General features: G+C 47.0%; 192 protein-coding genes, 1 pseudogene and 1 riboswitch (2 of these 194 cut by a window edge). Of the genes and pseudogenes, 42 read left to right on the top strand and 151 right to left on the bottom strand.

Features of this window, described 5'->3' with window-relative positions; genetic code table 11:
• From ICC18_RS17250 to ICC18_RS17210, 9 genes are all read right to left on the bottom strand, one after another.
• A protein-coding gene (locus ICC18_RS17250) for a glycoside hydrolase family 130 protein (protein ID WP_188175673.1) crosses the window boundary here: on the bottom strand, positions 1-795 show its 5' portion. It extends 210 nt beyond the left edge of the window; only the first 795 of its 1,005 coding nucleotides appear in the window; it begins with the start codon at positions 793-795; the stop codon falls past the left edge of the window.
• Positions 796-925: 130 nt separating this feature from the next.
• Positions 926-2,524 carry a glycosyl hydrolase family 28 protein gene (locus ICC18_RS17245; protein ID WP_188175672.1) on the bottom strand — a complete coding sequence of 533 codons (1,599 nt, stop codon included), beginning with the start codon at positions 2,522-2,524 and terminating at the stop codon, positions 926-928.
• Between the two features lie 33 nt (positions 2,525-2,557).
• The gene (locus ICC18_RS17240; protein WP_188175671.1) at positions 2,558-4,198 is read right to left on the bottom strand and encodes an extracellular solute-binding protein; all 1,641 of its coding nucleotides are present in this window, start codon (positions 4,196-4,198) and stop codon (positions 2,558-2,560) included.
• A gap of 59 nt (positions 4,199-4,257) precedes the next feature.
• Positions 4,258-5,133: a carbohydrate ABC transporter permease gene (locus tag ICC18_RS17235; RefSeq protein WP_188175670.1), complete on the bottom strand. Its 876-nt coding sequence runs from the start codon at positions 5,131-5,133 to the stop codon at positions 4,258-4,260.
• Positions 5,134-5,146: 13 nt separating this feature from the next.
• A complete protein-coding gene (locus tag ICC18_RS17230) occupies positions 5,147-6,100 on the bottom strand; it encodes an ABC transporter permease (protein ID WP_188175729.1) in 954 nt (317 codons plus the stop codon).
• Between the two features lie 300 nt (positions 6,101-6,400).
• Positions 6,401-8,623 carry a helix-turn-helix domain-containing protein gene (locus tag ICC18_RS17225; protein WP_188175669.1) on the bottom strand — a complete coding sequence of 741 codons (2,223 nt, stop codon included), beginning with the start codon at positions 8,621-8,623 and terminating at the stop codon, positions 6,401-6,403.
• A gap of 437 nt (positions 8,624-9,060) precedes the next feature.
• Positions 9,061-9,282, bottom strand: coding sequence for a YolD-like family protein (locus ICC18_RS17220; protein WP_188175668.1), 222 nt, complete (start codon positions 9,280-9,282; stop codon positions 9,061-9,063).
• Positions 9,283-9,458: 176 nt separating this feature from the next.
• Positions 9,459-9,998, bottom strand: a complete 540-nt coding sequence (gene sigK, locus ICC18_RS17215) for an RNA polymerase sporulation sigma factor SigK (protein WP_188175667.1) — start codon at positions 9,996-9,998, stop codon at positions 9,459-9,461.
• Between the two features lie 100 nt (positions 9,999-10,098).
• Positions 10,099-11,058, bottom strand: coding sequence for an SMI1/KNR4 family protein (locus tag ICC18_RS17210; protein ID WP_188175666.1), 960 nt, complete (start codon positions 11,056-11,058; stop codon positions 10,099-10,101).
• A 576-nt stretch (positions 11,059-11,634) separates the two neighbouring features.
• Here ICC18_RS17210 and ICC18_RS17205 point away from each other — a divergent pair.
• Together ICC18_RS17205 and ICC18_RS17200 are read left to right on the top strand one after the other, a co-directional pair.
• Positions 11,635-12,021, top strand: coding sequence for a hypothetical protein (locus ICC18_RS17205; protein WP_188175665.1), 387 nt, complete (start codon positions 11,635-11,637; stop codon positions 12,019-12,021).
• A 289-nt stretch (positions 12,022-12,310) separates the two neighbouring features.
• Positions 12,311-12,640: pseudogene (locus ICC18_RS17200) on the top strand (transposase); the annotation flags it as partial.
• 132 nt (positions 12,641-12,772) lie between these two features.
• Here the strand turns inward: ICC18_RS17200 and ICC18_RS17195 are convergent.
• From ICC18_RS17195 to ICC18_RS17115, 17 genes are all read right to left on the bottom strand, one after another.
• Positions 12,773-13,660, bottom strand: a complete 888-nt coding sequence (locus tag ICC18_RS17195; RefSeq protein WP_188175664.1) for a DMT family transporter — start codon at positions 13,658-13,660, stop codon at positions 12,773-12,775.
• A 208-nt stretch (positions 13,661-13,868) separates the two neighbouring features.
• Positions 13,869-14,426 (bottom strand): helix-turn-helix domain-containing protein, encoded by a 558-nt coding sequence (locus ICC18_RS17190; RefSeq protein WP_188175663.1) that lies wholly within the window; start codon positions 14,424-14,426, stop codon positions 13,869-13,871.
• Between the two features lie 85 nt (positions 14,427-14,511).
• Positions 14,512-15,450 carry a hypothetical protein gene (locus tag ICC18_RS17185; RefSeq protein WP_188175662.1) on the bottom strand — a complete coding sequence of 313 codons (939 nt, stop codon included), beginning with the start codon at positions 15,448-15,450 and terminating at the stop codon, positions 14,512-14,514.
• A 92-nt stretch (positions 15,451-15,542) separates the two neighbouring features.
• Complete coding sequence (locus ICC18_RS17180; RefSeq protein WP_188175661.1) at positions 15,543-16,373, bottom strand: phosphoenolpyruvate hydrolase family protein; 831 nt, start codon at positions 16,371-16,373, stop codon at positions 15,543-15,545.
• An 8-nt stretch (positions 16,374-16,381) separates the two neighbouring features.
• Positions 16,382-17,611, bottom strand: coding sequence for a Tm-1-like ATP-binding domain-containing protein (locus tag ICC18_RS17175; protein WP_188175660.1), 1,230 nt, complete (start codon positions 17,609-17,611; stop codon positions 16,382-16,384).
• A 28-nt stretch (positions 17,612-17,639) separates the two neighbouring features.
• Complete coding sequence (locus ICC18_RS17170; protein WP_188175659.1) at positions 17,640-18,395, bottom strand: sugar phosphate isomerase/epimerase family protein; 756 nt, start codon at positions 18,393-18,395, stop codon at positions 17,640-17,642.
• A 19-nt stretch (positions 18,396-18,414) separates the two neighbouring features.
• On the bottom strand, positions 18,415-19,179 hold the full coding sequence (locus tag ICC18_RS17165; RefSeq protein WP_188175658.1) for a sulfite exporter TauE/SafE family protein: 765 nt from the start codon (positions 19,177-19,179) through the stop codon (positions 18,415-18,417).
• A gap of 2 nt (positions 19,180-19,181) precedes the next feature.
• The gene (locus tag ICC18_RS17160) at positions 19,182-19,544 is read right to left on the bottom strand and encodes a cupin domain-containing protein (RefSeq protein ID WP_188175657.1); all 363 of its coding nucleotides are present in this window, start codon (positions 19,542-19,544) and stop codon (positions 19,182-19,184) included.
• 22 nt (positions 19,545-19,566) lie between these two features.
• Positions 19,567-21,075, bottom strand: a complete 1,509-nt coding sequence (locus ICC18_RS17155) for an extracellular solute-binding protein (RefSeq protein WP_223192630.1) — start codon at positions 21,073-21,075, stop codon at positions 19,567-19,569.
• 33 nt (positions 21,076-21,108) lie between these two features.
• Entirely contained in the window at positions 21,109-21,990 is an 882-nt protein-coding gene (locus tag ICC18_RS17150; RefSeq protein ID WP_188175656.1) for a carbohydrate ABC transporter permease, read from the bottom strand.
• An 18-nt stretch (positions 21,991-22,008) separates the two neighbouring features.
• A complete protein-coding gene (locus ICC18_RS17145; protein WP_282559203.1) occupies positions 22,009-22,932 on the bottom strand; it encodes an ABC transporter permease in 924 nt (307 codons plus the stop codon).
• 100 nt (positions 22,933-23,032) lie between these two features.
• Positions 23,033-24,028 carry a Gfo/Idh/MocA family protein gene (locus tag ICC18_RS17140; protein WP_188175654.1) on the bottom strand — a complete coding sequence of 332 codons (996 nt, stop codon included), beginning with the start codon at positions 24,026-24,028 and terminating at the stop codon, positions 23,033-23,035.
• Between the two features lie 918 nt (positions 24,029-24,946).
• Positions 24,947-25,366: an ester cyclase gene (locus ICC18_RS17135; RefSeq protein WP_188175653.1), complete on the bottom strand. Its 420-nt coding sequence runs from the start codon at positions 25,364-25,366 to the stop codon at positions 24,947-24,949.
• 98 nt (positions 25,367-25,464) lie between these two features.
• A complete protein-coding gene (locus tag ICC18_RS17130; RefSeq protein ID WP_312029541.1) occupies positions 25,465-25,857 on the bottom strand; it encodes a MarR family winged helix-turn-helix transcriptional regulator in 393 nt (130 codons plus the stop codon).
• 79 nt (positions 25,858-25,936) lie between these two features.
• A complete protein-coding gene (locus ICC18_RS17125; protein WP_188175651.1) occupies positions 25,937-26,782 on the bottom strand; it encodes an SPL family radical SAM protein in 846 nt (281 codons plus the stop codon).
• 191 nt (positions 26,783-26,973) lie between these two features.
• Entirely contained in the window at positions 26,974-27,396 is a 423-nt protein-coding gene (locus tag ICC18_RS34775; protein WP_223192659.1) for a LysE family translocator, read from the bottom strand.
• Positions 27,302-28,105: a helix-turn-helix domain-containing protein gene (locus ICC18_RS17115; protein WP_188175649.1), complete on the bottom strand. Its 804-nt coding sequence runs from the start codon at positions 28,103-28,105 to the stop codon at positions 27,302-27,304. The genes ICC18_RS34775 and ICC18_RS17115 overlap by 95 nt, the downstream gene beginning before the upstream one ends.
• Before the next feature lie 146 nt (positions 28,106-28,251).
• On the opposite strand from ICC18_RS17115, the gene ICC18_RS17110 reads away from it, so the two are divergent.
• Complete coding sequence (locus ICC18_RS17110; RefSeq protein ID WP_188175648.1) at positions 28,252-29,739, top strand: alpha-L-arabinofuranosidase family protein; 1,488 nt, start codon at positions 28,252-28,254, stop codon at positions 29,737-29,739.
• A gap of 146 nt (positions 29,740-29,885) precedes the next feature.
• Here ICC18_RS17110 and ICC18_RS17105 read toward each other — a convergent pair whose 3' ends face one another.
• From ICC18_RS17105 to ICC18_RS17070, 8 genes are all read right to left on the bottom strand, one after another.
• Complete coding sequence (locus ICC18_RS17105; RefSeq protein WP_188175647.1) at positions 29,886-35,597, bottom strand: LamG-like jellyroll fold domain-containing protein; 5,712 nt, start codon at positions 35,595-35,597, stop codon at positions 29,886-29,888.
• 163 nt (positions 35,598-35,760) lie between these two features.
• Positions 35,761-38,631: a putative Ig domain-containing protein gene (locus ICC18_RS17100; RefSeq protein ID WP_188175646.1), complete on the bottom strand. Its 2,871-nt coding sequence runs from the start codon at positions 38,629-38,631 to the stop codon at positions 35,761-35,763.
• A 556-nt stretch (positions 38,632-39,187) separates the two neighbouring features.
• On the bottom strand, positions 39,188-41,011 hold the full coding sequence (locus ICC18_RS17095; RefSeq protein WP_188175645.1) for an AbfB domain-containing protein: 1,824 nt from the start codon (positions 41,009-41,011) through the stop codon (positions 39,188-39,190).
• Between the two features lie 295 nt (positions 41,012-41,306).
• Entirely contained in the window at positions 41,307-43,076 is a 1,770-nt protein-coding gene (locus ICC18_RS17090) for a cache domain-containing sensor histidine kinase (RefSeq protein ID WP_188175644.1), read from the bottom strand.
• A complete protein-coding gene (locus ICC18_RS17085) occupies positions 43,073-44,584 on the bottom strand; it encodes a response regulator (protein WP_188175643.1) in 1,512 nt (503 codons plus the stop codon). Before ICC18_RS17085 ends, ICC18_RS17090 begins: the two co-directional genes overlap by 4 nt.
• Before the next feature lie 180 nt (positions 44,585-44,764).
• Positions 44,765-46,354 (bottom strand): DUF3502 domain-containing protein, encoded by a 1,590-nt coding sequence (locus ICC18_RS17080; RefSeq protein WP_223192629.1) that lies wholly within the window; start codon positions 46,352-46,354, stop codon positions 44,765-44,767.
• 114 nt (positions 46,355-46,468) lie between these two features.
• Positions 46,469-47,383 carry a carbohydrate ABC transporter permease gene (locus ICC18_RS17075; protein WP_188175642.1) on the bottom strand — a complete coding sequence of 305 codons (915 nt, stop codon included), beginning with the start codon at positions 47,381-47,383 and terminating at the stop codon, positions 46,469-46,471.
• A gap of 42 nt (positions 47,384-47,425) precedes the next feature.
• The gene (locus ICC18_RS17070; protein WP_188175641.1) at positions 47,426-48,400 is read right to left on the bottom strand and encodes an ABC transporter permease; all 975 of its coding nucleotides are present in this window, start codon (positions 48,398-48,400) and stop codon (positions 47,426-47,428) included.
• A 793-nt stretch (positions 48,401-49,193) separates the two neighbouring features.
• Between ICC18_RS17070 and ICC18_RS17065 the strand changes: the two genes are divergently transcribed.
• Positions 49,194-49,913 carry a LysE family translocator gene (locus tag ICC18_RS17065; RefSeq protein ID WP_188175640.1) on the top strand — a complete coding sequence of 240 codons (720 nt, stop codon included), beginning with the start codon at positions 49,194-49,196 and terminating at the stop codon, positions 49,911-49,913.
• Between the two features lie 18 nt (positions 49,914-49,931).
• On the opposite strand, the gene ICC18_RS17060 is transcribed toward ICC18_RS17065, so the two are convergent.
• From ICC18_RS17060 to sigK (ICC18_RS16990), 15 genes are all read right to left on the bottom strand, one after another.
• Positions 49,932-50,174, bottom strand: coding sequence for a hypothetical protein (locus ICC18_RS17060; protein WP_188175639.1), 243 nt, complete (start codon positions 50,172-50,174; stop codon positions 49,932-49,934).
• Positions 50,175-50,301: 127 nt separating this feature from the next.
• Positions 50,302-50,481 carry a hypothetical protein gene (locus ICC18_RS17055; protein ID WP_188175638.1) on the bottom strand — a complete coding sequence of 60 codons (180 nt, stop codon included), beginning with the start codon at positions 50,479-50,481 and terminating at the stop codon, positions 50,302-50,304.
• A 150-nt stretch (positions 50,482-50,631) separates the two neighbouring features.
• Positions 50,632-50,829 carry a hypothetical protein gene (locus ICC18_RS17050; protein WP_188175637.1) on the bottom strand — a complete coding sequence of 66 codons (198 nt, stop codon included), beginning with the start codon at positions 50,827-50,829 and terminating at the stop codon, positions 50,632-50,634.
• 13 nt (positions 50,830-50,842) lie between these two features.
• Positions 50,843-53,152, bottom strand: a complete 2,310-nt coding sequence (locus tag ICC18_RS17045; protein WP_188175636.1) for a glycoside hydrolase family 95 protein — start codon at positions 53,150-53,152, stop codon at positions 50,843-50,845.
• A 256-nt stretch (positions 53,153-53,408) separates the two neighbouring features.
• The gene (locus tag ICC18_RS17040; protein ID WP_188175635.1) at positions 53,409-54,092 is read right to left on the bottom strand and encodes a glycosyl hydrolase family 95 catalytic domain-containing protein; all 684 of its coding nucleotides are present in this window, start codon (positions 54,090-54,092) and stop codon (positions 53,409-53,411) included.
• Positions 54,093-54,239: 147 nt separating this feature from the next.
• Positions 54,240-55,130, bottom strand: a complete 891-nt coding sequence (locus ICC18_RS17035) for a glycoside hydrolase family 43 protein (RefSeq protein ID WP_188175634.1) — start codon at positions 55,128-55,130, stop codon at positions 54,240-54,242.
• Between the two features lie 26 nt (positions 55,131-55,156).
• The gene (locus tag ICC18_RS17030) at positions 55,157-58,303 is read right to left on the bottom strand and encodes an alpha-mannosidase (protein ID WP_188175633.1); all 3,147 of its coding nucleotides are present in this window, start codon (positions 58,301-58,303) and stop codon (positions 55,157-55,159) included.
• A 16-nt stretch (positions 58,304-58,319) separates the two neighbouring features.
• Positions 58,320-59,219 (bottom strand): glycoside hydrolase family protein, encoded by a 900-nt coding sequence (locus tag ICC18_RS17025; RefSeq protein ID WP_188175632.1) that lies wholly within the window; start codon positions 59,217-59,219, stop codon positions 58,320-58,322.
• A gap of 2 nt (positions 59,220-59,221) precedes the next feature.
• Entirely contained in the window at positions 59,222-60,100 is an 879-nt protein-coding gene (locus ICC18_RS17020) for a family 43 glycosylhydrolase (protein WP_188175631.1), read from the bottom strand.
• 81 nt (positions 60,101-60,181) lie between these two features.
• On the bottom strand, positions 60,182-61,705 hold the full coding sequence (locus ICC18_RS17015) for an extracellular solute-binding protein (protein ID WP_188175630.1): 1,524 nt from the start codon (positions 61,703-61,705) through the stop codon (positions 60,182-60,184).
• Positions 61,706-61,733: 28 nt separating this feature from the next.
• Positions 61,734-62,612 (bottom strand): carbohydrate ABC transporter permease, encoded by an 879-nt coding sequence (locus ICC18_RS17010; RefSeq protein ID WP_188175629.1) that lies wholly within the window; start codon positions 62,610-62,612, stop codon positions 61,734-61,736.
• A 19-nt stretch (positions 62,613-62,631) separates the two neighbouring features.
• Positions 62,632-63,576, bottom strand: coding sequence for an ABC transporter permease (locus ICC18_RS17005; RefSeq protein WP_223192657.1), 945 nt, complete (start codon positions 63,574-63,576; stop codon positions 62,632-62,634).
• Between the two features lie 158 nt (positions 63,577-63,734).
• Positions 63,735-65,279, bottom strand: coding sequence for a glycoside hydrolase family 28 protein (locus ICC18_RS17000; RefSeq protein ID WP_188175628.1), 1,545 nt, complete (start codon positions 65,277-65,279; stop codon positions 63,735-63,737).
• A 206-nt stretch (positions 65,280-65,485) separates the two neighbouring features.
• A complete protein-coding gene (locus ICC18_RS16995; protein WP_188175627.1) occupies positions 65,486-67,744 on the bottom strand; it encodes a helix-turn-helix domain-containing protein in 2,259 nt (752 codons plus the stop codon).
• A 687-nt stretch (positions 67,745-68,431) separates the two neighbouring features.
• Positions 68,432-69,133 carry an RNA polymerase sporulation sigma factor SigK gene (gene sigK / locus ICC18_RS16990; protein WP_188175626.1) on the bottom strand — a complete coding sequence of 234 codons (702 nt, stop codon included), beginning with the start codon at positions 69,131-69,133 and terminating at the stop codon, positions 68,432-68,434.
• 356 nt (positions 69,134-69,489) lie between these two features.
• Between sigK (ICC18_RS16990) and ICC18_RS16985 the strand changes: the two genes are divergently transcribed.
• The 9 genes from ICC18_RS16985 to cntE are packed head-to-tail and all read left to right on the top strand — an operon-like array spanning position 69,490 to position 78,791.
• On the top strand, positions 69,490-70,350 hold the full coding sequence (locus ICC18_RS16985) for a histidine racemase CntK family protein (protein ID WP_188175725.1): 861 nt from the start codon (positions 69,490-69,492) through the stop codon (positions 70,348-70,350).
• A 6-nt stretch (positions 70,351-70,356) separates the two neighbouring features.
• Entirely contained in the window at positions 70,357-71,142 is a 786-nt protein-coding gene (locus ICC18_RS16980) for a class I SAM-dependent methyltransferase (protein WP_188175625.1), read from the top strand.
• Positions 71,143-71,172: 30 nt separating this feature from the next.
• A complete protein-coding gene (locus ICC18_RS16975) occupies positions 71,173-72,474 on the top strand; it encodes an opine metallophore biosynthesis dehydrogenase (protein ID WP_188175624.1) in 1,302 nt (433 codons plus the stop codon).
• Positions 72,475-72,509: 35 nt separating this feature from the next.
• Positions 72,510-74,117 carry a staphylopine-dependent metal ABC transporter substrate-binding lipoprotein gene (gene cntA, locus ICC18_RS16970; protein ID WP_188175623.1) on the top strand — a complete coding sequence of 536 codons (1,608 nt, stop codon included), beginning with the start codon at positions 72,510-72,512 and terminating at the stop codon, positions 74,115-74,117.
• Between the two features lie 49 nt (positions 74,118-74,166).
• Positions 74,167-75,099 (top strand): nickel/cobalt ABC transporter permease, encoded by a 933-nt coding sequence (opp1B, locus tag ICC18_RS16965; protein ID WP_188175622.1) that lies wholly within the window; start codon positions 74,167-74,169, stop codon positions 75,097-75,099.
• Positions 75,100-75,993, top strand: coding sequence for a staphylopine uptake ABC transporter permease subunit CntC (gene cntC, locus ICC18_RS16960; RefSeq protein WP_188175621.1), 894 nt, complete (start codon positions 75,100-75,102; stop codon positions 75,991-75,993).
• Positions 75,994-75,999: 6 nt separating this feature from the next.
• Entirely contained in the window at positions 76,000-76,821 is an 822-nt protein-coding gene (cntD, locus tag ICC18_RS16955; RefSeq protein WP_188175620.1) for a staphylopine uptake ABC transporter ATP-binding protein CntD, read from the top strand.
• Positions 76,808-77,551 (top strand): ABC transporter ATP-binding protein, encoded by a 744-nt coding sequence (locus ICC18_RS16950; RefSeq protein WP_188175619.1) that lies wholly within the window; start codon positions 76,808-76,810, stop codon positions 77,549-77,551. The genes cntD and ICC18_RS16950 overlap by 14 nt, the downstream gene beginning before the upstream one ends.
• 52 nt (positions 77,552-77,603) lie before the next feature.
• A complete protein-coding gene (gene cntE, locus ICC18_RS16945; RefSeq protein WP_188175618.1) occupies positions 77,604-78,791 on the top strand; it encodes a staphylopine family metallophore export MFS transporter CntE in 1,188 nt (395 codons plus the stop codon).
• A 209-nt stretch (positions 78,792-79,000) separates the two neighbouring features.
• Here the strand turns inward: cntE and ICC18_RS16940 are convergent, their stop codons facing one another.
• Both ICC18_RS16940 and ICC18_RS16935 read right to left on the bottom strand, forming a co-directional pair.
• On the bottom strand, positions 79,001-79,636 hold the full coding sequence (locus tag ICC18_RS16940) for a hypothetical protein (RefSeq protein WP_188175617.1): 636 nt from the start codon (positions 79,634-79,636) through the stop codon (positions 79,001-79,003).
• 116 nt (positions 79,637-79,752) lie between these two features.
• Positions 79,753-80,487, bottom strand: coding sequence for an MBL fold metallo-hydrolase (locus ICC18_RS16935; RefSeq protein WP_188175616.1), 735 nt, complete (start codon positions 80,485-80,487; stop codon positions 79,753-79,755).
• An 85-nt stretch (positions 80,488-80,572) separates the two neighbouring features.
• On the opposite strand from ICC18_RS16935, the gene ICC18_RS16930 reads away from it, so the two are divergent.
• The 3 genes from ICC18_RS16930 to ICC18_RS16920 all read left to right on the top strand — a co-directional run bounded on the left by ICC18_RS16930 (position 80,573) and on the right by ICC18_RS16920 (position 84,928).
• Positions 80,573-82,315, top strand: a complete 1,743-nt coding sequence (locus ICC18_RS16930; protein ID WP_188175615.1) for a sensor histidine kinase — start codon at positions 80,573-80,575, stop codon at positions 82,313-82,315.
• Between the two features lie 74 nt (positions 82,316-82,389).
• A riboswitch (purine riboswitch) is annotated at positions 82,390-82,488 on the top strand.
• Between the two features lie 83 nt (positions 82,489-82,571).
• Positions 82,572-84,008, top strand: coding sequence for an NAD(P)/FAD-dependent oxidoreductase (locus ICC18_RS16925; RefSeq protein ID WP_188175614.1), 1,437 nt, complete (start codon positions 82,572-82,574; stop codon positions 84,006-84,008).
• Positions 84,009-84,571: 563 nt separating this feature from the next.
• On the top strand, positions 84,572-84,928 hold the full coding sequence (locus ICC18_RS16920; RefSeq protein ID WP_188175613.1) for a LytTR family transcriptional regulator DNA-binding domain-containing protein: 357 nt from the start codon (positions 84,572-84,574) through the stop codon (positions 84,926-84,928).
• A gap of 68 nt (positions 84,929-84,996) precedes the next feature.
• Here the strand turns inward: ICC18_RS16920 and ICC18_RS16915 are convergent, their stop codons facing one another.
• From ICC18_RS16915 to ICC18_RS16890, 6 genes are all read right to left on the bottom strand, one after another.
• Entirely contained in the window at positions 84,997-85,395 is a 399-nt protein-coding gene (locus tag ICC18_RS16915; RefSeq protein ID WP_188175612.1) for a hypothetical protein, read from the bottom strand.
• Between the two features lie 113 nt (positions 85,396-85,508).
• The gene (locus ICC18_RS16910; RefSeq protein WP_223192628.1) at positions 85,509-86,489 is read right to left on the bottom strand and encodes a substrate-binding domain-containing protein; all 981 of its coding nucleotides are present in this window, start codon (positions 86,487-86,489) and stop codon (positions 85,509-85,511) included.
• Positions 86,490-86,498: 9 nt separating this feature from the next.
• On the bottom strand, positions 86,499-88,283 hold the full coding sequence (locus tag ICC18_RS16905; protein WP_188175611.1) for a cache domain-containing sensor histidine kinase: 1,785 nt from the start codon (positions 88,281-88,283) through the stop codon (positions 86,499-86,501).
• Complete coding sequence (locus ICC18_RS16900) at positions 88,280-89,896, bottom strand: response regulator (RefSeq protein WP_188175610.1); 1,617 nt, start codon at positions 89,894-89,896, stop codon at positions 88,280-88,282. The genes ICC18_RS16905 and ICC18_RS16900 overlap by 4 nt, the downstream gene beginning before the upstream one ends.
• A gap of 455 nt (positions 89,897-90,351) precedes the next feature.
• Positions 90,352-91,614 (bottom strand): MFS transporter, encoded by a 1,263-nt coding sequence (locus ICC18_RS16895; RefSeq protein ID WP_188175609.1) that lies wholly within the window; start codon positions 91,612-91,614, stop codon positions 90,352-90,354.
• The gene (locus ICC18_RS16890) at positions 91,611-92,060 is read right to left on the bottom strand and encodes a MarR family winged helix-turn-helix transcriptional regulator (RefSeq protein WP_188175608.1); all 450 of its coding nucleotides are present in this window, start codon (positions 92,058-92,060) and stop codon (positions 91,611-91,613) included. The genes ICC18_RS16895 and ICC18_RS16890 overlap by 4 nt, the downstream gene beginning before the upstream one ends.
• A gap of 291 nt (positions 92,061-92,351) precedes the next feature.
• Here ICC18_RS16890 and ICC18_RS16885 point away from each other — a divergent pair, with 291 nt between their 5' ends.
• Positions 92,352-93,335 carry an aldo/keto reductase gene (locus ICC18_RS16885; protein WP_188175607.1) on the top strand — a complete coding sequence of 328 codons (984 nt, stop codon included), beginning with the start codon at positions 92,352-92,354 and terminating at the stop codon, positions 93,333-93,335.
• Positions 93,336-93,587: 252 nt separating this feature from the next.
• Here the strand turns inward: ICC18_RS16885 and ICC18_RS16880 are convergent, their stop codons facing one another.
• The 5 genes from ICC18_RS16880 to ICC18_RS16860 form a co-directional block, all read right to left on the bottom strand.
• Positions 93,588-94,667: a lactonase family protein gene (locus ICC18_RS16880; RefSeq protein ID WP_188175606.1), complete on the bottom strand. Its 1,080-nt coding sequence runs from the start codon at positions 94,665-94,667 to the stop codon at positions 93,588-93,590.
• A gap of 8 nt (positions 94,668-94,675) precedes the next feature.
• Entirely contained in the window at positions 94,676-95,365 is a 690-nt protein-coding gene (locus tag ICC18_RS16875; protein WP_223192655.1) for a DUF2238 domain-containing protein, read from the bottom strand.
• Between the two features lie 65 nt (positions 95,366-95,430).
• Positions 95,431-96,249, bottom strand: a complete 819-nt coding sequence (locus tag ICC18_RS16870) for a VanW family protein (RefSeq protein ID WP_188175605.1) — start codon at positions 96,247-96,249, stop codon at positions 95,431-95,433.
• A 210-nt stretch (positions 96,250-96,459) separates the two neighbouring features.
• A complete protein-coding gene (locus ICC18_RS16865; RefSeq protein WP_188175604.1) occupies positions 96,460-97,323 on the bottom strand; it encodes an alpha/beta hydrolase family protein in 864 nt (287 codons plus the stop codon).
• Between the two features lie 98 nt (positions 97,324-97,421).
• Positions 97,422-99,818 (bottom strand): HAD family hydrolase, encoded by a 2,397-nt coding sequence (locus ICC18_RS16860; protein ID WP_188175603.1) that lies wholly within the window; start codon positions 99,816-99,818, stop codon positions 97,422-97,424.
• A 104-nt stretch (positions 99,819-99,922) separates the two neighbouring features.
• Here ICC18_RS16860 and ICC18_RS16855 point away from each other — a divergent pair, with 104 nt between their 5' ends.
• Positions 99,923-100,735 carry a glycosyltransferase family 2 protein gene (locus tag ICC18_RS16855; RefSeq protein ID WP_188175602.1) on the top strand — a complete coding sequence of 271 codons (813 nt, stop codon included), beginning with the start codon at positions 99,923-99,925 and terminating at the stop codon, positions 100,733-100,735.
• Here the strand turns inward: ICC18_RS16855 and ICC18_RS16850 are convergent.
• The gene (locus ICC18_RS16850; RefSeq protein WP_188175601.1) at positions 100,723-101,571 is read right to left on the bottom strand and encodes an AraC family transcriptional regulator; all 849 of its coding nucleotides are present in this window, start codon (positions 101,569-101,571) and stop codon (positions 100,723-100,725) included. The genes ICC18_RS16855 and ICC18_RS16850 overlap by 13 nt on opposite strands.
• A 134-nt stretch (positions 101,572-101,705) precedes the next feature.
• On the opposite strand from ICC18_RS16850, the gene ICC18_RS16845 reads away from it, so the two are divergent.
• Positions 101,706-102,707: a Gfo/Idh/MocA family protein gene (locus ICC18_RS16845; RefSeq protein ID WP_188175600.1), complete on the top strand. Its 1,002-nt coding sequence runs from the start codon at positions 101,706-101,708 to the stop codon at positions 102,705-102,707.
• A gap of 22 nt (positions 102,708-102,729) precedes the next feature.
• Positions 102,730-103,668 (top strand): aldo/keto reductase, encoded by a 939-nt coding sequence (locus tag ICC18_RS16840; protein WP_188175599.1) that lies wholly within the window; start codon positions 102,730-102,732, stop codon positions 103,666-103,668.
• Between the two features lie 88 nt (positions 103,669-103,756).
• On the opposite strand, the gene ICC18_RS16835 is transcribed toward ICC18_RS16840, so the two are convergent.
• Both ICC18_RS16835 and ICC18_RS16830 read right to left on the bottom strand, forming a co-directional pair.
• Positions 103,757-104,266, bottom strand: a complete 510-nt coding sequence (locus ICC18_RS16835) for an SRPBCC domain-containing protein (protein ID WP_188175598.1) — start codon at positions 104,264-104,266, stop codon at positions 103,757-103,759.
• 19 nt (positions 104,267-104,285) lie between these two features.
• Positions 104,286-104,615: an ArsR/SmtB family transcription factor gene (locus tag ICC18_RS16830; protein WP_188175597.1), complete on the bottom strand. Its 330-nt coding sequence runs from the start codon at positions 104,613-104,615 to the stop codon at positions 104,286-104,288.
• Between the two features lie 285 nt (positions 104,616-104,900).
• On the opposite strand from ICC18_RS16830, the gene ICC18_RS16825 reads away from it, so the two are divergent.
• The 3 genes from ICC18_RS16825 (at position 104,901) to ICC18_RS16815 (ending at position 108,146) form a co-directional block, all read left to right on the top strand.
• Positions 104,901-105,899: a GNAT family N-acetyltransferase gene (locus ICC18_RS16825; RefSeq protein WP_188175596.1), complete on the top strand. Its 999-nt coding sequence runs from the start codon at positions 104,901-104,903 to the stop codon at positions 105,897-105,899.
• A gap of 126 nt (positions 105,900-106,025) precedes the next feature.
• Positions 106,026-106,781, top strand: a complete 756-nt coding sequence (locus ICC18_RS16820) for a DeoR/GlpR family DNA-binding transcription regulator (RefSeq protein ID WP_188175595.1) — start codon at positions 106,026-106,028, stop codon at positions 106,779-106,781.
• A gap of 135 nt (positions 106,782-106,916) precedes the next feature.
• On the top strand, positions 106,917-108,146 hold the full coding sequence (locus tag ICC18_RS16815) for a DUF4309 domain-containing protein (RefSeq protein ID WP_188175594.1): 1,230 nt from the start codon (positions 106,917-106,919) through the stop codon (positions 108,144-108,146).
• Positions 108,147-108,210: 64 nt separating this feature from the next.
• On the opposite strand, the gene ICC18_RS34340 is transcribed toward ICC18_RS16815, so the two are convergent.
• From ICC18_RS34340 to ICC18_RS16800, 4 genes are all read right to left on the bottom strand, one after another.
• Positions 108,211-108,342 carry a hypothetical protein gene (locus ICC18_RS34340; protein ID WP_262495873.1) on the bottom strand — a complete coding sequence of 44 codons (132 nt, stop codon included), beginning with the start codon at positions 108,340-108,342 and terminating at the stop codon, positions 108,211-108,213.
• A gap of 190 nt (positions 108,343-108,532) precedes the next feature.
• The gene (locus ICC18_RS16810; RefSeq protein WP_188175722.1) at positions 108,533-109,246 is read right to left on the bottom strand and encodes an NPP1 family protein; all 714 of its coding nucleotides are present in this window, start codon (positions 109,244-109,246) and stop codon (positions 108,533-108,535) included.
• A gap of 52 nt (positions 109,247-109,298) precedes the next feature.
• Positions 109,299-110,975, bottom strand: coding sequence for an extracellular solute-binding protein (locus ICC18_RS16805; protein ID WP_223192654.1), 1,677 nt, complete (start codon positions 110,973-110,975; stop codon positions 109,299-109,301).
• Between the two features lie 236 nt (positions 110,976-111,211).
• Positions 111,212-113,515, bottom strand: coding sequence for a helix-turn-helix domain-containing protein (locus ICC18_RS16800; protein WP_188175593.1), 2,304 nt, complete (start codon positions 113,513-113,515; stop codon positions 111,212-111,214).
• Positions 113,516-113,703: 188 nt separating this feature from the next.
• On the opposite strand from ICC18_RS16800, the gene ICC18_RS16795 reads away from it, so the two are divergent.
• Positions 113,704-114,003 carry a hypothetical protein gene (locus ICC18_RS16795; RefSeq protein ID WP_188175592.1) on the top strand — a complete coding sequence of 100 codons (300 nt, stop codon included), beginning with the start codon at positions 113,704-113,706 and terminating at the stop codon, positions 114,001-114,003.
• A gap of 130 nt (positions 114,004-114,133) precedes the next feature.
• Here the strand turns inward: ICC18_RS16795 and ICC18_RS16790 are convergent, their stop codons facing one another.
• From ICC18_RS16790 to ICC18_RS16675, 24 genes are all read right to left on the bottom strand, one after another.
• Positions 114,134-116,374, bottom strand: coding sequence for a glycoside hydrolase family 88/105 protein (locus ICC18_RS16790; RefSeq protein ID WP_188175591.1), 2,241 nt, complete (start codon positions 116,372-116,374; stop codon positions 114,134-114,136).
• 18 nt (positions 116,375-116,392) lie between these two features.
• A complete protein-coding gene (locus ICC18_RS16785) occupies positions 116,393-118,120 on the bottom strand; it encodes a hypothetical protein (protein WP_188175590.1) in 1,728 nt (575 codons plus the stop codon).
• Positions 118,121-118,149: 29 nt separating this feature from the next.
• On the bottom strand, positions 118,150-118,815 hold the full coding sequence (locus ICC18_RS16780; RefSeq protein ID WP_188175589.1) for a hypothetical protein: 666 nt from the start codon (positions 118,813-118,815) through the stop codon (positions 118,150-118,152).
• The gene (locus tag ICC18_RS16775) at positions 118,808-119,761 is read right to left on the bottom strand and encodes a sugar phosphate isomerase/epimerase family protein (RefSeq protein WP_188175588.1); all 954 of its coding nucleotides are present in this window, start codon (positions 119,759-119,761) and stop codon (positions 118,808-118,810) included. The genes ICC18_RS16780 and ICC18_RS16775 overlap by 8 nt, the downstream gene beginning before the upstream one ends.
• Positions 119,762-119,771: 10 nt before the next feature.
• Positions 119,772-120,644 carry a carbohydrate ABC transporter permease gene (locus ICC18_RS16770; protein WP_188175587.1) on the bottom strand — a complete coding sequence of 291 codons (873 nt, stop codon included), beginning with the start codon at positions 120,642-120,644 and terminating at the stop codon, positions 119,772-119,774.
• 27 nt (positions 120,645-120,671) lie between these two features.
• Complete coding sequence (locus ICC18_RS16765) at positions 120,672-121,529, bottom strand: ABC transporter permease (protein ID WP_223192652.1); 858 nt, start codon at positions 121,527-121,529, stop codon at positions 120,672-120,674.
• A gap of 146 nt (positions 121,530-121,675) precedes the next feature.
• Positions 121,676-123,289 (bottom strand): extracellular solute-binding protein, encoded by a 1,614-nt coding sequence (locus ICC18_RS16760; RefSeq protein WP_188175585.1) that lies wholly within the window; start codon positions 123,287-123,289, stop codon positions 121,676-121,678.
• A 281-nt stretch (positions 123,290-123,570) separates the two neighbouring features.
• Positions 123,571-125,805, bottom strand: a complete 2,235-nt coding sequence (locus ICC18_RS16755) for an AraC family transcriptional regulator (RefSeq protein WP_188175584.1) — start codon at positions 125,803-125,805, stop codon at positions 123,571-123,573.
• A gap of 90 nt (positions 125,806-125,895) precedes the next feature.
• A complete protein-coding gene (locus ICC18_RS16750) occupies positions 125,896-126,903 on the bottom strand; it encodes a LacI family DNA-binding transcriptional regulator (RefSeq protein WP_188175583.1) in 1,008 nt (335 codons plus the stop codon).
• A 100-nt stretch (positions 126,904-127,003) separates the two neighbouring features.
• Positions 127,004-127,822: a 5-deoxy-glucuronate isomerase gene (gene iolB, locus ICC18_RS16745; RefSeq protein WP_188175582.1), complete on the bottom strand. Its 819-nt coding sequence runs from the start codon at positions 127,820-127,822 to the stop codon at positions 127,004-127,006.
• Entirely contained in the window at positions 127,819-128,856 is a 1,038-nt protein-coding gene (iolG, locus tag ICC18_RS16740) for an inositol 2-dehydrogenase (protein WP_188175581.1), read from the bottom strand. Before iolG ends, iolB begins: the two co-directional genes overlap by 4 nt.
• A 6-nt stretch (positions 128,857-128,862) precedes the next feature.
• Positions 128,863-129,732 carry a class II fructose-1,6-bisphosphate aldolase gene (gene fba, locus ICC18_RS16735; RefSeq protein ID WP_188175580.1) on the bottom strand — a complete coding sequence of 290 codons (870 nt, stop codon included), beginning with the start codon at positions 129,730-129,732 and terminating at the stop codon, positions 128,863-128,865.
• A gap of 32 nt (positions 129,733-129,764) precedes the next feature.
• Complete coding sequence (locus ICC18_RS16730; RefSeq protein ID WP_188175579.1) at positions 129,765-131,228, bottom strand: CoA-acylating methylmalonate-semialdehyde dehydrogenase; 1,464 nt, start codon at positions 131,226-131,228, stop codon at positions 129,765-129,767.
• A gap of 35 nt (positions 131,229-131,263) precedes the next feature.
• Positions 131,264-132,271, bottom strand: a complete 1,008-nt coding sequence (gene iolC / locus ICC18_RS16725) for a 5-dehydro-2-deoxygluconokinase (RefSeq protein WP_188175578.1) — start codon at positions 132,269-132,271, stop codon at positions 131,264-131,266.
• 2 nt (positions 132,272-132,273) lie between these two features.
• A complete protein-coding gene (gene iolE / locus ICC18_RS16720; protein WP_188175577.1) occupies positions 132,274-133,191 on the bottom strand; it encodes a myo-inosose-2 dehydratase in 918 nt (305 codons plus the stop codon).
• A 27-nt stretch (positions 133,192-133,218) separates the two neighbouring features.
• Positions 133,219-135,084, bottom strand: coding sequence for a 3D-(3,5/4)-trihydroxycyclohexane-1,2-dione acylhydrolase (decyclizing) (gene iolD, locus ICC18_RS16715; RefSeq protein ID WP_188175576.1), 1,866 nt, complete (start codon positions 135,082-135,084; stop codon positions 133,219-133,221).
• Between the two features lie 968 nt (positions 135,085-136,052).
• Complete coding sequence (locus ICC18_RS16710; protein ID WP_188175575.1) at positions 136,053-137,318, bottom strand: MFS transporter; 1,266 nt, start codon at positions 137,316-137,318, stop codon at positions 136,053-136,055.
• Positions 137,319-137,565: 247 nt separating this feature from the next.
• The gene (nagZ, locus tag ICC18_RS16705) at positions 137,566-139,200 is read right to left on the bottom strand and encodes a beta-N-acetylhexosaminidase (RefSeq protein WP_188175574.1); all 1,635 of its coding nucleotides are present in this window, start codon (positions 139,198-139,200) and stop codon (positions 137,566-137,568) included.
• 24 nt (positions 139,201-139,224) lie between these two features.
• Complete coding sequence (locus tag ICC18_RS16700) at positions 139,225-140,010, bottom strand: carbohydrate ABC transporter permease (RefSeq protein WP_188175720.1); 786 nt, start codon at positions 140,008-140,010, stop codon at positions 139,225-139,227.
• A 53-nt stretch (positions 140,011-140,063) separates the two neighbouring features.
• A complete protein-coding gene (locus ICC18_RS16695; RefSeq protein ID WP_188175573.1) occupies positions 140,064-140,942 on the bottom strand; it encodes a carbohydrate ABC transporter permease in 879 nt (292 codons plus the stop codon).
• 4 nt (positions 140,943-140,946) lie between these two features.
• The gene (locus ICC18_RS16690) at positions 140,947-142,293 is read right to left on the bottom strand and encodes an extracellular solute-binding protein (protein WP_223192627.1); all 1,347 of its coding nucleotides are present in this window, start codon (positions 142,291-142,293) and stop codon (positions 140,947-140,949) included.
• 95 nt (positions 142,294-142,388) lie between these two features.
• Positions 142,389-143,987 carry a response regulator gene (locus tag ICC18_RS16685; RefSeq protein ID WP_188175572.1) on the bottom strand — a complete coding sequence of 533 codons (1,599 nt, stop codon included), beginning with the start codon at positions 143,985-143,987 and terminating at the stop codon, positions 142,389-142,391.
• Positions 143,988-143,991: 4 nt separating this feature from the next.
• The gene (locus ICC18_RS16680) at positions 143,992-145,797 is read right to left on the bottom strand and encodes a cache domain-containing sensor histidine kinase (RefSeq protein WP_188175571.1); all 1,806 of its coding nucleotides are present in this window, start codon (positions 145,795-145,797) and stop codon (positions 143,992-143,994) included.
• Between the two features lie 723 nt (positions 145,798-146,520).
• The gene (locus tag ICC18_RS16675) at positions 146,521-148,299 is read right to left on the bottom strand and encodes a methyl-accepting chemotaxis protein (protein WP_188175570.1); all 1,779 of its coding nucleotides are present in this window, start codon (positions 148,297-148,299) and stop codon (positions 146,521-146,523) included.
• A gap of 250 nt (positions 148,300-148,549) precedes the next feature.
• On the opposite strand from ICC18_RS16675, the gene ICC18_RS16670 reads away from it, so the two are divergent.
• Positions 148,550-149,482 carry a diacylglycerol/lipid kinase family protein gene (locus tag ICC18_RS16670; protein WP_188175569.1) on the top strand — a complete coding sequence of 311 codons (933 nt, stop codon included), beginning with the start codon at positions 148,550-148,552 and terminating at the stop codon, positions 149,480-149,482.
• Positions 149,483-149,563: 81 nt separating this feature from the next.
• On the opposite strand, the gene ICC18_RS16665 is transcribed toward ICC18_RS16670, so the two are convergent.
• Positions 149,564-150,292, bottom strand: coding sequence for a glycerophosphodiester phosphodiesterase (locus tag ICC18_RS16665; RefSeq protein WP_188175568.1), 729 nt, complete (start codon positions 150,290-150,292; stop codon positions 149,564-149,566).
• Between the two features lie 210 nt (positions 150,293-150,502).
• On the opposite strand from ICC18_RS16665, the gene ICC18_RS16660 reads away from it, so the two are divergent.
• The 5 genes from ICC18_RS16660 (at position 150,503) to ICC18_RS34570 (ending at position 155,884) form a co-directional block, all read left to right on the top strand.
• Positions 150,503-151,462: a carbohydrate ABC transporter permease gene (locus tag ICC18_RS16660; protein ID WP_188175567.1), complete on the top strand. Its 960-nt coding sequence runs from the start codon at positions 150,503-150,505 to the stop codon at positions 151,460-151,462.
• The gene (locus ICC18_RS16655) at positions 151,459-152,280 is read left to right on the top strand and encodes a carbohydrate ABC transporter permease (RefSeq protein ID WP_188175566.1); all 822 of its coding nucleotides are present in this window, start codon (positions 151,459-151,461) and stop codon (positions 152,278-152,280) included. The genes ICC18_RS16660 and ICC18_RS16655 overlap by 4 nt, the downstream gene beginning before the upstream one ends.
• 90 nt (positions 152,281-152,370) lie before the next feature.
• Positions 152,371-153,762, top strand: coding sequence for an ABC transporter substrate-binding protein (locus ICC18_RS16650; RefSeq protein ID WP_188175565.1), 1,392 nt, complete (start codon positions 152,371-152,373; stop codon positions 153,760-153,762).
• A 290-nt stretch (positions 153,763-154,052) separates the two neighbouring features.
• Positions 154,053-155,141: a 3-phosphoserine/phosphohydroxythreonine transaminase gene (gene serC / locus ICC18_RS16645; RefSeq protein ID WP_188175564.1), complete on the top strand. Its 1,089-nt coding sequence runs from the start codon at positions 154,053-154,055 to the stop codon at positions 155,139-155,141.
• A gap of 71 nt (positions 155,142-155,212) precedes the next feature.
• The gene (locus tag ICC18_RS34570; RefSeq protein ID WP_188175563.1) at positions 155,213-155,884 is read left to right on the top strand and encodes a YdeI/OmpD-associated family protein; all 672 of its coding nucleotides are present in this window, start codon (positions 155,213-155,215) and stop codon (positions 155,882-155,884) included.
• 126 nt (positions 155,885-156,010) lie between these two features.
• Here the strand turns inward: ICC18_RS34570 and lpdA are convergent, their stop codons facing one another.
• The 4 genes from lpdA to pdhA are packed head-to-tail and all read right to left on the bottom strand — an operon-like array spanning position 156,011 to position 160,914.
• A complete protein-coding gene (lpdA, locus tag ICC18_RS16635; RefSeq protein ID WP_188175562.1) occupies positions 156,011-157,426 on the bottom strand; it encodes a dihydrolipoyl dehydrogenase in 1,416 nt (471 codons plus the stop codon).
• A 4-nt stretch (positions 157,427-157,430) separates the two neighbouring features.
• A complete protein-coding gene (locus ICC18_RS16630) occupies positions 157,431-158,768 on the bottom strand; it encodes a dihydrolipoamide acetyltransferase family protein (RefSeq protein WP_188175561.1) in 1,338 nt (445 codons plus the stop codon).
• Positions 158,769-158,793: 25 nt separating this feature from the next.
• The gene (locus ICC18_RS16625) at positions 158,794-159,774 is read right to left on the bottom strand and encodes an alpha-ketoacid dehydrogenase subunit beta (protein WP_188175560.1); all 981 of its coding nucleotides are present in this window, start codon (positions 159,772-159,774) and stop codon (positions 158,794-158,796) included.
• Positions 159,775-159,831: 57 nt separating this feature from the next.
• A complete protein-coding gene (pdhA, locus tag ICC18_RS16620; RefSeq protein WP_188175559.1) occupies positions 159,832-160,914 on the bottom strand; it encodes a pyruvate dehydrogenase (acetyl-transferring) E1 component subunit alpha in 1,083 nt (360 codons plus the stop codon).
• A gap of 219 nt (positions 160,915-161,133) precedes the next feature.
• Here pdhA and ICC18_RS16615 point away from each other — a divergent pair, with 219 nt between their 5' ends.
• Positions 161,134-161,862, top strand: a complete 729-nt coding sequence (locus tag ICC18_RS16615; protein ID WP_188175558.1) for an alpha/beta hydrolase — start codon at positions 161,134-161,136, stop codon at positions 161,860-161,862.
• Between the two features lie 22 nt (positions 161,863-161,884).
• On the opposite strand, the gene ICC18_RS16610 is transcribed toward ICC18_RS16615, so the two are convergent.
• Both ICC18_RS16610 and ICC18_RS16605 read right to left on the bottom strand, forming a co-directional pair.
• Complete coding sequence (locus ICC18_RS16610) at positions 161,885-162,622, bottom strand: hypothetical protein (protein ID WP_188175557.1); 738 nt, start codon at positions 162,620-162,622, stop codon at positions 161,885-161,887.
• A gap of 172 nt (positions 162,623-162,794) precedes the next feature.
• Positions 162,795-163,619, bottom strand: a complete 825-nt coding sequence (locus ICC18_RS16605; RefSeq protein ID WP_188175556.1) for a lipoate--protein ligase family protein — start codon at positions 163,617-163,619, stop codon at positions 162,795-162,797.
• A 219-nt stretch (positions 163,620-163,838) separates the two neighbouring features.
• Between ICC18_RS16605 and ICC18_RS16600 the strand changes: the two genes are divergently transcribed.
• A complete protein-coding gene (locus ICC18_RS16600) occupies positions 163,839-165,107 on the top strand; it encodes an ATP-binding protein (protein WP_188175555.1) in 1,269 nt (422 codons plus the stop codon).
• Here the strand turns inward: ICC18_RS16600 and ICC18_RS16595 are convergent.
• From ICC18_RS16595 to cymR, 15 genes are all read right to left on the bottom strand, one after another.
• Complete coding sequence (locus ICC18_RS16595; RefSeq protein WP_188175554.1) at positions 165,090-166,907, bottom strand: peptidoglycan D,D-transpeptidase FtsI family protein; 1,818 nt, start codon at positions 166,905-166,907, stop codon at positions 165,090-165,092. The genes ICC18_RS16600 and ICC18_RS16595 overlap by 18 nt on opposite strands.
• Before the next feature lie 143 nt (positions 166,908-167,050).
• Complete coding sequence (locus ICC18_RS16590; protein WP_223192626.1) at positions 167,051-169,237, bottom strand: methyl-accepting chemotaxis protein; 2,187 nt, start codon at positions 169,235-169,237, stop codon at positions 167,051-167,053.
• Between the two features lie 191 nt (positions 169,238-169,428).
• On the bottom strand, positions 169,429-170,712 hold the full coding sequence (locus ICC18_RS16585) for a peptidase U32 family protein (protein WP_188175553.1): 1,284 nt from the start codon (positions 170,710-170,712) through the stop codon (positions 169,429-169,431).
• A gap of 61 nt (positions 170,713-170,773) precedes the next feature.
• A complete protein-coding gene (locus tag ICC18_RS16580; RefSeq protein ID WP_188175552.1) occupies positions 170,774-171,703 on the bottom strand; it encodes a peptidase U32 family protein in 930 nt (309 codons plus the stop codon).
• Between the two features lie 27 nt (positions 171,704-171,730).
• Complete coding sequence (gene mltG / locus ICC18_RS16575) at positions 171,731-172,828, bottom strand: endolytic transglycosylase MltG (RefSeq protein WP_188175717.1); 1,098 nt, start codon at positions 172,826-172,828, stop codon at positions 171,731-171,733.
• Positions 172,829-172,968: 140 nt separating this feature from the next.
• Positions 172,969-173,265 carry a DUF1292 domain-containing protein gene (locus ICC18_RS16570; protein ID WP_188175551.1) on the bottom strand — a complete coding sequence of 99 codons (297 nt, stop codon included), beginning with the start codon at positions 173,263-173,265 and terminating at the stop codon, positions 172,969-172,971.
• Positions 173,262-173,570: a DUF1292 domain-containing protein gene (locus tag ICC18_RS16565; protein WP_188175550.1), complete on the bottom strand. Its 309-nt coding sequence runs from the start codon at positions 173,568-173,570 to the stop codon at positions 173,262-173,264. Before ICC18_RS16565 ends, ICC18_RS16570 begins: the two co-directional genes overlap by 4 nt.
• Before the next feature lie 6 nt (positions 173,571-173,576).
• Positions 173,577-173,993 carry a Holliday junction resolvase RuvX gene (gene ruvX, locus ICC18_RS16560; RefSeq protein ID WP_188175549.1) on the bottom strand — a complete coding sequence of 139 codons (417 nt, stop codon included), beginning with the start codon at positions 173,991-173,993 and terminating at the stop codon, positions 173,577-173,579.
• An 18-nt stretch (positions 173,994-174,011) separates the two neighbouring features.
• Positions 174,012-174,272: an IreB family regulatory phosphoprotein gene (locus ICC18_RS16555; protein ID WP_134753304.1), complete on the bottom strand. Its 261-nt coding sequence runs from the start codon at positions 174,270-174,272 to the stop codon at positions 174,012-174,014.
• Between the two features lie 296 nt (positions 174,273-174,568).
• Complete coding sequence (gene alaS, locus ICC18_RS16550) at positions 174,569-177,196, bottom strand: alanine--tRNA ligase (protein ID WP_282559202.1); 2,628 nt, start codon at positions 177,194-177,196, stop codon at positions 174,569-174,571.
• Between the two features lie 1,074 nt (positions 177,197-178,270).
• Positions 178,271-179,341 carry an AI-2E family transporter gene (locus tag ICC18_RS16545; protein ID WP_188175547.1) on the bottom strand — a complete coding sequence of 357 codons (1,071 nt, stop codon included), beginning with the start codon at positions 179,339-179,341 and terminating at the stop codon, positions 178,271-178,273.
• A gap of 174 nt (positions 179,342-179,515) precedes the next feature.
• Positions 179,516-179,719 carry a YrzR-like zinc ribbon domain gene (locus ICC18_RS16540; protein WP_163940154.1) on the bottom strand — a complete coding sequence of 68 codons (204 nt, stop codon included), beginning with the start codon at positions 179,717-179,719 and terminating at the stop codon, positions 179,516-179,518.
• 10 nt (positions 179,720-179,729) lie between these two features.
• A complete protein-coding gene (locus ICC18_RS16535) occupies positions 179,730-180,254 on the bottom strand; it encodes a PRC-barrel domain-containing protein (protein WP_188175546.1) in 525 nt (174 codons plus the stop codon).
• A gap of 95 nt (positions 180,255-180,349) precedes the next feature.
• Positions 180,350-181,498 carry a cysteine desulfurase family protein gene (locus tag ICC18_RS16530; RefSeq protein WP_188175545.1) on the bottom strand — a complete coding sequence of 383 codons (1,149 nt, stop codon included), beginning with the start codon at positions 181,496-181,498 and terminating at the stop codon, positions 180,350-180,352.
• A gap of 9 nt (positions 181,499-181,507) precedes the next feature.
• Entirely contained in the window at positions 181,508-181,927 is a 420-nt protein-coding gene (gene cymR / locus ICC18_RS16525; protein WP_188175544.1) for a cysteine metabolism transcriptional regulator CymR, read from the bottom strand.
• Positions 181,928-182,166: 239 nt separating this feature from the next.
• On the opposite strand from cymR, the gene mnmA reads away from it, so the two are divergent.
• Together mnmA and ICC18_RS16515 are read left to right on the top strand one after the other, a co-directional pair.
• On the top strand, positions 182,167-183,255 hold the full coding sequence (mnmA, locus tag ICC18_RS16520) for a tRNA 2-thiouridine(34) synthase MnmA (protein WP_188175543.1): 1,089 nt from the start codon (positions 182,167-182,169) through the stop codon (positions 183,253-183,255).
• A gap of 116 nt (positions 183,256-183,371) precedes the next feature.
• Positions 183,372-183,755, top strand: a complete 384-nt coding sequence (locus ICC18_RS16515) for a DUF3889 domain-containing protein (protein ID WP_188175542.1) — start codon at positions 183,372-183,374, stop codon at positions 183,753-183,755.
• Here the strand turns inward: ICC18_RS16515 and ICC18_RS16510 are convergent.
• The 5 genes from ICC18_RS16510 to ICC18_RS16490 all read right to left on the bottom strand — a co-directional run bounded on the left by ICC18_RS16510 (position 183,750) and on the right by ICC18_RS16490 (position 190,105).
• On the bottom strand, positions 183,750-185,069 hold the full coding sequence (locus ICC18_RS16510) for a replication-associated recombination protein A (protein WP_188175541.1): 1,320 nt from the start codon (positions 185,067-185,069) through the stop codon (positions 183,750-183,752). The two genes, ICC18_RS16515 and ICC18_RS16510, sit on opposite strands and share 6 nt — an antisense overlap.
• 368 nt (positions 185,070-185,437) lie before the next feature.
• Positions 185,438-186,193: a tRNA threonylcarbamoyladenosine dehydratase gene (locus tag ICC18_RS16505; RefSeq protein WP_188175540.1), complete on the bottom strand. Its 756-nt coding sequence runs from the start codon at positions 186,191-186,193 to the stop codon at positions 185,438-185,440.
• A 54-nt stretch (positions 186,194-186,247) separates the two neighbouring features.
• On the bottom strand, positions 186,248-188,026 hold the full coding sequence (aspS, locus tag ICC18_RS16500; RefSeq protein WP_188175539.1) for an aspartate--tRNA ligase: 1,779 nt from the start codon (positions 188,024-188,026) through the stop codon (positions 186,248-186,250).
• A 41-nt stretch (positions 188,027-188,067) separates the two neighbouring features.
• Positions 188,068-189,327, bottom strand: a complete 1,260-nt coding sequence (gene hisS / locus ICC18_RS16495; RefSeq protein ID WP_188175538.1) for a histidine--tRNA ligase — start codon at positions 189,325-189,327, stop codon at positions 188,068-188,070.
• A gap of 472 nt (positions 189,328-189,799) precedes the next feature.
• On the bottom strand, positions 189,800-190,105 hold the full coding sequence (locus ICC18_RS16490) for a winged helix-turn-helix transcriptional regulator (RefSeq protein WP_188175537.1): 306 nt from the start codon (positions 190,103-190,105) through the stop codon (positions 189,800-189,802).
• A 122-nt stretch (positions 190,106-190,227) separates the two neighbouring features.
• Between ICC18_RS16490 and ICC18_RS16485 the strand changes: the two genes are divergently transcribed.
• The gene (locus tag ICC18_RS16485; protein WP_188175536.1) at positions 190,228-190,620 is read left to right on the top strand and encodes a DoxX family protein; all 393 of its coding nucleotides are present in this window, start codon (positions 190,228-190,230) and stop codon (positions 190,618-190,620) included.
• 305 nt (positions 190,621-190,925) lie between these two features.
• On the top strand, positions 190,926-191,261 hold the full coding sequence (locus tag ICC18_RS16480) for a hypothetical protein (RefSeq protein ID WP_188175535.1): 336 nt from the start codon (positions 190,926-190,928) through the stop codon (positions 191,259-191,261).
• 86 nt (positions 191,262-191,347) lie between these two features.
• Here ICC18_RS16480 and ICC18_RS16475 read toward each other — a convergent pair whose 3' ends face one another.
• From ICC18_RS16475 to ICC18_RS34565, 11 genes are all read right to left on the bottom strand, one after another.
• Positions 191,348-193,306, bottom strand: coding sequence for an FAD-dependent oxidoreductase (locus ICC18_RS16475; RefSeq protein ID WP_188175534.1), 1,959 nt, complete (start codon positions 193,304-193,306; stop codon positions 191,348-191,350).
• Between the two features lie 23 nt (positions 193,307-193,329).
• Entirely contained in the window at positions 193,330-194,889 is a 1,560-nt protein-coding gene (locus ICC18_RS16470) for a coproporphyrinogen III oxidase (RefSeq protein ID WP_223192625.1), read from the bottom strand.
• A gap of 166 nt (positions 194,890-195,055) precedes the next feature.
• The gene (locus ICC18_RS16465; RefSeq protein WP_188175532.1) at positions 195,056-195,223 is read right to left on the bottom strand and encodes a hypothetical protein; all 168 of its coding nucleotides are present in this window, start codon (positions 195,221-195,223) and stop codon (positions 195,056-195,058) included.
• 65 nt (positions 195,224-195,288) lie between these two features.
• The gene (gene dtd / locus ICC18_RS16460; RefSeq protein WP_188175531.1) at positions 195,289-195,729 is read right to left on the bottom strand and encodes a D-aminoacyl-tRNA deacylase; all 441 of its coding nucleotides are present in this window, start codon (positions 195,727-195,729) and stop codon (positions 195,289-195,291) included.
• 56 nt (positions 195,730-195,785) lie between these two features.
• Positions 195,786-197,969, bottom strand: coding sequence for a RelA/SpoT family protein (locus ICC18_RS16455; RefSeq protein ID WP_188175530.1), 2,184 nt, complete (start codon positions 197,967-197,969; stop codon positions 195,786-195,788).
• Between the two features lie 289 nt (positions 197,970-198,258).
• Entirely contained in the window at positions 198,259-198,771 is a 513-nt protein-coding gene (locus ICC18_RS16450) for an adenine phosphoribosyltransferase (RefSeq protein ID WP_188175529.1), read from the bottom strand.
• Entirely contained in the window at positions 198,768-201,215 is a 2,448-nt protein-coding gene (recJ, locus tag ICC18_RS16445; RefSeq protein ID WP_188175528.1) for a single-stranded-DNA-specific exonuclease RecJ, read from the bottom strand. Before recJ ends, ICC18_RS16450 begins: the two co-directional genes overlap by 4 nt.
• A gap of 42 nt (positions 201,216-201,257) precedes the next feature.
• Positions 201,258-202,211 (bottom strand): cation diffusion facilitator family transporter, encoded by a 954-nt coding sequence (locus ICC18_RS16440; RefSeq protein WP_188175527.1) that lies wholly within the window; start codon positions 202,209-202,211, stop codon positions 201,258-201,260.
• Positions 202,212-202,278: 67 nt separating this feature from the next.
• A complete protein-coding gene (gene secF / locus ICC18_RS16435) occupies positions 202,279-203,202 on the bottom strand; it encodes a protein translocase subunit SecF (RefSeq protein WP_188175526.1) in 924 nt (307 codons plus the stop codon).
• Positions 203,192-204,424: a protein translocase subunit SecD gene (secD, locus tag ICC18_RS16430; RefSeq protein WP_188175716.1), complete on the bottom strand. Its 1,233-nt coding sequence runs from the start codon at positions 204,422-204,424 to the stop codon at positions 203,192-203,194. Before secD ends, secF begins: the two co-directional genes overlap by 11 nt.
• Before the next feature lie 145 nt (positions 204,425-204,569).
• Entirely contained in the window at positions 204,570-204,812 is a 243-nt protein-coding gene (locus tag ICC18_RS34565; protein WP_376745644.1) for a post-transcriptional regulator, read from the bottom strand.
• 415 nt (positions 204,813-205,227) lie between these two features.
• Here ICC18_RS34565 and spoVB point away from each other — a divergent pair, with 415 nt between their 5' ends.
• Positions 205,228-206,793, top strand: coding sequence for a stage V sporulation protein B (gene spoVB, locus ICC18_RS16420; RefSeq protein ID WP_188175715.1), 1,566 nt, complete (start codon positions 205,228-205,230; stop codon positions 206,791-206,793).
• A 3-nt stretch (positions 206,794-206,796) separates the two neighbouring features.
• Here spoVB and ICC18_RS16415 read toward each other — a convergent pair whose 3' ends face one another.
• On the bottom strand, positions 206,797-207,477 hold the full coding sequence (locus ICC18_RS16415) for a DUF421 domain-containing protein (protein WP_188175524.1): 681 nt from the start codon (positions 207,475-207,477) through the stop codon (positions 206,797-206,799).
• A 105-nt stretch (positions 207,478-207,582) separates the two neighbouring features.
• The gene (locus ICC18_RS16410) at positions 207,583-208,923 is read right to left on the bottom strand and encodes an ArsB/NhaD family transporter (RefSeq protein WP_188175523.1); all 1,341 of its coding nucleotides are present in this window, start codon (positions 208,921-208,923) and stop codon (positions 207,583-207,585) included.
• A 97-nt stretch (positions 208,924-209,020) separates the two neighbouring features.
• Here ICC18_RS16410 and ICC18_RS16405 point away from each other — a divergent pair, with 97 nt between their 5' ends.
• Positions 209,021-209,410 (top strand): TIGR04086 family membrane protein, encoded by a 390-nt coding sequence (locus ICC18_RS16405; RefSeq protein WP_188175522.1) that lies wholly within the window; start codon positions 209,021-209,023, stop codon positions 209,408-209,410.
• A gap of 95 nt (positions 209,411-209,505) precedes the next feature.
• A complete protein-coding gene (locus tag ICC18_RS16400; protein ID WP_188175521.1) occupies positions 209,506-210,342 on the top strand; it encodes a phosphatase PAP2 family protein in 837 nt (278 codons plus the stop codon).
• A gap of 65 nt (positions 210,343-210,407) precedes the next feature.
• Here the strand turns inward: ICC18_RS16400 and yajC are convergent, their stop codons facing one another.
• The 8 genes from yajC to ICC18_RS16360 all read right to left on the bottom strand — a co-directional run bounded on the left by yajC (position 210,408) and on the right by ICC18_RS16360 (position 218,286).
• Entirely contained in the window at positions 210,408-210,722 is a 315-nt protein-coding gene (gene yajC, locus ICC18_RS16395; RefSeq protein WP_188175520.1) for a preprotein translocase subunit YajC, read from the bottom strand.
• A 15-nt stretch (positions 210,723-210,737) separates the two neighbouring features.
• Complete coding sequence (gene tgt / locus ICC18_RS16390; protein WP_188175519.1) at positions 210,738-211,877, bottom strand: tRNA guanosine(34) transglycosylase Tgt; 1,140 nt, start codon at positions 211,875-211,877, stop codon at positions 210,738-210,740.
• A 17-nt stretch (positions 211,878-211,894) separates the two neighbouring features.
• On the bottom strand, positions 211,895-212,947 hold the full coding sequence (queA, locus tag ICC18_RS16385) for a tRNA preQ1(34) S-adenosylmethionine ribosyltransferase-isomerase QueA (protein WP_188175518.1): 1,053 nt from the start codon (positions 212,945-212,947) through the stop codon (positions 211,895-211,897).
• Between the two features lie 9 nt (positions 212,948-212,956).
• A complete protein-coding gene (locus ICC18_RS16380; RefSeq protein ID WP_223192624.1) occupies positions 212,957-215,143 on the bottom strand; it encodes a SpoIID/LytB domain-containing protein in 2,187 nt (728 codons plus the stop codon).
• A gap of 190 nt (positions 215,144-215,333) precedes the next feature.
• A complete protein-coding gene (gene ruvB / locus ICC18_RS16375) occupies positions 215,334-216,341 on the bottom strand; it encodes a Holliday junction branch migration DNA helicase RuvB (RefSeq protein ID WP_188175517.1) in 1,008 nt (335 codons plus the stop codon).
• 21 nt (positions 216,342-216,362) lie between these two features.
• The gene (ruvA, locus tag ICC18_RS16370; RefSeq protein ID WP_188175516.1) at positions 216,363-216,992 is read right to left on the bottom strand and encodes a Holliday junction branch migration protein RuvA; all 630 of its coding nucleotides are present in this window, start codon (positions 216,990-216,992) and stop codon (positions 216,363-216,365) included.
• On the bottom strand, positions 216,989-217,492 hold the full coding sequence (gene ruvC / locus ICC18_RS16365) for a crossover junction endodeoxyribonuclease RuvC (protein WP_188175713.1): 504 nt from the start codon (positions 217,490-217,492) through the stop codon (positions 216,989-216,991). The genes ruvA and ruvC overlap by 4 nt, the downstream gene beginning before the upstream one ends.
• Positions 217,493-217,611: 119 nt before the next feature.
• Entirely contained in the window at positions 217,612-218,286 is a 675-nt protein-coding gene (locus ICC18_RS16360; protein WP_312029540.1) for a BofC C-terminal domain-containing protein, read from the bottom strand.
• 84 nt (positions 218,287-218,370) lie between these two features.
• Between ICC18_RS16360 and ICC18_RS16355 the strand changes: the two genes are divergently transcribed.
• A complete protein-coding gene (locus ICC18_RS16355; RefSeq protein ID WP_188175515.1) occupies positions 218,371-218,655 on the top strand; it encodes a hypothetical protein in 285 nt (94 codons plus the stop codon).
• Positions 218,656-218,733: 78 nt separating this feature from the next.
• A complete protein-coding gene (gene sigW / locus ICC18_RS16350; RefSeq protein ID WP_188175514.1) occupies positions 218,734-219,345 on the top strand; it encodes an RNA polymerase sigma factor SigW in 612 nt (203 codons plus the stop codon).
• Between the two features lie 72 nt (positions 219,346-219,417).
• On the opposite strand, the gene ICC18_RS16345 is transcribed toward sigW, so the two are convergent.
• The 7 genes from ICC18_RS16345 to thrR form a co-directional block, all read right to left on the bottom strand.
• On the bottom strand, positions 219,418-220,887 hold the full coding sequence (locus tag ICC18_RS16345; RefSeq protein WP_188175513.1) for a LysM peptidoglycan-binding domain-containing protein: 1,470 nt from the start codon (positions 220,885-220,887) through the stop codon (positions 219,418-219,420).
• 147 nt (positions 220,888-221,034) lie between these two features.
• On the bottom strand, positions 221,035-221,913 hold the full coding sequence (gene ilvE, locus ICC18_RS16340) for a branched-chain-amino-acid transaminase (protein WP_188175512.1): 879 nt from the start codon (positions 221,911-221,913) through the stop codon (positions 221,035-221,037).
• An 8-nt stretch (positions 221,914-221,921) separates the two neighbouring features.
• Positions 221,922-222,809, bottom strand: a complete 888-nt coding sequence (pheA, locus tag ICC18_RS16335) for a prephenate dehydratase (RefSeq protein WP_188175511.1) — start codon at positions 222,807-222,809, stop codon at positions 221,922-221,924.
• The gene (gene thrB, locus ICC18_RS16330) at positions 222,806-223,774 is read right to left on the bottom strand and encodes a homoserine kinase (RefSeq protein ID WP_188175510.1); all 969 of its coding nucleotides are present in this window, start codon (positions 223,772-223,774) and stop codon (positions 222,806-222,808) included. The genes pheA and thrB overlap by 4 nt, the downstream gene beginning before the upstream one ends.
• Positions 223,775-223,781: 7 nt before the next feature.
• Positions 223,782-224,846 carry a threonine synthase gene (thrC, locus tag ICC18_RS16325; RefSeq protein WP_188175509.1) on the bottom strand — a complete coding sequence of 355 codons (1,065 nt, stop codon included), beginning with the start codon at positions 224,844-224,846 and terminating at the stop codon, positions 223,782-223,784.
• Positions 224,847-225,067: 221 nt separating this feature from the next.
• A complete protein-coding gene (locus ICC18_RS16320; protein WP_188175508.1) occupies positions 225,068-226,354 on the bottom strand; it encodes a homoserine dehydrogenase in 1,287 nt (428 codons plus the stop codon).
• A gap of 26 nt (positions 226,355-226,380) precedes the next feature.
• The gene (gene thrR, locus ICC18_RS16315; protein ID WP_312029539.1) at positions 226,381-226,863 is read right to left on the bottom strand and encodes a transcriptional regulator ThrR; all 483 of its coding nucleotides are present in this window, start codon (positions 226,861-226,863) and stop codon (positions 226,381-226,383) included.
• Between the two features lie 212 nt (positions 226,864-227,075).
• On the opposite strand from thrR, the gene ICC18_RS16310 reads away from it, so the two are divergent.
• On the top strand, positions 227,076-227,585 hold the full coding sequence (locus ICC18_RS16310) for an NUDIX domain-containing protein (RefSeq protein ID WP_188175507.1): 510 nt from the start codon (positions 227,076-227,078) through the stop codon (positions 227,583-227,585).
• Between the two features lie 58 nt (positions 227,586-227,643).
• Here ICC18_RS16310 and ICC18_RS16305 read toward each other — a convergent pair whose 3' ends face one another.
• From ICC18_RS16305 to obgE, 3 genes are all read right to left on the bottom strand, one after another.
• On the bottom strand, positions 227,644-228,648 hold the full coding sequence (locus ICC18_RS16305) for a C40 family peptidase (RefSeq protein ID WP_188175506.1): 1,005 nt from the start codon (positions 228,646-228,648) through the stop codon (positions 227,644-227,646).
• A gap of 254 nt (positions 228,649-228,902) precedes the next feature.
• Positions 228,903-229,976 carry an anthranilate phosphoribosyltransferase gene (locus ICC18_RS16300; protein ID WP_223192622.1) on the bottom strand — a complete coding sequence of 358 codons (1,074 nt, stop codon included), beginning with the start codon at positions 229,974-229,976 and terminating at the stop codon, positions 228,903-228,905.
• A 183-nt stretch (positions 229,977-230,159) separates the two neighbouring features.
• On the bottom strand, positions 230,160-230,686 hold the end of the coding sequence (gene obgE, locus ICC18_RS16295; RefSeq protein ID WP_188175505.1) for a GTPase ObgE. Its footprint extends 775 nt past the window's final position; 527 of the gene's 1,302 nt are visible here — the last part of the coding sequence; its start codon lies beyond the right edge, outside the window; the stop codon is at positions 230,160-230,162.

Genomic DNA, 230,686 nt, shown 5'->3' with positions numbered 1-230,686 from the left:
TCGACTTGGATCCTCCAAATCAAGAAGCATAATACCTGCTGTATATCGTTTCTTCCAGGTTTTCTCCCAACCATTCTTACCACGGGTCGCATCGATATCTACTGCGTGAAAAGTAGTCAACCATCCATTATCTGTCTTGATTGGCGGTGCCCCCGGACCAATTTTGTCATTTGCAAATGGAACTTGTTCAACAGCGAGCACAAGCTTTGAATTACCCCAATAACGTAAATCCGGGGAATCGCTCATCCACATATCGAAGCGATCGATACCATTACGACTGTACACGGGAAACGGCCGTTCTAACCGAACGTAGTGACCGCAAATTTTGTCAGGAAATAGCACCATATTTCGATTATCTGGAACGGACAAGCTGAGTACATCAAACGAGCTAAAATCTTCTGTAGCCGCAATGCCTCCGCGAAGCCCATGCTTTGTATCGACCGCAAAGCACATATAGCATTTGCCGCCGATGACAGTTAATCTGGGGTCATAGACACGAATTACCTCGTCGTCCTCCCAACTCCAGCAAGGAAACGGACTCACGTCCCATTTTACACCGTCGTCACTAAAGGCGAGTCCTAAATTCGTCGTAACATGCGGTAAAATGGTTTGCGTTTCTTCATCCCCGTAATCGTTCCGAAATACCATCACATATTTCCCTTGAAATTTCGCAACGCCTGCATTAAATACCAAAGCTGGATTATAGGGAATATCCTTTGGCGCAAGTATTGGATTTGCAGGATGGCGATGAACCAACATGCTTGACGGTAAAAGACCGTTGTTGTAATTGTTCATTTCATTCCCTCCTTATGGTTTGTATTTATAACCACCAATGGCTCAGCAACAGTATGGGCTTAGATGCTATCCGAAAGGACCTTTAAGGCCTCCTCTTGCTCGCTGTTCAGATGTTTAGCACCACCCGAAACTAATTTCCCGGCAGTATGAAAACCCCGCTACTGAATTCTTGAATCAAGAAATTCATTTCGGTAGTATTCGCCGCTGCTTTCCCGTTACCTGGCATATAAATATTTTGAAACTGGACATTCGTAATTAACGCGCCTTGAACTCCCTGAATCTTCGCGCTACCTTTTCCTTTGTCGTACACTTTAACGTTCCTTACTCTAACATCCGTGATCGGTCCGACCCCAAGTTGATTGCCGTTCACGATAAACATCGTCATCCAAGCACTGTTATCATCATTCATATAGCTGAGATTTTCGACTTCCATATTTTCGAAAAGAATATGTTTTGCTTCAGCTGACCCGTATTTATGATGGATGCCGAAACCAACTGCTGCGTCATAGACAACGCAGTTTCTGAACGTAATATTCTCCTGATTCTGCATGACGCCTTGGCCGATTTTAAATCCATAACAGATCGTCCAAGCCAAGCAATCTTCAAACAAAACATCGACGACAGGTTCAGGCTCGCCCGGCCAGCTTACTTTCCCCGATGCAATATCCGTCGTTTCCTTCCAAGCTTTGGTTGAGAATGGATCGTCAAGTCCGATACCAATCGCACGTTTAATAACGACCTTCTGAGACTCACATACATCGATGCCGTCATTCTCTCCCATATTCAAGCTGTTGAACAATTTTAAATGTACAAAGCTCAATTCCTTGGATCTTATTGTCGTGATGGCCCAGGCGGAAGCGTTGCGGACGGTGATGCCGTCTAATTGAAAGGCTGAGGTCGCGATCGGCACCAGCAAATTGTTGATCATCCCATTGGCAGAGAGTGCTTCTCCATTACCGTCAATCGTTCCTCGCCCATAGATTTTAATATGGCTAGATTGATTGGCTGTCGAAATCCACCAAGTTACAGGCTTGCCAACCGAATCCTTGAACCAATGTTCCTGAAGCTCCGCCATCTGACTTGTGCAGATCAGCACGGAACCTGGCGCCAAATAAACAGCCGTATTGCTCTTAATGACCAGATTGGTAACAAAGTAGGTCCCAGCCGGAACATATACGATTCCTTGAACCCCATTCCCACGCGCTGTACCATACTCACTGGCATCATCCAAAGCTTGTTGAAATGCCATCGTTCTAGCCGCAACTCCGGATTCTGCGGACTCCGGTACAATGCCATACGGTTCGAATCCGATATGAAAAACACCTTCTTCCGTCGGTGACGGCATATCCGTTTCAACTGGATCTGATGCAAGTACGACACGTTTAACCCGGTTGTTGATCCGAATAATCAGATACTCTTCTCGCTCCACTGCAAATGTCATTTTATTTCCTGAAACTACCGGCTTAATGTTCAACTTTTGCGGGCTAATGGTATACGATGTGATCTCGGATTCATCAAGCAAAGTCAGCTCATAAAGCACTTTACCTGACGTTACCGAGAAACCGGCATAATCGTAATCTTTCGTATATGCGGTTATTGGAATGGGAATTCCATTAGCCGATAAGGCATATTCATTGGAACTATGAAAAATTTCCGGTATCGGATAGGGATGCACTTCCGCTATACCCACCGCCCGCAAATCAATCGCATGAACAGATTTTTCGTCCAATTTGTTCCCTCCCCAAACAATCGTTCATAAGACCTATTGATTGTTAATCGTTTTTATAAAGTCCCGGTTGTAAATAATCTTATCAGCGTTGTTTTTAATCCAATCACTATAAAATTGATCGATTTGCTGACCGCCTGATTTTTTCCATAAATCTTGAACATCCGCTAAAGCTTGATCTGTTGTATATTGGCTGCCGCTGACAATGGACTTTTTCCAGATGTCATTAATCGTAGAGGTACTTTTATTGATGACTTGCAGATTGGTAGGCAATCCCGGCCAATTTAGAATTGGGTAGGCGAAGTCATGGGCTGGATTTAAATATGCGGCATCAGCCGTCTTTAGTATTTCTCCGAATTTCATCTCTTCCGGAATTTTCGGATCCAGCTTAACTGTTACTTGTTCCGCTTTCGGCAACGTTCCGATAGAACTCATAATGTGCAAATCCAAAACGCCAACCAACTCTTTTTTGTTCTTTTCCGGGTCGATTGGAGTAGCAACCCCTTCGCTGTTTTTCGTATAATGCACGCCCTCGATCCCGTTTTTCAGTGTCATAATTGTATTTTCCTCTACGAGGAAATCGATATATTTCATGATCGCTTCCGGATCCTTCGCGCTGGCATTAATGCCGCCAGTCATTTGAATCGGCGATTTAAAACCGGGATTAAATTGGCCGAATGGTCCTGCCGGTATGGGTAGGGCAATAACTTCTGCGCCAGGAACATTTTTAAGCAATGATTTATACTCATCCAGCAGAGATGCGTTATCCACACCGCTACTTGCAAAATAGAATCCGAGCTTTCCGCTCACCCAGTCTTTCTTCCCTTTTTCACCGTTCTTGTCCGTCAAGAAATCTTTGTCAACGATGCCTCCGTCAAACAGATCTTTCTGGAACTGCGCAGCAGCTTTCGCTTGTTCTCCGATGTTCGGATTGACAAGCTTGCCGTCCTTCACGGAGCGGCTTGCGTTATTGAAAATGGAATTAATGACGGATTCAGCGGATGCTCCGCCAATGTTCAGCCCAAACGTATCTTTTTGCCCGTTTCCATCCGGGTCATTCTCTCGGAAAGCTTTGGCTGCTTGGAACAACTCTTCAACGTTCTTAGGCGCCTCCAAATGGAGCTTCGTCAACCAATCTTTACGGACTAAAATAAAATCGTTATTTTTCGCGCCAAGAATACGTCCGAACATATACGTTTTGCCGTCATCCTTCTGGCCAAGCATCTTAAGCTGCGGGTACTTTTCCATTAATTTTTTGTACGAAGTGCTATGCTTTGCAATCAAATCGTCCAGTGGCAAAAGCTGCTTTTGAGCATACAGCTGATCAAAGAAACCGCCATCGTATTCCAGAATGAGATCCGGCGCTTCTCCTGATGCAAACATTAAATTTAATTTCTGCACTTGCTCAGAACGAGGAAACGGGACATATTTTACGTCAACCGGACCTTTCTCATTCATCCATTTCGTCCACATATTGTTCGCAACCGTACCTGCTTCCGGCGGAACTTTCCCGCGATCGTACAGCGTTACACTAATGGATCCTCGCTTAGCATTGGTATCCGTTGCTGATGATGCACTGGGCTTATCCCCGGAAGAAGAGCAACCTGCGAGCAGCGTTGTTCCAACTAATAAAGAAGTCAAGCTCAAAGTGGAAATGTTCTTTAATGAATGTTTCATCGAATCCCCTCCAAATAAGTTAATGTGGCACAATCTGATCTTACCTGTATGGCAGTCAATTAGCCTTTAACAGCACCAATCATGACACCTTTAACAAAGTACTTTTGTAAAAAAGGGTATACAACAAGCATCGGAATCAGCATGACGAACACTGCTGCCGCTTTTATCGATTCTGGCGTCACTTGTTGAATATCCTCAGCCTGAATATTATTCATCTCTTGCAGCATGGATTGACTCTGTACCATCTGCTGAACCAAAACGGCTAAATTATATTTCGTCGAATCATGAATAAAGATCATGACGCTCGAGAAGGAATTCCAATATCCAACCCCATAAAACAATGTCAGAGTTGCAATCACCGGCAGTGACAACGGCAGTATGATCCGGAACAATTGCCCCCATTCTCCACACCCGTCAATCTTGGCCGATTCGAGTAGTTCATCTGGAACATTCTCGAAAAATGTTCGCATAATAAGCATGTTGTATGTGCTTATCAGCCCTGGTAGCCATAGCGCCCAATACGAGTTGAGGACTCCAAGGGATTTCAAAAGAAGAAAGGTTGGTATCGTTCCACCACTAAACAGCATGGTGAATACAATAAGCAATGTAAAAGTACGCTTTGCGTAGAAACGCTTTTTAGAAAGCGGGTATGCCGCCATGATCGTAAACGACATGCTTAGCATGACGCCAACGACAGTAATAATGACGCTGTTCATGAAGGCACTGACGATTCTTGTTCCTTCAAACAAAGATTGATATGTTGTAAGGGTCAAACCAACAGGCCATAGGGTAACCCTTCCGGATAAAATGGCATGAGGATCACTTAAGGAAATGGATAAAAGATGTACCAGCGGAAATAAACAGCTTAAGCCTGCTATTGTCAAAAAAATGTAATTCAATCTATAAAACCATTTCTCACCACTTGAAATTCTCATTGAATCCTCCTTCCTACCACAGGCCCCGGTCAAATTTCCTTGCAGCCATATTCGCAGCGAACACCAGTATGAAGCCGACGACAGATTCGAACAATCCCATCGCAGACGTTAAACTGAATTGTCCTCCCTGTATACCAACCTTATAAATATATGTGCTGATAACTTCCGAGACATTATAGACGCCTGCGTTTTGCAGCACATAAACGGAATCAAAGCCTACGCTCATGACATTGCCCATCTGTAAAATGAGAATTAAGATGGCCGTAGAGCTGATTCCCGGCAGCGTCACATACAAGATCTGTTTCCACTTATTCGCTCCATCCAAACTGGACGCCTCATACAGAGACGGATCAATATTCGTAATGGCCGCTAAGAAAATTATCGTGCTGAAGCCGGCTTCTTTCCAAATTCCGGAACCTACAAAGATCGCAATCCATGATATCTCGTTATACAGAAACAAAGTGGTGCTGCCGGTTGTTCGCTCAAGCATCGCATTCACAATGCCTGTCTGTTCAGCAAACAAAGTAATTACGATGCCGCCCACAATGACCCAAGAAAAGAAATGTGGCAAGTAAACAAGTGTCTGCACCCACTTCTTGAACCATTGCTTTCTCACTTCATTTAACAAAATAGCAAGAATAATAGGGGCTGGAAATCCGACAACGATATTCAATACACTGAGTACCAGTGAGTTTCGAATAATACCGAGCGTCTGGGGATTGCTAAACAAAATTTGAAAATTCCGAAATCCGCTCCACGGGCTATGCAGAATTCCCTGAGCAAAATTATAATCCTTAAATGCCATGATGGCTCCAAACATAGGAACATATTTGAAGATAACGTAAAATAACAGTACGGGAACAAATAAGATGAGCAAAGGGATATTATCGTTCAACCTTCGCTTAGCTTCCGCTCTTCGTCGCTCCTTTATTTGGAGACCCGGTGTTCCTTTAGCGGCACTATGCATGATATTCAAATTTCTCCACCACCTTTGGTTGTATATCTTAAACCTGTGTAAGTTTAGAGTATTTTTACGCTCATTCCTTTCGAAGTAAATTGAATTCCTTTCGGGTAGCAACCTGACTATACCGCACAGGAGACAATATCCTCAATCGCGAAGATTCGGCGGATCATCGTTTTTCAAGAATACTGTCCAAATGCCTTATATTCAATTTTCTAAGGATAGACCATTTTCAAAAAATCCGGTCTAAATACACCGAAAACGCCCGCTGCAGCTGCCATTTTAGACAGTTCATCGGGCGTTCTTTTACATTTTTCTATAATCGCCTGGGGTCATTCCAAAGCTTTTTTTGAAGGCTCGGATGAATGTCATCGTGTTCGTATATCCAACCTGAGTGGCGATGTCTTGAACAGAAGAATACGTCTCTGCGAGCAAAGCCTTAGCATATTCCAGACGTACTTGCGACAAATAGTCAACAAATTTAACGCCGATCTCCTCTCTAAACAAGAAGCTCAAATACTTCCCGTTGATACCGAATTCATCCTCAAGATGATTTAACGACAATAGCGGATTCGAATAATGCTCCTCTATGTACTTACGAACGTTTTGCATAATAGCATGATGCTTCCTTGTCTCGCGAAGAGCCAGAATTTGTTGTTCGGCATGAAGCAGGATATCCATCATCTGAGCCTTCATCTCTTCGACTGTTTCCGTCTCTCTTAAGATATTGTTCATTCTCGGATGTACGTCTCTTTTCCAAATGTTCTGGAATTCATCAGGCAGCTCCATCATTTCCCGGTATAAATGGTTAATCAGGTCATTAATAATGTAATGGACTTCGCTATTCACATACATATCATTAAATATTTGTTGAAAGAAGCTTTCAAACTCTTCCTTCCAGCGTGTCTCTCCCATGCGGTAATAGTAAGAAAGCGAACGTATATAAGGGATCAATTTATAAGCTTCACCTTGTTTAATCCCATGAATTTGCGATTGGTAAATGACTTGATTATTACCTTTTACCAGCTTAAAATTCAAAGCCATAAGCGCTTGTTCATACAAATGGGAAATTTGCCCGCTATTCGAAGCGCACTGGCTTACCCCAATCGTTAGGCTAAACTCCAGATTTTTCTGAACCCACTCCATCATCCGGCTGCAAATGAGCTCAATATCTGTTCCAGACTGTTCAAGATCGGATTGGCTCAAGAATATAATACTTAATCGGTTGCTTTCCAACCATTCCGCCCATATCTCAATAGGATAAGGATCTATAATTTCTTTAAGAACTTTGTTAATGACAAATTTCCATAAATATTGGTCACGCTTGGAATAACTCTGGCCAAATTCCGCATAGCGATCTATTTCAATGATGGTTGAACACAAAGAAGCGAATCCCGAAGAAAGCCGCAAATTGGCCATCTCCTGCTCCCATTCGACATCCTGCAGAATGACCCTGCCATCGGTCACTTCCCTTAACAAATGGCGACTTTTTAAAGTAAGCCCTTCCTCTTGCTCCCTCTCGTATTCTGCTACCCGCTCGAATAAGTTCTCAATTGCAGTTTCAATAAACTTAAACTCATCCACGGATTCTTCTTGAAAAAGATGATCCTTTGGGGACGATGAAAGCCTCGTGATCCGCCCAAGAATAGATTGAATCGGCTTATAATTGCTGCGCGCCGTATATATAATCCAAAGCGTTCCAAATATTAACACTAAAACTCCAATGCTGAAATATAGGTAAAGAACCCATGAACTGAACTGATACAACGTTCCATCCTTAATCCCGGTAAGGAGCTTCCATCCCGTATAGTCTGAAGTATAGGCATGCAGTTGCTTACTCTCCTTTATATTCTGTGCCTCATAGATATACCTGCCGTCTGTGCCTATAAAATTGGCATAGCTTACATTAGAAGTCGATGACATTTCATTTACGAGCTGCTCAATCGCTTTAACCTTCACATTGACAACGATAATCCCCAAATCTCCTAAGGGAGGTGCAACTCTGCTGGCAAATGTGATCACTTTATTCGTCGGTTCTGCAAACTTGGTCTCTTGGTAATCTCGAACGTTTGACCATTTCGGACCCTTGGTTGGATCTTTAAACTGGTCTAGAATGAATGCTTTATCGACGAACTGTTGGAGTGGTGAGAACATATTCTCCGACAGCACCTTATCATCACTTTTGCGATAAAGGTAAATCGAATCGATCATGGAATTCACTTTTAATTTCGTTAACTCATTTGAAGCTTGATATCTCCAAAAATAACTCTCAGGGGACTCATCCCCATTAAAGTATTTTTTGATATTCTCGTTATTCAACACTGCGTTTAACACGAGGAGTTCCGTAGTCTTTAAATTATAATCAACGACTTGTTGGACATGCTTCGCAAACACACTGTTAGCGCTTACGATAGCATTCTTCGACAATTGCGCGATGGATAGAAACATCACCGATAAAAGAACAAATGTAAGCATAAAGAACGCCGGCAAATACGAAATAATTTGCCTTTTCATCCACTGTCGAGTCATATCTGTCCTCCATTAGACCATTTAAAAACAATCTTATTGTCCTATGATTCTATTATAGTGTCCTTACATGAATTTTAAGGTCAAATATGTTTCAAGGTCAACGTCTAAAGAGGTCCTGGATATGACCGAGAAAGAGATTACAGCAATAATCCAAGGCCTTACAGGACGCAGCAGATCTGCTTTATGGTGTTCGGAGCACGCTCAAATCTTAGTAGCTCCAGCCATAAAGAGGAAAAATATAGGTTTCCTTACCGTGCTATGCGGGAGCTTCTTTCCCCTGCCCTTTTTTAAGTATACCACCTTATGAATTGACCATTAATAATTAAATATTGACAAGCTATTAGCTGGAATAGCGTAACGAGGCTGCCGATCGATCCCACGGCAGCCTCGTTAGAGTTATTAATTATTTCATTTCCGTTTCCTATATGGAGTAATCATTACTCCAATATCAGATCTAAGCTTAAAATATCATCAATAGGAATCCAATCAAATCCTTGTTCATGTGAAAGTTTGACTCTTCTCAACTCTTGGTCAATTTTAGTTATTAATCCAGATATCTCTTGATCACCGGTTTCGTCAAAAAGCTTTATTAACACAAACTGTTGACCTATAAGAGCTTCAGACATCACTTTTGCTATTTTCTTATTTTCATGATTCATTTTCTCCACTCCACAAGAAGAACGTTTGTTTGTTCCCATTATACTTCAGACATGAAATCTAGTAAATAATCAGAGTCTTGTACAAGTTTTCCAAAATAAAAATCTGCCCCAAGCTTTGCCTGAGGCAGATTTTTATTAACCTGTCAAAAGATAATTTTAACTTAAAACTTAGACAGCTACCGCTTCGCCTTATAAAACTCATGATACAGCTTCATGAGCGCCCGCTTCTCAATCCGCGACACATACGAGCGGCTAATGCCGAGCTCCTTCGCAATCTCCCGCTGCGTACGCTCTTCTCCGCCTAATTCCAACCCAAACCGCCCAACGACGACTTCCTTCTCACGATCATCCAGTATATCTAAATTTTTATAAATCTTCGACTTCTCAATCTTTAACTGCACCTTATCCACGACATCGTCGGCTTCCGTTCCAAGGATGTCAATCAACGTAATCTCATTCCCCTCTTTATCCGTACCGATCGGATCGTGCAACGACACATCCTTGCGTGTTTTCTTCAGCGAGCGCAGATGCATCAGGATCTCGTTCTCGATACAACGAGCCGCAAACGTCGCTAGCTTCGTCCCCTTGTTCGGCGAGAACGATTCGATCGCTTTGATCAAGCCAATCGTGCCGATCGAGATCAGATCCTCCAGATCTTCACCTGTGTTGTCGAATTTCTTGACATTGTGGACACGAAGCAAGGTAAATTGTATCAATAAAAATGCCCCTTAAATCAACACAAGACTGCTACACGGCAGCCTTATGTTATATTGATATGTCTTTTATTGAATAAAACTCACTTCAGATAGTTGGTGTTCAATTTTCAAGGCCCAACTGATTTTTTATCATTACAGCATTCGCCGAACGATGATCGATATACGGACCACCTGCAGATGAAAAGCCGATTAGCTCTTTTATAAACAATCCCGAACAGCCGATGTTTATCCAATTATCCATAAAAGATTCAAATGACTTCCCTAATCTCCTGCCATAAGAATCATTGTCATGTGGTAAGTATACGATTTCTCCTATATTATATTTCATGTCAACTCCAATACAATCCCCCATCCCATTGAGGGCAAAAATTAATGAATTTGACCATAATTTATATTCCTCATTTTCATCGAGGAATTCATTATCCTCTCGGTAATGATCAAACTCGACTAACTTGTCTAAGTTCCATAACCCATAGTCAAAAAAACCACCACCTGCAATGATACCATTAGATGTTCTCGCGGCTTTACTTTCTTCAATACCCCAATAAAAATAAACTTTACTAGAGTATTCGAGAAGCACCTTTCTAAATGACACAGGCAACTTATATTTGAGTTGTTTTTCCACTTGTAGAATTTCATTTTCAGTAGCAGGTGGATCGATTGAGAGTGCAGACCTACCACCTCTACCGATGATAGACGAATAAGTTAATTGTAATTTGTGAGACCACTCATTATAAATGTAATTCGTTTCCTGATCATTATGAAGGTTTTCTGATTGAGGGGGTTGATATACATCACCTTCAAAACGAACCCAATAAGGTAACTCTTGAAGGTCTACAGGGAGTTCTTTTTCCAAGTGATTAAAGTCATCGAGAAAAGCACTACCTTTATCTGTAACCTCAAAAGAATCGTGGATTCCTGTTTTCTTAACTTTGATGTAACCATTAGCTTCAGCGACCTTTAAAAAATCTCTAAGCTCATATTCCTTCATTTTATATAATTCATGATTCAAAAATTGTTTGTCTAATATCCTCTTTAATACACTGAATAAAAATCTCATAGCGGAAAACCTCGGTTTATTATCCTTTAATGGAATAATTCGGTTTACAACTACCGCCCAATATTATAAAATATTACCATATAATAGAAAAGTAGGGTAGCTGTTAAATCTATTTTATTCTATTAATGGAGGGATTTTTAAGTCAAACTAAAGTTCAAATCCCGAAAATGGTAATGTTAATGATCATAAGATAGTAGTAAAAGACAGAAATGAATTAATTCAATTAAAAATTCAACTAATGATGGCATTACCACATATGACATCATCAAAGTAAACAAAAACACAGTTATCCCAACTCAAATAAGCCTCTCAGGGTTTGAACCAACTGAGAGAGTAAGAATTACACATGAAAATATAACACAAGATTTTTACTTAAGTTACAAAGCAACTTATGTTACCCCAGCAGAGAATGAAGTTCATCCGCAATTTGTAGAGACCGTTTTCGATGTTGGTAATTTTGCGCTTTCTCTGTACGAATATAATCAAAACCCTAGCTTTTGGACTGGCTTTTGGTTAGTTGTAGATGGAGCTTCCGTTGTATTACCCGGTGTACCGTCTATTAGTGGTGTTAAGAGGATGATTGAAGCAAGTGACATTCTAAAAATGTCACTTGAAAAAGGCGTGCAAAAATACGGTCAACTTCAAAACGTATCCCCTCCGCCTAACTGGAATGGTAATGGTTGGGAAAGACATCATATATTCGAGCAGCGGTGGGCAGACAAATTTGGAACCACGAGCTACTCGATGCTTGCCATGTTCGTACCAAAAGATATTCATAACAATATTTCCAATAAATTAACACAGAAGCTCCCCAGCAAATGGACCTCATGGATGTACACAAAGGATCAGATCATTGACCTTCATATTGAAGCATACAGAGAACTATATGCAGAATCTGGGTATGATGAATTTTATGAATTTATATATGAGTTCTCTAAAACACGACAACATACTGGAAGATAGTTTGCAAATTCAACAATTAGTCAAGCTGTTAAAAAAACCGCCATTTTAGGCGGTTTTTTTAACGGGCACCCCAAATATCTTCGAGGTCCCGGTCTTTTTTATATTCCAATTATACAACTTCAATTAACCGCCCATCCCGAACATGCATAATTCGTTTCGCCCGTCTAGCAATCAATGGATTATGTGAAATCAAGATGATCGTCCTGCCTTGTTCATTTAATCTTTTGAAAATGCATTGAAGACCAAATTATCGCCTTATATGCCAAGGGAGTTAGCACTAGGGATATTCAAGATCGAAGAAGCCTGGGGAACGAAGTACCCGCTTATCCTTCGTTCTTGGCGCAATAACTGGGATGGGCTGGTTACCTTTTTTAAGTATCCTCCAGAGATTCGCAAGCTTATTTACACAACCAACATTATTGAAAGCTACCATCGTCAGCTTCGAAAGGTAACCAAAGGAAAGAGCATCTTCCCCACGGACGAAGCTCTCTTAAAGATGCTCTATCTGGCCACCATGGACGTCAGTCGAAAATGGACAGGCCGCGTCCAAAACTGAGGGCAAATGCTACTCCAGCTATCTGTTTTCTACCCAGATCGCATCGGCCCGCATCTGCGCTGAAAATTTTTCTCCCCTCCGGGGAGAAAAATTTAAAATGAGTTTACACAAAAGAATTGACAGACCCTTGTTGGTTTTTCAGAAGTCTTTCCACAATCATCAATTTAGGATCTTATCCAATCAAGAAACAGGTTTTTATTTTTTAATCCTATAAGGATATTTCATGTTTGTGCTTACTTCACTAATAAACGTTGACCCCAGTAACAGGAGAGCACCTAATATTTGAATTAATGTCATCCTTTCGCCTATCACAAGAGCTGAAATCAATAATGATGTTAGAGGATCTAGATAACTTAATATAGCGATGCTTTGACCTTCTAGCCCTTTCATTCCTGAAAAGAATAGGTAGAATCCCACCCCTGCGTGCAGGATACCCAATATCAAAATAAGGATAACGGAATTGCTTGATATCTGATATAATCCTAATTTCTCTTCAGTAATAAAAAGGTAAGGAATTAACAATACCGAGGATAATAATAATTGTGTGAATGTGATTTCTAGTCCATTCATGTTTCTAATAAATTTATTGGTCAATGTCAGGATCGCATAGAAAGTTGCCGCAATAAGTCCATAGACGATACCAAGCAAATGATTGTTGTGTTCACCACTTCTGTCGCTCTGCAAAATTATAATCAACCCGAAAAGGGCTGCACAGACACATAAAACTTTTTTGAGCGATAGTTTTTCTTTAAGCACAATAGGTGACATCACTATAACCAAAACAGGAGCAAAATAGTAGCTTAAAGCGGCATTTGCGATTGTCGTTTCCTTATAAGACTGAAAGAGAAAGATCCAATTTCCACTCAAGGCGATGCTTGCGATTAACAATGCAAAAGCATTCTTTTTTATGTTATGCCAAGATACTTTATTCTTGGTTAAGATGCAGATGACGAACAATAAAAAACTACCAATCAGACTCATAAATAAAGCTATTTCACTTGAGCTCAATTCAATATACTTTGCAAAAATTCCAACTGCACCAAAGATTATCATAGAAAAGACAAAATAAATTTTTTCTTTCAATTTTTTTCCTGCTTTCTACTAATATGATGGTGAGACCAATGAGAGTAGTCTTCCCCTTGCATACAGTAGAATCTATGGAAAAGGACCAACAAAATTCATGTAGTTACCTTGACAGTAGATTCTACTGTTGTGGTACTACCGGTGGTGCAATAAAATTATACATCTATATTCCTCCTTCATGTTTGACCGATGGATGCATGGCTCAAGGCTACATCTTAGTACCCAACTTGGATTGGGTAAACACGGCCACATACTTTACTTCGCTCGTAATAGGACTTATGGTGTGCTTTTCTATCGAATCGAAATACAGACTGTCTCCCGGACCCAAGGTATATTCTACGTTTCCGACTTTATATTTCATTTGTCCCTCGAGAATAAATATAAACTCTTCACCATTGTGACTGAAAATATGTCTGCTGTCTTGTTCATCTTTCCTTGAGACAAATAGAAACGGCTGCATAAGCTTGTCTCCGCGCTCAACGGCAAAAGCGAAAAAGGAATAGCCTTTTTCCGTTTTCACTAATTTGGATTGGCTTTTTTCTTTCGTTGTATAAATCGTGCCTGATTGCTGTTGATCATCCAAAAGAATCGAAACTGTAGTTCCTAATGCGTCGGCGATCTTGATCAGGGTTGATATGGGCGGCATCGTCTTCCCGTTTTCTATTTTGGACAACAAGCTTTTAGAAAACCCGCAAATATCGGCAATCTCTTTCAAATTCCAATTTTGTTCTTTCCGCAGCTTCTTAATTTTATCCCCAAGTTCCATCTTCAGAGATCTCCTATTTCATATTGTTCAACTATGTTTATCATAACTATACACTGTGTAATCGTCAACTGGAGTAGTTTGCTCACTATAATAGCAATCTATCTAAACCTATGGCACTTATCATCATCCGTTCTTTCTTGTTTCCCAATAACTGTTGTGACCAATCAACGATTCCCCCGTCTCCTATCTTGAGTACATGTCCATTGATAGTTGCAATAATGGTAAACTGTAGTCCGTTGTAGTATTGATTTTCAGTTTTCGTTGAGCTTTTGGATGTAACGACATGAATCGATTTCTCTTCTCCGTATCGCAATATCCTTTGAACTAGCCCTTCAGAATCCTTATATCCACTACGAACGCTAAGTACAATTTCCAAATCTGAATGAAACAACGCTTGGAAAATGTCTTTATAAACGTTTATGTGCTCCCAAAATGATTGCTTTTCAAAGGAGTAAGGTCCCTTATCTTTACCGGATGTAACCATACAAAACAATTGAAAATGGGATAAAATGCCTGGGGCTTTTTGAGGATTTTGTGCCCTTACATGTCTATGAGTCGTGCAAAATCTAATAAAATCATCTTCATTGTTCAATTTTCCCGACTTTAAGCAATCACTGATATGTAAGGCTAAGAGGTTTGTAGCATCCGCCACCACTTCCGTACCTCTCAGCGCTGATATGATCTTATTTTGGTCCACCGTAGCTACTATCGAACAAGAACCCAAAGGCGCTACAGGCGACATTTGCAAAGGAATAAATGAGTGATCTTGAGCTATTTTCAGTGTATCTAGTTCTAGTTGTTTTAACTCTAATGGATTAACTCTTGCCGCTTGCACAAACCTGTTTGCTTCGTATCTTCTTAGTAAGTCGCTGGCAGATGATTTCTTTGTTTTTCTACTAAATGCTTCGAGTAACAGGGTATTTAAATCGGACCCAGGAATTTGTTCAATTAATAAGTCCACTATGTTTTCAATGCCTAAATCACGAACTATTCTGTTTAAATTACTTTGTTCTTTATGAACCATCGAATACCCTCCTAAACCAATTTGTCCACAAAAACTACAAAAATCGCCCCATAAAGTATATAGGACGACGATTTCCGGGGTATGTATATCCATTATTTTTTGCTTAAACTTTTAAATTTTTTCACCTGCTCGGTGATAGCTATTTCAGTAGGAAGCCGTTCTACGCTGGATGCTCCGAAAAATCCGGCAATCCCTTTGGTTTTGCTAAGAACGTAGTCTACATCCTCCGGCTCCGAGATTGGACCGCCGTGGCAAATTACCAGTATATCCGGATTGATACTTTTCCCGGCATCATAGATGCGCTGAGTGAGGTCAGCCGATTCTTCGAGCGTCAATGCCGTCTTCGCCCCGATGCTTCCTTTGGTCGTCAGCCCAACATGCGCAACAAGAACATCCGCTCCGGCCTTAGCCATTGCGATGGCATCCTCTTCGTTGAAAACGTATGGGGTCGTCAATAAATCCAATTCATGAGCTTTACGGATCATCTCCACTTCCAGGTTATATCCCATTCCGGTTTCTTCTAAATTTTGCCGGAACGTCCCGTCGATCAGACCTACAGTCGGGAAGTTTTGAACGCCGGAGAAGCCCATTTCTTTCAACTGCTTCAAATAGACATCCATCAAACGGAACGGGTCTGTACCGCATACCCCAGCCAGCACCGGCGTATCCTTGACAATAGGAAGAACCTCGCCTCCCATTTCCACCACGATCTGGTTGGCATCTCCGTACGGCATTAATCCAGCTAAGGAACCTCGGCCTGCCATCCGGTAACGGCCCGAATTATAGATGATGATCATATCCACGCCGCCCGCTTCAGCGCATTTTGCCGATAACCCTGTTCCAGCCCCGGCGCCAACGATGAACCGGCCTTGTTCTACTTGGGAGCATAATCGCTTAAGTATCTCTTGTCTAGGTATCGCCATTGTTTATTCTACCCATCCTTCTTATGTTCCAGCAGCTTAAGTAAATGTTCTGCTATCACGTCTGCGACTGCGGAATCATTGATGTCTTGTTCCATATCAATCATGGTAATATCTGATCGAAGTTGCTGCTTGATTCCTTCATAAAGGGCCAGTCGTTCTTCTTTACCTTCAAATGGCTTGCCTGCCATGTCCAATAAGGATACTCCTGCCTTAGGGAACACCAGGATCGTAGGTGCAGTGCCTTCATTCAGCTTGGAAGCCAACATCCGGCCTAGCTCACGATTCTCCGAAACCGTCGTTCTCATTAATGTAGTTGTCGGGTTATGCTGGTAAAAGGTACGCCCCTTGAATTGTGCTGGCACGGTTTCCGGAGGCCCGAAATTGACCATATCGAGCGCTCCCACCGAGACAACCTGTGGAATTCCGGCAGCACCAGCTGCATTCAAACGGTTAGGTCCAGCACTAAAAATGCCGCCGACCAAATCATCAGCCAATTCTGTCGTAGTAATATCCGCAACACCCTTAATATAACCGGCCTTGATCAATTCCTCCATCGCAAGGCCGCCTGTCCCGGTCGCATGGAATACAAGCAGATCGTAGCCCTTCTTCTCCAGGATTTCCCTCACGCGGGTCGCGCATGGCGTAGTTACACCGAACATCGTGATACCAAGCGTCACTTTATCGTCCGCCGACTCTTGCTCCAGCCCTGCCTGCTGAATCATCCCGGCCAATGCGTAAGCGGCGTTATTTAATATGCGCCGGGACAGCCGATTAATGCCGGCGATGTCGACAATCGAGTACATCATCATAATGTCCTTCACGCCCACATAAGGCCTTGTATTCCCCGATGCAACGGTGGACACGAGCAGCTTCGGCACGCCGATCGGTAGCGCCTGCAGGGCCGAAGCAGCTACCGTTGTTCCTGCAGTCCCTCCCATCCCGAACACACCGCCGAGAATCCCCTGCTTCTCTAATTGAACCGCGATATTTGCGGCACCTTGGGTCATAACAGAAACTGCCGTTCCGCGGTCGTTCTGCCTTCGCAGTTCCTCAATGCTGGATCCTCCGGCTCTTGCAACTTCATCAGCGGAGACATCCGGCTTGAACAAAGGCTCTCCCAGCACGCCGGTATCGACAACGAAGGTGTCTATTCCGCACGCTTGCAGCGCATCTTTTACGAATTGATATTCATGCCCTTTCGTATCCAAGGCTCCGATTAATACGGCCTTTTTCTCCATAACACCAGCTCCTTCAAGGATCTGCCCTTTACTTCAATCCATTTCGCATATACGCATAACATGCCTTCATGCCCTCAAGCACTTCGCCGCCGCTTTCTTCATCTGCCGACATCCAGCCATTATAGTTGATCGCTTTAATCGCATCGAAAATCGGTTTGAAATCGATGGCTCCTTCACCGAGCACTTTCCAGTCTCCTTGCTCAAAGTCTTTAAGATGAAAATTATCGATCACATGGCCAAAGCTGCGGATCAACTCAGCTACGTCGTGGACACCGGACTTCACCAAATGCGCAGTATCCACGGTCAAACCGATGGATTGATCTTGGATCCGGTCAAAGAAGATATCAAAATCTTCACGGTACATTACCGGATTGTTGTGATGATGGTGCAGGGAAAGCTTCACGCCGTACTGCTGCTGTGCTTCAAGGCCCAATTCCGAAAACGCATCCCCATACCCACGAATATCCTTAGATGTAACTTCAGCTCTGTGAACCCCATGGCAGTATACGACTAGATCCGTACCGATTCCGGAGGCAAACCGAAATACTTTCCTAAGCTGCCGGGTGCCCGCCTCATCCAATCTCCCGCCTGTAATGAGCGCCGAGCCCACCCCCGGTAATTGCCCCCATGCTTCCTTGAATCTTTCTGGCTCGTTAAGATAGGGGCCATATTGCGGGCCTTTCAGTTGCAGTCCGTCATAGCCAACCGCTCTATATTGTTGAAAAAGAAGCGTCTGTTCCTCCACTGTGGAAGTGGGTCTGGAAAATGCCAACTTTATACTCATAATTGTTTCTCCTCGTATATCATTTAAAATGAACTAAGCTTTCCCCTAGCAGTTTCAAGGCTCCAATAGCCCCAAGTGACAGTATAAGGCGCTGAAAATAATCTTGCGGAATTAACGGCAGCAATTTAATACCCGCATAAGCGCCAATTGCAATTAGCGGTACCGTCCAAGCATTAAACAACAAAGATTGGGATGTAATCATTCCTAATTGAATGTAGAATGGCACTTTAATGAGATTCACAAGCAGGAAGAACCATGCGCCAGTTCCGACAAACTCTTGCTTGGGAACTTTTTTAGCAAACAAATAAATCGCCATAATGGCCCCGGAAACATTGCCGATCATGGTAGCAAAACCTGCTAAAAAACCCATGGCGGTTATAAACCAGAGCGAAGAAGGATATTTGGAATCCATCTTCGCACCTAACGAGTCTTTGATAACTTGAAGCAGGATGATGCCAAATATTAGGGATCCCAACAGGAGCTTTAATTGATCATTACCCGTTTTCAGTAAAACGAAATATCCACCAATTACGCCCAATAGTACACATGGAATCAGGCTAATTAAATGCTTCCAAATCACATTTTTGCGGTAATAGGAAACCGCCATTAAATCCCCGACAATCAGCATAGGCAGTAAGATACCTACCGACAGCTTTGCCGGAAAAATAAGGGTCATGAGCATGGCATTAAAAATCCCCATTGTGGAAACGCCCGTCTTCGCAAAACCGACGCAAACCCCCACGATGACGATGATGACGATTTGCCAATTGCTCAAATCAAACATGTTTATTCGCCAATGGTCTGGCGGTCCGGTGCTGAGTACGTGATAATCATACGACACGGCTCCCAACTCGTCGTCGTTGCATTATGAGGCACATTACGCGGAATTCGCAGCATCATGCCCGGTTCCAGATGAAAGGTTTCATCTCCTAAGGTATGGTCGCATTCCCCGGATAGTATAAAGATAATTTCTTCGCAGTTCGGATGCACATGTCTGGGATTCGATTGACCCGCGTTAATATAAACCATACCGAAGGTCATTTCGCTATCTGGATCAATTTCTTGGCCGCAAAGCCATTGAATCTTTCCCCAATCCATATCCAATACACGTGCCTTATCCTGCTTTCTCAAATCCGTAATGGTAGCCATACACTCGTTCTCCTTTATATGTTTACTTAGATGCCAAACGTTCTTTATACGACGCATTCATTTCTTGAATAATCTTCTGATAGTTGGCGTCTTGCTTAAGTTCGGCAACTAATTTATCCCATGCGTCGATATTGGATTTGCCCATAATGACCTGTGTTTTCATGTCATTAATTTTCTTGGTGAAGTCAGAACCAACCTTCAGGTTCGTTTCTGAAACCAATCCGACGGCAGAATTCGGTATGCTGATTTTGGATTTGGCATCGATGATTTTCTTATTTCGTTCGAATACATCCTTCGGCATACCAGGCGCAAACGCATACATATAGGGATCGTACTTCATGAAAAGCTTGCCGAACGCACCAGGGCCCAAACTGTCTTTAACGCCTTGATCATTAGTAACATAAAATCCGTCTTCTTTTTTATGATGAACGCCTTCAATTCCATAATTGGATAATACGTGACCTTCCGCCGAAGCGCCGAAATCGAGCAGGGACAATATTTTTTTCACCTTCGCTTCGGAAACGGATTTGGGGATAGCCGCCACACCGATCATGCCTGAACCCTGTCCAGTGAATTGGCCCTGTGAAGCCGCTACAGAAACTAAGGGCTCCCACGTTACCTTCGGATCTCGCTTCCACTGGTCGTAAGTCCAGCGCCATAACGCTTCAATCGTCTCAGATGTCATTCCGGCGCGTCCGCTTGTCGCCAAATCCCAGTATTGATTGTCCTTCATAACTGCAAAATCAGGAGGAATAAGCCCTTCGTCAAACAGCCTCTTCTTGAAAAGAAGAGCTTCCCGCATCGTCGGCTCCAGGGTCACGTCGACTAATTTGCCGTTAACGACCTTCCATTTCCCATTGGAGCCATTATAGATGTTGTCGATGATATCGTTTCCACGCATCGTATACCCATACGTGTCCTTTTTTCCGTCCGGTTCTTTTTCTTTGAATGTTTTCATGACTGTATACAATTCATCCATCGTTGTCGGCATTTTTAAGCCTAATTTATCCAGCCAATCCCGGCGAATCGCCAGACCCCCGACTTCTAAGGGTCTTACGATAGGAACAACATAGTTTTTGCCATTTATTTTGGTGTTGTCCCAAATTTGCTTAGGTGATTCCATTAAATGTTTATATTCTTTAAGAAACGGCGTGAGATCCCAAAAGGCGCCCTGTTTGACCATCGTCTGAAACTGCGGAATCGAAGTCGTATCCGGCAGCTTAATGAGATCGGGAAGATCCCCCGAAGCGAGTAAAACATTCAGCTTGTCGTTAAACACACCATCGGAAATCCAGGTAATGTTCAGTTTAGTATTCGTCTTTTTTTCAAATTCCTTCGTCACCGGATTATCTGGTCCTGGCGGCTGGGCAATCGAGAAATTGCTTAAAATATTGAGGGTGACGGGCGCCTCCATCTTGCTTGCCTCCGGCTTCGTGTCCGTCCCTCCTTCATTGCCGGAACACGCCGCGGCCAATAACGCTACAATTGACAGCATTGCAATAGATGCACGCTTCTTTGAGCCTTCCATCATACCAAAACCCCCTTATTAAGTTTGAAGCTGCAATCAGCCTTTAACTGAGCCCAACAAAACGCCTTTGGCAAAGTGTTTTTGAAGAAACGGATATACGATTAATATCGGGACAGAAGCGATGACAACTGCCGCCATCTTTATCGTCTGTGTTGGAATTTGCTGTTCCGATATCATTTCGACAGCTGCAGCCCCACCTGTTGACGTTTCCGAATCGATCAGCATGTTCCGTAATACAATCTGCAAAGGTACTTTGGCAAAGTCGTTAATGTACAGAACGGCGTTAAAAAATGTGTTCCAATAACCGACCGCGTAAAACAGACCGAATGCAGCCAGTGCAGGTGCGGATAGAGGGAGAACGATGCGGAAGAAGGTACCCAAATCGTTGCAGCCGTCAATCAATGCTGCATCTTCCAGTTCTGCCGGTATACTGTCAAAGAAGCTTTTCATCAAGATGACATTCCAGCCGCTAATTAATACGGGTATGATCAGCGCCCATACGCTGTTGATCAGCCCTAATTCACGCACCACTATATAATTGGGAATAATGCCAGCATTAAACAAGATGGTCAGCAAAACCATCAGCATTATGATTCTTCTTCCCCTTAACCTTTTACGCGACATCCCAAACGCCATAGCTGCTGTAAAGATTAAGCTTAAACCAGTCCCGATAGTTGCCAGAAATGTACTGACAGCGGTTGCATTTTTAAATGCTGGAGTAGCTAACAAATACTTGTAGGCGGCTAGGGTCCAATTCTGGGGGAAAAGCACAAATCCGTTTTTTCGCAAATATTCTTGTGAATCTGTGAAAGAGACTATAAAAACGTAGTATAGTGGAAATAAAGTAACAAACCCGATCAAAGCTATTACAACGATGTTCAATAGATCAAACATACGACCACCCACGCTTACTTTCATCTTCCGACACCCCCTGACTTAATAGACCCCATCCTCGCCAATCCGTTTGGCAAGCCTGTTCGCCAATACGACAAGTATGAGTCCTACCACTGATTTAAATAACCCGACCGCCGTGCTATAACTGAATTGACCTTGCTGAATTCCGTTTCGGTAAACATACGTTTCAAATACATCCGCAACTCGTGCCACTGCCCCATTCGACATCAAAAACACTTGTTCGAAACCGACATCCATGATGTGCCCCAGCCTCAGGATCAACAAGATTAGTATGACACTTCTTATGGCTGGCAAAGTAACATGCCATGTCTGCCTCCAGCGGTTAGCGCCATCGATTTTGGCTGCTTCATATAATTGCGTGTCAACTCCTGTAATGGCTGCTAAAATAATGATCGTTCCCCAGCCCGTTTCTTTCCATATATTTTGCAGGACAAGAAGCCCCCAGAACGTATCCGCATTCGTCAAAAAATCGTACTTACGCAAGCCAATCGCTTCCATCATCAAATTGATGATACCCGAAGAATGCGACATCAATAAAAACGAGATGCCGGCAATAATGACCCAAGATAAAAAGTGCGGAAGGTACACGACCGATTGAATGACCCTTTTAAACACTTCATTATTGAGTTCGTTCAGCAGCAATGACAGAATGATCGGCAGCGGGAAGAAGAACAACAGATTCAATAAACTGATCATCATCGTATTGCGAAACAGCAGCATGAAATCCGGGTTTGAAAAGAACCGAACAAAGTGTTCGATTCCAACCCATTCACTTTTCAATACCCCCATATACGGCGAGTATTCTTGAAATGCAATGATGATTCCCCACATAGGAACATATTTAAAAATGATAAAAAAGAGCACGCCTGGCAAAACCAGCAAGTATAGGTATTTGTCACGTCTTAAATCAGACAAGAGAGTGCGCCGTTTCTTGTTCTTATCCATAGTGACGGACGATTGCAAAACAGCCGATTGTGTTCGCATAATGTTTACCTTCCACTTCAATCAATTTTTTGAAGCGTTAATTAATATGTACAGCACGAGATTACACCATTACACCTTGCTTTAAATGAACAATCCGTTGTTCTTTTGCAGACAAATAGGCAGCATCGAGAACAGTAACTGTTTTCAAATTGTCTTCGGAGCTGTTTGGCGCTTCCACGCCGGTTTCCAAGGAAACGAGCAATTGGTTTAAGCCTTCGTAGGTTGCAACTTCTCTTGAAATGTTGTTTTCCCAAGTGGCTTCAGGCTCTTTCACGCCTTTGCGGTATAAGCTTACGGTTCCATGGCCATTGACGATTGTACCGGTTTCCCCGATTACGATTAATTCCGCTTTGTTATAAGCTGATGAGAAGCTTTGGACATAAGTCGCTACGGCGTTATTTTCGTAAACGATTTGAACGGTGGCATCAGTTTCCCCTGCGCAATTAATAGCCGATGAGGAACGGTTTTGACAAACAACCGAGACAGCTTCGCTTCCAAGAATTTGCCGGAAACCGTCAAACCAGTGAATACCCATAACCGAAAGTGCATGACGTTCACAATCCAACCGCCAACCACTATCCTGCCTAAAATGCAGATTGGAAAATAGAATGGATGTAACTTTGCCGATCAAACCTTCCGCTACCTTCTCCTTTACTAATTCGAATGGAAAATGGCGTCTGAAGTTTTGATTGACCGAAACGGGTACACCATGCTTTTTGGCCTTTTCCGTAATTTCGGTTGCTTCAGCTAACGTATCGGAAAATGGCTTTTCAACGAATACCGGCAAGCCTGCTTCGATCAGCGGAAATACGATTTGCTTACGGATGGAAGTAGGTGTACACACGATAGCAACGTCGATTCCACTATTTTGGATAAAGTCTTGCAAATCGGTAAACCGCTGCGGCACACCATATTTATCAGCTTTAGCATGGAGCGCCTCGGGATTTGGATCGCATAATGCGGTTATCTCGATTCGCTCCGGATGATCTTTGTACCCCACGAAATGTAATTCGGTAACACCGCCTGCTCCCACAATACCCACTTTGTACTTTTTCATTGTCGCTTCCACTCCTTAATAGTTTTGTTTGAACTTTCGGCTAAATCAACAGCATTTACTTAAGTTAAACCTTTTTTCTTATAATTCAACTAAGTTGACAAACTAATTGTATAACATGATTTATAAATTTGCAATCGCTTTCTTAATAAAAAATAACCGAAGTTGACATTCAACTTCGGTTTGTACCTCTAGGTGACTATCGTGTTTATCCATCTACCTCATCATCGAAAATGAGTACATAACTCGAACCTCTTACGGTCGGGAACCTATGCACGCCAAACTTCAACTGCGATCTCTTTTTCTCCTTCTCGTATCCGAAGAATTGGGTAAGAAGTTCGTTATTATGATAGATAATAGGCGCTCCAGTAGCTTCTTTTTCCAGCTGCCCCACAATCATCGAGGTACAGGATTAAGTTCCCACGCAATCCTGCCCGTTGAATGATCAATAAGAGGAGCTGCCGCAAGGCAAACTCCTTCACTATCGTTAGCGTAATCACCTGAACGGCGAATTTTTTGCTGAGCCTTGAATCTAAACATATTGCTCCGGTAAAGCCTTAATAATCTCTTCATATTTTAGAGCGACAGTTCCAAAATATGAACCGGACTTTGATGAACGTAGGCTAACAGCAGTTCTTTATTAAACTCGTCATCGTTCATTCTTAAGCTTTTTCGGATTAACTCCATCATTGCTTCCGTTTTTTAACAACCAGTGCTTTTTAATTTTCATGGGAGTTTAGTCCTACCTAATGAATTACATAAGAGCAGGTATAACCTACAATTACAAAGTACTGATGAAGGTGATATACCAAAATTTGCTAAAAAAGACAGTCAATGACTTCAGTTTAAAAGTCGTTGACTGTCTTTTTATTCAGCTATCGTTCCTATAGGAATAATTGTATTGTTTAGGAAGCATCCCGTTTATGCTGTTGGCACAGCTCCGATCTGTTGAAGCAACCCAAGCATATCGGGTTGCCCATGTTCTTCAACGATTTGCCCACCGGTAAATCGGTAGAAATTCATTGCCTGCACCTTGATGGTCTTCGTTGTCGGCGGGAAACCAAAGAAAGTGCCTAGGTGTGTGCCTCGCATTATGAAGCGTGCAGCCACCTTATCCCCTTCGGCAACCATCTCCTCTAGCGTCCATTGGATATCAGGAAAGCCACCTCGCATCATTCCAATGATTGCGAGATATCCAGCCGGACCCTGCATCGGCTCTGCCTGTCCTGGGACATGGAAGATCGCATCCGGGGCGATGAGCTCTTCTGCGAGCTTCTCGCTTGGGGTATTAATGAAATCTGTAAACAGGTGCATCTGATGTTTGTTGGTTTCAAGTGTCATGGTGAAACTCCTTTCAAAACTCCTATTGTTTTTGATTGCTAAGTCAAACGCCCTCGAAAGCAATTAGACATCTAACTTTAATTTTATTTAATGCACCTCTATTTAAGAGAGGTGCAATTAAATCTTTGCAGTAGATTCTCAAGAACGGACTCAAATTGCTCTCCTTCCTTCTCTGAGAACCCTCCATACATGACTTCCCTTATGCGGGATGATACTTCTTCGAAAATAGGTTTTAATTCGATCCCTTTCTTAGTGAGCTTAATATAGGTTATTCTGTTATCACTAATTTCCTTTTCTCTAATTACATAACCGAACTCAACCAGTTTGTTTACGAGTACTGTGACAGTTGGTTTGGTTCTATGGATGTGCTCAGCTAGTTCCTTCATGGTTACGTTTTTTTGTTTATACAGATACGTTAAAATATCCCCATGAGAAGGAACTATCCCTTCGATTCCATGCTTTTCGAGTTCCGAGATGATTAATTTATTCACGGCATCTCTGATGTGGCTAATGAGTGAGATTGCATTTCCTTTTATCATGCGTTAATTATAGTTCGACATCTAAGTAATGTCAAATGGAGCGATTCGTTGGGAAAGCTTCATTTTTCGAAACGTGGATCATCTCACTAGGGAAACTTTTCTTAAAATACTTCTCGACTCTTACATGGATATCTCTTCGGTACCACTCCGATAGACCATGTACTTCAAACAATTGAGGCATTCCTAGCTGCTCTGAACGTTTTCCCATTGAACCATCCCCGATATTCAATGTATCGATCCAGATACGATCCACGATGCCTTCCAACAATTTTGGAAAATCAGGTGTAAACGGTAATACAGGTGAAATAGACGCCTGTGTCGCTATTCCGGCCTCATGTATCTCTCTTAAAGCTTTTAGGCGCAGTTTGATCCCAGGTGCATTCGGAGCAAAAATCCGCTTGATATCCTCTCGGTCTGTTTCAACCGTCATTGATACCAGGACTTCGCATTTCTCTTTTAACTTGATTAACAAATCAAGATCCCTTGTAACGAGTGGGCTTCTTGTCTGGATTTGAAGCAGATCAGGGGACGTGTCGACCATGGCTTCCAAAATCCGCCGCGTAATGGCTGCCTTTCGTTCAACCGGTTGATAGGGGTCGGTCGCTGAGGACATAAAAATATTCACCGGTTTGTTTTTTCGACGGAGGTTGATAACTTCATTCCGGTAATTTTCTGCCGCATTTATTTTAATGTCCACCCATTCTCCCCAAGGAATCTCTTTGAACTTTTGAATTGGCATTTCTCTTACGTAACAATAGCTGCATGAAAATCCACAGCCGCTGTACGGATTCAATGAATGGGTAAATCCAATATCTAAGTAACCTTTGGCTTCGCTTAGAATTTTTTTGGAAAGGATATCTTTGATTTCCACTGCCATTATCTACATCCCTCCTCTCTTAGAAGATCAGTTCTCGGCGCTTTTCATTCACTTGCGATAAACCTCCTGTTGACCATACTTCGATATTTTTCAATCGTGATATTTCTTGCTTCGCTAAAATCTAGTATTTACCTGCCATGAAAGAAAAACTCCGCAACATTTTTGTACCAAGTATTCTTCCACCTCTACTATTAATAAAGGCTAAAAGACTGATAAGCAAGCAGGAGAAGCATAACAGTCCCGGCTATCCATAGAACCCATTGAAAAATGGTACTTGATTGAATTAGAAAGGCTATGCCTGTTACTGATAATACAACAAATATCATATCTCCGACCGAACAACCTAAAGAGAAAATAAGTGCGGGTAAAAAACCTTTGGATATCCCTGTTCGGATTAATGCTAAAATTTTCCTTATTCTAAAACAAGTGACAGACCGAGTAGAAAACCTGAAATATATAAACTCATCACAATGTTCCTTTCTATTTAACGCAATAAAACCTAGGATGATCCCTGCTCGCTTACTCCCGTTTTGAATTCGGACTGCGGTATGTGGAGCGATATTGACTCGGAGTAGCACCCATGTACTTTTTGAACTGCCGCATAAAGTGGACATCATTCTCATACCCGCACAGACTCGCGATTTCTTTGACCACGCTGGTTGTATTCTCAAGCAAGTACTTCCCATATTCTAGCCGATTATTGATCACATCATGGATAACGGATATTCCGAAAATCTCTTTATACAGTAATTGAAAATAGGACCTGCTCATATTCACCTTTGCAGCCAGCTCATCGATAGAATAAGAAACGGAAGGTGAATGATAAATTTCATTGCGAAGTGCGATGAATTGATCATAATAGGCAATGATTTGATTGTTGGATTCGATACGATTGCGCAGATCGCTCAGCTTCATCAGCAGGCAGCGAACAGTGGCGTCCATGATTTCACGGCGAAAATTGCCGTTATGAATGAGCTCTCCTTGAATTTCGCCCACTTTTCTGGAAATAAAAAAAGGATCACGTGCCTCTAATAAAGTATCAAATGGAAGGTTAAGCCGCTCGCAAAAATCCTCCATATCCTCCGCATCGAAGTGAAACCAATCATGAACCATAGGCTGCTCGAAGTCTTTATATAACTGTTTGCTCCCTTTTCGGTAGACGATATACGTATTTTTATCTACCGTAACCATCTCCCCCCGAATCTCTATCTCCATTTTGCTTCGAAAAAGAAGAAATAGATAATCCCCCGAGCCGTATGGGCGGTCGATGGTAAAGCCACTCGGGTGGACGACGTTATGTCCGCATCTTTTGATCTGAATCATTTTCAACACCTCAATTATGGACAATAGATCAGTTATTTTCTATTATATATCATTTACCGAATGGATATTAAGCGAGAAAATGGATGTGTACAAAAGAAAGAAAGGATAATACTTCAGTAAATAATGTAAGTTAGGGAGGAATGGCATTGAACAGAATTATCGTGAATCCGAAGCGAGTCGTAGGAAAAGTAAATCCGCTTATTTTCGGTAATTTTATTGAAAATTTGGACAGGTGCATTTATGGCGGAGTTTACGATCCCGACAGTCGGAACTCCGACGAAGACGGTTTTCGTAAAGAGGTCATCGAAGCTTCCAAAAGCATGGGCATTTCCAATGTGCGATTCCCTGGAGGATGTTACGCTCCTTTTTACCATTTCGAAGATGGGATCGGCGATAAGGCCAACAGACCTCTTACTCGCTATAAAGGCTATCCAGCTTCCAACCATTTTGGTACGGACGAGTTTATCAAATGGTGCAATAAAATTGGAGCAGAGCCCTTTATCTGTGTCAATATGGGTACCGGGACAGCGGAAGAGGCTATGAATTGGGTCGAATATTGCAACGGGAAAGCGGGCTCCAGGTGGGCGGACAAGCGGATAGCAAATGGAAGTCCCGAACCCTATAACGTAAAATATTGGGCTCTCGGCAATGAAATCAGTGCACCTTGGGAACTCGGATATACGGAGACACCTCAGGATTATATCAAAAAGGCAAGAGAGTTTGCGATGGCCATGAAGTTCGCTGATCCTACGATCAAGCTTGTATTCTGCGGTGCGCATTTTCCTATTGATTTTCCTCATGATAATTGGAACCGGGACATTCTTGACGCGCTCTACGACTATATCGATTACATCAACATTCACGATTATATCGGCAACGACTATAAGGACAGCGTAAGGGATACATGGCAGGAATGGGGGCCAGTTAAAACCCACTATTTCCTGTCCGAATTTATGACCTTGCTCGAAGATGCTTATCGGATCATGAGGGAAGATATTCGTCTGATCAACCATAAGCATAACAAGTTCAAAACCATCGGCATTGCCCTGGATGAGTATAATCCATGGTACCGCCATGAAGCTGACCATATGGTGCCTTTCAATGTGAGCGACAGCTTGCTTGTCGGTTCTTACTTTAATATCTTTGTGAGAAACAGCGACGTTGCCACCTTGTCCAATATGGCACAACTGGTGAATACGATTCCGGCCATGGTAACCGAGAGCGGTGGAACTGGCTTCTACCGTCAGGGTGTTTCTTACGTTCAGGAGATGTTCTTAGCCAATAGAGACATGACGGCCGTTGATGTCTGGAACGGCGGCAGCACATATCAAGGATCCTATTACAAGGAAGTGCAGTTGCTGGATACATCTGCTAGCTATGATGAGAACAACCGCACGGTTATTCTCAATATCATCAACCGAGACCATGAAAACCATCACACGGTGGATATCGGGATTACGGACGAACAGATCGATACCATCAGCGGACAACTGTTCGGAGATAGGGAGATCGAAGCTATGAATACTTTTGCCGAGCCTGCGCGACTTCGAGTCAAGGATTTCGAAACGACGGGCTCCGGCGTCATCGAACTGGAACCCCTGTCATTATATGTCCTGAAGATTCGCTTGAAATAAAAAGCGGCTGTCCTTAGCTAATTTAAGCCTGAGGATAGCTGACTCCACTGTTTTATTCTCTTCTCTTGAATGAAAGAAGCCCCCAAGTTATACCGATTGGGGGCTTTCGATCTTTTCTTCACTAGATGCAACCTAAGAAGGTTCTTTTACTTTTTATCCGACCGATCATGTGGTACGGTGAGAGTAACCGTTGTAACCGTTTTGTTGCCCGCTTTGTCGGTTGCCGTGTAGGTTATGAGATAGATACGACCTGTTCCCTTATCTGATCTTTCAGCACGTAAACTGAAGGATTGATCCAGAGTACCGTACTCGGCATTTTGAATATCGTTCGGTTGATCTTCAGATTCCGTCCCTTGATCCGGTTCGTTACTCGTAATCGAGATCAGTACGATCGAATCGATTCCTGAGATGTTATCACTTCCGTAAACTCCCGCAGTAACCGAAACAAGCATATGATTCGGCGGCCAAAGCTCCGTCTTATCGGGCACGACATTCAGAGTCGGCGCCGATTTATCGATATGGATCGGTACCGTGTGCACCGTTTCCACGTTGCCGGCATGATCCACACTCCAATAGACGAGTGAATGAATGCCTTCCTCCGTGATGTTAACAGTCGTTCCTGTCTGCTGAACACCGCCATCCAAGGTATAATAAGTCGCCGCTACGCCGGAACCGCTGTCGCTTGCGGTCAGATTCACCGCAACATCATGATTGACCCAGTTTTGCGGGGCGTCATCAATCGTTGTCGGCGCGATCGTGTCAACCACCTGGATGTCGACCGTCATGGCCGCTGTTGCTCCTCTTGCATCGTACACGGCAAACGTCACACCATAGTTGCCGGGCATATTCGGCGTCCAAGCAAATTGACCGGTTTGCGTATTGAAGGAAGCTCCGAGAGGCAAATTGGATGAGCTGTAGGTTAAAGCATCTGCATCCTTATCTACCGCAACTACGGAGAAGGTAACGCTGGTGCCTGCTTCTACCGTCTTGGCCGGGATCGGTGTGAAGACCGGAGCCGAGTTCAGTGCCTCAAGCTTGTTCAGAAGCTGTGCAGTCGCTGCGTCAATGGCATCTTGAGCCGCATCTGCAGCCAAGGCTTTTGCGTTTGTGACCGCTGTCTCAAGAGCTTGCCAGCTCGTTTCGTTATAAAGCGCCTTGTCAAGTGCCGCTGCTTCATTCAGCGCATAATTCAGCAGGGTTCTGTCCATAAGAGATGCTGTACTGCTATATACAGTTCCAATCTCAATCGCACTCAAAGCATAATTGTAAATTCGGAATTCATCCACCATCCCGTTAAACAACGGATCGTTAAACATGGCTTTGCCTATGTAGTTGAGCGTCGGTTTGAAATCACTCATCTTGATTGTGAAAGTACCCGTTTTTTTCTCCACACCGTTGACGTACAGCTTCGCCGTGCCGCCCCCCAGTGTTACCGCCACATGCACCCATTCATTTAAAGGCAGCGACGTGGTTTCAATGTTTTGTTCGCTTCCTCCGTTTTTGATGGCAAACCGGAGCGTATTGCTCCCCGACTTCGGAGTCAAGAACATATATCTAGACGTACCAGTACCGAAGTCGAAGATCCGCTGCCAATTTGTGGAACCTTTCCAATAAACCCAGGTTGAGATCGTGATTTCATCACTGGTTGCCAAGGGATGATCCGATGGCAGGGTGACATAGGTATTGCTGCCGTTCAGACTGATTGCTTTCCCGCTTTTACCATCCCCGTAAGCAGGTGTTCCGGTTACCGTTCCATTCGATGATCCGATGGAGCTTGCTGCATTCTCTTCAAACGAGTAGAGGGATAGGGGCAGCGGGTTGCGAACAAGCAGCGATTTAGCATCATACATCTTCTTTGCAAGCGCCGTCGCAGAATATCCTTGAGTCTGCATGGCTGCCTTAACCTGATCGACTTGTTGCTTGAAGTGATAATAGCTCAGACGCGTGTAGTTACTTGCTATCACAGCATCCGCAGCTGCCAATGCAGATTGAAGCGGATCTATGACCAGCACCGATGTACCGTCCGTAGTGCCCATTACAGCCGGACCATTATCCGCCATGATGAGGAGCCCCACATTCCCTGTCTTATATGTCGTACCTACCGTAAATTGTGCAATCCAATGGCGTTGATCCGTTGTAGTGGCCGCTACCGTTTGATCGCCAAGTTTGACACTTACATTCTCAAGCGCTTTACTTGCCGCAAAGGTCAAGGTAACCGTATTTCCGGTAAGCGCAACGGCAGAATTCTCCGGATTATCCGATTGAATCGACACGCTGTCCAAGGGGACGAAATCCGTTTGCTGGACAGTCCCTAAAAACTTCACCTCAGACAGATTGCCAAACCAATTGCCTGCATTATAAACCCGGATGTAGCGATAGTACTTCTGACTTTGGGCTGCGAGAACCGAGAGCGTCTGCCAGTTGGCGGTATTAGCGCCTGCCGTAGTCAATGTTACCCATGGTTCATCACCGATATGGTTCGTTCCTTGGATTACAACGCCGGCAGCACGGCCGGTTTGGTCCGATCTTGCGAGGATCTTGACTTTGCTTAACAGCACCTTCTGTTCTGCCCCGAGATCAAAGGCCACCCAGGAACCACTGCCGCTATTGTTGGCAGCCCGGAAGTCTGAAAAAGAGTTCGTATTATCCAATAGATATCCGGCTTGTGTTTTGGTATCTGCCAAAGATCGTCCTGGTGTGGAATCAATCAAGGACAGCGTCTTGAATACATCTGTAAGAAGTCCTGCCTCCTGGACAATGGTTACCGCCGAGCCATCCGTTGTGTTGGTTACCCTTTGCCCGTATTGACCTAACTTCTCATAATCAATCCGGAAGGAAACTTTTCCAGACGTATAGAAATCACCTAACATAAAACTTGCCGTATAATGCAGGTTATCCGTAGTGTTGACGACTGCTGAAGCATTGTTCAGTGTAACCTTGACGTTCTCCAACACTTCACTGGCTGTAAAGGATAACGTGACTGTATCTCCAACTGTGGCAATCAGAGGATCGCCGGAATGATTGGATGCAATGTTCACATCATGAATGAGGTCCAAAAACTCGATGTCATTATTATTGAAACTGATATAATCCACTTCAATATTGCCGCCAGCCGTGCCACCGCTCGTTTCCAGCTTCATCATCATGGACCCGGTACGAGTTGCATAAGCCGTATAGGTCAGATCATAAGCCAAGGCTACGAACTTGCCCTGGGTATCTGGTACATGAAATACTGCCACCTGAGCTGGTGCACCCGCAACCGCTTGACCAACGTTGGTAGCCGTAATATCGACAGGTTCATCGCTTTTTACTTTCAAGCTCATGAACACCCGGTCATTCCCTCTGGTGCCCAAATCAACAGCGCGATATACGACGGCAGAATCGTCGCCTTGCAATACCACATTGTCGCCGACCCTCTCGGCATTGTCGAACATATCCGTATAATAGGCTCCACCTTCGGTTTTCCCGGTAACAATCGGCACCACAGAAGGCGTCACATATTTGAAGCTGTTTATGGTCAAGGAGCCTGTACCCTTGTACACATAATAGAGATTGTTATTACCCGCGTTGCTTCCGTACAGTATCTCAGCTTCTGCATGGGCGAAGCTGGTAACTACAGCAACACCTCCGGAATCGGAGATCCCGTAGGATTTAATGAGCTCACCTTCAGGACCGCCAAGCCTCATCTCCAATATGCCGCTTCCGGCCGCCTTATGATTCAGCTCGAATTGAACGGTTCCGCTGTCAAAATTCATATTGCGGTAACCGATATAGCCTCCATCCGTCAAGGTGATGTTGTTATCTGCTGTATTCTTCGCGTAGGCTGTAGTGCTGGTGAAAGGAGCATCAACAGCAAGGTTGTCAGCTTTGGCGAATCCATTGGAGAACTGAAACCAATAGGGCTGCGGGGCAAAGTTATATGCATTGCCGGACCCGCTTAACTTGAAATACAAGTTTTTCCTTCCGGTTAGTGTACCGCCCAGTCCATTCAGCTTCTGTACATGCGTGTGCTGTGTAGCCCACCAGCCTGTATTAGGCACCTGGAACATCGCAGTTGGCTGCATGAGCGCCATAGAATCGTCGGTCAGCTTGACATCCGCTTCGGTCACATACATAGCAACTGTCGCGCCTATCCCGGAATTCAAGCCATAATTAAAAGCCAGGGTGTCCACTGGAATCGAACCAAAATCGAAATTCTCATAGCCGATCCAGTTGCCGTTCATCGTCCCTTCCGCGGTATATTGAATATATCCGGTCTCGTCCAGATAACTTGCGATCCCCGGTTTCACGTAACCGTTCTTATATGGGATTTTATTGTTGCTGTCAAAAGGAATTGCCGGATGTCTGTTAAACAGGGGATTCGGATCTTCCTTTTCTGCCAGTGGCTGCGGAGGTCCCTTGGGGGCATCGCCAAGTGCAGCATGGGCAGGAGTAAACAGCAGTTGCCCGAATCCAGGCATATCAATGGATTGCCCTTCCGGGTAATCCAGCCCCATGATCCCTTCAGGGTACTTATACAGTTCATCGAAAGGCGAACCAGAATATCCCTTCACATGTTTATAGTGATTGTAGATCGAGGCTATTATCGGACCACCGGCTCCTCTGCCTGCCGTACTTACGGTTGCCCACTCTGTTTTTTGTCCCAAACCGTTCACATTAGGGAGAAAATCCACATCGTAGCCCAAATTGTATTTCGAGAAATAGGAGATCATTTTCAACAGCTTTTGGTTCTGGAACTCGTAGGGGTCTACGCCTCCGGCAGCTACCGGAACTCCGGTTACCGGATCCAGCATGGTTCCTTGCGTGTAGATCATTTGGGCTGCCATTCCCAGCGCCCCTACGTCACCGCCGGCATGCGGCTGGTCACGTCCCATTTCCACAACTTGTCCATTATCCAATATCATGGCGGAGACGGAGAAATTGGTACTGTTGGCGGTCGGGTTAGCGTTTGCAGAGTCTACTGCTTTTTTATTAACAGCAAACCGCTCCACAGCTTCATTATATCCGTTGATATCGTCAAGGAAGATGGAAATAGCCATATAGCCCATATTCCCAACTGCAGCTTGATTGAAGAAACCATACCATTTATTGGACTCCTGCCAAATCAGACGGAAGAATCGATCATAAATCCCCTTCTTCGCAGGATCGATATTCCCCTCTGCATCACGGCAGAATCCCGAGCTTGGGGTGTAGAGAAGTATTTCTGCTGCTGCAGCCATTTTGAGACCGGCCACGCCGGATGAGAGAACACTGGACGCGCCCCAAATCAGGGCTTCCGAATCCCAGTTGGCGGGCTCCGTCGTGTCGAAGAATTGCTGCAGGCCGTTCCCCCAGGCATCCAATACTTTTTTGGCATTATTCAAATAAGCTTGGTCACCAGTAATATACCACATAAGCGCTTGCTGATAGGCAGTTGTGGCATCTTGACGCAGCTGCTTATCCCCGTTGCTGTCGGATATCTTGGGGTAGGAAAATTCCTTCTGATCCCCACCGAATCCATAGACGACAATATCCTTGGCTGATTCCGGAGTTTTACGGAATTTCTCGAAGGCTGACGCCCATGGCTCCTTGCCCAGCCATACCATGTCACGGATCGTATTCAGATCCGTTCTGGAATGGAGAATACCAGGATGAGCAAGACCGGTCGAACCGTTTACTTCATAGTTATCCCATTGGCGGTCATAGTTCGGATTAATAACAGAGCTTCCCTGGGGTGTCGGAATGCTAGATGTATAGGACTCGATCGTTCCTGCCTCATCCGAAGCCGAGACCATGGCCATGTTCATTGGAAGCGTTCCAACAAGAAGCACGGCTGCTAAAATCAAAGAAAGATACCTTTTGTAAAAAAATCGTTTCAAGATAAATACCTCCAAACTTATTTTAGAACACTCTGCCTCTTACACTCCCATGTAACATATTCAATATGCCATATTGGGGAAATGACAGACAGATTAATGTTAACCGGGGGGGCCAAGACTCTCTTTGCTTCTTCCCCTTACGGAGTAAACGATAACGATCGCTTTATTCGTTCACTTCATTTCTGGTTCCATCTATCCTAAGTTCCGCGAAAGATGAGATACCAGGATATGCAGGATCCGTAGGAATACCGGGATAATCCACTTGGAATTTCAAATATCTAAATGATTCGTTAACTAAAGATTCTTTTACACGGATGGTCTCCATTGCTTCTGTATTTGTCGTAACAGTCTCCGTTAGTAAAATCCAATTCACTCCATCATTGGATCCATATACATTCATTCCTTCAGAGCGGTTAGGTAAACCTCTTCTAGCTTGGAAAGAAAAAGCTTTCGCTGAGATTTTATACTCTGGTCCAAAATCAAAAATGCTTGGTGCTCTTAAATCACCGCTGAATGTTGCCGTATCGTTATCTACTAGTCCTTTTATGTTATCCTTATTCATGGTTGTTACAGACGGAATAATAGAGTCATAGGCATAATAATTAAAGGTTCCATCTGCCAATTTCGGATTCAGCAGTTCCAACGCATTGATGCTTGTCACCATTTCATTTAAAGTTGTTAAGAATATACGATCTTCTGTACTTCCCTTAAGCAATGTTTCAACTTCTTCTTTGTGTTTCGAAAATTCCAGAAATATTTTTTGTGTATAGACTTGATTCTGATTATAAGTTGATAAAACAGCTTCATATGCTTGATGGTGATTATTGGAAACAACAAAGTTTAATTGAGCTGTATTAACAACCACGCCATTATCAGCGACTACCGTAACTAAAACGGGTTCGTCTGTCTTTTTATCAGGTGTCCATTTGATCGTTCCATCGCTGTCAATCGTCATTCCTTTTGGAGCGTTCACCAAACTAAATGTTACGTTATCGGCATTATCCAACTCAATTTTCTGTTCATATGGAACTTTTTTGAGAAGATATTGCACCTGTCTCAGATTCCCTTTAAAGGTTGGTACATTCGTTTTCAATCCACCATCTGCATTTATGTATTGCAAACGATCGAAGTCTACTTGAATATCAGTATCAGAAATTACCGAATAAAAATCTAAGTTTGCCAATTGTCTAGCAGTCCTAGAAATTTGTTTTTTTCCATTAGTGTTATATACTATATATTTCCACTCCCCATGTGTATTGGGGATAGTTACTTCCTGAAATGCTTCGCCATAATAATTATTGCTGCTAATTAATAAGTTGGCAGTCCCCGTTGAACGAATCCTCAAAGAAAGAAATTCACTTTCAGGTTTATTGATCTTTATTAATGAAGGCAAAGCAATCTGATTTCCTCCACGTATTGTTTTTATATCCTTCGGATATTGAGAGTCATAATCCGTTTCTTTAATCTGTTCTTGATTTTTTGCAGATTTTAAACGAATATAAGTTGTTTCTTCTTCCTTTTTAACTGAAGCTAAGGATTTATCTAAAATAGCCCCTCTTTCAACAAATGAAACAGAACTATCTTGAGCCTGCGCTGGAATAGCGATCTCCTTGTCTAAACTACGCTCGCTTGGAATGGACAACCAATACTCGCATCCTATTTCCGTCATTTTATTATCACTAAAACTTCCCCAAAAATTAGTTAACTTCGATCCATTATAAAAATTAGGAGAAGTTAAATGTTTAGCCCTAAATGATAGTTGAGGAGCCTTTTTTTCTAACTCTTCTTTTGTCATCCCCTCCATATATCTGTAAGCATCGTAAAGCTCGCTCATATTAAAAAATAAACCTGTACGACCGCGATATGCTTCTGAAACTTTTACGAAATCCGGATATCCCAGGTCAGTCCAGGGGATTGTATACCCTCCCATATAGCTATAAAGTTTCTCAGCTCCTTCTAAAATACGCTGATTGAGAAAAGCATATGGGGTCTGGGCATATACTGCTGTTGAGACGGTACCATTTACAGGATCTATCTTTGTTTTTTGTTGGTTCAGAATACGTGCTATCCCAGTAAGATCGATAACGTCTCCAGTACCATGAGCTTGGTCCCGACCCATTTCCAAATGCTGTATATATGATACGCCAGTAGGGTTTCTCGGATCGTTTGCCTCTATTAAATGGAATTGATTTTTCAAGGCGCCGTTAATATCCGGTTTTTCAGTGGTGGAATTGACCATGGCCCATTCGACCGCCTCTTCATATCGGGCCTTATCATCTTTAAAAATATAACCGGCCATAGCTCCAATCACCGGGTAAAGGTGCTGATTCATATACCTGTAATTGGAATACAAGAAGGTGCTGATTACGGGATCTATAAGATTTTTAGTAAGTTTATTTGTATCTTCTTCTGTCCATGTCAAGTTATAGTTCATAATTCCGTTTTGTTCATCATTGTACTCTTCATCCACCACAGTAGTGTATCGTAATAGTTCCGCAGCACTGACCATATAGTAAAATGGTGTCCCTACATGAATATGAGAATCAGCAAAATACTGAAATTCATTAGGGTTCATATTTTCCCATATCCGGACAAGCCTTATGGCATTATATCGATACTGGCTGTCACCTGTTAAATAATAAAGCACTGCCTGCGTATATGCCCTAAATCCATCACTGCTTAAATTTACATTCGCAGATGACTTCTTAAATGTCGAATCTTTTGGTGTATCGATCGTTCCGGCTTTTAAGTTTGCTGATTCGAACTTTAAAGAAGCATACTTGGTTTGTTTCATTGCATTATAATAGCTTATCCAAGGGTTGTTCCCTTTCATCAATTCTTGTCTTGTATTCTCTAACTTTTCTGGATCGACACTGATTCCCGGATGAACAAATCCACTTTTTTCCACAATAATAAGTTTTACAACTTCACTCACATCGGAACCATTCTGTTCAGCTTTTACTACATTACCAAATTGCAAGCTCCCCATCACAACAAATAGGGATAATAATAATGGTATTAACTTTCTAACCATAAGTTCCTACCTCCTTAAAGTATTAATAGCCTCTCGGCATTCGCCGAGGCAGATGGGACAAGGGTTTCCTTGAACCATCAAATTGCCTTCCCTCCTACTTTTGTAGGGGGATTTTTTATTTTTACCATAAGCCGAATTGGAAAATAAAATTCAGATTACGAGTAATTCCGTGTCGAAAACACTTGACTTTTTGAAATCGCCTTAATAATAGTGACGGAAGGGATGCCATTCTCAGTGGTTTTGCCTTGGATGACATTCCTGTGTAGGCACTTTTTATGACTTTTTGAGGCGCCTTTGGCACGCGATAGACAAGCACTTGAAACCCAAGAAGCAGAGAAAACGAAAAGGAAAGACTAAGAAAGGAAAGAAGAAAGGCGAGAAGGCCCCTACGACTACTGCGGGTAAAGTCAAGCGCTTAGTCGAGTATACCTGCCCAAAACCTTGCTCTGATGCGGAATACGGAAGAACCTTTCACATATTCAATATGCCATATTGGGGAAATGACAGACAGATTAATGTTAACCGGGGGGGCCAAGACTCTCTTTGCTTCTTCCCCTTACGGAGCAACCTCACCAAAAGTCGCATCGCCGTTAAATACCGCTCCCGATCCACTCTGAGCATACATCAGGTCATTGGCATGACGCAGGTACCGGCTTGAATCGGTCCACATCTGGTAGGAATACTTGGTTGCATCTGCCAGTCCCGGCACACGGCGGAAAGTGGCATTATTTTTATATGTGGATGTATTGTCGTTCACATCCAACCATACCTCTCCATTTGATCGCACCGTGAGGTAACGACCCGGAAAGTTTACGGACTCGAAAGAATATCCCTTCGAATCGGTTAATCCGGCAACTATTCTGAATTGAGCATCCGCAACCGGCGAAACATTAGCGTCTATCCGTGCACGATAAGCGGCATGCCGTAGATATCGGGTCGAGAAGTTATGGGATTGCAAGCGAATGACCGGAGCCGTTGTAAAAAGCAGTACACCGTCGCCCATGAAATCCTGGCTTGCACCTTCAGGATATATTTGTGTAAATGCCTGGGACAAATATTTTGTATTCTCGTTGGTATCCATATCCGCCCTTTTTTCTATATATTTGTAATAGCTATACAAAATACCGATCGTAGGATCGATTTTTCCGCGGTCTCCCGTAGTCGGAGCTGACCATATTTTACCGTCTGTTTCGTAACAGGGAATATAAGTAACATCGTTGCCTAAATTGTATTTAGTCAAATAATTAGCGCCTGCAAGAAGTCTGTTATTAAGAAAATTGAATAGATTGACGGCGTTTGTTGCAGTGGAAACGGTTCCAAGTGTTGGATCAACTTGGGTTCCTTGAATATAAGAAGTCAATGCAACACTTGAAAGTGCCCCGATCGTAGTATATGGATGTCCTTGATCCCTCCCCATTTCTACCACTTGGATGTTCGCAGGCACAGTTGCACCGGTTACAACATTTTTCGTCAGTTCTCTGATCTGGCCTTTTATGGAACCATCGCGGTTATGCCCGCCTGTAGGACTGTAGAAATCCCAATTATCACCCAACTCCGGATTTGTTGTTGCACGCTTCACAGCAACAGCATAGTCTGCAGCATCATTTCTGAATACAGCTGATGCGATCGTACCCATTGCATTCATACCATGCTGATTCATAAAATGCCAATATCTATCATATTTACTCTTCATTAGCGTAAGGTAATTCGTAAAATTCGTTGTATCTGTTGAAGACCAGTTATAAGGTGTTGTATTGGAGGCTGAGTTTCTTAATATATCCGCTGCAATACTGAATTTGAATACAGCCAGAGAAACACGAATCTGTTCATCAAAAATAGATCCTATGGATTGCACATCAACCCAACGCCTAATGAGACCGATTGCATTTTTTCTATACGTTTCATCACCGGTTACATACCACATCATCGTCTGTACATAAGCGGTATCAGCATCTTGCGCCATATTTCTGACTGCGTAATAGCCCTCAGTACCTATACCTCCACCAGGTATATCGAAGGGAGCTGTATCATTAATGTTTACTCTCATCAGTGGGGTTTTACTGGATTTTCCATACCCGCTAAATTTAACAAAAGCACTGGCCCATGGTTCATCACCCGATCTCACGTGATTCTGTATAGTGTCCAGCATGGCTTTGGTCAGAATGATTCCAGGATGGGTGAAGGTCATTGTTGAAGTAACGGTTTTGGTTTCTGTCACATTAGGTACAAAACTTGTAAGCAGTCCATTGATTTTTGTCTGCACGTCTGGCGAAGCCTTCTCTGCCATTACCGGAGCGGACGATATGGCGAGGGAAATAACCATACTAAGGATCAGACAGAAGGATAATAATATTTTACTGATCGATTTACAAAGTTTCATAAACAACCTCCTCTTATAATGGTTGCTTCCCGCAAATCAAAAATGGGTAATTATCCCTACAAGGCTCTATACTGAAAGCGATTTCAAAAAAAATATCTCTCCTTTCTTCCAATTGAATAAAATCTGTCTCATAGTCTATCATAAAACTTCCATTGCACACGGCTTACACTAATTATTTTATTCACGTAGAAGGAATCTTCATATATTAATTTTGCAAGATTTCTTGTAATTTATCGGCATAATAAAAAACCGACTCCTGAGTCGCCTCATTTATCGGTTTTCTGTTATTCTCTTTTTATTGCTTGGGACTCTTGCAGGAGCTGTACACCGCTGGTACCTGGATAACGACACAGGTCCCCGCTCCTTGATTAACTTCAAATCGCAGGCAATTGCTTTCACCAAAATATAATTCCAACCGTTTTTCAATATTTTTGACACCGTAGCCACTACCGTGATAATCCGGGTGTCGATGACCTTTATTCTTAAATCCAACGCCGTCATCTGCAATCGTTAATTGTATTCGTTGATTATGTAATCTTCCTTTTATAGCGACAGTTCCTTTACCTTCCGGCTTTTCAGAGATCCCATGTAAAATAGCATTCTCCACTAAAGGCTGAAGCGTTATTTTCGGTAAAAGACAGTCCATGATATTTTCCTCTACATCCACCTCGAATGTGATTCTACCTTTAAATCGCTTCTGCTGAATTTCAACATAAATTTTGACCAATCGAAGTTCATCCCGAAGCGTAACTAAGTCCTCACCCTTGTTCAGAATTAACTTATAATAATCAGATAACGCATAGATAACTTGCTGAATGTTTGCTTTTTCGTCTCTCTGCGACATCCAGTTGAGCATATCTAATGTATTGTAAAGAAAATGCGGATTAATCTGAGACTGAAGCGCTTTAAGCTCTGCTCCCTTTTTTTCTTGCCCTAACCGAAACTGTTCCTCAAGCAGTTCTTGAACACTGTTAATCATATAATTATAGCTGGAAACCAGACGCCCCACTTCGTCATCACGGGGTTCTATGTCCAGCTTTCTAAGTTCGCCATTCCGTACTTGATCCATTTTACGGGTCAACAAAAACACGCGAGCCGTAATAGATTTCGTAACGGGAAAAATAAGAATAAGCAAAGAGGCTCCCACAATCAGATAGATGGTGATCATTTGAGTACCGACTTTATTTGCTGCCTTGGTAGCTGCTGACTTCGGGATAATTGAGGTCAGATATATTCCCGTCTTTCCAATTTGATTCGATCTGAACATATTCTCCCCATTACTGAGAGTGGCCTCCTCAAATCCCCATCCGGTTTCCTTCAATTTAGGGAGTTGTTGAGAAGGATTAGTGGTGAAATTTTGCAATAGGTCATCACTGCTTGCAATCACTTCCCCATTTTCGTTTATTAAATAAACAACTTGTTCCGGTACCGTTTTTGTTAAACTTTGGCTGATTTGTTTCATATCCAGTTTTATGGCTACAATCCCCATGGAATCACTATAATTTTTCATATTCCAAAGGATTCTGCCTAAGGTTAGCGTTTGTTTGGAGCCGTATACGCTTTCATCATCAGACATCACCCATGTCGGAGCTCCATGATTGGCAATAATAGCTTCCGCCCATTTTCGGCCATCTATATATTTTAGCTTGCGAAACCGTGTATCGGAGCCTGAAACAACAAACCTGTCGTCAATATAATATATAATATTCTCACTTTCCGAACTTTCTTCCAGGACTTTCGTATACGTTGCGATTTTCTCGAAATCGATGAGTTGTTCACCAATATCTTTACTTACCGGATCTGACCCAAGCGTGGAAACAAGGGCATCATTTACAATAACCATGGTTGATAATTTCTCAATTCTTTTAAACTTACCAGACAAGGCAGACAGCGTTTGCTCATAATTTTGATTAGCAGCATAATTTTGACTTTGAAGCGTTGAACTTCGGATTTCCGTATAAGAAACTTGGAATGTTATGGATAGAGGCACGAGCCCTACCAAGGCCAGAATGACTAACATTTTCTTTTTTAATGACAAGTTGGGAAACCAAGGCTTTTTTTTCATTTCATAATCAACTTTCTATAATCAAGTGGTGTTAACTCAGTTGCCGCCCGAAATACCTTTGTAAAATAACTGGCACTGGCATAACCGCATAATTCAGCAATCATGTTGATTTTGTAATGTTCATTTGCTATTAGCTTTTTGGCAAGTTCCAACCGGTAGTCACCAATATACTGTTTAATCGTAATTCCAGTATCATTTTTAAATAACATCCCCAGATGGGCCATGGATAAATGGACATGATCCGCGATCTCACGTACATCGAGATTTACATTACTACAATTAGAGGCAATATAATCCATTACATCCCTAACCACCCTAGAGTAATGGGACGATTCTTCCATCTCTTCCATATATACCGACAATAATTTACTCATATATTGTTGAACCTCAAAAATAGACCCACAATTTCGGATGTGATTTTCTAAATCATGCATATTGCTGATATCATTCAATTTGGAAACAAAAGTACTTTTCTCGCGGATCATGGCTTGTGCAAAAGAATTAAACAATTCACACACGCGTTCTTTATGGGGATACTCCATATAGCTTAATTTCTCACAGACTGCATTTATCCAATCCCCAAGCTTTTGGGGAGTGCTTTTTAAAATTTCAAGAAATTCTGGATAAAGGTCTATAACCTGTGTAGTATGTTTATTTTTATCCTTGAAGGTAAAGCTTCTTAGATTGGGATGATAAAAAAACCTTTCCAGTGCCAGCACAGCCGATTGGAAGCTAGTCGGAATATGTTCCATTCGGATAGCTTCCACCCCAATACCTATAATCAGGCTTTCATTTTGACGTAAGAATAACTCTGTATAGTAATTAATTCTTCTAATGTCTTGTCTTTTCATCGCTAATATGACCATATATTTATGATGATCCATGTTCCTGCACAGTGAATGTACTTGATTAACCTGCCAAAACGTGTAGAGATCCACAATCAATTTCTCAGGCGCAATTTCTCCAGAAGGATCCCTAACGATAAGGCAAACATAGGCTGTATCCATTGGAAAGCCGGTTGCTTTGCAAAGCATATGAATGTCATCTTTATTCATACTTCTGCTATTTAACAATCCTGCAAGTCTTTGTTTTTGCATTTCTTGATTTTGTTCTATGATTCGGTTCTGATTTTGCTTTTCATGAATAGATGTGACGGTTTTTATTATGGCCGCTTCCAATTCATTCAATTTTATGGGCTTTTCAATATAATCTACAGCCGCAAGTTTAATAGCGCTCCTCAGATAATCAATGTCCATATATCCGCTCATAAACAACAATTTGCTCTCTTTGCACATTGTTGTTAATTTTTCGGCAAATTCAATACCATTTAGTTTTGGCATTCGAATATCCGTAAGTACAATGTCAGGCTGAAAGCTTATGGCAATCTCAAGTGCTTCAGCGCCATCCCTCGCTTGCTTAATTTCACTTACTCCAAATTTCGGCCAATCAATCGTTTCTATTAATCCGAGTCTGGTATAATCATCATCATCCGCAATCAACAAGCGCATAGGAACTGCTCCTTTGTCAGAAAATCATTATTGAAGGCAACTTTGTAAACCATCATAGCATACTGTCATAATTAACGTGAATTTAGAAAATAGTACCTTAACACAAATAGCCAGGAACTTAAATTCTCCTGACTAATTGTGAAACATATTTAATTATCCATACGAGGAACAACCTTTATCTTACTTCTTTTTACTTGCCGCAAACTCATCCAATGCCTTTTGTAGTGCTGTCATATACTTATCCGATCCTGCTCCTTTCAGCTGTTGCTTCAATGCCTCCAGATCAGCATCTTGACTTTTCTTGACCATTCCTACTGCTAACGGTTGAGCATATTGGGTTCTTACTGTTTCCATACTCGCCATTTCAGAAGCTAAGTCACCTGTATTGAATACAAATCCTTCAAAAGGGTCGATACCATTTTTCTCTGCTGCTTTAGTGCCCTCTGTCTGAAGTCTGTCATAAATAGGCTGCCAGTCAGATGGATACTTTTCCACACGGTTCATGAAACCATCGTTCAATCCAGTCCAGCCTGGCTTTTTATTTTTCGGATCAATGCCATCAAATGTTACGGATTCTCCAGACAACTTGTAGTTTTCATCCTTAACTCCGTACTGCAATAAATCATAGTATACTCTGTCCGTATGAGCTTTTTCAATAAATTTCAAGGCTGTTTCTACATTTTTGCTTTGCTCGCTAACTGAAATCATCGTGGTTGTGTCATTGGAATGCCTAGGCATAAATGACATTTGTGGATATAAATCAAATGTATAATCAAACCAACCAAACTCCCAGTCTTTATTAACAGCCTTTAATGCTGGAATATAGCTGGAGCTTACTGCGCCAAAATGGTTATTAAACTCAAGCGGCTTTTTGTTAGCCTTCATCAGTTCTAATGTTTTACTTGTTTCATTTCCTTGTGCAGCAAGGATATCGTGGGCAGCAATGCCATCGTCATACCATTTTTTTGCCCGAACCAGGATTTCCTTATATTCAGGAGTATCATAAATGAATGTAGCTTTATACGGATTATTCACAGGAGCAACCGTTAATAAGTTGCCAGAAAGATTTGTCACATTATAGTACTTACCACCCGCCATCATCCTCCAAATATTCTCAGCGAATCGTTTATCATTAATCATCGGTGTACTTGGGAACTCCTGCTTCGCTTTATACAAATATTTCTCCAAAGAATCCAGATCTTTGATTTCCGGAAGACCCCATTTCTTTCTTAGATCCTCACGGTATAACAGTCCATCTCCGCCTGCTCCAGGCTTACCATATTGTGGAATCCCGTATAGCTTACCATTGATTTCAAGTCGACCGAGTAAACCCTTGTAGTGCTCAACCAATTTTGGTGTTTTGGAAAGGAAAGGTTTTAAATCAGCAAATGCGTTCTTAGTAGCAAAGTTTTTGAAATCGGACCAAGCACCTCCGACATATAGGTCATATTCTTTGGCTACAACAGCACGGCTGATTTGATTCTTTTCATCGCCCCAAGGGACAAAGGTAAATCGCACAGTCGCGTTTAAATCTTTTTTGGTAAGTTCGTCAAGCTGTTTATAAAAGTTGTCCATACCGTTGGCTGGAGCAACCCCCATTGTTACCGCTTTCAACTCAATGACTTTAGCAGGTTGCTGACTTGCAGCCCCAGCAGCAGGTGAACTAGGGGCAGCACCTTTACTTCCGGTTGAACAAGCGGCTGTTGAGATAACAACCGTTGACATTAAGATGACAGATAATACCGTTTTCATTTTTCTGTTTACTAACAAAACAATCCCCTCCAAAATTTAAATTATATTATATTTTATGTTAGTAGAGGAAACAACTTAGAAATTTTTGCTCCCTCTAATCAACAACAGGCGTACAGCACGTTACCAAAGCATTTAACCTTTCACACCGCCAATTGTTAAACCGGCTACAAAATACCGCTGTGCGAATGGATAGAATAATAAGACCGGACCAGTTACTAACATCGCGGTAGCAAGTTTCATCGTCTCAGTAGGCAGTTGATCAATAATGATTTGAGAATCTCTCACTGCATCGGTCACACGTGCAAGCATCCGGTACAGCAAAAATTGTAATCCCCACTTTTTCTCGTCAGCAACGAGATACAAGCTATAGCCGAACCAATTATTCCAATAACTAAGCGCCAGGAATAAACCAATCGTTGCCGAAACAGGTTTACATAATGGGATAATAATTTGCCAATAGACGCGGAAATCTCCTGCTCCATCGATTCTCGCCGATTCTACTAATGAATGGGGCAACCCTTTTATAAAATTGCGATATAAAAAGATATAGAACGGACTGGTCAATCCTGGTAAAATAATCGCCCATAAACTATGGTTGAGGTGCAGGAAATTAACGTTAACAATATAAGATGGGATTAACCCCCCGCTAAACAAGGTTGTAAAGTAAATGAAAAATGCCGCCTTATCCCTATGTTTAAAATCTGGCCGGGAAAGAATATATCCGCTGACTGAAGTTACTACCAAACCAATTAGCGTTCCTAGAAAAGTAACGTAAATGGTAACCATATAGGCTGTTCCTATCGTACTTCCCAATGTCGAGAACACCACTTTGTATGCAGTAAAGGAAAACCCCTGCGGAAACAATGAATACCCGTTGACGGCAATCAATGATTCGTCGCTCAAAGAACCTGATAACATTAAAATAAATGGCAACAAACAGGCGATGGCAAAGAACGATATGATGATGACAGCTAGTGTATTAAATATCCGATTACTCCGATCTTGCCTAATTTTATTTCTACCGATATTTGCTGATAGTTCACTCATCCTGCTCTCCCCTTTTCCTATGAATTACATTACGGCATACCTTTAGAACAACGAATTTTCTTTATCTACTTTTCGAACAATGGTATTGACCGTTAGAATCACAACCAAGCCGAAAACCGATTGATACAAACCAGCTGCCGTACCAAGCCCTAAGCTGAAATTAACAGTAAGAGAACGGTATACATAAGTATCGATAATATCCGTTGCGTTAAGTAAAAGTCCGTTTTGACCGATAACATTCCAAAATAAATCAAACTGCCCTCGCATAATGCCACCTAAGGAGAAGAGTACTAGAACAATCACGGTCGGCTTAAGTAGCGGTAGTGTAATATGAAGGATTCTCTGCCACTTAGAAGCCCCATCCACATAAGCCGCTTCATAAATACTTTCATCCATTCCCATAATGGAAGCCAGATATATGACGCTCCCATAACCTAAACCCTTCCATATCTCAATCGCTACAATGATAAAGGGCCAAGCTTCAGGTGATGCATAGAAATCGAACTTTTCAAAGCCCATTGCTATGAAAGCGCTATTAATAACACCATAATTAAAATTAAACAAGTTATATACAATAGACCCTACGATAACCATCGAAACAAAATACGGCATAAACATAAGAGTTTGTGTAGTTTTCACAAATTTCTTATACGTCAATTCCCGAAGAAGAATGGCTACGGAAATTTGAAATACATTATTTAGCACAATAAAAGCGAGATTATATAAAAGCGTATTTTTTGTTATCTTCCAGATGATCGAGTCCAAACCGCCGTGGAATAAAAACTCAAAATTTTTAAGACCAACAAACGGGCTAAAAATCCCTTTACTGAAATCAAAGTCCACAAAAGCATAATACAAGCCAAACATCGGTAAATATGCGAATACAACAAAGAAGATAATCATAGGGATCAGCATAAAATAATACGTTTTATGGGCTCTAAAATCTGAAAAAAATCTCTTTTTTACTTTAAGCTGAGCTTGTTTGGACAAAGCATTAGACAAAGTTGCTTCTGACATATGTTCTCCCTCTCTTTCTAAATTTAGTGTAACAGGTAAAAATAATAGCGAGAATAATACTTTTCCATGATTTCTTGTAATTTTTAAAGCGCATACAACAATTTAATAATGGTGCTGCAAAGATTGCTTGAAATCCCCATTTTATTTAATACCTCCACTCTTTTTTTTCATCCAATTACCATTCAATTCCTCAATCTTCCATTCTAATGTCTTCATATATTCAAACATTTGTGAAAGAGTTTTTGGGGTCACAAATCCTGGCATGGTGCTTTTTTCATTTTGTAATTGATTAAGCCGGTAGTAATGATTGCAGTCAGTTGTTTTTCTTTTCACTCGCTATAAATAACTTTATTTCAGATTCGTAAAAGAAAGTTTCAGTTATCTTTGCATCGTAAGAGGCAAATAGCCCACACCTTGTAATCAAGATGAGGGCTATTTATGCTTTAGTCAGCCTTAAACACGCGACAAGTACGCAATCGGTTGATCCGCAAGCGAGGTAGGCGCGCTGCGCGCCGGATAGCGTCAGCATGGTGTCTCTAACGCGTGCACGCTTACCCATCAAAAGAATTTTCAATCAGTAAGAATAAGTAATAATAAATGGACTGATAGACAATTATTTCTTTTGCTTTTTTAATACAGTGTTTGTATAATCAATACAATTCTATAAAGCACTGTGTTGAAGATTCAAAGCCTAATACAATCACTTTGAATGAACGCACATTGGAGAAATGTTCTGAAATTCAGTAGGACATCGGGGGAGGCCCCGTTAACAACGGTAAATGGGGTCACATTTGTGGCAACTATACCACGGGAATATATGCTCTCGTCTCTTTTTTTAAGAGGCGAGGGCTTTTTTATTTTAGAAAGGATGATTATTTTGGAACTTTACATCTCAGGCTTTTTAATTGGTATGTCTCTTGTACTTGAACTTGGAACGGGAAATCTCGGTCTTATTCGAACAGGAATTACAAAAGGTTTTTTACCTGCTTTTATTTTTTCGTTAGGTTGTGCGGTTGGTGATATGGTTTATGCTGTACTATCTGTGTTAGGAATCGCATTGTTATTACAATCTAGTTCTATTTTCCAAATTGTTTTATGGATTGGCGGAACAATCATGCTTTGCTATTTAACGTATAAAGCGTTTAAAGATTTCTTTTCACCTAAGCTATTAAATTTAAAAGGAAAAGGCATTGAGAAGAAATCCTTGTGGGCATATTTCTTTACAGGTATTTGGCTAGTTGTTTCTGCTCCTACAGCATTAGTATGGTTTGCAACTGTTGGAGGTAGTGTAGTTAGTTCAACGATTGGTAATGCATCTGACCAAAGTTTGATGCCATTTTTTATTGGGTTTGTAACGGTATCAATAGTTTGGGGAGCTATTCTTGCATATTTGAGTAGTATTGGTGGAAAGTTGATGGGTGCTAAAATGCTACGATTTTTCTCATTAGCATCAGGGTTCCTATTCCTCTACTTTACTTTCTATGTTTTTATTAGTGGGATAAAAATATTGTAATGATTCTAAAAGGGACTATTAGTTGCCCTTAGAACTCGCCTCTTCCGTCACACCGCCCCAGTCGGAAACAAGAAGCAGAGGAATATCCCACTCTGGTCCGATATAAACCAAATTGTCATGAATCCTCGTACCCGCAGTTGGCCCTGTGATGTGAAACGTTCTGCATCGGTCGTTCACACTGACGTTATAGCGGATGATCGACCCTTCATTCCCCGCGCTCTCGGGCATTACGTTATCGCCGCAGTTGCAGACCAGAGACAAAACCGCCCTCGTTGTCGTGGCTGTAGTTGCATTGAATCACCGTATTTCGGCAATTCCAGTCCGAGTCGAAGCCCTGTCCGCAACCGTACCCTTGTAATGGCTGACTTCATTGAACTGGATGACGGTATTATCGCTGCTCCATGGCCATATGCCGGCGCAACCGCCCTGGTCTCGCATGCGCCGTGCCGAAATTATGGACTTGAACGAACACTCCTTTACGCTTCGCTTCTCTTTCTACTCCGGTATTCGTAATCTCCAGATTACGGATCTCCCAGTATTCCACATTGTACAAGTGAACGGTTTCCAAATATTTTCCGTCCCCGTCAATCCGGGGATCGTCGCCTTCCCCGTACCTGTCGATGACGATAGGTGCCCCCCGCTAAGCCTGACCCTCGCGTCTTTAACTGTCCGGAATAACGGGAACCCCCGGCGAACCGGATATGATCCCCGGGTTTAATTACACTTTGTGCAGGCTTTTCCAAGCTTGCTCCAGGACAGTCCCCTTATTGCCGTCGTTCCCATTTCTGCTGTCGATATAGTAGATCGTTCCTTCTCCCATTTCATACACCTTCCAGGTTAAAAAAGACTTGTGAATCCTCCTTTTTGCGCGCACTCCATATCTGAAAAGGATGACTGCCAGATCGCTGATTTTCACCTCTTCCGTCTCATCAACGGATCAATAAGTTCAGCTGGCCGTCCAGGTGATACGCTGTTCCTTTCGTCACCCGAAGCTCTCTCACAAAGTTCTTGACCCGCAATTGGATTACCTGATCCAGTGCTGCCTTCACTTTGACGGCAACGACCGCTCCCGCTTCCCACGAACAATCTATCTCCACACCGCCTCTGGCTCTCATGCCGCTGAAACCGCCGGTCTGCCAGCATTCCGGTATCGCGGGCAACAGATGAATTTCGCCGCGATGGCTCTGAATGAGCATTTGCGCTATTGCGGAAGTGCCTCCAAAATTCCCGTCGATCTGGAAAGGCGGATGCGTACAGAACAAATTCGGCAATGTCGAATGACCCAGCATAGCTCCGACATTCTCATAAGCAAGCTGGCCGTCCTCGAGCCTTGCCCACATGTTGGCAATCCAAGCGCGGCTCCAGCCCGTATGCCCGCCTCCGTGCGATAGCCTCCTCTCTAGCGTTCTGCGGGCGGCGAGCGCCAGCTCCGGCGTTTCGCGAACGGTGATCTGATTGCCCGGATGCAAGGCGAACAGCTGCGAGATATGGCGATGTCCGGGCTCTACCTCCTCGTAGTCGTCCGCCCATTCCTGAATTTGCCCGTAACGGCCGATTTGCGGCTGCGGAATCTTCTCGAGCAGATACCGCAGTTGTGTAGCAAAGCCGCTGTCGATGCCCAGCTTCCCGGAAGCGGCGATACAGCTTTCGAATAACGCGCGAATGATTTGGCTGTCCATGGAAGCGCCAGAACAGAGTACGCCCGTCTCGCCGCTCGGCAACCGATATTCATTCTCAGGAGACAATGTGGGACAAATCACGAGCCGCCCTTCCCAGTCCTCCACCATATAATCCGCAAGAAACTCAGCCGCTTCTTTCATCGTGTCGTAAGCTTGCCTCAAAAATTCGAGGTCTCCGCCGTACTCGTAATGCTCCCATAAATGCAGGCACAGCCATGCGGCACCGAGCACCCATACGGTGGAGCTCAAACAGACATCCTGCGGCGCGGTGTCAGCCCAGATATCCGTATTGTGATGCGCCATGAATCCCTTGCATCCGTACATGACCTGAGCGGTTCGCCGTCCCGGCGCTCTCATTCTTTCGAGCAGCTCGAACAGCGGGAGATGACACTCCGCCAGGTTGCACGTTTCGCTGGGCCAGTAATTCATTTGGGTATTTATGTTGATTGTATACTTACTATCCCAGATGGGCAGCATATCCTGATTCCAGATACCCTGAAGCGTAGTCGGCAGCGATCCGGGCCGACTTCCGGCGATCATCAAATACCTGCCGAATTGAAAATACAACGTCAGCAAGCCGTCGTCCCGTTCGCCGGCGCTTACTCTCCTCAGCCTGACATCCGTCGGCTGCCCGTCGAGCGAATCTGGATACGGCAATGAGAAGCACACGCGATCGAACAGCGATCGATAGTCTTCGATGTGACGGCACCGAAGCCGTTCGTAAGGCTGCCGCTGCGCTTCTTCGATCTTGTCTGTGCAGTACGCCAACGGATCCTCCGTACGGAACGTTGTGCCCGCCGTCAAGTAGAGGGTTGCGGAATCCGCTCCCTCCACCAGAACGGTATTCCCGATGGTCGAGACATGGCCGCCTTCGGCCTTCACTTTCATCATCCCGGCGAAATCGACGCCATCCCGCCCGCCGCATTGGCCTCGCATCATTGTCGAAAGGTCGGACAACGCTCTGCTTTCATCCACATAAGCGTTAAAGCCAACCTGATATTTGAACTTATGCTTGCCAAACGGATCGTAGTTCCACGGCTCATTGCCTCTGGCGAGTTGAGTGTGGAAAGTAAGACTGCCTGGCGTATCTGCCGTAAGGTGAATCACCAGACATTGATTCGGGAAGCTAGCGAAGATTTCCCTACGATATCGAACGCCATCGCGCTTATAGGAGACAGCTGCAATGCCGGTTTCCAGATCAAGCTCCCGTTTATATTCTGTGATTTCGCCTTCCTCACCCGCAAAGAACATATACAAATTCCCAAGCGGCTCGTAATGGCGCTGTCCCTCCGGCACTCCCGTGAGCGCGAATGCGGCCAGTCGTTCAGCCTCCCTCACTTTGCCTTCGAAAATGAGTTCTCTTATGCGGGGCAGATGTTTGAGCGCATCCGGATTGTTCCGGTCCATCGGCCCGCCATACCATATGCTATCCTCGTTCAACTGGATCCGTTCCGAATACATCTTCCCGAACACCATAGCCCCAAGCCTCCCGTTTCCGAGCGGCAGCGCCTCGTCCCAGCGGTCGGCGGGTTTGTCGTACCAGAGCTTCAATGTGGTCATGTCATAGCCTCCTTTGCACCTTAACCGTTATTCATCAAACAGCCGGAGCAACACATGGAAGTGTTACTCCGGCTCAGACCGTCCCTTACTTATCCTTCATTTTGAGATTATAAGCTTCCTGATTGATACGCCTAATAAGGAGATTCGACCATGCTATCATGCCGATGGCCTTATGCGATAGCTGACTCCCGGCAAGGTTTCAAAAGCTAGTACGCTATCTTCCGTTCTTTCAACAGCTACCGATCGACCATTCGCCTCAATGTTCAACGGGACCGTACAGTCTGTATGGCCTGCCAAGCTTCGATTGAATCTCCGCGCTCGCGAGGGTGCATTTCTCCCAGCACAACTGAATTTCGAACCCGTCTCTGGCCCGCAGTCCGCGAACCATGCCGGAATCCCAGGCTTCGGGAAGCGCAGGCAGGAAGCGGATGACTCCCGGATGGGATTGCAGCAGTATTTCCACGACGCCTGCCGTGAAGCCGAAATTGCCGTCGATCTGAAATGGCGGGTGCGCATCGAACAGATTCGGATAAAAGCCGCCTCCGGCGACGCTTGCCTTATCTTCGTGTACCAATCTTAGTAAATTGGATATCAGATGTAATGCGCGATTGCCGTCGCCAAAGCGAGCCCACAGATTGAGCTTCCAGGCTAAACTCCACCCCGTGCCCTCATCGCCACGGCGTTCCAAAGAACGCTGCGCCGCCTCGAACAATTCAAGAGAAGCTTCTTGATGCAGCTGTCTGCCGGGATAAACGCCGAACAAATGAGATACGTGGCGGTGATGGACTTCCTGATCCTCGAAGTCGAGAAACCATTCCTGAAGCTGTCCGTATTTCCCGATCCGGTAAGGGAGTAAGCGCGATCTTACCTGTTCCAGCTCCTTACGGAAGGGGTCATCGATTCCAAGCGTCTCCGCTGCCTGGATGCAGTTTGTAAACACGTCCCAGATCAGCTGGCCTCCATGTCCGAATAAAAGAGTCCGTGACCTTCCTTCGATCGTACGCTCTGCAATCGTGTTCGAAATGACGAAGGAAATAAGAGAATGACCAACATCATCGAGATCAAATAAAGAATTTGCCTGGTAAGACTAAGCTTGCGAAATCGGTCCATGAGATTCATTGCCCGTTTTAAATGATGTGATTATGATGTCCTTTCCTGCTATTCGTTTGACCGATCCATGGCGCGCGCCTCGTGGCAATTGCATTTCATCGCCGATCGGCTCCCAAGTCTCCAAGTTATGAGATCGGAAGGCTCCGTAATACTGCTCCTGAAACCCGTCTACAAGCAGAACCCATTCCTTGCATCCATCCCGCTCTACCGCATATAGCGTCGGTCCTTCCGTCAGAGCCGACGTAAGTAGGTGCGAAATGTTCTCTGCTTCAGGACGATCGCCACCCTGCTTATTTAAATAACATGAACGAATAGCCTTGTAGTCGGTTCCCTTCTCATTGCTGCCCCGTTCATCCTTAAACAGCATAAAATAACGATCGCCGAGATCCGTAATATTCGCGTCGATGACATTATAGCCTGGGTCGAAAAAAAGTTTGGATTCCGCAAACGATTGAAAATCAGGTGTCGTGGTCGACCAAATCCGATGATTCCGGGGACCTGCTCCTACGGTCGAAGACCAAATGATTCGGCAGCGATCAGCAACCGTATCATAAAAGATTTCAGGAGCCCATGCGTTCTGGGTTTCCGGCAAATACTCCATCACCGGAATCAGCTTTTCATCCTCCCAGTGAACGAGATCTGCTGAACGTGCATACCCGATGCTTCGGCTGCGCCAACCATCCGTCCAAATGAGATGCAACGTTCCTTGCCGATCCTCCCAAAGAAACGGATCGCGAATTTGTCGCGAACCTACACTGGAAGTGAAAACCGGAAGTCCATCGTTTAATTCCTGCCACAAATATCCGTCGCTGCTGCGTGCAAGAAATAGGCACTCTTGATCTTCCTTAAAATAGGTGAACACATACATACCGTCATCCTCCCCAGCCATACGCATCATTTCCATCCATATATCAGAAACGTTTTGATTTCATAAGGCTCAATTTCACATTGAATGGTGCCTTGCCCGCTTCGCCCTTCTTCGGAAAGAGGATTCTCAAGCAGATCGGTCTCCTGCCACTGGAAGTTAGGTAAACCGCTTGAAAGCTCCATTAGCCCACTCGCTCCGGCATACTCATGCAGTCGAACGATGAGTCCCTCACCCTCCTCTGCAGGCTTGATGGCATCAATAATAACATTTCGCACATTGACGCTGAAGAGGGAGAATTGATCCCTCGCCGATTGACCCTGCAGTGCAGCTAAGGGACTGTTCAAATGCCACGCTTCCTGCACGGTGCCGCCTGCGAACCAGTCACCCTCATGAGGGTAAAGCGAGTAGCAAAAAACATGCTCCCCTTGGTCAGCTGTAGGGTCCGGTACCATGGCGGACTTGATCAAAGTCAGTCGCATTTTGTGATCTTTGATGTCATAGCCGTATTTGCAGTCATTCATTAAACTGACGCCGTATCCCCGCTCGGAAAGATCGGTCCACTGATGCCCTACCGTTTCGAATCTCGCGTAATCCCAGCTTGTGTTCCAATGGGTCGGCCGTTTTACATTCCCGAATTGAATATCATAAGTTGCTTCTGTTGCCCTTATGTTCACAGGAAACGCCACCTTTAACAGCTGGCGCTGCTCATTCCAATTGACCATTGTGTCAAAATCGATACGCCGGCTGTCTGCGTAGAGGACCATTTTCTGGGTCAGGTCGGAATCCATGTAACGCCATGAGAATTGAATGACAGCTCGCAGAGGCCCCATCTCCACGATCCGCACCTGTGTACAGTTATCAATGATCCTTCTTTTTTCCAGGTAATACAGATCGATATCCCACGCCTCATGCCTACTCTTCGGCTTATCCTCGAATACTTCGAACACATTGCCGAATTCTTTTGCTTTCAGAACATCTCTACCAGCCTGCTTATCATAAATTTTTGTAAGATGGCCATACTCGTTCCAATACACAATATAAAAAGGAGTCTCGATCCGCTTCTCTAAGCTTTGAAAAGGTCCCCCTTCCATACTCATGGCTTCGGCGGTCTTCTCCTGCCTAATTACGGCAAATCCCATAGGCGGCAAATTGGTCAAACGCACAAGCCAGCCTTTCTCTGTACGCTGAGACGGGCAAATCTCTCCCGTTTCCCGAATCCAACGTCCCTGTTCCGGCGCTTCAGCAAAAGGAATCATAACATGATCGCTCCGGCTCCACGAAGCGCTGTTAAATACCGTCCAAGCTCGTTCCCGCTGCTGCAAAATGGAGACAGCCGCTTCTTTTATGCTTTTTTCCGCAATCTCAAGAGCCTCGTTGTACTCTACTTTACTATCCTCATAAACTTCCCTGATCGAAGAGCCCGGAATGATATCGTGAAACTGATTTCGGAGGATGATCTTCCAGCCTTGGTTCAATTCCGCTGACGGCACGAAGGTATCGTCAAGCAATCCGCCCAAAACTTGCATAAACTCGGTGTCCCGGTATAAAAGCTCAAGCTTACGATTCATCCGTTTATTGTAGGCCTGACTCGAGTAAGTCCCCCGATGCAGCTCCAAATACAGCTCTCCATCCCAGGTATGCACATATTGATCTGTATCGCGAATCGTTTGTTCCAACTCAGCAAAATATTGATCTGCTCTGCCCGTGATCACTTGAGGAAGTCCCGGCAGCTCGGACAATCTCCTGCGCATTTCCAGCATTTCCCGGTTAACACCGCCTCCGCCGTCCCCGAAACCATAAGCGAGAAGAAGCTTTTGGTTAATCCCCTTATCCCTATAACCATTCCAAATTCCTTGAACCGATTCAGCCGTAATGCCCCCGTTATACGTGTAAAAAAACGCTCCGTTTTCCGTTCTACCCGGATCCGGCGTCGTAATGAAATGGGTGATGATCTCGGAGCCGTCAATGCCCCGCCAAACAAACGTATCATTAGGCATTCGGTTATATTGATTCCAGCTGATCTTGGTCGTCATAAACGTGCTGATCCCGCTTTTTCTTAAAATCTGCGGCAGCGACCAGCTGTAACCAAACACGTCGGGCAGCCATAGATAGGTGCAATTGACCCCGAATTCCTGTTGTAAAAACCGTGTTCCATATAAAATATGCCTAACCAGCGATTCGCCTGACGACAGATTGCAGTCCGCTTCGAGCCACATCGCCCCTCCGGCTTCCCACTGCCCCTCCGCCATGCGCTGGCGAATTTGTTCATAAAGCTCGGGATAATCGTGCTTCATATATTCATAAAGCTGCGGCTGGGTTTGGAGAAACACATAGTCCGGATACTGTTCCATTAATCGAAGCACGGTGGAAAAGGATCGAGCGGCTTTCTCCCGGGTATGCTCCAGCCTCCAGAGCCAAGCAATGTCGATATGCGTATGACCGATACATTGTACGACAACAGCGTGGGTTTTAGGCTCTTTTTGCAACAGTTCACGAAATAAATGAATGGCTTCATGGACTGATTGATAAAAGGATTCCGATCCCGGCCTCGACCAGTCGATGCATAGTAATGCGCGATCCAGCATCTTAAGAAGGACATGGTATTCGGTCCGATTTTCATCCAACACTTGAAGCGTCTGCAAGACAGCTTTAGCCGTAAAATAAAGATCATCCGTCGGTTCATCCAGCCAGCACAGCTCCAAGCGCTGTATGGTATATTCGATCGGAGCGGTCGACGGATTATATCCGTTTAGTCCGGTCCACATGCGAAAACGCAATGCGACAGATGTACCGGCGAGCTTTGAATCGAAAAATACTTCTTGATGATTCGTATCCACTCCCTGATAAGGGGAGCCGTTTACGAACAACAGCGACTCAAAACCGCTGATCCCTCCTCTTCCGCTTAACCCCATGTCAAAGCACCCCAAGATTTTACAGTCTTTCCACTGCTCCGGGATTCGAACATCGGCAGCCAGCCAATAATATTGATCGTACCCCCGCCACCTATCCCCGCACTGTATCGGTTTCCACTCACCGCCCTCGTCCGGGTAAAGGCCGACTTGTGTATCCATCTCTTCTTTGATTCGAAGACCGTTCAGTACCAGCTTATCTCGATATCGAAACGGCTCCAATTCTTGGAGACGCTTTTCCAGCTTTTCTATCGTGAAAAACATATGCTTCCTCCACTCGTTATTTTGGCCAATTCCATATCTTCAAGTCATCGCTCCATGCAATTCCGATGCTAGCATGGGTATCGAAGAGGATACGTTCATCTTCCGGGCCGCTGCCATGAAAGAACATTAGGAACTTCCGGACACCGTTTACCTGTCTGCAATCCAAGACGAACCCTGCGGTAATTCTTCCGCGTGCCCAATCCCATTCCCGCTGCCCCAGCGTCAGCAACGTATCGTCGTGCGTCCAGTTCCTTAGATCAGTCGACCTCATGATCCCAATTCCGTTCTCAGGAGAGTGAAGCACGACATATGTATCCGCTATATTCAAAATACAGACGTTCTCGCCGGCTGCTTCATTCCCGTAATAGGTCCAATGCTTAAGATCATAGGAATACGATAAACTGACTCCGTTCTGCTTATAGAAGCAAAACCACTTCCCCTGCTCATCCTTGCTCTCGATCAGATAAGGGTCGATCATTCGCCCCATCTCTTCCACCGGAACCCGGTCTCCTTTCACCCGAAGCAATTCCGGCTCCGACCAATTGTCGAGATCGCTGCTCTCCATGGTCCAGATTCGGGAGTTTTGGTTGCCGTATTTTTCACCGTCAGGTCTAGGGTACGTTTGGAGGCACATCACCCATCTGTCTTGATAACGGATTATATTGCCCGGACTTGAAAAGTTTAAACTGCGGTCTCTCGGCGTATGCTTCTTCGGCTTGCTCCACTGTACCAGATCCTCACTTTGGCTCATCGCCGTATACATATATACTTTCCCGTCGGACTCCGTCTCGACCAGCGTATAATAAAGCCTGAACACCCCTTCATGATAGATGGCCGCAGGGTCGCGATATGCGGTTTGATGATTGCCATGCAGAAGTATGGGCGACGGAATGCTGGCAAGATTCAAATGTGTCATTCTCATCCTCCTTGAACCCGGATTCGTAACTGTTCATCGAATGCCACTCGCAGAATACCCGGTCTTTCACAAAAAGGCGCATTTGCGTTATTTCCGAAAAACGTGCTCCACCATTGTCCTTCTTTGTCTTGAAAAAACATATTATGACCGCCATGCGGCACGGCCAAATACCGCTCGCCGTAAGGCCCATACAGATGCTCCGAGTTGGCTGCGAAACAATGATAGTCACCATCTACGAAATCCGCCCCGACTAGATGGTAGCGGCCATGCGCCTTAAACAAGAACGTTCCTTCAAAGCCGACATGCTCGCCACCGGCCGGACTAAGCAATCTAAGCTCTTCCGCAAGTGCCGTCATGTCTTCGTTCATCCGGGCGATCTTGCCGTTATCGCATAAGAAATACACCTCACCGTCATCGTCCTGAAAAAGTGAGGCGTCAATATGGGGACTAATCGGCGAATTCGCGGTTATATGATCAACATAAGGGCCTTCCGCACTTCCGCTAACACTTCTTAACAAGCCATTGCCCAGCTTCGGAATGCTGTATGTAAGCCAATAGGTGCCTTTTAAATAATGAATTTCGGGCGCCCATAGCGGACGAAACGGAGCTCCGTCTCGCAGCCCAATTTTCTTCTGCCAGGTACCGTCCCGATCTATATTCCAGACCGTGGACCGCTTGCGCGGTTCGGTAATAACAGGAGTCCAATTTTGCAGGTCTGCCGACTTCCAAATTTGAACATCTCCCGTCACCGCCCACCAATCGGGAAAGCCGGTTGTGCCCGTTAAATAATAATGCCCGTCATCGCCCAAACAGATCGATGTATCACGGATCGGATGATCAAATAACGGTTTTAATGACTCAGGTAAAGGTATCAATTCCATGCGATCATATCCTTTATGGTGGTGTGAGTTCAAAAAAGAAAATCCGCCGAAAATTCGGCGGATTCAAAATGAGCTCATCTATTATTTACCGTTACTTTTGTTATAATCAGCGGTAAATTCTTCGATGATTTTGTCGCCTCCGCCGGAGCGCCACTTGGCAACAGCCGCTTCCCAGCCCTTATCATCCAGTTCGCCCAAGACGTATTTGACTTGCGCATCCGTAACGGCTTTCTTCAAATCAGCGCCTTTTTGGGTGTTGGTATCGGAGAGAAGAGAAGCGCTGAGGTCAACGACGCCGATTTTATTGTTGTCGGCAAACAACTTATCGATCTTTTGCTCAATCGGCGTTTTCTCAATTTTGACTCCTGCAGATAGATTGCCCCATCTAAAATTTTGCCAATCCTCAGAGCCTTTCGAACCGGCAATTTTCTTTGCGCTTCCGCCTTCAGATTTATAGTCGGTTCCTTCGATTCCGGCATTGATGAGGGACAACATTGGTTCATCGCCCATTTTATCCAAGAAACCGAGGATTTGTTTCAATTTCGTTTCATCTTTCACGCTTGACTTCGGTATGGCAATCAAAGAGTCGTAACCGGTAGTGCCCCTTACGCGTTGCCCCTGCGGACCGTCGAAGTTTTGCGCAACATCAACAACTACTTTAGGATCCTGCTTGATCATATCGATATGGCGGCTGTAACCGTCATCGATAACTGAAAAATAAATGCCGGCTTTTCCTTGGTTGAAGTAATCATATTTTTTGGCAATCGGGAAATCTGCGGCGATAATTTTTTCACTGACCATTTTCTTATACAAATCCAATGCCTGCTTGTACTCCGGAGCCATAAAATCAGGGATAACCTTGCCGTCCTTCAGCCCCCAACCGTTCGGACCTCCGTTATAAACCGTCAATTGTTTGAGCAGTTCCATCGATGCGTCTTCCTGGATGCCGAACGTATTTTTCTTACCGTCTTTATCCGGATCGTTCTCTGTAAACGCTTTGGCCACTTTGTACAAGTCATCTACCGTTTTAGGCATTTGCAGTCCCAGATTATCGAGCCAATCCTTGCGGATAATCATGCCGTAACGGGATAATACACGTTCGCGTGGAATACCGTACAGCTTCCCGCTTATACTCGCGTTTTTCACAGCAACCGGGCTCATTTTACTTAAATTCGGGTAATCTTTCAGGTAAGGAGTCAGCTCCCAGAAAACGCCGGACAGCTGCGCATTCAGGTTCGCCGTCTCTTTTGTCTTACGGATAAGGATCATATCCGGCAAATTGCCAGAGGCAATCGTAGCGCTTACTTTATCGTCATAAGCCGTTCCTGCCCCCGGAACCCAAGTGATATCCAGCAACGCACCCGTATGTTCCTCGATTCTCTTTAAAAACGGACTATCCTTTTTAGGCGGTTCCGCAAGCTGTTGTATCATCATCACTTTCAATTCCAACGGCTTTGCCGGAGTGCCGGCCGGTTGCCCGGTGGCCTGCTTGGCGGCAGGGGTTTCTTTCTGGGTCGAGCACGCTGCCAAAAGCGAAACAGATAAACAAGTGATGCAGGCAACTTTGAGCAATTTTGCAGGTTTTTGGTATGCATTTTTTTTCATACAAAATCTCCTCTTCTCTTTAAATAAATTAGCCTTTCACTGACCCCAATAGTGCACCCTTGGCAAAGTGCTTTTGCAAGAACGGATAGACGATCAAGATAGGTAATGTGGAAAGCACAATAACGGCCATCTTGATGGTTTCCGCCGGCGGAGGAACAAAATCCTCACCGAATTGCGTAGAATCTCCGATCCCCCCTTGAGCTAATATAACTATTTGTCTTAACCATACTTGAATAGGCCAAAACTTGCTTTCATTGATATAAAGAATTGCGTTAAAGTAAGAGTTCCAATGGCCTACCGCATAAAATAAAGCGAGTGATGCAAGCACCGGTGCTGATAAAGGAAGCACGATACGGAACAATATCCCGATATCGCTGCAGCCGTCAATGCGCGCCGCCTCCTCAAGTCCATCCGGAAGCTGTTGGAAGAAGCTGCGCATAATAATCAGGTTAAATGCGCTTATCAAGCCAGGAACGATAAGTGCAGCAGGACTATCTAGAAGTCCTGTCTCCTTGACGACCAAATAGGTGGGTATCATCCCGCCGCTAAACAGCATAGAGAACACGATCAGCTTCATGATCAAGCTGCTGCCCATTAAATCCCTTTGGGCAAGTGGATATGCCATTAGAGCGGTAAACAACAGATTCGCCACTGTACCGGCCACTGTGATGAAAACGGAAACGGCTAAACTGGATAAGATCACGTCGGTCGATAAAATATACTGATAGCCGACGAGCGAAAATTTGGTCGGGATTAATATAAATCCCTTTTTCAGCAGCTCCTGCGGATCCGTCACTGAAGCTGCCAAAATATAGATAAACGGAATCACGCAGGCCGCAGCGATAAGTGAAAGAAGCAAATAATTGATTCCGTCTAGCAGTCTACCGGATACCGTTTTACCCGTCATATCGTTGTCCCCCTTCCTTTCAGTAAATTCCGTCTTCGCCGAACTTTTTAGCTAAACGGTTGGCAAGTACGACAAGGATTAATCCCACAACCGATTTAAACATACCTACTGCCGTGCTATAGCTGAATTTTCCCTGGGAGATGCCAGTGCTGTATACGTACGTATCGAACACTTCTCCCACCTCACGGTTCATCGGATTCACCATAAGGAAAATTTGTTCAAAACCTGTATCAAGGAAGTGACCAATCCGTAATATTAGCAAAATAATAATCGTGCTTCGAATCGCTGGAAGTGTGATATGCCACATTTGTCTCCACCGATTGGCTCCATCGATTCGCGCTGCTTCGTAGAGCTGCGGATCGACGCCTGCGAGTGCGGCAAGAAAGATGATGGTGCCCCAACCTGTCTCCTTCCAAATGACTTGCGACGTAATGATCGTACGGAACCAATCGCCGCTAAGCAAGAAGTTAACGGGTTCCTTCCCAAGACTGTTTAACATGTTGTTTACGATACCGCTTTCAGAGGAAAAGAACAGAAAGCTGATACCGACTACGACAACCCAAGAAACAAAGTGAGGAATGTAGACGAGCGTCTGGATGAAACGTTTAAACATCTCTTTACGCACTTCATTAAGCATCAACGCAATGAGAATGGGTAAAGGGAAAAAGAATAAAATATTGTACACCGCCAAGACGAAAGTATTCCGAAACAGCATCCAGAAAGCGTCGTCCGTAAAGAATGTTTCGAAATGTTTAAGTCCGACCCACTTGCTTCCGAAAAACCCGTGAAATGGTTGATAATCTTGAAATGCGATGAGAATGCCCCACATGGGCACATACTTATAAACCAGAAAATACAGCAGACCCGGAAGAAGCATCATATAAAACCAGCGATGACGCTTCAACCGCCGTGCAAATGAGCTTTTATTTGTAACCGCTTGCGATTGTTGGATTGTCTTGGCCATCTCCAAGTTTCATCCCTCCTTCGGGTTGATTCCAATGTTACTTTAGTCGGCTATTCCTGTCGACAATCCCGACAGCAGATCATTCCCCGCAAACCCTGCTGACAAGCGGATTAGCGGGCTTTCTCTCCTACCGATAATCAAGGGAGCAGATCGAATAATCAGTTCGGCATACGGTTCGCAGCTGCGAAAAATTCCGGATTCGATGCGTCCGCAAACCGGATGGCCGTCTCCGCTTGGGCAAAATCGTTGCCTACCACAAACATATGACGGGGGTCAACGTCTTCTAATGACATAAATGTATTTGTCCCTGGCGGTGCCTTGGATTGCTCAACAGCTAGATGGTTCACATGTTTCAATTCAATGGCGGTCCCATCAGGCTGAGCAGGTCCACCCCGGAATTGTATCAGGGACAGATTTTCAAGGTGCTCGCCGTAAATCGCCTGCTTCCAATGAACGTTTCTCGGGCCGCTCCATTCGATTTCAACGCCATGTAGCGAAATATTTTTACCATAGCGACAGAAGACACCTGGAATCGGATGAGGGAACACGCCTCTTGCTGTAGGATTCGTATCGAATACGCCGCCCGGGTACGGACTCCTTTGCTTCATCGTCAGCTTCATATTTCGAATGGCTATGCCCTCTATAATACTTTCGTGCGAGCCCTCCAAATATACGGCGTTCTCCCCTTCAGCCAAAATATGGTCAAAACGGATATTGCGGATGATCCCCGGCGTTCCGGCTTCCGCTTCACGCCGGCGCTCCGCCGAAACGAAGATCGGTTCGCCTTTGCCCCACCATTTCCGCTTGCGGGTCTGCTCGAATTCGTCGCTGAAAAGCCTTGTTTCCACGATAATGTTGGAAAACAATATATTTTCGATCGTTCCGCCGTTTCTGGACCAAACGCCCATGCCGCGATTCGAGTTGCGAATGACGCAGTTTTGAAACACGACATTCCGAATGTCGGCAAACGTTTCCGTGCCGATTTTCAGAGCACAGGAACGGGAGATGAGCGTACAATTGGTAACCGTAATATTTTCACAAGGGCCGTAACGTGCTGCACCGTGCTTCGTTGTTTTCAATACGATACAGTCGTCACCCGCTTCAATATGGCAATCCGATATATGCACGTCACGGCAGCTGTCCGGATCGATTCCGTCGTTGTTCGGGCCGCGTAATTGGCCGAGAATCTTGATGCCCTGCACATTAACCCGCTCGCAGCCTGTCATATGAAGGCACCATGAGGAGGCACGATATAAGGTTACGTCTCGGAACAATACATCATAACAGCCTTCAAGATCAATAAGCTTTGGACGAAATTCCTGCAGTGGGAGAAGCACATGATCGCCTTGCCCGTCGTCTTCTTCGAGAAAACGCGGACCTTGCCCGTCAATAGTGCCGGGACCGGTTACAGAGATGTTATTCGCATATCGCGCACAGATCAGCCCCCGTCTGCCTATGTGCGGATCCGGATCGAAATCATGCTCTTCCATACTGCTGATGATCCGAGCCATTGCCTCCAGATGGAGGTCGACGTTCTGTTTTAACATGATCGTACCGGTTAAATAATCTCCCTGCGGCACGATGACGGTTCCCCCGCCTTGTTCCGAGCAAGCATCTATAGCGTCTTGAATGCTTTTCGTATCCTTGGTCACCGCGTCGCCCGCGGCGCCGAAATCGCGAATGTTACAAGTAATCAAATTCATTTCTATCTTCCTTTCATCCTTTCGGTATTGATTCAACAGTACTAATCACTTGGATTCCTGTCGACAATCCGAATGGCAGGAAATAGGCTGAAGTATGGGTGATAATCATGGGAGCAGGAAGAATAATCTTCTCGGCGGAAAACAAATCAACCTAGCGGAAGATCTCCGCCAGGTTGATTAAATCTCTTTTATTTCAATCATTTCCATTACTGGTGCTTCTCGCGATATTGACCTGGGGTCATGTTCTCCATTTTGCGGAAGTACCGGATGAAATTTTGCGAGTTCTGATATTGGAGCTTGTCCGCGATTTCACCAATCTTCATATCGGTTTCCACAAGCCATTGCTTGGCTATGTTAAGCCGGTATTTGGATAGATAATCACTGAAGTTGCTGCCAGTTTCTTTACGGAAAACGGTCTTAATGTAATTGGGATGATAGTTCAAGCGGGAAGCGCATATCTCCAGCGTCAAGCCCGAATCGAATTCCTCATGGATCATCTCCATCATGCGCTCGGAAATTTTCTGATTCCGGCTTTCCCATTTATGGTGGAGCGATACGATCATCGGCTCAATGACATCGCGATAAAACCAGGCTTCGATTTCTTCCGCCGTTCTCAACTCTTGCAAGTGCTCCTGAAGGGATTTCCCTGGCGCATACAGAGGATTCGAGGTTTCACCAGCCTCTTGCCATTCCCTTAGAAGATCGATCAGGAGACGGGTCAACACCATCTGAAGGTCATAGTATCGCGGGTTATCCATAATCGCCTTCTGTATAAACTCGCTCAATAGCCCCCTTGCTTTGTCTCGTTCCTCCATCTTGACGGCATCGATGATTTCCTTTTCAAGCCAATCCGGATAAGCTGCGACAATTTGGGTATCGGGCAGCACGTTATGAAAAGGCAAAATGACTTGATCCCCGAAACGCACCCGGTACTTAAGCGCCTCTAAGCTTTCCTTGTAAGCCTGATGCGTCTCATGGATATCTTGATAAGATCTGCTAATTCCGATGCTGATTTTAAGCCCCAAAATCTCATCCACCGTCTTTTGCACATGTTCCGCATAGTCGTACATCTGAATTTCAAATTCCTGAATCATTTTCCTATCTCCCCGACAAATGGTCACTTGGTTGTCCACCATGACTACAGGTTCAAGCCGGCGATTTTGGGGAATCAGCTCGCTGGTCATATTATTGATGGCAAATAAGAGCAAATCCATATCTTGCTCACTGTACCTCGTATCCTCCAGTGTATCGATTTCGATGGTCAAAACAGCGAACATCCCGGGCGTTGGGTCATAAGCAAACTGGGTCCATCGCTCGCGAATTTCACTAGGCCTGCCTTCCCCCTGCAGAAGCCGGCGGATAAAAAAGGCTTCCAATTGTTTGGAATGGATGCGAAGTTGATCTTTCATATGCGTCTGAGATGTTCGAAGGAGATGAATTTGTTCTCCTATGACTTGAAGCTCATCTTTGTTTTGGCGATTATCGGTGGAGTCATTGCCTACGGCAACCGAAAATACACGACGAATCGGCATATACATCCGCTTGGAACCGATCCATGCCAAAAGTAAGATGAAAGCAAATGTCCCCGCCGAAATATACAAGGTATACCAGCCGATCGAACGCGAATCCTTCGTGATATCGTTCAACGAAGAGAAAGATAAATAATACCAGCCGTTATAGTTTGATTTGGTGAAGTTGACGCCAATCGTATTATGATTCACTTTAAAAGTAAAGTATCCCCGGGATCCATCAGGCGTATGCTGAATCATTTCCACAGCCTGCTTCAACCCGTCGACTGATTTCAAAAAGCTGCCTGACGGCTGCGTCAACAATCTAAATTCAGCATCGAGGATGACGGTTTCCCGTTCTTCCGCTTCATTAAAGACCAGCCTCTCCAATTTATTGCTTGAAATTTCTCCGACAATCAATCCTGAACTTGTGGTCCTGTTAATTGGCAGCTTTTTAATAAGACGAACTCCGGCTGGATCCGAAACAGTCCTCCAAAACGATTTCTCCGCTGCCTTTGCGTATTCCAGAACGTTCTCCTTCAAAGGAGATTCATTCATGGCGGTGTATCCCTGATTAGACAGCACCCATGCATGTTCAACATTAACTACATAAACATCCTTGATCCCCAGCTCGTATGGCTGCAGCTTATTCAGTCCAGCTGAAAGCTCGTTCATCAATACAAAATTTTTCGCTGAAAACGGCGTCTGTAATGCTTCGTTCACAGTTGAAGTAGAGATGTATTGCGTCATCAGGTTCTCAAACAGCTGAAGAACTTGTTCTACGTTCAGCTGCGTTTGCTGCAAAAGCTGCATATTGCTATCATTGACTTTCTGCTGTACGCTGTCCTTCGCGCGTATGAACGACAAGCTCCCCAAAGCAACAACAGGAATCGTCCCGATCAGCAAAGTGAACAGCAGAAGCCGGACCAAATATTTAGATGATAAGAGTCTGAACATATGCCGATTCACTCCTTTGTGTTGTCCATTCCTCTTTCATTTTAAGCGTTTTCAATCATAACTTGTATTCGCTAGGCTTACGCAATTTCCTTCATAGCAGAGATAGTCCTCATATTTATGGCTAGTAGGATAGCAACTCAAATGGTCCAAATGGATATGTTCCCCTGTATGGACAAAAATCACGCAATCATCGTCCCAGTCCAATCCAAAAGCGACTCCAAAAATAGCGGGAGTGATCTTGCCATGTCTTCTTCCTTTTTTATGTACTGAAAGATGATGAATGGCTGTCATAGCTCATAACCCAACATAGCCTATTAAGAATGGAACATAGTTTTGGTCAAAATTAACCGATTGGCTGGCCGTCATTATTTATACAATAAATAATTGTAGAATCAGAAAAATTCGGTGTGATAAGATATCTTGTCCAAACCGATTTATTTCCGTTTACTATATGGATTAACCTTTACTCCAATACCTGGTTTATGCCTAAAATATCATCAATAGGAATCCAATCCCTTAGAAGAACATTAGTTCTTATTATACTTTAGACATGAAACCTAGTAAATAATCAGGTAATAATCTGCGGCTTGTACTAGTTTTCCAAAGTAAATATCTGCCCCGAGCTTTGTCTAAGGCAGATATTTTCTAAACTATCTAAAGATAAGATTATTTTTAAACTGAGATAGCTTACCGCTTCGCCTTATAAAACTCATGATAAAGCTTCATGAGCGCCCGCTTCTCAATCCGCGACACATACGACCGGCTGATCCCCAGCTCCTTCGCAATCTCCCGCTGCGTGCGCTCTTCGCCACCTAACTCCAACCCAAACCGCCCAACGACAACTTCCTTCTCACGATCATCTAGTATATCTAAATTTTTATAGATCTTCGACTTCTCAATCTTGAGCTGCACTTTATCCACGACATCATCTGCTTCCGTCCCGAGAATGTCGATCAAGGTAATCTCGTTCCCCTCTTTATCGGTACCGATCGGGTCGTGCAAAGACACATCCTTACGCGTTTTCTTCAGTGAACGTAGATGCATGAGAATCTCGTTCTCAATACAACGAGCAGCAAATGTGGCCAGTTTCGTGCCCTTGTTAGGCGAGAACGACTCGATTGCTTTGATCAGTCCGATCGTCCCGATCGATATCAAATCCTCCAGATCTTCTCCTGTATTGTCGAATTTTTTGACTATGTGGGCTACGAGCCGTAGATTATGCTCGATGAGCATATTTCTAGAATATTCATTGCCTTCTGCCATGAGCCTAAGATGCTTCTCTTCTTCTTCTTCGGTAAGAGGTTGTGGAAACGCATTATTCTTGACATAGGATACAAGCAAGGTTAGCTGCTTGATTAACAAAGCAATTGCGCCAAACAATCCAGGCATTCCAGCCACCCCCTTGAGGTTTTGCGGATCATAGCTGCTTCGGAAGCCTCCGCGTAGAGATTAGTATTAGTGTATGTGGGTGAACACCTAGAAGTGCATGTACCCAAAAGATTACCTGAATTCCTCAGTCACTCTAACTCACTGACAATACTAGAGCTCGTCCAGGAACAGTCTATAAATTCTAACGATCAATCTGATGCAGATATCCAAGCATAATGGACGGACAAAAGAAATAGTGTTGACGTTGTCCCATAATTTGGGTATTATTTACTTGAGATTAATCGTAATATTTACAATTAATAAAGAAAGGAAGCAAGGTTAGATTCCATCAAATATCGGTCGAGAGGGTAGTTATGATGAAACGAGAAATCGATTTTGTAAAATTCAACCCCACACAAAACATGACCATTCTTGTGAAAACGAAGCATCCATCGGATGAGTGCCAGCTCATTGCTTCAAAAATGATGTCCTATGACAATGTGTATGCTGAGCAAGTAGGCTTTATCCAAAAACCGCAAAGGCATGAAGCTGCTGCGCATCTGCAAATGGCGGGAGGTGAGTTTTGCGGTAATGCATGCATGGCGTTAGCCGCCTATCTTGCATCTGAAAGCGGCCTAAATCATGACGATAGGACCGAAATCGTATTGGAGGCCTCGGGGACCGATCAAATCGTCTTATGTCAAGTCAAAAAAATCAATGAATCGTATATCTGTCGAGTTGCCATGCCTGTCCCTAAAAAAATTGAACAAAAGACAGTCAAGTTTAAAGGCGATGAATTGCAGCTTGCCATCGTAAGGTACCCTGATTTTATTCATATTGTGATAGAAGTAGATCAATTCAGTGAGCCCATGAGAAAGAACGCCGAAGAGTTGGCTAATCTGCTCGGAGTCGCATTGGGAGCTAACTTGATTGGCGTTTTATTGTTTAAATCTGATTCTAATGAATTAGCCCCGCTCATTTATGTTCCTCCGCTAGACAGTATGGTCTGGGAAAGAGGCTGCGGTTCAGGTACGGCTTCACTCGGGGCTTACCTTGCCTGGAAAAACAAAGGAGCCGTTGCCATGCCAATCAAACAGCCTGGCGGCATGATTCATGTTACTGCCGATTGTGATCAAGATGAGGTAACCAGGCTGAACATTGAGGGAACTGTTGGCATTGTCGCACATGGCAAAGCCTTCATCGAAGTATGCGATTTACATTTGAGTGGGGTGAAATGAGTGAATATGGATCAATTTCAACGATACATGGCTGATTTCCAAGAAAAATTTACGACTTTGGCCCATCGATACGATGGTACCATACATCAAAGCTCGGAGTTAGAGACGATCATCGACGACTATTCCGCTTTTATAACGAACGAGGGTTACAAGGAAGTATGGGCTGAAGCGGAGCAGCAAGCATCCAGCGAGCTTATTCAACTTGTGGCCGATTTAAGGAAATCATCAGCGCTTTGCGTTGCCATTATGGAGAAATACCGCGCATTGAAGCTGCTGAACGGTGAGGCTGACCGATGCGATTATTTTGATCAAATAGAAACTTGCATTGAACAAGAATTTGGAAGCTTTCAGGTCACTGCCGATTCCAACGTCGTATTAGTTGGCTCGGGTTCATTTCCTATGACGCCATTGTACATCGCTAAGCAAACAGGTGCAGCAGTAGTGGGAATCGATATTGATGAGGAGGCCATAAAGCTTGGACGGAAGGTGGTCGAAAGACTAGGACACGGATTAAATATCATGCTGGAAAGAGAGCCCGTTGAGCATCTTGACGCCATCAAGGATGCTACTCATATCATCTTCAGTTCAACGGTATCCGTAAAATATGATTTACTGGACCGGTTGCATGCGTTAACCGAGAGACAGGTCGTTGTTGCGATGAGATATGGAGATCGGTTAAAGTCTTTATTCAATTATCCCATGAAAGAAGTCGATGAGCGAAAATGGCGTCTGGTTGAAAACATATTGCGTCCCGGTCATGTATTTGATATCGCTTTGTATCAGAAAGCTTAACCGCATTGTTGACAACATAAGGAGGTTTATATGAGTGATTTTCAACGCGTCTTAATTGCGGGAACTGGCCCCGCCTCCATTCAGATGGCGGTGCTGCTAAAAAGTCATTTGGATTGCTGCGTAGGAATCGTCGGACGACAGTCCGTACGTTCCGAACCCTTCTTTGCGACGCTTAAGCAGAGCGACCAGCGGGTTCGCGTTGACATTCAAAATGAAAAGCATCACGCGCTTCAAGGCGAATGCCGTATTGATCATGTTTTCCATGGTTATGAAACCGTTGCGGGACATTGGGACACCGTTATTTTAGCTGTTACAGCGGATGCCTACACGGAGGTGCTGAAGCAGCTGAACGATCAAGTACTACGACAGGTCATGTGTGTAGTGCTGCTCTCTCCGACTTTTGGCTCGGGTGCATTAATTCGTCATTTTATGAACGATGGGAATTCGGAAACGGAAATTATAAGCTTTTCTACATACTTGGGCGACACGCGCTGGGTGCATAGCAATCCGTCAAATCGCGTCATGACGACGGGAGTCAAGAAAAAAGTGTTTATCGGCTCGACGCACGCTCCATCCCGAAATGTCGAGAAACTTCAGTCGATATATGAACCATTAGGCATCGCCTTGGAAGTCATGAAGTCGCCGATCGAAGCCGAAACGAGAAATATTTCTTTGTATGTCCACCCGCCGCTGTTTATGAATGACTTTGCGTTAAGTGTCCTATTCAGTGAAGTTTCCACCAAGAAGTATGTATACAAACTTTTTCCGGAGGGTCCTATCACCCAAATCTTAATCCGGCAACTGCTCGCTTCATGGAAAGAAATTTCTGCGATAATTGAAAAGCTGCGTATAAACGGTGTCAACCTGCTGAAGTTTATGACCGATGACAATTATCCGGTGAGACCGGAAAGCTTGTCGCGTCACGATATCGATCAATTCGTTCATTTGGAAACGATTCATCAAGAGTACTTATTGTATGTCCGGTATGCCTCATTGTTAATCGATCCTTTCTCGGAGCCGGATCAGAATGGAACATATTTCGATTTCTCTGCCGTCCCCATTCGGCCCATCTTCGTCAACAAGGAAGGATACTGGGACATCCCGCGAATGCCCAAAGAAGATTACTACCGGATCAAAATCATACAAGGCATCGCAAGATATCTCGATTCGAGTTGTCCGACGATCGATCAATTCATCTCCACATACGAGAGCAAAATCGAGGCAGCCGCGCTCAAGCTTAAAGGCGAGCGTTTGTCGGATGCCTTCGTCGTTCAAAGCTTTGATGAAGATATGGAGCGGATTTGCAAGGAAATCGAAACAAGATTGGGCTAAGACCGTAAATGAGTTTGAATTCTGGAGGATATAACATGAAAAAAAGGTTGGTTGTTTTGCTTTCCGCATTGATGATTACTAGTGTACTGCTTGCAGGCTGCAGTGGCGGCAAAACGGAGAGTGCGGGAGAATCGATTAAAGGCACGGAGCTGATTTATGCCACGGCAAAAGATATCAATGACATGAATCCCCATCTGTATGCCGGCTCCATACCAGCTCAAGGGATGGTGTACGAGTCACTGGTTGAAAACACGAAAGACGGCATCAAACCGATGTTGGCCGAATCCTGGGATATCTCCCCGGATGGTAAAACGTACACCTTTCATCTGAGAAAGGGCGTGACCTTCCATGATGGGGAACCGTTTAACGCAGAAGCGGTGAAAAAAAACATCGAAGCGGTCCAAAGCAATGCACGCAAGCATTCCTGGATCAAATTATCGACCAAGATCGTGAGCGTTAACGCTGCCGATGAGCATACCGTCCAATTGGTGCTATCGGAAACGTACTACCCGACTTTGCTGGAATTGGCGATGACAAGACCCTATGCGTTCCTATCCCCCAAAGATTTCAGCAATGGGGGAACAAAAGATGGCATAAAGGGTTACAACGGTACCGGTCCCTATAAACTCGCTGAACATAAAACGGATCAGGTTGCCGTTTTTAAGGCCAATGAAAGCTATTGGGGCGGCGTTCCCAAAGTGAAAAAAATAACGGCAAAGGTGCTTCCCGCCGGCGAAACGACTTTTCTGGCGCTACAAAAAGGTGAAGTCAATTTCATCTTTACGGATGATCGAGGCGCAGACAATATTGATGTGCAAGCCATGAAAAAACTGGCGGATTCAGGCGACTACCAGATTGTCAGAAGCGAGCCGATGAATACGAAAATGATCGTAGCCAATAGCAGCAAGGCGGGTAGTCCCGTACAGGAACCGGCTGTTCGCGAAGCGATCTGGCATTCGATTGACAGAGAAACGATTAGCAAGCAAATCTTTAACGGCACGGAGACGCCCGCCAATGCCTTATTCTCCTCTAACGTCAACTATGCCAATGTCGAGTTGAAAAAACGGGGCTATGATTTGGAGACATCGAAACAGATTTTGGAAAAAGCGGGCTGGATTTTAGAAAATGGCAGCGAAGTCAGATCAAAAGCCGGAAACAAATTATCCATGAAGCTATACTACGACGCTAATTCGTCCTCGCAAAAAACGCAGGCCGAATTCATTCAAAACAACGTCAAAAAGATCGGAATCGGGCTGGAGCTTGTCGGCGAAGAATCTTCTTCCATCGCAAAAAGAAGATCGACGGGAGACTATGATCTGCTGTTCAACCAAACATGGGGGCTTGCTTACGATCCGCAAAGCACAATAGCCGCCTTCACATCCGAATCTTCTTATTACCACACGACCAAAGGTATAGCGAACGCAGCTGAGCTGTACAAAAAAATCGATGATGTGATGGTGTCCGCGGATGAAAAAACACGACAGTCGTTATACGCAGATATTCTAAGAATTGTCCATGATGAAGCTGTTTTTATTCCCATTTCGAACGGCAATGTCACCATTGTGGCGCCAAAAAGCTTGCATGGCATTTCGTTTAAGCAAACGCAATATGAGCTGCCATTTGAGCGAATGTACTTTGAATAGGAAATAAGGGGGGCCTCCCCCTTTTATTTATTTGAAAAAGGAGATGGCTATGAGCCGTTATATCATCAAAAGATTATTGATATCGATTCCTTTGCTTATGACGATTTCGTTTTTAACATTTGTCTTAAACAACCTGTCTCCATTAGATCCGGCTGAACTGGTATTGCACGCGCAAGACGTACCGAAAATCACGGATGAATTAATCGCCGAGACGAAAGCGGCGCTCGGGATGGATCAGCCATTATTCATACGTTACCTGAATTGGTTCATTTCCTGCTTGCATCTCGATTTCGGAAACTCGTACGTAACGGGAAAACCAGTGTGGTCTTTACTGGGCCCGGCATTTCTCAATACGTTAAAGCTGACGTTGGTTTCTTTTACGGCCATTGTTGCGCTGTCCATTGTACTCGGGGTCATCTGCGCATTAAGAGAAGGGAAAATACTGGACAAATCCATCAGAGGCACCACCTTTTTTCTGACGTCTATGCCTTCTTACTGGCTTGCAGCGCTTATGGTCTGGTATTTTTCTGTAAAGCTGGACTTACTTCCAACAAGCGGTATGGACTCATACCAAAGCTACATTTTACCGGTTACTGTGATTACGGTCAGCTTTGCAGGCGTCTACTTTAGAATCATTAGAAGCTCTATGTTAAGTAATCTAAATGAAGACTATGTGCTATATGGCAGGGCATGCGGCTTGCCGGAGAACAAAGTCACGCTGCACATGCTGCGAAATTCATTGCAGGTAGCCACTTCTGTGTTTGGCATGGCGCTTCCCATTATTCTAGGAAGCACGGTCGTCGTAGAAAACATTTTTGCCTGGCCCGGGTTAGGAACGCTTAGCGTGAAATCCATCTTAAGCAGGGATTTCCCGATCATCCAGGCGTATGTCCTTGTGCTGGCAGTCGCCTTTGTGCTGTTTAATACCGCTTCCGACATTTTTAATGCTGCGTTGAACCCCAAGCTGAGGAAGGATCTATAAATGAAACTGCTTAGACAAGTATGTAAAGATCGGTTAGCTGCTGTATGTTTATTCATTATCGCAGCAATCTTTGTTGTCGGGATTTTTGCCCCTTTTTTTGCGCCGAATGACCCAAAAGAAGTCCATATGGAGCTCCGCTTTGCAGCTTCATCATCGGAATATTGGTTAGGCAACGATCATCTTGGGAGATGCATGTTATCCCGTTTAATTTATGGCATCCGCCCCAGCGTGCTTTGGGTTCTGGTTGCGCTGTCCGTATCGGTGGGAATCGGGGCGATGACAGGCTTTATTGCGGGCTACTTTAGAGGAAAAGCGGATGCCGTCTTGATGAGAGTTTGCGATGTCATGCTTTCCTTCCCGGGCTACGTGATGACGTTGGCGGTGATCGGCATTTTGGGCGTAGGTCTTGAGAATATATTGATCGCGTTTGTCTTGATGAAGTGGGCTTGGTTTGCCCGCATCATCAGAACGTCTGTCATGCAATTTGCGGACTCCGAATATGTGAAGTTCTCCAAAGCGCTCGGTGTTAGCCACATCAAAATTATGGCGAATCATATCATTCCCGTTTCGCTTCCGGACATCGCCGTCATTTCAAGCAGTTCTTTTGGCTCAATGATTTTGCAAATTTCCGGCTTTTCTTTCCTCGGTTTAGGTATTCAAGCGCCGAATGCGGAATGGGGCATGATGCTGAATGAGGCAAGAGCCGTCATGTTCTCACAGCCGAAGCTTATGCTGGCGCCCGGTATCGCGATCATCCTTGTTGTATCGGCTGTCAACTTTTTGTCCGATGCGCTCCAGGCTGCTTTAGATCCGAAACTGATGACCTCCCGGCATAAGATGCAAAAACAAAGTAATGCCGCATTTGTGAAGCTTCAGCGGAAAGAGGTGGCCTAATCATCTATGAACAGCCTGGAAGTGTCAAATTTGAAAGTATGGGATAGCCGTACCGGCAAAGTTTTGGTCTCGAACAGTTCCTTTCAAGTCAAGCAAGGAAGTTGTCTGGCCATTGTTGGAGAAAGCGGAAGCGGGAAGTCTCTAACCTGCAGAGCCATCATGAGATTGAATAAAGCAGGGCTCCGCCAATCCGGCGACATTCTGCTCGGCGGAGTTAACTTAACCAAGCTTTCCGAAAAAGAGATGAGGAAAAAAAGAGGTAAGCAGCTCTGCCTGATTGTGCAAAATGGCATGCGCGCTTTTGATCCCTCTTGCGTAGTCGGGGTTCATTTAAAAGAAACGCTTGCTTGGCACTTCGGCTGGAGCCGTGACGATATCGCAGACAGGATGAAAAAGGCGATGGAAAGCGTGATGCTGAAGGACCCGATCTCCGTCATGAATAGTTATCCGCACCAGTTGTCGGGCGGCATGCTGCAGCGGGTGATGATTGCGCTGGCCATCGTGCTGGAACCCGACGTGGTGATCGCCGATGAACCAACGACGGCGCTCGATACGATTTCACAATTCGAGGTCATTGAACAGTTTATTCAATTACGGGCAAGAATGGGCTGCTCGATGATCTTCGTATCACACGATCTGGCCGTTGTCAAACGAATCGCGGATGAGGTTCTGGTCATGAAAGACGGAGAAATCGTGGAAAGCGGGACGACCCGGGACATATTCTCCTTGGCTCGGCATGAATATACCCGCTACTTAGTATCTACGAAACTGGCGCTGAACCATCATTTCAAGAAGATCATGGGAGGCGTTAGCCTTGTTGACAATTGATCATGTTGAAAAATCATATAAAAAAGGCGGATTGTTTGCCAGAGAACGACAGCAGGTGCTCTCAAATATCAGCTTCGATTGGAAGCAAGGAGAGTGCCTCGGCATTATCGGAGAAAGCGGCAGCGGCAAATCCACATTGGGGCGATTGCTGCTAGGAATTGAAAAGCCGGATCAAGGCAGCATTTTATGGGAAGGAAAGAGAATTGACGATCGGAGAACAAGATTAGGAAACATTAGCGCTGTATTTCAGGACTATACCTCCTCCATCAATCCGTTTTATACCGTGGAACAAGCCATGATGGAGCCGCTTAAGCTGCAGAAAAAGAATCGACAGGAACAGGAAGGCAAGATTGATCAGCTATTGAATCAAGTCGGCTTAGACTCGTCCTATCGCAAAAAATACCCTCACGAGTTATCGGGTGGGGAAACACAACGAGTATGCATTGCGAGAGCCGTTTCGACGGAACCACGATGCATTCTTTTGGATGAAGCCGTCAGCTCCTTGGATGGCTCGGTTCAAATCCAGATCCTTGAATTGTTGAAAAGCCTGAGAACCCAATACAACATGGGCTATATCTTCATCACCCACGATATACAGGCTGCGGCTTATATGTGCGACAGGGTGATGATCATGAGAAGCGGCCGAATCGAGGAAATCGTCGGCATTGAACATTTGAAGGATGTTCAGTCACCGTATGCAAGGAAATTATTGCAAATGATTATTGCTTAACTATATTCCAGCAATTGTGCTATTAAGGAAATTAGAGGAAGGAGCAATTGTTTTGAAGGGAGCGTTATCTTGGCCTTTTCTGCGCTTATATGTTTTGACGCTTTTATATTTTAGCGCGAATGCGATACTGAATGTCATCATTCCTTTGAAGGGCGAATCGCTTGGGGCCACCAATACAACAATCGGTATTATTATGGGGGCGTATTTGTTTACAACGATGCTTTTTCGCCCATGGGCCGGTCTTATGATCCAAAAATATGGGCCCATTAAGGCACTTCGTACGATTCTTGCGATCAATGGACTGGCTCTCCTTCTCTACACGTTTACCGGCTTAGAGGGTTATTTCGTCGCCCGTATGCTGCAAGGGGTGTGCACAGCGTTTTTCTCGATGGCCTTGCAGCTCGGGATTATCGACGCACTGCCGGAGAAGGATCGTTCGCAAGGCATTTCGATGTATTCCCTATGCGCTTCCATGCCAGGTATCATCGGCCCTCTGCTGGCTTTAGGCATCTGGCAGGCAGGAGATATGCAAGTTTTTACGGCGGCGATGATCGCGGTTGCCATCCTTACAGGAGGCGTGGGTTATAGCGCGAAAATGGATAACAAAGTAGCCGAGCCTGCTGAGGGTAAGACGAAACAGGGAGCGGCAATGCTTAAGTCCTTCAGCCAGTTAATTAAAAACCCGCATTTATTTAAATGCAGCGTCCTGATGCTGACCGCTTCCCTTGTATTTGGAGCGGTGACAACCTTTATACCGCTATACGCTGCACAAATCCAAAGCGGCAATGCGGCCATTTATCTCATGCTTCAGGCGGGTACCGTAGTTGTGGCACGTTTTGTATTAAGAAAGAAAATTCCTTCGGACGGAAAGTGGCACTCGGCTTTTGTCATGACTAATATGCTTATTTTAGCGGTAGCCGCGCAAGCTGTAAGCTTTTCGGCTATAGGCGGAGCAGTTTTTTTCTATATCGGCGCAGGTCTGATGGGGATCGCTCAAGCACTTCTGTATCCTATGTTAACAACGTATTTGTCCTTTGTGTTGCCTCAGGAAAGCCGCAATGTGCTCATTGGCTTGTTCATTGCGATGGCTGACTTGGGTGTATCACTGGGCGGAGTTATGATGGGCCCGATCGCGGATCTTTCCTCTTATTCTACTATGTATATGATTTGCGCGATCTTAGCCGTTTCGATGATCCTTTTTGGTTATGATAGACGCCTACGGTTTGTCGGATCAAGATAAACATCCTGACTTACAACTTCAATCTAGAGCATTTCCAAAACCCACAAAAACAGGGGGTGTAGCCTTAATGAGGCTCGCCCCTCCTTTTTTTCCCGTTCCCATTCAAAGTTCCCTTAGACTAGACTCGGCTGCTGGCAGGAACCTGCTGGAAGCAGTCGATTCGCTGTCCGTTTTGAAGGAAGCTTCTACGATATAATCGATCTTCATTATTAAGCTCTGAGCTCCCTGATGTAATTCATAATGAAAAAGGCGATAAAGCCAATGAAGACCAAGAACGCCAACGCAAATAACATGATGTTTTGCTTAAAAACGAGGAAGAGACCGATAATTGAATTTACCGTTAGGAAAAACAAAGTAAAAATGAATGTATTATCATTTAAACGCGGCGAACGATGAATTTCCAGTGATGTGAATCCGAATCTCTTTTGATTAATCGTAAGGGCTATGACCAAATGAATAGCAACAAAATACCAGGATTCGACCGTATAATCATTTGCGAGCTTAGTTAAGGTTATATTAGCATCAAAATGATTGAATATGTAGGTTGTTCCAAACTCTAAAAGACCGCTAACGGTTACACCCACAGCTATCATAATCAAAGAATAGACCCATCTCAAACCTGAAAGAAGGGTAAATGCTATAATTGCTAATATAGGGGGCACGAATGTAATTAGTGCAATCAAATTTAGATATTGAATGATCACTGAAAGGCTCGAGCAGAAGATAGAAACCATCAATATTTCTTTCCAATAAGTTAAAGGCCTAAATCGAAAAATCACAATCCCGTTTATCAAAATGGCAATCCATGAAAATAATGAAACTAAAAAAGAATTGACTACATCCACTACGGCTTACCTCCAAATTCATGTACAACTAAGAAGTCTGCCTCTTATCATACAACGGAGCTTAAGCTTCGTCTACCTGCAGTCAATCTTTCCCAAGCGGTAAACTATTATTCTTCCTAATCGTACCTCACCAAAGGCTCCGCCAGCCGAACCTTATGCTTCGCATGAAACTCTTCCCTCGTACCCCAATCCAGGTAATCGTCTACATAGTGCATCAAAATCAGCTTCTCCTGAACAGCCTCAGGCAGCGTCAACAGTTCATCCAAAGACGTGTGAGACGGCAGATGGTCGTCCTGCATGTGGCATTCATGATAAATCGTCCGAACCTCGCCGGCTACGTCCAGAATGAAACGTTCCTCCAACCGCGTATCCCCGCTAAAATAAAAATGCGGCTTGCACACAATCCCATAACTCAGCATTTCAGGTACATGCAAGGTTTGAACAAGTTCAAACGTGAAGCCGGCGATCATAAACCGTTCCTCCACACACACGATGTCAAAATAATCCTCAAAAGCAAGCTTTCCCCGCGTTGTCAACTCCAGTCCATGGCGCAAGCATTGCCATAAATCGTCTTTGAGCCCGGCAGGTACAAAGAGCTTGGGCTTTGTCTTCCCTGGATATACCCGGTGAAACAGCGCCAGCTTTTGCAGGCCATTGATATGATCCTCATGCAAATGGGTTATAAAAATGTTTTCGATCTGATTCAGCTGCATCCCTAATCGATGCAATCCGAGATGATTCGATTCCGGAAAATCGATGCATAAATTCGTCTCGTCGAATTCAAATAACGCGCTATTATGGCCTTGAAGTACACTAAATCCGTCTCCGCAGCCTAAGAAGGTCACTAACATGCAACCCCTCCATTTCCATATGGGATTCTAGTCGAATATGTATTATGATGTTTGAGAGAATTCATCCTATTTTTGGGAGGACAACATGAATAAACCGCTCAAGCGAAAGCCGCAGATCCAGCTTCGTTCCTCGCTTTTTATCCTGATGATCTCGTTAATCATTGTACTACTTACCGACAGCGTATTCTACTATTATACGAAACGGATGCTAACTTCAGAGTTGGAAACGAAGCTGCAGCTGATCGCCGACAACGTCGCCATTTCCATACAGCATTCCAAAACCGGGGAGAAGTACGTGGAAAATCTGATCGGCCAAAACCTGCGCACCGCTTCCGTCGCCGCACTGTACCGGCTTGATCCGGACATTGAGAAGGTGACTAACGAAGAACTTACTACGCTCAGCAGCGAATTAATGATCGATCATATCACACTTATGAAGCGGAGCGGCGATGATATCATCGGGTACAAATCCTCGGATCCCAAAGAAATTAATATGAGCACCAAAGACTGGAGCCGGGATTGGTTCAAAGCGTTCAATCAGCTCCTGGACACGAAAACAACGAACGTCAAAAGCGGTCAAGCGCTTCCCTACTATTGGTCAGGCCCTCTTAACACCTCGTCAACGAATCCTAGTTTTGTTGATAAATGGGGCTATTATTACGATGGACGCACGAATTACATCATTGATCCTTTTGTGCATGATACCTTCTTCAGAGACTATCAGCGGGAGACCGGTGTCAATGCTGTTATTAATGAAATGATTCATGGCTATACCGATCATGGAGCCAAAGAAATAACCGTATATAACCCGCCAATCTTTCTAAAACAACAGAAACCGAATGTTATCCAAGGCTACGTGTGGTTCACAGACCGGGAAATCTTATTCGGATCTTACGAGATGAAAGACGATCGCGATCAAGAATATGTGCAGGCCGTCATGGATACCAACCAAAGAAAACAATTTCTAACCACAATTGAGGGAGAGACTTATCTGAAAATGTTTATTCCGTTACACCTGGATTTCCCGGTTGTCATCGGGCTGACGGCGGATTATGGGAAAGTCCAGCAATCGATCCGGCATCAACAAACGAACCTGCTCCTCATCATCGGGACTACGGCTGTCATCGCCTTTCTGCTTGTTATTGTCGCCATTCGTTTTGTGAACCGGAATCGTGAAGCTACTGCGGAAAGCATCCAAGAAGTATATGTCGATAACATTGGCTCATTATTCCGCTCGATGAAAGAGCAGCGGCATGACTTCAATAATCATGTGGCTACGATTCATTCCCTTGTACATCTCAAGGAATATGAAGAACTCGACCGGTATACCGGCGAACTGATCGGCGAAACGAATGCGCTCAACGATATTATTCAAATCGATGTGCCTTCTTTGAGCGCCATTGTTCAAGCAAAGGTCATTCAAGCTATCGAGCGAAAAATCGATTTCCACCATGATGTCGTGAATTTAAGCCGAATCAATCTGAGTGCCATTAAAGCGACAGATCTGGTCAAAATGCTCAGCAACTTGATCGACAATGCGTTCGATGCCGCGATACACTCCGCCAAAGATACAGATAAAAATGTGAATTTGCTCGGACGGGTAGAGAATCAGCTTCTCATATTCGAGGTTATCAATCACGGAGATCCGATTCCTAGCGACATCATCACCGAATTGTACGAGCCAGGCTTTTCAACTAAAAAAGGTACAGGCGCCCACGCCGGTTTGGGTCTTAGCATTGTCAAAAAGCTCGTCGCCAAATATAACGGAACGATCGATGTAAGAAGCAATGAAAATGAAACCCGATTTGCGATTTCCATTCCGGTGTAAATGATTTTTCACGAACATTAAATCATTGACATCCTATAATGTTCGTATTATGATAATCAAGGCAATAACAAACAGCCACAAACATTCGAAACGTTCGTATATCCTTGAGAATTGGCTTGAGGGTTTCTAGAGGGAGCCTTAACTTCCTAGCTACGACGGGTACTGCTTCCGCATACCTGTGTGGCTGGGATTTTTTACGTCCAAAAATCGGATTTCACACCCTGAAGCGGTGTTCGAAAAGGAGAGCGAAATCGAAATGAACGCTTATGATTTCATCGTAGTCGGAGCAGGACCTGCCGGGATATTCGCCTGTTATGAAATGACGCTACGTTATCCGGCTGCCCGAATTTTGCTGGTCGACAAAGGGCACGATATTTACCATCGCAGCTGCCCGATTTTGGAAAATAAAATTAAGCTGTGTCCTCCTCCCGCCGGAAAAAAGGATTTCTCCGGTTGCCTTCCCGCTTGTTCCATTACGGCCGGCTTCGGCGGCGCAGGCGCATATAGCGACGGTAAATTCAATATCACTACCGAATTCGGCGGTTGGATGACGGACTATTTGGCTCCGTCCAAAGTGATGGAATTGATTCGTTATGTAGATGATATCAATCTTCTTCATGGCGCAACGCTAAACATTACGGACCCAACAACAGAAGCGGTTAAACAGATCGAACAACGCTCTTATGCCGCGGGGTTAAAGCTGCTTCGCGCACAAGTTCGACATCTGGGAACCGAGCAAAACTTGATGATTTTGAAGTCCATTTACGAATATTTGAAAACCCGCATCGATATGCAATTCAAAGCTGAAGTTGATGATATTATGACCATAAAAAACGAAGATAAACATGTGATTGGGGGCATTCGTCTAAAAGACGGCACGGAGATCCGCAGCGATTATGTCATGCTGGCTCCAGGCCGGGACGGTTCCGCTTGGCTGACGCAAGTGCTTAAGAAGCGCCGCCTCAAAATGTACAACAACCAGGTCGATGTTGGCGTTCGCGTAGAAACCTCGGATGTCGTTATGCGCGAAATTAACGAGCATCTCTACGAGGGTAAATTCATCTACAACACGTCCGTCGGTACGCGGGTACGCACCTTCTGCAGCAACCCGTCCGGGCACGTAGTCGTCGAAAATCACAGCGGCGTCATGGCCGCTAACGGCCATTCCTACAAGGACCCTGCACTCGGGTCCACTAATACGAACTTTGCGCTGCTTGTCTCGCACAAATTCACCGAGCCGTTCGATAAACCGAACGAATATGCTCGTGAAATTTGTAAACACGCGAACGATTTATCCAGCGGCGGCGTCATCGTTCAGAAATTCGGCGACATTATGCGTGGACGCCGCTCTACGACCGAGCGCATCCGCGAGGGCTTCCTGGAACCGACCTTGCAGGAAGCAGTACCGGGAGACCTCGGCCTCGTGCTCCCGTATAACACGATGAAGAGCTTGATCGAGATGATCCAGGCTCTCGAGAAAGTCACGCCCGGCATCGCGGCAGAGCACACGCTATTCTACGGGGTAGAAGCGAAGTTCTACTCCGCGCGCCCGAAGCTAAGCGAAAGCTTCGAGACTGAAATCAAGGGCTTATTCTGCGGCGGAGACGGTGCTGGTATTACGCGCGGCTTGGCCCAAGCAGGGGCCGCGGGCGTCTGGATCGCGCAAAATGTTTTTGAGCGCATGAACAAATAACTACCAACTAATTTCCATATGGAAAAAATTTAGTACAAACAGTTTATGAAACACAGCCCGCTTTTCTAGTTCAGCACTTGCTGTCTAGAGAAGCGGCTTTTTATTTTCCGGGGAGTGTAAATAGATCTTCGGCTTGCAATCGAGATCGATGGTTACAGACGGGAGGATCAGGTGGAATCGAGTCTCTAGCGATGTTTTTCATTCTTGTGGACGAGATAAGGTCGGATGGTGGCACACCGCTTTTCCCCGCCATCGCTGCGTTTTCGACCCAGTAAGGTCCTTTCGGGTCCTTTTTGTGACCTTTCAGCGCTAGGTGATCCCTGCCTTCAAGCTGTGGCGCCCAAAAAGGGCGCTACAGCTCGCTTTCCACCACTCGCGGCTCGACTTTGCCACCTGTAAGGTCCTTTCGGGTCCTTTCACGTGCTCGGCGAGCGCTAGCTCCTCCCAAGCGGCGCAAGCTCTATTTTCCCAACCAAAAACCCTTTCCCTTATCAATTAATTATGGTAAAATGAAAGCGTTCTCAAATTGTAAGCGTTAACATTTTATCGAGGGGGAAGAACACATGAATGTAGCGCTCGATGTTACGAACACCTATGAAGAATTTGTACTCCAGAAGGATATTATGTATTTCCGGGTCGGAGATCATGGACTTGTTAGCTTCCATGGGAAAAACTATCACATCAAGAAACGGTTGTCGACGGAGCAAATCGCTGAAATTACGTCGGATGCCTCTTTTTTTAAGGCCAACACAGACTGCTACGTGAATACGAAAAAAATACTTCAGATTCAAGACGGGAAAGTGTTCTTTGAACTTAAAGGCGCTGATTCCAAATTCACGACCATTACGAAGCTTCGTCAGCACCGTCTGAAAGAAATTTGGCAGCAGAACAGGTCTCATCAAAGTGAAGAAATCGTTTGAAGCTGGAATCCCGTTTATACAAAAAAGGAGCCAACGACTTAGGTTGCAAGCTCCTTTTTCATTTTTGCCTATGATATTTTAGCGAGTGTCTCTTGCTGATGTTCGCGAATCAGGAACCGGATGTAATCGACGGTTGTGTCTTTGACCTTTTTGGCTTCCTCCAAGGTAGCAAAGCTGTACTCGGCATGGTCCGTGCCTTCGTATTTCTTCAGCTCTTCATAGTTCATTCCAAGCGTGGAAAAATTATATACGAGCTCGTACGGCGTCTTAGCATCTACATTTTTCACGAAAATGTCCTTGGTAAAGAAAGAGCCCTGCTTCTCGACTTTAAAAATAACGCGAAACGGCTTGTCTTTATCCGACACGAAACATTTGATGACCACATCGATTTCCATCGTTTTGTAATCCGCTGACTTCGTAGGCGCTGGCGCTGGCGTATGCAGCCATTTCTTTAAAAGCCCTAGCATCGTCTGCTCCCCCATTTCCGACATGAATCTACATTATATTGTAGTGTATACGTCGAAACTTGACAACCCAGAAAATGGATATTTCTCGAAAAATGAGTCTAAACTCCTGCATGCTATTTCTCTACGAATGGAAACAGCAGCTTCTGATTCTCGCTCGTGTACATATTCTCTTTGGTAATAACCTCCGAACCCGTATCCATAATAGCTTTGACAGCCTCGCCATTGTAGACTTGAAGGGCCGTTTTGACCGCCAAATATCCCATGTTGAAAGGTTTTTGGACAACGGTCGCCTGCAAGATATCCTCTTCAAGGAATGCTATTTCATTCATCGAGCTGTCAAATCCGACGAGCTTGATGTTTCTTTCAAGATCCATTTCCTTGAGCGCTCTCGCCGCCCCGACGGTAGAGACCTCATTCAGTCCGAAAATGCCGCGAATATCCGAACGTTCGGCAAGCAGCTTCTTCGTCTGTTCGTAAGCTTTCTCTTCAGATCCGTTGCTATATAACGTATCTAAGACATGAATGGAAGGATCATTCTTTAAGCTGTCCCGCACCCCGTTCTCCCTATCCAGTTGGGTCGTAGACGTTTTGACGAAGCTGACGATCGCAAATGTTGCAGGACCCTGCACATAGCGTTTCATTGTTTCCACCGCTTTACGCCCCGCCGCATAGCTGTCTGTCGCGATGAAGCTGGATGAAACTCCGCCTTTCAGACCGGAATCCACGGTTATGAGCTTAATGCCGGAGCTGATAACCTTCTGGGCAACGGGTACTAGCCGATTATGATCCGTAGCAGCCAAAATGATCGCTCTCGGCTTCATGGCGATCGCCTCTTCTACCAGTTTGATCTGCTCGTCAATGTCAGATTCGGAGGGGGGCCCTATCACTTTAACCTCGGTATTGTATTCTTTGGCTGCCGCGAAGACCCCTTGGTTCAAGACCTGCCAGAACTCCACTCGATTGTCTATCGTTTTGGGAATTAAAATAAGCGGTCTGTTCTTAGCCTCCATGCCATTGGACACGACGAGATACGCAATCAGCATGACCGCTATAAGGACGATCACAACGACGATAGAGCCTGCTTTTATTTTCAACCTCACACCTCATTTCGACTTATCTTCCAGAGGCAATTCAGGTATGCGCACCGTCACCGTCGTTCCCTCTTCCAGCTCGCTCTCAAACTGTAGACCATACAAATCGCCGAAATAGAGCTGAATTCGATGATTTACGTTAAGCAAGCCGAAGCCTTTGCCTGGCTCTGCTTGACGCGTTTTATGCATCAAGTTCTTTAACTGCTCCTCACTCATGCCGACACCGTTATCCATAACCTTAAGTTCGATAAGCCCTTCTATTTTGCAGCCTGTAATACGAATATGTCCACATTCCGGGAGATGTTTCACGCCATGATAGATGGCGTTCTCAACTAATGGCTGCAAAATAATTTTTAAAATACTGCAGGAAAGTATGTCAGGTTCCACCTCAATGGTGTACGTGAATTTATTCCGGTAACGGATGTTCTGGATTGTCAAATAATTCTGAATATGCTCCAATTCCACAGCGATGGGAATGAGTTCTTCACCTTTGCTTATGCTGGAGCGAAGCAGCTTGGATAATGCGGAAGTCATGGTAACGACCTCTTCCACTTTGCCCATTTCGGCCATCCATATGATGGAATCCAGCGTATTATACAGAAAATGCGGCTGTATTTGCGCCTGCAGCGCCTTCAGCTCACTGATCCGTTTCACTTCTTGATCCTGTACCGTCTGATTCATCAGTTCTCTGATTTTGCTGATCATGAGATTAAACGTTCTGGATAGTTTACTGATCTCATTCGTACCTTCCACATCGACGCGAATATCAAAGTTGCCTTTTTCCACCTGCTTCATGTGTACTTCCAGCTGTTTAATCGGTTTTGTGAGCGTAATGGACAAAAGAATCGAAATCGCCAAGGCAATGATTAGCGAGATCCCGCCCCACATCGCAGAAGTGAGCTGCATCTCCTTCTTATTTCCGCTAAGATCCTCCGGGTGAGTCACCCCTACAATTTTCCATCCAAAGTTCGTCGTTCGAACGGTGTAAATTTTACTTTGCTCCGCTTCTTGCGTTTGAAACGTACTGTCGCTAACCTGCAGCAGGGTGCGGATATCTTCCGATTTCAATCCCGTGTAAATGAGCTGCTGTTGAGGATGATAGATGAGATCGCCGGTCGGGTCCAGAATGAATACATAGCCCCTTTGTCCGAGCCTAATCTGGTTGCATAGATCGTTAATGACATTGTAATTCAGATCGACAAGCAGGACGCCGCTTGCCGACCATGGCGATGTTCTTGGCATTTGCTTGCTGAGCGATACGACCCATTTGTACTCATTATCATACAGATGCTGCACATGCGAGGATGAAATGACTACGTCGCCCTTGCTTTCGCCCGCTTTGGCGTACCATTCTTGCATAATGAGCTCGGAATATGGCTTAAAGCGCCCGTTGCTGCGATCCGATACCAAGGCGCCGTTGGAGCCTGCGAATAGAATGGATGCGATGTCATTTCGGGAAGCGACAATCGAACGGAAATAGCTGCTGATCTGGTTCGAGAGCTGCTCACCTTCAAACCCATTCGGGTTTTTCAGTTCCAAATAACGCTTCAAATCGGCATTGCTCAGTGAAAGGGTGGAGATGCTCTCCATATTGCCGATATAGGTTTGAATGTTTTGATTCACCTGCTCGATCAGCTGCTTCGTATATTCCAGGGACGTGTCCGTGACAGCCACAGTCGAAAGGCGGTATGCGCTGTAGCTTAAGATAACGGTTGTGCAAAGAATTAGACAAGAGAAAGCGAGCGCGATTTTGGTATGAATGCTTTTGAATTGGAAGGGGGACCGCCAAATTCTCATAGGCTCGGCTGACCTTTCTGCGCTGCTCGATATTCTTTGGGAGTCATACCGGTGTTTCTTTTGAAAATAACGCTGAAATACTGGGGATCGTTGTAGCCCACCATGGCAGCGAGTTCATAGGTTTTCAGCTGTGAATGCGCAAGCAGTTCTTTCGCCTTATTTAAGCGGTACCGGGTTACATACTCAACGAACGTCTCACCTGTATATGGTTTGAAAAGGGCGCTGAAGTAACTCATGCTCATATAAATATGATTGCAAACTCGTTGGAGCGACAGCTGTTCGTCCGCATAATGCTCATGGATGAAGGCAATAGCGGCTTCCATTTGCGCTTGGGAGACGTTCGTCCTCTTCTCGGCAAGCAAGTCGACCAGTTCCAGACAAACATCCTCCAACCAGCTTCTGACATCGTCTAATGTTTTTCTTGCATATATTTGCATGAATGAGTGGTCGCCAAGTACTGCTGCTTCCTCAGATCCGGTCTCGAACAATAAATTCATTAAAGCGACTAGCAGCTTATGCAGCTTGCCGTAACATTTGTCCATCGGACAAGCGGCTTTCTTCATTTCTTCAATCCAATCCTGCAGCGTAGCGGAGACGGCAGCTTTCTCGCCTGTTTTGATAGCGGAGAGGAGCTTCTTCTCCATGTGGACATAGCTAGGGTTGTCGAGACTGCGTCCGAACTCCATGTCTCCGATCGCAATGATCCGATTCTTCCCGAGCAAAAAGCGGTAGTCCAGTGCTGACAGCGCTTCCAGGAACGCTTTGGGCAAATCCTGCAATTCATTGTAAATACGTCCGATGCCGATCGTTACGGTCATGTTCAAATATTTCTCAATGCTGTACCTCGCATGCTCCGCAAGGGTTTGGCATGTCATTTCAATATGGTTCCGTTCGCCGGAGAGCAGAGCGACGAGCTTATCGTCACGGGTTCGAAATACAATCCCGCCATGCTCCTTTTGAGCAATCTCATGTAAAATATTATGGGCGGCAAACCGCAGCAGCTCCTCCTCCGCGGCTTGATCACTATAGAATTTCCGGTGAAACTCGTCGATATCGAGTGTAAACACCGTATAGCTTGGACCGCTGATCGTGAGGTCAAACATCTGGCATTTGCGCTCGATCTCTTCGCTCTTCATGCAGGACGTCACCAACCGCTCCAGAAATCGTTCACGAAGCAAAGGCAAGCTCTCGTGAAACTGACGGCGGAGGAAGGTAACGTCTTCCTTTTGCTTACGCTCCTCATCCAGTTCAAGCTTTAATTTCTGCAGGAATTCCGTGAACTCTGCCGCGTTAATCGGCTTCAGCAGGTAGTCCTTAACCTTGAGCTTGATCGCTTGCTTCGCGTATTCGAAATCCTCGTAACCGGTTACAATAATGACTTTGACATCCCGATACTTGGCTGCAATCAGCTCCGTGAGTTCAAGCCCGTCCATAAATGGCATGCAAATATCAGTAATGACCGCATCGGGCTGCAGCTCATCCATCGCTTCATAGGCGTCTCTGCCATTATCGAAGTCCCCGACCAGTTGAAAGCCGCAAGCCTCCCAACTCGTCTTCCGCTTGATGCCTTCTCTGACTTCGTCTTCGTCGTCAATCATAATGATTTTATACATATTGGATTCACCTCAGCGAAATCAAGTATAACCAATTGCCGCACTATGTGTATTGTACACAGCGCTTCAAGCCAACGGCAATAGTAGCTTTCAGGAAGCTTTGAGGCTTATACCATCTTCGATAAATGCATATGTGCTTATTCTATCTGCAATCGGGACAAAAAAAGTGGAAAAATCTCTGGAGAAACGTTGAAAATCTTCTGATTCCACGGGAGATGGGAAAGGCGGCATGATGATGGTACTCCACAAAGGCTCTCTGCTTTGCTGCGACACTAACGGGTGATCTTCAGACAAACAAAGATCAACTGAGGACAACTCGATATGTGATTCCGAAAATAAATGACAACCTATAATCCTATATGAATTCAGCTTGACTCGTCACGCGCCCGCCATACAGCGCCGAAACATTGCTAGAAGGGTGGTGCTAGCCTTTTCAAATTGCCTTAAGATATCGTTCATCCCTGTTCAGTCACACTCGCTCTACCGCTCGCAGCCCTCTTATACTTCCAGATAATAAGCAGGCAAAGAATGGCCGTCAATATGCCGCAGCTCACAAACGCTCCGTTCGCACCGAACCGGTCTGCGACATAACCGGCAAACAGATTACCTATCGGCGTCGACCCGGCAAATACGAGCGAATACACGCTCATCACCCGCGCTCTGTACTCTTCCTTGGCGTTCATCTGGAGATTCGAATTGCTGTTGGTTGCGAACACGATGTTAAAAAAACCGGTAATCGCCAGTAGCAAGCCGCACAACCAAACTGAACTGCTCAGACCATTGAAAATAAGACAAACGGCAACGAGCAAGCTGGCTATGATACTAATCTTGATCCGCGGCCCTTGTTTACTTCGGAAAGACATCGTTAGCGCGCCCGCAAAGGAGCCGATGCCTAGGCAGGACATGAGAGTCCCGTAGGTCGTCTCCCCCATGTGCAGCGCATTTTTGGTAAATACCGGAATGAGGACATTAAAGTTAAAAGCCAGCGTCCCGATGACGGTCACGAGCAATACGGTTTGGGCCAGCAGCGGATCTCGCGCAATGTAGAGAATGCCATCTTTGATTTCCTTCATAACGCCTTCGCTGGAGCGCTGCTTGCGCACATAAGGCGCCGCCTTGATATGCAGCAAGCCATAAATAACTGCGATAAAACTGATACCGTTAAGCAGAAAACACCAGCCGGCGCCGAGCATCGCCATCATCACCGCACCGATTGAGGGACCAACGATACGCGCCATATTAAACGTAGTCGAATTCAAGGCGATGGCATTCATCAAGTCCTCTTTGCCAACAATCTCGATATTAAAAGCCTGCCGCGTCGGCAAATCGAGCGTATTGTTAAGGCCGAGCAGCAGCGCAAGAATCAAGATGTAACTATATTTTACCGTATCCGTGAGGACTAGTGCTGCCAGGGTAAAAGCGAGAATCATCGCAACCGTTTGGGTAACGAGCAAAATATTTTTCTTCGGGAACTTATCGACGATGATGCCTGCGAACAAGGAAAAACAAAGTATCGGCAGAAACTGAAAAGCACCGACAAGACCGAGCTTGAAGGGCGACCCGGTAATCTGGAGCACAAGCCAGGATTGCCCGATATTTTGCATCCAGGTACCGATAAGCGAAACGCACTGCCCCAGCCATAAATAGCGATAATTGCGATGCGTTAATGCATGAAAATGCCGATCGATAAACGCCGCCCCAGCATAACGCATGTTCATAGGTCCACCTGCTCTTCTGCGAATCGTGCCGCATTGTTCCCCATCTTTTCCAGGATGGAATGGGCTAGTTGCTTTTCTTCATCCGTTAACCCGTACGTCAACCGTTCCCGCCAATCCGTCAATACCTTGCGCACATCCTCCTTAATGAGAAGCGCCTTCTCGGTGAGGTGCACTTCGTTACACCGTTTATCTTTTGCACTCACGCTTCGCGTGATGTAGCCTTGTGCTTCCAGCTTCTTAAGCGCTTTTGCCGTTGTTCCTTTATCGATTTTCAAATGATCGGCTAGCTCTTCCTGCGTGAGACCGTCTTCCTTATAGAGTGCGTTCAGGAAAATGTGCTGGCCTCTGCCGATATCATAATGTTTTAAGTGTTCGCCGATGTACATTTGGCCGTAACGGTAGAGCAAAGATACCCAACGTGGTATCGAATTCTTGGCATCAATCATGAGCAGCAACCCCCTTCTTCTAGCTTGGAAAAATAATTAGTTGCATTTGCTACTATTTCATCATACGCCCGTTCAGTTGCAAGTGCAACTATATTTTGGCATTAAAAAAACTGTCTCCAACACAAGCCAATTGTAGAAAGGTTGAATGGATGGGGAGATTGGGTATTGGGGTATTGGGGTATTGGGGTATTGGGGTATTGGGTGTTTGGTAGATTGACGAAGGATTAAGAGTGGAATAAGATCATTAAGAGTTTATGTACGCACGTTCACTTTGACCTTAGGAGGGAAAATATGAAATACAGACCGCTTGGCAGCACCAGATTACAGGTAAGTGAAATTAGCTTTGGCACATGGGCCATAGGGGGATCATGGGGAAACGTGAATAACGCTGATTCTCTCCAAGCGCTTCATCGCGCTATGGATGAAGGCGTTAACTTCTTTGATACCGCTGATGTTTACGGCAATGGGCACAGCGAGGAATTGCTGGCGAAAGCAACTGCCGGGCGCGAAGACAAGATTCATATCGCGACCAAATTTTGCCGCAGCGCGGATATTCATAACCCTGCGACATATTCGGAGCAGGCCGTTCGCGCCTTCTGCGAAGGGAGCCTGAAACGGCTGCAGCGCGAAGCCATCGATCTGTATCAAATTCACTGCCCGCCGCTGGAGATTTTGAAGCAGGGGGATGTTTTTGAAGTGCTCGACAAGCTGCAGGCCGAGGGTAAAATCCGCCACTATGGCGTAAGCGTGGAAACCGTGGAGGAAGGATTATTTTGTTTGGAGCAGCCGAACGTGCGGGCGCTGCAAATGATCTTGAATCTGTTCCGGCAAAAGCCGCTCGAAGAGCTGCTGCCAGCCGCACACGCCAAAGGCGTCGGCATTCTGGCGCGACTGCCGCTGGCGAGCGGATTGCTCACCGGCAAGTTCAAGGAGCAGACGCAGTTTGAAGCGGACGACCATCGACGCTTCAACGAAAACGGCGAACACTTCAACGTTGGCGAAACGTTCGCCGGCCTTGGCTTCGCCAAAGGCCTCGAACTGAGCCGCCAGCTGGCGTGGATCGCCGAAGGCCGCGAAAGCATGACGCGCGCTGCGCTGCGCTGGCTGCTCGATCAAGAAGCCGTGAGCTGCGTCATCCCCGGCTTCAAGAACACCGCGCAGGTGTTGGATAACCTGCAGGCGGCGAATATCGCTTCCTTCAGCGAAGATGAGCTCCAAGTGTTGCAAACGTGGTACCAACGCGAGGTGCATGCACATATCCGCGGCGCTTACTGAGTGTTGGGGATAGTGAGTTGAGTAGCGAAGACCAGCGCTAGCCCCCGCACGCAAGAGCTACAGCACGAAAACCGCATACTTATGCACATTTTCCGACTCTAGGCTGCTTAAGGCAGCGGCCACTTTAACGCTGAAAATCGTCGTTAACAGGGACAGCGAGCGATACGCACTTCAACACATCGCACACCAAAAAACCGTGCGCCCAGAGCGCTTATGCTGCTCTGAGAACACGGTCTTTTTCTCTGGCTGCGCCTACAGAAACTGAATGCAAACCGGCATCGATACCGCTGCCGTTTGCTCCGTCGCTTCCAGCTTCCCGGTTTCCGCATCCACGCGGAAAACCGTGATGCTGTTCGACGCCTGATTCGCCGCTAGCAGGTAGTCCCCCTGCGGCGACAAAGCAAAATTGCGCGGCGTCCGCCCGAGCGTCGCCTGCAGCTGAACCAAGGACAGCGTGCCGCGCTGTCTGTCCGCGGCATAAACCGCGATGCTGTCGTGCCCGCGGTTCGATACATACACATAGCGGCCATCCCTCGAGAGATGGATGTCCGCGCAAGTGTTTTCGCCGCTGTAGCCTTCCGGCAGCGTCGAAATGCGCTGGAACGCGGTCAATTCTCCCGCGTCCGCATCAACCTGCATCGCTGTCACGGTGCAGTCCAGCTCGCCTACCGCGTACAAGAACCGGTTGTCCGCGCTATAAACAAAATGCCGCGGGCCTGCGCCCGGCGTTAGCACCGCTTCTCCGTGCGGCACGAGATCGCCGCTCTCCGCGATCGCGTAAATGACCAGCCGATCGATTCCCAGATCGGCGGAAACCGCAAACCGATTGTCCGGCGACGGAACAATCGAATGTGCATGCGGGGCCTCTTGGCGCTCCGCATGCGGTCCTAATGCACCTTCGTGCTGCAGCAATTGCGAGTGCTCGCCGAGCTTTCCGTCAGCTTCTATCGGGAACACCGTGACGCTGCCGCTTGTATAATTCGCCACATACGCGCGACGACTTCTCCCCTCCAAGCTGACGTAGCATGGCGCTGAGCCATGCGTCGGCTGCCGGTTCAGCTTCTTGAGCCTCCCTGTGCCCTCTTCAATATCGTACGCCGCAGCCGAGCCTCCGGCTAAACCGTTATATTCCTCTGTTTCGCTGACCGCGTACAGCTTGGTTCGAGCTTGATTGATCGTCAGGAAGGAAGCGTTAGGAAGATCCGTATACGCTTCCACCAGCTTGATCTCCCCATATTGCCGATCAAAAGCATACAATCCGATTCCTTGTTGATTATGTGTATCCGTATACGACCCTACGTACATATACATCATATTTTGATCCGTTGTCATTGATTCTCTCAACCTCCATTAGACACTTTCATACTTCTCTTAGACGATTGTACCCCTGTCCTTCGTTTATTAATCAACCCGGTAACAAGCATCGCAAGGACGGCCCCATACAGTGCAAGCTCCATATCATGCTGGGCATCCCAAGGATCCCCTTGCGTCCCTAGAAACAACGTTCCGATTTCGGGAGCGACAATCATCGCCACCCACATTTCAATCAGCTCATAGAAGGCGCCTAAAGCTAGAACGATCGTACACGTCATGACATACAACCATCTGCTCCTGAGCCGTGTCCACGCACCCATCGCTTCATGGATCGGATAAGCCAGCAGCAAGCCAAAGTTGAAATGCACCAACCGATCGTAATGATCCCGCTCAGCATGCAACAGCTGTTTGAGTAAGACATCCACCATATTTTCGTTATAAGAATAATGAGCACCCCAGGTATGCAGGGCAAGAAATAACGCGATAAGCGTATAAGACAAATTTGTAAAAGCAAATCGGGAATAAGTGCCGACTAACCCAACCAATGTGGCCCAAATCAACAGATTTTCAAGAAACCAGTCGAATCTGCTGTAGGGCGAGACCGCCAGCCAATTCCAAAAGCCTACATACAAAACAATGATGACTTGCAGCGGCCAATTATCTCTGAACGGGATCCCGTTATTCAGCCACAAACTTCGTTTGTCTGTCATGTACATCACCTCTAGCCCCCTTGTTTTCTTTACAAGGATAGGTTAACGCGAGGAGCCATTTTCCAGAAGTACTAACTTTTCGTAGTACTAAACAAATCGTATTTCACTTCCGAGAAATTATGAAGCATCCGCTCCTCCGCTGCCGTCTGGCCGGTTCTCCTATCAATCACCTTGCGCCAGATCTCATTTTCGCGATAATAACGGCCTTCTTTTTCGAGAAAACGATGATTTCTTTCTTCAATATGGTAGGCATGCGGCAGCAGCTCGTCACAGTGAACGGAACCCTTTAGGTGCTCATCCGTCAGCCACAAACGAAATTGAAATAGATGCTTCGTCGGATTATAAATCCGCAAATCGATGTAATTGTAAAAGACGCTCGCTCCACTCCCGAAAGGCAGCACCCGATGATCGTCCGGGAACGGATCGAAGCTGTGGTGATGACGTTCAACGACCTGCAGCGGCGTATGCAAAACCATCCAGAAAAGTAAGTTCCCTAGCTGGCAAATGCCCCCGCCAACACCGCTCGTCACGCCCCCTTGTGATAATAGCATGCCAGGGATATAGCCTTTCGCTGCCGTCGTTTTTCCAACTAACCTCCAAAACGAAAACGTTTCGCCGGGCCTGATTATAATACCGTCCATCTGACCCACGCTAATGCGCAAGTTCGTAATTTTATTTTCCTGCAGAATGGGGTCTGTTGACCCAAGTTTTCTTCTTAAAAGGGACTGATGCTTCTTACACATATAAGGAAGTGAAATGTCCGTCCGGAGGCGTGCAAACCGGATGCCCGGGCTAAGATTAACCACATGCCGCTGAAGTCTCAACTGAGCAATACGCAGTCGGTAAAGCGAGGGATATAATTTTAATATTTTTTGCTTCAACACGCACATCTCCCTTTGTATCCTTGTTTCGCGGGTTGTGGGGCAATTGTACATCGATTATAATAAAGCCGAGATGTTAAGCACCTGATCAAAGAGGCCGAAAACCGGATGTGCCAAGACGATAAACAAACTTGTTATGACTTTGACCTGCAGATAGACAATTCGAAGAAAAACCGTGCCGTTTAGTGAGCTGTCCCTCTAAACAGCACGGTTTCTTTGTTATTCCCTAAAAAACGCCAAGGTAGCGTCGAACGCCGCTTCCAAATTAGGCGTTGTACCAGCGAAAGGGTGCACTGCGCCGAAGGTATGATTCCCGCCTTCAATTGTAATGACCTTGTGCTGAGGAGCCGCTTCGCGCAGCTTGGCGAAGCCCTCTTTCAGCCTCGGCGAATCCTGATCTCCTTGCACCAAAAGCACGGGTATCGCCAGCGTTGATAATCGCCGCACGATATCCAAACGCTCGCCGTTTTGCTGCAAGTCTTCATAGAACGTCGCATGAAGCGGCATCAATTGCCCGGTTCGCGCGTTCAGAATGTACGCAACGCCTTGCTCAATGATCTGAGCTTTGAACGCCGCATCGAACAAATCCGGATTAGCGATGCCGTTCCAGGCCGCGATCGACCGAATTGGCGGGTGTTCACTTGCGAAAATGACACAGCCACCTCCCCCACGGCTGTGCCCCAGCAGATGAATGCGCTCCATATCTGCATATTCCGCATGCGGAAGTTTCTTAGCAAGCACAGCCAGATAAATCAGCTCCAAATCCTCTTGCTCACGGGAATATGTATTAACCGCAAACTTGTGCAGCTCATCAAAATCCGTTTCATTCACGCCGTTGCACGAGAAGTTAAACGTAACTACATAAAAGCCTTCTTCCGCGAACCGGGAAGCCACGTACGGAAAGAGTCCCCAATCTTTAAACCCTTTGAAACCATGACAGATAATGATAACCGGAGCCGGTTTCGCCGCTTCCTTCGTCTGAAAGCGAACTTCCCCGCGAATATAGAGCGGTTCGCCGGTTTCCAAATGCCCTGCCTGCAGAATAAAAGGCTCTTTGGCGACCGTTGTTGATGGCTGACTCATCCTTCATCATTCCTCCATCCATAATGTCTAGCATATCAATTGGAAACAAATGTATTGTAATAGCTCTCGTAAGCCATCCATGCGGCTGGTCTGTTCATTTAAGGGCGCAGCTCATACAAAGAGAGCGTTAACTCAGTGCCATGGTATGCAGTCTCGATCGTAGTTCTATAAGAGACCATCTCTGATAAAGTAGCGAGTATGTAAGCTTGACTACCCTCTTGTTTTATTACTTTTTCCAAGGATCCATACTCAAAATTGCCCCATGAGGAAGCATCAGCAGCTGCATGCGGGTCGATCCAATAAGGAGTTTCAAGCCCGTGGAACCAGGCCGTTTTCATGACATGCTCAGCAAAAGAGCCTGAGCCATAGATGTTTACCGACCGGACGCCATCCTTTTTGAGGCGGCGAATCGCTTCAAACAGCATGGACCCGCTGCCGAAACCGTCACGCTGGCGTAAATAATATTTATATAAATAATACGGCATTTGACGCGTAACCATGCCTTGCGGCCAGTTGGCGTTCAGAATCTCCGGCCCGTAGTTGCATATATCGATGAACGCATCTCCGCCTTGCGCGAACCATGCGTCGTCCACCTGCTCGCAGATTGGCGTAATATATACCGTGCAAAAATTATCCTGATGCGTCAAATCGCCAAGCATCTTGGCTTCTTCCGGCATCGGCATATCAATGACCCGATGAAGCGGCTTGCTCCAATCCGCGATCTCATCGGATGCACGCTTCAATATATCCCGCTTTACCGACAGCAAGTACGCGTAATACTTCTGGAAGGTCAGAACACCTTCCTGGCTTGCTTTTTTGAATGCAAATTCCTCTTCTGCATGCATGAGCCCAGCCATTATCGGCAGCACCCGCCCTGTCTCATCTTGCTCAAAACGCAGCGTAGAACCGAATTCTCCCATCATCAGCTCCTCCACGAAAGCAGGACTTCTGGCAATTCGGCGGCCCAGTTCACTACCCTCTCCCCCTGATCTAAGCAAACAGCGGATGTCCATCCCGTTTAAGCGCAGCTCATTCAGTCTATCACTGCCAACTGCGAGCAGATGTATCATCTGGGGCGTGTACCCTGCCAAACTGACGATCGTTTCCAAGGCAAGTTGGATGGTGCCATTGAACCCGATATCGACGGTAATCAGCTTTTCCGGCGAGCTGAACTCCTGCTTCAAGTAAGCGATAAAAAGCTGTCTGTTCCTCTCAATAGCTTCCAGCACCTTATCCCGAACGTTGTCTTCCAAAAGATACGCTCGCAGACTCGATGCAAGGGAGCCTTCGACTTTTTTATCCAAATCAGCTGCAAAAAGCCCCGCTTCCTCAGAGATGTCGAGAAGCTCGAAAATCTCTCCAACCTTTACCCCCCGTATACCTAATAGCTTATCCAGATCTGCCCGGCCAAAAGTTTGAAGGCCTGCCAGGTAAGTCCCCTGTCGGGATACATAGATCGGCTTCACTTGCAGCTCCACGCCTCGCATGCGGGCCGTCGCTTCAAGCATCGGGGCAAGCAAATAAGCTTCCCTCATCAAAGGATGCACCTCGCGCGCACCCGCTTCCACACACGCATCGACAACCCATTCGCATAGCGACTGCAGATAAGGTCCGAGCACGCTGGCTCCAAAACGGTAAAACTGCTTTTCCCGTTCGCCCATTCCCGTAATCGAATCCGAAGCTTCAGCCAGTTTCCGTAACGACTTCCATGCCGGCAGAACATCGCCGTGCCGTACGTATTCCCAATGATAGCGGCTCTCGAAATGTTCCGGAATCACGTTGTAATGAATTGACCGTATCCCTTCTCTGGCTGCACCATCTATATCAGCTGCCATATTGTCGCCAATGTGGAGGATGGCGCCAGCCGCAATATCGGGATACAACTCTTTCAATCGCGCAAACAGCCGCCCCGAAGACTTGCCGTCATGCTCTTCCGATGAGACAAGCAGCGTGTCGATGCACGCCAAATCAAGTCCGGCGGCCTGAAGCACGAAGCGAAGCTGCCCGGAAGATAAATACATATCCGATAACAGCGCGATCGGGATTTGCCTCTCTCGGCATGCATATAGCAGGGATGCAACGTGAGGGTTCAGATAGCACGCTTCCGCTTCCGTTTCCAACTCGATCTGAGCCAGCTTGCTTGGGTCGCCAAGCGTAGGCGGGCATTCGGCGTATATTTGTGCAAGCGTCACTTCGCCGAAACCATGCAGCGATCTTTGCCGTTCTCGCGCTCTGCGCTCAGCAAGAATGCGGATCTCTTTGAATGATCCGGGTGTAACGGATGCCTGTAACCAGCCTGCGTGAAGTGCCTTCTCGGCGACTTGTACGAATACGTCCGATGGACTGGCGCACGTCCTGAATAATAAAGTATCGAAAATATCCAGACTCAGCAGCCGAATCGAGTCCCAATCAGCAGCTGCCTGCGCTAAATAGCGATCTTTTTTCCATAAATAAGGATCTTTGTCGCTTACGACTTCCGGCGTTGCTTGCAGCATGACGAACCTCCTTAGATTTGATTGAACAAAGCTTGTTATTGTGGAAATTAAAAAAATCTGTATGCTTGAACTATAATAGAATTCATGAGGAGGCGCTACCATTTATGTCCAATCAACCGCTCATTTCTGTCATTATCCCTACATATAATCGTCCGCTAGAGCTCAGTGAACTTGTAGAATCCTTATCGCGTCAAACATACCAAAACCTGCAAATCATCATCGTCAACGACTTTGGGCCGTCTGTCGATTTCATTGCTGAGTTATACCCGGAACTTCGCATCCAAATCGTGAACATGCCGCAAAATCTGAAGCACGTTCACGCCAGAAACCGCGGGCTGCAAGAGGTCCGAGGCGATTTCATCATGCTCTGCGACGACGACGATATGCTCCTTCCGATTCACGTCGAGCGTATGCTTCAAGAGATTGAAGGCTATGATCTCGTCTACGCGGACGTCGAAATTTTCGATTACGTCATCGATCAGGGAATGCGAAAACCTACGGATAGATTCGTCTTCGCTTATGAATTCGATGTACCTGCGATGCGGAAGTTCTCCACCTTCCACGCTTCCGGGTGCTTGTTTCGCCCAGAGCTGCTTGACAGTTTAGGACCTTTTGACACTGAAGTGTTCCATTACTGGGACTGGGACTTCTTCTTGAGAGCCGCTGAACGTTACCGCGTCAAACGCGCTCGCGTGGCAAGCGTGCTCTACGCGTTCTCCCGGCAAGGCGGCAATATGTCCGGGCAATTGAACGATATGCGCCCTTATTTGGACAAGCTATCGGCCAAACACCAGCTCGGCGAGCTGCCGACCAAGAACTTCTTCCTCCTTCTTGAAGAACCGGAGGTGAAAAGCCGCAGGGCAGCTACAGAAATACTATGGGACGGGGAGCCTATCCGCTCACGCTATTCCAAATAACCCTTCGACGCATACATGCTGCGATATTCGCTCGGCGTCATCCCTTCATGCTCATGAAAGCGCTGGTTAAAGTAGCTGGCGCTTTCATACCCTGCTTCCTTTGCAATCACTTTTACATGCAAGGTCTCTTTCTCAATCAACCGTTGTTTGGCATACTGCATGCGGCACAGCGTAACAAAAGAGAGCGGCGTCATCGACATCGCTTTGCGGAACAATTTGCAGAAGTAGTAGGGACTCACGCCAGCCTGTTCGGCCCACTCCTCAAGAACGAACGGCTCGCAGGCCTTTTGCTGCATGGAGGGGAGCAAGGCGAGAATCCGGTCAACCGATTCCATTCCCCGATTCCCGGTTAACGGTGCCGCATAGCTCATGAATTCGCTTAGAATCATGTACGTCAAAGTCGTCAACTTCGTCGTACGAAGAATATTATTCGCCTCCGCCTCCAGCAACAGCTCATGGAACGCTTGCTCCAGCTCACTCCAACGCTTCAGTGTCCACAGATTGCGCAAGAACCCTTTTTCCAGCAAAAACTCTTTCAATTGATCGCCGTAAAAATGCACCCACCGCACGTCCCAAGGGTCATCTTTACTGCTGTAGTACTTCTGCTTCTGATGCGGGAAATACAAAAAAGCGTCTCCCTTTTGCAGCATATGCTGCATGCCGTCAAGCTCCACATACCCTTTGCCTGAGATGATAAAATGCAGGCTGTAGGTCGTCCATTGCCCTTCCGCCCGATCAACGCCATGTGTCGGAGTGTTGTAGTACCAACCCACGGACTCCGGAAAAATAAAGTAAGATGATTGCTGCAGCGTAGGCAGCATCACATGTCTTATCATGGCACTCCCTCCAGTCTCGAAATGACAATATTCCGATATCAGGTACAATATATTATCATATTCATTTTAAATAATCAGTTTTATAATGACAATAAAGCGTTATAAATTTATTCATAACAGGAGTGTTGATCGCTATGACAAAGCTTCGCTGGGGAATTCTGGGTTGTGCAGGAATTGCGATTCGAGCTTGTATCCCAGGTATCCAAAAGTCTGAAACGGGTGTTGTAACGGCTATTGCCAGCCGGAATTTGCAGAAATCGCAGGAAACCGCCGCTCAGTTAGATATCCCAACAGCTTACGGCAGCTACGAAGAACTTATCGCCGATCCGAATATCGATGCCGTATATATTCCGCTGCCCAATCATCTGCATAAAGAATGGACGATACGCGCTGCTCAGGCCGGCAAACACGTCCTTTGCGAGAAACCTGCAGCGCTTACCACCGTTGAAGTCGAGGAAATGGTAGCCGCTTGCGAGTCAGCCGGCGTTCTGTTCGCGGAAGCATTCATGTACCGCCACCACCCTCGTTACGAACGCATGAAGGAAATTATCGCATCAGGGGAAATCGGCGACGTTCGCGGTATTCACGGCACATTTACATTTAATAATCCGGGAGATGCCAAAAATGTCCGTTTTGTCAAAGAATGGGGCGGCGGCTCGGTGTATGACGTAGGCTGCTATCCGATCAGCGCGGCGCGACTGCTGCTTGGCAGAGAACCGGAAGCGGTAACCACCCATGCGTTCTTCTCTCCGGAGCATGATGACGTTGACATGATGATGTCCGGCCTGGTTGAATTCAGCGGCAGCGTCGCGTTGACGTTCGACTGCGGCATGTGGGCTAATTTCCGCAATACGGTAGAAGTGCTGGGAACGCTTGGACGGATTGAAGTGCCGTCTGCATTTGTAACGCCAACGGAAGAAAGCGGGCATTTCATCGTATACACAGCGGAGGGACGACGCGAAGAGAAAGTCCCTTATTTGAATCAGTACGCCCTTCAGGCAGACGATCTGGCATATGCCGCTTGGGGAGAGAAACCGCTGCGCTTTGCCCCGAGGGACGCCGTTAACAATATGAAGGTCATTGACGCTTGCCTGCAATCCGCAAGAGAACGGTCCCGAATCATTATTAAACAATAATTAGCGAAAGGCTGGAGTGAACATGAAGCATATTCAAATCAAAGGACTAGATAAGCCTGTTTCCCAACTGATTATGGGTTCTGATTTTTTCAGACTGGATAACCCTGAAGAAGTCAGCAGTATCCTTGAACATTATTTATCAATTGGCGGGAATACAATTGACACAGCCTTCATTTACTGCGGCGGTGAAAGCGAACAAGCCATCGGCAAGTGGCTGGACGAAAACGGAAATCGGGAAGTCATGAACATTTTTACAAAAGGCGCGCATCATGACGCTAATGGTCCACGCGTAAACAGGGAAGCGATTCACAGCGACCTGCTCACAAGCCTGGAGCGCCTTCGCACCGAATATGTTGATCTGTATGCCCTGCACCGCGATGACCCGTCCGTTCCGGTCGGCGCTATCGTGGAAGCGCTCAACGAGCAGGTGGAAGCCGGAAGAATTCGCACATTCGGCGCTTCCAACTGGACGCACCAGCGACTTCAAGAAGCAGCCGACTATGCGGAGCGGAACGGTCTGATTGGCTTCAGCTTCAGCAGCCCCAACCTGAGCCTCGCCAAAGCGAATGAACCGTTCTGGCCCGGCTGCGTTTCGGCTGATAGCGATGCGCTTGAATGGTACGCAGCAACACAGCTGCCGCTGCTGTCCTGGTCTGCTCAAGCAAGAGGATTTTTTAGCGGGCGGTTTACGCCGGAGAACCGTGAGAACGCGGATCTTGTCCGCGTCTTCTACAGCGACGCCAACTGGACGCGGCTGCGCCGCGCCGAACAGCTGGCGCAAGAGAAAGGCGTCAGCGCCATCCAGATCGCGCTGGCCTATGTGCTGAATCAGCCGTTCCCGACCGGCGCGCTCATCGGTCCGCGCAGCGAAGCGGAGATGAAATCGTGCTACGTGGGCGCACAACTGAAGCTGACTGCGGGGGAGCTTGCTTGGCTTGACTTGGCCGAAGCAACGGTATAGACGTAGAAAGACCACCCCGCGGTGGTCTTCTTTGTTTGCAAAGGCATCAGGAAAGCTCCTGATCGATTGTGCCTGACTTGGCTTGAGGTTATTGAATGGATTGCAGGTGCTCGTCAAGACGATCCCAAGTTTCGCTAATTCCCTGCTCCATCCCCATATCCAAGACGGCTTTGAGCGCTTCGGCCGAAGCGTATTTACCCCGATTGATGAGCTTCGTCTTGCCTTCGTACTCTTCAAAAGTTATCGTAACCTGCGAAGATGGCATCCCTTCCGCTTCATTGCCTTGTGCATCCGAGAAATAATCGACGAAGGCTATCTTCTCCGGCTCTACGATTTCCCGGTAGACCGCTTTGCCCCAAGACTCCATTCCGAAAAAGTCCCCTTGTTTCTCATCGATGCACTTCATGCAGTAATGCCAGATGCCTCCCGGACGGAAATCGACGTTGCAAACCGTAAGCGTCCATCCGCGAGGCCCCCACCAGTGCTTCAGATGCTCAGCCTCGGAGAACGCTTTGAATACAAGCTCGCGCGGCGCATCAAAGACACGCTCCAGAATAAGTTCCTGACCTTCTACCTTAGTAATCATTTGGTTCGACATTGAAAATTCCTCCTGAAATTTAGTTTTGTTTGTTTTCTTTGGTTCGCAGCTTCTGCAAGTAATGATCCAGAGCGTCGAGTCGTTCATCCCAGACACCTCTGTAGGTTTCAAGCCAAGCGTCAAGTGCTTGGAACGGCTCCAATCGGAGCTTATAGTTCCGGCGATTAGCTTCAGCTTGCACCTCGACTAGCCCGGCCTCCAGCAGGACACGCAGATGCTTCGAGGCTTGAGGCTGGCGGAGTCCAAGCCGATCGGCGATATCCCCTACGGTCAAAGGACCGTCGAGCAGGAGCTCCACAATGCGTAAGCGGGTGGGTTCGGCCAGTGCGCTAAATGTCGTTATATCCATAATTCGCATGTTCCTTTAATGAATCGAGTGTTCACATAGGGTACGGCGTAGCATCTTCTTCCATTTCCAGTCATATCAGGCCACCTCGTTTCATTTGATAGTTACCGTATACCGTACTCACATTTATAATATACCATCTAAGGAATATTCCTGTCAAGGAATATTATATTCTATTCCATAAGGCATTTTTGTCTATACCTAAACTCTCCATACCATTCCTCTGCTGAAGTATGACATGATGACTACATGTGTAAACCATATATTGGAAAAATGGAGAGTGCTAATATGGATTTTCAATTTCGTCCTTTACAATTGCCAGAGGATTATGAAGCCATCGCGAAAGTGTTGAACCAGTTCTGGTCAGAGCCAACCACGGCTGAGAAACTCAAAGAGAGCGACGATAAGTTATATGAAATCGGCCGTACTTGGACAGATGAAAAGGGATTGCTTCAAGGCTACGATCGGGAACGACTAGTAGCAACGAATGAACAAGGGGATGTCATCGGGTATGCATGGTCATGGCGAGCGCCTTGGACAGAGCCGGGTTATCTTTGCAACACGTTAGTTGTGGATACAAAATATCGCAAGCAAGGCGTTGGTCATGCCCTTTTGCAGCATGTTGCGCAATGGGGCTCATCACTTGGCGCAGCTACACTTGTATCAGAGCTATGGGATGATGACGCAGACGCCCTTCGTTTTGTAAAACAAAGAGGATTCACGATCGAGCGTCGTTCCTTTCAATCTGTTCTTGAAATCGCATCTTACGATGATCAGTTGGGTTTGGATCTTTTACTTCAAATACAATCCGAAGGGTTCCGCTTCATTACGCTTGCCGATCAACCGGGTGAAGAGAGTGAACACAAGCTCTACGAGTTGTATAAACATACCTTAGTGGATATTCCTGGCTATCTAGGGGATGTGCCTGATTTCACGGAATGGCGTAAATGGTATTTGAATGTCGATGGATATCAGCCAGATCTGGTTCTTATTGCTGTGCATGATGACGAATTTATCGGCGTAACACATTTGTTGTATAATACTCGGACACAAGGCATGTACCATGAGTATACAGGCGTTCGCAAAACATACCGTGGAAAAAAGATTGGTACTGCATTAAAGATACAAGCCGCCCAATTGGCCAAACGACTTAACGCTCGATATGTGCGTACCGATAACGATTCTTTGAATAAACCGATCCTATCGATTAATCACCGACTCGGCTATAAGCCGCTCCGCGGTCATTATCGGATCATTGCTCCTCTCGATAAAGCACTAAGCAGATAGACTATATATCCATGGACATGATAAGATACGAGTAAGCGTTATCCAAGGATTTCCGGTTTTGCCAAAGCAAAGCCCAGTAACGCTTACGATGCAAGCTTTCCTTTCGGAAAGCTCTTAGGAGGATCCATGGGAAAGACAGATGTGCGCAGAGATGCGATTATGCAGGTTATTAAAGACAAAGGCTCTATTGCCTTAACCGATATCGTACAGCAATTCGCTGTATCGGAAGCAACGGCTAGACGAGACCTGGAGATTCTTGAGCAGGAAAAGCGCTGTATCCGTACATTCGGCGGCGCCGTTCTGGAAAGCTTGAAGGTCGAAGTCCCCTTTTTCAATAAAATGGACCTCTATACGGAGGAAAAGAAAGAAATTGCCGAAAAGGCTCTGCGCTACATCGAAGACGGCGACATCATCGGTTTGACCGGCGGTACGACAACGACTTTCATCGCCAAAAAGCTGAATCAATTCAAAAACTTAACCGTCATTACGAATGCTGTCAATATTGCTTACGAACTGATCGGGACGCCAGGACTTCAGCTCATCGTGACCGGCGGGGTCATCCGCACCCAGACCTTCGAGCTTTCCGGACCGCTCGCTAACGCAACACTTGAGAATCTAAGCATTCGTAAAACCTTCTTAGGTGTAGATGGCGTTTCCTTATCCCGTGGCATGATGATTTACAACGAACTTGAAGCGGAAACGAACCGCTGTATGATGAAACGATCTATGGAAACGTACCTCGTGGCGGATCACTCCAAATTCAGCCGCAGCTCCTTATTCGTCATTGGCGAAGTGCAGGAAACAGCCGGTATCATCAGCGATTCGTCGATTACACCGGAAATGATGCACGCTTTTAAAGAAGCAGGCGTGCCATTCTTGTAATCAAATACATGCACAAATAAACTTGATCTGCCTGGCGTTGCCAGTTGGATCGAGTTTTTTTATTTCCGAACCCTAGAAACTTACTTCATGTAAGCCGCGTCTAATGGATAATAATGGAATATTGGAGTGGTGTGAATGAAAAGGTTTATTCTTGGTCTCATCTGCGGAATCGGTCTGACTGCAACAACAGCTGTTTACGCATCGGATACGATTCAGGCGTATTTGTTTAAAGCGAATTACACGATTAATGGTGAAAGCAAAGCACTCGGCGAGGAATACACGACGTTAAATGTGAACGGTCACGCTTATGTCCCCATCAGATGGATTGCTGAAAGCATGGGTAAAATCGTCAATTACGATCATGATTCGCAAACGGTAGCCATTAATGATACAAACTTGAGTAAAAAATTGGTCATCGATAAAGATTTTCTTTCAAATGCAGCTAAAGGAAAAATAAAAGATATTGATTTCGGGATCGGTGCCAGTAAAAAAGATGTCTACCACAAATGGGGAGAGCCTCATCAAACAGGATCTTGGCAAACCCGGTACGATTCCTGGTTCGACTATTATTATTTCTTCTCTAATCCCGGCGAGAGTGTCGGTGCTATTCGAGTTGGCGGGAAAACGATCGCATACACGGTGGATGAAATAAAGAAAGCAATTGGTCAGCCAAAGGATGAAGGGATCAACGATGTTGAAAACGGCTGGTATCTCTATTACGAAACCGGGAATTATCAATTATTTTTTAATGCAGACAGTGAAAAGGGCCAGGTCCGTTCGTTAACATTGAAGCAAAAGGAACACGCCGAACTAAGAAAATTGTATGGTATCCCTGATCAAATTAAAAAACGAGTCGAAGCCCAATTGAACATAGAGGAGGGTGTGGAAACGTATTTTCATGATAATGGCAAAACATACGTTTTGCTGAAAGGTCCATTAGGACAAAGCGAGATTACCGTTGCTGCTCTTAACCAAGAAGGTCGCCAAGTTACCATTGAATATTACATCGGGAGTTCCAAAAAACAAGAGAACAAAAGCGTACAATATTCGCTAAATGAATTGAATCAAGAAGTAGACGTTGTTTTCAAAGCCAAAGATTTTACGCAGCAAGCCGCTTCCAAGACATATCTGAGTAAGGATCAGGCACTGGAAATTGCAAAGCGATTTGAGAACAATCCGGATGCCATATGGAACGTACGACTCATAGAGAATATGGATATAGAAATAAATAACTTGAAAGAAACGTATACCGTTTGGGTCGTTGAAGCCAGCTATCCCGCTGGGAATAAAACGGTCTTTTATTTAGATGCGGTAACAGGCTGGCAAATTATGATGTCGGAATCTGAGGCGTTCGGCGGCTTATAAATGACTAAAAAACCCGCAAACGCTCTCAAGAGAGAAGCGCTTGCGGGTTTTCCACATTTATTTCTTAGTCGATATCCAAGCGTCTGACGACACGAATGGCATACATGTTATAGTAGTACAAAAAAAACACCAGGGGAGCAATGACCAAGACGGTACACAGTATGATTTTGAACCTGAGCGACCTTTTGATTTCCATCCGCGCGTTGTCCTCCCGTCACTGCTTGCATCAACTCTCTGAACTTCTATTATTTCATTTTGAGTCCGTTATTGTCTACATAATCCGGTTGCCTATTAAGCGGTCTGGTGACATGATTGAAGCGGATAGCGGATGAAGGAAAAGAAAATACGGCCTACCGTATAGGCAGGCCGCACAGATGGATTATTTTTTATTTATACCAAGCTTTTCCTAAAGTGTTCCAATAAGTATTATTCGTATCCCTAAAAGGAACGGTAGCTGCACCGAAATCTGTGTTATTTAATGCATCCCTTGCCATTTGAGATATCTGATCCCAGTGGACTAACGGTTGAGTTCCACCTTGTGCATTAGTACGACTTAAGACATGGCCAAACGGATAAATAGCGCCATAATCAACCTTAGGATGAGTTCCGCTCATGTAGAATGAATCTGCAGGATGATGTACAAATTCTCCGTGTTGAGAATATGAAATTTGCAGAATGTTTGGATTCGTATTGGCTGGATTATCAATCCATACTACGACTGCTTCCCAGTCATGTCTATGACCGGGGTAATCTTTAGGAAAATACCAAGAATACATAATTGCCCATACCCCATTGTACCATCCGGAACGCACATATAGTTGTCCAGTACTGCTACTGCAATCTGAGTTATGGGTTCCAGTAGCTTGTAAACCTCCACTTGTATTGCCCCACCAATCTACTGCAGGAAAAGGCACGCATCCGTTAGAAACCCTCAAATATGGTTGAAAACGTTTCGCTGCTTTTTCAGTAACAGTATCTAGATTAGGATCTTCAAGAATTGCTACCACTTCGTCATGATTTATGACAGCCGCATCAGCTGTTGGCGCTAAGTTGATAGATACAAAAGCCGATAATAAAAGTACACTTGCAATTTTTTTCATTTTACTAATCATTAATATAACCTCCATTTTTATACTCGAAATTCAATTCAGATCAAAGGCCCTCCGATCCGGTTCCGTGATTCCGACGGTCAGGACGTTTCATTTGCATCGCTTTATATAAAGTCTGACGCTCCTTCAAGATTTGTTCGCCGCCTCCCTTCATGATTTCGTTCAACGCTTGCTCGTAAATGCGGTCAAAATCCGACGGCCGGGCCATTATGCTTCGCACGACAAGCTCCTCGTATTTCCCGAATAAGGCGGTACCGTATCTGATTTGCGCTTCGACAGGCTTATCGAACCGAACCGGCAATATGCCATCCTGCAGCGCGATGTCAAGCACCTTGCTTGCCTCTTCGCGGTACGGCTCCAGCACATTCATAGCTTCCGCCCGCTTATTCTTCTCCGGATCGCCGAAATCGCGGCCGTTGCTAATAATGGCGATATCGCCGGAATTGAACATCCTCTTCTTCGTCTCCTCATTCTCGAGCGCCGCCGGAATTCCGTCCTGCATGTTGTAATCCAGTCCTTCCTCTCCGTTCTGCAGGCGTAACAGGACATCCTTGCGCGACATCCAGTCCAGATACTTGACGGCTTCGACGGTCCGTTTGCTCGACTTCGAAATCATGATGTACATGCCTGCTGGCTTATAGACCGGTTTATTGTGCTTTCCCCGGCTGTTCGTATACGGATCAATCGGGCTTAATAGGGCTCCGGGAACATTGCGCTGCAGCTGCGAATATATGCCGGTCGAAGTCAGCAGAGGATTGACCGTATCCGCACTGAACAAGCCGACGGCTCCGGCGGAGATATCCTGATTGAGCTTCGTCCTGTCCTTATCCAGCGCGAAGTTCGGACTCATCAATCCTTCGTTGTACAGCTTGTTCAGAAATCTCAGCGCCTCTTTATGCCCGGGCAGCAGGGTCGGAAAGTCGCGCGATCCGAGCTGATGCGTCAATGTAATCCGCTCCTCCTCGTCCATCGGTTCGATGAAAGACCAGACGATCGGTTCATAGGAGGCGGGCGTAAGCGAGAAGCCGAGCGGTATCACCTGCTCGCCGATGATGCCGGGAAGCTTGTCTTTAAACGCCTTCAGCGTCTGATAGACTTCCTCCGTCGTTTGCGGCGCGGGCAGACCGAGCTTGTTCAACCAATCCTCGCGGATATAAGACGAGTATTTGCCGACATAGGAGCGTTTCGCCGGAATGGCGACCAGCTGGCCTTCAAATAGGCCGAAATCCAGCGTTTCCTTGCCCAGGAAGCTTTTCAGATTGGGGCCGTACGTATCCAGCAGCGCTCCAAGCTCCTGCAGTCCGCCTTGGCTTGCGTAGCTATACATCAAATTCTCGTCATAGGTGAATACGATGTCGGGCGCTTCGCCGGATGCGATCATCACATTCAGCTCCTGGATGTCCCTTGCGCGGGGTACGGGGACATACTTCATACGGATATGGTTCGGATCACCGAACTGGCGCTGCACCCAATCCGTCAAGTAGTTGTTCGTCACAGTAACGCCCGATGGCGAGAGCCCGCGTTCGTAAACCTGAACCTTAAGTGTCACCGGTTCCTCGTATCCCCTCCCTCCTGTGCTTTCCTCTTGCCGGACAGAAGACTGTGCGCTCCCGATACATCCGCTTAACAGACCGCTCGTAAGCAATCCGACGAGCAGTAACGATAAGCTTGCTTTCCGTCTTCCTGTATTTAGCGGCATCATTTTGCTCCAATGCTTCATCACCGCATCCTCCTCCTTTATAACCCTGCAGCGCGGAGCCGGTAAATCGATTGTTTTCCTCCCGATAAACCAATACGTCCCGCTTGCTGCAGCAGGGCTTTCGAACAGACCATAAACCTGATTCCGCAGTACGGTACTTTTTCCCGCTCGCGCACGCAGACTGAATGTACAACGAAAAAACCTGCCCGGACGCTCTGCATGATTACCCGGCAGGTTTTCTCATCAAGAGGAACTGTTCAGGTTCCCCTCATTTGCGGCTGCGGCATACTCATTAGCTTGCGGTAATCCCCGGGTGTGATGCCGACTACCTTTTTAAACATTCGTCCGAACGAAATGGCCGTCGCATATCCGACTTTACCGGCTATTTCATGAACCGGCTCGCTCGTTTCCAACAGCAGCTTCTTCGCGCCTTCCATCCGAAGCTGCACCAGATAATCGACAAAATTCATACGGAACTCATCCTTGAACAATTGGCTGACATATTTCGGCTTCAGATCATATTTATCGCTCAGATGATTCAAGGACAGATCGGGATTCGCATAGTTGGCTTCGATATATTTGCGGATGTCGTTAATTCGTTCCAAATATTTATTGGATTCCTTGTACGCCGCATATTTCTTGTAGAACAGCTCCAACCCGGCGGTAAATGTGGTCTTCATATCCTGAAGCTGATCCGCTTCTTCCATCCTTAGCCCAAGGCTTTCGACGATCCCCTGCAGCCCCGCATTAACGGCAGAGTCACCGACCCCTTCGAACTCCCTGCCCAGCACCAGCAGCCAATATCGGACGATACTGCGGATTTCGTGATCCGGCAGCATTTCTTCCTGCTTCCGGTCAAATATTCGCTCAGCCTGCGTCTCCCAATGGCCGCTCATCAACCGCATGCCCTGTACGCATTCAGCAATCCCCATGTAGTAGTTGAACGGTTCGCCCGTTCCCTTCTTAGCAACGGTATCGTATGGAATCGCATGCATACCGCCGAGCGTGAGCTTGTACTGAAGCGCGGTCAGAGCTTGACGCAGCGATTCGGGAACATCCTGGACATCCTTAACGGCAGAACCGATTCCGATTCGAACGGATAAGCTCAGGTTATTCCATATCCACTGCCGCATCGTTCCCAATCCTTTGAGGAGAGGCGTGTCGTCCTGCTCATACTCGCCTCGGAAAATACAAAGAACAGCCAGTCTCTCCCCGGATAACCATTCGGTTTCGATATGCAAATTCTCATGATGAAGGAATTCATTCACCACTTGGGCTAGGGAGAACTTGAGAAAACGCTGCTCGCTCTCGCCATTGCGGTTCTGGAACTGTTCGTACTTGTCCAATTCCACTACCGCGACGGTTAACTGCACGTAAGCAGCCGGCAGTCCGAACCTTTCCGCGGTTTCTTGCCAATTCTCCGGCTGGATCGTATATTCGCCATATAACAATTCCCGCAATAGCTGCCTGTGCCGGATCGTCAAATCCTCTTGATGCCGCTTTTCATACTGCTTGGTCTGCTCGACCAGATTTTCCAGCGCCTTTTCTATGTAAGCAAACTCGTCCGCGGCTTTCTCCTTCGTCAAGCTGCGAAGCTGGTACTGCTGAATGCGCTCAATGATCAATTCTACCGGCCTGTAATTCCGCTTGAACAGGTACACGGCGGCAAGCATGCTGCCAACGATGATCAGGACGCCGAACACTAACCAGATGTTTGCGACGACGGATACCCAATCGGACAACTGCCCCGCCTTAATGCCGCTGTAGAAGGTCCAGCCAAGAAAAGGGGAATAATGGGTATAAGAAAAATTACCGGACAAAGGCTGCTGGCCACCCGTCTCTTCGGTATAGGCGGGATAAATGATGCGATTGTTATCGTCGCGAATCTCCAGACTGGTAATATCGCCGTTGATCATCTCACTGGCCATCTTGACAAGCACCTGAACGCGGATATTGACGACTAATAGCCCCTGATTGCCGAATGGCAATGGAGCGCGCTGGGTTATGGTAAGGACCCCCTCGTGTCCGGCTTGCTCATGGTCGGTAAACCTCCGGAATTGGAGGTGTGGACGGCCTTGATCTGAAGACATCTGCTCCATGATGAACGGCTTGTCCGGAAAACGGTCGATTCGCGCAATATTCCTCTGCGTTAATATGGCCCCGTCGCTTGCCCGGTAGACGTAGATGGAATGGATCGCCGGATTGACCCCGATCAGCTTGTTGAAGTCTTCCGACAAATAGTACGGCTGGATAGCGCTTTCATAATCGGAGCGCTGCATAATAAATTCGTATAAAGATCGGTTGCCGGCCATTTCCCGCAATACCGCCCGCTCGATCCCCCGCACAGTTGACTCCATCGAATCGATGACATAGGTTGCCGAAATCCGGTTCGCTTTCTCCGCTTCCTTCTTCTGAATCTCGCTTACGATAAAAAAGGAGACGAAAATCATCGCTGAAACCGTTATCAGCACGATCGGAAGATACGATAGAAGCATACGCCTATACCATTGTTTCGGCATAGAGCTCCCCAGCCGCTTGTCCGGTTTGCGCCGCAAGATCACGTTAGTACCACTCCCAAGTCTCGATGATTGTCCTATTGTAAAGCATAAATGTTAGCTGATAATAAAATTCATATGAATAAATTGTAACGCCCCCCGGGGATCCTTTACCGCTTTTGTCATGTAATGTAGCCTCACCTGTCAATATTCCAAGCATAGTATGTAGGAAGCTCAGGAAGGTGGTGATATATATGACTTTTACTCTTACGGATTGGATGCTTTATACGATGTGGGCCGTATTCGGGCTCATGATCATTGATTTTTTGATTGCCTTTTTCAAACTATTTTGGGAAGGCGCCTTTAACCCAAGTTTTGTCTTAGGTTATTTGAAAGATATCCTTTACTATGTCTTTCCATTGAACGTCCTATTATCTTTGTTATCCATTGATCCAACCGGTTGGATTCTAGTGATCTTCTATTTCATTGGCGGGATCGCGATAGTTCTCAAGTATGTAGTGGACATTATTAAAAGATTTCAAAAATCAAGTTAGAAGATCGCCCTTTCAGCTTGTTTGTCTAGGTGGAAAGGGCGATCTTTTTGATGCTATGGCAGAACAGGCGAGCGGAATGTCGTTCCGCTTAACCAAAAAGACCGCCATCGGCGGTCTTCAGGGCTTACCATTATGGGCGGCCTTCGCCCAGCCAGCGCTTAAGCTTCAGCACTTCGGTTCCGGCCAGCATCATGATGCCGATGCCGTGATTGTCATTGAGGACGGTGAGCAAGTCCTCTTTGTAATATTCAGAGGTAAACGAATAGCGTGAACCGCTGCAAACGCCGTGAACGTTGCCGTGGCGGTCGATCGCGTTCTTGGTCAGTCCCTCCCAAGCCTTTATCGCGGCTTGGACGTAAGGCGCCGGTTCGCTCAGCCAGCCGAAGCGGACGCCTCTCGCAAATGCGAAAGCGAACATCGCCGTGCAGGAAGCCTCCTGATACGCATCGGAATCGTTCAGCACCTGGTGCCACAAGCCGTTCTCACCCTGCAGCTTTACATAGCCTTCGCACAGTTCATTGAAGAATGCCAGCAGCTCAGGACGGCTGGGATGTTCCGGAGGGAGCACCTCCAACACTTCGGATAACGAAAAAATCGTCCAGCCGTTGCCGCGCCCCCAAGGGACTCCTGTCGCTCTTTCATATTTAAAATCAAAAACATGGGACATTATTTTCTGTTCCGGCATAAACAAATATTTCTTGAAAAGCAGGAACTGCTGGGCCGCTTCATCCAGAGCGCCCTGGCTGCCTGTAATACCGGCGTATCTTCGCAGAAACGGCGTGCTCATGTACAAATCATCCGCCCACATCGTATTCTCCGAATAGTCGCCTCGGCACTCTCTGAAGAACGCGCCGTCTTTCTTTCTCTCCAGGCGTTTGATCATAAAATCCGCGATTTTGTTGGCGATGGCCACAAAATTCGGATCCTCACACTCCGCATAAGCTTCCAGCATGGCCGAACCGAAAGAGCCGCAATTATCCAGCATTTTCATCAGTACCAACTGCTGGTTCACGGCCGGGAATCCGTACTCCCTGCGGTCCCAGAGCGAGTATTCATACATATCCGTACATGCGCGAATATGGGCAATCGAATACCGGATCAGATCCGAACGATCCAGCAATCTGCCGGTTTGCAGCAGACCGTACATGGTGACGCCTAACGGATAGTCCCAACGGCCGAAATTCGTGACGCCGCTCGTCGTCCATTTATTGCTGAGCATCGCATTCTCGTAGTAGGGACGAACCCGCCCCGCTGGCGCATCCAACTGCCAGTATACTTTGCCGGACATGCCGGGCCCGCCGACAGCGTCATTAAACAACTGTGACAAGGACATGATCGCGGATGGGTCCGTTTCGTCCTTGGTATCAACTGGTCCGGCATAAAGCCACGGCTCCTCATAACCATGAATCTGGCGAGGCTGCACCAGTGCACACGCAGCCGTGCCTGCAAGGATGCGAAGCTGAAAGCCCCAGCGGCTCACGCCGCATATGCTCTTCACCAAAACATCCTGCTTACCGGCAGGAAGCTCCACAGTCTTCGCGAACTCCCCTGCTTGCTCGCAAACCATTACCAGCTCGCCGCCTATCCAAACCGTTAGCTGCCCTGCCGAGGTTCCCTCCAAAGTACAAATCTGCTTCCCCGTCCCCGGTACGATTACGCTGGACCAAGCGTAAGCCGCGCGTCCCGGATGCATGCCGAAAATCCGCTCGCACGGCAGCATGCCGTTTTCTTCCGGGCTCCATTCCGTTCGGGGAAGCCAACGCAAGCCACTGTCCGCTTCCGCTCCCAATAAGTCTGGAAACGCCCCGTTTGCATACACATCTTCATCCGTAGACTCGGAGAAAACCCAACCCGCCTGGCCCTTGCGCTCTTGAAAAGGTGCCAACACGTTCAATATACGTACTTTAGCTTCTTCTGCGCCGATGAGACAGCCAAAGCCGGCAGGTGTTTTGCGCATTTGCAGGGCCAAGAAATTCCAGCCTTTGCGGAAATCCACATTCAGCTTCACTTTGGCATCCGGCTTAATTTCGTCGATCACATTGGATCTATAGGCCAAGTCTCCATTGAAATAAAAGCGCAGCGGACCAAGGCAGCTGATGCCAAGCTCCAAGTTCCGCTCGCTCTCGCTCCAAACCAAAGCGGCCGCATAAGCATACTGACCGACACGGGCCCCGGGGAGCTTTTCGGCTAGATTGATATCAAATAGCCCTTCCGCCGTCTGCATAATACCGGACTTATGAAAGGCGCGGAACGTAAAAGGCGCCGCGGGATTCGCTCCCATATAACGGTCCGCAAGCAAAGTCAGGATCCCCTGATCATTATCCCCGAAACGGTAGTTGGAGCTATCTAATTCTTCAATATATGTCGTCAATTTGAACATCCTCTCCGCTTATAGCAATCGAATCCTGAAAGTCTGATCGAAAGGCGTCAACAAATTCACATGCACATACTTGCAGCCGCTGGGGTGCTGATCTTCTCGGATCATCGGCAGACGGTGATCATAGGCGCCTCCTTCGATCAGAATGGCATCGGTCCCCGAATTGTAGGTAAACGAGCCGCCTTTATGGAAGTAGCGGTCTCCTCCGGCCTCAAGCAAGCCGTCTCCCACAACCGTCCCTTCTTCTCCTAGAACGAAGGTAAGCTGTGCAAACACATCCTCCCGCTCATCCGATTTGACATGGATCATCCACTCGTTTGCATGCTGGGACAGCTCAACTTGAAGTCTATGCTCCTGTACGTGCGTAGCTGGACGGTGCTGATGCGGGAGCAAATACCAGGGACTCACCGTTTCACGGGTCACGCTTTCGGGCAGCAATTGGCGAGGAACAGGTCCGTTATACCCTTTTTCCTGGGTTCTGGCCAGCTTGTATACACCGCCCACGATATGAAATTCATTGAAATCGACGACGCCCGGTAAAAACGTAGTTGCCAATTTTACACCCAGCAATCTGGCTTTGCCGTGTCTTAGCGAAAAGAAGGACGGCGTTCTGGTCATCAGCGTCACACTATCCTCTTTGTCGCGAATGCGCACAATCGGACTGCCGAAAGCGAAATGCATGCTGCTGTGCTGAATTTTGGAATGGTGGCCTACTGCATGTACCCGATTTAAGTGTTCGGCGATCGGATGCTCGCCATTTATTATTTTGTTATATTGCTCCGGCAGCGGCACTCTTTCCAAATCCGTAAGTAGGATCTCCGGAAACAACAGATAGCCTAACATGGCGTTATGATGGACCGTATTTTCGGTAATGCAACCGCCCGCATAGTCGGACATCGCCGCGAAAAACGGATCGCGGTCAAGAGCCGCCATCAAGCTGTAGCTGAGAAAATAGTACGCCATGTCCGATTTCTGTCCGAAATCTTGACGACCGGAGTACTCGGTGACGACTTCGCCGGAAGGATGAATCAAATACACCATCATGCGTAAATTTCGCCGAACATATTCAAAAAGCTCCGGACGGTTCAAAAGTCTTGCCGTATGAATCAGGGCAATATCGCTTACCGCATTATAGATGCCGTTGCTTCGCTCCGTCCATTCACCGTCCGCCGTAATGTCCATGCCTTCCACCAGCCATTCGTCCGCTCTGGCTGCAAGCTCGGGCAGCGCAAATATTTCATACAGGAAACCAAGCGCCGCAGTGATCACCCAACGGTGATTGGGCGTATGACAGCCGCCGGTCAGCATCGCCGGGACGGATCTTTCAAGAAAAAGCTTCAGCTTCTCGGCAACAGGCCGCACCGGTTCCCAGTCAGCCTTCTTCAGGAGCTGGTATACCGGAGCCATAATGCCGATTACGAATGCCGTATCCGGCGGCGAATTGTAGTTGGTATAACCGGGGGATATCGTTCCGTCCGGATGTTGGCGGTTCAGCATGAAGGCTGCGACCCGATCCGTTGCCGTCAATAGCTCGCTGTTCCGGTAATAAGAGGAATCCGGATTCAGCAGGGCAGGGATCCATTGAGGCAGCACCGCTGCAGAGCAAACATGACTTGCCATGGCAACCCCGCTAATCGGATCCGCGATGCCTCCGTAAAACCTGCTGTTCGTGTCCGCAACCTGCTGGCGCAGCGTATCTTCTGTCCATTTATCGTTGATTTTCACTAATCGTTCGTACATCCCTTTCCCCCCTCAAACAAACATCATGTCTATGAACCAAATAACTCTCTAAGCTCTGCAATCTTTATCTGAATCCGATGAGGAATTTCGTCCAGAAGCTGATTCCATGGCACGAAAAGAGACTCATCAAATCGATATTCCACATAAGCCAAAGTAGGCGTAAACGCACAAGTGCGCAAATAGGCTTCGACCAGCCTATTCGTTTCCTCGTTCGTCGTTAACATATCCTCCAGAAAATAAGGAACCGTTAAGCCATCAATCCCGGCATTCTCATTCACAGCAGTCCAGAAATGCGGAACGAGCTCCAAAAACTCAGGCACCGGGCACAATGCATGTTTCCCAGGTTGAGCATAGAGCCGTACATGCGTCCCGTCCGCCAAATTGCTGCGATCCTTGAGCAGTCCCTTCAAATACTTGCCGTGAAAGCTCGCCTCGCAGTCGATAACTTCACCTTCATGGCCGATATACACCCAGACATGCTCCAATTCGTATAAATGCTGAATATCGTAATCCCAATAAATCGCATATTCAATAATCTTCTTCACACGTGAGTCGCGAAAAGAAAACGATCTTCGGAACGAAGGAGATGCCCCCTCCCGCTCGAAAACCGTTACCCCGACCCGAACCGGGAAGAAGGGTTCATGCTTGTCAAAGTATAGATAAGGCGCGTAGGCCTTAATGAGCTGTCTATCCATGGTATTTCTCCGCAGCGATTCTGCTTGTAATATGTGCGTGGCTTTCATGTATTTCATCGGGCTGGCAAACGGCTTTCAATTCATATACCTTAAGCGGAGCCTTCTCAATCACTTCCAGGAAATGATCGAAGTACTCTTCCTTGCTGTGAACGTACGGACACCAATGATCCGACAGCTCCAGCGTTTCATGAATGTGCACGCCATAAATATAGGATTTTACTTGCTGCAACTCCTCGATATTGTTGTAAAGTCCCATACGGTCCATCATCATGGCATGGCCGATATCGTACCACAAGTACACTGGGGCACCCTTCAAGTTGTCGCAAATCGTCTTCGCTTCCATGAGCGTCGGCATTTGATAGCAACGGGAGCGTGTCTCGATACCGATCGCGATGTTGTAGCCTTTTTTCGCCGTATATTCGCACACTTCTTCCAAGCTGTCTTGAATCCGCTTCGTATATATAGGACTGCCCTGCTCACGTTTCTGAAGCATTTCCTTCCAAAGCTTCTGATAGGCTTCGGATTCTCTGCCATGCTCGCGGTACAGCTGCTTTAATTCATGATCAATATTGTAGGCAAAAGGCACCTCGCCCGGATGCACGACGACTGCTTTCGCTCCATAACGGTCCGCATACTCGATGGACTGAATCAAGAGTTCTACGGAACGCTTCCGTTTGGCTTCATCGTCAAAGCCGAGCATCACCGAATCCGTATCATAGTCTTTATCCGCGATATAAGGGAACACATTATGGACGCTGGAAATCCCGATCTCGCCCTTTTCGATCATCGGCTCGATCGTTTCCAGATGCTCGGCCTTGATATTGTAATTCAGCTCCACATTGCGGAAACCGAGCTCTTTAATTTCCTCGATCAGTTCGCGTCCGTTCGCCGGATGCTTTTTTATGTTCCAACATGTTGAAAATGAATATTCGCCTTTATCCCACATGGAAGCGCCCCTATCCTTTCACCGAACCGAGCATGATGCCGGATACGAAATATTTTTGCAGCCATGGATACACGATCAGGATCGGCACGGTAGCGAACATAATACTGGCTGCTTTTAAGCTTTCCGGCAGCACCTGCACGATTTGGCTTCCTTCCATTTGCAATTGATCGCTAATCTGACTGTTCACAATAAGCTGGTACAGCTTGAGCTGCAGCGGGTACAAATCCGGATCTGTAATGTAAAACAGCGTATCCATAAAACCATTCCAGCGGTTCACCGCATAAAACAAACTGAGCGTCGCGATAATCGGCATCGACAATGGCAGGATAATACGGACCAACGTGCCGAAATGGCTGCTGCCGTCCAGCTCTGCGGATTCCTCCAAGCTCTTAGGGATCGAATTGAAAAACGTAATCAAGATAATCAAGTAAAACGGATTGATCATGAGCGGCAAAATAAGCGACCAGGTCGTATTCACCAGATGCAGCTGTTTAACCAAAATATATTCAGGAATGATTCCGCCGCTGAAAAACATCGTGAATACGATCATATACATGATGATCTTTCTGCCTTTAAGTTCGGTTTTCGTAAGCGGATAAGCAGCTGCGATCGTCATCACCATGCAAACGACCGTGAAGAGAACCGTCAAATAAATGGAGTATCCCAAGGATTTGATCATCATCGGATCCATTAGGACGCGGGTATAGGCTTCAAAACTGATTTCTACCGGAAAAATCGTAACAAGACCTTTTAATATTGGCGCATTCGAACTCAGTGATATCGAAATAATATGCAAAAATGGGACCAAGCATACGAATAAGACCAGAGTTAGAATGACGGTATTGATAATGTCGAACGTCCGGCTTGCCGCTTTTGCGTTCATAACTCCACTCCTTTCAGTATATATCGATTAAATGATGCCTTGATCTGTCGTTTTCTTGGAAATGTAGTTGGAAGTAAGAATAAAGACGAGTCCGACAACCGCCTGGAAGAAGCCAACCGCTGTCGCTACGGAATATTCACCGGATTGCATACCCATTTTATAGACAAATGTGCTTAGCACTTCCGAGAATTCGCGAACCTGCACATTGCCGATGACAAAAGGACGGTCAAACCCGATCTGCACCATCTCGCCTAGCTTCAAAATCAGGAGAACGATAATCGTCGGCTTGATGCCAGGAATCGTAATATGCCAAATGCGTTTCAAGCGTCCCGCTCCGTCGACTTCAGCAGCTTCGTACAATTCTTTACTGATGCCCGTCAGCGCGGCCAAATAAATGATGGTCCCCCAACCTGCGCTTTGCCATACACCTGTGCCTAAATAAGTAAGCAGCCAATAATATTTATTCGATAAAAACGGAATCGGATCGATGCCCAAACCGGCTAGCATGTGATTGATAATGCCTGTGTTCGTGCTGAAGACTTGATAGACGATCCCGCCGATTATAATCCAAGATATGAAATGCGGTAAATAAAGGACTGTTTGCGAAATTTTCTTAAACCATGCGATTCTAAGCTCATTGAGCATAATAGCCAGCAAAATGGGAGCAGGGAAGGATACGATTAAATCCAGAAAATTAAGCATAAATGTATTTTTTAACGCTGTATAAAAATCTTGCATTTTGAATACCGCTCTAAACGTATCGAGACCGATCCATGGACTCTTCGAAATGCCTTGAAACAGATTAAAGTCTTTAAATGCAATCAAAACGCCGTACATCGGGCCATATTTGAAAATGACGAAAAAAGCGACAGGGAGCAATAGCATGGCGTACAGCTGCCAATATCTGATTAAGTAAACATTGAAACGTTTCAACCGATCCACCTTCCTTCGCTCTAACGAAAATTCTTTGATGAAAAGCTTCATGCATGAAAGCCAGGCTAGCCTTCATGCATGAAACCTGCTGCTGTTCTTTATTTTTTAATATTTTTGAATGCTTCCGCACGTTCTTTTTGAATGGCTTCTCCGCCGTTTGTCATGAAATCCTTCAACATATCGTCATACGTTTTGTCGAAGTCCGCTGGCTTAGACAGAATCGATTTTACAAGCAACTGCTCGTATTTGTCGCTGAGCGCCTTGCCGTATTTCGCTTCAGCTTCGATCGGACGATCAAATCTCACTGGGGACAGCCCGTCCTGCAAGCCATTTTTCAAAGCTTGAGTCGCATCTTTGCGATTAGCTTCAATGTAATCCAAAGATAATGCTTCCGTATTTTTATCAGCGCTGCCGAAATCGGTTCCATTCGTGATAATCGTATAGTCGCCATAATTGTACAGGTTTTGTTTCGTATCCTCATTATCCAGCCTTACAGGCAACCCGTTTACCTTATTGTGGTTTTTGCCCTCAACACCATAAATCATTGCGTACATTACATCTTTTTGAGCCAGCCAATCTAGATATTGTACGGCTTCAGCAGCCACTTTACTTGTCTTAGGAATAATCACGTTCAGACCTGCCGGTATATAAGAAGGCTTGACGTGCTTGCCTTCCGCGTTCGTATATGGATCTATTGGAGCGAGCTTGGCGCCGGCCACCGTTTTTTGCAGAACCGTATACGTATCAGGCGGTTGAATTTTATAGGACTCGCCAGCATTCTCTGCATACATGCCGACTTTGCCGGTAGCAATATCCTGGTACAGTTTCTTTTTGTCCTTATCCAAAGCAAAGTCAGGGCTGATCAGTCCTTCATTGTACAGCTTGTTCAAGAAACGGACCCCGTCTTTATGCCCATCCATCAATACCGGATATTCGCGGGAACCGAGCAGTTGCGATTGCGTGTAACGGCTCTCGTTCGATAAATTTTTGATGAACGTCCAAATAATCGGCTCATAGGATGCAGGATCTAATGCAAAACCAAGTGGAATCGTTTGATCGCCGCCAGGTTTCTTTTCCTTAAAGGCTTTGAGCGTTTGGTATACCTCATCCGTTGTTTTCGGAGACGGCAAACCAAGCTTGTCCAGCCAGTCCTGACGAATTTCGGACGAATACTTACCCAAATAAACGCGTTTCGCCGGAATAGCATATTGTTTACCGTCATAAGTACCAAATGCTAATGTATCTTTGCCGAGGTAGGATTTAAGATTGGAGCCGTACTGGTCGAGCAAAGAACCTAGCTCTGCAATCCCGCCTTGCTGTACATATTTGTACACAAGATTCGAGTCGTACGTGAACACGATGTCCGGAGCGTCGCCGCTCGCCATCAATACGTTCAGCTTCTCCACTTCTTGAGCCCGCGGCACAGGAACATATTCGACTTTAATGTTTGTTTTCTTTGTAAAATTATCTTCTACGTACTTCGTGATGTAGTTGTTTGTTACAGACTTGCCTGCCGGCGAGTTGCCGCGGTCAAACACTTCAACTTTAATCGTTACCGGCTTTTGGGATGCTGCCGTCGTTGCTTTGGCGCTATCTGTCTCTTTGGCCGTTTGTCCCTCATTGCTGCTTGCACATCCGCTCAAAACGCTAACTACGAATGTAGTTGCCAAGACCGTAAATATTGTCCCCTTAAACGCTTTCTTTTGTACCATTGCAACTCCTCCTATATGTTGTATAAGAACGTGTGCGTCCATCGGCATGTTTGCGTTAGCTACTCTTGTCGTTGTTGCCGTGGATGTATCTTAGTTATAATGTCCGGAGCGTTTAGGGTCAATCAACATCATTCAGACCGACCAACAAAATTCAGTACGCCCGGTTGTGGCGGGAGCATGCAGTTTTTCAGCCGACAAATTTCGCAGAATAAACAATATTCAGTTGATAAACCTTTTGTCTAAAAGAAGAGAACCTCCGTATTTAGAGGTTCACGATCCCGCTACATATACTTTCTGTAATCGCCCGGCGTTACGCCGACTACTTTCTTAAAGGTTCTACCGAAGGAAATCGCATGAACATAGCCGACCTTTACTGCGATGTCATTAATGGAATCGTCGGTTTGCAGCAGCAAGGTTTTGGCATGCTCCATCCGCAGGTTCACCAAAAAATCGACGAACTTCATCCCGAATTCCTCTTTGAACAATTGACTGGCGTATTTTCCGTTTACACCAAACATATCGCTAATGTGATTTAAAGACAGGTCCGGGTTGGCATAGTTCTCTTCGATATATTTGCGGATTTTGCTGATTAAACTGTAATGCGTATTCGCTTCGCGAATTGTTGCATAATGTTCGTACAACAAGTCTAGCAAATAGATCGCTTGCGGGCGGATTTGCTCTAGCGTCTCCGATTCCTCAAGCAGCTTCATCAAGGATGGATGCACCTGCTCCGACCAAATCCGCGACGCCTCCATCGGCAACTCTTCCATCTCTTGATTAAAGAGGCGGATCATATATTGAAGAACGTAGCGAACTTCGACATCCCCAAGAATCTCCTCTTCCAACTCATCGAACAATCGCTCAAGCGACTCTCTCCAGGTCGGATTCATAAGGCGAAAATCTGGAACCAGATTGTTGACGAGCTGCACATATTTATGCGTATCGTTCGATGCCATCTCTTGCAAAGCGGTAAAGTTCAGCACCTGGTTCATGCCTGCAGACATTTTATAATGCAGGGCTGTAATCGACGATTTAAAAAGTTGATGAATATGGCTTACATCGCTGGCAGCCCCGCCAAAACCGACGGCGACCGATTGCTTGAGATTGACCATAATCCAAGTGCGGAATTTATCCAGAAGCGGATAGCAGCTGTCCAGAATAGGCAGATCGGCCTGATTGGAAATAAAAAGAACCGCCAACCGCTGACCCGAAATCCACTCAGACCAAATACCGTGCCCCTCCATGGAGGCAAATTCGTGAAGCACATTTGTGATTCCGAATTTCAACAGGTTTTGATCGCCCGGACTGTATTTCTTTTGAAATTCCGAATACTTATCGATTTCCACGACCGCAAAAGCCAATTCCCGAAACCCGCTTGGCATTTGAAGTCGATCCATGTTCGTCTGCCAGTCTTGGGGCGAGATCGCGCGATTGCCTTCGATCAGCTCCAAAAAGAACTGCTTCCTTCTTACCAGCTGGTCTTCTTGATATTGCTTTTCGTACACTTCGGTTTGATCGATCAAATTGTTCAGCACTTTCCCGATGAAAACAAATTCATCGTTGCCTTTACTATCTTGGGGATTCCGGTAAGCATGTATTTGCTGCATGATGGCCTCAATGGGTCGATAGTTTCGGCGTGTCACGTAAATCATGTACAAAACGCTTAGAAGAATCGTCCCAATACCGATCACAAGCCACATCCTGGAGATCAACGAAACGAAACCGTAAATTTTGCTCACTTTCAAGCCGCTGACAAAATTCCACCCGATATAATCCGAGTAAATTTGCGTCGTCATTTTGCCTTGAGCGGTTATAGAACCATCCTGATTCTTTTCCGTTTGTGCATTTATGGGGTATACTTGTTGATTTGAACCGCTCCATATATTCATAAAGGTGATTTTGTTGTTGATCATTTGATCAACAATTCGCAACAGCTCATCTACCCTGACATTCACGACAACGACACCTTGATCTCCAAAAGGAAGCAATGCCTTTTTACTTAACGAGATGACCTTCTGGTTCGGATCGGTTCCAAGCTCTCTGTAATTTCTTACGGAGGACCAATGCAGCGACAACGGCTGCTTATAGGCATTTTCAACAAACTCTTTATCTCCGAAACGATCAAGCCGTTCGATCAAATTTCTGGAAAGAATCGTTTGATCCGCATTCCGGTACAAATAAATCGAATAGATCAACGAATTGTCGCTGACCATTTTGCCAAGCTCTCGGGAAACTTCATATTGATCGAGCCTTTGCTCCGTGCTGCCGCTGGACTCAAAAAAAGCTTTCAGCTTATCATTATTGCTGATTTCCTCCAGAACCATCCTCTCGATCCCGAGTAAAGAAGTTTCCATGGAATCAATCACATATTTGGTGAAAATTTGGTTCGCCTTCTCCGTTTCCTTGACCGATATTTCATTTATGAGCGAAACCGCAATGAACGTAAGGATCGTTATGGTAATGAACAGGATGGGAACATACGAAAGCAGCAACCGGTTGTACCACGACTTTTTCATAAACATCACAGTCCTTATTCGAGTTTAAAAAGGCAAGAACCCGCCTCGTTCTCATCAACGAACGATAACGGGTTTCTCAAAACGCAAGAATCAGGAAACGATTGCAGCAGTCGACTCCCGAGTGATCAATTCCGGCCTTAGGACCGTCCTTTGTTTCACCGGAGCAGTTCCTTGAAGCTCTTCTACTATCAAATTCACGACAAGCTTGCCCATATGTTCCATAGGCTGGGCGACCGTCGTTAACGGCGGATCTGTAACCGCCGCCAATATCGTGTTGTCAAAGCTGACAATGGACAGGTCTTCCGGCACTTTTTTGCCCAGCTCTCTGGCGGCTTGCAGCGTCCCTACGGCCAGCATGTCGTTGCATGCAAAAATCGCGGTCGGCGGTTCGTCCGCCTGAAGCAGCTCCAATGCTTTGATCTTGCCATCCTCTACCTTGTAATCGCAATGCTTCAAGTGCTCCGGAACAAAGGCAGCTCCGTACTCTTCCATCGTTTGACGGAAACCCCTGACGCGTTCCCGGCTGCTTCTCACCTTTTCCCGTTCTCCGATAATGCCGATTCGCCGGTGCCCCAGTTCAAGCAGATGGCTTGCTGCGAGGCAGCCGCCGACATAATCGTCGACGACTACCGTATTCACCGCGACCAGCGGCATATCTCTGGCCAGCAGGACGACAGGAATTCCTTTGGACAGCAGTTGCTCCAGTATTTCCTTATTATCGATTCCCGTTGCAATAATAATTCCGTCCACTTTTTTTTGCTGCAGCAAGGCAATATATCTTTCTACTTTCTCATCCTTGTTATCCGTGCTGCACATCATGACGCTGTAACCCAGTTGTTCTCCCTGATCCTCGATCGCTCTTGCAATCTCAGAGAAAAAGGGGTTGGAGATGTCCGGTACGAGCAAACCGAGCGTAAACGTTCTTTTACCGGTTAACGCGGAAGCAATGACGCTAGGCTGATAATCAAGCCGATCCATGATAGCTAATATCGCTTCTCTTGTTTCAACGCTGATTTTCCCTTTGCCGTTCAGCACTTTCGATACCGTTGCGATCGAAACGCCCGCTTCCTTGGCGACATCGTAAATCGTAGCTTTCATGCACTCTTCCTCATTCGCTTGTTGATGATATTATTATGGATTCCATTATGAAGATGAACATGAGGAGTTGCAACTGGAAAAATAGTATATGATTCGCCCTCTAGCGCTCCGACGGCGGTTTCATAATCCAAGCGTGGGCAGGATCGTTATGAAACTTCCATGTACGTGTCGGCCCTGCCATCACATTTAAGTAGTAAACTTCGTATCCGGGAGGTGCGGAAACCGGGTGGTAGCCTTTAGATACGAGAACGGCTTCCCCGTTTTTGACGATCAAAGTTTCATTAAGCGATTCATCGTCGGTATAAACGCGCTGTACGGCGAACCCTTGATCCGGCTCCACGCGAAAGTAGTACGTTTCCTCCAAAAACGATTCATCAGGCAAGTTGTCCTGATCATGCTTATGCGGCGGGTAACTGGACCAATGACCGTTAGGCGTGAACACTTCCACGACCAACAGGCTGTCAGCCGGCTCCTGCTCAGGCAAAATATTATGAATTTGCCGCTCCAGATTGCCATACCCGCGGGTTTCGACGCCCACTTGCTCAGGCGTGATCAGCCGCGCGTCATAAGTGCCGCGACCCGGCGCTTCACAGACGGCGATCTCCAAAGCCGTCACCGCTTCCACTTCGTAGCAGTCATTCGAAGGGACATAAACCGAATAGGGCGGGATTTTCTCAAACACACTCATTCGCCTGCCAATATAATTAAAGCTGGCTCTGTTCGTTTTCACGTGGCCTTGTCCTGTAAGCAGAACAAGGCATACTTCGTTATCACCCGTTTGCTTCCGAAGAGTCTGGCCGGCTTCAAGCCGATATACCGAGAAGCCTACATACTGCCAGCCCGCCGATTCCGGCGTAATGTTCAGCACATTACCGTCTTCAAGCGGCTGCTTGTGCGGATGGACGATCAGATCCGTCATACGCGCACCTCTTCCGCCAGCTGCAGCGCTTCCGCGATGCGAACCGGTTTCCCTAACCGATGGGACAGCTTGGCAGCGAGAGCAATCAGCTCCGCCTGGTAGCCGTCGTTGCCGGTGGCAGGAATCTCCGTGTCATTGCGCAGGCTTTCGATAAACTTGCGAGTTTCCTCAATATAAGCTTCATTATAGCGTTCAAGGAAGAAATGCAGCGGCTTGTCGCGGTAAATGCCTTCCGACGTGCTGATTTCCGCCGTATTCGGGAAATCGTTGTTTGCCGATACGCTCCCTTTGGAACCGAAAACCTCTACCCGCTGGTCATAGCCATAAACAGCCTGACGGCTATTGTCGATGACCCCGATAGCTCCGTTCGAGAACGTCAGCGTCGTGATCGCCGTATCCACATCGCCGTATTTGGCGAATACCGGATCCACGAGTACGGCCCCCCGCGCGAAAACTTCCACGACGTCGCTTCCGGACAGGAAACGGGCCATGTCAAAGTCATGGATCGCCATATCCATGAACAATCCGCCTGACTTTTCAATATAATTTTCTTGAGGCGGATTCGGATCTCTGGATGTGATTTTGATAATGTGCGGATCACCAAGCTTACCTTCCTCTACCCATTCGCGCACCCGTTTGAAGTTATGGTCGAATCGGCGGTTAAAGCCGACTTGTAGTTTAACACCTGCCGCCTTGACCGCTTCGATAGCAGCCTTCGTTTGATGAATGTCCATGCTGATCGGCTTTTCGCAGAAAATATGCTTTCCGGCTTGTGCCGCCGCTTGAATCAGAGGAACGTGGGAATCCGTTAAAGAGCAAATAAAGATGGCATCCACCTCCGGATGCTTGATGACATCATCGCTATTCTTCGTAACTTGCGCTATGCCCCGGGCATTTGCCCACTCCTGCAGGGCATCGTCAGCGAACAGATCCGCAACGATGCTTACTTCCACGCCAGGCAGACGAAGCAAATTATCCGCATGAATTTTGCCGATTCGGCCGGCCCCGATAATGCCAATTGACAGCTTCTTCATCTATCTTCACCCTCTCGCCTTTCCTGATGAACCGAATTGACGTATTTTGCTTTGTACCCCTTGCTGAACGGCATCGCGGGCCGGACCCAGGTATCTTCTGGGGTCATACTCCTTCTCATTGGCGCTCAGCCGCTCTCTGACGACTGCCGTGAACACCGATTGGTTATCGGTGTTCACATTGATTTTGGCCGTCCCGAGGGAAATCGCCTTTTGAATGATCTCGTCGGGAAGTCCGCTTCCGCCATGCAGCACCAAAGGCAGCCCGGTCAGCTTCTGGATCTCCTCCATACGTTCAAACCCGATGCGCGGTCCGCCCCGGTAAGGACCATGAACCGAGCCCAGTGCCGGCGCCAATGCGTCGATCCCCGTCTCGCGAGCCATGCGGACGCATTCCTCCGTGACTGCATACATCGCTTCCGCCTCATCCACGTTGATGTCATCCTCGCGGCCGACGATTCGGCCCAGCTCCGCTTCGACGGAAACTCCGCGGGCGTGAGCCATTTCCACGACTTGCTTGGTCTCTGCGATGTTATGTTCCAGCGGATGGTGAGACGCATCGATCATAACGGAAGTAAATCCGGCCTCGATAGCTTTGCGGCACATCTCATATGAGGACCCGTGGTCCAGATGCAGCGCGACCGGAACGGTGATCGCGTAGTGCTCCATTAGTCCTTTTACGATGGAAGCCACCGTCGGCAGCCCGCCCATGTAAGGAATGTAAGCTTCGCTCAGCCCCAGAATAACAGGGGCTTTCTCCGCCTCCGCCGCTTGAAGAATCGCCTGTGTAAATTCGAGATTATTGAGGTTGAATTGCCCAACGGCATATCGACCTTTCACTGCTTCCTGAAGCATTTGTGTCATGGAAACAAGCGGCACTTGTGTTCCCTCCTTCTTCCGTGTATATAATGCTACCAGCGGGCAGTGACCATTTTCTTGCGAGTATAAAATTCCACGCCGTCTGTGCCGTTGGCATGGAGATCACCGTAGAACGAATTTTTCCAGCCCGAGAACGGGAAGAACGCCATTGGAGCCGGTACGCCCAAATTAATGCCCAACATGCCCGCATCGATCGTTTCACGGAATTGGCGGACATTGCTGCCATCCTGCGTAAACAGGCACGCGCCATTCGCAAAATCGGAGCGGTTAGACAGCTCGATCGCTTCTGCCAGTGTATTGACCCGCACGATCGAAAGCACAGGGGCAAAAATCTCATCCTGCCATATTTTCATGCCTTGTTTTACGTTATCGAAGATCGTCGGCCCGACAAAGTAGCCTTTGTCTTCGACTGCTGCATCCTTGCGTCCGTCCCTAACGAGAGTCGCGCCTTCCTGCTCTCCGATTTCAATATATTTAAGCGTTCTTGCTTTTTGCTGTTCGCGGATAACAGGTCCCAGGAATACGCCTTCGTCCATTCCGTTGCCGATCTGGATCTGATTACCTGCTTCAATCAGCTTCGCTACAAGCGTATCCGCCACATCGCCGACTGCTACAACAACGGAGCAAGCCATGCAGCGTTCGCCTGCCGATCCGAATGCGGCGTTCGTAATTTGCGTTACCGTGCCGTCAAGATCCGCATCCGGCATGACGATGGAGTGGTTTTTCGCGCCCGCAAGAGCTTGAACGCGTTTGCCATGCGAGGTTCCTGTTTTATATACATACTCGGCAACCGGCTGGGAACCGACGAACGAAATTCCTTTAATGCCGGGATGCTCCAGCAGCCCGTTCACGACATCGTGGGCGCCGTGAACCAGATTCAATACGCCGGCCGGCAGTCCGGCTTCCGTGAACAATTCAGCCAATCGGTTAGCCAGCAAAGGCGTACGCTCCGAAGGCTTGAGTACAAAAGTGTTGCCGCACGCAATGGCCAGCGGGAACATCCAGCAAGGCACCATCATCGGGAAGTTGAACGGCGTGATCCCGCCGATGACCCCAACAGGGTAGCGGTACATGCCCGACTCTACATTCGTCGCAATGTCGGGAAGCTGTTTGCCCATCATGAGTGACGGCGCTCCTGCGGCGAATTCAACGCACTCAATGCCGCGCAGCACTTCGCCATGCGCTTCATGGTAGCTCTTGCCGTTCTCTTTCGTGATCAGCTCGGCAAGCTCTTCCCAGTGCTCGACGAGCAGCTGCTGGTATTTGAACAATATTCTGGCTCTGCGAGGTACCGGCGTTTTGCTCCATGTGGCGAAAGTTTCCGTTGCTGCAGCCACCGCCTTATCCACGTCCTCTTTGGACGAAATCGGGACATGCGCGAGGATCTCTTCGGTTGCCGGATTATATACAGGCTCATAGTTGCTGGAAGAAGCATCCACCCACTGGCCGCCGATAAAATTTTTCAAACGCTGCGTCGTCGTTGCTGATGTTGTCATATGAATTCGTCCTCCTCAGAAGGTAGATGTATGATTTATGAAGCTACGATTTCTCCGTTGTTGCATCTCACCATGTAATCCCGCACTTGCTCTGCTGTAGGCATGGCATCCGAGCAGCTGTGGCTGGATACCACAATCGCCGCGGCTGCGCTGCCGAATTCCATACTTTTCTCGACGGTCCATCCGTTCATGAGTCCGTATATAAAGCCGGCGGCGTAAGAATCGCCTGCCCCGAACGTCTTGATCACTTTGGCCGGAAAACTCGATGCCGTGTGGCTTTCTCCATCCTGCGTATAAGCAATGGAACCTTCCTTGCCGTGCTTGATGATCACGATTTCCGCCTGGTACGAGAACCATTTTGACGCCGTTGTCCGGTCGTCGCGCTGTCCCTTTTCAAACTGCTCCATCATATCGAACTCTTCGCGTGTCCCGATAATCACGTCGCACTTTTCAGCCGCCAGATTATAGTAGATCGCCGTCTCTTCGTTGGATGTCCACGTATACGGGCGATAATCGAGATCGAAAATGATCTTCGCTCCGTGCTTTTTGGCATAATCCAGTGTCAGGAACACCGCTTCCCTGGAGGGGCTTTTCGCCAGCGCCGTACCCGAGATGAGCAGCACTTTGGTCTTGGCGACAACCTCTTCCAGCACCTCGCCCGTCTCCAGCAGCAGATCCGCCACCCGCTCCCGGTACATCAGAATGCTGCAATCGGTAGGGCTTTTGATTTCTGTAAAAGCAAGCCCGGTCACCGCGCCGGTACGATCCGTCACGACATTCGTCGTGTCGATGCCGTTGCGCTCCAAATAACTCACAATGAAGCGGCCCATCTGGTCGTTAGCCACTTTGCCGATAAAACCGGTTTTCATGCCTAAACGCGACATGCCGATGCAAATATTGGCCGGCGATCCGCCCACATATTTGGTGAACGTCATCGTCTCTTCCATAGGTCGATTAATTTCATTGGCATTCAAATCGATGCATAATCTGCCGATGGCGACAAAATCCAGCTCTTTTCCTTCAGGAAGCTGCAGATAGCTCATGTTCATACCTCTTCTTTCTTAGCCGTAGCTATCGAGTTGATGTAGGCCAGCGCCTTGCGGGCATACTCATAGGCCGGATGAACAGCCGGATCTTGCTCGCCTTCCAATAGCGCCCATCCGCTATAGCCTCTTTGCACAAGCTCGCCGATAATCTGCGTAAAATCGATACAGCCGTCACCCGGAACGGTGAATACGCCTTTTCGAATACAAGTTACGAAATCGACGCCCTCTTGTCGCGCTTCTTCCAGAATGTGCGGACGGATGTCTTTTAAATGAACATAAGCGATTCGGTCGTAATGTTTGCGGAGCAAGCTGAGCGGATCGCTGCCGCCGTAGTAGGCATGCCCTGTATCGTAAAGCAGATAGACCAGGTTTGGATCCGTCAGCTCCATCAGCCGGTCAATCTCTTCCGGTCTTTCCACGGCTGTTCCGCCGTGATGATGGTAGGTCAGCTTCAGTCCATGTTCACGAGCGATTGCGCCAGCCTGGTTCAAACCTTCCGCCAGATGCCTCCACTCCTGATCATTCAGCCTTGCGACTTCCGTTTCATGCGCGGATCTGCGTGGATCCCAATGTAAGGAACCGCCGATTTCACACGTGCTAATCACTTTTGCGCCCATTGCCTTTAGAAAAAGTACATGCTCACGGTAAGCCTCCAGCTCTTGTGCCCTTCGGGACGGCTCCGTAAAGAATACCGACTTCCACTGGGAAACCAGTTGAATGTCTCTGGCGGCTAACTCGCGTTGCAATGTCGGGACATCCTTCGGATATTTCCGTCCCATCTCCGTACCCTTAAGACCAAGCGCCGAAATATCGGCCATAATTTGCTCAAATGTCGTATCGGTTCCATGTTCATGAACATCTTCGCCGACCCAATTGATCGGATGAATGCCAAGCTGAAAAGGCAAGCTCAAAGTCATCTCTCCTTTATGGTTATTTCATCAAGTCTATAGTTGGTCAGCCTTCGCCGTTTGAACTTTCATTTGCTCATGCGCTTCGACTACTTTGGCGCTGCTCGATACTTCCGGGACGCCTACCCTCCACCACGATTCGTAACCGGATGTGCCTGTTCCCGGCAATACTTTGATGTCAATGAGCGTCGAAATCTGCTCTTCTTTAGCTTTGGCGAGCGCTTCGCGAAGACCATCCGGCGTAGTGACGGTATACGCTTTGGCCCCCAGGCTGCGGGCATGCGCTGCAAAATCAATCGGCATATAGTCGGCAGTCAACCGGCCAGTCTGCTCGCTGCGGTAGCGGAATTCGTTGCCGAACCCTTGGCTGCCATGGCCCTTCTGCAAATTATGTATGCATTGGAAGCCATGATTGTCCAGCAGCAGTACGGTGATTTTGCGATTCTCCTGCAAGCTGGTCAGGAGCTCGGAGTGCAGCATAAGGTAGCTGCCGTCGCCGACGATCGCATACACGTCGCGGTCCGGTTCGGCCAAAGCCGCGCCGAAGGCTCCGCTAACCTCATACCCCATACAAGAGAAACCGTATTCCATGTTATACGTTTTTGGCTCTACGCATCTCCACAGACGATGAAGGTCGCCGGGTAGGCTGCCTGCCGCACAAACGATCACGTCTCTTGCCCCGAGGAATCGGTTGATCTCGCCGACAACGGCCGTCTGAACAAGTCCGTCTTCGCTTGTCAAATTATAGAGGCGATCCGTTTCTTCGTCCCAAGACTTTTTCAAGCCACTCAAAGCTTCCGAATCGTAAGCGGTGCGATAGCCCTCTTTCAAAAGTAACCCATGCAAAGCACTCAGCGCTTCTTTCGCATCTGCGACGACGCGGACGGCATTCATTTTGAATGCGTCGAAGGAGCTGACATTGATATTGATAAACTCAACCTGTTCATGCTGAAATGCAGATTTTGAAGAAGTTGTAAAATCCGAGTATCGCGTACCGACGCCGATGATCAGGTCCGCTTCTTTGGCGGTAACGTTCGCCGGCAGCGTTCCGGTTACGCCGATCGCGCCCAGATTAAGCGGATGCGTCCAAGATACGGCGCTTTTCCCAGCTTGCGTTTCCGTAATCGGAATGCCGAAAGCTTCCGCAAAAGCGAGCAGTTCCTTATAAGCGCCGGAATAGTGCACGCCTCCCCCCGCAACGATAAGCGGTCTGTGCTTGGACTTGATCAGCGTCACTGCTCTCGCGACCGCATCCACCGAAGGAGGACGCCTATCGATAATGTGCATCCGTTTTTCAAAAAAGGATGCCGGGTAATCGTACGCTTCGGCCTGCACATCCTGCGGCAGCGCCAGCGTAACAGCCCCCGTCTCCGCAGGATCCGTGAGCACCCTCATCGCGTTAAGCGCAGCGCTCATCAGCTGCTCGGGTCTTTCGATCCGATCCCAATAGGCGCTTACAGGCCGGAACGGATCCGTAGCCGAAATCGTATAATCGCTCGTTACTTCCAGTTGCTGAAGCACGGGATCCGGCTGTCTGCAGGCGAAATTGTCGCCGGGCAGCAGCAGTACCGGAATCCGGTTCACGGTCGCCGTAGCCGCAGCAGTCACCATATTGAGCGCACCCGGACCGATCGAGCTTGTGCATGCATAAATTTGCGTGCGGTTATGCTGTTTGGCAAAGGAAGCAGCGGCATGAACCATCCCTTGCTCGTTTTTTCCTTGAATGAATTCGAGCCCGCCGCCGGCATTCTCCAGCGCTTCTCCTAGTCCGGTTACATTGCCGTGACCGAAAATGCCCATAACGCCTCTTACAAACTTAATCTCTTGACCGTCGACAGACACGTACTGGTTATCCAAAAACCGCAGCAGCGCCTGCGCCATCGTTAATCGTATGACCGACATCGTTTACCTCCATGTGTGATATTTTGATAGATCAGGGTAAGCGCTTAACCTGAAATGAAAAAATAAGTGGATTTCACATAACTGAAAAAATCCATTTAAATAAAGGAAACATATTGGATGAATAACGTTTTATACCTCGAGTATACTCCCAACCTCAAACGCTTTCAATAGTTTTTTTGTAAATTATAAGTTAAGCGCTAACCCAAACACCCTCAAAATTAATAACTCAGAGGGAAGAACGCAACTTTCGCTACCGTTGATTATCAATAGTAGGAATGTCTGGAAGAAAAACTGGCTGAGTCCTGTTCGCTCTTACGGCGCTGCGCCGAACTTGAGTATACAATTTGAATAACGAATAAGGGGTGTTATTGGGGAATATCGGGGTACTAATGGAAAGCGAAATCGGCCAATTCAAGGGTCCAGCGAACAATATTCGCTAATTTACGATAGTCATAAATTAGCGTTCAACAGGGCGCTATGCCATTATTTACACGTTATCGGCTCGAAATAGCGTCCATAGTGGCATAATTAACGAACAAAGGGCTTTGTTCAAAGCGCAGCTTCTGCGGACAAAAATAACTGACCAAATGGTGTGCCGGATTAATTTGCAAACTCATACCTTATAGTTAATCGAGCATTTCGCTATTAAAGTCCGGAAAAACACAATTGCATATAAGATACATCCACCAAAACAATTTGGAGTTTGATTTTACAGAATTGCAGCTTGGTTTGAGCAAGTAGATGTTCGATGAGCGCATTACAAGCTGGCAAAATCGAACTCCAGCCGCTAACTCCATTCACCACGTTTTGCAATTGGGCGAAATCGAACTGCAATAAACGCAATCGGAACCTAAAGTACTCGGTGCGAAGTGCTCTTATTTGAAATTGTTCGTTAATTGTGCCGCCGTAGTAAAAAAACCGCCCCGCACTTCGAAATTTCGAAGTTGCAGGACGGCAAGTTTTATGCATCAGTGAGTCGTTTGACCTTCTTTTTGCGGCAGGGGCTGCGGCTTATATTTCAATGTAGGCAGCATGATCAGCACACCGATTATAAACAAGGCTGCCGACGCCAAATAAATGGCTTCAAGCGGGAATAAATCTTTGAGTTTGCCTGCCGAACTCATCGTAATCACCATAGCTCCCATAAACAAAGGGTTCAGAATTCCGTTTACCCTGCCTACGAATGCTTCCTCCGTATTCCCCAGGATCATAGTGTTAATACCGATTTGAATGGCCGGCATAACCAGACCGGAAAAGAATTGAGCGACTAGGGCTAACCACAGTAGCGGCGTAATACCCATGACGGCAATTGTTACAATACTGACCGCCATGCCCAATGTAAGCATGGCCTGCGGCGACATTTTTTTGGATAAGCCCATCGCGAGGCCTCCCCCGACGATCATCGCCACGCCGTTGGCCGCCATAAACCATTGCAGGTTTTCCTTAGGCAAGCCTAAATTTTCAGTCACGATGAAGAGTCCAAGCGGACTGATCAAGCCTATTGCCAATCCGGCTACGGCAAAGCAGCCTCCCAGGATAACCAACATCTTGTTGTTCAACACATAACGAAAGCCTTGACCCATCTCAGCAAAAATATGCGTGGAACGCTGCTTGTCTTTTTCCTCTGATCTTGGGTCAGCGGGAAGGAACATTAAGACAACGGCGGATAGCAAGAAGCACACGCCCATAATGGCAACCGCGACATTAATGCCAAAGTTGAAATATACGTATGTGCCCATGAGCGGGCCTACGATCATAAAAATCGCCATCATGGATTGATACATGGATATACCGAGCTGCATTTGCGATTCGGGAACGTGAATCTTAAACAGCTTCATCCCGGACGGCTGCGAGAATTGCGAAAGTATGGCCGAAACCAGGGTGGCGAAAAAGATCGCTTTCCAGGAACCATAGTACAGTGTAAGCATAACAACAAATACGGAAACGGCGCTGAGGATATCGCACCATACCATCGTTAATTTCGGTCTCCAGCGGTCTGCAAAAGCTCCGCCTATGAATGAAAACAGAAAGATAGGTCCAAACTCGGCTACGGAAATTAATGAAACAGAGACAGGATCGTTATTCGTCATATCCGTTACATAGAGCAAAATCGCGAAGTTACGAATCCAGATTCCGACTTGCAGGAATAAACCGGATAAGAGAATGGCTTGCACGAACCGGTTCGCAAAAAATGAACGCATGTCCGTCTTGGCCGTTGTTGCAGATTGTGACATAAAAAGAAACACCCCTTTACATTTGGATCGACGGCTCGACCTCCTTCCTGACGATTTCAGGAACGAAAATGTTTCAGCCGCCTTACCTAATTTACCGAAAAGGGTGCTCCCACGTCTAGTGAAATAGGTCATATGACCAGTCATATAAAATTTATTACATATGCCTGGACATCACAGCGCGGCGCCCAGCATCTTAGTCATGACCAGATCGATACCTACTTAGTAGTCTTGTGCGTTTGTTTCCTTCCTATTCAAACTCACTTTTCTCGTGCCTCCAACCGATCGGATATTGCTCAGACAGCGTCACCGGCAATCTACCGACCGCTTTTTCTTTACCAAGCAGCACACGGGCTAGAGAATTTATGGCTAGCGGGCGATTTTCATAACAAGCATAGTAGGTTTTTACTTCCGGGAACTCCAGCAGGTCATATGGATTACGGCCCGCTGCCACGATGAAACGCAGGTCTTTCTCGCCGGCCACCGCTTTAGCGATCTCCGTTTGTCCCTTGGAAAAAGCCGCATTATAAGTCACCATAACGACCTGCTTTTTCCCTTCGCTTGCTCTAAGTACAGCATCGATCTCCGCCGCGGATGGGTAAAGCCCGATGTAAACCTCTTCGACGGCCTGACCGGTGATTTCGGATAGAACGTAACCCAGCGTCCCTTCACGTTCCACCACTTCATCAATTTCGGTACCCTCTTGAACTTCAGTCCAAATCACAAGCGTCGGCTCGATCAAATCAAGCGCTTTACCGACCTCATCCTTCACTAAGGTTATGCTTTTGCGGCTAAGTTCTTTGGCCAGCTCCCGATGTTCCGGAGTGGATATCGACGCCTGAGGAATCGTGGTCAATTTATCGAATTGAATGTCTCTTTTGAATTTATACTGCATAATGCGCATCACGGATTCGTCAATTCGCGACTCCGGTATCCTGCCGCTCTCCACAGCCTGTATGACCGCTTCGATAGCCGTGATTTGCCGATCCAGCAAATGACTGACCAGAATCAGGTCGGAACCCGCTTCAATGGCCCGAATCGAGCCTTCGGCAACACCCAGCCCTTCGGAGATCGCCTTCATCTCCAGACAATCGGTCACGATTAAGCCTTCAAAACCAAGCTTCTGACGAAGCAGCTCCGTCAAAATACGGTAAGATAGCGTCGAGGGAAGCCCGTCTTCTTCCAGCGCGGCAAACACGATATGCGCCGTCATAATGGCGTCGACTCCTCCTTCAATGGCGCTGACGAATGGAGCCAGCTCCAGCCCCATCAGCCTTTCCATGCTGTGCGGTACGATAGGAAGATCGTGGTGGGAATCCTCCGAAGTGTCCCCATGTCCCGGGAAATGCTTCACCGTCGCGATAACGCCCATATCTTGAAGCCCCTTAACCGCTTGCGTTCCCATATCGCTGACGAGTTCTGCCGTTTCCCCGTAAGAGCGGACGCCGATAACCGGATTCAACCGATTGTTATTAATGTCGAGGCAAGGCGCAAAATTCATATTGATGCCCATTTGGCGCAGCTCTTTGCCCATCACTTTGGCGCTCGCATATGCGCCTGAAGGTGCGAAAGTCGCCCCTAATGCCATATTCCCCGGCAGCAGCGTGGCTCCTTTTTCAATCCGCGATACCATGCCGCCCTCTTGGTCGACCGCGATGAACAGCGGCAACCCGCCGTTACTGCGGCTTAAGTGTTGCAGCTCGGCGGACAATTTCGCAAGCTGATGAGCATCCTTGACATTTCTGCGGAAATAAATGACTCCGCCTAATCCATAATCCTCAATCAACTTCGTAATTTCCGCATTAGGCCGCACGGATCCAAATCCGCAGACAAACATTTGCCCGACTTTTTGACGCAGTGTTAACGGATGATTGCTCAATGACATATATACACGCTCCCCAGGACGTAGTTATCCTTTGATGCTCCCTGTTGTCAGGCCCTCAATAATTCGGTTTTGCAACATCATATAAATGAGAATGACCGGAATCACGCTAAACATGATGGCCGCGCACAATGAGCCGTAATTCATATTCAACTGGTCGTAGAAGGCCACCATAGCGACAGGCAGCGTCCTTAACTTTTCTTTGGCCAGGAACAGATTTGCCATCATAAACTCATTCCAGTTGCTGAGAAAATTCAGCATGAATACCGTGATCAGCGTTGGCATGGTGATCGGCACAATGACGCGCCCGAAAAGACCATAGGCAGAAAGTCCGTCCATGATCCCAGCCTCTTCCAGTTCAGCCGGAACCGACTTCAGGAAGGCTGCCACAATAAATACAGTGATCGGCAAGCCGAAAGTGATGTAAGGCAATACCAGCGCAAGTGGCGTATTATAGATATATAAATTCCTAAGCAGTATGTATAGCGGCACGAGCAATGAACCCGCCGGGATGAGCAAGGCCAGCATCAATGCGCTCGATATAAGCTTGCTCACCCTCGGAAACTTCATACGTGTAATCGCATAAGCCGTCGCCGTCCCAAGTAAGAGGGTAGCGATTGCCGAACATACCGAGATATATAGACTGTTCACAAAATAACTGCTGACGTTCGCCCCTGTCCAAGCATTGATATAGTTCGCAAGCGTTATACTTTCGGGTAACGACCACGGCGAGGCGATAATTTCCCGATTCTGCTTGAATGATGAATTGAATACCCAAATGAGCGGATTAAGGATCACGAGCAGATACGTCATGAGCACTAAATGCGGGTAGACGCGATGATGTTGTTTATACCTCCTATAATTGTTCAAGTTCTCTCCTTTTCTCTTGCGAGGCGACGAAATAAAGAAGTCAGAATGACTGTAAAGACGAAAATAAGGATGGCTATTGCATTGGCATACCCATAGTCACCAAGACGGTACGCTTTTTTGTACATGTAAGTCGCCATCACTTCCGTGATGCCGTACGGATTGCCGCCGGTCATGACGAAAACGATATCGAGCGCTTTCATCGCCCCAGTGATGGACAATAGAACCATCAGCACGATAACAGGACGCAGAAGCGGAATCATTATCGACCATGCCCGCCCCCAATAGCCAGCGCCGTCTATTTCTGCAGCTTCCATGATTTCCTTCGGTATGGCATAAATGGCCGATAGGACAAGCACCACATAAAACCCGATCCACTGCCAACCGTTTGTCACGAGTACCGATAGCATCGCCGTCGATTCATCGGCTAGCCAGACCCGCGTCCACGCTTCTAAACCAAGCGCTTCGAGCATTTGGTTCAACAACCCTGCCTGCGGATGATAAACGAATGCCCACAACACTCCGACCACGGAAGTCGATAGAATCGTGGGAACAAAAATGGTCGTTTTATAAAATGCGGCAAAAAGCCTTACCCTGCTTACGAGCAGCGCAAGCATCAGGATCAGCGGAATCTGCAAAAAGACGGAAAATCCAATGAAATATACATTGTTGCGCACAGCAATCCAAAAGTATTTATCCTGAAACGCTATAATGAAATTGTCGAATCCAATAAATTGAGGATCGGAAATACCGTTCCAATGCGTGAAACCATACCTGAGTGATGTTAAGAGCGGATAGAGGAAAAATGCAAGGAAAAGCAGCGATGTCGGCAGCGTGAAGAGCGCATAGGCTAAAGGATTTCTTAAAGTGTTGTTCATCCTTCTATTTCGTATGAGCCTCCTCTTTATTCGAAGCTTCCTGCTGCTTCTGAATGTCTGTCATTAAAGTTGCCGGATCGGTTCGTCCGCCAATCAACTCTTGCATCCCGCGCTCCAGCTTCTCTCTAACCTTGGTCTGTATGCGGGAATCAAATGCCGGAAACGTCCCCTTCGCACCTGCGAATACGTCCAAAATTTGCCTTATCAACGGATTGACATTGCTTACATCCTGTAGTTTCATAGCCGGCGGCATGCCTTCTTCGATGAGCTGCCTCTTTTGCATCGGCTCATTGTACATTTGCCGAATGAATTCTTTTATCGCCGCGAGCTGGCCCACGTTTACCTTTTTGGAAAAACCGTAAGCGTTCGACCATCCGCCGTTGATATAACCGTCACCGGGCCCGCCCATCGACGGAAAATTCATGAATCCGATCTCACCTGCGATCGTTGATTTCTCCGGGTCCAGCAGCGGCGTATTCGCCCAACTGCCATCGAACATGAATGCCGCTTCGCCGCTGCTGAACTTGTTTTGTTGTTCCGCATAGGACAGCGCCAAGCTGCCCTCCTGTAAGTAACCTCTTTTCACCAAGGTGTGATACTTGGAAAAAGCGTCAATGACCTCCGGGTCTGTCCAACGCTTGCTTCCATCCAAAAATCCCTCGATTGAATCGACGCCTGCGGTACGTACCCACATCGTATTGATCATCATGTTGATCACCCAAGAATCTTTAGCCGCGAGTGCAAATGGCGTGATTCGCTTTGCTTTGAGCGCATCCGCTGCGGCAAGCAGCTCATCCCAGGTTTGCGGGGGCTTTAGTCCGTTCGCCGCCAAAATCCTCTTATTGTAGTACAAACCTTCCACATAACCGGCCATCGGAATTCCGTAGATTCGACCGTTCACCGTGAATTCATCGAAGCTATAAAATTTATCGATCAGCCCGAGTTCATTCAAAATCGGAGTCAGATCCATCAGCCGATCCGCCTTGACATAGTCTCTTGTATCCGTCCCGCCAAATAAGTCGAAAATTTCCGGCGGATTGCCGGCGGCCATCTCAGCTCTCAGCTTCTCGAACCGGTTCACTTTATCCTCAACGCCATCCAGCGTAATCGTTAAACCCGGTACGTTCGCTTCCGTTGCTTTGACGGCATCCTGCAGCATGATCAGTCGTTTCTTTTGCGTATCCTTTACTTGCGTATGGCGAATAGTGATCGAGATAGGCTCCGCTTTCTCACCTACAGAAGGCGGACTTGTGCGATTTACGCTATTGTCGGTATTCGAATTTCCGCAAGCAGTTAACAGAATCGTGAACGCCATCAGCCCAGCGGCGGGTATCAACGCTCTTTTTCTCATAGAGTATAAGCTCCTTTAGCCTTGCAATGTAATTATAAAATGTATCTGCGATTGTCCTAAAGACCGACAAACTCCTAATCAAGGGGGAAATTTCTCTACTGGCTCTCGCGCCTTTTATCACGGTACTCCGACGGAATTTCACCGGTAAACTTCTGGAAAACCTTCGTAAAATAGCGTCGTTCCGTATAGCCGACCGACTTTCCGATATCGGTGATGCTTTTATCGCTGAGCAGCAGCATGGATTTGGCCAGCTCCATCCGGTGCTTGGTTACATACTCCACAAACGTTTCACCGTAGTGCTGCTTGAATAACAAGCTGAAGTAGGAACTGCTGATGCCAAGTGCTCTTGCAATATCTTCGATTCCGAAGTCCGTTGAATAGTGCGTACGAATGTATTCTTTGGCCGCTGTCATGAGCAGCTCGCTGTTTTTCTTCTTATTCGTTCCTTCCAGACCGAGGCTGACGAGCTGTACCATCACCTGCAGCAAATGCTGAATGCTTTCGCTTTTGTCCAGCTTACGCCACACCTCTTCTTCCTCTTTCAAATCAATGCCGTTCATTTCGCGCAGTTCACGGAGCAAATGAAGAATGAGAAAGTGCAGCATCTGAAAAGCCCGGGTAAAAGAGCTGTTCGGCAGACCTTCGAGTAGAGACTTTAAACGCCCGAGCGCATCCTCTGTCTTTGTTCGATGGAGCTGCTTCAACCCGGATACAATTTCTTCTACCAAATACCACAAAGAGATATTGGCATCCGGCGGCTCCTTGGATTCTTTGTATACGAGAACGGATTGCTGCTTCTCAAGACTAAGCTGCATCAATCGCTGCAGCTTCTTATACACGCTCGATAGTCCGCGAATACCCACTATTTCGGGATATACGCCTACGCTAATGCTAATTTTCACTGTTCGCAGAACATCGTTCTGCATCTGCTTTGCCAGCCTAAATACGGAGGCAAGCGCTGTTTGCTCTTCTGAGGACTCGCATTGGATGAGCAGGCACCACTCCCCTTCCCGCATTTGCAAGATCGAGAACTTCAGCAACTCACCCGCCAGAGAGTCCTGCAGCACGTTTCTCACGGCAAAATTCCACAGCTTACGATCCTCTTCCGTCCACAATAACGACTTTTGCGAATAATCATCCACATCGATCATGGCAAACACATAGGTAAGACGATCCAAATCGATTTCGTCGATGGGAAGCAGGTTGATAGGCGTAATTTCCGTACAGTTCATGAGCACGTCATACAATATTTTTTCATAGGCCAAATTTTTGACTTTGCCCCACTTTTGTTGTTCATCGAGCTTAAGCTGCTTCTTGTCGCGGATTTGCTCGGCAAGTTTACGAATCGTATGTTCAAGCTCCTCGTAGTTGATCGGCTTGAGCATATAGTCGCTGACGCCAAACTTCATCAACGAGCGCGCATATTCGAAGTCTTGATACCCGGTAACCATCAGAACGACACAATTATCATTGATTTCACGAAGCTTTTCTACGAACATGATGCCATCCATCTGCGGCATGCGGATATCGCTCATTATAAGATCAGGGATATGCAATCTGGAAAGCTCAAGCGCTTCAATACCGTTCTTCGCGGTGCCTACAATATCAATCTGAAGCTCATCCCAGGGAATAACCAGTTGTAAATTGCGCAAAATGTTAGGCTCGTCATCAGCCAAAATCGCTTTCAATCTCATCGATTTACCCCCTTGTTTTCGGAATCACAATTTTCATTGCCGTTCCGTGACCTTCCAAACTGCAAATAAACATACCGTAATGCGCGCCATATTGAATTCGGATTCGGTCCGCCACATTACTGACGCCAAGCCCGCGCCGCTCTTCATTCACATCCATAATTTCGTGGAAAGGCGTTTCCAGCTCCGTCTTATAGCGGAATTTGGCCAGCTTCTCCTCACTGATTCCAGCGCCGTTATCGGTCACATAGATGCCGATTCGTTCTCCTTCATCGACTACCCGAATCGAGATAAAACCTTTGTAATCGATCGGATCAAAACCATGCTGGATGCTGTTCTCAACTATTGGCTGAAGCGTCAGCTTGAGGATATGGAAGTTCAGCAGCCCGTGCGGCGCCTCGATTTCATATTGAAACTGGTCCTCAAAGCGAAACTCCTGGATTTCCAAATAGCTTTTCAGATGCTCCAGTTCTTGCTTTAGCGTGATTTCTTCTTTGTTGTCCATCCCGATACGCAGCAGATTGCCAAGTCGATAGACCATTTGGCTCACTTTTTTTCCCTGGTTTTGAATCGCCAATACATTGATGGATTCCAGCGTATTGAATAAAAAATGCGGCTTGATTTGAGCTTGCAGCAGCATGAGCTCGGCTTTATTTTTACGATCCTGCTGACGCTTCACTTCTTCGAGCAGATCCTCTACGCGAACGACCAGACTGTTAAACCCTCTGGCAAGGGCCTGTGTCTCATCTTTGCCGCTGACTTCCATCCGAGTGGACAGATCGCCCCGCTCCACTTTTTTCATCGAAGAAACGATACGTAAAATAAATTGAATGATTCTTCTTACGAACACCAAATTATAGACAAGGGCAAAAAATAAACAGATAAATGTAATGCCGGCAACCCATTTCATAATCGTCTCCATTTCCCCGGCGACGTACTTCCATGAGGTAATCGACACGACGCTCCAATCTTGAACGCCCATCTGGTTCAAATCAAGGTGATACAAGGAAACCAGGCTTTTCTCATCCAGAAAATCGGCTTGAAAACTTGAATTCGGATTCGCCAAATCGAGCTTGCCCGGCAAAAGCTGAAGAATATTGGCCCCTTCCAGACTTTGCTTGTTATCATAAAAAATTAAACCGTTTTTATTCACGACCAGATAACGCTTAGAGCTCTCCTCTTTCGTGTTAAAGGAACGGAAAATCTGATCCAGCTCGTTGAAACGGTACCGGAGCAGCATGTAGCCGCGGTTGTCCATCGTCCAGAAATCTTTGACCAAACGCGCTTGATAGAACTCCCGGTGCCCGGTCGGGAACTCCTTATATTCTGCAGGCCCGATCCATAACGGGCTTCCGTTTAAGCTATTAATTTGTTTAAAAGCGGTACTGTCCAGCAGCGATGTCCACGGCGTGGAACTGCTGCCCGTTCGGCCGGCGCTGAACGATGTCCCATGATTGTTATAGATGACGACGGATTGAACGGGGGAGTAGGTAAGAATCGAGCTGCGCAGCAGCGTGTCGAAGGTATTGAGATCATAAGAAGATAGCGTTTCTTCGTTTGGCTTAATCTCATCCATAGACCGGTATATCCCCTGAATCCCTTCCTTCACCATCCAGAAATCAGAGAAATAATTCGCTTCCTTGAACATATAATAAATGTTTCGGGAAACGGCCTGCAGTGTAACCTCGGTCAGATCACCGTATTTCTTTTCAATCAATTGCTGCGAGACCGTGTAGACAACGGAACCTAGCACGAATAAGGGAATAATAATGAATGTCAAAAACCCTATGAACACTTTCTTATTTAAATTCATGGATAGGGTACAGGCTCCCTCCAAACAGAATCAGGCACCATTTTCCTTCTATTATAAATGACGTTCATTCCAGCTACCTAGGGATAGGTTTCTAACATGCAGGGATAATATTCTCTAAACTGCTTGATGGCTAATGTCGCCTATTTTCCTATTATTCTGTGAGAGCATATTGGTTCGTTAATATTTATTCTAATTCAATGGACCTGGTTATACCAGTTAGTGGCCGGAATTCCATTCACTTATAGACGTACATCATTTCCTGGCTATACAAAATAAAGGCCGTCTTTACCCATCGGATAAAAACAGCCTTCTTATTATTGATCTCTATGAAATGCGTTATTACTGTGCTTCTATCAAAACAACGAAAGCCCTGCCTCTCTTCCATCCTTGCGGCTCCAATGACCGCGCCAGTGAGAATTGGATTACAAACACCTGCTGCCGAAACACTAAACGCTGCCTCGGGTTTACCATGAATGAGCTTACTGCGCATTGGGAGAATAAGAAACAAGGAAAGGGGGTTACTTTCGTCTCGCTAATCGTTCGTGTGGGGTAAATGAGGTTTGGTTTGAAGTGTTTATATGTTTCATGTCAATCAATTATTTTATAATACAACAAACTTCACCATTTTGTCAAATATTTATCTTCCAATCCTGATCTTACTATGATAATAATCCTGATTGCAGCAAAAAACCGCAGGCATCCAGCCCGCGGCTCCTCTATATATTATACTGTAAACTTCTGCAGCGAGAGCTGCAGCTCTTCCGCTAAACCGGCTAAGGATTTTGCCGAGTTCTCAATCTCTTCGGTCGTCGCCATTTGCTCTTGGCTGGCAGCCGACGCTTCCTGACTAACGCTAATGCCGGTCTCGGATACGGCACTTACTACACTCATCACTTCTTCAATTCGAACATTCGCAAGGGCTAGGCGGTGGATCGCTTGATTCACATCATCCACTTTGGCATTCACTTTATCGACGGATGCTTCAATATGTACGAACGATTCTTGGGCTTGCTTGGAGATTGTCAGACCTTGTTCTACTTTGCTTGCTCCCGCTTGCATGGACACGACAGCATGATTAATTTGTCTCTGAATCGTAGCAACCAGATTCGTGATGTCTCGCGCAGAAGATGACGACTGCTCGGCCAATTTGCGAACCTCGCCGGCCACAACCGCGAATCCGCGTCCGGCTTCCCCGGCTCTTGCAGCTTCAATCGCTGCATTCAGCGAGAGCAGATTCGTCTGGGTCGCAATTTCGTTGATGACACCTACGATTTTACCGATTTCATGCGCGTTTTTGCCGAGCGCTTCGACTACGCCATGAACCTCTTGGGAAGCGTCCGAAATTTCTCGCATTTGTTCAGCTATCGAAATAACGGATTGTTTTCCGTTATGGGCAGCGCTCGATGCTTGTTCAGCGAGTGCAGCCACTTCTTGAGCAGATTCATCGATACGCTTGGTGCTGCCAACCATTTGATGAACAGCCTCACTAGCTTCGTTAACGCCGGCGAACTGCTTCTCAAAATCGATCGCCAACTGTTGACTGGATTCGGCAACCTGCTTCGCCGCGGTCGAACTTTGCTCGGAGCTCGCAAGTAGTTCTTCCGAACTAGCTGAAAGCGTCAATGCGTTATCGGCGATTTGAGCGACCAGGTTACGAAGACTTTCCGTCATCACATTAAAAGAGTTCGTTAATTTGCCTACTTCATCGTCATACGGGTAACTGCCTTGTACCGAAAGATCGCCGTTAGCCGCCTTCTCCATATGCTCCTGCAAATTACGAATTGGTGTTGTAATAATCATATTCAAAGCCAGCGCATTCGCAGTAAGAACAATAATTGCAAGAATGATAGTAAAGATGATAACCCAATGAGATATGATCGAATCTCTTGAACTTGATTTCTGGAACTGTTCAGCGGCCGATTCTTTCAGAACAACTAACTTATTCAACGCTTCGACCGTTTGATCCCCTTGAGGAGATACCTGATTATTATACACCTGATAGGCAACTTGATTATTCTGAGTCGCATGCTCAATTGCTGCGGTGCTGACCTCGCGATATTTAGTATTCAATTCCTCAAACTTTTGGTATGCCGCCTTTTCTTCAGCGTTCATCGGAATTTGTCCTAATTTCTGGACCAATTCGTTATTCGTCGCAATGTCTTCGTTTAATTTGGTTTTTAACTTATCTTTGTACCTCACATCTGTAGACAGCATCATTTCAAGCAAATTCGCTTCAGTCTCATTGAAATTGGCTTTTAACTGATTAATCCATTTGACAGAAAGCAGACTTTCCTCGTACATTCTAGTAGAATTGCTAGCCATTTTGTCCATGAAATAATAGCCGACTACGCCTACAATGAGTAGAAACGTGATCGCTATTACGTTCATGAGAAGCAGCTTAAAACGAAGCCTAAGATTGCGAAGCATGGTCATGTTTACTTTCACGTTCTTTAAATACTTGGCGTACTTCGTCGCCCAACTTAATTTGGCACTAAATTTCAAAGTGATAGTTCCCCCTCCGAGAAGTATGATCTTGCGTATGTCTTGTGCAGTACGAAAGAAAACCATCTCTCCTATTAATTTGGTGACATAATATCTAACATCATATTAAAAAAATTTACCTATGGTTTATTTTACAAAATCAAGACTTCACTGTAAAGACAATAATCGACAAATACCGCCACTTTCAAGGAATTGATTAACGTTAAAATATTCCAATTGAACGAAGATTCGAGCGATAAAGGAGACAACAATGATCGGAGTCTTAGTGAACCCGCGTTCTGGTGATGGAAGAGGATGTGACATATGGCGAGAAGTACGCGATAGGCTTCAAAAATTCTCTGTTCCGCACGTCGCTGTGATAACATCAAGAGCCGGAGAGACGGGAGAATTAGCAGAAAAGATGGTCAGCGAGCACAGTATTGAGAAACTTATCGTTATCGGCGGAGACGGTACGATACATGAAACCGCAGGCGGATTATGGCAAGCTTACAGGAACGGTTCTGCCTGCAAACTTGCCGTAATCCCGGCTGGAACAGGGAACGATTTTGCCAAAGCTTACGGAATTCCTACAGATCCCGTTCGTGCGCTGGAAGTGGCGCTCTCCAATGAAAACTACATTCACATTGATCTGCTGCGTACTGCAGGAGGGATGGTTGCCGTGAACAGCATCGGTGCGGGTTTCGATGGGATGGTAGCCAAACTTACGAATGAAGCCGGTTACAAGAAACTTTTGAACCGCATCGGTCTCGGGAAACTCTCTTATTTCATCACAATTTTGCGAGTTTTTCTTCATTATAAGCCCAGCAGAGCTTGGTTAGAAGTAGATGGCGTCATTCATGAACTGCCTGATATGTGGCTTGCTGCGATAGCGAACATCCCTTTTTACGGCGGGTCCATTCAAATCTGTCCTGCCGCTTCTCCTTTCGATGGAATGGCTGACGTTGTCGTCATTCAAAGCCGCGGCCGTATCCGTCTGCTGCCGATTCTGTTCACGGTCTACCAAGGAAAGCATACGCAGCATCCTTCCGTCTCTTTTTTCAAAGGCACTTCAATCCGGCTTCGCACCGAGCATCCTTTACTGATTCAAGCAGATGGGGAGTTTACAGACTCAACTCCGCTACATGTAGACATAGTGCCTGCCGCGCTAACTGTGATAGGTACAGCTTATAAAACATATAATTGAAAATGTTCAAAAAAAAATAAGCCTTCATTTCCACTTTTTGTGTGGTTTTGAAGGCTTTTAGATGCAACTTCGGACTAACTCTTACTTTAACAAATCCCTCAACCGCCCCGGAAAATCCGTAATAATCCCCGACACTCCGATCGCGATCATGTGTTGAAAATCCTCAGCATGGTTCACTGTGTACGGATATACAGCTAGCCCCGCAGCCGCGGCTCCATCCACATCTCCTTTGTCAATGGAATGGTAGTGCGGATGCAGCGAGAACACATCGACGCCGATTTGCTTCGCGTAAGCCGCATGATCGACCAGGTTTGCTGCATACAGCAGCCCGACTTTAGCGGATGGCTCCGCTTGTTTGATGCGGCAAATGCACTTGTGGTCGAACGAAGAGATGACCACGTCGTTAATCCTGCCGCTTTCGCGCAGAAAAGCCAGCAGCGCCTGCTCCATGCGGCCTTCGTAAGCATGCTTAACCTCAACGTTGATCAAAATCCCCGCAGGCACCAATTCGAACACTTCGCTCAGCAGAGGCACTCGCTCCCCGCGGAATGCATCTGCGAACCAGGCTCCGGCATCTAAGCGCTGTATATCTTCCCATGCTTGCTCGCAAATAAGTCCTGAACCATTCGTTGTCCGATCGAGCGTATGATCGTGACAAACGACGATTTGGCCGTCTTTGGTTATATGTACATCCAGCTCTAATCCTTGAGCTCCTTGCTCCAGCGCCAGAGCAAAAGAAGCCAGCGTGTTCTCAGGCGCTTCGCCTGCCGCTCCCCGGTGTCCGATTATGATTGGCTTTTGTCCGTTCATCGTCAACTCTCCTAACTTGTATACCTATGTATATGCAATCAAATTATAAAGGAATTCGTTCTTTTTTGCCCAGTTAACATTAATGAAAGTTATGTAAAGACCGGGCCAAAATCAATAAATAATCCATATTAATTTAACACGGATGAAATAAAACATCTATATCCTTAAGCGGTAAGACATGTTTAATAACATTCGTGGAGGATTTTTCCAATGAATACACTGGAGCGGGATTTGCCCCTAACTGCGCCTGCCAAATCGACCGTCAAGCTTCAACGTAAAACTAGATCGCTTTCCACTCAAAAATGGACAGAAACGCTGCTGGGCTATGTTTTCCTGGCTCCGTCTCTCGTTCTGTTTATCATCTTCCTTTTCTATCCGCTAATTCAGTCCGTTTATCTCAGTTTGCATGAAACCGATCCCCGAGGCCGGGTCGCAGGCTACGTAGGATTTGACAATTTCGTTGCCATCTTCACTTCTGAACGATTCTACAAAAGCCTTGAGGTTACAGGCGTTTTCACGCTGCTAACCGTTCCCACCGGCATTACACTCGCACTCCTGCTTGCCGCTCTAACTCATAACCGGCTAAAAGGCATGCGAATCTTTCAATTCGTTTTCTCGCTGCCTGTGGTCTTATCCGTGGGAACCTCGGCAGTTATCTGGATGATCTTGTTCCATCCCAGCGTAGGCATGCTGAATTATTTGCTCAGCCTGATCGGCTTAGAGCCGGTCGCTTGGCTAACCGATCCAAGATGGGCGCTTCTCTCCGTTTCTATGATGACGGTCTGGATGAATCTCGGCTTCAATTACATCGTGCTGCTTAGCGGCCTTCAAAGTATTCCGGATGAAATCTACGACAGCGCCAAGATCGATGGTTCCGGTCCATTCCGTACATTCGTCCAGATCATCATGCCGTTATTATCCCCAACGGTTTTCTTCGTGACCATCGTTTCGATCATTGGGGCCTTTCAATCGTTTGGCCAAATTCACATTTTAACCAAGGGCGGACCGATTAACTCAACGGATGTGCTCGTTTACTCGCTGTATCAGGATGCTTTCATTAACTTCCGATTCGGTACGGGAAGCGCGCAAGCGCTCGTGCTCTTCACGATCATCCTCCTGCTTACGATTGCGCAATTTAAAGCTTTCGAAAGGAATGTGCATTATCAATGACCAACAGACTGCAAAATATACTTGTCTATATCCTGTTGACGATATTTGCTGCACTCATTCTATATCCCATTTTCTACACGTTTACAGCAACTTTCATGACTCCCGAAGAAGCGTCAGCTTATCCTCCGCGTTTTTGGCCAAGCAGTTTCTACTTAGGCAGTATCCTCACGGTCTTTAATCTGGTACCCATCACTACGTTTATGACGAACAGTCTCGTCGTATCCGTAATTATCATGGTTGGACAGCTTGTCACATCCAGCATGGCCGCCTACGCTTTCGCCAATATTCGATTCAAAGGTAAAGCCTTCTTCTTCGCCCTGTTCATGGCGACCATGATGATTCCTTGGGAAGTAACGATTATCCCTAACTATTTGACCGTGAAAAAATGGGGCTGGCTCGACAGCATGCAGGGCTTGACCGTTCCTTTTCTGGCGACAGCGTTCGGCACATTTTTACTGCGGCAATTTTTCCTGCAGCTTCCTCGCGAGCTATTCGAAGCGGCAAGAATAGACGGCTGCGGGCACATTCGCTGCTTCCTGCGCCTCGTGCTTCCGCTCTCGCGTCCTGCCCTTGCCACATTAGCCGTGTACGCGTTCCTCAGCTCTTGGAACATGTATTTGTGGCCGCTGCTAATAACAAACAGCGAAAACATGAGAACCGTACAGATCGGCATCGCCATGCTACAATTCGAAGAATTCACGGTATGGAACCTGGTGCTCGCTGGCGTCACCATAGTGTTGCTGCCTTCGCTGCTGCTCCTCATTCTTGGTCTAAAGCAGCTCGTTCGCGGTCTTACGGCCGGCGCTGTGAAAGGTTAATTAATTGCTACCCGATGGCACTTCGCTCCACGTATTGCCGGAGCCGATTACCATAAATAAACGAACCAAAAAGGGAGAGAAACCAAAAAGATGAAACAGTTAAAAATGAGAAGCTCCGCTATCGCGATGACAGCGCTCGTTATGCTGCTGACCAGCGCATGCGGTGCCGCTGACAAAACGACTACCAGCACTGCATCAACTGCCGCCAGCCCAACTGCAGCAGCAAAGGCAGAAGAGAAGAAGTCGGCCGAACCCGTTAAAGTAATTTGGTGGCACTCCATGAGCGGTGAGCTCGGCAAAGCTGTGGATAAACTCGTTGCGGATTTCAACGCTTCCCATAAAGACGTTCAAGTCGAAGCTGTATTCCAAGGTACATACGATGAAAGCTTAAACAAAATGAAAGCTTCTATGGATACGAAAAGCGGCCCTTCGCTCATTCAAGTATACGAAATCGGCAGCCGCTTCATGATTGACTCCAAGGCAATCACACCGATGCAAACGTTTATCGATGCTGACAAATTCGACCTGTCCCAGCTCGAAGAAAACATTTTGAACTACTATAAATTCGATAACAAGCTTTATTCCATGCCTTTCAACACATCCAACCCGATCCTTTACTATAACAAGGATATGTTTAAAGCAGCAGGGCTTGATCCTGAAAAACCGCCAACCACTTATGAAGAAGTGGCGAAAGCCGCTCAGGCGCTGAGCAAGGATGGCAAATCCGGGGCATCGTTTGCGATTTACGGATGGTTCATGGAGCAATTTTTCGCTAATCAAGGCGCCGAATATCTTAATAATGGCAACGGACGTACTTCCTCTGCCACAGAATCTATGGTTAACAGCGATGCCGGTGTAAAGACGTTAACGTGGTGGAAGCAAATGGTCGATACCAAAACTGCATCAAACCTCGGCCGTAAAACGGATGATACGAAGAAGGCTTTCGCAGCCGGTCAAGTTGCCATGACACTGGATTCTACGGCTTCCCTGCGTGGTATCGTTAGCAGCGCCGAAGGCAAGTTCCAAGTCGGAACCGCATTTCTGCCGAAACCGGCCGACGCTAAAGATGGCGGTGTTGTCGTTGGCGGAGCCAGCTTGTACATCTTGAACAACAAATCCGATGCCGAGCAAAAAGGCGCTTGGGAGTTCATCAAATTCTTGACGAATCCGCAAACGCAAGCATTCTGGCACGTCAACACAGGCTACTTCCCGATTACGAAAAAAGCATATGACGAGCAGCTCGTGAAGGACAACCTCGCGAAATATCCTCAGTTCAAAACAGCTGTTGACCAGCTGCATGCAACAAAAGCGAACAAAGCAACGCAAGGCGCTGTCATGGGCGTATTCCCGGAAGCTCGCCAAATCGTTGAAGGCGCCATCGAAGAAGCGCTAACCGGTAAAAAAGCTCCAAAAGATGCGCTCGACGGTGCTGCAAAGAGCATTACGGAAAAAATCGCTGCTTATAACAAAACGGTGAAATAGTATCTCAACGGATATTGACCTTTTCTCTCATTAAGCATATACTTTTATTCAACATCAATACCCGATCATGCCTATGATGAGAATCCAACTCGGAGGCGTTTTCGCCAAGGAAGGCCGAAGTAGTGGTCATTTCTAAGTTAACCGGCACCGCCCGTTACCGCGGAACCAAGAGGAGGAGCGTTCATTAGAACGTTTCTCAAATTGGGTGGCACCGCGAGCAAACGCTCCTCGTCCCAATCGGATGAGGGCGTTTTTTGTTTTCACCATACATGATCGGGAGGTAGCTTGAAATGACGAAACGACTGTACAATTTTAACCCTGGACCTGCTGCATTGCCTTTGGAGGTATTAAAGCAAGCGCAAGAACAATTCGTGGACTATCAAGGGATGGGTATCTCGCTGATGGAAATGTCCCACCGGAGCCGGGCCGTTGAGGAGCTGAATCTGGAGACCCAGCAGCTGCTTTTAAAGCTGTTAGGGCTGAAAGACGATTATGATGTGCTCTTCATGGGAGGCGGGGCCAGCACGCAGTTTGCCCTGCTGCCGCTAAACTTTTTGCCTCAAGATAAGACCGCGAACTACGTATTGACCGGCAGTTTTGCCGATAAAGCCTATAAGGAAGCCACGCATGTAGGACATACCCATGTGGCTGCAAGCGCTAAGGAGCAGAACTGGCAGAGCATTCCTGTGTTCACTGAGGCTGATTTAGCTCCCAATTCCGCATATGCGCACATCACGCTGAATAACACGATTGAAGGCTCGCGATACCAAGATATTCCCGATGTAGGAAACACACCCCTTGTAGCCGATATGACAAGCGATATTTTGAGCAGAAAACTAGACTTGAATCGATTTTCCATGATCTATGCAGGGGCTCAAAAAAATCTCGGCCCCGCTGGCGTGACGGTTGTTGTCATCCGCAAAGATTGGCTGGAGCAAGGCTCGAAGCGAATACCGGAAATATTGCGCTACATGACATTCGCCGGGCATAAATCTCTTTATAATACCCCTCCCGTTCATTCCATTTATATGATGAATCTCGTGCTAAAATGGACAGTACAGCAGGGCGGCGTAGAGCAGTTAGAGCAGCAAAATGCCGCTAAAGCAAAGCTTATTTATGATGTGATCGATGCAAGCGGTGGTTTTTATCAAGGGATCATTGATGCGAAGGACCGTTCAGATATGAACATTACTTGGCGGATGGCTAACGAGGATATGCAGCGCAAATTTATCAAAGAGTCGGAGGCCAAAGGCTTTGAAGGGCTTGCCGGGCATCGAAGCGTAGGTGGACTGCGCGCCTCTGCTTATAACGGCGTTTCCCTAGAAGCTTGCAGGGCGCTTGCCGATTATATGGCGGATTTTGCAAAGAAACAGGGTTAAACTATTTTGACAAAGCGGAATTGCTGCTTTTACAATGGGACAAAAGTCTAATTAAAGCGAGGGACATCTAAGTGAGTAATGATATCGTGAAAAAGCTGCGCCTGGCAGGATGCAAGCGTGCGCTCATCATGAACGCTCCTGAAGGATACATAGGGAAGCTCGATCCGCTGCCGGAAGGCGTTGTACTAACAGAGCAAAAGGAAAGTGATCAAGCCTACGATTTCGTGCAAGTGTTTGTATACAACATGGCTGAAGTCCAAAGCTTGACGCCTCAAGCGATTCAAGCCGTCATCCCTGAGGGGATGTTATGGATCAACTACCCTAAGGGAACGAGTAAGATCAAAACGGACATTAACCGGGATTCCGGCTGGCAAACGGTAACCGACCTTCAATTTGAGGGCGTGTCCCTCGTCTCCATCGACGAGACTTGGTCGGCCATGCGCTTTCGCCCTATCGGCCTAGTTAAGTCGCAGCGGAGCGAACGCCAGGCCAAACGAGCGGAAAATGCGAACAAGTCCCCGTTACCCGCAGATAAAACGGTGATCGTACCGGACGATCTGGCAGCAGCGTTTCAATCGAATCTTGAGGCACAAGTTTTTTATGAGACGTTGTCGTACACGAACAGGAAAGAATATGTCAGATGGATCACCGATGCCAAACGTGATGAAACGCGCAGCGGGCGTGTAGAGAAGACTATCGACAAGCTATCGAGGGGCATTAAGAATCCGATGGTGAAAGAATAGCGTTCAGCATGAATTAGCATCATTATTTGGCATGATTACATGAAAAGAGTCCCGTAGAGCGGCAACCAATTCTGCCGAGCTCTCGGGACTTTTTATCTAAAGGTATTGAAACCGTTTCAAATGAAATTATTTGCCGAGCTGATGAATCGGATGACCCAGCGCGCCTTCAGCAGCATCCATGACCATTTCGGTTAGTGTTGGGTGTGCATGAATCGTAAGCGCGATGTCCTCCAGGTTAGCAGCCATTTCAATCGCAAGCGCAAGCTCACCGATGAGATTGGATGCTTCCGGACCTACGACTTGACCGCCAAGCAGTTGGCCTGTTTCTTTGTCGCCGACAAGCTTCACAAAGCCTTGTCCTGCATTCAACGAATTGGCGCGACCGTTCGCCGCGTAAGGGAATTTACCGATCGTCACGTTATAGCCTTGTGCCTTCGCTTCGGTTTCGTTCAAACCTACGCTCGCGATTTCCGGATCGGAGAAAACAACCGCAGGCATTGCTTTGTAATCAACAACACTTGGAAGTCCGGCAATCGCTTCTGCAGCCACTTTCGCCTCATAGGAAGCTTTGTGCGCAAGAGCGAGACCAGGTACGACGTCGCCGATCGCGAAGATATGCGGAATGTTTGTTCTGCCTTGGTTATCGACTTCGATCAAACCGCGATCTGTCAGCTTCAGGTTGATCAGATCAAGACCAAGCTCACCATCTGTGTTTGGACGACGGCCAACCGTAACCAATACATATTCAGCTGTTACTTGTTTTTCTTCACCCTTCACGGTAAAGGTAACTGTAACATCATTTTCATTTTTCGTACTGGATTGCGCCAACGCTTCAGTGTGAACCTCTACGCCGATTTTCTCCAGATTGCGCGCTACCAGCTTCGTCATTTCTTTCTCGAAGCCTGGCAGTACGTGGTCAGAGCCCTCAAGCACCGTTACTTTCGTACCGAACTTCGCGAACGTTTGACCCAATTCAATACCGATGTAGCCGCCGCCGATGACGACCATGCTTTTCGGAATTTCAGGCAGGTTCAGTGCTTCCGTTGAAGAAATAATTCTTCCGCCGTAAGGGAATGCTTTCAGCTCGATCGGACGGGAACCCGTTGCGATGATGCAGTGCTGAAAGCGGTAGCGAGGCGCTTCTTGGTCGTTGAACACACGAGCTTCGTGCTCATTGATGAACATCACTTCGCCTTGGAACATTTGAATCTTGTTGCCTTTGAGCAGTGTGCTCACACCGCCGGTTTGCTTCTTCACTATGTTGTTTTTCCACTCTTGCACTTTCGCGAAGTCAATCTTCACGTTCTCTACGGAGATCCCCATGCTGTCCGCATGCTGGGCGTGCTCATAAGTGTGCGCAGCAGAGATCAAAGCTTTGGATGGGATACAACCGCGGTTCAAGCATACGCCGCCCCATTCGGATTTATCGACGATCAAGACGCTTTTGCCAAGTTGAGAGGCGCGGATGGCGGCCACGTAACCGCCAGGACCTGCACCAATCACCAGCACGTCTATATCTAAAGAAGCATCTCCTACTACCATGCTGTTACACCTCCAAGACAAGAAGCTCAGGATCAGCCAAAAGCTGCTTAATGTAGTTCAAGAAGCTTTGCGCTGTCGCTCCGTCCACGATACGGTGGTCAAAGCTTAATGAAAGCGCCATAACCGATGCGGCTACGATTTGACCGTTTTTCACAACTGGCTTCTCTGTAATGCGGCCTGCGCCCAGAATCGCAACTTCAGGGAAGTTGATGACCGGTGTAAAGAACATTCCGCCTACTGAACCGATATTCGTAATGGAGATCGTGCCGCCCTTCATCTCGTTAGGAGCCAATTTGCCTTCCCGTCCGCGAACGGCAAGGTCCTTGATGGAGGAAGCGATCGACCATACGTTTTTGCGGTCTGCGTCATGGATTACAGGAACGAGCAAGCCGTTGTCTGTATCTGTCGCGATACCGATGTTATAGTACTTTTTGTAGACGATCTCTTGTTTCTCTTCGTCGATCATCGCGTTGAGCGCCGGGAATTGACGGCAAGCCGCAACAAGTGCTTTCACGATGAAAGGCAGGTATGTCAGTTTCACGCCTTTTTTCTCGGCGAGAGGCTTCGTGCGCTCACGCAGAGCAACAAGAGCCGTTACGTCGATTTCGTCCATCAGTGTCACGTGCGGAGCTGTGTACACGGATTTAACCATTGCGTTCGCGATCACTTTGCGGATTCCTTTGAACGGAACCCGTTCTTCGACGCGATCGCCGACAACAACCTGCTGCATCGCTGCAGCAGGTGCAGCCGCTCCAGCCGCTTCGGTTGCGGCTGGCGCTGTCGCTGCTGGAGCTGGCGCCGCGCCAGCTCCAGTGAAGCCGAGCACGTCCTCGCGCGTTATGCGGCCGTGCTTGCCTGTAGGCGTCACCTCTGCGAGTGTGATGCCTTTTTCTCTTGCAAGCTTGCGTACGCTAGGCGTCGCAAGCACTTCGCGGCCCGCGCCAGCGTTTGGCGCGGCCACTGGCGCGGCAGCTGCCACAGGCGCCGCTGCCGGAGCCGGAGCTGCCGCCACAGCGACCGCCGCTGCAGGCGCAGGAGCCGCTGCAACAGCAACTGCCGGGCTGCTGCTCTCATGGTGAATCGATTCGGCAGGCAGTTCGCCTGTTACTTCGATCGTCATGACAAGCTCGCCAACGTGGCAAATTTGTCCTTCTTTTACTTTCACTTCAACGACTTTGCCTTCAACCGGACAAGGTACTTCAACGACCGCTTTATCGTTTTGAACTTCCATCAGGATGGATTCATCCGTTACGGTATCGCCCGCTTTGACAAGCAGCTTTACGATCTCGCCTTCATGTATGCCTTCACCAAGCTCCGGGAACTTGTATTGGAACAATGCCATGTCCTTTACCTCCTATTACCTTCGATTAAAATTCGAGTACTTGTTTGATGCCAGCAATGACACTTGCTGGACTAGGCAACCAAGCGTCTTCGATTTGCGCGAATGGATAGACGGTATCTGGCGGAGCGACACGAAGTACCGGAGCTTCCAGGTGCAGAATCGCTTTTTCATTGATTTGCGCAATCACTTCAGCGGCGACGCCGGACGTTTTTTGCGCTTCTTGTACGATGATTGCACGATTTGTTTTCTTAATCGATGCGACAATCGTATCGATATCGAGTGGCAGCAGGGTACGAAGATCGATTACTTCAGCTTTAACTCCTTGTGTTTTCTCGATTTCCTCAGCTGCTTTCACTGAAGTATGCACCATAGCTCCGTAAGTAATAATTGTAACATCTGAACCTTCGCGAACAACGTTCGCTTTACCAAGTTCAATGGTATATTCGCCTTCCGGCACTTCAGCGCGGAAAGCGCGGTATAAGTTCAAATGCTCCATGAAGAAGACAGGGTCATTGTCGCGGATCGCGGAAATGAGCAATCCTTTTGCATCATAAGGGTTGGAAGGAACAACCACTTTGATACCCGGTGTTTGAACGAGCAATCCTTCAAGCGCATCCGTGTGCAACTCAGCCGCTTTTACGCCGCCGCCAAAAGGCGTACGGAATACGATAGGAGAATTGTAACGGCCGCCGGAACGGTAACGCATACGAGCAGCTTGTACGCAAATTTGATCGAGGGCTTCATAAATGAAGCCTACGAATTGAATTTCAGCGATCGGACGGAAGCCTTGAACGCCAAGACCTACAGCCAAACCGCCGATAGCCGACTCAGCGAGAGGCGTATCGAATACCCGCTCTTCGCCGAATTCTTTTTGCAAACCTTCAGTCGCACGGAAAACGCCGCCTACATGACCTACGTCTTCTCCGAACAAAATTACGTTAGGATCTCTTTCCAGTTCGACGCGCATCGCGTCTTTTATCGCTTGAATCATCGTCATTTGTGCCATGACAGTCTGTGCCTCCCATAAGTTTTCGCAAGAAAAACTGGATTCGTGAGAAATTGTTTATTTATAAGCCTGCTTCTGTTCTTCGAGATGAGCTGGCGTCGTTTCAAACATGGAATCAATCAAGCCGGCAACGGTCATTTTCTCAGTTTCCTCGGCTTTTTTGATGTGCTCGGCAACAGTCGCTTTCGCTTCTTCTTTCACGCGAGCTTCTTCTTCTTCGTTCCAAAGGCCTTTTTTGGTAAGGAAAATGCGCATACGCGTAAGCGGATCTTTAGGTTCCCATTCGGCCTCTTCCTCTTTGGTACGGTATTTCGTCGTGTCATCCGCCATGGAGTGCGGACGGTAACGATAAGTCAAGGCTTCGATCAGCGTTGCGCCTTCGCCTCTGCGTCCTCTTTCGGCAGCTTCCGTAACGGCTTGAACAACAGCCAGAACGTCCATGCCGTCTACTTGAACGCCTTTGATACCGGCAGCAACCGCTTTATGAGCAACGGATAACGCTCCTGTTTGTTTCGCGTAAGGCGTCGTAATCGCGTAACCGTTGTTTTGAACAAAGTAAATGACAGGAAGCTTGAAAGATCCTGCAAAGTTCATTCCTTCATAGAAGTCGCCTTCGGAGCTTCCTCCGTCGCCTGTATACGTAATCGCTACACGCGGTTGGTTGCGTTTTTTGAACGCCATCGCTACGCCGGTAGCATGGAGAATTTGTGCGCCGATAATGATTTGCGGCATAAGCACGTGAACGTCTTGCGGAATTTGACCGCCATGCTGGTGTCCGCGGGAGTACAAGAAAGCCTGGTACATCGGAAGTCCGTGCCATACGAGCTGCGGCATATCACGGTAACCCGGGCAAATGAAATCATCTTTATTTAATGCAAATTCACTACCGATCATGGATGCTTCTTGTCCGGATACCGGAGCGTAGAAGCCAAGACGACCTTGACGGCCAAGATTAACCGCTCTTTCATCCCACACGCGTGTGAAAACCATTCTTCTCATTAATTCTTTTAATTGATCGTCACTCAGTTTTGGCATTTTGTCGGGATTGACAATCGTACCGTCCGGTGCAAGAACTTGTAAAGGCTGAACCTTCTCTGTGGTTACTTCATAATTCGCTTGGCTGACGAGTGGCTTACTCATACCTTTTCACCTCATATATGATTTTAATGCCTGCTAGCTACATTTCTGTTATAGTATTATTATAAACCTGTTTTTGTAAATTGTACACCAGTTTCCTTTAAGAATCTAAGGTTTTTTAGCACAAATGAATAGTACAGTTTTTAAAAATATATAATACAGTTAATCAAAAATTAACAAACTGCTATAATACACCTCACCTTTTTAAGGAGGATCATATCCTTGGATGACTCTCGCTATTACAAAAGAACAATCGTAAAAGAAGAAATCACTTCATCCATTCTCGGTGAAATCCGAACCCTGCGCATCTATCTGCCGCCCGGATACAATGAACTGCTTTCCTATCCTGTGGTCTACTGCCAGGACGGCGAGCAATTTTTTAACTTTGGGCGTATAGCAACGACACTTACCCGCTGCATTCTGGATGATGGCTTGGAGCCGGCCATTGTCGTTGGCGTCGATGTAAACACAGCCACCCGCACATCCGAATATGCACCGGAGGGCGAGAGACATGATGCCTATTGCCGCTTTTTTGCAGAGGAGCTCCTGCCATATGTAGAAAGCCGGTATCCCGTCCGGAATGATCGTACCGAGAGAATCGTTGCCGGAGATTCCTTAGGAGGAACGGTTTCCCTGCACCTCGCCTTAGATTATCCTAGCCTTTTTTGCCGAGTTATATCCTTGTCCGGCGCATTTTTCGACATTACGCGCGAACGTTTGAAGGCGGAGGACGATTTATCCTGGTTGGAGCTGTACATGCTCATCGGGCTCGACGAAACTGACGTAAAGACAGAGCGCGGTACCTTTGACTTCGTCAGAGAAAACCGGCTGACCAAACAATTTCTTGAAGACAAAAATACCGCGCTTCACTATATCGAGAAGCCCGGCAAGCATTTATGGGGATTTTGGCAGGGTGAATTGGACGCTGCGCTGCATTATTTTTTAGGTTAGAATGGGGTGATACGGAGCTGTATTAACTCGCCGATTCCATACGAACCGCTTGTTGTATTTGCACGGTCTCCTTCTTAGCCCATTTGAAGAAGATAACGGACGCGCTGACATTGAACGTTAAATCAAGAGCCACGAACAACGGGAACGTGATGAACGGCATTTCGACTCCACCCATGCGCAGCAGCAAGCTCGCGAATTCGACGATGTTTAGCCCCCAAGCGTAAACCCGGAACCAGGACGGGATGGCGGATATCGAACCCAGCGACCAGGCGAATACGAAAAACCCAAGGTAGGAGAACAATTCAGCTGTTTCCAGATGCGCTTCGACCGTTTGAAGCACGCCCGGCACTTGCTCTATCAAGATGGCTTGCACGGCAGCGGAAGCTTCAGTGTATCGGGCGATCAGGTCCGATTGGATCGTCAATTGGTGAAAACCGCCTAGCGTACCGGCTACGGAAACTCCGAGACCGAGAACGGCAAGTATAATCGCTTTTGGCTGATCGGTTCTCATCAGCTGGCAAGCGAACAACAGGAGAAAGCCGCCGATGGAAATCCATAGCCCGACGATTACGAAGCCGAGAACCCGAATAAGTGCCGGATTCTCTAGTCCTCCATAGAAAATTGCTATCATTTCCGGCGCATCGCCGGCATTCCCTAAAACCACACTCATCGTTGCGATCAAGCATACCGTAAACAGAACTGGGAGCAACGACCATCGTGACAACATTTTCAATACCGAGCTTTCATTTGTTTGTTTCATTTTGATTCACACATCCTTATCCATATTGATTCTCACAAGGCTTAATTGTAATGAGTTCCCTGCTGTGGGAGAAGGTTGATTTACTTCACCCTCCCTGCGTCCCAGCGGCTAAACTTACAATCGAATCAATGAAGGAAGAAAAGGATAAGAGTTGATGCGGGTTTAAACCAAACTACCCTTTAATCGCATAACGTTGTCTAAGCAGCTCTATCATACTGCGGATTTGTTGTTCCTCCGGGAATGCAGCGATCTGCATCGGCTTCGCAGGTTGAATACCTCTTGGTTCCATCACCTCGAGTATATTAGCGGCAAATTGTTCAGCCGAAAGCTTCATATTCAAACATTCCGACAAGCTCGCCATGCTGCCTGGAGCGACTAACGGATAGTCGCCTGGGTCTGCGGAACCCGCCGCGCGTTCATAAAACTCCCTGGCTAAAGCTGCTTTTTCCTCCCCGTCTCCTTCTGTAAGGATAAAGGCTTGCACCGAGATCGCATGCTGCTGTCTGCGTTGAGCGATACCGCAAAATTTGCGCCCGCCTACACTCAAATCGAATTCCCCGGGGCAGAATGAACCTGCAACCTCACCTTGGTCGATACGATTCGTCAACTTGTCCATCACATCACGAATTAATCCTGCCATCAGTTCAAAATCCTTGCGATGTTCCATGTCGCCTGCCGCTTTGGGAAGCAAGAGCGACACGTTCACTACACCGAGATCTAGAGGCACTCCTGCTCCTCCGGAATTTCTCACGGCAGTGTCATAACCTTGTTCGTAAAGCCAGCGTTCTGCTTCAGCGGCAAGTGGAAGTCGACTGTCTCTGAGTCCCATGACAAAAGCTCTTGGGTGCCTCCATATGTGCAGAATCGGAGGCGTTCCTTTTCCTATTGACCGGCATAAGAGTTCTTCCAACGCAAATGCATATAATATATCTTTGGAATCCGTTTCCTGTAACCGGTCTAGTATGACCATGTTCTGAGGTAAATTATAATCTTTCATGGATTGAAATCTCCTGCGATTGTTTAGCGTTATTCTTTAGAATTGTAAGCGATGCGAACCGCTAAGCGCAAACAAGTATTGTACCATATTGTATATACGACAAGTATCCGTCAGAACACGTCAAAAAACATCAAAATATTGGTAACAATTCGAAGGATTTTCAATATTTATGTCGAAATAGTACAAATATAACCAAATTTCGATAAGTAGGCGAGACTTTTGAACGCAATTGACGACTTGCTGCTCAATGTTCTGGTTTTAACCGTGCCCATCTTGCTGTATCATATTTTTTGGCTCGACCGACCGATCTCCATCAATTTTAATTGCTGGGGCCGAACGTTAATCGGCATCATCTGTGCGTTAGCTGCGATCTTTTGCATGTCGCATCCCTTCTTCACGTTGACGGGCAGTGATTATGATTTACGTATCATCCCTTTACTTGCAGCCTTTCTGTACAGCGGCATACGCTCAGGTCTTTTCGTCTCTGTAGTCATCATCGCGTACCGCTATTACATGGGTGGCCCGGAATTCATCTGGATCGTCACACTTACCGCCCTGCTTGTACCCTTTATCCTTGCCTTTATCGCGCTCAGTAATTGGAAACACCGGACTCCCAAAGTGATGTTTCCAAGTCTTCTTGCCTTTGTCAGCGCGGTAGCAACCTTCTGCATAATTTTGGTGTACCGCGTAGAAACGGAGCAAGCCATCGATGCCAGCTTTTTATTGCTAGGCGGATTGTTCTGCATCGTTCACATGCTGACCATGTGGCTTCTTACCTACTTAATTGAACGGATTCGTGAAAATATAGCTATGCGTCAAGAGTTGCAGCGCTCCGAAAAGCTCAATGTGCTCAGCGAATTGGCTGCGTCCGTTGCTCATGAAATTCGCAATCCAATGACGGTTGCGCGCGGCTTTATGCAAATTCTAAGCCAAACCAAAGTTACCGAAGAGAAAAAACGTGTATACACAACGATGGTAATTGAAGAAATCGATCGCGCTCAGAGCATTATCAGCGATTACCTTTCTTTTGCCAAACCACAAGCGGAAAAGTTGGAGGAACTGGACGTCTCCACTTTGTCATTAAAACTAACCAATCTTATTAATCCCTACGCCTCTATGCGCGGTGTTCAAATCTCTTTCAATATGGAGCCCTCGCTGGTCGTCAGAGCTAATAGTGAAAAACTGATTCAATGTCTCGTAAATCTGACTAAGAATGGTATAGAAGCAATGCCTAGCGGAGGCACCCTACAAATTAACGGATACAAACAGAGTACCCAGGTCGTCCTCGAAATTAAGGACAATGGCGTGGGTATGACACCTGAACAAATTGATCGCCTTGGTACGCCTTTCTATTCAACGAAACACAAAGGGACAGGGCTTGGGATGATGGTTTCCTATCGAATTATCAAAACATTCGGAGGCGGTATTGAGGTTACAAGCCAGCCCGGCAAAGGGACTTGCTTCACTCTTTCATTGCCTGCGGTTTAATGATTCCGCCAAAATATCCATAATCCCCTTAAAAAGCGGAATGGCCTTGTTGCTTTCGATCGGATCCGTGTTCTTAATAACAACGGAAACCGCATACTTAGGTGATTGCACGGGGCCATATCCGACGAACCACTGGTTCACTTTTTCCTGCTTCCCGTACTTCAATTGAGCCGTTCCCGATTTACCGGCAAGCTTCCACTTTGCCCCTTTCAACGCCTGTCCCGTTCCATCCGTAACGACCTCCTGCATCCAGCTTAACAATTTGCGGCTTGTTGCCGCAGAAACGCCTTTTTTTCCATCATCCAGCTTCTTAACCGGAAATGCCTCCATCACGCGATCGGTTTGATACCGGATTTCTTGAACGACTCTCGGGGAGAATCTGTTCCCATCATGCAACAGCGTCACAATCATATTAGATGCTTGCAATGGCGTCATCATCACATCTCTTTGACCAATGGCCGTTTGCATCAATACACCCTCGTCATCATGCGGCGTATGCGCAGCAAACAGTTGCCCGTTGTCTTCGGAGTCCAATTGGCGCAGCAGTTCTTTGGCGTCCGTTTTCCCTGACCATCCGACCTCATCCAGTACGCCTAACTTGTGCGCATAGCTTTCCAGCTGAGCCGATGTCAGCCGCTGCATAACGTTGGCAAACACGATATTGCAAGACTGCGCATAGCCCTCTTCCAACGTCAAAGGACCGTGACCGTCTCTTCGCCAACACGTAAATCCGTACTTTCCTAAAGCCCCTTCACAATTAAATGTTTCTTTGAGGTCGACAACCTTTTCATCAAGCGCCGCAGCCGCGACTACCGTCTTAAAGATCGAGCCGGGAGCCGTAGCCTTCAAGGCAAAGTTGCTCCAATTGTTGTTGCTCAGATTCACCTGCAGCGGATCGAAATTAGGACGGCTTGCCATAGCTACGATATCGCCTTGTGCAGCATCTTGAACTACAACGGCTCCTTCCCTTATTTGAAGTTTGTCCATTAACAACTCAATTTGCTGCTGCACAGTTAAGTCCAATGTCGTGACCAGCTTCAATGGGTAGAATACATTATCCGGAGCGATCATACGGGCATCCAATCCGGGCAGAGGCTTCTTTGTAGCATCGGTAAAATAGGAAATTGAAGTCTCTCCAACGCCGCGTAGCCAGAAATCGAACGTTTTTTCCAAACCCGAGCCCCCGATTTTGCTCGTAAGCGAAAGCTTCCCACGCTCGAGTTCCGCGCTGTATTCTTGCATAACCCGATCTGGATTTTGCCCGATAAATCCGATCAATTGCCGCGCTATCATCCCTATCGGATAGCGATCCTCGATTTCAACTACCTTCACATTGGGCAGCTGAAGCCCGTTGATCTGCTCCTCTTGCTGCTTGCATAGGGCCACAGGCTTTCCCCCGCCAGAAGTACCCCATACGCCAGGATCCTTCATATTGCTTGAGAAAGCGAGCCACGCTTCCGAACTCGTCCGTAAAATATGCGCGAGCTGATCGATTTGCCGACGGTCCACTTTAATAGATTTGCTTATAGGAAAAGCTACCAGCGCTTTAATCGTGCCCCCCGTCAATGGCTGCATATGCCGATCCAGAATTTCGCCTCGGCCGCTATCCAGCACCAAAGCTTTCTGCCTCTGGAGGACTGAATTTTTGACAAGATTCACGCCTCTGGAGGAATAGTTTTCCGACGCAGCTACTTGGATCCAGAACAACTTACTGACAATGCCGATAAACACGATGAGAATGATGATCAGGATGATAAACATTCTCCGTTTTTCTGCTGCGGATAATTGTCTCTCTCTCATATTCCTGCCCCCTTCCGGCAAGCCGATTCCTGCTTCTCTTCCCAGTATAGGCATCCCTGTTCATCGACAAACTTTTCGCGGGATCTTGGCACAAAAAAAGCCCACCCTCCAAATGAAGAGCAGGCTTGCGAATTATGTAGGAACTAAATCTCGAATTTCGAAAGTGTTTCATTCAGCGACTTTGATAATAAATCCAATTTGTCCGACAGCTTTACCAAACCATCGCTAATGCTAAGCTGCTCTGAGCTCAAAGAAGCAACTTCCTCGGAAGTCGCAAGGGACTCCTCGGCAACCGCGCTGACGTTCGTCATCGCATCCGAGAGAACGACTTGAGACTGCTCCAATGTGCTGATGGAATCGCTCACTGTACTAAGCTGTTGGATGAATCCACCCATGTGATTCGTCACTTGTTTGAAAATCGTATCCGCTTCTTTCACTGCCTGAATCTGCTCTTGGAAGATCGGGGTTGCGGTCGAGAGCACTTTAACCGTCTCATCAATTTCTTTTTGAATCGTCTCTGTAATTTGTCCTACCACATCGATCGATTGACGGGACTGGTCGGCCAGCTTACGAATTTCATCCGCGACGACCATGAAGCCTTTGCCGGCTGCGCCTGCACGCGCGGCTTCAATCGTAGCATTGAGAGACAGAATGTTCGTTTGTTTCGTCATATTGTTCAGCACATCGAGAATTTTTCGGATCGATCTTGTGCTGTCTTTTAGATTATCGACTTTATCTACCATGGAGCGTATCATTTCTTCAGTCAAGTTCGTTTTCCCGATAAGCTCCGTCATGTACTTTGTACCTTGTTCGCTTGAGCTTTGAACGTCGGCGGCTGCCGTACCCATCTCCAGATTGGCTTCAATGACATTTTTCATTTGCATGCCAATATGTTGAGTCAACTCGTTGCCCTTCTCCGACTCCGTCGCCAACCCTGCAGCACCGTTCGAAATTTCATCGGTAGCCACGGCAATTTCCCGTGCAGCCGTCGCTGTCACTTTGGACGAGTTCGTTAACTCCGTAGCCGTTTCAAATACTTGCTGCGCGGAAGCGCTGGTCTGCTGTACCAAAGTCGTAATTTGCTGCATCATCGTATCAAAGCTTGCGCCAAGTTGACCAATTTCATCCTGTGTTGTGTAGTTGGCCCGTACGGTCAATTTACCTTTGGCACCTTGCTGCATTAAGTTGCGCAAATTCACGAGCGGTCTTCCGATCATTCTAGCAACGAACAACCCTATTAAAACAGCCGCAACCGCTGCAAATAACGCGATAAGAAGCGTATAGTTGAAAATTTTCTTAGCGTCCTTCACCAGAGCGCTTACCGGAATGTCACCAACCAGGTTCCAGCCGGATATATTGGATTTGTAGTAAGCCACCAAGTGATCGTCATCGGTCGTAAAGGAGCCATGTTCCTCATCTAGCTGCTCTTTGGTAAGCTGAATCACTGCATCCTTCTCTAGCTCATCCGGATTAAGGGTAGCAATATTTTTATTGCTGCCGCTTGTGATCACGACTTTGCTATCATCGCCAAGCGACATCCCTTTAATTTCTTTGTTCAAAATCTCATTGCCCAGCTCCAGCACAAGAATCGCGGATGTCGTATTGCTTAATGTATTTCTCATCAATCGGCCTACAGCAAATGTGTTGGTTGAGTTGCTGGAGTAACCTTTGGCCTTGCTATCGAGCCAAGCCACTTTGCCTCCGCCTTCAATAATCTTTTTGAACCAATCCGTATTGCTCGCATTATCAGATAACGTATTGCCGCCGCTGCCCGTAATGACAATCAATTTACCATCGGGCCTATAAAGATGAAGCGTTTTAATTGATTTGTTAGAGAAAGTAATCACGTTCAGTTTGTCGGTTAATTGACGCACAACATCCAAAGCCTCATAAGACGACGGGTCAAGATTCGGAAGCTTATCCAGCAAATCTTGCAATTCTTTATTCAACATAATTTGCAGTGTAGTCTCATCAAACGTTTGATACAGAAAGTCCAGTTTCTGCCCTGCTTGCGTAACCGTCTGCAGACTGGATTCAGCTACCTTGTTTTTAATGACACTTTTTGAAACCGAATAAGAAATCATACCTACAATCAATACAAAAAATAAAATGCTGGCAAAAAACATTAGAAACAGCTTCATTCCAACCGACTTCACTGGATTCTCGAGCTTAACCTGCTTCATTTCACTGAAAGCTGCTCCACTAACGTTCTTCGATGTTTGCCCAGCTGCATGAGCGATACGCCCCCACTTCGCATTTTTAAAGACATTAGTGAGTGCTTTACCTAGTTTGACTAAAGAAGAGGTTACCTTTTGAAGTCCATTTTTCATTTCGTTTCACCACCGTTAGTTTCTACTTGCCCTAAGTACTCTTTCTTTTGGCCTAAAATGAAAAGGGTTACAATGTCCGTGAGTTAACAAATTCGACATCATTTAACATTTTCCTTTATTTTACGTGCCTAAAACCAAAAAAAAAGAAACTTTCTCCAATATAACCCACTCTGGAGAAAGCTTCCATGGTACTATTTACCTGTTTTCTTGCGCAGCATATCCCATTTATTCACAGGATGCTCCGTTCTGATTTTAACCATTTGCAGAGGATGTCTTGCCGCGTCCAGTTCCCCGCCTCCCTCATCCCAAATCGTACCGACCTTTTGCTTAAAATGGGTACCGTTCGGGCCAAAGAATTCAACCTCTTGACCAGGCTTAAAATGGTTCCGCTGCTGAATGACAGCAATGCCTGTTTCTTTCTCATAATCCATAACCAGACCGACAAAATCGAAACCGACGACTTTATCCTCAGGTTCAAAAATATGATCCTCATGCCCCGGTGCCTCGTAGAAGAAGCCCGTATTCAGCGGCCGGTTCGCTGCTTTGAAGATTTCGTCCTGCCAGAGCGGATTCAATTTATAGTGCTCCGGATCAGCAAAATAAGCATCGATTGCTTGGCGATACGCATTGACCACAGTTGCCACATAATGAATGCTTTTCATGCGCCCTTCAATTTTAAAACTATCCACGCCGGATTCGATCATTTCAGGAATGTGCTCGATCATGCTGAGATCCTTGGAACCCATCGTGAAAGCATCATCATCGTCGCTAAATAGCGGCAGGTCGGTTGCCAGCGGCGAAGAAAGAGGCTGATCCTTGGCAAACAGATCGTATTTCCAGCGGCATGATTGCGAGCAACCGCCTCGATTCGAATCGCGATCTGTGAAATGGTTAGATAGCACGCATCTCCCGGAGTAGGAACTGCACATCGCACCATGGATGAAAGCCTCGATCTCCACGTCAACATGACGCTTAATCTCATCGATTTCTTTCATGCTCACTTCACGCGCCAGAACGACGCGCTCGATGCCCTGCTCTTTCCAGAACTTCACGGTTTGCCAATTCATCGTGGACTGCTGCGTGCTCAGGTGCACTTCGAGCTTAGGCGCAACTCTTCTGGCCGTCAGCATAATGATCGGATCTGCCGCAATGATCGCCGAAATGCCAACCTCTTGAAGCCCGCGTAAATAATCGTCCAATCCGTCTATATCTTCGTTATGTGCATAAATATTCGTCGCTACAAATACTTTTGCCCCATATTGGTTAGCAAATTCTACGCCTTCGCGCATTTCTTCGAGCGTAAAGTTATCTGCATTCGAACGTAATCCATACTTTTGTCCGCCGATATATACCGCATCCGCTCCATAATGGATCGCGAACTTCAACTTTTCCAAACTGCCGGCGGGAGCTAGCAATTCCGGCTTATCCAAACGTACTCTCCTGCCTCGTGCTCTTGCTTCTACTGCTGTCGTCATCTTGGATAACACCTGCTTTCTAAAAGTTTTGCGAAGCAAAACTGGCTTCGTAAGCATCCGCTTAATACACTTGTTCTTTGTAGAAAAAACCATAAGACAATTCCCGTTCCGGGTCCTGCAGTTTTGCAATAGCATCCAACCATTCCTGATTGAACGTATAACCCTGAGGATCTGCCGCATAAGCGTCAATTACCGCACGGTAACTTCTTACAACCGTCTCATTATATTCTATGGATTTCAGAAGACCTTCAATCTTCAGGCTATCGACTTGTCCATCCATCAGCTCAGGCAAGTTTTCCAACATGCAAATATCTTCCGAACTCATAATGTGCGTCCCATTGCGATCCTCGTAGACAGGATAACGCTGATCCCGGCGCTCGTGCTCGATCAGAAATAGTCCGCGCTCCATAGATCGGTCTTGCGATGATGCATCTTTACCTTGATGCTCCATATAATTTTTGACCAACTCGCGCTTCGAGTGATAAATATTGGTTATCCCGTGTACTTGGACTTCGACTTCAAGCTCGGTGTGCTGCTTAAAATCCAGCACCTGCTCCATATTCAATTCTCTGGCCAGAACGACCCGGGAAGCCCCTTGCTGCCCCCAATAATTGGCGGTCGCATAGTTGGTTGATGTCATTTCTGCGTTCCAGTGCAGCTTAATTGGATTTGTTAAACTCCTCACAGCCATCAGTACTGCTGGATCGCCGAATATGACCGCATCTACGCCGAACTGCTGAAGCTGCGTAAGATAGTTGAACAGCCCTTCCAAGCTATCATTATCAAAAATATTGTTCACCGCTACATATACTTTTGCGCCTCTCTCATGAGACCATGCTACTGCATCTTGGAGCTCCGCGAGCTGCACCTCTCCTGGAAGGCGCAATCCATAGCGCTCTTCCCCTACAATGACGGCATCCGCGCCTGCTTCGATCAGACGCTTCAGCTCAGTGACAGAGCCGCTGCTAACTACTAACTCCGGTTTTTTCAAGTGTGAACCCTTCCTTCTGTCGAATAACTAATTTGCTGCCTTCTTACTTGCTGCGATATTCTTCTTATGCTCATCGAACGTTTCCGCAAATAAATGTCCCTTCGTGCCGTCCTTCTTCGTCACATAAAACAAGTATTTCGTCTCCTCCGGATACACAGCCGCTTTGATTGAAGCTAAGCTAGGGCTGGCTATCGGTCCTGGCGGTAATCCCGGATTCAGATACGTATTATAAGGGCTTTGGATTTGTAAATCTTTTTCCAGAAGCCGTTCCTTGGGCTTACCGAATAAATATTGCACCGTCGCGTCTATTTGCAGCGGCATATTCTTTGTCAAACGATTGTTAATAACTCCCGATACAAGAGCCCGCTCATCGTCAACAACAACCTCGCGCTCGATCAGAGATGCAATAGTCAGCATCTGATGGACAGTGAGCCCTCGCGCCTGAAGCTTGTCCTGCCAATCCGAAGGCAGCGTCGCAAGCTTTTTATCAAGCTCTTGAATTGTACGCTCGATGAATTGTTGCTCGGTCGAGCCTTTCTTGAATTCATACGTTTCCGGGAATAGGTAACCTTCCAAACGGTGCTTAATGTTCTTGTTATCGGGAAGCGTACCGATGGCATCGGACTTGAACTGCGACTGTGCATCCGCCAGCTGCAAAAATACATCCGCTTTCCAAGGCGTTTGATCTCCCAGCTTATCAGCGATCTGCTCGATCGTATAGCCTTCCGGAATCGTCACACGAATAACTTCTTCCTTCACGGTTTCGCCTTTATTCAGCTTTTCAATCATCTCATCAAACGTCATGCCGGGCTTCATACTATACTCCCCGGCTTGGAAACGTGAGCCTTGTTTTTTCACTTTCAAATAATAAGTAAAAATCGATGAATTCTTGATTAGTCCTTTGGCTTCAAGTTCCTTCGCTATGTCCCCCGAGCCCGCTCCTTGCGGTATGGACACTCGCGCATCCTGCTCTGAGGCAGGCATCGGTTGAAGCGCATTCGCTATATATAGGCCTACGCCGCTCACAAACCCGATGATAACTAGCAGCAGCAAGCCGATAATAAGCCATATTAGCTTGAGCTTGCTTCGTTTGGGCTTGTCCGCTCCGTTCAAGTGATCCAACATTTCGTTCACGACGATCCTCCTTTGGTCCCCCAAAAGTGAAGAAGCCCTAAGTAGCTAACTCCGATTACTTTTGGGGGAGCCCCCGTTTAAATACCAACAAATAAAAAAGAGCGGATGCGCTCCGCTCGGGTGAATACTTTTTACAAGTCGTCCTGCACCGGAAACACCATTTCATCATAGAGCTCCGCTACGGTTTCCCATTCATCGTCATCCTCGATCGTTTCCAGCTCATACTGCTCATCCGAATTCTTCACGACTCTAAAAATGGCGACATCGTCTTCCTTTTTGAGCGCATCGGACTGCAAAACAGCATACGTATTATTGCCGTAAACGAATTCCTTCAGAAGATGATAAACCGTAGACTCGTTCTGCTCATCAAACAAAATGATATCATCCCCATAAGCATTCCGCAATACGTCCGTTTGCGTTACACTCATGCTTCATCTTCCTCATCATACTCAGCCATTAAGGTGTTGAACGTTTCTTCTACGATGTTCCACTCTTCCTCGTCGTCGATCGTGAAAAGCTTTAAGTCCTCGCCATCTTCGTCTTCCTCATAGCGGAAAGCATAGACTTCATCCGTTTCTTCGTCTCCGCCATCGAGTGGAACGACCATCATGTACTTCTTATCGGAACCGTCCACTTCGAATTTCATGATGACCTCGAACTCTTCTTCGTTGCCCTCATCGTCCGGGATGTAAATAATTTCGGGTTCTTCTTCACGCAATTCTTCTTTGGACATGTTCGTTCACCTCTTCATATTAGCATCCATGTACCCTTGCAGGATAAGCTGTGCGGCCATCTTATCGATGACCGTCTTCCGCTTCTTGCGGCTCACATCGGCTTCCAGCAGCGTCCTTGTCGCAGCAACGGTCGTTAATCGCTCATCCCACAAATGCACAGGTACATTTAGTCTTTGCTGTAATTCCTGAGAAAATGCGATGGCCAACTCGCCGCGAGGACCGATCGTATTGTTCATATTTTTGGGTAAGCCTACGATAATCTCGGTGACCTCGTACTGCCTGACAATCGCTTCCAGTCGTTCTAGGTCGTTCTCCGGCTTACGCCGCTGAATGACTTCCAGCCCTTGAGCGGTCCAGCCAAGCTCATCGCTGAGCGCGACGCCGATTGTTTTGTCCCCATAATCCAAGCCCATCCATCTCATGCCGGTTCTCTTTTCCCTCTATTTGTGTTGGCCCAGATATGAACGTACAAGCTCCTCGATCAGTTCATCCCTCTCGCGTTTGCGAATAAGGCTTCGGGCATTGTTGTGTCTTGGAATGTACGCAGGATCTCCGGAAAGCAAGTATCCGACAATCTGATTAATCGGATTATACCCTTTTTCCTGAAGAGCATCGTAGACCGCTAATAGCACTTCTTTCGGTGATGTCTCGATTTCTTCCGCCTTGACGTTGAACTTCATCGTTTTATCCATGGAACTCATCAGGAGCACCCCACTTTCCGCTTGATACCTTTGTCAAATTATAGAAATTGTTACGTGTATACTGTGATATATTCTCTATGGGTTTAAAAATTCCTGTCCCACTGAAAAATAATTCTAATACAAGTTTAAAAAGTCCGCTTTCAGAACCGAGAAGGTTGGACGAACTCCGGAGAAGGAGGAACGGAGCGTAGTGATGTACTACGTGAGTACCGGACTTCCCGGATTCGTTCAAGATTCGATGCCGAAATACTTCTTGAATAACTTCGTTATCAAAGTGGACTTTTTAAACATCCTTTTTATGCGAATTGGGAGACGAGTCCTTCTACGCTTGTTAGTGCTGCTTGCAGTTTGGAAGCATCCTTACCGCCGGCTTGCGCCATATCCGGCCGACCGCCTCCGCTGCCGCCGCATTGCAAGGCAACTTCTTTAATAATTTTGCCTGCGTGGAAGCCTTTGGCAACCAGGTCAGGCGTGACCGCAGCAACAAGGTTAACCTTATCGTCAGCGGGTGCACCGAGTACGATAACAGCTGAACCCAGCTTCACTTTCATTTCATCTACGATGTTGCGCAGCGAATCGATGTCTCCTGCATTCACTTGCGCTGCGAGTACGTTGACGCCGCCTACTTGCTTCACTTGATCCGACAGCGAACCAGCCTCGATGCGTCCAAGCTTGCTTCGCAAAGATTCATTCTCACGCGATAATTCTTTCATTTGCTGCAAGGTGCTCTCCAGACGTTTAGGTACATCCTGAACGTTTGATTTCAGCATGCCTGCTGCTTCTTTCAGCAATTGCAGCTGCCCGTCGAGGAACTCGTATGCGCTGCGGCCGGTTACAGCTTCGATCCGACGAACACCGGAGCCGATGCCGGACTCGCTGACGATTTTGAACAGTCCGATTTGCCCGGTATTCTGTACATGGCAGCCACCGCAAAGCTCAAGGCTGTATTCGCCAACTTGCACGACGCGCACGATGTCGCCGTACTTCTCACCGAACAAAGCCATAGCCCCCATTGCTTTTGCTTCCGCAATGGCTTTAAGCGAAATATCTACGTTGATGTTATTCCAAATTTGTCGGTTAACACGCTGTTCGACATCCTGCAGTTCTTCGGCGCTGATGCTGCCGAAATGCGAGAAGTCAAAGCGGAGACGATCCGGCTCAACAAGCGATCCAGCTTGATTCACATGCGTGCCAAGCACTTCCTTCAACGCTTTGTGCAGCAAGTGTGTTGCTGTGTGATTCTTGATAATGTCTCCACGCGGAGCAGATGCAACAGCCGCTTCGACCGTATCACCTTTGCGGAGTACGCCGGATTCCACGACCACTCTATGAACGTGTTGCCCATGAGGCGCTTTGCTCACATCTTCTACTATCAGCGTTACTTGTCCATTAGAAATCGTACCGTGATCGCTCACTTGACCGCCGCTCTCAGCGTAGAAAGGAGTACGGTCAAGGATGACTTGGCAAGTCTCACCAACGCCTACGATATCGACAAACTCATTCTCATGAACGATCGCTACGATATTAGCAGTAACTACCAACTCATTATATCCAACAAATTCGCTTTTAACCGTGAAATCAGCCAGTGGTCCGCCTTGTACCTTCATGCCGGCTTCATCGTGACGAGCTGCTCTGGCACGGTCACGCTGCTCCTGCATGGAAGCGTCGAACCCTTCACGATCAACCGTCATTCCTTTTTCAGCAGCAAAATCTTCTGTCAAATCAAATGGGAATCCGTACGTATCGTACAGCTTGAACGCGTCAGGTCCGCTGATCTGGCTGCCGCCTGCATGACGGGTCTTCTCAACCATTTCTGCAAGAATGTTAAGACCATCGCTCAACGTTTCATGGAAACGCTCCTCTTCGGTGCGGATCACTTTCTCAATGAACTCGGCTTTGTCGACGACCTCAGTGTAATAGACGCCCATAATTTCGCCAACGGTTGGCACCAGTTTATGAAGGAACGGCTTGTCCATCCCGAGCACTTTACCGTAGCGGACAGCTCGGCGCAGCAAACGGCGAATGACATATCCGCGTCCTTCGTTGGAAGGAAGCACGCCGTCGCCAACAGAGAAAGCAACTGTACGAATATGGTCAGCGATTACTTTAAGCGCAACATCGTGCTCTTCGTTCACGTGATACTTTACGCCGGCAAGCTCACAGGTCTTGTCAATGATCGGTTTGAATAGATCTGTATCGAAGTTCGAATCCACATCTTGTAAAATGGAAGCAAAGCGCTCTAGACCTGCGCCAGTATCGATATTTTTGTTAGGCAGCGGCGTGTAGCTGCCGTCCTTGTTATGGTTAAACTGTGTGAATACCAGGTTCCATACTTCGAGGAAACGCTCGTTCTCGCCGCCAGGCCAACACTCCGGATCCGAAAGATCGCCATACTTATCTCCGCGGTCGTAGAAAATCTCGGTGCATGGACCGCAAGGACCTTCGCCAATATCCCAGAAGTTATCTTCCTTTAAACGATAAATTCGCTCTTCAGGAATTCCGATTTGCTTGTTCCAAATCTCGTAAGCTTCCTCGTCATCCTCATGAACCGTTACGGAGATCCGATTCGGATCAAAGCCGATCCATTGCGGATCCGTCAGAAACTCCCAAGCCCAAGGAATGACTTCTTTCTTGAAGTAGTCGCCAATGGAGAAGTTTCCAAGCATTTCAAAGAAAGTATGGTGACGGCGTGTTTTACCGACGTTCTCGATGTCGTTCGTGCGAATACACTTCTGAGCATTTGTAATCCGCGGATTTTCTGGAATGACGCGGCCGTCCAGATAAGGCTTGAGCGGCGCGATTCCCGCATTGATCCACAACAAAGACGGATCGTTGTGCGGAACAAGCGATGAGCTTGGCTCAACCTTATGACCTTTACCAGCAAAAAACTGCAACCATTTTGAACGAATTTCACTTGCTTTCATTTGTCTCATGCCTCCGTTTTTATTTATGTTTTTTCTTTAAAATTCTTATGTTCTTTGTTCTTGGTTCTTTCAGTTCGAACAGTCCAAGCGCAGCGCGGCCGCATTCGAACTCCCCTCACGCAAACGTACAAGCGTGTCCTCTACAATGTTCCGGCTACAAGGCTGCCGGAATGTAGAGGACGAAAGCGCTCCATCCCTTGCCCCCATCATTCTAGCGCCTGTCCGGACTCACTATCCAATCCGCTCGTGGTCCAGGGGACGAAACCTCTGGGGTCCCCCTTTTAGGGGGATTTAGGGGGTCTTACGCGATTTAGGGGGTCATACAAATAAAAATCGCCCCTGCAGTTAAACAGGGACGAATCATCGCGGTACCACCCTGGTTATTGCGCTTGGATTTCTGTCTATGACAGACTTAACAAACACAATCTCCTTGTGCGGATCTGTAACGGGTCCAACCGGTGGAGTTCATCCACACTCCGAAACGAGCGTTGGGCCATCCTTGCACCGAAAGGTTCTTGCAGCCGTGTTCAGCACTTCATGCGATGAATCGGAACCTTCTCTCTGACGATGGACTATGGCTTACTTAAGTTTCATCAACGTTTTACATTAGTGTTAGATAAGGCAAATTATAACTTTATGCATCGGGTGTGTCAACATGAAGTGATGAGCCGTATCGTCTTGAAACCTGGATCTCTGGGTATCGTAATAATAATCAAATAAACCGAGTAAGAACCACAGGAGGTTCCAGTCATGGATTTTTCGTCTTTGCTGCTTTTATCCCTAATCGGACCGGCAAAAGGAGCAGAAAGAAGAAGACGATGACCTAGGCGACGACAAAAATAAAAACTTAAAAAATTGAGATGCATCTAGTTGACAATGATTCTCAATGGAAGTATAATAAAGTTATTGATAATGATTTTCATTATCGAAGGGAATAAGAACCATAGACTTATTTTTGTGGCTCCTTTCGATGGTTTACGTATTGCCACTCCTTTCATATCCTCAACCCTCGTGCAGAACCCCTCTGGTCCATGATCCCGCAAGTCATGGTTCAGAGGGGTTCTGTGCATGTGCTCAAACTGTCGGGCGATGAACATAATACAGAAATACGTGCTGAATAATCACTTTCAACACGGCAAAAAACGGAACAGCCAAAATAAGTCCTACGATCCCTGCCACTTCCCCGCCAACAAGTAGCGCGAAGATGATTAACAACGGATGCATATGCAGCGTTCTCCCAACAACTTGCGGGGATATCACATTTCCTTCCAATATCTGTACGGCTAAATTAATCAATGAGACGAATAAAACCATTTTTAATGAAACCGTTGACGCCATGATGATCGCGGGTGCCGCTCCAAAGAAAGGCCCCATATATGGAATAATGTTGAATATCGCTACAACGCTCGCAAGGAGCAGCGGATAAGGCATCCCAATCAGCCAGTATCCGATATAAGCAAGAATCCCAACAATCAAACACACCAGTAGTTGACCGCGAATGTAATTACCGAGAGCCGTATCGATGTCGATCAGCAGTTTCACCGTCTTCTTGCGATGTTCCTTCGGCACCACAGCCAATGCGGTTTTCTCCATAAGCTGAAAATCCTTCAGCATATAAAACGCAACGAACGGTACAATGAAAGCGATAAACAGCATATTGATCATATTTCCGATTTGATTCACATAATTCGATATCGCCTGCGAGATTGCATTCTCTATCTTCGTCAGCGAATTATTGATACCTGTACGGACACTGTCAGGCAGCAACTGATTTTTATTGAAACCATCCACCAGAGACTGTGCGCGTACCGCCATTTCCGGCATGTGTTCATTTAATTCAGCGAATTGCTTCATAAACATGGGCGTCATATTCATTACAATGACAGTTAATGAAGAAATGAACACACTGTATATGAGAAGCACGGCAATGGTTCTTGGTACTTTGCGCTGATTGAGAACATTGACAACCGGATTCAAAATATATGAGATAATCACCGCGATAAAAAAAGGTGTGAGGATAGCTTTAAGAAATCGAAACAAAGTAAGTAGAATCGGCTTGATTTGCAGTAACATATAAAGGGTTGCCAGCGCAAGCAGCGTATACGCAAGCCCAACAAACCATTTATTTTTCCAAAAACGTTCCATTAGTTTCACCCCGGATTCAGGCATAAGGTTTCGCTAATACAGTATATGTACAACCTATGAAAATTAACCCGAAGAAGCGTAGACAAAGCTGCAGATGCAAAAAAAACGTCATTCGTTCAAGAGCCTTAGTGCAGCTCTTGATAAATGACGTTCCATAAATTCTACATGTACGAATTAATTGGCGTGTACGTGAACTTGCGGAATTTCTTCCTCAAAAAATAAATCGTCAAGGGAACTTAAAGTTCCGTCTTCCTCTACTTGATACACGGACATTTTGTCGCCGTTTACGCTGAGCTCAATAAAACAGCCCCAGCAGTAAAATTGATGGGAACCGATTTTCCCGATATCTTTGGAATTGCAATTTGGACAACGCATCATGTTACTCACCCTATTCTTCTTTGGATACGAAGAGCTCTTCAAGTTCCTGAGTACAATGTACAGGCACGATAATGGCATCTTCCCCTTTGGTTGCCGATTCCGGCATGGGAAGCCATCTACGCCCTTCCTTCAAATCAGAAATAAACCCTTCGGACAATTCATAGCCTACTATTTGTGTTCCCCATTCCAGGTTTAAATAAACATCTTCTACCATGCCTAATTGCTGGCCGCCCACAGTAACAATCGGTAGTCCTTTAATCTTGCGGCTTCCTTCAAGCAGAGCATACTGATGACCATCAGCTTGTTCCAGCTCTTGTATGACACTGTCGTTTGGTATGGTAATGGCATCTTCACCGGCAGCTATAAGGTCTTCCCACGGAATGTACCGAAGGGAAGAGAACCAATGCTTCGTCTCAAGTACGATACCTCGTATGTTCCATGTCGGGTCTAACAGCAAATCTTTGACTTGACCTATTTGCTTACCGGATTCAACCGTCAGTACAGGAAGTCCGATGAGATCGTGCGCTTTGCGCAAGCTTTATACCCCCTAAATCAACCCACAAAGTGACGAACTGCTACAAAGCTTAGTCCATTTACTTTGTGGGTGCCCCAGAATAGAACCACCCGGTACTATGTAGTACGCAATCGCTTGACAATGGTTGCAAGTTTTTGGGCAGCTGATTCGATTTGCTCTATAGAATTCCCCATTCCAAAGCTAAAGCGAACCGCGGAGGCTGTAACATTTTCTGGAAGCTTCATCGCCTTCAACACGTGAGAGACTTCAAGCGAACCCGAAGTACATGCTGAGCCGCTTGCGGCTGCCACACCATCCAAGTCCAGATTCATTAGCAAAGTTTCCGTCGTGACACCTGGAAAGCTGATGTTAAGAATATGCGGGATACACTGTTCCTTGTGACCATTAATAATAAAACTCTCGCTGCCTAACTGCTGCTCTAATGTACTTACCATAATTTGACGAAATTCAGCTGCTTTTAGTTGCGAGCTTTCCAGCTTAGGCAAGTTGACTTCGACGGCTTTCGCGAACCCTGCGATACCCGCTACATTTTCCGTTCCGGCGCGGCGCTTTCGTTCTTGAGAACCGCCGAATATATGCGGCATCAGTATGGTGTTCTTGGAAATATAGAGCGCACCAACGCCTTTAGGACCATTTATTTTATGAGCGGATAAGCTCATCAAATCAACAGGGAGCGTACCCAGATTCAGCGGCAGTTTACCTAAAGCTTGCACCGCATCTACATGAAACGGGATTTGACGGCTGCGGGCTAGGTGACCGATTTGTTCGATGGGCTGAATCGTACCCACTTCATTATTCACATACATGATTGATATAAGAGCCGTTTCGGGACGAATAGCAGCCTCTATATCCGCAATTTGAATAAGACCAGTCGGTTCTACTGAAAGATACGTCACCTCGTAACCGAGACTCTCCAGACGCTCACAAGGATGCAGAACGGCATGATGCTCAATTTGAGTGGTGATGATATGCTTCTTGCCTTGCTTGTTTGCGTTCAGCACCCCGAAGATCGCCATATTGTTACTCTCGGTCCCGCCGCTAGTAAAAATCAGCTGTGCTGGCAAGCAGCCCAACGAGAGCGCCATCGAGTCGCGAAAGCGATTCAGAGCGGTTCTTGTCGCTCTTCCGAAGCTGTGCGTACTAGAAGGATTGCCAAAAAAAGCTGTATAGAAAGGAAGCATCGCTTCCAAGACTTCGGGATGTACGGGTGTTGTCGCCGCATGATCTAGATATATGGGGTTCATAATGCACCTTTAAATATAAAACATATAGTTGTCATGCTTGCCTTCATCTTGAAAAGCGATTAAGCCCGCCAGCGTCGTAGAATCCAATACTTCAGCGATGCTATCGCGAATACGAATCCAAAGATCGCGTTTCGCCGGATCATCTTCTTCCGTAAAATCAACAGGGCTGATTGGTCCTTCCAGCACCCTAATAACCTCGCCCGCTGTCACCTGCTCAGGGGATTTCGAAAGAATATAGCCACCGTATGCCCCGCGAATACTTTTGACCAAACCTGCATTACGCAACGGAGCCACGAGTTGTTCCAAATAATGCTCGGAAAGCTGATGCTTTTCCGCAATGCTTTTGAGTGAAGTCGGTCCTTCACCGAATCGATTGGCCAGCTCCATCATGATGGTTAAACCGTAGCGGCCTTTTGTGGAAATTTTCAAAACTAACACCTCATTCAACATTTATGCCATCAAGGTCGTCCCTATCATGCTAAACAGCGTTTCCATTTTAACCAAAAACATTCCTAAACATCCGTGTATCATATATATGTTATCATAATTCCTTGTAGTGTGGGGAAAAAACAATGACATTCTCATGAAATATTTTAATTTTTTATAAGGGACATGTATAATGGTGAGAGTTTCACTAAGTTGCATGATAGAAATGAGGGAATACAGCTATGAACAAAAAAACACGGGTCATTCTGGGTATGTCCGGAGGTGTCGACTCTTCCGTCGCTGCGCTTCTGCTGAAGGAGCAGGGCTATGAAGTTATCGGCATTTTCATGAAAAATTGGGACGATACCGATGAATTCGGCCATTGCACCGCAGAAGAAGACGCAGAGGATGTCAGAAGGGTATGCGACCAGCTCGATATCCCTTTTTATACAGTGAATTTCGAAAAGCAATACTACGACAAAGTGTTCGCTTATTTCTTGGACGAGTACGCCAAGGGCCGTACGCCGAATCCCGATGTCATGTGCAACCGCGAAATCAAATTCGGCGAGCTGCTTCAAAAGGTTTTGGATTTGGGCGGCGATTACATCGCTACCGGCCACTATGCGCAGGTTAAAGAGCATAATGGTGAGTATGTGCTGCTTAGGGGCAACGATCCTAACAAAGATCAAACCTATTTCTTGAATGCTCTTACCCAACAACAGCTTTCCAAAGCGATGTTCCCGATCGGGCATTTGCCGAAGCCAAAGGTTCGCGATATTGCCGAAGCGGCTGGACTTGCGACGGCAAAGAAAAAAGACAGCACGGGGATCTGCTTTATCGGAGAGCGGGATTTCAAGGAGTTCTTGAGCCAGTATCTTCCTGCCAAACCGGGCAACATGGTAGACATTCGTAACGGAGAAGTGAAAGGCCGTCATGACGGGCTTATGTATTATACGCTCGGTCAACGTCAAGGCCTTGGTATTGGCGGTTCCGGCACAGGCGAGCCTTGGTTTGTCGTCGATAAGGATCTGGAGAAAAACCAACTCCTTGTTGTGCAAGGCGAGCAATACCCTGGACTCTATAGCAAAGGTCTAACCGCAACCGATGTGAATTGGATTAGCCCTAACAAGCCTGTCGGCGCCTTCACATGCACCGCGAAATTCAGATATCGTCAGCCGGATCAAGGCGTAACATTAACTCTTGACGAGAATGGAATCTGTGAAGTAACTTTCGACAAACCGCAAAAAGCAGTAACGCCTGGACAATCTGTCGTTTTCTATGACGGTGACGTTTGTTTAGGCGGAGGCGTTATTGATAAGGTGCATAAGTAAGATATTTTCAAAGCGGTATACCGTGTTAATGCTTCAGGCCTGTTGGAATTTACCTGCTTCACAGTAGTATGTAGTCCACAGCCTTCGCACACGATAATTGTGAAGGGTGTGGGTGAATGAACAAAGCAACAGCCGTACTTCTCGTCTTTTGTACATGTTGGTATGGATGTCGATCAGCTCCTGCTAAAGCGATGAGCGAAGCTACATTTGTCGTACAGCAGCAGGTGAAGGAACTCGTTCGAGCGCTTGAACCCGAGTATGCAAAATGGAGTCGCATGGCTTTTCATGAGGCGGGTAAGATCTATACCTTATTAGACTATAAATATTTGGGCCGCACGGACGTAGCCCCTGGGGTTGCTCAGCAGCAATTCCGTTTCTGGGTAAAGAAAAACGGTTCGGAATTTCCGCTAATCGTTTCGATCCGTTACAATCCGGTTACCGAAAAAGTATATACAATCATTATGGAGCAAGAAAAAAGAGGGGACCTGCGGGTATTATGAATTCGCAGGTTTCCCTCTTCTTTTTTGTTGATTCAACTTCATTTTTTCTTCGGTTCCTTGCTCGCTGGCTATGAAGATAGCCTCATTCCTGATCTCATCCGGCAAATATTGCTGTTCAACATAATGCCCAGGATAATTATGCGGATACATATAACCTTTGTGTCCAAGCTTCTCTGCGCCCTTGTAATGCGTATCTCTTAAATGGAGAGGCACATCTGCGTTCTTTACCCGTTCCATGAGCTCTTCAGCCCGCATGATGGCAATCGGGATCGAGTTAGATTTAGGGCTCTCTACGGCAAACAATATTGCCTGGGAAATGACATACTTCGATTCTGGCCAGCCGATCTTGTGGTAAGCGTCCATGGCAGTTACGGACTGTACCATTGCCTGCGGATTGGCTAAACCGATATCTTCGCTACACATGACGATTAGGCGCCTCAGGAATGTCATGGGATCCATGCCGAGCTTTTCAACGGCATAGAGGAACCAGAACAGCGCGGCGTCGCTGGAGCCGCGCAAGCTTTTGTGAAAGGCGGACAAGACGTCGTACTGCGTCGACTCGTCCGCTTTCACGATCGGGCGGCGGATCGACTCCTCCGCCACCTCCAGAGTGATCTGAACCGTGCCATCCGGTTCAGGCGAAGTCGTCAGCGCTGCCAGCTCCAGCGCGTTCAGCGAACGGCGGATGTCGCCGACGGCCATCCGCGCGATGTGCCCCAACGCCTCCTCGTGAGCATGGAGGCGCATGAAGCCGAGCCCCTTCACGGGGTCGGTGAGCGCCCGGCGCATGGCGATGAGCGCATGCTCGGCCGTGAGGGCCTCGAGCTGAAACAGCGTCGAGCGCGACAGCAAGGCACCGTTCACATGGTGAAACGGGTTCTCGGTCGTCGCGCCGATGAAGATCAGAATGCCCTGCTCCACAGCAGGCAGCAACGCATCTTGCCTTGAGGTGTTAAAGCGATGCACCTCATCCAGGAAAAGCGTTGTTTTACGGCCGTATAACGCCTTATTGGATTTCGCTTGTTCAATCACATCGCGCACGTCTTTCACCGAAGCATCTACGGCATTCAGCTTGATGAACTCGCCTTGCGTCCGATTCGCGATAATGTTTGCAAGCGTTGTTTTTCCCGTGCCTGGCGGGCCGTAGAGAAGAATTGAGGATACTTGATCAGCTTCAATTGCTCGTCTTAACAGCTTGCCGTGTCCAATGATATGCTCTTGCCCTATATATTCTTCAAGCGTTGTAGGCCTCATCCGATCTGCTAGCAGCTTACCGCTGGGTTCTTGACCGGATGCATAGGTGAATAAATCCATAATTGGTCAATTCCTTTGCTTAACTCAAGTTTCACGTAAAGTCTATTATAACCTCCTTCACTAACAGTGTCATCAATGGAGTGATTCGACAAAAATCAACATGAATTTTTAGTAAATCCGACCAGAGGATGTGGTAAACTCCATAAAGCCCTGATACAATTTGTATCAGATAGAAATAGGAAGGATGGAGAGTTAAATGCCATATTATCATTACAAGAACATATGGACACCTCTGCAGCTGCTAGGCATTCGCATGTTTCGAGATGAAGATGGCGGATTATGGATTAAAATGTGGCAGAATCCACGAAAGCGAATCAGATGATATAAAAACGGGATGCCCCTTGCAAAATGGGCATCCCGTTTTTATATCAGCTTTGTTTTTGTCCTTTTTCCAATAGGTCCTTTACGGCCACACTAACCATGATCAGGCCAGCTACCGGAGGTACGAAAGCGTTGCTCGCCGGCGGCATCTGGGCCTTGCGAATTTCCGGCGCATTCTCAGGTACGATCTGCTGCGTAACATCCTCACGCGGCTTGATTGGCTGCTCAGTCGAGAATACGACCTTTACGCCTTTCTTGATCCCTTCCTTGCGCAGCTTGTGACGAACCACACGGGCGATCGGGTCCATGCTCGTTTTTGAGATGTCCGCCACTTTAAATTGTGACGGATCCATTTTGTTGGCAGCGCCCATGCTTGAAACGATAGGAATCTTACGCTCCAGGCACTGCTTGATCAAATGAATTTTGTAAGAGATCGTATCGCTCGCGTCCAGAACATAGTCTAGTGGATACTCAAAGAACTGCTCATACGTTTCTTCCGTGTAGAACATGCGCAGCGCGATAGCGTCGCAATCCGGATTAATTAATTTAATCCGCTCGCGCATCAGTTCTGCCTTTGGCTGCCCTACAGTCGTCGTAAGCGCGTGGATTTGGCGGTTAATATTCGTAATGTCGACAACATCCTTGTCGACCAGAATGATCCGTCCAACCCCTGTACGTGCCAGAGCTTCAGCGGCAATGGAACCAACACCGCCGATGCCTAGAACGGCTACAGTGCTGTTTTTCATTATTTCCAGGCCTTCAGGGCCAATCGCTAATTCCGTTCTTGAAAATTGATGAAGCATGGAAACACTTCACTTCCTCTTTCTTGAATAGGTATGGACTTTTTTGGGGTCAATTTAGGCTTTAGCAGCAGGCTGCTTCAGCGCTAACCGGATAGACAGCTGCTCCAGCTGTTTGTTGTCGACTGTGCCCGGTGCATCGGTCAGCAGGTCTGTCGCGCTTGCCGTTTTCGGGAAGGCAATCGTTTCTCTCAAATTCGTGCGGCCGGTAATCAGCATCACCAAGCGGTCAAAACCGAAGGCGAAACCGCCGTGCGGAGGCGTACCGTATTCAAATGCTTCAAGCAGAAAGCCGAATTTCTCAACCGCTTCTTCCTTGGAGAAGCCAAGAGCTTTGAACATTTGCTCCTGTACTTCGCGCTTGTAAATCCGCATAGAGCCGCCGCCCACTTCGTAGCCGTTAAGCACCAAGTCATAGGCTTGAGCACGAATTTGACCTGGATCTGTGTCGAAGAAATGCAGATCTTCTTCTTTTGGACGCGTAAACGGATGGTGTTCTGCCACATAACGCTTCTCTTCTTCGTCATAGCCAAGCAGCGGGAAGTCCACAACCCAAGCGTACTTAAATTGGGAGTCGTCGATAAGACCGAGATCACGGCCGATTTTCAAACGAAGGTTGCCCAGCACGTCTGCAACGACCTTCTTCTTATCTGCGGAGAAGAGCAGTAAGTCGCCTTCTTCGGCGCCCAGACGCTCTGTCAAAGCAGCAATCTCAGCTTCATTGAAAAATTTAACGATAGGCCCTTTGAATTCGCCATCTTTCACTTGGATCCAAGCTAAGCCTTTAGCTCCATATCGCGCCGCGAAAGGTCCAAGGTCATCTATCTCCTTACGGCTCCATGTACCGCAGCCTTTGGCATTCAACGCTTTGACCTGGCCGCCGCCTTTAATTACATTTGCAAATACTTGCACGCCTGAAGCAGCAACAATGTCGGATACGTCTTCCAGCTCAAGACCGAAACGAAGGTCCGGTTTATCAGATCCGTATTTGCCCATTGCATCCGCGTACGTAATACGTTGGAAAGGACGAGGAATGTCTACTCCGGCTGTATCTTTCATCAGGTTCACAACGAGTTCTTCCAAAATATCCAAGAGTTGATCTTGCGGTAAGAAGGAAGTTTCGATGTCGACTTGCGTAAATTCCGGTTGACGGTCTGCGCGAAGGTCTTCGTCGCGGAAGCAGCGTGCGATTTGGTAATAGCGCTCTAGTCCGCCCACCATTAGCAATTGTTTAAAAATTTGCGGCGATTGCGGAAGCGCGAAGAACTCGCCTGGATGCACACGGCTCGGTACCAAATAGTCGCGAGCGCCTTCCGGTGTGCTTTTCGTTAAAATCGGTGTCTCCACTTCGATAAAACCTTGGTCATCCAGGAAGTTACGGAACACTTTTGCCGCTTTGGAGCGCAGCATGAGCGTTCTTTGCATCTCAGGACGACGCAGGTCGAGGTAACGATATTTCAAACGAACAGCCTCATCCACATCTACGCCATCTTCAATAAAGAACGGAGGCGTTTTCGCTGCGTTCATGATCTCAATCTCTGTGACTTGGATTTCAATTTCGCCTGTAGCGATATTTTTATTTATCGTCTCGGCATCACGTTCAACAACTTTACCTTGAACCGCAAGCACGTATTCGTTACGTGCGCGATCTGCAATTGCAAGCGCATCTCCCGAGAAATCAGGGTTGAAAACGATCTGAACAAGTCCGCTGCGGTCGCGCAGATCAATAAACAGCACGCCCCCCAGGTCACGTCTTCTTTGTACCCATCCATTCAGTGTAACGGTCTGTCCTACGTGCGCTTTGGTGAGCTGCCCGCAATGATGTGTTCTTAGCATCACATTTTCCTCCTAATAAGGTTTTATTAATTTGTTATGATCTATGCAAAAAGCGTCTTTGGCGCATTCGCTGCAAGATCCGCCAAGCTTACGGTCAGTTGATCCCCTGATTCCAACTTCTTCAAAGTGATTTCCCCGCGAGCCAATTCGTCATCGCCTAAAATGGCAACATAAGTAGCATTCAGACGATCAGCCGACTTCATCTGCGCCTTGATCTTGCGGCCCAGGTAATCCTTTTCGACAGCAATGCCTTGCTGTCTCAGCTGATAAACCAGCTTCGTCACTTCCTTCTCCGCAGCACTGCCAAGGGCGATTACGTACATATCCAGCGGCTCCGGCTTCGGAACCTCGACGCCTTGATCTCGCAGCACGAGCAGAATACGCTCCAGTCCGAGCCCCAAACCGACACCCGGTTGATCATTGCCGCCGATTTGCTCCACAAGGCCGTTGTAGCGCCCGCCACCGCCAATTGTATCGATAGCGCCGATACCTGCCGCTTTGTATTCAAAAGCGGTATGCGTGTAATAATCCAGTCCCCGAACGAGACGAGGATTGATTCGGAATGGAATGCCCATGCCCTCAAGGTGCTCTTGTACCAATTGGAAGTGAATCGTACACTCTTCGTCCAAATATTGCAGGATATCCGGTGCGCCTTCGCCGTATTTCTGATCCACTTTACAATCCAGTATGCGCATTGGATTTCGATCGTAACGAGATTGGCAGTCCTTGCACAGCTTATCCTTCACCGGCTCGAAAAACTCCTGCAGTTTTTGGCGATATACGGTTCTAACTGAAGGCGTGCCTACAGAGTTAATCTCAACGTTTACTTCTTTTAACCCGATTTCCTTATAGAACGTGTAGCCCAGCGCAATGACTTCAGCATCGATACTTGGATCTACGGAACCGAACGCTTCGATACCGAATTGATGGAACTGACGATATCGACCCGCTTGTGGCTGCTCATAGCGGAACATCGGTCCCACATAGTACAGTTTGCTGACATCAGGCTCGCCATACAGTTTGTTTTCAACATAAGCGCGTACGACCCCGGCCGTACCCTCCGGCCGAAGTGAGATGCTGCGGTCTCCTTTGTCGAGGAAGGTATACATTTCCTTTTCTACAATATCCGTCGTCTCTCCGACTCCTCTTGAGAAAAGCTCGGTATGTTCAAAAATCGGAGTGCGGATCTCCTTGTAATTAAATCTCCGGCAAAGCTCTCTTGCCTTTGATTCGAGGTACTGCCACTTCTCAACCTCACCGGGGAGGAGATCCTGCGTACCTTTCGGCTTTTGAATACTCATTGAATTAACCTCCTTCTAAAGTCCCCCAAAATTTCAGTACGTGTTTTCCTTTTTGAAAAAACAAAAAATCCCTCGCCCCGACTTATATAGTCAGGGACGAGAGATTTGATCACCAAATTCACCCGTGGTACCACCCACATTCAGAATTACGTATACGATCGGCCAACGGCCGCGGCAACGAAATTCTGCTCTTTACGGATAACGCCCGTTACACGCACAGCTGCTACTAAGCACATGACATACAAATGATTGCCATCATACTGTTCCCAACCGGTCCTCTGGGAGGTCTTTTCGTTCGCTCATCATAAGGAAGCTTGCAGCCATGTCTTCCCTCTCTGCTTATGTGGAAGCGAGTTACTTTATCCCTTCAATGGATCATAGAAGTATCAAATTATATTATTGCTTATTGTAATCATTACCAGTCCCAAAGTCAAGAGAGGGATGTAGATGGTAAATTTTTCAAACAATCCTATTAATGAGCATCTGCCCATTTCTGCAGCTCTTCCATTACTGGCTTGAGTCCTCTTCCCTTTTCCGTTAGCTCGTACTCAATGCGCACCGGCGTTTCCGGATAAACGTGACGGATGATGATCTCAGCAGCCTCAAGTTCCTTAAATCTCTCAGAAAGCATTCGATCGCTCATACTCGGGATGAGTTCTGATATATCTTTAAACCGCTTCGGTCCGGAAAGCAGCACATTAATGATGAGTCCCGTCCAACGCTTTCCCAGAAGTTCAAATGCATTCTCGAATTTAGGACACAGTTGATAGTCTTCCATATGAATCATCTCCTTATAAACAATTTTAGCATAGTCGCTTGACAAAAGTAAGCACTTCATAATAATATACTAACATAAAGTTAGTTATTAAACAAAATATATCATATAAGGAGATGTTAGTTATGGCTTTAGGTTTACTTATTATTCGTTTAATTGTCGGTTTGACATTCGCTGCTCACGGTGCGCAAAAGGTATTTGGCTGGTTCGGCGGTTATGGTCCAAAAGGTACAGGGGGATTTTTCGATTCCGTTGGCATCAAACCGGGTGTATTCATGGCCGTTCTTGCCGGATTAGCTGAACTCGTTGGCGGATTGCTGTTCGCTGCCGGATTATGGACAGTTGCCGGCGCCGCACTTATTATATTGACAATGGTTGTTGCCATAGTAAAGGTGCATGGCCAGAATGGGTATTGGGCTACATCGAACGGGTATGAATACAACTTAACGCTAATTGCCATTGCTGCCGGTATAGCACTCATCGGTGCTGGAGACTACTCCATTGATGCTTTGTTATGAAAATGTTCAAAAGCCGCTTCAAAGCTAATCGCTTTAGGCGGCTTTTTGCTGTCAACAAAGAAAATAGCCTGCAACACGATGTTTGCAGGCCTCCAAGTAAATATATATTTTAAAGGGGGTCGAAGATTATTATATCCGTACTTGATTAAAGGTACATGAAAATTAAATTACATTTACGTTACAAAGATTTTTCCCGTATTGCAAGTAATTTTCATTATGTTGTCCCCGTATATTCATCTCGTTTTCACATATACATGTACAACAAGGCGATTGACCTTGAATAGTCGTTCAGGAGGCTGATTGCGATGACAACACAAAACGAGTTTCAAGAAAAGCAGCAAGATCTATTGGTGCTCTTCTCTGAGGAAGCCGAAGAAGAAGTAGTATCTGAGGAAGCGGACGATGAGGCAGCCGAAGAAGAGGTAGCTGAAGAGGTAGCTGAAGAAGAAGCTGCTGAAGATGTTGAGGAAGATGTTGAGGAAGAGGAAGCTGCCGAAGAAGCTGCAGATGATGAAGCTGAGGATGGGGAAGCAGAAGAGGAAGCTGAGGAAGAAGCGGTAGAGGAAACAGAAGCGGACAGTGAAGAAGCCGATGAGGAATCCGCTGAAGCTGAAGCGGATGCTCCGGACACCGTCGAATAAATGTAAGCGCAGTCAACCCCATCTGACAAAAAGCTAAGAGCCTTGCTACCTGAATACAATGGTAGTAAGGCTCTTATTGCATGGACCTATGGTTTACCTGTGAGACCAACCTTCAAGTCTTTGATCAGCATGAACGTATCGGCATTCGTTAACTTTTGCTTATCAGCAATAAGACTCAAAGAGGCATCGGTCAGCAGTTTATTGCGTATAAGCTCATCCTGCGCTTGTGTAGCATCTACTTTCATCCCGAGTGCTTGTACGATTGTGTAGCAAGCTTGTTCTAACGTCAATGGGATCTTATCGGAATTATCCATCTTGGCAATCGCTGCGGATGCATCACCTTTGAAAGCGTCAGGCTTCATCTTCTTCGCCCCACCTACAAGATTCACCATTCGCTTCGGATTAGCCTGATCATCCAAATGAAAATTATTGTCATAAGCGCCAGAAGCCAGACCGAGCATCATCGCGGCTTTCAAGCCCTCGTACGCTTTATGCTCCATGAAAGGTAGCGGCTTCAATGCAATCGGCTGTATGTCCATACCCTGCTTGTTGAGCTGTGTCTGCAGTTTGGCAATGGCTTCTTTCGAAGCGGACATTTGACGGAACGTCAGCTTCTCTTGCTGAGCCAGCTTCACAGCGGCTCCAGCAGCCTCGCCCTCGGCCATGCCGGTAGGCATAACCCGCGCACTGCCATGAGGAAGCGTATCGTAGCTGGCAGCGCGGCCAACCACTAGCAGACCGTCCACCTTTTGCGGAACGATGCTGCGGAACGGGATTGCGTACTGATTAGGGTGACAGACGACATTACCGGAATCCGTCGGAGAGACACGCTGTATATCAACCGGGTATGACCCGAAGCCGATTCGATCCCATTGATCGCCATTCGTGCAAACATCTACGATGTTCAGGCGATATTCGCCTTGCATATGGCGCGTTTCACGGACATAGAGCTCTGAAGCCGTGCCAGCCAACTCCACATTGGCAAATTCAGGGAACGTTTTTTGCATGTAAGCTACTACATTCGGCAACTCTTTGTTCGCGATATCAAAAGCTTCTTGTACCGATTTCGGATTGAATGTATCGACATTAAAAATTTGCAATGAATTTACGAGTGCGGTGTCGTCATTCTCTCTACCCATGTTGAGCCCTCTCATCTTGGCTCGTTCTTTGTTGACAGGAGGATAATTGCTCATCTCCCCATAGCCCCAAACACTAACTTCGTTAACCCCGGTGCCTGAATTATTGTCTCCGTTCAGGCGCTTCGCCATCTTGTCCCAAACGTCAGGCGTTATATTTTTGAGACGAAACACAAGCGTAACTGCCATTCTGGATTTAGGATCCCCTAGATCTTCCCGCCCGAATGTAAATGGAACACCAGCGGCTGCGGCAAAGTCGCCGTCCTGCGTGGCATCGATTACCGAAGATGCGTTTACGGTTTGCTTACTGCCGTCAGCCAGTGTAAGGGTCGCTCCTTGTACAACCGACGTACCGGACTCTCCAGCCTTTACAAGGGGCTCGATCTTTTGCGTTTTTAACAAAATATCAATATTTTTTTCATTTCTGACCAACTCATAAAAAGCATTCGCTGCGGTATTCACATCGAAGGAATCACCCTCAATTTTTGCATACCACTCTGAAAAAAAGCCTTTGTTAAATACCTCTTCCTTGGCAAGCGGATTTGATTTAGGCGCATAGTTCATATCGATCGTGTTGAGCCCGCCAAGTGTCATTAACCCGCCAAGAATTTCGCGATTCCGGCCATCTACGAGCAATGTCGACAAGCCGTTGCGAGCCGCGGACACAGCAGCAGCAATCCCCTCCGGATCAGTGCCGACAACAATAACATCATACGTATTTTTCGGTTTTTTAATTGATTTTACCTCTTCAATGCTCATCTTCCTCGTACTGTGTCCGCTATTCGCCGGGTGATTGTACTGGTAATAAAGGGCGGCGGCCCCCGCCAGCACTGCAAGTAAAATCAATGCCCACATGAACCAAAGCCATCCTTTGGATGATGTGGAATTGCCTCGTCTGGAAATACTCATTAGTCCAAAAACACCTGCCTCGTTTACTTCTGTTCCTGCAGCTTACAGATCAAAGGCTGATAAGCTTCATCCAACAGTTTGATTTTTTTTTCAATGTACTCCAGGTAAGCCTGATTGTACACACTGGGTTCTTTCGGGTTCGGAAATCGCTCGATGCGCTGGGGTTCTTTCTCTCCCGCTTCGTCGTCGGATTCGCCGCGCTGATACAGAATTTTGCTTACAGCTCCACAACCGAGTCCGATGATGGTCTGACGTTCTTCCATCATCAGAATGTTATAAAGACTCTCGCGGCCTTCAAGCGCGTAACCGACATTTTCCAAATTACCAAGAATGTTCTTCTGTCTGTATAAATAGTACGGAGCGTATTCGTGCTGCTGTGTCCACGCTATGGCACGTTCCATCATCTCTGCGACTTCGTCGCGTTCCGCCACTTCGTATTGATCGCGATTCTTGGTCATTTGCGATGCTCTTTTGAAGGACAGCGTATGCACGGTAAGCGATTCCGGCATCAGCTTTTCCGTCTCGTCTAACGAGTGCTGGAGCTCCTTCATGCCTTCATTCGGCAGTCCGATAATCAGATCCATATTGATGTTGTCGAGTCCCATCTCGCGCGACAGCTTGAATTTCTCTACCGTTTCTTCGACGGTATGATGCCTGCCGATGGCATCCAGCGTTTCCTGGGTGAAGCTTTGAGGATTGATGCTGATGCGATCGACTTGCCACATCTTCATCACTTCGATTTTCTCCGGCGTTATCGTATCGGGTCTCCCAGCCTCAACTGTCAACTCACGAACAGCGCTCATATCGGGGAATGACTCGTGCATAGTCGTGAACAACGCGTCCATTTCTTCTGCGGAGATGCTTGTTGGCGTTCCGCCTCCCCAATAGATCGTCGTGATGCGCAGTCCGGCATCCTTCATCCATTTGCCCATGATGCGAAGTTCCTCATGCAGACCGGATAGGAACGAATTCACCGAACCGTTATTACCCCGGATATCGTAAGCCGGGAAGGTGCAATAAGCGCATTTGGTCGGGCAGAATGGAATGCCGATATAGACACTGACCTCACGTTCCAAATGAAACAGATCCGGAATGACTTGGAGCTGCCGCTCGGCTACCTCTACAAGTAAATTCGCCTTCTCCTCGTTCACCAAATACTGCTCGCGCAAAATGTTCAGACAGGTTTCGCGATCATGCTTCTGCAACAGGTTGTGCATGAGCTTCGTGGGCCTGACACCGGTCAAAATCCCCCATGGCTGCTCAAGTCCGGTCATTTCTTGCAGCGACTGCAACAGCGCTGTGCATACGGATCGCCGGATGGCTGCTTTACGGCCTTGCAAATCTGTCCGGTTCGCTGCTCGTTCATTAAGTCCCGACCAGGTTTCCGTCAACTTAACATCGTGCACTTGAACTGCTGCAAGTACGCAATGATCATCGTCCTGATTCAGCGTAATTTCAATTCGGATATCGGCATTTTCATGCGGTTCATAGCTTATTTCAACTTCCTCAAAAAACAGCCGGTTTATATGAAAAATCTCCGTCGTCAACTCGTTAAAGCCTACTCGGTTTATTTCAATTTTCAATGCAAAGCCCTCCAGTACTTCCTGTTGAGACATTTCCTCTCATGAAAAACACCACTAGATAGTTTACCACATTTTCAAGTTGGAGAGAAATCATACGAAAAAAAGCCCCCGATCCTAATAAATAAAGCCTCGGCATTGCATGAAAGCAGCGCTCAAGGCTTTACGTTTAGCGATATGATTTTTTAGGAAACAGCTTTTCCTGTAGAGAATTGAGCTCAGCGCTCATTTCAGTATCGGCCAGCATCGGCGCTTGGCTCATCCTTTCGGCGAACGTTGTGTGAAGCAGCTGCTGCTCAGGTGCCGTCATGACTTTATGCTTGATCGATTGCCGCATCTGGATGCTCCTAACTGACTAGAATGTACAAATCTAGTATTGCCAGTTAGACGGCTAAATAACCCTTATTTACTATCTATGATCAGTGTTACAGGTCCCCAGTTCGTAAAATTGACATCCATCATCTCACCGAATGCCCCTGTCTCAACTTGCAGTCCTTGCTCCCTCAGCAGCTCGTTAAACTTCTCGTAAAGCGGTTCTGCAAACTCAGGCCTCGCAGCAGCCATGAAGTTTGGACGCCTGCCTTTACGGCAATCTCCATACAAGGTAAACTGCGAAACGGATAATATTTGCCCGCCTGTTTCCAGTACTGACAGATTCATCTTACCTGTTTCATCTTCGAAAATACGCAGTCCGGACACTTTATCCGCCAAATATTTGGCATCTTGCTCCGTATCCTCGCGGGTAATGCCCACAAGCAGCATGAGCCCGTGTTCGATATGGCCTACGACGGATTCATTTACTGTAACTTCAGCTTTCTTGCAACGCTGTACAACAACTCTCATCGCTTTGATAAACTCCTTAAAAACGCCCTTTTGAGTACTCTTTTCGAAAGCAGGGGCTAGGTTTGCATGATCCTCTGCACAGAGTAAACGTCCTTCACGCGCTTAATTTTCTCAACGACTGCCTGCAGGTGATCAATATTTTTGATCTGAATGGTCATATGAATCGTAGCCATCTTATTTTTGTCCGATCGTCCCGAAACCGCAGAAATCATCGTTTTGCTTTCGGAAACAGCCTGCAGTACTTCGTTCAGGAAGCCACGGCGGTCATGCCCCGTGATCTCGATTTCGACATTGAAGTTGGATTCGACAACTTCGGCCCAGTCTACTTCAATGACGCGTTCCTCCTCGCCCATGGTCGTCGGAATATTCGTGCAGTCGGAGCGGTGAACCGACACGCCGCGACCTCGCGTGATATAGCCGATAATCGCGTCTCCCGGAACGGGATTGCAGCATCGCGCAAAGCGGACAAGCAAGTTATCGACACCCTTGACGCGTACGCCATTCGTAGGGCGGCTCTTGCGCTCCTGCGGCTGCGACTTGACCTCTTTAACCTCGTTGGTCAGCTGCAGCACTTGCGCTTCTTCCGCCTCTTTGCGCAGCTTCTCCGTCAGCTTCGTGCATATTTGAGCAGCTGTAATGCCTCCAAAACCAACGGCAGACAGCATGTCTTCTATATCATTGAAATTAAACTTTTTCGCGGCTTCCAGCATCTTCTCGTCGCTCATGAGCGTTGGCGGATCGATCGCCAGACGCTTCAGTTCACGCTCGATCATCTCTTTGCCTTTTTCAACGTTTTCCTCGCGCTTTTCTTTCTTGAACCATTGTTTGATTTTGCTGCGCGCGTGTGAGGATTGTGCGATCTTGACCCAGTCCTGACTAGGTCCGTAAGAGTGCTTGGAGGTTAGAATTTCAACAATATCTCCCGTTTTGAGCTTATGATCCAGCGGTACAATACGGGAATTCACTTTGGCGCCGATTGTCCGATTACCAACTTCGGTATGAATGCGGTAAGCAAAATCAAGCGGCACAGAGCCTGCAGGAAGCTCGATGACTTCCCCTTTCGGGGTAAAGACGAAAACAAGATCAGAGAAGAAATCCATCTTCATGGATTCCATAAATTCCGAAGCGTCGCTCGTTTCTTGCTGCAGCTCCAGAATTTCACGGAACCAGCTCATTTTATCCTCGAAAGTGCCCGCCGGTACGATAGAGCCACCTTCTTTGTAAGCCCAGTGCGCAGCAATACCGAACTCGGACGTTTTGTGCATTTCCCATGTGCGAATTTGTACTTCCAGGGGTTCGCCCTTCGGTCCGATGACGGTCGTATGCAGAGACTGATACATGTTCGGCTTCGGCATGGCGATATAATCTTTAAAACGGCCCGGCATCGGCTTCCATAAGGTGTGAATAATGCCGAGCGAGGCGTAACAATCTTTGATCCCGTCGACAATAACGCGCAGCGCCATGAGATCATAAATTTCATTAAACTGCTTGCCGCGCGAGCTCATTTTTTTATAAATACTGTATAAATGCTTCGGACGCCCGGAAATGTCGCCTTGGATGCCCATTTCTTCGAGTTTCTCTTTAATGCTCTGAATGACGTCCTCGATATATTGTTCGCGCTCGGTACGCTTCTTCTGCATCAAGTTGACGATCCGGTAATATTGCTGCGGATTCAAATATCGGAGTGCGATATCCTCCATTTCCCACTTGATTGTCGAAATACCGAGCCGGTGCGCGATGGGACAAAAAATCTCCAGCGTTTCCTCTGCTATGCGGCGCTGACTCTCTTCAGACTGATATTTGAGCGTGCGCATGTTATGCAGGCGATCCGCCAGTTTGATCAATATGACACGTATGTCCTGCGCCATGGCAACGAACATTTTGCGGTAATTCTCGTTCTGCTGCTCTTCCTTAGACTTAAACTTAATACGCTCCAGCTTGGTCAAACCGTCTACAAGCATGGCGCATGTTTTACCGAATTTATCATGAACGGCTTCGAGCGAAACCGTCGTATCTTCAACGACATCATGTAGCAATGCTGCGATCACCGAGGTGACATCCATCTGCATGTTCACCAGAATATCTGCAACGGCTAAGGGATGCAGAATATAGGGTTCCCCCGATTTGCGTACTTGGCCATGATGGGCTTCATCGGCAAATTCGTAGGCCTCCCGAATTCTTTGCAAGTCATTTTCTTTTAGATAGGTGGCGGCCTTTTCCAATAGCTGCTCTATACCCATGCATCTACCCATTCCCTTTAAAGGTTGTTACACCCATTAGTCGATTTTTATTCATTATGCCTGCAAGGCAGGCTCCGCGTCAACTGCTCACCCGCTTACTTTCGACAAAATCACTCTCTTTTCTTGAAAGGTTTCACTTTTTCATCAAATGTATATGACAGCAGTCTCAGAAGGCCTTAGAAATTCTACTAGTATCAACCAGATGGGGATCAAATAATCCTGTTCCCCTCTTGAATAGAAAGCACCCCATCATTGCCGGCATGGCAAAGGTGAGGTGCTTTTTAATAGACTAATATTGGACTAACGAAACAACATCAATGCCGCCAAGCTTACTTCGACCGTCGAGATAGGACAATTCGATCAAGAATGCCGCACCGACGATTTCGCCGCCAAGCTGCTTGATCAAGTCGATGGAAGTTTGTATCGTACCGCCGGTAGCGAGCAAATCATCGGCAATTAATACCTTTTGGCCTGGTTTGATGCCGTCTTTGTGCATAGCTAATTTATCCTTGCCGTATTCAAGCGCATAATCCGCTTCAATGGTTTCACCAGGCAGTTTGCCGCTTTTGCGGATCGGCACAAAGCCGACTCCCAGTGAGTAAGCCAGCGGCGCGCCGACTACGAAGCCACGGGCTTCCGGGCCTGCAATGACATCGATTTCCTTCTCTTTGACCATCTCTTTCAATTGATCAATCGCCTCTTTATATATGGCGCCGTTTTGAAGCAGTGTAGTTATATCCTTGAAGCGGATACCTGGCTGCGGGAAGTCCGGAATGACGCGGATGTTATCTTTGAAATTCATACAATTTCCTCCATAACTTGGTTTTGTAATTTGATTTGTTCTGCAATCCATTGCTCTAATTCTTTGGCCGACGAATACATGACGATCGATTCGACTTCCTGACGATGCAATCTATCTTGATACAAGCGTGACGTCGTTAAATCTCTTTTCGCTGGTGCCGCTTGCAGTTTAACGATTGCCCCGAGACGCTCAATAAAGCCTAACTCTTCAAAAACCGAAATGATAAATTGTATCATAGCTGGGGAAAGACCAGAACGTCTGCTTAACGCTTGCATGTACCGATGGTCCTGCATATTCAGAGACCCTTCTTTTTGCAAAGTGCCATACAAGAGTTTAAACATATCACGAGACGGCATCGCCACGCTACTATTTGACTCCAATTCTGCAAATACCGCATAACAGCGCATCATGCCTCGCGCCTGCTGAAGTAAGCTCTGCAAGCTTTGTATGCTGCGTGGAGCCGTGTATAACACGACATCCTGCATGCTGGCTAAATCGAGCTCTCTCGCGAGCTCATTGCCCGGCTTTATATGACCGGAGTCCTGTAAAATCCAGTAAGCCAGAGAATCAGCGTGCTGAAATGCCGTAGAAGCAAAGGCGTGAACATCAGCTTCCTCAAAAAGCACGATGGCTGGTATCTGGCCAGCTCCTGCAACTCCTGCAGCTAAAGCTTCCTTCAGACCCGTAAGCTTCGCTTCCAGTTGAGGGACGCCTCGCCAATCGAAAAGCTGCACGTGAGTGATGCGTAAATCCTGCATGACGATTTGCGGCTTACGTACGCCGTTCCATTCGTTGATGGAAAGCTCACCGAGCACATCAAGGCGCGAAGCCGGCGCAATGAAACCGGCGAGGTTTCCTTTGCCGAAGCCTACAGCATCAACGGAGCAGCTAACCTCATCGCGCGCCTCCGTCAGCGCGAGCTTCAGATGCTGCTTCTCTTTGCCCATCGTCCGGACTTCCCCCAACGATAAGTCCGTAAAGACGAATCTCGGCGCCGGGTTCCCCATGCCGAAAGGCGCGAGCTTCTCGAGCTGCTCGATGGCTGTAATCGGAACACCCTGCAGGCTGCAAACCGCATCCGCCTTCAAGAGCGGAATGAAGTCCTGCTCCGTCAACATCGCTGCAGCCAGTTCATTTAGCTTGTGCGCGAACGCCTCCAAATGGCTGCGGTCGAGACTCATGCCGGCTGCCGCTTGATGACCGCCGTAATGGTCAAGCCATTCTTGGCATGCCGTCAATGCTTTGTACAGATCGAAGCCTGCTATGGAACGCGCCGATCCTTTGGCTATACCCGTATTTGGATCAATGCTCAGAACCAGAGTTGGTCTGTAAAATTTCTCAACGATTTTAGAGGCGACAATGCCGACGACCCCAACGTTCCATTCTTCCTTGGCGACGACGATGACTTTATCAAGCCCTAATGCGCGCTGCTGCTCCGCCATCTCCAGCGCTTCCTTCGCCATCTCTTCTACGATGCGCTGCCGCTCTTTGTTCAACATATCCAGCTCGAACGCAATTTGCTCTGCTTCTTGCTCATCGGTTGTGGTAAGCAGCCTCACCGCATCATCCGCACACTCCAGACGCCCGCTTGCATTAATGCGAGGAGCAAGTGAGAATCCGATGTGAGAGGCGGTCACTTCTTTGCGTTCAATGCCCGATACTCCAATTAGCGAGCGGATACCGGCATAAGCGGATGACTGCATGCGTACTAAGCCTTGTTTCACAATGAGACGATTCTCACCTGTCAGCGGCATGAGATCGGCTACCGTACCGAGTGCCGCAAATTCCAGCAGCTCTTCGGGCAGACGGCCAAGGAGCGCATGCGCGAGCTTGAGCGCCACTCCTACTCCCGCCAGATGTTTATACGGATATGAGCATCCTGATTTCTTCGGATTGATGACGGACAGAGCGTCCGGCAGTATCGCCGGCGGTTCGTGATGGTCCGTCACGATAACGTCCATCCCCAGTTCTTGAATATACCGGACTTCATCAACCGCACTAATGCCAGTATCGACAGTAATGATCAGCGATACACCCTGCTCTTTGGCCAGCTCAATCGCTGAACGATTCAGCCCGTAGCCTTCGCGAATCCGATGCGGAATATACGTATCGAAGCGCGCTCCGAGACCTCGCAGCAAATGCGCCATGAGCGACGTACTGCTGACGCCATCGGCATCGTAATCGCCATAAACGCGGATATGTTCATCGTTTTCTAAAGCTTTACGGACTCTTTCCACTGCCGGAAGCATCCCGTCCAATAAAAACGGATCGTGAAAATCATCCGCTCCACCATGTAAAAATTGCTCCGCTTCTTGAATGGTATGTATATCTCGGAGAACGAGCATTTTGGCGACGAGGGGATCCATATGTAAATCGCGGACAAATTTCTCAACGAGCGTTTCATCCGGCTCTCCAATGCTCCATCTTGCCTTTGGGGCTAGCACCTGGTGTGTCCTCCTTCGAGTTCTGCTTAAGCAAAATTCATATCAATGAAAAATATTCGGATAATCGTTCAGCTCAGTATCCGTATTATTTTTGTAAGGATAACCGGCATCATAAGGATTGACATGAACGAAAACGTCCGAAACGTGATGGAATCGCTTCATCAACTGCTGTTTGACCGTTCTTGCGATATCATGCCCTTCCAGCACCGAAATCCTTGGATTAACACTTATTTTGATATCCACGATAACATAATGGCCATGTTCTCTTGCCCGCAAATCATCCACGGTTATAACGCCTTTGATGGTCTGTACGGTCGATACTAGGTCTGCTGCATCCTCATGGTGTAGCACATGATCCATCGTCGTATGTATGGATTCCTTTACTAAAGAATATCCCATTTTGAGAACGAGCAGCGACACGAACAAGCCGGCCAGGGGATCCAAGTAATAAAGCATTTTCACGTTAAAATAATGGCCCAATACAGCTCCGAATACACCTGCTAGAGCCGCAATTGAAGAGTATACATCAGAACGATGCTCCCATGCATTGGTAATTAATGCCTGTGAGTTCAATCGTTTGCCCAGCCGGTATTTGTATTGAAACATCGCCTCTTTTACGATTAGAGAAATTCCGATAGCAATAAGTGCATACGCCCTGGGAGCTTCTTCAACCCCTTGCCATATCGACTTGACGGCTGAAATCCCGATCTCCACGCCAACAACCAGCAGAAGCACAGAGACGACGATGGATGCGATGGACTCCGCCTTCCCATGCCCGTAAGGATGATCTGCGTCAGGCGGTTTCTTGGCCGCTCGAAGACCAATCAGGACCGCAAAGGACCCTGCGACGTCTGAAGCTGAGTGTGCGCTATCCGCAAGCAGCGCCTTGCTTTGTGCCGTGAAACCGACAACGCCCTTGAGTAGCGCAAGGATTGCATTGCCGACAATACCTACCCAGGCTGCGAATTCGGCCTTTTGAAAACGCTCGTCATTCACGTATTGCCACTCCCCCTGAACCGATACAAAGGCCGCGTTAGCATCACGCGGCCGGTTATTATGGTTATTACGCTGCAGCTTTCTTTTTAGAACTTAAAGATTTGCGTTTGAACAAATACCAGAGCGAACAAGCGATAAAGACAGAGGAATAAGCTCCGCTTGTCAAACCGATCAGCTTGGCAAGAGCGAACAGCTTAATGGACTGACTACCGAAAATATAGAGACAGCCGGCAGCTAACAACACGACAAGAACCGTATTGATATTCCGCGCCATCGTTTGCCAAATACTATCATTGACAAGCGCTACAAGATCTTCATCTGTTTTGAGCTTCGCAAATCTCAGGTTCTCGCGGATGCGGTCAAAAATAACGATTTTATCATTAATGGAATAACCGATCGTTGTTAGAACCGCCGCGAGAAACGGCAAATTCACTTCGAGACGGAAAATGGCAAATACGGCGATAACGATTAGAGCATCATGCAAAATTGCAATAATTGCTGCGATTGCAAATCGCCACTCGAAACGAATGCTAACGTATACGCAAATCAGAACACTGGCAATCGCGATGGCGTAGACCGCCTTCATCAATAATTCATTAGCTAGCTGCGGATCTACGGTGTTCACTTCTTTGGACACCTGCGCGCTATAGGCTGTAGCAAATGCGTTCTGTATTTTGGCCACGGCATCATCACTCAAAACGTCATCGAAACGAATCGATACGCGGTCGCTGTTATTACCGCCGATTGTCGGTTCGGCATAACGCGACTTGATTTCGCCGCCTGACGAAAGCTCCTTCATAATCTCGTCTACCTTCGCCTTATCAAGCTGCTTGCCCACAACGAGGTCAATATTCGTTCCGGCTTTAAAATCGACGCCGAAATTCATTCCGGCAAAAAGCATCACGGCCAAACCTGCAATTAAAATAATAGCAGATATAGCAAAATAAATATTACGGCTCTTTACAAAATCGTACTGTTTCTTAAAGCCCACGAATGTCTGCCTCCTTCACTCCGAAATAACTCGGCTTTTTCAGCAAGTTGCCTCGTATGATCAGATGCAGCAGCCATCTGGAGAAGATCACGTTTGTCAGGATACTGATAAGAATACTTATCATCGTAATGACCGCGAATCCGCGGATTGCGCCATTTCCGACGTAGTACAAAACAATACCGGCAATCAGGTTCGTTACGTTTGCATCCATAATCGTGCGGAACGAATGTTTGGAACCGGCTTTCAAAGCAGACAAAATGCTTTTGCCCGCACGAATTTCCTCGCGGATTCTCTCATACGTAATGATGTTGGCATCGACGGCCATCCCTGCTCCCAATACGAGGGCAGCGATGCCCGGCAAAGTCAGCGTCGCATTCATGAAGTCGAAGACAGCAAGCAACACCCAAATATAGGTGATCAATGTAAAAGCGGCCACTAATCCAGGTACACGATAATAGAGCACCATGAACAGGAAAATCAGGATGGAAGCAATCAGACCCGCTCTTGCTGTTTCATGCAAGGAGGCAGTACCTAAGGTCGCGTCAACGCGCTGAATATACTTCTCCGTCAATTTTAGAGGCATAGCGCCCAAGTTGATCAATTTTACCGTTTTGGTCGCTTCTGTCACATTGGTTTGGCTGATGATCGCTGAATCGCTATCGATGGGATAGTTGACAGAAGCCGAAGATTGCAGTTCGTCATCCAAATAAATAGAAAGCGTACTACCCGTCAGTTTCGTCGTGACTTCCTTGAACTTTTGTCTGTCTTTCAATTTAATTTCAACGATCGGCAGATTCGTTTGGGGATCGTAGCTTAATTTCGCCGCGTTTTCAACGAAATCCGTTCCGTTCAGATATACCGTTCCATCCGGTCCTCTAAAGGTCAGAACAGCCGGTTTGGACATCAAACCTCTAACTTCTTCCTCATTCTCTACGCCGGCAAGACGAACGCGAATGCGATCCGTTCCTTCCGTACTCACCTCAGGCTCTGCGACTCCAAGGCTGTCCGCACGCTTGGCAAGACTTTCCGCCGCCTGCGTAAGCGTTTCCTTCGTAAGCGGTTGCCCTGCCGTTAAAGGTTCAGCTGTGTATAGAATTTCAAATCCACCTTTTAAATCCAGGCCAAGCTTAATTCGTTCTACAAGTTTCGGACTCGTTGCCGCAATACTGCCAAGCACAACGATGATCGTCAAAATAAAGAACGAAATTCTTTTCCAATCCAGCATCTCTTGCTTGTCTCCCTTCCATACTCAATATTCCTATTATACTCAGGTGCGAAAATCCAGTCAATTTGCGACATTTTATGTAATGTGCTCAATCCGGCATGAAACCTATGCAGATTCCGACCAAATAAAATAAGCCCTTTTCTTAGAATTGGGCTCCTTTATATACACTTAATGTCATCCAGTTCATGAACTGCGTGGACTTGAGCGATAAAATGTCATTAACGATCTGATGCAGAGGAGGGACGCCGGTCTTCCGGTATTTGTCGCTTACGCAATCCCATATATCTTTGCCGCTGACATGCTCATAGCCTAACATAATGAACTCGTCAACTTTGCTTAAGCATAAGTTCTCGATAACCTCATTCAGCTCATATTCGGAAAGCACAGTCTCGTTATCATCCGCTTCCGCTTCTCTTTCCTCTGTGACCGTCTCCTCGGCCTGTTCACTTTCTTGATCCTCAAGCTCAGCCGGGATTTGATCGTTGTCTTCTCCGTTCATGGGAGGTCCTCCTAAGAGTTTTCCGTCAGGAAAACTGGCATCGTAAGCATAAGCTGAGTTTTCCGTCAGGAAAACTGGCATCGTAAGCATAAGCTGAGTTTTCCGTCAGGAAAACTGGCATCGTAAGCATAAGCTGAGTTTTCCGTCAGGAAAACTGGCGTCGTAAGCGTAGTAAACAACTATTTCGATACCCGTACACCATTTTCCTGCTGGAATACCGACATGTCCATAAAATGTTAGCATGAGCTTGGCCGACCCTCGCATATCCATAAATATAATCACATGGGAAGAGGGAATGGCATTGACCAAGCAGTCGTTTATCCGAGGAACGATGATTCTGCTAGCCGCAGGTATCTTGAACCGCATTCTCGGCTTCATACCGCGCATAACATTGCCGCGTGTCATCGGCGCAGAAGGCATCGGACTGTATCATATGGGTTGGCCGTTCCTATCTGTCATTTTAACCATCGTCATAGGCGGAATTCCCATTGCCATTGCCAAGCTGATCGCCGAGGCCGAAGCCGAGAGGAACGAGACGCGCGTCCGAAGCATTCTTAGAGTTTCTCTATTCCTAACCATAGGCCTAAGCCTTCTCTTTACAGCCGTTTGCGTTGTAGGCGCTTCATGGATCACCAGCCATTTATTAACGGATTCACGGGTTTATTACACCTTTTTGTGCATGAGTCCGATGATTCCGATTATTGGCATCTCCGCTGTGTATCGCGGGTACTTCCAAGGCAGACAGAATATGATTCCAACTGCTACCTCACAGATCGTTGAAACGTTGATTCGTATTGTCATGGTCCTTGTATGCTCTTATATTATGCTCCCTTACGGAATTGAATTTGCCGCAGCAGGAGCGATGGTTGGCGTCATGGCAGGTGAAATCGGAGGGCTCTTCGTGCTCGCCATTCACTATAAACAAAGCAAGAAAACCGCTCCAACATTAGCCAAAGCTCAAATCGGCACGAACAAAACCAACGGCAGATTGTCCAACCTGCGTCGAATTCTCAGGATATCAATTCCAGTAACGGGCAGCAAGCTGATCGGTGCAGGATCATACTTGTTGGAATCCATACTCATTGCCCAGAGCTTGGCCATCGCCGGCATCTCTACATCTATAGCCACGGCGCAATACGGCGCCTTGCAAGGCATGATCATTCCAATTATTTTGCTGCCAAGCGCGCTTACCATGTCGTTATCGGTATCGCTGGTTCCTTCACTCAGCGAAGCTCTTGCTCGCAAGGATATGAAGACCATTCATATGCGCTTGCATCAATCGCTAAGGCTTGCTCTAGTGACCGGCGCTCCGTTTGCTGTACTGATGTTCGTTCTGGCCGAACCCATCTGCGCTTATATGTACAATCAACCTGATGTAGGCGTCATGCTCAAAATGATGGCTCCCGTCGCGTTGTTCATTTATTTCCAAGCACCGTTGCAATCGGCTCTTCAAGCATTGAACAAGCCTGGTGCCGCTTTAATTAATACATTAATTGGTTCCACCATCAAGTTGATCCTCATTTACTGGCTGGCCAGCAAGCCTGAAATGGGCATACGCGGAGCCGTATTCGCCATTAATGTGAACATCGTACTGGTTACGCTTCTTCACTGGAACAGCATTGTAAGGCTTTTGAAATTCCGTATGGAAGGCATCGATTTTGTCAAAATTACGGCGGCCATGGCTCTTTCAGGTTTTTGCAGCTATGTGGTCATGTATACTCCTTGGTCATCCGTGGGTTGGCTGCGTTTTACGGTCTCCTGCCTGATCGGCTTAATCATGTACTTGTTATTTATCGTTCTGTTCCGCCTAATCAGTCAAAATGATATTACACGTTTGTTAAAGATCGGCAAGAAGTTCATTCGTTAACGATTATCTTTTCCGGTCTAAGAACAATCGGCCGCGGTGATCAATCGAACAATAAAACACTTCTTTGAAGTCTTTGGCTCCTTTAGCTTGAAGTTGATTTTTGAGCCAGAACCGTGTTTTGCCGATTTTTTCGAGATTCTCATCCTGTACTTTCCCGTCCATAATAAGAGGCAGCGGAAGGCCTTCGAATCGGATCGTTCCTTTCCCCCCGTCATCGGCAACAGCTGCCTCTTTTAATTCTTTTTCCACGACGCTAAGCTTACCCGAAGGCTCCAACACGGCAAATTCAACATCAGCCACATTCATTATCTTGTTCTGTCTAAGCTGCAGCATCAAATCATCCAGATTGTAACGATGTTTCTTCATTTCCTCACGATTGATCGCCCCATTCGAAATTAACACGCTTGGCTTCCCATCGAAAAGAACTCTAAGCGATCTGCTCTTCAAGGTAATAAAAGCGATCACAACCTGGATCAGCACAAGCGTTGCCATTGGAACAAGCCCATCCATCAGCGGTTTCCGGGAATCTTCAAGAACGAAAACTGCAATTTCGGCGATCATGATTGATATAACCAAATCAAACAGCGAAAGCTTGCCGATTTCCCGCTTCCCCATAATACGCAGCATAAGAAATACGACGAAATAGATTAGCACGGTACGTAAAAAAATGGTCAGAATATCCATCGATTGAGCCTCCCTATCTTAAGCTTAGTGCTTACCGGAGTTCAATGGTATTCTGACCGCTGGTGTACTTCGTCATGCAGATTTTAGGTATTCAATTGTTGGCAATTAAAGCAAAAATACGTTGATATAGATCGTTGATACAATGAGGAGCACGAGTGAAAGCGGCGCTGCGACGATGAAATAATCCCTTTGCGAAAATCTAATTCCATCCTGCTCCGCAAGACCTGCTGTGAACATACCTGCTATGGAACCTAATAATGTTGCACTGCTTCCTATCGCGGCACCAATCAATAACGACCACCAGAGTGGTGTTACCGGAACATTATTTACACCTGACAGCATTTCACCAGCGTGATCAATAACAGGTATCATGGCTGCCACATAAGGAATGTTGTCCATCATGGCCGATCCGAAACTTGTCAGCCACAGCACCAGCATCGATAGGAATGTAACGCTGCCTTGACTGATTTCAAGCCCCCTCGCAGCTATAAAGCCGCTAATCCCAGCATGAGCAAGTCCTCCTGCCATAATAAATAAACCAAAGAAGAATACAATCTGTGAGTCCATGACTCCTTGCAGTACAGAGCGATAGTCTTTTCCTTTCATAATACGAACGATCTCTTTGTAATCCACTATCATCAGGGCTACAGCTCCGCCCGCACCTATATAAGAAGCTTTCCAGCCAAGTATGCCTTGCAGTACAAATGCAACCAATGTAACTGCAGCGACCGCACTTCCGCCAATCAGTAAAGTTCGATCCGTTGCCAAATATGAAGATGGCTGGAAGTTTAGGGGTTCTCGTTTGTATGTCTCAGCCACAATCATTCTTTTTCCATAGAAGAGCCACAGCCCCATATACACAATACCAAGCATAATCAACGCTAGCGGTGCAAGAGCAATGAGAAATTGCCCCATCGTTAAAGGCTCGACAGCACCGACCATACGATTCGGTATATTCCCCAAAACCGTTGCCGCTCCGCCGATGTTTGCGGAAATTACAATCGAGATTAGGAACGGAACGGGGGATAGCTTCATCATCTTCGTGATTTTTAATACAACAGGAACAATAACGGCAACGGCCAGCAAAGCATCCAGCAATGCTGAAGTTACCGCAGCAAGAACAGACAAACCTAGTATTATCGTAAATGGTTGAAGCCGGAATTTGTGAATGATCGCACTTGTCGAATAGGCGATAAGTCCGGTTTTCTGGAAAATCCCCGAGATGATGAATAAGCTTGCGATGAGGATAAGTGCATGCCAGTTGGCATAAGTGGAGACGGCTTTTCCTATAGGGACGATTCCCAGCAGAACCATCAGCAATGCACCGCCTAAGACGGTATAATTCCGGTTCCATTTTTCTACTAACAAACTTACATAGGCAGCTGCAAAAATAAGAATGCCCAAAATTGCTTGCCACATTACCGGCCCTTGAGAAAACTCTGTCATTTACTCACTTCCCTTCAAACAGTCTGTACTAATTCTATGTGCTTGGCCATACAATGATGATAACGGAAACATCGAATATAAGAAAGGAAAGGTGCCTATGAACCCTATGAAAACGGTCACTCAGGTTCGAATTACATCTCCATTATTTTCCGGACTTGTATATTCATTAATCATCATGACAATCGGTACACTAGTGACATCTTTATTTTTATTGCTTACAAGCACGCAAGAGAGTTCTTTGCATTCCCTGACAACGATCATTCACGCCGCCTCGTTGTTTATTGGCGGTTGGGTGGCCGGCAAACGAGCAGGCAGTAGAGGCTGGTACTACGGTGGAATGCTTGGCATCGTATACTTTGTCCTTATTTTCTTGGTAGGTTTCCTCGCTTTTGATGCCGGACTCAACTTGCAATCTCTTCAGCTTCTAGCCATTTTATTCGTATCCGGCGCACTGGGCGGCATGCTTGGCGTGAATACGCGCAAATAAGACGTTTCCGTGAAAATATCACCTTCCCCCTCCGAATGTGATATAATGTCATAGTTCTTGACGCATCTCATTTCCATTTTTAGGGGGAAAACACCATGAGTCCCTTTGGGTCCATGACGCATGCAACCGTTTATATCGTCATTACCATCTTCGCTTTCCTTATGTTAGCGACACGCGCCAATCCGTTTGCTATAGCCGGAAACTTTGTTCAAGAGATTTTCACTTCACGTAAGTACCTATTTCATTTCGTAGCCCTGATCACCATTCTGTTCTTTAACAAAGTGGAGATGTGGATTGAAAAAGGAATGGATTATAAAGCTGATTTTACAAAATCCATTTATCGCATTGAAGGCAACTTCGTTGCATCGATCCAGCACTTTTTTCATCAAGACATTTTGACTTTTGTCAGCAGTTATTTTTATGTCGTTGTTTTTCCAGCCATCATGATTGCTTCTATCGGGCTCTATACGTACCAGAAAAACTACAAGCTTTTCTATGCCATCTGCTATGCGTTAATGTTCAATTATATGATCGCCATACCGTTCTATCTGTTTTTTCCGGTTAACGAGGTGTGGTCGTTCCATCCGAATGTGAAACTTCTTATCCTGGATGTATTCCCGACGTTCGAGCGGGACTATCGTCCTCTGTCCGGTTTGGATAATTGCTTCCCAAGCTTGCATACCTCGATTTCGGTATCCATGGCCGTTATCGCGGTGAAAAGCAGGAACACGTTTTGGAAAATTTTCGTACCTTGCTCAGCGGCATTCATTATCTTTACAATCTTCTATCTCGGCATTCATTGGTTGTCGGATATGTGTGCAGGCATTGTACTTGGCGTCGTGGCGGCGAGACTTGCTCTTCGAATTGCCGAAGGCCGTTTGGTGCTTGGCGAGCGAGCGCTGCTTCAACGGTTAAAGAAAAACGAATACTAATGAAATGCCAAACAAAAAGCGAGAACCTGAATGTAGGATCTCGCTTTTTGTTGTATTTTCCGGAATTATTCCTTAGCCGCACTCTGAGTGACGGAGTTGATTGCGGAACGATCAAACGTCATTTTCGTCGCATCGTTGACGCGAAGAACGCAAGTGTCGTCCGTGATTTCCATGATCGTGCCATGAAGTCCACCGATGGTAACGACCTTGTCCCCTTTTTTCAGCGCCCCAAGCATTTGATTGCGGGTTTTTTGTCTTTTTTGCTGTGGACGAATAAGTAAGAAGTAAAGCACTACAAACATGAGCACTAGCGGCCCGTATGTATACAAATATCCTAGCGCGCCTTGGTTCGTTTGCGCAGTTTCAGCCAATAGAAACATGGGTATCCTCCTTTCTTAAAATCCTCTTTCATTATCATTCAGCCCATAGGATTCGAAAAAAGCGTCGCGGAAATCAAGCAAACGATCGTCCATAATCGCTTGTCTCACATCGCGCATGAGCTGTAATAGAAAGTGAAGGTTATGATAAGTAGTCAGCCTGATCCCGAAGGTTTCATCCGCTTTAATCAAGTGTCGAATATAAGCTCTGCTGTAATTCTGACAAGTGTAACAGGTGCATTTCGGGTCAAGTGGACCAAAGTCTTCCGCGTACTTGGCGTTCCGGACGACCAATCTGCCTTCGCTTGTCATGCAAGTCCCATTCCGGGCGATACGCGTTGGGAGGACACAGTCGAACATATCAATGCCGCGGATAGCGCCTTCAATTAAAGCGTCAGGAGAACCAACCCCCATCAAATAACGGGGCTTATTAACAGGAAGCAGCGGTGTCGTGTAATCGAGAACCTCATACATCAAGTGCTTAGGCTCGCCTACACTCAGTCCACCAATAGCATACCCCGGAAAATCCATGGAAGTCAACTGCTGTGCGCTTTGACGTCGCAAATCCTCGTACATGCCGCCCTGAACGATGGCGAACAATCCTTGGTCCTCAGGTCTCGCATGACTTTGCAAACAGCGCTCAGCCCAGCGGGAAGTCCGTTCTAATGATTTTTTCAGGTAGTCATACTCAGCCGGATAAGGCGGACATTCGTCAAAAGCCATCATAATATCAGAGCCGAGGGCATTCTGAATTTCCATTGCTTTCTCCGGAGAGAGAAACAGCTTGTCTCCGTTCAAGTGCGACTTGAACTGAACGCCTTCTTCCGTGATTTTACGGATATCGCTCAAGCTGAATACTTGAAAGCCTCCGCTATCCGTCAGTATCGGGCGATCCCAATTCATGAATTTATGAAGGCCGCCTGCAGCTTTGACGAGTTCGTGGCCAGGCCGCAAAAAGAGATGGTACGTGTTACTTAAAATAATATGCGCGTCCATCGTTTTCAATTCCTCTGGGCTCATCGTTTTCACTGTAGCTTGCGTTCCCACCGGCATGAAAGCAGGCGTTTCGATGACGCCATGCGGCGTATGGACACGGCCAAGACGCGCTCCAGACTGTTTACAAGTTTTGATTGGTTCGTATGTTACTGCTGCTGCCAATATATCCACGTCCTATTCTAATAAATAAACATAGCATCGCCAAAGCTGAAGAACCGATACTCCTCTTTGACCGCTTGCCGATACGCTTCCATCACATGCTCTTTGCCGGCTAAGGCGCTGATTAACATCAGCAGCGTCGATTTGGGCAGATGGAAATTCGTAAGCAATGCGTCAACCGCTTGAAACGAATATCCAGGGTAAATGAAAATGCTGGTCCAGCCTGAAGAGGGATGAATTTCGGCACCGTTGCTGAGCTGGGCTGCCGTTTCCAGCGTCCGTGCTGATGTAGTGCCGACAGCTACAACACGCTTGCCTTTAGCTTTGGTTGCATGAATGAGCGCAGCGGTTTCCGGTGACAGCTCGTAATATTCCGCATGCATCTGATGCTCCTCGACCTTGTTCACCGAGACTGGACGAAAAGTGCCTAATCCTACATGCAGAGTTACAAAAGCAATTTGGACGCCCTTGGCGCGGAGAAGCTCCAAGTAGGCTTCGGTAAAGTGCAGTCCAGCGGTTGGTGCAGCCGCGGACCCTTCATGCTTCGCATACACGGTTTGATAGCGTTCCTTCTCAGGCAGCTGCTCCTTGATATACGGCGGGAGGGGCATTGTTCCCAGCTTGTCCAAAATTTCATTGAAGATACCGCTGTAGCTGAACCGAAGCGTACGGGCACCCATCTCGCCTTCCTCCAACACTTCTGCTGTCAGCAATGGTTCAGCATCTATCGCGGCTTCGACTCCGAATACAACAACCGCCCCTTGTTTCATTCGCTTGCCCGGTTTTACCAGCGCTTCCCACCGGTCTTCGCCAAGAGGCTTCAGAAGCAATATTTCGACCTTGGCGCCCGTATCTTTTTTCATACCAAAAAGCCGGGCTGGAATGACTCGCGTATCATTCATGACGAGTAAATCCCCGGCTTCCAGATAATCAGCCAATTGTTCAAACTTCTGGTGGGTGATCGCACCCGTTTGTTTATTTAACGTAAGCAGCCTGGACGCCGTGCGATCCAGCAAAGGCGTCTGGGCAATTAATGAGTCGGGAAGTTCAAAATCAAAAGCTTGTACATCCATTATGCGCATTCATTCCTTAGTTATGTTGACTCCAGCGTAATAAGTCTGAAGTATTTTCTGATAATTATACCCGAGTTCCGCATAGCCTCTGGCTCCCCATTGTGACATGCCGAGACCGTGTCCGAATCCTGTTCCCCTGAAAATGAACTGCTTGCCTTGGACGGCCCCTGTACTAGGAGCCTGTGGCCCAGCGTTAGATGATGATGAACCGGACGAGCCAAGAGACGTTACATCGGTTTTCTTAATAGCCACCGGTTGCGACTGTCCGCCTGATAGCACATAGACCGAATCCGAAGTATCGTTACTGCCCCCTGTTCCACCCGCTCCTGCAATAGCCAGGCCGGCAGCTTTAGGAGTACTACCAGTATAACTTCCCGCTTGTTCAATTTCAAACCGGGTACTGGGAAGTCCTCCAAGGACACTGCGCAGCGCATCCGGATATTGCACCTTAACGACTGAACCGTTTGCTTTAAGCTCCGTTACTCTTCCGGACGGGCCGCGTTTTGAAATTTCCAATGAATGCAAGTCGCCGCTTATCGCAACGCCTGCCGCAGCCAGCTTGCTTTTGATCTCATCGGCACTGTAAGGTCCCCGTACCCAAGAAAATGCGTTGGATTCCTTTTCCTGTCCAAGAATGACCACTCGCTCTTTAACGGTCAACTGGTAGATGGAAGGATTGGCGGAATTGTCCACATACGGAGCCAAACGTACATTCACACCGGTTTCGGTTGCTTCGTAGTAAGCAGCGCCCTCCTTGTTTTTGGCTCCCGTATCCTTCAAATACATGGAGTGGACATATGCGGCTCTGCCGTCGTCCAGCTGGACGCGATACCAGGTGGCTTTTCCTTTTTCGGCGCCGTCATCCGGGCTTGGCACACTGCGTAAGTAGGCAGCCGGATTCCCCCATACCTCGGAGGGATCGGCTGTCATGCCGCCAGCATTGGATGAAAAAACGGGTGTGATCAGTCCGTTTTTATCGGTCAGCACTTCGCTCCTCGTCGCTTCAACGGCTTGAATACCGGCTGCAAACTCTCGCTGCATACCGTAATAAGCTTGATCCATGGTCGAATCCGTTACTTGTGCGATCTCATATTTATTTCCCTGTTTGAGCGCGTAGGTGCGGGCAGCAACAACCTGTGCCTTCAGGGCTTCCGCTGGCCAGCCAGAATTGAGCTCGGAGCCAACGACGGCGTATAAATATTGTTCAAGCGGAAGTTCATTAATAAGTGCCAGCTTATCATGAAAAGCACTTACTTCCATGTCGCCGCGATAGCTGCGCTCTGCTCGTTCTTTGACGGTTATCCCGACACCTTTCGGATGAATCCATGTCTTCTGTGCTGCTATCCCTCCTGCAAAGTGGGGAACCGAAACGGTTCCGTTGCTTGAAGCTGTTACATCCGCTCGGCGCAACAAATAGGAAGCTTGCACATTAGCGGATTGCAAGGGGACATTCGGTGCCGCTTTCAGCGCTTGCTCTTTGACAACGCCCAATTGTTCTGCAGTCGCTTCGCTGCCGACCCAGACGCCGTAAACGAGATTGCCGCTCGCATCTTCCTGCAAGACCACGTCTGCGTTCAATCCTGCTTGCCCGTAAACGCCAACCTGTTGAATGGCAGCCGCCTCGGTAGCATAGATTCCCGCGCTCCAATGCAGCGGTCCGGTCAAAACCGGCAAAGCTGACTTGGTTAAAGCGGCGATTGTGCTGTCTTTTAGCGCCTGCAGCTTAGCACCCTCCGCCGCCTCTTTTGTTGGAAAACTGCCGTAGAACACCTGGTACACGGTTCTTCCTTGCTTCACTCGGCTAAGCACATAGCCGTCCGCTTGCATCGTCGCCAATTTCGTATGTAATGCCTTAGCTGCCGTGAAATCTGCTGTTTCTAACATCAATACGCTGTATTGATCTAACGAAACACGAATGGCTGAAGCATCGGTGGTGGATACCCATGTTTTGGCAGATATTTCTGTTCCGGAACCGCGAACTCCAATCTCCAGCCCACTGGCAGAGGACAAGGTCACAACAGGTTCTACTAAACTGTATTTATTGGAATCTATGAAAATGGCCACGCGAATCAGATCTGAATGTGGGACACCATCCGCATGTACTTCCTTCTGAAGGACGGGATATATTCCAAGAGTCATAACCGTCGTTGTCATCAGTACGACAGTCTTAAGGTTAAGCAGCTTGCTCCATCTCATTCGACAAAAATTCCTTTCTTTCGCTGGGTTTCTAGTAAGTTAGACTCTACGAACGTCAAGAAGTTTTGTTTAGTAGAGCAATAACAAACAAAAAAAATGAACAGTCGATATGTACTTTTGCAAAGAAAATCGACCGCTTAGTTTGGCAAAAAAAATCTCTTGCCGCCTTTCAGCAGAGGCAAGAGTCGTATTATTTCGGTTCCGGCATCGGCAAGCCGAGATGCTGGTAAGCCAGCGGCGTTACTATACGGCCGCGCGGGGTTCGCTGCAAAAAGCCGATTTGCAGCAAATAAGGCTCGTAGACATCCTCGATCGTCTGACTCTCTTCCCCGATCGTCGCTGCGATTGTTTCCAGGCCGACAGGACCGCCCTGGAAACTCTGAATAATCGCGCGCAGCATCTTATGGTCGATCTCATCGAGGCCGAGATCATCGACCTGGATGAGCTTCAGCGCGGTCTTGGCGATGTCGAGGGTGATAATGCCATCACCCTTGACCTGCGCGAAATCGCGCACCCGCTTCAGCAAGCGGTTCGCGATTCGCGGCGTTCCGCGCGAGCGCATGCCGATCTCGCGTGCGGCTTCGCCGATGATGCCGACCTGCAGGATGTCGGCCGTCCGGCTGACGATATAGGTGAGCTCGTCCACCGTATAGAACTCCAGCCGGCTGACGACGCCAAAGCGGTCGCGCAGCGGCGCCGACAGCAGGCCGACACGCGTCGTCGCGCCGACCAGCGTGAAAGCCGGCAAGTCCAGACGTACCGAGCGTGCGCTCGGCCCCTTGCCGATGATAATGTCAAGGGCATAATCCTCCATCGCCGGATACAGTACCTCTTCCACCGTACGGTGGAGACGGTGAATCTCGTCGATGAAGAGCACGTCGCCCTCCTGCAAATTCGTCAGGATGGCAGCCAGATCCCCCGGTCTCTCAATAGCAGGACCGGAGGTTGTTCGTATATTCACGCCAAGCTCATTGGCGATGATGTTCGACAACGTCGTTTTACCGAGCCCAGGCGGTCCGTAGAGCAGCACGTGGTCGAGCGCTTCCTTGCGCATTTTGGCCGCTTCGATATAGACCTTCAGGTTCTCCTTTGCCTGCTTCTGGCCGATATATTCGGCCAAATAACGGGGACGCAGGCTGTATTCGATCGCTGTATCCTCCATCATCAAGTTAGCCGAAATAATTCGGTCATTATCCATGGTGTTACCTCCTCTTGGAACCTACATCGTATACAAAGCCTGCAGCGCAAGCTTCATCAGCACATCAACGGAATCCGAAGGTCCGGCTTTCGGCTTCACTTGAAGCCATGCGCGATCGGTTTCCGCTTCCGTATAGCCGAGCGACATCAGCGCTTCTTTCGCTTCCGCCCATGCGCTTCCGCCATCGCCGATCTGCACGGAGCCTACGATACTCATCGCCACGGCCGCCTCCGGACTCGACAAGCTTACGGAACCCAGCTTGTCCTTCAGATCCAGAATAATCCGCTGCGCCGTTTTCTTCCCGATTCCCGGCAGCTTCGTCAAGAAAGCCAAATTCTCCTGGCTAATCGCCGCTACCACGGCTTCCGGCCTTCCGCCGGCGGCAAGAATGCCAAGCGCCACCTTTGGCCCGATACCAGTCACGTCTAGCAGCAGACGGAACAGCGACTGCTCGTCACGACTCATAAAACCGAATAATAAGTGCGCATCTTCCCTTACATGATAATGGATGTACAGCGTAACATCCTCGCCATCTTTATGTGACAACGCATAGGGATTCGGGCAAAACACGCGATAACCCACGCCATGAACGTCCAAAACCGCATACTCGCTTTCGCGATGCGCAACTTTTCCTCTCAGGAAATCTATCATCTTTTCACTACCTCGTTTATCTTATTATGTAAAGCGGAAGAATGCGCATGGCAGATTGCAACCGCCAGCGCATCGGCAACATCGTCAGGCTTCGGCGCTTTGGCCAGCTTAAGAAAAATTTTGACCATTTCCTGCACCTGATGTTTCTCAGCTTTCCCGTAGCCTACAACAGCCTGCTTGACTTGAAGCGGCGTATACTCGGCAATCGGCAGCCCGGCTTGAACGCCTGCGAGAATCATTACGCCTCTTGCTTGCCCGACTGTGAAAGCCGTCGTTACATTGCGGTTAAAAAACAATTTCTCTATCGCCATCGCATCCGGCTTATATTTCTCTATTAATTGCACCGTTGCGTCATAGACATCCTTAAGCCGAAGCGCCGGGTCCGTATGTGCCTCAGTTTGAATAGATCCGTATTGTACGGGAACGAGCTTGCTGCCAATCTTATCAATAAATCCGAAACCTACAATTGCAATCCCTGGATCAATACCCAGAATGCGCACAACCATTTCTCTCCCATCCAAAAAAGCGAACATATGTAGTCATTTCATTATAGCAGATTACAAAAAAAAGAGATAGACTCGGGTCGCTCCCTTGTCTATCTCTTGCCCCATCGCGATTATTACGGCCTTGTCATTGCCCGCTCTGTTTCTTCTACAGCATAATCACTGAATGTCGAAAGTACACTGTAATATTCATCTAAATCGGAAATTCGTATCCCTTTATGCAACTGTTTCACCGTTTCGACCGGCAAACTGCTTTCGAGGTGTTTAATATTTAATTGGAAAAAGGTGCGAATCACGTTATCTTTGCCCGGCGCTCCGTTAAATAGCGACAGATTGCCTCCTGCATCGATGCCAAAAACGGCCTTCTGCTTGCACTGCGGAGATAAATCCTCGATTTCCTCGGTGAAGGTGACTTCTCCCTTTGCTCCTAAGCTGAGCATCCAACCCGGATGTTTCATCTGCTCTTGAAGCAGCTGATTGGGCGTTTGTATGCCCAGTTCCTGCCGCTCTTCCCCGCATAAATATGATTTAAGCAAATAAGTTTGCCTGCTGTCTGTTATCCCTTTAAGCGTCGATATCGCGTCTTTGAACCGTTGATTCTCTTCCGGCGTCAACTTACCGAATGTTGCTTTAGACGCCCTTTCAAGGCTTGTGACAGCTCCGGGCAAATGGCCTGTTACATGCAGCCCCCATCCTATGGTGCATACAGCTATGAACATTCCTAAAGCGATCCAATTACGTTTCCAGCGAAGCCTTCTTTTCAAATGTTTTAAAAAACTTTGTACATTCACCGAAATCCCCTTCTATTCTTGTTTTTCCCGTATTGTTTCCATTTGCGCCGGACGCTATACATCATTTACCATAGGGAGTGATGCTTGAAACGAATCCATACGGGCGGTGATACAAGGATGAAGGGCAAAAAACGAATTAAACGGACAACACTCCTTGTCATTGGAGCAATTCTCCTCTGGGGAATTGTAGCCATATGGAATGAGATGCAGCGAAGTGAAGCAGGATTATCCCTTCCGCGTCCGACAACGGTCTCTAATGCTCCAACTTACCATTCGAATAGCCATACAGCCGTCTATCCAGAAACAAACGGGCTGAAAACCGGTATGCCATACCACGAAAATTTGACTGTAGCCACAGAAATGATATAGTCAAAGTAGATGAATTTTTCTCATACTTAATCAGGGAAAATGATATATATTTTTAATTGCTCTAAGGAGGGGAACAGCATGAACGTAGCAGAGCTTCAGTTGATACAGTTATCGCGACGGGGTGACCGTAACGCTTTCGTGGAATTGGTGGAGTCATACCGGAACAAAATTCAAAGGCTTGCTTTTCGGATGCTACACAATAAACCGGATTCCGAAGACATTGTTCAGGAAACTTTTATTCGGGTCTATTTGAATTTAAACCACTATGATGAAAGTCAAAAATTCTCGACATGGATTTACCGAATCGGCAAAAATGTCGCGATCGATCTGCTTCGCAAGAAGCGTCCGGTTCAATCATTGGATGCCGAACTGTCGGATCATGATGATGATTACAGCTACTATAGCAAGCTGGCCAGTCAGGATCATACACCCGAGCACGCTGTTCTCCAGACGGAAATTCAAGAGCATATGCATAATTCCATTAACAAATTGGCTGATAAATATAAAAGCGTTATTACGCTGTACTACCTGGAGGAGCTTTCGCTTCAAGAAATTAGCGATAAACTGAACTTACCCATTACAACGGTCAAAACCCGTCTGCATCGGGGGCGCGAGCTCCTTCGTAAAAAATGGGGAATGAACTTTGTTGTCGGCTTAATGGTTTTCTTCACTATCGGTGTACTGGCTTAATCATCGGCAAAAAATACGGCAAAAAAGCAACCCTGAACTTTGTTTCAAAGTTTAGAGTTGCTTTTTTGTATGTTACACATTAATCCATGGCAGATTCGGCTTTGGCTCGGGCTTTTCTTGCCCATTTTGCTGTTTTCTCAAAAAAGCGTTAATCGATTCCGCATTCGAAGATTTGGCTTTTCTGGTACCGCCGCTATTTGTTTTAACTGCTTTCCCGCTCTTCTTGCCTGAACGGATATCGACGTCGACCGTAACTTCCTTATCCGTTACTTCCTTCAGTTCATGCGTTTGAACCTGCGGTAGGATGGGAGATTCATATGGTGTCGGATACGGCATTCCGAAATGCGGCATCATTCCATGGTGCATGACGGGGTGCGGAGTATATAAGTCAGGACCCATCGGGTAGCAAGGAACTTGCGGCATGTCGTATGGGGATGCCATCTGAACCGGTACTTGCTGCATGTCGTACGGGGATGCCATCTGAACCGGTACTTGCTGCATGTCGTACGGGGATGCCATCTGAACCGGTACTTGCTGCATGTCGTACGGGGATGCCATCTGAACTGGTACTTGCGGATAAAATCCCGTCATATGCGGCATGCCTTGCGGGAATCCTTGCCACGGTTCTTCCGCAGCAAAGGATGGAACTCCTGCTGGGAACGTTTGCCATGGCGGTTCTACTGACGTATCGCCACAGCCGCAACCGCCATCACTGACAGGGTAATGGCCTGACTCCACTGGATGATGCCCATGCTCCCAAGGCGTTTGCGTATATGGAGTAAATGCCGGGAAGTGCGGTGTATCCGATTGTTCTTCAACCGGATACGCAAAAACCTCCGTTGCTTTGATATGGAACTGTTTAAACGGATGAACAGCTTGCGGATATGGCTCGTGAAGTTCAATTTGTTCGGTTTCAGGGGCATGAGCGGCTGGTACTGTGATTGGAGGCATTGCCCAGCTCGGAAGTTCTTTAGCAGGTGCTGGCTCCATTGGTAACGGTGCAGCCGGAGGCATAGCCCAGCCTGGCATTTCTGCAGCAGGCGCAGTGGATTCAATCGGTACAGGCGCTGCTTCAGCCAGAGGGCTGATTTGCGGCTGGATCGTCTCCTCGGGCGCCGGAGTCTGAGCAACCGGCAGCTGAACGAATGGCGCTGTAGACGGTTTTTGTTGGTGTCCCGGCAGGGGTTTAGGTTGGTGCGGCCCATCTTGTGCTTTTGGCACATACACCACTTCGCCCGTCATAAGGACATTTGGATTCTTGAGCTGCGGATTCGCTTGGATCATGGCCTGCAGCGGCACATCCCAGGCCTTGCCCAATTTCCACAAACTATCCCCTTGTTGAACGATGTGTTTGTACACATAGTCCGAAGCTGGCGGCTCAACAGGTTTCGGTCTTGACGGAAGCTTCACCTTCTCGCCGATGTTTAAGACATTCGGGTCCGAGATTTGCGGATTTAAAGCGATGATCTGATCCAGCTCAACATGGTATTTTTTTGCTAGCTCGTTCAGGGAGTCGCCTTTTTTGACAATATGGATTTTCAAAACGTATACCTCCTTAGAGTCTGCAATGGAATCCTATCCGGCAGCCCATTCACAATGACATTACAGTTTATGCACGTTTCTAGGCTTTTGACCTCCTTTCGGACAAAAAAATCCCTCACGCCACATGCGTAAGGGATTTAACGGTTGTTATTCAAAAACGCTTACTCCATCAACTTCCACGATGCCGCGGAACTCTTGAAGCAGATGCGTCGTTATAGGGCCTGCTTTGCCTTCGCCAATGATGCGGGCATCAACTTCACGTACGGCAATGACTTCAGCAGCAGTTCCCGTGAAGAAGACTTCATCCGCCACATACACGTCATGCAAGGTAAAAGGTTCTTCCTTCAGCGTATAGCCCAGTTTAGCGCACAACGCGATAATCGCAGCGCGTGTTATGCCTTCCAGGGCACCGCAGTAACATGGCGGCGTGTATACGATGCCGCGTTTAACAATAAAAATATTGTCCGAGGAGCCTTCGGCGACGTAGCCTTGTGAATTGAGCATAATCGCTTCGCCGACGCCTGCGAGGTTCGCCTGAATTTTGACCAAAATATTGTTCAAGTAATTCAGTGATTTGATTTTCGGATTGAGCGCATCCGGAACATTGCGGCGGGTCGACACCGATACCGTCTTTAGTCCGTTGCGGTACGCTTCCTCCGGATAAATCGAAAGCTGCTCGACGATGATCAGCACGCTAGCCTTTGGCGACCGGCGCGGATCAAGGCCGAGGTCTCCGGCTCCGCGAGAAACGACGAGCCGGATATAACCGTCGCGAAGGCCGTTGCGACGTACAGTCTCGACAAGCGCCTCCTGCATTTCACTATACGTCAGGGGCATATTCAACATGATGGATTTAGCGGAATCATACAGTCGGTCCAAGTGTTCTTTGCATTTAAAAATGTTGCCATTGTATATCCGAATGCCTTCGAAAATACCATCGCCATACAAAAAGCCATGGTCATATACAGAAACTTTGGCGTCCTCTTTCGTTACATAATTGCCGTCTAAATAAATCCATTGTGCCATGCTGATCCTTACACCTCCGAAATGTTGGTTTGCGATTGATACTGATAACTTGGATAGCAGCCCAATACGCGGACCTGGCAGCCGATCGCTTCAATTTCCTGTATTGCAGCAGGCAGCAAGACGGAATCCATGGAACCTGCAATATCTATGTAAAAATAATAATTCCCCAGCTTCTTCTTCGTAGGTCTGGACTCAATTTTCGAAAGATTGATCCTTCGCCAAGCAAAGGCGGACAACATTTGGTGCAAGCCTCCCGGATGATCGTCAGGCAGGGTGACAAGAATCGTCGTTTTCATCTGGTCTGATGCCTTAAGTTCAGAAGCCTCCTGCCCCACAAGCAAGAATCGCGTCATGTTGTCTTTGTGATCCTGAATTTCTTTCTGCAGGATAGGGACGCCATAATTCGTGGAAGCAATGGCTGTACCTATAGCCGCAACTGTTGGATCCTGCAGCGCGGAAGTGATTCGTACACCTTCGGCTGTGGAACTGACCTGCTCAAATTCAGCGCCGCTTAAGTATTGCTTCATGAACCTGCTGCACTGCGCAGGTACGACGTGATGAGACAGTACTTTGCGAATATGTCCGTATGGATTCTCAAGGTTCTGAACGCCCTCAGAATCCGGATACCCAATGAGGTTCATATCAATGGGGAACACCCATTCTGCCCGGATAGGAAGATCTACCTCATGTACGAGCCAATCGACATGCAAGTGTACCGAGCCTTCCAGCGTATTCTCTACAGGGATCACGGCTAATTCAGTTTCACCGGAAGCTGTTGCTGTAAATACGTCGGATATTAATTTAAAAGGCACATATTCAAAGGTTTCGTTCCCCAGAAAATGCCGGGTAGCCTCTTCCGAGAAGGTGTTAGGTCCTAGGATCGCGACTTTTTTCATACGCGAACTCCCCCTTGAATCCAAGCCTGGAGGTCCGCATCGCCTGCTGCCGGATACGATATAGTCACGCCTTCGCCGCTTGGCTTTAACCATAGTGTCTGGGCTTCGATCCCTTCCTTCAGCAGCGTCTCCTTCAGGAACACTTCCAGCTCCGCTTTGCGATCGCTGCGCGCATCCACGAGCGTGAGCAGCGTCGGCCCCGCGCCGCTGAGCGCAACCCCCAGCGCGCCATGCCGGTCGGCTTGCTCGAGAATCGTCGTCATGCCCGGAATGAGCGCTGCGCGATAAGGCTGATGCAGGGCATCCTTCATCGCATGTCGGATCATATCCAAGTTACCGGTACTTAAAGCGGCAACGAGCAAAGACGAATGGCTGAGGTTGAATACCGCATCCTTCATCGATACCTGCTGCGGCATCACGCCTCTCGCCTTCTCTGTGGAGAGCTGGAAGGCTGGAATCGCCACCAGCACTTCCAGATTCGGGTCGGGCTCCAGCCGAATGGATTCGGCCCGCTGCCCGTCCCAAAAAGCAACCACAATCCCGCCGAATAAGCTTGCCCCCACGTTGTCGGGGTGCTTCTCCAGGCGGGTTGCGATTTGGAACAACTCATCTGTCGTGAGCTTGTTTCCGATCAACGCATTGGCGCCGGCAAGCGCGCCGATAATCGCCGACGCGCTGCTGCCGAGCCCGCGCGTCAACGGGATATCGCTGTACATGGCGATGTCCAACTCGGGGTGAGATACGCCCGCCTGCTCGAACACCATCTGCGCGACTTTATAAATCAAGTTCGACTTATCCGTCGGAATCCCGTTCATCTGATCGCCGATCAGGCGAATCGTCGTTTTTTCCGATACGGCCATGTCGATCCATGCATACAAATTCAAGGCCATCCCCAAAGAGTCAAAACCCGGGCCCAGATTGGCTGTACTTGCCGGAACTTTTACTCTTACCTTCGGCATAGACATGGAGAGCTCACCCCTCCAGTTTGCGGATAGCTTCCATAACGGCTTGCTCGGAGTCCTGAACGACCAGCGGATCCCCGCCGGCTACGCTCTTGATCGCAATGTTAGGATCTTTCAATCCGTGTCCGGTGAGTACGCATACTACGCTCTCTCCGCCTTTGAAATAGCCTTCCGCTTTCAGCTTCATTACACCGGCTATCGAAGCCGCGGATGCAGGCTCAGCGAAAATGCCTTCCTTCGCCGCGATGGTGCGGTAAGCATGCAGAATTTGCTCATCCGTAACGTAATTAATTTGTCCGCCGGATTCATTCGCCGCATTAACCGCGCTATCCCAGCTCGCAGGATTTCCGATACGAATTGCCGTCGCAATCGTTTCCGGATCGCGGATCGGTTCACCTTTAACAATGGCCATTGCACCTTCAGCCTCGAAGCCGATCATTTTCGGCAGCGAGCTGATTTTGCCTTCGGCATGATACTCTTTAAACCCTTTCCAGTAAGCGGTAATATTACCGGCGTTACCAACTGGAATCGCCAAGAAATCCGGAGCTTTGCCTAGCTGGTCGCTCACTTCAAAAGCAGCCGTTTTCTGACCTTCGATGCGGTAAGGGTTGACCGAGTTTACAAGCGTAATCGGATGTTTGGCTGTAATTTCACGCACAATTTCCAGAGCCCGGTCGAAGTTGCCTTCAATCGCGATCACTTTAGCGCCATAAATAATCGCTTGTGCCAGCTTGCCAAGCGCAATATTGTTGTTAGGAATGAGGACGATACAGTTCAAATTCCCTCTCGCTGCATAAGCGGCCGCGGCCGCGGAGGTGTTGCCTGTGGATGCGCACATAATCGTGCGGCTGCCTTCCTCCATCGCCTTGGCAACGGCCATAACCATGCCGCGATCTTTGAACGAACCCGTAGGGTTCAAGCCTTCATATTTGAAATAAATATCGAGATCCAGCTCATCGGATAGCTTTTCAGCGCGAACTAATGGGGTATTTCCTTCTTGCAACGTAAGCAGCGGCGTGTTGTCGTTAACAGGTAAATAGTTTTTGTAAGTTTGCAATAAGCCCATATATCTCATTTCAGTACAGCGCCTCTTTTCTTATATTTTAACTTTTATATCCTATCATTCAATGAAAGTTTTAAAAGTCCGCTTTCAGAACCGAGAAGGTTGGACGAATACGGAGAAGGAGGAACGGAGCGAGATGTGAGTACCAGACTTCCCGGATTCGTTTAAGATTCGATGCCGAGTAACCTTCCTGAAAAAACATCGTTATCAAAGTGGACTTTTAAAATTACATCTTAGCCTTCTACGCGGTAGAGGCTTTTGATTGAATGTATAACATCCATGGATTCGAACTGCTTCAGCACATTCTTCATGCTTGCTTGGTTGGCATCATGGGTAATGATGATAATTTCCGCTTTCGGGTTATGGGCATTCGGATGCTGGAATACCGATTCCAGGCTGACTTCATGCTGGGCAAAAATTTGCGTGATTTGCGCCAGAACGCCCGCTTTGTCTTCAACATGCAGAAGAATGAAGTTTTTGGAAGCGATTTGCTCATCGGTTTTAAGTTTCTTTTCTTTGTATGGCGCCAAAACAGTGCGTCCGTTTACGCCCAGCTTGAGGTTGCGTACAACGGCTACCAGGTCAGCAACGACAGACGTCGCTGTCGGCAGTTCACCCGCTCCCGGACCGTAAAACATCGTTTCGCCTACCGCTTCACCGTATACGTAAACTGCATTGAACACGCCATTGACAGACGCAAGCGGATGCGTGTTTTTTACCATTGTCGGCTGCACGCTTACAGAAATATGACCGTCATGATTCTCCGCAATACCAAGCAGCTTAACTTCATAGCCCAGCTTCTTGCCGTATTGGATATCTTCTTTGGAGACACTCGAGATCCCTTTCACTTCAACGTCGCCAAGTGCAACATTCGCATGGAAGCCAAGCGTGGAAAGAATTGTCATTTTACGTGCCGCATCAAGACCTTCAACGTCGGAAGTCGGATCCGCTTCTGCGTAGCCGAGCTGTTGGGCTTCTTTCAGAACATCTGCGTATGCAGCGCCTTCTTGACTCATTTTCGTTAAAATATAGTTGGTCGTACCGTTTACGATTCCCATGATCTTCGTAATCCGATCGGAAGAGAAGCCCTCCACCAGGGCGCGGATGATTGGAATACCGCCGGCAACGCTCGCCTCATAAAGGACGTCACAGCCCTTCTCAGCTGCTTTGGCCAAAATTTCCGGTCCATGCATCGCCATTAAATCTTTGTTCGCTGTTACGATATGCTTGCCGTTGTTCAGTGCGGTCAGGATGTGCTCTTTCGTTGTCTCAATACCTCCCATTACTTCAACAATAACATCAATCTCGCTATTATTAATAACATCCCATGCGTTCTCCGTTAGCTTGTCCGGATCGACCGTGATGCTGCGGCTTTTCGTTTTATCTTGAACCAAAATCTTAACAATTTCAATCGCGGAACCTGTTTGACGTTGCAAATCCTCTTGATGTCCTTCAACAATGCGGACCACACCTGTACCTACAGTACCCAGTCCGAGTAATCCTACTTTGATCGGTTTCATTCCAATTCCTCCTATTAGTTTCTAGCTTAACTGCCCTGACCGATAATCACGGCCCGCTTTACACCTTCTTGTGCCCCAAGCCGATCCAGCAGCTGGCGAATTTCCTCGCCGAGCGAGGATGTCTCTACAGAAATGACAACGTTGGCCATACCCTGCAGAGGAATCGTCTGATGTATGGTCAGCACATTTCCTTCCAAGTTCGCAATAAGCGCCAGCACTCTGGATAAAATACCGGATCGATGCTCGAGATCCATAGAGATCGTAATGATACGCTCCCGTTCGAGCTTGCTGAGCGGATGTATGCCATCTTTATACTTATAGAAAGCACTGCGGCTAAGCCCGACTTGTTCAACCGCATCGTGAATCGTCTTCACTTCGCCTCGTGCAAGCAGCTCCTTGGCCTGTACCGTCTTGAGCACGCCTTCCGGCAAAATATCTTCCCGGATTAAATAGTACCTCTCCGGGCCGGTAGGCTTGATCGGCGGGAAAAATTCTTTGCTTTCCGGCACCACTTTATCGTCCTCTCTAGAAAGACTGATGTTTCTTTATAGTGGACATTATATCGAAATGCTTCCATTGAAGCAATAGGTAATTTTCATGAAAACGTTAAATGCTGACACTATCTTTGCTGATCTTTACTGTGATAAGCTGAAGGAAGCTCAGCAACGCTTACGATGAAATTTTTGCTTCTGCAAAAATCTTAGGACAAGGAGACCCAGTAGTGATTAACCTGCGAATGATGTCCACGGCCCTTCTTTGGAACAGCCAGGATGAGCTTCTTATGATGAAGCGTTCCTTAACCCGCAAGCTGTCGCCGGGATTATGGGCAGCCATCGGCGGGCATTTAGAGCCCCAAGAACTTAATCATCCCAGAAACGCATGCATACGCGAAGTGTGGGAAGAAACCGGAATTGAACATGATGAAATCCATGGCCTGCGCATGCAATACGTATTATTGCGACTGAATGGACTAGAAATCCGTCAGCAATTTTTCTATATAGGCACTACCGATGTCAATCCGCGTATCGTTACCTGTGAAGGCGATCTGCACTGGATTCCTAGAGATCTGGTGCTCGAGCGTCCCCTGCCCTATATCTTTCGCTGTCTGCTTGAACATTATTTCACTGTTGGCCTTACACCTTACCCTTGGGTAGGCACAGCAGGTATGCATCCCGAGACGGGTGAGCCAACCATTCACTGGAATCCATTGCTCGATCCGCTGCAAACATGAGAAAATGATGAAAAGGACAGACCTCGATTTCTCGAAGTCTGCCCTTTTTTTATGCCTTTTACAACGCGCTTCCTCCAAAAAGGAAACGATACTCCCAATGTCGGCCTTCAAATGTATCGATACGTACCCCGCCGCTCTCTTTCGAGTAGGTTGACAGAATTTTGCCATCTCCCAAATATATAGCTACATGGGTAATCGTTTGTGCAGATTTGTTTATTCCGGCGTAGTTCGAAGCGCCTGTCCCCTTGTACGACATGAAAAACATCAAATCGCCGGCTTTCAAATCGTGCCAATTCGTTTTGGCATTTCCAAGCGATTTTACATAACTGCCTTGGCCTCTCGAATCATTTGGCAGCGTCACGCCAATGCCGTCCAGGAAAGCTTGTCGAACAAAGTCTGAACAGTCAAATGTACTTGTATCGTTCCGGCTTGAGCCGTATTCGTACGGCCTACCGAGATATTTTTTGCCGGCTTCGATAATTTTTTGCACGTTTTCACTTGTAGATCCCGATCCGTTATTGGATCCGCCTGATGATCCGCCATTTGACGTTTCACCTGATACCTGTATGTATTTTGAACTTGTACTCATATAGCCTTCACGACCATCGGAAGCTCTAACCTTGTACCACCAGTCGTTCACTTTTTGCAGGATTTGAACCGTTTCGCCTGCTTTTAAATAACGAATGCGGCTCGCATTTACATTGGCTTCCGTACGAAAGCTTACGCCGGCAACAATACGTCCTGTTCCGGATGAAGACTGGCCGGAGCCGCTATCCGATCCGTTCGCATGAATATATTTAGCATTGGTAGACACATAACCAACGCGTCCGCTCTGGTCTTGAACTTTATACCACCAGTTGTTAACTTTCTCCAAAATCGTCACGTTCTCGCCGGCTTTTAAATAGCGGATGCGAGCGGAATCTTCATCTGGACTTTGTCTGAAACTAACGCTGCTAACAATTTCTCCGGCAGAAGCAGCCGAAGCTTGCTGTGGAAGTGGAACCGTAACAGCTCCAAACGCTATGGCAGGAACGAGCATAAAAGTCAGAAGTTGTTTTTTCATGGTAGTTGTTCTTCGCCTCCTGAAAGTTTTTCGCCATAAAAACTGGCTTCGAATGAATCACCCATCCATATAGAACTTCGAACTTATAGGCTTGTTTCAGTGGGTACCTCCAAAACCAATATTGGTAAACTATGAATATTCCCACTATTAGATGGTATCACAACCATAGAAACCGTTTCATTAGCAATTACTTCCTGCCATACAAGAAAAAAAAGACCACCCTAAGAGCAGATCACTGCATCCGGACAGTCTCTTCAACCAATTTGTGCGGAAGAATCGTCGCTCATCTGCTGAGCCTGGCTTTTCCATCGATGACTCTGATCGACCCATCGCTGCATCACTTTTTGAGCTTCTTTTCGTTGCAGCAATGACTCTGCAAGCTGGAATCCTTCCTCGTAGCTGCCAACTTTATCGAACCAAGTCAGGCGCAACCCTGTGTTGAAAATGACATGATCACGCTCTCGTTTCACTTCTTGAGAATCGTCTCCTGCCATAATGCGTCGAAGCATGGAGACCTGATCGTCTTTATTGAGCGGGACCAGGACATCGCTGTTAAAACCAAACTTTCGGGGTTCGACCAAACGGGATTCATCCCCCCATGGGGTTACAATTCGAATGGTGCTGTTCTCGTAAATCGGGAGATCCTCTGAGCCTTCAATGCCTTGAATAATATAGACATTCTGAAAACCTGACCGGATGGAAATCGGAATCAATGCTTCCATTGCCTTTCGCCCGTTAACGCCTGTGATCAAGTTTGAGGATCCCACGGGATTCATCACGTGCTCTACTGCATTTATGACTGTCCTAAGCCCAAGCTGCTCGCGAACTTGCTTGAGTTTTCCAATCGGCGGACAGAACTGGTCTGACCGTAAGAATCCAATTCGCGCCCGGAATAAAATGGCCTCCCAAGCCGGTACCGACAACTCTAGGACAACTCCGAAACTCTCCAAGATTTCTTTCATAGCAACTCCCTGTTTGGGCGAAGTCACATCACTTCCATGAAGCACCTGAGAGAAGCCTACGGATGCCAGAAGAAGACTTACAGGGAGCGTTACCGGAAAGTAGCGGCGACCTTCCGCCTGTCCTGCACAGCTGAGTGAATCGGCAAATGGCTGGTAGTTCAAGGAATAACTGCGAAACACGTCCAAAAATGCATTCAATTCGTCATTGGCTTCCCCCTTCATACAGAGCGCCATCAAGAAAGCAGCGCATTGTGCGTCCGTAGAATCCCCTCGCGCCATCTCATGTGCGGCTTCAATCGCTTCATCGTAAGACAAATCTCGCGAATTCTGCCCACTTGTGCCGATCGCCTGGATCCATCTCTTCAATATACTATCCCTCCCCTCGCTAATAAACGACGCTCATTATGTTATGTAAATTTACACGAAATCAGTAATCAACAATAAAATCGTAATACCTTTTAAAGGTTATGTCAAGTTTCGTAACATAATCCATCAAATCATATCAAAGAAAAAACCTGCCCATAGGTTGGACAGGTTTCATTATGTTAGTTATTCTTTCTCAACAAACTCAAATTCGAAGTCAGCAATTCGAATGGTCTGGCCATCAACAGCCCCGCGACTGCGAAGCTCCTTATCAATGCCCATATTGCGCAGAATTCGCGCAAAACGCACAACGCCGTCATGCGTACTGAAGTTCGTTCTTTTGATCAAACGCTCGATCGAGGGACTTTCGACCACGAATATATCGTTTTCGCGCGTTATCGTAAAATCCTGTTCATCGCGCTTCTCCAAGCGGTACACTTTACGCTCTTCTACTTCAGCGACTTCCTCCACCTCAGGTGCATCCGGAATGCTGTCCAAAATATCTGCGATCTTGTAAAGCAGCTCCTGTACCCCTTCGCGCGCGATCGCCGAAATGGGATAGATCGTCAGCTCACGGCCGTCCTCGGCAAGCTGCTCTTTGAAGAGCGCCAAATTGTCCTCCGCCTCCGGCATGTCCATTTTGTTGGCCACAACAATTTGCGGGCGCTGCTCCAGCTTCGCATTGTACTGCTTGATTTCCTCATTGATCTTGA

This window comes from Paenibacillus sedimenti (assembly GCF_014534655.1).
GTDB lineage: Bacteria > Bacillota > Bacilli > Paenibacillales > NBRC-103111 > Paenibacillus_E > Paenibacillus_E sedimenti.
This window is presented reverse-complemented; position numbering and strand designations above follow the sequence as displayed.

Excerpts from the sequence above, each read along its gene's own strand:
- ICC18_RS17240 (WP_188175671.1), bottom strand. The coding sequence starts at position 4,198 with ATGAAACATTCATTAAAGAACATTTCCACTTTGAGCTTGACTTCTTTA.
- ICC18_RS17235 (WP_188175670.1), bottom strand. The coding sequence starts at position 5,133 with ATGAGAATTTCAAGTGGTGAGAAATGGTTTTATAGATTGAATTACATT.
- ICC18_RS17230 (WP_188175729.1), bottom strand. The coding sequence starts at position 6,100 with ATGCATAGTGCCGCTAAAGGAACACCGGGTCTCCAAATAAAGGAGCGA.
- ICC18_RS17225 (WP_188175669.1), bottom strand. The coding sequence starts at position 8,623 with ATGACTCGACAGTGGATGAAAAGGCAAATTATTTCGTATTTGCCGGCG.
- ICC18_RS17220 (WP_188175668.1), bottom strand. The coding sequence starts at position 9,282 with ATGAATCATGAAAATAAGAAAATAGCAAAAGTGATGTCTGAAGCTCTT.
- ICC18_RS17210 (WP_188175666.1), bottom strand. The coding sequence starts at position 11,058 with ATGAGATTTTTATTCAGTGTATTAAAGAGGATATTAGACAAACAATTT.
- ICC18_RS17205 (WP_188175665.1), top strand. The coding sequence starts at position 11,635 with ATGATTGAAGCAAGTGACATTCTAAAAATGTCACTTGAAAAAGGCGTG.
- ICC18_RS17190 (WP_188175663.1), bottom strand. The coding sequence starts at position 14,426 with ATGGAACTTGGGGATAAAATTAAGAAGCTGCGGAAAGAACAAAATTGG.
- ICC18_RS17185 (WP_188175662.1), bottom strand. The coding sequence starts at position 15,450 with ATGGTTCATAAAGAACAAAGTAATTTAAACAGAATAGTTCGTGATTTA.
- ICC18_RS17180 (WP_188175661.1), bottom strand. The coding sequence starts at position 16,373 with ATGGCGATACCTAGACAAGAGATACTTAAGCGATTATGCTCCCAAGTA.
- ICC18_RS17175 (WP_188175660.1), bottom strand. The coding sequence starts at position 17,611 with ATGGAGAAAAAGGCCGTATTAATCGGAGCCTTGGATACGAAAGGGCAT.
- ICC18_RS17170 (WP_188175659.1), bottom strand. The coding sequence starts at position 18,395 with ATGAGTATAAAGTTGGCATTTTCCAGACCCACTTCCACAGTGGAGGAA.
- ICC18_RS17165 (WP_188175658.1), bottom strand. The coding sequence starts at position 19,179 with ATGTTTGATTTGAGCAATTGGCAAATCGTCATCATCGTCATCGTGGGG.
- ICC18_RS17160 (WP_188175657.1), bottom strand. The coding sequence starts at position 19,544 with ATGGCTACCATTACGGATTTGAGAAAGCAGGATAAGGCACGTGTATTG.
- ICC18_RS17155 (WP_223192630.1), bottom strand. The coding sequence starts at position 21,075 with ATGATGGAAGGCTCAAAGAAGCGTGCATCTATTGCAATGCTGTCAATT.
- ICC18_RS17150 (WP_188175656.1), bottom strand. The coding sequence starts at position 21,990 with ATGAAAGTAAGCGTGGGTGGTCGTATGTTTGATCTATTGAACATCGTT.
- ICC18_RS17145 (WP_282559203.1), bottom strand. The coding sequence starts at position 22,932 with ATGGATAAGAACAAGAAACGGCGCACTCTCTTGTCTGATTTAAGACGT.
- ICC18_RS17140 (WP_188175654.1), bottom strand. The coding sequence starts at position 24,028 with ATGAAAAAGTACAAAGTGGGTATTGTGGGAGCAGGCGGTGTTACCGAA.
- ICC18_RS17135 (WP_188175653.1), bottom strand. The coding sequence starts at position 25,366 with ATGACACTTGAAACCAACAAACATCAGATGCACCTGTTTACAGATTTC.
- ICC18_RS17125 (WP_188175651.1), bottom strand. The coding sequence starts at position 26,782 with ATGGCAGTGGAAATCAAAGATATCCTTTCCAAAAAAATTCTAAGCGAA.
- ICC18_RS34775 (WP_223192659.1), bottom strand. The coding sequence starts at position 27,396 with ATGTCCACTTTATGCGGCAGTTCAAAAAGTACATGGGTGCTACTCCGA.
- ICC18_RS17115 (WP_188175649.1), bottom strand. The coding sequence starts at position 28,105 with ATGATTCAGATCAAAAGATGCGGACATAACGTCGTCCACCCGAGTGGC.
- ICC18_RS17100 (WP_188175646.1), bottom strand. The coding sequence starts at position 38,631 with ATGGTTAGAAAGTTAATACCATTATTATTATCCCTATTTGTTGTGATG.
- ICC18_RS17095 (WP_188175645.1), bottom strand. The coding sequence starts at position 41,011 with ATGAAACTTTGTAAATCGATCAGTAAAATATTATTATCCTTCTGTCTG.
- ICC18_RS17090 (WP_188175644.1), bottom strand. The coding sequence starts at position 43,076 with ATGAAAAAAAAGCCTTGGTTTCCCAACTTGTCATTAAAAAAGAAAATG.
- ICC18_RS17085 (WP_188175643.1), bottom strand. The coding sequence starts at position 44,584 with ATGCGCTTGTTGATTGCGGATGATGATGATTATACCAGACTCGGATTA.
- ICC18_RS17075 (WP_188175642.1), bottom strand. The coding sequence starts at position 47,383 with ATGAGTGAACTATCAGCAAATATCGGTAGAAATAAAATTAGGCAAGAT.
- ICC18_RS17070 (WP_188175641.1), bottom strand. The coding sequence starts at position 48,400 with ATGTCAGAAGCAACTTTGTCTAATGCTTTGTCCAAACAAGCTCAGCTT.
- ICC18_RS17045 (WP_188175636.1), bottom strand. The coding sequence starts at position 53,152 with ATGACCACATTGAAGCTCTGGTACGACAAACCCGCCGACCGCTGGGAC.
- ICC18_RS17035 (WP_188175634.1), bottom strand. The coding sequence starts at position 55,130 with ATGTATGTGTTCACCTATTTTAAGGAAGATCAAGAGTGCCTATTTCTT.
- ICC18_RS17030 (WP_188175633.1), bottom strand. The coding sequence starts at position 58,303 with ATGTTTTTCACGATAGAAAAGCTGGAAAAGCGTCTCCAAGAATTGGAG.
- ICC18_RS17025 (WP_188175632.1), bottom strand. The coding sequence starts at position 59,219 with ATGACACATTTGAATCTTGCCAGCATTCCGTCGCCCATACTTCTGCAT.
- ICC18_RS17020 (WP_188175631.1), bottom strand. The coding sequence starts at position 60,100 with ATGGAATTGATACCTTTACCTGAGTCATTAAAACCGTTATTTGATCAT.
- ICC18_RS17015 (WP_188175630.1), bottom strand. The coding sequence starts at position 61,705 with ATGAAAAAAAATGCATACCAAAAACCTGCAAAATTGCTCAAAGTTGCC.
- ICC18_RS17010 (WP_188175629.1), bottom strand. The coding sequence starts at position 62,612 with ATGACGGGTAAAACGGTATCCGGTAGACTGCTAGACGGAATCAATTAT.
- ICC18_RS17005 (WP_223192657.1), bottom strand. The coding sequence starts at position 63,576 with ATGGCCAAGACAATCCAACAATCGCAAGCGGTTACAAATAAAAGCTCA.
- ICC18_RS17000 (WP_188175628.1), bottom strand. The coding sequence starts at position 65,279 with ATGAATTTGATTACTTGTAACATTCGCGATTTCGGCGCCGCGGGCGAC.
- ICC18_RS16995 (WP_188175627.1), bottom strand. The coding sequence starts at position 67,744 with ATGTTCAGACTCTTATCATCTAAATATTTGGTCCGGCTTCTGCTGTTC.
- sigK (WP_188175626.1), bottom strand. The coding sequence starts at position 69,133 with ATGCCTGGATTGTTTGGCGCAATTGCTTTGTTAATCAAGCAGCTAACC.
- ICC18_RS16985 (WP_188175725.1), top strand. The coding sequence starts at position 69,490 with ATGAAACGAGAAATCGATTTTGTAAAATTCAACCCCACACAAAACATG.
- ICC18_RS16980 (WP_188175625.1), top strand. The coding sequence starts at position 70,357 with ATGGATCAATTTCAACGATACATGGCTGATTTCCAAGAAAAATTTACG.
- ICC18_RS16975 (WP_188175624.1), top strand. The coding sequence starts at position 71,173 with ATGAGTGATTTTCAACGCGTCTTAATTGCGGGAACTGGCCCCGCCTCC.
- cntA (WP_188175623.1), top strand. The coding sequence starts at position 72,510 with ATGAAAAAAAGGTTGGTTGTTTTGCTTTCCGCATTGATGATTACTAGT.
- opp1B (WP_188175622.1), top strand. The coding sequence starts at position 74,167 with ATGAGCCGTTATATCATCAAAAGATTATTGATATCGATTCCTTTGCTT.
- cntC (WP_188175621.1), top strand. The coding sequence starts at position 75,100 with ATGAAACTGCTTAGACAAGTATGTAAAGATCGGTTAGCTGCTGTATGT.
- cntD (WP_188175620.1), top strand. The coding sequence starts at position 76,000 with ATGAACAGCCTGGAAGTGTCAAATTTGAAAGTATGGGATAGCCGTACC.
- ICC18_RS16935 (WP_188175616.1), bottom strand. The coding sequence starts at position 80,487 with ATGTTAGTGACCTTCTTAGGCTGCGGAGACGGATTTAGTGTACTTCAA.
- ICC18_RS16930 (WP_188175615.1), top strand. The coding sequence starts at position 80,573 with ATGAATAAACCGCTCAAGCGAAAGCCGCAGATCCAGCTTCGTTCCTCG.
- ICC18_RS16925 (WP_188175614.1), top strand. The coding sequence starts at position 82,572 with ATGAACGCTTATGATTTCATCGTAGTCGGAGCAGGACCTGCCGGGATA.
- ICC18_RS16920 (WP_188175613.1), top strand. The coding sequence starts at position 84,572 with ATGAATGTAGCGCTCGATGTTACGAACACCTATGAAGAATTTGTACTC.
- ICC18_RS16915 (WP_188175612.1), bottom strand. The coding sequence starts at position 85,395 with ATGCTAGGGCTTTTAAAGAAATGGCTGCATACGCCAGCGCCAGCGCCT.
- ICC18_RS16905 (WP_188175611.1), bottom strand. The coding sequence starts at position 88,283 with ATGAGAATTTGGCGGTCCCCCTTCCAATTCAAAAGCATTCATACCAAA.
- ICC18_RS16900 (WP_188175610.1), bottom strand. The coding sequence starts at position 89,896 with ATGTATAAAATCATTATGATTGACGACGAAGACGAAGTCAGAGAAGGC.
- ICC18_RS16895 (WP_188175609.1), bottom strand. The coding sequence starts at position 91,614 with ATGAACATGCGTTATGCTGGGGCGGCGTTTATCGATCGGCATTTTCAT.
- ICC18_RS16890 (WP_188175608.1), bottom strand. The coding sequence starts at position 92,060 with ATGATTGATGCCAAGAATTCGATACCACGTTGGGTATCTTTGCTCTAC.
- ICC18_RS16885 (WP_188175607.1), top strand. The coding sequence starts at position 92,352 with ATGAAATACAGACCGCTTGGCAGCACCAGATTACAGGTAAGTGAAATT.
- ICC18_RS16880 (WP_188175606.1), bottom strand. The coding sequence starts at position 94,667 with ATGACAACGGATCAAAATATGATGTATATGTACGTAGGGTCGTATACG.
- ICC18_RS16875 (WP_223192655.1), bottom strand. The coding sequence starts at position 95,365 with ATGTACATGACAGACAAACGAAGTTTGTGGCTGAATAACGGGATCCCG.
- ICC18_RS16870 (WP_188175605.1), bottom strand. The coding sequence starts at position 96,249 with ATGTGCGTGTTGAAGCAAAAAATATTAAAATTATATCCCTCGCTTTAC.
- ICC18_RS16865 (WP_188175604.1), bottom strand. The coding sequence starts at position 97,323 with ATGAGTCAGCCATCAACAACGGTCGCCAAAGAGCCTTTTATTCTGCAG.
- ICC18_RS16860 (WP_188175603.1), bottom strand. The coding sequence starts at position 99,818 with ATGCTGCAAGCAACGCCGGAAGTCGTAAGCGACAAAGATCCTTATTTA.
- ICC18_RS16855 (WP_188175602.1), top strand. The coding sequence starts at position 99,923 with ATGTCCAATCAACCGCTCATTTCTGTCATTATCCCTACATATAATCGT.
- ICC18_RS16850 (WP_188175601.1), bottom strand. The coding sequence starts at position 101,571 with ATGATAAGACATGTGATGCTGCCTACGCTGCAGCAATCATCTTACTTT.
- ICC18_RS16845 (WP_188175600.1), top strand. The coding sequence starts at position 101,706 with ATGACAAAGCTTCGCTGGGGAATTCTGGGTTGTGCAGGAATTGCGATT.
- ICC18_RS16840 (WP_188175599.1), top strand. The coding sequence starts at position 102,730 with ATGAAGCATATTCAAATCAAAGGACTAGATAAGCCTGTTTCCCAACTG.
- ICC18_RS16835 (WP_188175598.1), bottom strand. The coding sequence starts at position 104,266 with ATGTCGAACCAAATGATTACTAAGGTAGAAGGTCAGGAACTTATTCTG.
- ICC18_RS16830 (WP_188175597.1), bottom strand. The coding sequence starts at position 104,615 with ATGGATATAACGACATTTAGCGCACTGGCCGAACCCACCCGCTTACGC.
- ICC18_RS16825 (WP_188175596.1), top strand. The coding sequence starts at position 104,901 with ATGGATTTTCAATTTCGTCCTTTACAATTGCCAGAGGATTATGAAGCC.
- ICC18_RS16820 (WP_188175595.1), top strand. The coding sequence starts at position 106,026 with ATGGGAAAGACAGATGTGCGCAGAGATGCGATTATGCAGGTTATTAAA.
- ICC18_RS16815 (WP_188175594.1), top strand. The coding sequence starts at position 106,917 with ATGAAAAGGTTTATTCTTGGTCTCATCTGCGGAATCGGTCTGACTGCA.
- ICC18_RS34340 (WP_262495873.1), bottom strand. The coding sequence starts at position 108,342 with ATGGAAATCAAAAGGTCGCTCAGGTTCAAAATCATACTGTGTACCGTC.
- ICC18_RS16810 (WP_188175722.1), bottom strand. The coding sequence starts at position 109,246 with ATGAAAAAAATTGCAAGTGTACTTTTATTATCGGCTTTTGTATCTATC.
- ICC18_RS16805 (WP_223192654.1), bottom strand. The coding sequence starts at position 110,975 with ATGAAGCATTGGAGCAAAATGATGCCGCTAAATACAGGAAGACGGAAA.
- ICC18_RS16795 (WP_188175592.1), top strand. The coding sequence starts at position 113,704 with ATGACTTTTACTCTTACGGATTGGATGCTTTATACGATGTGGGCCGTA.
- ICC18_RS16785 (WP_188175590.1), bottom strand. The coding sequence starts at position 118,120 with ATGTACGAACGATTAGTGAAAATCAACGATAAATGGACAGAAGATACG.
- ICC18_RS16780 (WP_188175589.1), bottom strand. The coding sequence starts at position 118,815 with ATGGATAGACAGCTCATTAAGGCCTACGCGCCTTATCTATACTTTGAC.
- ICC18_RS16775 (WP_188175588.1), bottom strand. The coding sequence starts at position 119,761 with ATGTGGGATAAAGGCGAATATTCATTTTCAACATGTTGGAACATAAAA.
- ICC18_RS16770 (WP_188175587.1), bottom strand. The coding sequence starts at position 120,644 with ATGAACGCAAAAGCGGCAAGCCGGACGTTCGACATTATCAATACCGTC.
- ICC18_RS16765 (WP_223192652.1), bottom strand. The coding sequence starts at position 121,529 with ATGCTATTGCTCCCTGTCGCTTTTTTCGTCATTTTCAAATATGGCCCG.
- ICC18_RS16760 (WP_188175585.1), bottom strand. The coding sequence starts at position 123,289 with ATGGTACAAAAGAAAGCGTTTAAGGGGACAATATTTACGGTCTTGGCA.
- ICC18_RS16755 (WP_188175584.1), bottom strand. The coding sequence starts at position 125,805 with ATGAAAAAGTCGTGGTACAACCGGTTGCTGCTTTCGTATGTTCCCATC.
- ICC18_RS16750 (WP_188175583.1), bottom strand. The coding sequence starts at position 126,903 with ATGAAAGCTACGATTTACGATGTCGCCAAGGAAGCGGGCGTTTCGATC.
- iolB (WP_188175582.1), bottom strand. The coding sequence starts at position 127,822 with ATGACGGATCTGATCGTCCATCCGCACAAGCAGCCGCTTGAAGACGGT.
- iolG (WP_188175581.1), bottom strand. The coding sequence starts at position 128,856 with ATGAAGAAGCTGTCAATTGGCATTATCGGGGCCGGCCGAATCGGCAAA.
- ICC18_RS16730 (WP_188175579.1), bottom strand. The coding sequence starts at position 131,228 with ATGACAACATCAGCAACGACGACGCAGCGTTTGAAAAATTTTATCGGC.
- iolC (WP_188175578.1), bottom strand. The coding sequence starts at position 132,271 with ATGAGCTATCTGCAGCTTCCTGAAGGAAAAGAGCTGGATTTTGTCGCC.
- iolE (WP_188175577.1), bottom strand. The coding sequence starts at position 133,191 with ATGACTTTGAGCTTGCCTTTTCAGCTTGGCATTCATCCGATCAATTGG.
- iolD (WP_188175576.1), bottom strand. The coding sequence starts at position 135,084 with ATGTCGGTCATACGATTAACGATGGCGCAGGCGCTGCTGCGGTTTTTG.
- ICC18_RS16710 (WP_188175575.1), bottom strand. The coding sequence starts at position 137,318 with ATGTCACAATCTGCAACAACGGCCAAGACGGACATGCGTTCATTTTTT.
- nagZ (WP_188175574.1), bottom strand. The coding sequence starts at position 139,200 with ATGTCATTGAGCAATCATCCGTTAACACTGCGTCAAAAAGTCGGGCAA.
- ICC18_RS16700 (WP_188175720.1), bottom strand. The coding sequence starts at position 140,010 with ATGACGTATCTGCTCGTGATCCTTAATCCGCTCATTTGGGTATTCAAT.
- ICC18_RS16695 (WP_188175573.1), bottom strand. The coding sequence starts at position 140,942 with ATGAACAACACTTTAAGAAATCCTTTAGCCTATGCGCTCTTCACGCTG.
- ICC18_RS16690 (WP_223192627.1), bottom strand. The coding sequence starts at position 142,293 with ATGAGAAAAAGAGCGTTGATACCCGCCGCTGGGCTGATGGCGTTCACG.
- ICC18_RS16685 (WP_188175572.1), bottom strand. The coding sequence starts at position 143,987 with ATGAGATTGAAAGCGATTTTGGCTGATGACGAGCCTAACATTTTGCGC.
- ICC18_RS16680 (WP_188175571.1), bottom strand. The coding sequence starts at position 145,797 with ATGAATTTAAATAAGAAAGTGTTCATAGGGTTTTTGACATTCATTATT.
- ICC18_RS16670 (WP_188175569.1), top strand. The coding sequence starts at position 148,550 with ATGATCGGAGTCTTAGTGAACCCGCGTTCTGGTGATGGAAGAGGATGT.
- ICC18_RS16665 (WP_188175568.1), bottom strand. The coding sequence starts at position 150,292 with ATGAACGGACAAAAGCCAATCATAATCGGACACCGGGGAGCGGCAGGC.
- ICC18_RS16660 (WP_188175567.1), top strand. The coding sequence starts at position 150,503 with ATGAATACACTGGAGCGGGATTTGCCCCTAACTGCGCCTGCCAAATCG.
- ICC18_RS16655 (WP_188175566.1), top strand. The coding sequence starts at position 151,459 with ATGACCAACAGACTGCAAAATATACTTGTCTATATCCTGTTGACGATA.
- ICC18_RS16650 (WP_188175565.1), top strand. The coding sequence starts at position 152,371 with ATGAAACAGTTAAAAATGAGAAGCTCCGCTATCGCGATGACAGCGCTC.
- serC (WP_188175564.1), top strand. The coding sequence starts at position 154,053 with ATGACGAAACGACTGTACAATTTTAACCCTGGACCTGCTGCATTGCCT.
- lpdA (WP_188175562.1), bottom strand. The coding sequence starts at position 157,426 with ATGGTAGTAGGAGATGCTTCTTTAGATATAGACGTGCTGGTGATTGGT.
- ICC18_RS16630 (WP_188175561.1), bottom strand. The coding sequence starts at position 158,768 with ATGGCATTGTTCCAATACAAGTTCCCGGAGCTTGGTGAAGGCATACAT.
- ICC18_RS16625 (WP_188175560.1), bottom strand. The coding sequence starts at position 159,774 with ATGGCACAAATGACGATGATTCAAGCGATAAAAGACGCGATGCGCGTC.
- pdhA (WP_188175559.1), bottom strand. The coding sequence starts at position 160,914 with ATGAGTAAGCCACTCGTCAGCCAAGCGAATTATGAAGTAACCACAGAG.
- ICC18_RS16610 (WP_188175557.1), bottom strand. The coding sequence starts at position 162,622 with ATGAAACAAACAAATGAAAGCTCGGTATTGAAAATGTTGTCACGATGG.
- ICC18_RS16605 (WP_188175556.1), bottom strand. The coding sequence starts at position 163,619 with ATGAAAGATTATAATTTACCTCAGAACATGGTCATACTAGACCGGTTA.
- ICC18_RS16595 (WP_188175554.1), bottom strand. The coding sequence starts at position 166,907 with ATGAGAGAGAGACAATTATCCGCAGCAGAAAAACGGAGAATGTTTATC.
- ICC18_RS16590 (WP_223192626.1), bottom strand. The coding sequence starts at position 169,237 with ATGAAAAATGGACTTCAAAAGGTAACCTCTTCTTTAGTCAAACTAGGT.
- ICC18_RS16585 (WP_188175553.1), bottom strand. The coding sequence starts at position 170,712 with ATGACGACAGCAGTAGAAGCAAGAGCACGAGGCAGGAGAGTACGTTTG.
- mltG (WP_188175717.1), bottom strand. The coding sequence starts at position 172,828 with ATGTTGGATCACTTGAACGGAGCGGACAAGCCCAAACGAAGCAAGCTC.
- ICC18_RS16570 (WP_188175551.1), bottom strand. The coding sequence starts at position 173,265 with ATGAGTGTAACGCAAACGGACGTATTGCGGAATGCTTATGGGGATGAT.
- ICC18_RS16565 (WP_188175550.1), bottom strand. The coding sequence starts at position 173,570 with ATGTCCAAAGAAGAATTGCGTGAAGAAGAACCCGAAATTATTTACATC.
- ruvX (WP_188175549.1), bottom strand. The coding sequence starts at position 173,993 with ATGAGATGGATGGGCTTGGATTATGGGGACAAAACAATCGGCGTCGCG.
- ICC18_RS16555 (WP_134753304.1), bottom strand. The coding sequence starts at position 174,272 with ATGAGTTCCATGGATAAAACGATGAAGTTCAACGTCAAGGCGGAAGAA.
- alaS (WP_282559202.1), bottom strand. The coding sequence starts at position 177,196 with ATGAAAGCAAGTGAAATTCGTTCAAAATGGTTGCAGTTTTTTGCTGGT.
- ICC18_RS16545 (WP_188175547.1), bottom strand. The coding sequence starts at position 179,341 with ATGGAACGTTTTTGGAAAAATAAATGGTTTGTTGGGCTTGCGTATACG.
- ICC18_RS16540 (WP_163940154.1), bottom strand. The coding sequence starts at position 179,719 with ATGATGCGTTGTCCAAATTGCAATTCCAAAGATATCGGGAAAATCGGT.
- ICC18_RS16530 (WP_188175545.1), bottom strand. The coding sequence starts at position 181,498 with ATGAACCCCATATATCTAGATCATGCGGCGACAACACCCGTACATCCC.
- mnmA (WP_188175543.1), top strand. The coding sequence starts at position 182,167 with ATGAACAAAAAAACACGGGTCATTCTGGGTATGTCCGGAGGTGTCGAC.
- ICC18_RS16515 (WP_188175542.1), top strand. The coding sequence starts at position 183,372 with ATGAACAAAGCAACAGCCGTACTTCTCGTCTTTTGTACATGTTGGTAT.
- ICC18_RS16510 (WP_188175541.1), bottom strand. The coding sequence starts at position 185,069 with ATGGATTTATTCACCTATGCATCCGGTCAAGAACCCAGCGGTAAGCTG.
- ICC18_RS16505 (WP_188175540.1), bottom strand. The coding sequence starts at position 186,193 with ATGCTTCATCAATTTTCAAGAACGGAATTAGCGATTGGCCCTGAAGGC.
- aspS (WP_188175539.1), bottom strand. The coding sequence starts at position 188,026 with ATGCTAAGAACACATCATTGCGGGCAGCTCACCAAAGCGCACGTAGGA.
- hisS (WP_188175538.1), bottom strand. The coding sequence starts at position 189,327 with ATGAGTATTCAAAAGCCGAAAGGTACGCAGGATCTCCTCCCCGGTGAG.
- ICC18_RS16490 (WP_188175537.1), bottom strand. The coding sequence starts at position 190,105 with ATGGAAGACTATCAACTGTGTCCTAAATTCGAGAATGCATTTGAACTT.
- ICC18_RS16485 (WP_188175536.1), top strand. The coding sequence starts at position 190,228 with ATGGCTTTAGGTTTACTTATTATTCGTTTAATTGTCGGTTTGACATTC.
- ICC18_RS16480 (WP_188175535.1), top strand. The coding sequence starts at position 190,926 with ATGACAACACAAAACGAGTTTCAAGAAAAGCAGCAAGATCTATTGGTG.
- ICC18_RS16475 (WP_188175534.1), bottom strand. The coding sequence starts at position 193,306 with ATGAGTATTTCCAGACGAGGCAATTCCACATCATCCAAAGGATGGCTT.
- ICC18_RS16465 (WP_188175532.1), bottom strand. The coding sequence starts at position 195,223 with ATGCGGCAATCGATCAAGCATAAAGTCATGACGGCACCTGAGCAGCAG.
- dtd (WP_188175531.1), bottom strand. The coding sequence starts at position 195,729 with ATGAGAGTTGTTGTACAGCGTTGCAAGAAAGCTGAAGTTACAGTAAAT.
- ICC18_RS16455 (WP_188175530.1), bottom strand. The coding sequence starts at position 197,969 with ATGGGTATAGAGCAGCTATTGGAAAAGGCCGCCACCTATCTAAAAGAA.
- ICC18_RS16450 (WP_188175529.1), bottom strand. The coding sequence starts at position 198,771 with ATGAATTTCAAAGATAACATCCGCGTCATTCCGGACTTCCCGCAGCCA.
- ICC18_RS16415 (WP_188175524.1), bottom strand. The coding sequence starts at position 207,477 with ATGGATATTCTGACCATTTTTTTACGTACCGTGCTAATCTATTTCGTC.
- ICC18_RS16410 (WP_188175523.1), bottom strand. The coding sequence starts at position 208,923 with ATGACAGAGTTTTCTCAAGGGCCGGTAATGTGGCAAGCAATTTTGGGC.
- ICC18_RS16405 (WP_188175522.1), top strand. The coding sequence starts at position 209,021 with ATGAACCCTATGAAAACGGTCACTCAGGTTCGAATTACATCTCCATTA.
- ICC18_RS16400 (WP_188175521.1), top strand. The coding sequence starts at position 209,506 with ATGAGTCCCTTTGGGTCCATGACGCATGCAACCGTTTATATCGTCATT.
- yajC (WP_188175520.1), bottom strand. The coding sequence starts at position 210,722 with ATGTTTCTATTGGCTGAAACTGCGCAAACGAACCAAGGCGCGCTAGGA.
- queA (WP_188175518.1), bottom strand. The coding sequence starts at position 212,947 with ATGGATGTACAAGCTTTTGATTTTGAACTTCCCGACTCATTAATTGCC.
- ICC18_RS16380 (WP_223192624.1), bottom strand. The coding sequence starts at position 215,143 with ATGAGATGGAGCAAGCTGCTTAACCTTAAGACTGTCGTACTGATGACA.
- ruvB (WP_188175517.1), bottom strand. The coding sequence starts at position 216,341 with ATGGATAATGACCGAATTATTTCGGCTAACTTGATGATGGAGGATACA.
- ruvA (WP_188175516.1), bottom strand. The coding sequence starts at position 216,992 with ATGATAGATTTCCTGAGAGGAAAAGTTGCGCATCGCGAAAGCGAGTAT.
- sigW (WP_188175514.1), top strand. The coding sequence starts at position 218,734 with ATGAACGTAGCAGAGCTTCAGTTGATACAGTTATCGCGACGGGGTGAC.
- ilvE (WP_188175512.1), bottom strand. The coding sequence starts at position 221,913 with ATGGCACAATGGATTTATTTAGACGGCAATTATGTAACGAAAGAGGAC.
- pheA (WP_188175511.1), bottom strand. The coding sequence starts at position 222,809 with ATGAAAAAAGTCGCGATCCTAGGACCTAACACCTTCTCGGAAGAGGCT.
- thrB (WP_188175510.1), bottom strand. The coding sequence starts at position 223,774 with ATGTCTATGCCGAAGGTAAGAGTAAAAGTTCCGGCAAGTACAGCCAAT.
- thrC (WP_188175509.1), bottom strand. The coding sequence starts at position 224,846 with ATGAGATATATGGGCTTATTGCAAACTTACAAAAACTATTTACCTGTT.
- ICC18_RS16320 (WP_188175508.1), bottom strand. The coding sequence starts at position 226,354 with ATGAAACCGATCAAAGTAGGATTACTCGGACTGGGTACTGTAGGTACA.
- ICC18_RS16305 (WP_188175506.1), bottom strand. The coding sequence starts at position 228,648 with ATGAAAAAACAACTTCTGACTTTTATGCTCGTTCCTGCCATAGCGTTT.